Source organism: Streptomyces sp. NPDC050145 (assembly GCF_044460245.1).
In the GTDB taxonomy this organism is placed as follows: Bacteria; Actinomycetota; Actinomycetes; order Streptomycetales; family Streptomycetaceae; genus Streptomyces.
In genome coordinates, this window is the sequence record NZ_JBITJS010000001.1 from 347,693 (window position 1) to 571,448 (window position 223,756).

General features: G+C 71.3%; 212 protein-coding genes and 7 pseudogenes (1 of these 219 only partly in view). 108 read left to right on the forward strand and 111 right to left on the reverse strand.

The genetic code is table 11. The features are described 5' to 3' along the window. Positions 1-113: 113 nt before the first annotated feature. Entirely contained in the window at positions 114-1,403 is a 1,290-nt protein-coding gene (locus ACIBTU_RS01745; RefSeq protein WP_399124215.1) for a DUF5933 domain-containing protein, read from the reverse strand. A gap of 300 nt (positions 1,404-1,703) precedes the next feature. Beyond that, positions 1,704-2,177 carry a MarR family winged helix-turn-helix transcriptional regulator gene (locus ACIBTU_RS01750; RefSeq protein ID WP_399123883.1) on the reverse strand — a complete coding sequence of 158 codons (474 nt, stop codon included), beginning with the start codon at positions 2,175-2,177 and terminating at the stop codon, positions 1,704-1,706. 9 nt (positions 2,178-2,186) lie between these two features. On the opposite strand from ACIBTU_RS01750, the gene ACIBTU_RS01755 reads away from it, so the two are divergent. The 3 genes from ACIBTU_RS01755 (at position 2,187) to ACIBTU_RS01765 (ending at position 5,306) form a co-directional block, all read left to right on the forward strand. Beyond that, positions 2,187-3,125 (forward strand): alpha/beta fold hydrolase, encoded by a 939-nt coding sequence (locus ACIBTU_RS01755; RefSeq protein ID WP_399123884.1) that lies wholly within the window; start codon positions 2,187-2,189, stop codon positions 3,123-3,125. A gap of 135 nt (positions 3,126-3,260) precedes the next feature. Continuing rightward, a complete protein-coding gene (locus ACIBTU_RS01760) occupies positions 3,261-4,787 on the forward strand; it encodes a helix-turn-helix domain-containing protein (RefSeq protein WP_399123885.1) in 1,527 nt (508 codons plus the stop codon). A gap of 150 nt (positions 4,788-4,937) precedes the next feature. Further along, entirely contained in the window at positions 4,938-5,306 is a 369-nt protein-coding gene (locus ACIBTU_RS01765) for a peptidase inhibitor family I36 protein (RefSeq protein WP_399123886.1), read from the forward strand. Between the two features lie 86 nt (positions 5,307-5,392). On the opposite strand, the gene ACIBTU_RS01770 is transcribed toward ACIBTU_RS01765, so the two are convergent. Next, positions 5,393-6,958, reverse strand: a complete 1,566-nt coding sequence (locus ACIBTU_RS01770; protein WP_399123887.1) for an alpha/beta fold hydrolase — start codon at positions 6,956-6,958, stop codon at positions 5,393-5,395. 94 nt (positions 6,959-7,052) lie between these two features. Between ACIBTU_RS01770 and ACIBTU_RS01775 the strand changes: the two genes are divergently transcribed. Then, entirely contained in the window at positions 7,053-8,072 is a 1,020-nt protein-coding gene (locus ACIBTU_RS01775) for a MerR family transcriptional regulator (RefSeq protein ID WP_399123888.1), read from the forward strand. Positions 8,073-8,148: 76 nt separating this feature from the next. Continuing rightward, entirely contained in the window at positions 8,149-9,276 is a 1,128-nt protein-coding gene (locus ACIBTU_RS01780) for an ABC transporter substrate-binding protein (RefSeq protein WP_399123889.1), read from the forward strand. Here ACIBTU_RS01780 and ACIBTU_RS01785 read toward each other — a convergent pair. The 3 genes from ACIBTU_RS01785 to ACIBTU_RS01795 all read right to left on the reverse strand — a co-directional run bounded on the left by ACIBTU_RS01785 (position 9,264) and on the right by ACIBTU_RS01795 (position 13,017). Further along, positions 9,264-9,758, reverse strand: coding sequence for a GtrA family protein (locus ACIBTU_RS01785; RefSeq protein ID WP_399123890.1), 495 nt, complete (start codon positions 9,756-9,758; stop codon positions 9,264-9,266). The two genes, ACIBTU_RS01780 and ACIBTU_RS01785, sit on opposite strands and share 13 nt — an antisense overlap. Positions 9,759-9,970: 212 nt before the next feature. Then, positions 9,971-12,250 carry an MMPL family transporter gene (locus ACIBTU_RS01790; protein WP_399123891.1) on the reverse strand — a complete coding sequence of 760 codons (2,280 nt, stop codon included), beginning with the start codon at positions 12,248-12,250 and terminating at the stop codon, positions 9,971-9,973. A gap of 113 nt (positions 12,251-12,363) precedes the next feature. Next, positions 12,364-13,017, reverse strand: coding sequence for a TetR/AcrR family transcriptional regulator (locus ACIBTU_RS01795; protein WP_399123892.1), 654 nt, complete (start codon positions 13,015-13,017; stop codon positions 12,364-12,366). Between the two features lie 101 nt (positions 13,018-13,118). Here ACIBTU_RS01795 and ACIBTU_RS01800 point away from each other — a divergent pair, with 101 nt between their 5' ends. Further along, positions 13,119-13,568: a DUF4345 domain-containing protein gene (locus tag ACIBTU_RS01800; RefSeq protein WP_399123893.1), complete on the forward strand. Its 450-nt coding sequence runs from the start codon at positions 13,119-13,121 to the stop codon at positions 13,566-13,568. Between the two features lie 97 nt (positions 13,569-13,665). Then, positions 13,666-14,373 (forward strand): GNAT family N-acetyltransferase, encoded by a 708-nt coding sequence (locus tag ACIBTU_RS01805; RefSeq protein ID WP_399123894.1) that lies wholly within the window; start codon positions 13,666-13,668, stop codon positions 14,371-14,373. On the opposite strand, the gene ACIBTU_RS01810 is transcribed toward ACIBTU_RS01805, so the two are convergent. Then, positions 14,374-14,979: a TetR/AcrR family transcriptional regulator gene (locus ACIBTU_RS01810; RefSeq protein WP_399123895.1), complete on the reverse strand. Its 606-nt coding sequence runs from the start codon at positions 14,977-14,979 to the stop codon at positions 14,374-14,376. Positions 14,980-15,025: 46 nt separating this feature from the next. On the opposite strand from ACIBTU_RS01810, the gene ACIBTU_RS01815 reads away from it, so the two are divergent. Together ACIBTU_RS01815 and ACIBTU_RS01820 are read left to right on the forward strand one after the other, a co-directional pair. After that, positions 15,026-15,490: an SRPBCC family protein gene (locus tag ACIBTU_RS01815; RefSeq protein ID WP_399123896.1), complete on the forward strand. Its 465-nt coding sequence runs from the start codon at positions 15,026-15,028 to the stop codon at positions 15,488-15,490. Positions 15,491-15,591: 101 nt separating this feature from the next. Further along, complete coding sequence (locus ACIBTU_RS01820) at positions 15,592-16,236, forward strand: dihydrofolate reductase family protein (protein WP_399123897.1); 645 nt, start codon at positions 15,592-15,594, stop codon at positions 16,234-16,236. 41 nt (positions 16,237-16,277) lie between these two features. Here the strand turns inward: ACIBTU_RS01820 and ACIBTU_RS01825 are convergent, their stop codons facing one another. After that, complete coding sequence (locus ACIBTU_RS01825; RefSeq protein WP_399123898.1) at positions 16,278-16,628, reverse strand: ArsR/SmtB family transcription factor; 351 nt, start codon at positions 16,626-16,628, stop codon at positions 16,278-16,280. Between the two features lie 103 nt (positions 16,629-16,731). On the opposite strand from ACIBTU_RS01825, the gene ACIBTU_RS01830 reads away from it, so the two are divergent. Both ACIBTU_RS01830 and ACIBTU_RS01835 read left to right on the forward strand, forming a co-directional pair. Beyond that, positions 16,732-17,709 (forward strand): zinc-binding alcohol dehydrogenase family protein, encoded by a 978-nt coding sequence (locus ACIBTU_RS01830; protein ID WP_399123899.1) that lies wholly within the window; start codon positions 16,732-16,734, stop codon positions 17,707-17,709. A gap of 61 nt (positions 17,710-17,770) precedes the next feature. Then, positions 17,771-18,079, forward strand: coding sequence for a hypothetical protein (locus ACIBTU_RS01835; protein ID WP_399123900.1), 309 nt, complete (start codon positions 17,771-17,773; stop codon positions 18,077-18,079). Here ACIBTU_RS01835 and ACIBTU_RS01840 read toward each other — a convergent pair. After that, positions 18,067-19,572 carry an alpha/beta hydrolase gene (locus ACIBTU_RS01840; protein ID WP_399123901.1) on the reverse strand — a complete coding sequence of 502 codons (1,506 nt, stop codon included), beginning with the start codon at positions 19,570-19,572 and terminating at the stop codon, positions 18,067-18,069. The genes ACIBTU_RS01835 and ACIBTU_RS01840 overlap by 13 nt on opposite strands. A gap of 148 nt (positions 19,573-19,720) precedes the next feature. Between ACIBTU_RS01840 and ACIBTU_RS01845 the strand changes: the two genes are divergently transcribed. The 4 genes from ACIBTU_RS01845 (at position 19,721) to ACIBTU_RS01860 (ending at position 24,720) form a co-directional block, all read left to right on the forward strand. Beyond that, a complete protein-coding gene (locus ACIBTU_RS01845) occupies positions 19,721-20,149 on the forward strand; it encodes an OsmC family protein (RefSeq protein ID WP_399123902.1) in 429 nt (142 codons plus the stop codon). A 247-nt stretch (positions 20,150-20,396) separates the two neighbouring features. Continuing rightward, positions 20,397-21,965 carry a flavin-containing monooxygenase gene (locus ACIBTU_RS01850; protein ID WP_399123903.1) on the forward strand — a complete coding sequence of 523 codons (1,569 nt, stop codon included), beginning with the start codon at positions 20,397-20,399 and terminating at the stop codon, positions 21,963-21,965. Positions 21,966-22,039: 74 nt separating this feature from the next. Next, a complete protein-coding gene (locus ACIBTU_RS01855) occupies positions 22,040-23,008 on the forward strand; it encodes a diiron oxygenase (protein ID WP_399123904.1) in 969 nt (322 codons plus the stop codon). A gap of 95 nt (positions 23,009-23,103) precedes the next feature. Next, the gene (locus ACIBTU_RS01860) at positions 23,104-24,720 is read left to right on the forward strand and encodes an FAD-dependent oxidoreductase (protein WP_399123905.1); all 1,617 of its coding nucleotides are present in this window, start codon (positions 23,104-23,106) and stop codon (positions 24,718-24,720) included. A 49-nt stretch (positions 24,721-24,769) separates the two neighbouring features. Here the strand turns inward: ACIBTU_RS01860 and ACIBTU_RS01865 are convergent, their stop codons facing one another. From ACIBTU_RS01865 to ACIBTU_RS01875, 3 genes are read right to left on the reverse strand one after another with little or no spacing between them, the layout of a single operon-like run. Then, a complete protein-coding gene (locus ACIBTU_RS01865) occupies positions 24,770-25,459 on the reverse strand; it encodes a TetR/AcrR family transcriptional regulator (RefSeq protein ID WP_399123906.1) in 690 nt (229 codons plus the stop codon). 50 nt (positions 25,460-25,509) lie between these two features. Then, the gene (locus tag ACIBTU_RS01870) at positions 25,510-25,986 is read right to left on the reverse strand and encodes a (2Fe-2S)-binding protein (RefSeq protein ID WP_399123907.1); all 477 of its coding nucleotides are present in this window, start codon (positions 25,984-25,986) and stop codon (positions 25,510-25,512) included. A 9-nt stretch (positions 25,987-25,995) separates the two neighbouring features. Further along, complete coding sequence (locus ACIBTU_RS01875) at positions 25,996-28,329, reverse strand: molybdopterin cofactor-binding domain-containing protein (protein WP_399123908.1); 2,334 nt, start codon at positions 28,327-28,329, stop codon at positions 25,996-25,998. 327 nt (positions 28,330-28,656) lie between these two features. Here ACIBTU_RS01875 and ACIBTU_RS01880 point away from each other — a divergent pair, with 327 nt between their 5' ends. Beyond that, a complete protein-coding gene (locus ACIBTU_RS01880) occupies positions 28,657-29,763 on the forward strand; it encodes a trypsin-like serine peptidase (protein ID WP_399123909.1) in 1,107 nt (368 codons plus the stop codon). Between the two features lie 60 nt (positions 29,764-29,823). On the opposite strand, the gene ACIBTU_RS01885 is transcribed toward ACIBTU_RS01880, so the two are convergent. After that, on the reverse strand, positions 29,824-30,153 hold the full coding sequence (locus ACIBTU_RS01885) for a hypothetical protein (protein ID WP_399123910.1): 330 nt from the start codon (positions 30,151-30,153) through the stop codon (positions 29,824-29,826). Positions 30,154-30,248: 95 nt separating this feature from the next. Between ACIBTU_RS01885 and ACIBTU_RS01890 the strand changes: the two genes are divergently transcribed. Then, a complete protein-coding gene (locus ACIBTU_RS01890; protein ID WP_399123911.1) occupies positions 30,249-30,593 on the forward strand; it encodes an antibiotic biosynthesis monooxygenase in 345 nt (114 codons plus the stop codon). Here ACIBTU_RS01890 and ACIBTU_RS01895 read toward each other — a convergent pair. Continuing rightward, positions 30,582-31,268, reverse strand: a complete 687-nt coding sequence (locus tag ACIBTU_RS01895) for an alpha/beta fold hydrolase (RefSeq protein ID WP_399123912.1) — start codon at positions 31,266-31,268, stop codon at positions 30,582-30,584. The two genes, ACIBTU_RS01890 and ACIBTU_RS01895, sit on opposite strands and share 12 nt — an antisense overlap. A gap of 201 nt (positions 31,269-31,469) precedes the next feature. On the opposite strand from ACIBTU_RS01895, the gene ACIBTU_RS01900 reads away from it, so the two are divergent. Next, on the forward strand, positions 31,470-32,186 hold the full coding sequence (locus ACIBTU_RS01900) for an AMP-binding protein (RefSeq protein ID WP_399123913.1): 717 nt from the start codon (positions 31,470-31,472) through the stop codon (positions 32,184-32,186). A gap of 6 nt (positions 32,187-32,192) precedes the next feature. Here ACIBTU_RS01900 and ACIBTU_RS01905 read toward each other — a convergent pair whose 3' ends face one another. The 3 genes from ACIBTU_RS01905 to ACIBTU_RS01915 form a co-directional block, all read right to left on the reverse strand. After that, entirely contained in the window at positions 32,193-33,035 is an 843-nt protein-coding gene (locus ACIBTU_RS01905) for a lysozyme (RefSeq protein WP_399123914.1), read from the reverse strand. Between the two features lie 170 nt (positions 33,036-33,205). Next, positions 33,206-33,913 carry a B3/4 domain-containing protein gene (locus ACIBTU_RS01910; protein WP_399123915.1) on the reverse strand — a complete coding sequence of 236 codons (708 nt, stop codon included), beginning with the start codon at positions 33,911-33,913 and terminating at the stop codon, positions 33,206-33,208. Positions 33,914-34,011: 98 nt separating this feature from the next. Continuing rightward, positions 34,012-34,848: an EamA family transporter gene (locus ACIBTU_RS01915; RefSeq protein WP_399123916.1), complete on the reverse strand. Its 837-nt coding sequence runs from the start codon at positions 34,846-34,848 to the stop codon at positions 34,012-34,014. Between the two features lie 165 nt (positions 34,849-35,013). Here ACIBTU_RS01915 and ACIBTU_RS01920 point away from each other — a divergent pair, with 165 nt between their 5' ends. Further along, a complete protein-coding gene (locus ACIBTU_RS01920) occupies positions 35,014-35,592 on the forward strand; it encodes a helix-turn-helix domain-containing protein (protein ID WP_399123917.1) in 579 nt (192 codons plus the stop codon). A gap of 47 nt (positions 35,593-35,639) precedes the next feature. Here the strand turns inward: ACIBTU_RS01920 and ACIBTU_RS01925 are convergent, their stop codons facing one another. Beyond that, positions 35,640-36,569 (reverse strand): 4-hydroxy-tetrahydrodipicolinate synthase family protein, encoded by a 930-nt coding sequence (locus tag ACIBTU_RS01925; RefSeq protein WP_399123918.1) that lies wholly within the window; start codon positions 36,567-36,569, stop codon positions 35,640-35,642. A 71-nt stretch (positions 36,570-36,640) separates the two neighbouring features. On the opposite strand from ACIBTU_RS01925, the gene ACIBTU_RS01930 reads away from it, so the two are divergent. Both ACIBTU_RS01930 and ACIBTU_RS01935 read left to right on the forward strand, forming a co-directional pair. Further along, entirely contained in the window at positions 36,641-37,555 is a 915-nt protein-coding gene (locus ACIBTU_RS01930) for a LysR family transcriptional regulator (protein WP_399123919.1), read from the forward strand. 116 nt (positions 37,556-37,671) lie between these two features. Next, entirely contained in the window at positions 37,672-38,613 is a 942-nt protein-coding gene (locus tag ACIBTU_RS01935) for a hypothetical protein (RefSeq protein ID WP_399123920.1), read from the forward strand. On the opposite strand, the gene ACIBTU_RS01940 is transcribed toward ACIBTU_RS01935, so the two are convergent. Beyond that, on the reverse strand, positions 38,579-39,364 hold the full coding sequence (locus tag ACIBTU_RS01940; protein ID WP_399123921.1) for a GNAT family N-acetyltransferase: 786 nt from the start codon (positions 39,362-39,364) through the stop codon (positions 38,579-38,581). The two genes, ACIBTU_RS01935 and ACIBTU_RS01940, sit on opposite strands and share 35 nt — an antisense overlap. Before the next feature lie 29 nt (positions 39,365-39,393). Beyond that, entirely contained in the window at positions 39,394-42,708 is a 3,315-nt protein-coding gene (locus ACIBTU_RS01945) for a BTAD domain-containing putative transcriptional regulator (RefSeq protein WP_399123922.1), read from the reverse strand. Between the two features lie 226 nt (positions 42,709-42,934). On the opposite strand from ACIBTU_RS01945, the gene ACIBTU_RS01950 reads away from it, so the two are divergent. Further along, positions 42,935-44,566 carry an MFS transporter gene (locus ACIBTU_RS01950; protein WP_399123923.1) on the forward strand — a complete coding sequence of 544 codons (1,632 nt, stop codon included), beginning with the start codon at positions 42,935-42,937 and terminating at the stop codon, positions 44,564-44,566. 93 nt (positions 44,567-44,659) lie between these two features. On the opposite strand, the gene ACIBTU_RS01955 is transcribed toward ACIBTU_RS01950, so the two are convergent. Continuing rightward, positions 44,660-45,310, reverse strand: a complete 651-nt coding sequence (locus tag ACIBTU_RS01955) for a TetR/AcrR family transcriptional regulator (protein WP_399123924.1) — start codon at positions 45,308-45,310, stop codon at positions 44,660-44,662. A gap of 103 nt (positions 45,311-45,413) precedes the next feature. On the opposite strand from ACIBTU_RS01955, the gene ACIBTU_RS01960 reads away from it, so the two are divergent. The 4 genes from ACIBTU_RS01960 (at position 45,414) to ACIBTU_RS01975 (ending at position 49,945) form a co-directional block, all read left to right on the forward strand. Then, on the forward strand, positions 45,414-46,619 hold the full coding sequence (locus tag ACIBTU_RS01960; protein ID WP_399123925.1) for a cytochrome P450: 1,206 nt from the start codon (positions 45,414-45,416) through the stop codon (positions 46,617-46,619). A 145-nt stretch (positions 46,620-46,764) separates the two neighbouring features. Next, positions 46,765-47,997: a PP2C family protein-serine/threonine phosphatase gene (locus tag ACIBTU_RS01965; protein WP_399123926.1), complete on the forward strand. Its 1,233-nt coding sequence runs from the start codon at positions 46,765-46,767 to the stop codon at positions 47,995-47,997. 96 nt (positions 47,998-48,093) lie between these two features. Next, positions 48,094-48,351 (forward strand): hypothetical protein, encoded by a 258-nt coding sequence (locus ACIBTU_RS01970; RefSeq protein WP_399123927.1) that lies wholly within the window; start codon positions 48,094-48,096, stop codon positions 48,349-48,351. Next, complete coding sequence (locus ACIBTU_RS01975) at positions 48,344-49,945, forward strand: helix-turn-helix domain-containing protein (RefSeq protein WP_399123928.1); 1,602 nt, start codon at positions 48,344-48,346, stop codon at positions 49,943-49,945. The genes ACIBTU_RS01970 and ACIBTU_RS01975 overlap by 8 nt, the downstream gene beginning before the upstream one ends. Here ACIBTU_RS01975 and ACIBTU_RS01980 read toward each other — a convergent pair. Next, positions 49,942-50,331 carry a hypothetical protein gene (locus ACIBTU_RS01980; RefSeq protein ID WP_399123929.1) on the reverse strand — a complete coding sequence of 130 codons (390 nt, stop codon included), beginning with the start codon at positions 50,329-50,331 and terminating at the stop codon, positions 49,942-49,944. The genes ACIBTU_RS01975 and ACIBTU_RS01980 overlap by 4 nt on opposite strands. Positions 50,332-50,445: 114 nt before the next feature. On the opposite strand from ACIBTU_RS01980, the gene ACIBTU_RS01985 reads away from it, so the two are divergent. Then, positions 50,446-50,946 (forward strand): MarR family winged helix-turn-helix transcriptional regulator, encoded by a 501-nt coding sequence (locus ACIBTU_RS01985; RefSeq protein ID WP_399123930.1) that lies wholly within the window; start codon positions 50,446-50,448, stop codon positions 50,944-50,946. Positions 50,947-51,010: 64 nt separating this feature from the next. Next, positions 51,011-51,520, forward strand: a complete 510-nt coding sequence (locus ACIBTU_RS01990) for an SUKH-4 family immunity protein (RefSeq protein ID WP_399123931.1) — start codon at positions 51,011-51,013, stop codon at positions 51,518-51,520. Between the two features lie 210 nt (positions 51,521-51,730). Here the strand turns inward: ACIBTU_RS01990 and ACIBTU_RS01995 are convergent, their stop codons facing one another. The 10 genes from ACIBTU_RS01995 to ACIBTU_RS02040 all read right to left on the reverse strand — a co-directional run bounded on the left by ACIBTU_RS01995 (position 51,731) and on the right by ACIBTU_RS02040 (position 62,522). Then, the gene (locus ACIBTU_RS01995) at positions 51,731-52,849 is read right to left on the reverse strand and encodes an alpha/beta hydrolase family protein (RefSeq protein WP_399123932.1); all 1,119 of its coding nucleotides are present in this window, start codon (positions 52,847-52,849) and stop codon (positions 51,731-51,733) included. Between the two features lie 116 nt (positions 52,850-52,965). Next, a complete protein-coding gene (locus tag ACIBTU_RS02000; protein WP_399123933.1) occupies positions 52,966-53,217 on the reverse strand; it encodes a hypothetical protein in 252 nt (83 codons plus the stop codon). A 59-nt stretch (positions 53,218-53,276) separates the two neighbouring features. Beyond that, the gene (locus ACIBTU_RS02005; RefSeq protein WP_399123934.1) at positions 53,277-53,930 is read right to left on the reverse strand and encodes an SGNH/GDSL hydrolase family protein; all 654 of its coding nucleotides are present in this window, start codon (positions 53,928-53,930) and stop codon (positions 53,277-53,279) included. An 86-nt stretch (positions 53,931-54,016) separates the two neighbouring features. Then, a complete protein-coding gene (locus ACIBTU_RS02010; RefSeq protein ID WP_399123935.1) occupies positions 54,017-54,859 on the reverse strand; it encodes a sugar phosphate isomerase/epimerase family protein in 843 nt (280 codons plus the stop codon). 109 nt (positions 54,860-54,968) lie between these two features. Beyond that, positions 54,969-56,399, reverse strand: a complete 1,431-nt coding sequence (locus ACIBTU_RS02015) for a polysaccharide lyase 6 family protein (protein WP_399123936.1) — start codon at positions 56,397-56,399, stop codon at positions 54,969-54,971. A 90-nt stretch (positions 56,400-56,489) separates the two neighbouring features. Further along, entirely contained in the window at positions 56,490-57,917 is a 1,428-nt protein-coding gene (locus tag ACIBTU_RS02020) for a polysaccharide lyase 6 family protein (protein ID WP_399123937.1), read from the reverse strand. A gap of 49 nt (positions 57,918-57,966) precedes the next feature. Beyond that, on the reverse strand, positions 57,967-59,295 hold the full coding sequence (locus ACIBTU_RS02025) for an alpha-L-fucosidase (RefSeq protein WP_399123938.1): 1,329 nt from the start codon (positions 59,293-59,295) through the stop codon (positions 57,967-57,969). A 52-nt stretch (positions 59,296-59,347) separates the two neighbouring features. After that, entirely contained in the window at positions 59,348-60,214 is an 867-nt protein-coding gene (locus ACIBTU_RS02030) for a carbohydrate ABC transporter permease (protein WP_399123939.1), read from the reverse strand. Next, on the reverse strand, positions 60,211-61,197 hold the full coding sequence (locus ACIBTU_RS02035; RefSeq protein WP_399123940.1) for a carbohydrate ABC transporter permease: 987 nt from the start codon (positions 61,195-61,197) through the stop codon (positions 60,211-60,213). The genes ACIBTU_RS02030 and ACIBTU_RS02035 overlap by 4 nt, the downstream gene beginning before the upstream one ends. Next, positions 61,194-62,522 carry an extracellular solute-binding protein gene (locus tag ACIBTU_RS02040; RefSeq protein ID WP_399123941.1) on the reverse strand — a complete coding sequence of 443 codons (1,329 nt, stop codon included), beginning with the start codon at positions 62,520-62,522 and terminating at the stop codon, positions 61,194-61,196. The genes ACIBTU_RS02035 and ACIBTU_RS02040 overlap by 4 nt, the downstream gene beginning before the upstream one ends. Before the next feature lie 492 nt (positions 62,523-63,014). Between ACIBTU_RS02040 and ACIBTU_RS02045 the strand changes: the two genes are divergently transcribed. Continuing rightward, positions 63,015-64,025 carry a hydroxyacid dehydrogenase gene (locus ACIBTU_RS02045; RefSeq protein WP_399123942.1) on the forward strand — a complete coding sequence of 337 codons (1,011 nt, stop codon included), beginning with the start codon at positions 63,015-63,017 and terminating at the stop codon, positions 64,023-64,025. Between the two features lie 268 nt (positions 64,026-64,293). Here the strand turns inward: ACIBTU_RS02045 and ACIBTU_RS02050 are convergent, their stop codons facing one another. From ACIBTU_RS02050 to ACIBTU_RS02070, 5 genes and pseudogenes are all read right to left on the reverse strand, one after another. Next, positions 64,294-65,283, reverse strand: coding sequence for a hypothetical protein (locus tag ACIBTU_RS02050; RefSeq protein ID WP_399123943.1), 990 nt, complete (start codon positions 65,281-65,283; stop codon positions 64,294-64,296). Beyond that, complete coding sequence (locus ACIBTU_RS02055; protein ID WP_399123944.1) at positions 65,280-66,539, reverse strand: MFS transporter; 1,260 nt, start codon at positions 66,537-66,539, stop codon at positions 65,280-65,282. The genes ACIBTU_RS02050 and ACIBTU_RS02055 overlap by 4 nt, the downstream gene beginning before the upstream one ends. 70 nt (positions 66,540-66,609) lie before the next feature. Further along, positions 66,610-67,851: a discoidin domain-containing protein gene (locus ACIBTU_RS02060; RefSeq protein WP_399124216.1), complete on the reverse strand. Its 1,242-nt coding sequence runs from the start codon at positions 67,849-67,851 to the stop codon at positions 66,610-66,612. An 81-nt stretch (positions 67,852-67,932) separates the two neighbouring features. Beyond that, a pseudogene (locus ACIBTU_RS02065) lies at positions 67,933-68,682 on the reverse strand (chitosanase); the annotation flags it as partial. Positions 68,683-69,033: 351 nt separating this feature from the next. Next, on the reverse strand, positions 69,034-70,224 hold the full coding sequence (locus ACIBTU_RS02070; protein ID WP_399123945.1) for an MFS transporter: 1,191 nt from the start codon (positions 70,222-70,224) through the stop codon (positions 69,034-69,036). Positions 70,225-70,270: 46 nt separating this feature from the next. Here ACIBTU_RS02070 and ACIBTU_RS02075 point away from each other — a divergent pair, with 46 nt between their 5' ends. Further along, entirely contained in the window at positions 70,271-71,677 is a 1,407-nt protein-coding gene (locus ACIBTU_RS02075) for a PLP-dependent aminotransferase family protein (protein WP_399123946.1), read from the forward strand. Here ACIBTU_RS02075 and ACIBTU_RS02080 read toward each other — a convergent pair. Further along, on the reverse strand, positions 71,664-72,518 hold the full coding sequence (locus ACIBTU_RS02080) for a hypothetical protein (RefSeq protein ID WP_399123947.1): 855 nt from the start codon (positions 72,516-72,518) through the stop codon (positions 71,664-71,666). The genes ACIBTU_RS02075 and ACIBTU_RS02080 overlap by 14 nt on opposite strands. A gap of 50 nt (positions 72,519-72,568) precedes the next feature. Next, on the reverse strand, positions 72,569-73,510 hold the full coding sequence (locus ACIBTU_RS02085; protein ID WP_399123948.1) for a helix-turn-helix domain-containing protein: 942 nt from the start codon (positions 73,508-73,510) through the stop codon (positions 72,569-72,571). Positions 73,511-73,646: 136 nt separating this feature from the next. Here ACIBTU_RS02085 and ACIBTU_RS02090 point away from each other — a divergent pair, with 136 nt between their 5' ends. From ACIBTU_RS02090 to ACIBTU_RS02100, 3 genes are read left to right on the forward strand one after another with little or no spacing between them, the layout of a single operon-like run. Then, the gene (locus ACIBTU_RS02090) at positions 73,647-74,882 is read left to right on the forward strand and encodes an MFS transporter (RefSeq protein ID WP_399123949.1); all 1,236 of its coding nucleotides are present in this window, start codon (positions 73,647-73,649) and stop codon (positions 74,880-74,882) included. Positions 74,883-74,924: 42 nt separating this feature from the next. Next, the gene (locus tag ACIBTU_RS02095; RefSeq protein ID WP_399123950.1) at positions 74,925-75,947 is read left to right on the forward strand and encodes a zinc-dependent alcohol dehydrogenase family protein; all 1,023 of its coding nucleotides are present in this window, start codon (positions 74,925-74,927) and stop codon (positions 75,945-75,947) included. Positions 75,948-76,001: 54 nt separating this feature from the next. Beyond that, positions 76,002-76,769, forward strand: a complete 768-nt coding sequence (locus tag ACIBTU_RS02100) for a glucose 1-dehydrogenase (protein ID WP_399123951.1) — start codon at positions 76,002-76,004, stop codon at positions 76,767-76,769. Between the two features lie 88 nt (positions 76,770-76,857). Here ACIBTU_RS02100 and ACIBTU_RS02105 read toward each other — a convergent pair whose 3' ends face one another. The 3 genes from ACIBTU_RS02105 to ACIBTU_RS02115 all read right to left on the reverse strand — a co-directional run bounded on the left by ACIBTU_RS02105 (position 76,858) and on the right by ACIBTU_RS02115 (position 78,505). Further along, positions 76,858-77,181, reverse strand: coding sequence for a lysine transporter LysE (locus ACIBTU_RS02105; protein ID WP_399123952.1), 324 nt, complete (start codon positions 77,179-77,181; stop codon positions 76,858-76,860). An 11-nt stretch (positions 77,182-77,192) separates the two neighbouring features. After that, complete coding sequence (locus tag ACIBTU_RS02110) at positions 77,193-77,453, reverse strand: hypothetical protein (protein WP_399123953.1); 261 nt, start codon at positions 77,451-77,453, stop codon at positions 77,193-77,195. Between the two features lie 92 nt (positions 77,454-77,545). Beyond that, positions 77,546-78,505 carry an ArsR family transcriptional regulator gene (locus tag ACIBTU_RS02115; RefSeq protein ID WP_399123954.1) on the reverse strand — a complete coding sequence of 320 codons (960 nt, stop codon included), beginning with the start codon at positions 78,503-78,505 and terminating at the stop codon, positions 77,546-77,548. Between the two features lie 84 nt (positions 78,506-78,589). On the opposite strand from ACIBTU_RS02115, the gene ACIBTU_RS02120 reads away from it, so the two are divergent. Both ACIBTU_RS02120 and ACIBTU_RS02125 read left to right on the forward strand, forming a co-directional pair. Next, entirely contained in the window at positions 78,590-79,690 is a 1,101-nt protein-coding gene (locus ACIBTU_RS02120; protein WP_399123955.1) for an alpha/beta hydrolase family protein, read from the forward strand. Positions 79,691-79,911: 221 nt separating this feature from the next. Then, the gene (locus tag ACIBTU_RS02125) at positions 79,912-80,571 is read left to right on the forward strand and encodes an MSMEG_1061 family FMN-dependent PPOX-type flavoprotein (RefSeq protein WP_399123956.1); all 660 of its coding nucleotides are present in this window, start codon (positions 79,912-79,914) and stop codon (positions 80,569-80,571) included. A gap of 32 nt (positions 80,572-80,603) precedes the next feature. Here ACIBTU_RS02125 and ACIBTU_RS02130 read toward each other — a convergent pair whose 3' ends face one another. Further along, on the reverse strand, positions 80,604-82,205 hold the full coding sequence (locus ACIBTU_RS02130; protein WP_399123957.1) for a sulfite oxidase: 1,602 nt from the start codon (positions 82,203-82,205) through the stop codon (positions 80,604-80,606). 305 nt (positions 82,206-82,510) lie between these two features. Here ACIBTU_RS02130 and ACIBTU_RS02135 point away from each other — a divergent pair, with 305 nt between their 5' ends. Then, a complete protein-coding gene (locus tag ACIBTU_RS02135; protein WP_399123958.1) occupies positions 82,511-84,127 on the forward strand; it encodes an SDR family oxidoreductase in 1,617 nt (538 codons plus the stop codon). A 58-nt stretch (positions 84,128-84,185) separates the two neighbouring features. Further along, positions 84,186-85,568 carry a cryptochrome/photolyase family protein gene (locus ACIBTU_RS02140; protein ID WP_399123959.1) on the forward strand — a complete coding sequence of 461 codons (1,383 nt, stop codon included), beginning with the start codon at positions 84,186-84,188 and terminating at the stop codon, positions 85,566-85,568. 21 nt (positions 85,569-85,589) lie between these two features. Here ACIBTU_RS02140 and ACIBTU_RS02145 read toward each other — a convergent pair whose 3' ends face one another. Then, positions 85,590-86,228: an RNA polymerase sigma factor gene (locus tag ACIBTU_RS02145; RefSeq protein WP_399123960.1), complete on the reverse strand. Its 639-nt coding sequence runs from the start codon at positions 86,226-86,228 to the stop codon at positions 85,590-85,592. 156 nt (positions 86,229-86,384) lie between these two features. Here ACIBTU_RS02145 and ACIBTU_RS02150 point away from each other — a divergent pair, with 156 nt between their 5' ends. Next, positions 86,385-87,377, forward strand: coding sequence for a MerR family transcriptional regulator (locus ACIBTU_RS02150; RefSeq protein ID WP_399123961.1), 993 nt, complete (start codon positions 86,385-86,387; stop codon positions 87,375-87,377). A gap of 24 nt (positions 87,378-87,401) precedes the next feature. On the opposite strand, the gene ACIBTU_RS02155 is transcribed toward ACIBTU_RS02150, so the two are convergent. Further along, the gene (locus tag ACIBTU_RS02155) at positions 87,402-88,388 is read right to left on the reverse strand and encodes an alpha/beta fold hydrolase (RefSeq protein ID WP_399123962.1); all 987 of its coding nucleotides are present in this window, start codon (positions 88,386-88,388) and stop codon (positions 87,402-87,404) included. Between the two features lie 166 nt (positions 88,389-88,554). Here ACIBTU_RS02155 and ACIBTU_RS02160 point away from each other — a divergent pair, with 166 nt between their 5' ends. Beyond that, positions 88,555-88,974 carry a VOC family protein gene (locus tag ACIBTU_RS02160; protein WP_399123963.1) on the forward strand — a complete coding sequence of 140 codons (420 nt, stop codon included), beginning with the start codon at positions 88,555-88,557 and terminating at the stop codon, positions 88,972-88,974. Between the two features lie 26 nt (positions 88,975-89,000). On the opposite strand, the gene ACIBTU_RS02165 is transcribed toward ACIBTU_RS02160, so the two are convergent. Both ACIBTU_RS02165 and ACIBTU_RS02170 read right to left on the reverse strand, forming a co-directional pair. Further along, entirely contained in the window at positions 89,001-90,491 is a 1,491-nt protein-coding gene (locus ACIBTU_RS02165) for a sensor histidine kinase (RefSeq protein ID WP_399123964.1), read from the reverse strand. Next, entirely contained in the window at positions 90,488-91,219 is a 732-nt protein-coding gene (locus ACIBTU_RS02170; protein ID WP_399123965.1) for a response regulator transcription factor, read from the reverse strand. Before ACIBTU_RS02170 ends, ACIBTU_RS02165 begins: the two co-directional genes overlap by 4 nt. A gap of 192 nt (positions 91,220-91,411) precedes the next feature. On the opposite strand from ACIBTU_RS02170, the gene ACIBTU_RS02175 reads away from it, so the two are divergent. The 5 genes from ACIBTU_RS02175 (at position 91,412) to ACIBTU_RS02195 (ending at position 95,722) form a co-directional block, all read left to right on the forward strand. Continuing rightward, positions 91,412-92,782, forward strand: a complete 1,371-nt coding sequence (locus ACIBTU_RS02175) for a ferric reductase-like transmembrane domain-containing protein (RefSeq protein WP_399123966.1) — start codon at positions 91,412-91,414, stop codon at positions 92,780-92,782. A gap of 8 nt (positions 92,783-92,790) precedes the next feature. Further along, a complete protein-coding gene (locus ACIBTU_RS02180) occupies positions 92,791-93,234 on the forward strand; it encodes an FMN-binding protein (protein WP_399123967.1) in 444 nt (147 codons plus the stop codon). Then, positions 93,227-93,997 (forward strand): FAD:protein FMN transferase, encoded by a 771-nt coding sequence (locus ACIBTU_RS02185; RefSeq protein ID WP_399123968.1) that lies wholly within the window; start codon positions 93,227-93,229, stop codon positions 93,995-93,997. Before ACIBTU_RS02180 ends, ACIBTU_RS02185 begins: the two co-directional genes overlap by 8 nt. A gap of 76 nt (positions 93,998-94,073) precedes the next feature. Continuing rightward, positions 94,074-94,904: a hypothetical protein gene (locus ACIBTU_RS02190; protein WP_399123969.1), complete on the forward strand. Its 831-nt coding sequence runs from the start codon at positions 94,074-94,076 to the stop codon at positions 94,902-94,904. After that, complete coding sequence (locus ACIBTU_RS02195; protein ID WP_399123970.1) at positions 94,901-95,722, forward strand: hypothetical protein; 822 nt, start codon at positions 94,901-94,903, stop codon at positions 95,720-95,722. Before ACIBTU_RS02190 ends, ACIBTU_RS02195 begins: the two co-directional genes overlap by 4 nt. Here the strand turns inward: ACIBTU_RS02195 and ACIBTU_RS02200 are convergent. From ACIBTU_RS02200 to ACIBTU_RS02220, 5 genes are read right to left on the reverse strand one after another with little or no spacing between them, the layout of a single operon-like run. After that, positions 95,697-97,067 (reverse strand): sensor histidine kinase, encoded by a 1,371-nt coding sequence (locus tag ACIBTU_RS02200; protein WP_399123971.1) that lies wholly within the window; start codon positions 97,065-97,067, stop codon positions 95,697-95,699. The genes ACIBTU_RS02195 and ACIBTU_RS02200 overlap by 26 nt on opposite strands. Further along, positions 97,064-97,726, reverse strand: a complete 663-nt coding sequence (locus ACIBTU_RS02205; protein ID WP_399123972.1) for a response regulator transcription factor — start codon at positions 97,724-97,726, stop codon at positions 97,064-97,066. Before ACIBTU_RS02205 ends, ACIBTU_RS02200 begins: the two co-directional genes overlap by 4 nt. Then, positions 97,680-98,426, reverse strand: coding sequence for a phosphatase PAP2 family protein (locus tag ACIBTU_RS02210; RefSeq protein WP_399123973.1), 747 nt, complete (start codon positions 98,424-98,426; stop codon positions 97,680-97,682). The genes ACIBTU_RS02205 and ACIBTU_RS02210 overlap by 47 nt, the downstream gene beginning before the upstream one ends. After that, positions 98,423-99,031 (reverse strand): phosphatase PAP2 family protein, encoded by a 609-nt coding sequence (locus ACIBTU_RS02215; RefSeq protein WP_399123974.1) that lies wholly within the window; start codon positions 99,029-99,031, stop codon positions 98,423-98,425. The genes ACIBTU_RS02210 and ACIBTU_RS02215 overlap by 4 nt, the downstream gene beginning before the upstream one ends. After that, complete coding sequence (locus ACIBTU_RS02220) at positions 99,028-99,696, reverse strand: DedA family protein (protein WP_399123975.1); 669 nt, start codon at positions 99,694-99,696, stop codon at positions 99,028-99,030. Before ACIBTU_RS02220 ends, ACIBTU_RS02215 begins: the two co-directional genes overlap by 4 nt. A gap of 134 nt (positions 99,697-99,830) precedes the next feature. On the opposite strand from ACIBTU_RS02220, the gene ACIBTU_RS02225 reads away from it, so the two are divergent. After that, complete coding sequence (locus ACIBTU_RS02225) at positions 99,831-100,199, forward strand: BlaI/MecI/CopY family transcriptional regulator (RefSeq protein WP_399123976.1); 369 nt, start codon at positions 99,831-99,833, stop codon at positions 100,197-100,199. A gap of 93 nt (positions 100,200-100,292) precedes the next feature. On the opposite strand, the gene ACIBTU_RS02230 is transcribed toward ACIBTU_RS02225, so the two are convergent. The 3 genes from ACIBTU_RS02230 to ACIBTU_RS02240 are packed head-to-tail and all read right to left on the reverse strand — an operon-like array spanning position 100,293 to position 102,327. Next, complete coding sequence (locus ACIBTU_RS02230) at positions 100,293-101,207, reverse strand: haloalkane dehalogenase (RefSeq protein WP_399124217.1); 915 nt, start codon at positions 101,205-101,207, stop codon at positions 100,293-100,295. Continuing rightward, positions 101,204-101,593, reverse strand: a complete 390-nt coding sequence (locus tag ACIBTU_RS02235; protein ID WP_399123977.1) for a pyridoxamine 5'-phosphate oxidase family protein — start codon at positions 101,591-101,593, stop codon at positions 101,204-101,206. Before ACIBTU_RS02235 ends, ACIBTU_RS02230 begins: the two co-directional genes overlap by 4 nt. A 38-nt stretch (positions 101,594-101,631) precedes the next feature. Further along, positions 101,632-102,327, reverse strand: coding sequence for an NAD(P)-dependent oxidoreductase (locus ACIBTU_RS02240; RefSeq protein ID WP_399123978.1), 696 nt, complete (start codon positions 102,325-102,327; stop codon positions 101,632-101,634). A gap of 76 nt (positions 102,328-102,403) precedes the next feature. Between ACIBTU_RS02240 and ACIBTU_RS02245 the strand changes: the two genes are divergently transcribed. Continuing rightward, complete coding sequence (locus ACIBTU_RS02245; protein ID WP_399123979.1) at positions 102,404-103,024, forward strand: TetR family transcriptional regulator; 621 nt, start codon at positions 102,404-102,406, stop codon at positions 103,022-103,024. A gap of 18 nt (positions 103,025-103,042) precedes the next feature. Here the strand turns inward: ACIBTU_RS02245 and ACIBTU_RS02250 are convergent, their stop codons facing one another. Together ACIBTU_RS02250 and ACIBTU_RS02255 are read right to left on the reverse strand one after the other, a co-directional pair. Then, on the reverse strand, positions 103,043-103,381 hold the full coding sequence (locus tag ACIBTU_RS02250; RefSeq protein WP_399123980.1) for a thioredoxin family protein: 339 nt from the start codon (positions 103,379-103,381) through the stop codon (positions 103,043-103,045). Positions 103,382-103,419: 38 nt separating this feature from the next. Then, positions 103,420-104,571, reverse strand: a complete 1,152-nt coding sequence (locus ACIBTU_RS02255) for a PucR family transcriptional regulator (RefSeq protein ID WP_399123981.1) — start codon at positions 104,569-104,571, stop codon at positions 103,420-103,422. Between the two features lie 131 nt (positions 104,572-104,702). On the opposite strand from ACIBTU_RS02255, the gene ACIBTU_RS02260 reads away from it, so the two are divergent. The 3 genes from ACIBTU_RS02260 to ACIBTU_RS02270 all read left to right on the forward strand — a co-directional run bounded on the left by ACIBTU_RS02260 (position 104,703) and on the right by ACIBTU_RS02270 (position 110,291). Further along, positions 104,703-105,713 carry a ferredoxin reductase gene (locus ACIBTU_RS02260; protein ID WP_399124218.1) on the forward strand — a complete coding sequence of 337 codons (1,011 nt, stop codon included), beginning with the start codon at positions 104,703-104,705 and terminating at the stop codon, positions 105,711-105,713. A gap of 7 nt (positions 105,714-105,720) precedes the next feature. Then, positions 105,721-106,839, forward strand: a complete 1,119-nt coding sequence (locus ACIBTU_RS02265; protein ID WP_399123982.1) for a fatty acid desaturase family protein — start codon at positions 105,721-105,723, stop codon at positions 106,837-106,839. A gap of 95 nt (positions 106,840-106,934) precedes the next feature. Further along, a complete protein-coding gene (locus ACIBTU_RS02270) occupies positions 106,935-110,291 on the forward strand; it encodes a hypothetical protein (protein ID WP_399123983.1) in 3,357 nt (1,118 codons plus the stop codon). A gap of 7 nt (positions 110,292-110,298) precedes the next feature. Here ACIBTU_RS02270 and ACIBTU_RS02275 read toward each other — a convergent pair whose 3' ends face one another. After that, positions 110,299-110,679 carry a PPOX class F420-dependent oxidoreductase gene (locus tag ACIBTU_RS02275; RefSeq protein WP_399123984.1) on the reverse strand — a complete coding sequence of 127 codons (381 nt, stop codon included), beginning with the start codon at positions 110,677-110,679 and terminating at the stop codon, positions 110,299-110,301. A gap of 112 nt (positions 110,680-110,791) precedes the next feature. Here ACIBTU_RS02275 and ACIBTU_RS02280 point away from each other — a divergent pair, with 112 nt between their 5' ends. Then, the gene (locus ACIBTU_RS02280; protein ID WP_399123985.1) at positions 110,792-112,345 is read left to right on the forward strand and encodes an isocitrate lyase/phosphoenolpyruvate mutase family protein; all 1,554 of its coding nucleotides are present in this window, start codon (positions 110,792-110,794) and stop codon (positions 112,343-112,345) included. Between the two features lie 15 nt (positions 112,346-112,360). On the opposite strand, the gene ACIBTU_RS02285 is transcribed toward ACIBTU_RS02280, so the two are convergent. After that, positions 112,361-113,491 (reverse strand): ROK family protein, encoded by a 1,131-nt coding sequence (locus tag ACIBTU_RS02285; RefSeq protein ID WP_399123986.1) that lies wholly within the window; start codon positions 113,489-113,491, stop codon positions 112,361-112,363. Between the two features lie 123 nt (positions 113,492-113,614). Here ACIBTU_RS02285 and ACIBTU_RS02290 point away from each other — a divergent pair, with 123 nt between their 5' ends. From ACIBTU_RS02290 to ACIBTU_RS02310, 5 genes are all read left to right on the forward strand, one after another. Then, complete coding sequence (locus ACIBTU_RS02290; protein ID WP_399123987.1) at positions 113,615-114,904, forward strand: Gfo/Idh/MocA family protein; 1,290 nt, start codon at positions 113,615-113,617, stop codon at positions 114,902-114,904. Next, a complete protein-coding gene (locus tag ACIBTU_RS02295; protein WP_399123988.1) occupies positions 114,904-116,199 on the forward strand; it encodes an ABC transporter substrate-binding protein in 1,296 nt (431 codons plus the stop codon). The genes ACIBTU_RS02290 and ACIBTU_RS02295 overlap by 1 nt, the downstream gene beginning before the upstream one ends. 73 nt (positions 116,200-116,272) lie before the next feature. Beyond that, the gene (locus ACIBTU_RS02300) at positions 116,273-117,244 is read left to right on the forward strand and encodes a carbohydrate ABC transporter permease (RefSeq protein ID WP_399123989.1); all 972 of its coding nucleotides are present in this window, start codon (positions 116,273-116,275) and stop codon (positions 117,242-117,244) included. Then, complete coding sequence (locus ACIBTU_RS02305; RefSeq protein ID WP_399123990.1) at positions 117,241-118,134, forward strand: carbohydrate ABC transporter permease; 894 nt, start codon at positions 117,241-117,243, stop codon at positions 118,132-118,134. Before ACIBTU_RS02300 ends, ACIBTU_RS02305 begins: the two co-directional genes overlap by 4 nt. 90 nt (positions 118,135-118,224) lie before the next feature. After that, positions 118,225-120,177, forward strand: coding sequence for a discoidin domain-containing protein (locus ACIBTU_RS02310; protein ID WP_399123991.1), 1,953 nt, complete (start codon positions 118,225-118,227; stop codon positions 120,175-120,177). 48 nt (positions 120,178-120,225) lie between these two features. Here ACIBTU_RS02310 and ACIBTU_RS02315 read toward each other — a convergent pair whose 3' ends face one another. Continuing rightward, positions 120,226-120,564: a hypothetical protein gene (locus ACIBTU_RS02315; RefSeq protein WP_399123992.1), complete on the reverse strand. Its 339-nt coding sequence runs from the start codon at positions 120,562-120,564 to the stop codon at positions 120,226-120,228. Positions 120,565-120,610: 46 nt separating this feature from the next. After that, on the reverse strand, positions 120,611-121,306 hold the full coding sequence (locus ACIBTU_RS02320; RefSeq protein WP_399123993.1) for an alpha/beta hydrolase: 696 nt from the start codon (positions 121,304-121,306) through the stop codon (positions 120,611-120,613). A 212-nt stretch (positions 121,307-121,518) separates the two neighbouring features. On the opposite strand from ACIBTU_RS02320, the gene ACIBTU_RS02325 reads away from it, so the two are divergent. Further along, positions 121,519-122,487 carry an esterase/lipase family protein gene (locus ACIBTU_RS02325; RefSeq protein ID WP_399123994.1) on the forward strand — a complete coding sequence of 323 codons (969 nt, stop codon included), beginning with the start codon at positions 121,519-121,521 and terminating at the stop codon, positions 122,485-122,487. 30 nt (positions 122,488-122,517) lie between these two features. On the opposite strand, the gene ACIBTU_RS02330 is transcribed toward ACIBTU_RS02325, so the two are convergent. Continuing rightward, positions 122,518-123,441 carry a LysR substrate-binding domain-containing protein gene (locus ACIBTU_RS02330; protein ID WP_399123995.1) on the reverse strand — a complete coding sequence of 308 codons (924 nt, stop codon included), beginning with the start codon at positions 123,439-123,441 and terminating at the stop codon, positions 122,518-122,520. 110 nt (positions 123,442-123,551) lie between these two features. On the opposite strand from ACIBTU_RS02330, the gene ACIBTU_RS02335 reads away from it, so the two are divergent. The 4 genes from ACIBTU_RS02335 to ACIBTU_RS02350 are packed head-to-tail and all read left to right on the forward strand — an operon-like array spanning position 123,552 to position 127,065. Continuing rightward, the gene (locus ACIBTU_RS02335; protein WP_399123996.1) at positions 123,552-124,745 is read left to right on the forward strand and encodes a four-carbon acid sugar kinase family protein; all 1,194 of its coding nucleotides are present in this window, start codon (positions 123,552-123,554) and stop codon (positions 124,743-124,745) included. Further along, positions 124,742-125,731, forward strand: coding sequence for a 4-hydroxythreonine-4-phosphate dehydrogenase PdxA (pdxA, locus tag ACIBTU_RS02340; RefSeq protein ID WP_399123997.1), 990 nt, complete (start codon positions 124,742-124,744; stop codon positions 125,729-125,731). Before ACIBTU_RS02335 ends, pdxA begins: the two co-directional genes overlap by 4 nt. Positions 125,732-125,775: 44 nt before the next feature. After that, complete coding sequence (locus ACIBTU_RS02345) at positions 125,776-126,435, forward strand: hypothetical protein (RefSeq protein WP_399123998.1); 660 nt, start codon at positions 125,776-125,778, stop codon at positions 126,433-126,435. A 45-nt stretch (positions 126,436-126,480) separates the two neighbouring features. After that, positions 126,481-127,065, forward strand: a complete 585-nt coding sequence (locus ACIBTU_RS02350) for a 2'-5' RNA ligase family protein (protein ID WP_399123999.1) — start codon at positions 126,481-126,483, stop codon at positions 127,063-127,065. A 31-nt stretch (positions 127,066-127,096) separates the two neighbouring features. Here the strand turns inward: ACIBTU_RS02350 and ACIBTU_RS02355 are convergent, their stop codons facing one another. Both ACIBTU_RS02355 and ACIBTU_RS02360 read right to left on the reverse strand, forming a co-directional pair. Further along, positions 127,097-128,599 (reverse strand): hypothetical protein, encoded by a 1,503-nt coding sequence (locus ACIBTU_RS02355; RefSeq protein ID WP_399124000.1) that lies wholly within the window; start codon positions 128,597-128,599, stop codon positions 127,097-127,099. Positions 128,600-128,642: 43 nt separating this feature from the next. Then, complete coding sequence (locus tag ACIBTU_RS02360) at positions 128,643-129,608, reverse strand: ArsR/SmtB family transcription factor (RefSeq protein WP_399124001.1); 966 nt, start codon at positions 129,606-129,608, stop codon at positions 128,643-128,645. Positions 129,609-129,735: 127 nt separating this feature from the next. Between ACIBTU_RS02360 and ACIBTU_RS02365 the strand changes: the two genes are divergently transcribed. The 3 genes and pseudogenes from ACIBTU_RS02365 to ACIBTU_RS02375 all read left to right on the forward strand — a co-directional run. Further along, a complete protein-coding gene (locus ACIBTU_RS02365) occupies positions 129,736-130,500 on the forward strand; it encodes an MBL fold metallo-hydrolase (protein ID WP_399124002.1) in 765 nt (254 codons plus the stop codon). Positions 130,501-130,836: 336 nt separating this feature from the next. Continuing rightward, a complete protein-coding gene (locus tag ACIBTU_RS02370; protein ID WP_399124003.1) occupies positions 130,837-131,193 on the forward strand; it encodes a hypothetical protein in 357 nt (118 codons plus the stop codon). A gap of 94 nt (positions 131,194-131,287) precedes the next feature. Beyond that, positions 131,288-132,454: pseudogene (locus tag ACIBTU_RS02375) on the forward strand (MFS transporter); the annotation flags it as partial. On the opposite strand, the gene ACIBTU_RS02380 reads toward ACIBTU_RS02375, so the two are convergent. Next, positions 132,394-133,464: a helix-turn-helix transcriptional regulator gene (locus ACIBTU_RS02380; protein WP_399124004.1), complete on the reverse strand. Its 1,071-nt coding sequence runs from the start codon at positions 133,462-133,464 to the stop codon at positions 132,394-132,396. The pseudogene ACIBTU_RS02375 and the gene ACIBTU_RS02380 overlap by 61 nt on opposite strands. Positions 133,465-133,676: 212 nt before the next feature. Between ACIBTU_RS02380 and ACIBTU_RS02385 the strand changes: the two genes are divergently transcribed. Together ACIBTU_RS02385 and ACIBTU_RS02390 are read left to right on the forward strand one after the other, a co-directional pair. Beyond that, on the forward strand, positions 133,677-134,255 hold the full coding sequence (locus ACIBTU_RS02385; RefSeq protein WP_399124005.1) for a nuclear transport factor 2 family protein: 579 nt from the start codon (positions 133,677-133,679) through the stop codon (positions 134,253-134,255). 76 nt (positions 134,256-134,331) lie between these two features. Beyond that, entirely contained in the window at positions 134,332-134,937 is a 606-nt protein-coding gene (locus tag ACIBTU_RS02390) for a dihydrofolate reductase family protein (protein ID WP_399124006.1), read from the forward strand. A gap of 102 nt (positions 134,938-135,039) precedes the next feature. Here the strand turns inward: ACIBTU_RS02390 and ACIBTU_RS02395 are convergent, their stop codons facing one another. Beyond that, positions 135,040-137,052, reverse strand: coding sequence for a collagenase (locus ACIBTU_RS02395; protein WP_399124007.1), 2,013 nt, complete (start codon positions 137,050-137,052; stop codon positions 135,040-135,042). A gap of 302 nt (positions 137,053-137,354) precedes the next feature. On the opposite strand from ACIBTU_RS02395, the gene ACIBTU_RS02400 reads away from it, so the two are divergent. Together ACIBTU_RS02400 and ACIBTU_RS02405 are read left to right on the forward strand one after the other, a co-directional pair. Beyond that, entirely contained in the window at positions 137,355-138,035 is a 681-nt protein-coding gene (locus tag ACIBTU_RS02400) for a GntR family transcriptional regulator (RefSeq protein ID WP_399124008.1), read from the forward strand. A gap of 184 nt (positions 138,036-138,219) precedes the next feature. After that, complete coding sequence (locus tag ACIBTU_RS02405) at positions 138,220-139,029, forward strand: NmrA/HSCARG family protein (protein ID WP_399124009.1); 810 nt, start codon at positions 138,220-138,222, stop codon at positions 139,027-139,029. A gap of 58 nt (positions 139,030-139,087) precedes the next feature. Here ACIBTU_RS02405 and ACIBTU_RS02410 read toward each other — a convergent pair whose 3' ends face one another. Next, complete coding sequence (locus ACIBTU_RS02410) at positions 139,088-140,284, reverse strand: PucR family transcriptional regulator (RefSeq protein WP_399124010.1); 1,197 nt, start codon at positions 140,282-140,284, stop codon at positions 139,088-139,090. 167 nt (positions 140,285-140,451) lie between these two features. Between ACIBTU_RS02410 and ACIBTU_RS02415 the strand changes: the two genes are divergently transcribed. Continuing rightward, positions 140,452-141,939, forward strand: a complete 1,488-nt coding sequence (locus ACIBTU_RS02415) for a long-chain fatty acid--CoA ligase (protein ID WP_399124011.1) — start codon at positions 140,452-140,454, stop codon at positions 141,937-141,939. A gap of 73 nt (positions 141,940-142,012) precedes the next feature. Here ACIBTU_RS02415 and ACIBTU_RS02420 read toward each other — a convergent pair whose 3' ends face one another. Both ACIBTU_RS02420 and ACIBTU_RS02425 read right to left on the reverse strand, forming a co-directional pair. Continuing rightward, a complete protein-coding gene (locus ACIBTU_RS02420; RefSeq protein WP_399124012.1) occupies positions 142,013-142,426 on the reverse strand; it encodes an isochorismatase family protein in 414 nt (137 codons plus the stop codon). A 288-nt stretch (positions 142,427-142,714) separates the two neighbouring features. After that, on the reverse strand, positions 142,715-143,251 hold the full coding sequence (locus tag ACIBTU_RS02425; RefSeq protein WP_399124013.1) for a hypothetical protein: 537 nt from the start codon (positions 143,249-143,251) through the stop codon (positions 142,715-142,717). 105 nt (positions 143,252-143,356) lie between these two features. On the opposite strand from ACIBTU_RS02425, the gene ACIBTU_RS02430 reads away from it, so the two are divergent. Together ACIBTU_RS02430 and ACIBTU_RS02435 are read left to right on the forward strand one after the other, a co-directional pair. After that, complete coding sequence (locus tag ACIBTU_RS02430) at positions 143,357-144,151, forward strand: hypothetical protein (RefSeq protein WP_399124014.1); 795 nt, start codon at positions 143,357-143,359, stop codon at positions 144,149-144,151. After that, positions 144,144-144,515, forward strand: a complete 372-nt coding sequence (locus tag ACIBTU_RS02435; RefSeq protein WP_399124015.1) for a GntR family transcriptional regulator — start codon at positions 144,144-144,146, stop codon at positions 144,513-144,515. Before ACIBTU_RS02430 ends, ACIBTU_RS02435 begins: the two co-directional genes overlap by 8 nt. A gap of 101 nt (positions 144,516-144,616) precedes the next feature. Here the strand turns inward: ACIBTU_RS02435 and ACIBTU_RS02440 are convergent, their stop codons facing one another. Both ACIBTU_RS02440 and ACIBTU_RS02445 read right to left on the reverse strand, forming a co-directional pair. Next, positions 144,617-144,979 carry a hypothetical protein gene (locus ACIBTU_RS02440; RefSeq protein WP_399124016.1) on the reverse strand — a complete coding sequence of 121 codons (363 nt, stop codon included), beginning with the start codon at positions 144,977-144,979 and terminating at the stop codon, positions 144,617-144,619. Further along, positions 144,960-145,670, reverse strand: a pseudogene (locus ACIBTU_RS02445) (amidohydrolase family protein); the annotation flags it as partial. The gene ACIBTU_RS02440 and the pseudogene ACIBTU_RS02445, both read right to left, overlap by 20 nt. On the opposite strand from ACIBTU_RS02445, the gene ACIBTU_RS02450 reads away from it, so the two are divergent. The 3 genes from ACIBTU_RS02450 (at position 145,557) to ACIBTU_RS02460 (ending at position 149,410) form a co-directional block, all read left to right on the forward strand. Further along, positions 145,557-147,110 carry an alpha/beta hydrolase gene (locus tag ACIBTU_RS02450; RefSeq protein WP_399124017.1) on the forward strand — a complete coding sequence of 518 codons (1,554 nt, stop codon included), beginning with the start codon at positions 145,557-145,559 and terminating at the stop codon, positions 147,108-147,110. The pseudogene ACIBTU_RS02445 and the gene ACIBTU_RS02450 sit on opposite strands and share 114 nt — an antisense overlap. 362 nt (positions 147,111-147,472) lie before the next feature. Next, positions 147,473-148,123, forward strand: a complete 651-nt coding sequence (locus ACIBTU_RS02455; protein WP_399124018.1) for a LuxR C-terminal-related transcriptional regulator — start codon at positions 147,473-147,475, stop codon at positions 148,121-148,123. A gap of 300 nt (positions 148,124-148,423) precedes the next feature. Next, entirely contained in the window at positions 148,424-149,410 is a 987-nt protein-coding gene (locus ACIBTU_RS02460; protein WP_399124019.1) for an aldo/keto reductase, read from the forward strand. A 157-nt stretch (positions 149,411-149,567) separates the two neighbouring features. Here ACIBTU_RS02460 and ACIBTU_RS02465 read toward each other — a convergent pair whose 3' ends face one another. The 7 genes from ACIBTU_RS02465 to ACIBTU_RS02495 all read right to left on the reverse strand — a co-directional run bounded on the left by ACIBTU_RS02465 (position 149,568) and on the right by ACIBTU_RS02495 (position 156,182). Then, positions 149,568-151,031: a glycosyltransferase gene (locus ACIBTU_RS02465; protein WP_399124020.1), complete on the reverse strand. Its 1,464-nt coding sequence runs from the start codon at positions 151,029-151,031 to the stop codon at positions 149,568-149,570. Positions 151,032-151,164: 133 nt separating this feature from the next. Next, positions 151,165-151,686, reverse strand: a complete 522-nt coding sequence (locus tag ACIBTU_RS02470) for a hypothetical protein (RefSeq protein WP_399124021.1) — start codon at positions 151,684-151,686, stop codon at positions 151,165-151,167. A gap of 111 nt (positions 151,687-151,797) precedes the next feature. Next, entirely contained in the window at positions 151,798-152,514 is a 717-nt protein-coding gene (locus ACIBTU_RS02475; protein ID WP_399124022.1) for a flavodoxin family protein, read from the reverse strand. Positions 152,515-152,746: 232 nt separating this feature from the next. Further along, positions 152,747-153,655 carry a hypothetical protein gene (locus ACIBTU_RS02480; protein WP_399124023.1) on the reverse strand — a complete coding sequence of 303 codons (909 nt, stop codon included), beginning with the start codon at positions 153,653-153,655 and terminating at the stop codon, positions 152,747-152,749. Between the two features lie 109 nt (positions 153,656-153,764). Beyond that, positions 153,765-154,247: a tetratricopeptide repeat protein gene (locus ACIBTU_RS02485; RefSeq protein ID WP_399124024.1), complete on the reverse strand. Its 483-nt coding sequence runs from the start codon at positions 154,245-154,247 to the stop codon at positions 153,765-153,767. Positions 154,248-154,471: 224 nt separating this feature from the next. Then, positions 154,472-155,701 (reverse strand): serine hydrolase domain-containing protein, encoded by a 1,230-nt coding sequence (locus ACIBTU_RS02490; RefSeq protein WP_399124025.1) that lies wholly within the window; start codon positions 155,699-155,701, stop codon positions 154,472-154,474. Positions 155,702-155,870: 169 nt separating this feature from the next. Continuing rightward, the gene (locus ACIBTU_RS02495) at positions 155,871-156,182 is read right to left on the reverse strand and encodes an ArsR/SmtB family transcription factor (protein WP_399124026.1); all 312 of its coding nucleotides are present in this window, start codon (positions 156,180-156,182) and stop codon (positions 155,871-155,873) included. Between the two features lie 89 nt (positions 156,183-156,271). On the opposite strand from ACIBTU_RS02495, the gene ACIBTU_RS02500 reads away from it, so the two are divergent. The 3 genes from ACIBTU_RS02500 (at position 156,272) to ACIBTU_RS02510 (ending at position 160,372) form a co-directional block, all read left to right on the forward strand. Beyond that, entirely contained in the window at positions 156,272-156,643 is a 372-nt protein-coding gene (locus ACIBTU_RS02500; RefSeq protein WP_399124027.1) for a hypothetical protein, read from the forward strand. Positions 156,644-156,942: 299 nt separating this feature from the next. Beyond that, positions 156,943-159,063: a hypothetical protein gene (locus ACIBTU_RS02505; RefSeq protein WP_399124028.1), complete on the forward strand. Its 2,121-nt coding sequence runs from the start codon at positions 156,943-156,945 to the stop codon at positions 159,061-159,063. After that, positions 159,053-160,372: a hypothetical protein gene (locus tag ACIBTU_RS02510; protein ID WP_399124029.1), complete on the forward strand. Its 1,320-nt coding sequence runs from the start codon at positions 159,053-159,055 to the stop codon at positions 160,370-160,372. Before ACIBTU_RS02505 ends, ACIBTU_RS02510 begins: the two co-directional genes overlap by 11 nt. A 47-nt stretch (positions 160,373-160,419) precedes the next feature. On the opposite strand, the gene ACIBTU_RS02515 is transcribed toward ACIBTU_RS02510, so the two are convergent. Beyond that, a complete protein-coding gene (locus tag ACIBTU_RS02515) occupies positions 160,420-161,184 on the reverse strand; it encodes a GNAT family N-acetyltransferase (protein ID WP_399124219.1) in 765 nt (254 codons plus the stop codon). 165 nt (positions 161,185-161,349) lie between these two features. Between ACIBTU_RS02515 and ACIBTU_RS02520 the strand changes: the two genes are divergently transcribed. After that, positions 161,350-161,901 carry an SMI1/KNR4 family protein gene (locus ACIBTU_RS02520; protein WP_399124030.1) on the forward strand — a complete coding sequence of 184 codons (552 nt, stop codon included), beginning with the start codon at positions 161,350-161,352 and terminating at the stop codon, positions 161,899-161,901. A gap of 72 nt (positions 161,902-161,973) precedes the next feature. Here the strand turns inward: ACIBTU_RS02520 and ACIBTU_RS02525 are convergent, their stop codons facing one another. Further along, positions 161,974-162,423 carry a hypothetical protein gene (locus ACIBTU_RS02525; protein ID WP_399124031.1) on the reverse strand — a complete coding sequence of 150 codons (450 nt, stop codon included), beginning with the start codon at positions 162,421-162,423 and terminating at the stop codon, positions 161,974-161,976. Positions 162,424-162,733: 310 nt separating this feature from the next. Here ACIBTU_RS02525 and ACIBTU_RS02530 point away from each other — a divergent pair. Continuing rightward, a pseudogene (locus ACIBTU_RS02530) lies at positions 162,734-162,918 on the forward strand (alpha/beta hydrolase); the annotation flags it as partial. Positions 162,919-163,084: 166 nt separating this feature from the next. On the opposite strand, the gene ACIBTU_RS02535 reads toward ACIBTU_RS02530, so the two are convergent. After that, positions 163,085-163,501, reverse strand: coding sequence for a PRC-barrel domain containing protein (locus tag ACIBTU_RS02535; RefSeq protein WP_399124032.1), 417 nt, complete (start codon positions 163,499-163,501; stop codon positions 163,085-163,087). A 194-nt stretch (positions 163,502-163,695) separates the two neighbouring features. After that, a complete protein-coding gene (locus ACIBTU_RS02540; RefSeq protein WP_399124033.1) occupies positions 163,696-164,061 on the reverse strand; it encodes a hypothetical protein in 366 nt (121 codons plus the stop codon). Between the two features lie 191 nt (positions 164,062-164,252). Here ACIBTU_RS02540 and ACIBTU_RS02545 point away from each other — a divergent pair, with 191 nt between their 5' ends. Next, positions 164,253-165,266: a mechanosensitive ion channel family protein gene (locus ACIBTU_RS02545; protein WP_399124034.1), complete on the forward strand. Its 1,014-nt coding sequence runs from the start codon at positions 164,253-164,255 to the stop codon at positions 165,264-165,266. Positions 165,267-165,562: 296 nt separating this feature from the next. After that, the gene (locus ACIBTU_RS02550; RefSeq protein WP_399124035.1) at positions 165,563-166,342 is read left to right on the forward strand and encodes an NPP1 family protein; all 780 of its coding nucleotides are present in this window, start codon (positions 165,563-165,565) and stop codon (positions 166,340-166,342) included. A gap of 12 nt (positions 166,343-166,354) precedes the next feature. On the opposite strand, the gene ACIBTU_RS02555 is transcribed toward ACIBTU_RS02550, so the two are convergent. Next, positions 166,355-167,155, reverse strand: coding sequence for an SDR family NAD(P)-dependent oxidoreductase (locus ACIBTU_RS02555; protein ID WP_399124036.1), 801 nt, complete (start codon positions 167,153-167,155; stop codon positions 166,355-166,357). Positions 167,156-167,223: 68 nt separating this feature from the next. Between ACIBTU_RS02555 and ACIBTU_RS02560 the strand changes: the two genes are divergently transcribed. Next, a complete protein-coding gene (locus tag ACIBTU_RS02560) occupies positions 167,224-168,210 on the forward strand; it encodes a LysR family transcriptional regulator (RefSeq protein ID WP_399124037.1) in 987 nt (328 codons plus the stop codon). On the opposite strand, the gene ACIBTU_RS02565 is transcribed toward ACIBTU_RS02560, so the two are convergent. Both ACIBTU_RS02565 and ACIBTU_RS02570 read right to left on the reverse strand, forming a co-directional pair. After that, positions 168,162-169,865 carry a SpoIIE family protein phosphatase gene (locus ACIBTU_RS02565; RefSeq protein WP_399124038.1) on the reverse strand — a complete coding sequence of 568 codons (1,704 nt, stop codon included), beginning with the start codon at positions 169,863-169,865 and terminating at the stop codon, positions 168,162-168,164. The two genes, ACIBTU_RS02560 and ACIBTU_RS02565, sit on opposite strands and share 49 nt — an antisense overlap. A gap of 158 nt (positions 169,866-170,023) precedes the next feature. Next, positions 170,024-171,709 carry a M4 family metallopeptidase gene (locus ACIBTU_RS02570; protein WP_399124039.1) on the reverse strand — a complete coding sequence of 562 codons (1,686 nt, stop codon included), beginning with the start codon at positions 171,707-171,709 and terminating at the stop codon, positions 170,024-170,026. Positions 171,710-172,208: 499 nt separating this feature from the next. Here ACIBTU_RS02570 and ACIBTU_RS02575 point away from each other — a divergent pair, with 499 nt between their 5' ends. Together ACIBTU_RS02575 and ACIBTU_RS02580 are read left to right on the forward strand one after the other, a co-directional pair. Further along, positions 172,209-172,679: a hypothetical protein gene (locus ACIBTU_RS02575; protein ID WP_399124040.1), complete on the forward strand. Its 471-nt coding sequence runs from the start codon at positions 172,209-172,211 to the stop codon at positions 172,677-172,679. Between the two features lie 217 nt (positions 172,680-172,896). Further along, positions 172,897-173,751, forward strand: coding sequence for a S1 family peptidase (locus tag ACIBTU_RS02580; protein WP_399124041.1), 855 nt, complete (start codon positions 172,897-172,899; stop codon positions 173,749-173,751). A 48-nt stretch (positions 173,752-173,799) separates the two neighbouring features. Here the strand turns inward: ACIBTU_RS02580 and ACIBTU_RS02585 are convergent, their stop codons facing one another. From ACIBTU_RS02585 to ACIBTU_RS02615, 7 genes are all read right to left on the reverse strand, one after another. Continuing rightward, positions 173,800-175,986, reverse strand: coding sequence for a family 20 glycosylhydrolase (locus tag ACIBTU_RS02585; RefSeq protein WP_399124042.1), 2,187 nt, complete (start codon positions 175,984-175,986; stop codon positions 173,800-173,802). A gap of 47 nt (positions 175,987-176,033) precedes the next feature. Next, positions 176,034-179,213, reverse strand: a complete 3,180-nt coding sequence (locus ACIBTU_RS02590) for a GH92 family glycosyl hydrolase (protein ID WP_399124043.1) — start codon at positions 179,211-179,213, stop codon at positions 176,034-176,036. 68 nt (positions 179,214-179,281) lie between these two features. Continuing rightward, complete coding sequence (locus tag ACIBTU_RS02595; RefSeq protein ID WP_399124044.1) at positions 179,282-180,571, reverse strand: alpha-L-fucosidase; 1,290 nt, start codon at positions 180,569-180,571, stop codon at positions 179,282-179,284. A 46-nt stretch (positions 180,572-180,617) separates the two neighbouring features. Continuing rightward, positions 180,618-182,006 carry an alpha-L-fucosidase gene (locus tag ACIBTU_RS02600; RefSeq protein ID WP_399124045.1) on the reverse strand — a complete coding sequence of 463 codons (1,389 nt, stop codon included), beginning with the start codon at positions 182,004-182,006 and terminating at the stop codon, positions 180,618-180,620. Positions 182,007-182,052: 46 nt separating this feature from the next. After that, positions 182,053-182,895, reverse strand: a complete 843-nt coding sequence (locus ACIBTU_RS02605; RefSeq protein WP_399124046.1) for a carbohydrate ABC transporter permease — start codon at positions 182,893-182,895, stop codon at positions 182,053-182,055. Further along, positions 182,885-183,844: a carbohydrate ABC transporter permease gene (locus tag ACIBTU_RS02610; RefSeq protein ID WP_399124047.1), complete on the reverse strand. Its 960-nt coding sequence runs from the start codon at positions 183,842-183,844 to the stop codon at positions 182,885-182,887. The genes ACIBTU_RS02605 and ACIBTU_RS02610 overlap by 11 nt, the downstream gene beginning before the upstream one ends. 3 nt (positions 183,845-183,847) lie before the next feature. Next, a complete protein-coding gene (locus ACIBTU_RS02615) occupies positions 183,848-185,134 on the reverse strand; it encodes an ABC transporter substrate-binding protein (RefSeq protein WP_399124048.1) in 1,287 nt (428 codons plus the stop codon). A gap of 149 nt (positions 185,135-185,283) precedes the next feature. Here ACIBTU_RS02615 and ACIBTU_RS02620 point away from each other — a divergent pair, with 149 nt between their 5' ends. Next, on the forward strand, positions 185,284-186,441 hold the full coding sequence (locus ACIBTU_RS02620; protein ID WP_399124049.1) for an ROK family protein: 1,158 nt from the start codon (positions 185,284-185,286) through the stop codon (positions 186,439-186,441). Positions 186,442-186,553: 112 nt separating this feature from the next. Here ACIBTU_RS02620 and ACIBTU_RS02625 read toward each other — a convergent pair whose 3' ends face one another. Next, a complete protein-coding gene (locus ACIBTU_RS02625; RefSeq protein ID WP_399124050.1) occupies positions 186,554-187,795 on the reverse strand; it encodes a ricin-type beta-trefoil lectin domain protein in 1,242 nt (413 codons plus the stop codon). A gap of 274 nt (positions 187,796-188,069) precedes the next feature. Beyond that, positions 188,070-188,246 carry a hypothetical protein gene (locus tag ACIBTU_RS02630; RefSeq protein ID WP_399124051.1) on the reverse strand — a complete coding sequence of 59 codons (177 nt, stop codon included), beginning with the start codon at positions 188,244-188,246 and terminating at the stop codon, positions 188,070-188,072. A 385-nt stretch (positions 188,247-188,631) separates the two neighbouring features. On the opposite strand from ACIBTU_RS02630, the gene ACIBTU_RS02635 reads away from it, so the two are divergent. Beyond that, a complete protein-coding gene (locus ACIBTU_RS02635; protein WP_399124052.1) occupies positions 188,632-188,886 on the forward strand; it encodes a hypothetical protein in 255 nt (84 codons plus the stop codon). 33 nt (positions 188,887-188,919) lie between these two features. Here the strand turns inward: ACIBTU_RS02635 and ACIBTU_RS02640 are convergent, their stop codons facing one another. Beyond that, positions 188,920-189,816, reverse strand: coding sequence for a LysR family transcriptional regulator (locus ACIBTU_RS02640; protein ID WP_399124053.1), 897 nt, complete (start codon positions 189,814-189,816; stop codon positions 188,920-188,922). Positions 189,817-189,931: 115 nt separating this feature from the next. Here ACIBTU_RS02640 and ACIBTU_RS02645 point away from each other — a divergent pair, with 115 nt between their 5' ends. Continuing rightward, positions 189,932-190,432 (forward strand): cupin domain-containing protein, encoded by a 501-nt coding sequence (locus ACIBTU_RS02645; protein ID WP_399124054.1) that lies wholly within the window; start codon positions 189,932-189,934, stop codon positions 190,430-190,432. 90 nt (positions 190,433-190,522) lie between these two features. Here ACIBTU_RS02645 and ACIBTU_RS02650 read toward each other — a convergent pair whose 3' ends face one another. Further along, a complete protein-coding gene (locus ACIBTU_RS02650) occupies positions 190,523-191,446 on the reverse strand; it encodes an alpha/beta hydrolase (protein WP_399124055.1) in 924 nt (307 codons plus the stop codon). A 109-nt stretch (positions 191,447-191,555) separates the two neighbouring features. Between ACIBTU_RS02650 and ACIBTU_RS02655 the strand changes: the two genes are divergently transcribed. Continuing rightward, entirely contained in the window at positions 191,556-192,017 is a 462-nt protein-coding gene (locus ACIBTU_RS02655) for a MarR family winged helix-turn-helix transcriptional regulator (protein WP_399124056.1), read from the forward strand. Between the two features lie 112 nt (positions 192,018-192,129). Here ACIBTU_RS02655 and ACIBTU_RS02660 read toward each other — a convergent pair whose 3' ends face one another. Together ACIBTU_RS02660 and ACIBTU_RS02665 are read right to left on the reverse strand one after the other, a co-directional pair. Continuing rightward, positions 192,130-193,620 (reverse strand): alpha/beta hydrolase family esterase, encoded by a 1,491-nt coding sequence (locus ACIBTU_RS02660; protein WP_399124057.1) that lies wholly within the window; start codon positions 193,618-193,620, stop codon positions 192,130-192,132. A gap of 355 nt (positions 193,621-193,975) precedes the next feature. Beyond that, complete coding sequence (locus tag ACIBTU_RS02665; RefSeq protein WP_399124220.1) at positions 193,976-194,758, reverse strand: IclR family transcriptional regulator; 783 nt, start codon at positions 194,756-194,758, stop codon at positions 193,976-193,978. A 236-nt stretch (positions 194,759-194,994) separates the two neighbouring features. Here ACIBTU_RS02665 and ACIBTU_RS02670 point away from each other — a divergent pair, with 236 nt between their 5' ends. The 7 genes from ACIBTU_RS02670 (at position 194,995) to ACIBTU_RS02700 (ending at position 200,829) form a co-directional block, all read left to right on the forward strand. Continuing rightward, on the forward strand, positions 194,995-195,096 hold the full coding sequence (locus ACIBTU_RS02670) for a putative leader peptide (protein WP_399124058.1): 102 nt from the start codon (positions 194,995-194,997) through the stop codon (positions 195,094-195,096). Between the two features lie 149 nt (positions 195,097-195,245). After that, the gene (locus ACIBTU_RS02675) at positions 195,246-196,286 is read left to right on the forward strand and encodes an ABC transporter substrate-binding protein (RefSeq protein WP_399124059.1); all 1,041 of its coding nucleotides are present in this window, start codon (positions 195,246-195,248) and stop codon (positions 196,284-196,286) included. A 10-nt stretch (positions 196,287-196,296) separates the two neighbouring features. Next, a complete protein-coding gene (locus tag ACIBTU_RS02680) occupies positions 196,297-197,304 on the forward strand; it encodes an NrtA/SsuA/CpmA family ABC transporter substrate-binding protein (protein WP_399124060.1) in 1,008 nt (335 codons plus the stop codon). Further along, on the forward strand, positions 197,301-198,149 hold the full coding sequence (locus ACIBTU_RS02685; RefSeq protein WP_399124061.1) for an ABC transporter permease: 849 nt from the start codon (positions 197,301-197,303) through the stop codon (positions 198,147-198,149). Before ACIBTU_RS02680 ends, ACIBTU_RS02685 begins: the two co-directional genes overlap by 4 nt. Continuing rightward, positions 198,146-198,877, forward strand: a complete 732-nt coding sequence (locus ACIBTU_RS02690; RefSeq protein WP_399124062.1) for an ABC transporter ATP-binding protein — start codon at positions 198,146-198,148, stop codon at positions 198,875-198,877. The genes ACIBTU_RS02685 and ACIBTU_RS02690 overlap by 4 nt, the downstream gene beginning before the upstream one ends. Then, positions 198,878-199,744 (forward strand): ABC transporter substrate-binding protein, encoded by an 867-nt coding sequence (locus tag ACIBTU_RS02695; protein WP_399124063.1) that lies wholly within the window; start codon positions 198,878-198,880, stop codon positions 199,742-199,744. Then, a complete protein-coding gene (locus tag ACIBTU_RS02700; RefSeq protein ID WP_399124221.1) occupies positions 199,744-200,829 on the forward strand; it encodes an LLM class flavin-dependent oxidoreductase in 1,086 nt (361 codons plus the stop codon). The genes ACIBTU_RS02695 and ACIBTU_RS02700 overlap by 1 nt, the downstream gene beginning before the upstream one ends. A gap of 40 nt (positions 200,830-200,869) precedes the next feature. Here the strand turns inward: ACIBTU_RS02700 and ACIBTU_RS02705 are convergent, their stop codons facing one another. Further along, entirely contained in the window at positions 200,870-202,474 is a 1,605-nt protein-coding gene (locus ACIBTU_RS02705) for an ABC-F family ATP-binding cassette domain-containing protein (RefSeq protein WP_399124064.1), read from the reverse strand. A 120-nt stretch (positions 202,475-202,594) separates the two neighbouring features. Continuing rightward, positions 202,595-203,152, reverse strand: coding sequence for a CGNR zinc finger domain-containing protein (locus tag ACIBTU_RS02710; protein WP_399124065.1), 558 nt, complete (start codon positions 203,150-203,152; stop codon positions 202,595-202,597). Between the two features lie 102 nt (positions 203,153-203,254). Between ACIBTU_RS02710 and ACIBTU_RS02715 the strand changes: the two genes are divergently transcribed. The 4 genes from ACIBTU_RS02715 (at position 203,255) to ACIBTU_RS02730 (ending at position 206,513) form a co-directional block, all read left to right on the forward strand. Further along, positions 203,255-204,427 carry an epoxide hydrolase family protein gene (locus ACIBTU_RS02715; protein ID WP_399124066.1) on the forward strand — a complete coding sequence of 391 codons (1,173 nt, stop codon included), beginning with the start codon at positions 203,255-203,257 and terminating at the stop codon, positions 204,425-204,427. 83 nt (positions 204,428-204,510) lie between these two features. Next, complete coding sequence (locus tag ACIBTU_RS02720) at positions 204,511-205,158, forward strand: hypothetical protein (protein WP_399124067.1); 648 nt, start codon at positions 204,511-204,513, stop codon at positions 205,156-205,158. 135 nt (positions 205,159-205,293) lie between these two features. Next, positions 205,294-205,989, forward strand: coding sequence for a DUF998 domain-containing protein (locus ACIBTU_RS02725; protein ID WP_399124068.1), 696 nt, complete (start codon positions 205,294-205,296; stop codon positions 205,987-205,989). A 194-nt stretch (positions 205,990-206,183) separates the two neighbouring features. Beyond that, the gene (locus ACIBTU_RS02730) at positions 206,184-206,513 is read left to right on the forward strand and encodes a hypothetical protein (protein WP_399124069.1); all 330 of its coding nucleotides are present in this window, start codon (positions 206,184-206,186) and stop codon (positions 206,511-206,513) included. A gap of 96 nt (positions 206,514-206,609) precedes the next feature. Here the strand turns inward: ACIBTU_RS02730 and ACIBTU_RS02735 are convergent, their stop codons facing one another. Beyond that, positions 206,610-207,074, reverse strand: a complete 465-nt coding sequence (locus ACIBTU_RS02735; protein WP_399124070.1) for a hypothetical protein — start codon at positions 207,072-207,074, stop codon at positions 206,610-206,612. Between the two features lie 582 nt (positions 207,075-207,656). Here ACIBTU_RS02735 and ACIBTU_RS02740 point away from each other — a divergent pair. After that, positions 207,657-207,896, forward strand: a complete 240-nt coding sequence (locus tag ACIBTU_RS02740; RefSeq protein WP_399124071.1) for a hypothetical protein — start codon at positions 207,657-207,659, stop codon at positions 207,894-207,896. A 243-nt stretch (positions 207,897-208,139) separates the two neighbouring features. Here ACIBTU_RS02740 and ACIBTU_RS02745 read toward each other — a convergent pair whose 3' ends face one another. Beyond that, positions 208,140-209,138 (reverse strand): GlxA family transcriptional regulator, encoded by a 999-nt coding sequence (locus ACIBTU_RS02745; protein ID WP_399124072.1) that lies wholly within the window; start codon positions 209,136-209,138, stop codon positions 208,140-208,142. Between the two features lie 146 nt (positions 209,139-209,284). Between ACIBTU_RS02745 and ACIBTU_RS02750 the strand changes: the two genes are divergently transcribed. From ACIBTU_RS02750 to ACIBTU_RS02760, 3 genes are all read left to right on the forward strand, one after another. Then, positions 209,285-209,869, forward strand: coding sequence for an isochorismatase family protein (locus ACIBTU_RS02750; protein WP_399124073.1), 585 nt, complete (start codon positions 209,285-209,287; stop codon positions 209,867-209,869). Then, entirely contained in the window at positions 209,869-210,597 is a 729-nt protein-coding gene (locus ACIBTU_RS02755) for a cysteine hydrolase family protein (RefSeq protein ID WP_399124074.1), read from the forward strand. Before ACIBTU_RS02750 ends, ACIBTU_RS02755 begins: the two co-directional genes overlap by 1 nt. 206 nt (positions 210,598-210,803) lie before the next feature. After that, positions 210,804-211,934 (forward strand): hypothetical protein, encoded by a 1,131-nt coding sequence (locus ACIBTU_RS02760; RefSeq protein WP_399124075.1) that lies wholly within the window; start codon positions 210,804-210,806, stop codon positions 211,932-211,934. Positions 211,935-212,030: 96 nt separating this feature from the next. Here ACIBTU_RS02760 and ACIBTU_RS02765 read toward each other — a convergent pair whose 3' ends face one another. Continuing rightward, entirely contained in the window at positions 212,031-212,252 is a 222-nt protein-coding gene (locus tag ACIBTU_RS02765) for a hypothetical protein (protein WP_399124222.1), read from the reverse strand. A 170-nt stretch (positions 212,253-212,422) separates the two neighbouring features. Here ACIBTU_RS02765 and ACIBTU_RS02770 point away from each other — a divergent pair, with 170 nt between their 5' ends. Continuing rightward, positions 212,423-212,896, forward strand: coding sequence for an RICIN domain-containing protein (locus ACIBTU_RS02770; RefSeq protein ID WP_399124076.1), 474 nt, complete (start codon positions 212,423-212,425; stop codon positions 212,894-212,896). A gap of 46 nt (positions 212,897-212,942) precedes the next feature. Here the strand turns inward: ACIBTU_RS02770 and ACIBTU_RS02775 are convergent. Further along, positions 212,943-213,158: pseudogene (locus tag ACIBTU_RS02775) on the reverse strand (VOC family protein); the annotation flags it as partial. Here ACIBTU_RS02775 and ACIBTU_RS02780 point away from each other — a divergent pair. After that, a pseudogene (locus ACIBTU_RS02780) lies at positions 213,157-213,399 on the forward strand (dihydrofolate reductase family protein); the annotation flags it as partial. The pseudogenes ACIBTU_RS02775 and ACIBTU_RS02780 sit on opposite strands and share 2 nt — an antisense overlap. A gap of 236 nt (positions 213,400-213,635) precedes the next feature. Here ACIBTU_RS02780 and ACIBTU_RS02785 read toward each other — a convergent pair. Then, entirely contained in the window at positions 213,636-214,964 is a 1,329-nt protein-coding gene (locus tag ACIBTU_RS02785; protein ID WP_399124077.1) for an aspartate aminotransferase family protein, read from the reverse strand. Between the two features lie 91 nt (positions 214,965-215,055). Here ACIBTU_RS02785 and ACIBTU_RS02790 point away from each other — a divergent pair, with 91 nt between their 5' ends. Then, complete coding sequence (locus tag ACIBTU_RS02790) at positions 215,056-215,964, forward strand: LysR substrate-binding domain-containing protein (RefSeq protein ID WP_399124223.1); 909 nt, start codon at positions 215,056-215,058, stop codon at positions 215,962-215,964. 187 nt (positions 215,965-216,151) lie between these two features. Here ACIBTU_RS02790 and ACIBTU_RS02795 read toward each other — a convergent pair whose 3' ends face one another. Next, on the reverse strand, positions 216,152-216,991 hold the full coding sequence (locus ACIBTU_RS02795) for an NAD(P)H-binding protein (RefSeq protein ID WP_399124078.1): 840 nt from the start codon (positions 216,989-216,991) through the stop codon (positions 216,152-216,154). Positions 216,992-217,197: 206 nt separating this feature from the next. Continuing rightward, positions 217,198-217,665 carry a MarR family winged helix-turn-helix transcriptional regulator gene (locus ACIBTU_RS02800; RefSeq protein WP_399124079.1) on the reverse strand — a complete coding sequence of 156 codons (468 nt, stop codon included), beginning with the start codon at positions 217,663-217,665 and terminating at the stop codon, positions 217,198-217,200. 30 nt (positions 217,666-217,695) lie between these two features. Here ACIBTU_RS02800 and ACIBTU_RS02805 point away from each other — a divergent pair, with 30 nt between their 5' ends. After that, entirely contained in the window at positions 217,696-218,769 is a 1,074-nt protein-coding gene (locus ACIBTU_RS02805; RefSeq protein ID WP_399124080.1) for a GNAT family N-acetyltransferase, read from the forward strand. A gap of 89 nt (positions 218,770-218,858) precedes the next feature. Here ACIBTU_RS02805 and ACIBTU_RS02810 read toward each other — a convergent pair whose 3' ends face one another. Together ACIBTU_RS02810 and ACIBTU_RS02815 are read right to left on the reverse strand one after the other, a co-directional pair. Continuing rightward, positions 218,859-219,464, reverse strand: a complete 606-nt coding sequence (locus ACIBTU_RS02810) for a cadmium resistance transporter (protein WP_399124081.1) — start codon at positions 219,462-219,464, stop codon at positions 218,859-218,861. A 313-nt stretch (positions 219,465-219,777) separates the two neighbouring features. Continuing rightward, positions 219,778-220,761, reverse strand: a complete 984-nt coding sequence (locus tag ACIBTU_RS02815; RefSeq protein ID WP_399124082.1) for a helix-turn-helix domain-containing protein — start codon at positions 220,759-220,761, stop codon at positions 219,778-219,780. Between the two features lie 86 nt (positions 220,762-220,847). Here ACIBTU_RS02815 and ACIBTU_RS02820 point away from each other — a divergent pair, with 86 nt between their 5' ends. Beyond that, positions 220,848-221,759, forward strand: coding sequence for an NAD(P)-dependent oxidoreductase (locus ACIBTU_RS02820; RefSeq protein ID WP_399124083.1), 912 nt, complete (start codon positions 220,848-220,850; stop codon positions 221,757-221,759). Positions 221,760-222,181: 422 nt separating this feature from the next. Here the strand turns inward: ACIBTU_RS02820 and ACIBTU_RS02825 are convergent, their stop codons facing one another. Then, the gene (locus tag ACIBTU_RS02825; RefSeq protein WP_399124084.1) at positions 222,182-222,811 is read right to left on the reverse strand and encodes a DUF4232 domain-containing protein; all 630 of its coding nucleotides are present in this window, start codon (positions 222,809-222,811) and stop codon (positions 222,182-222,184) included. 287 nt (positions 222,812-223,098) lie between these two features. On the opposite strand from ACIBTU_RS02825, the pseudogene ACIBTU_RS02830 reads away from it, so the two are divergent. After that, positions 223,099-223,399 (forward strand): annotated as a pseudogene (locus ACIBTU_RS02830) (CoA-transferase); the annotation flags it as partial. A gap of 172 nt (positions 223,400-223,571) precedes the next feature. Here the strand turns inward: ACIBTU_RS02830 and ACIBTU_RS02835 are convergent. Next, positions 223,572-223,756, reverse strand: the 3' portion of a protein-coding gene (locus ACIBTU_RS02835) for an alpha-lytic protease prodomain-containing protein (protein WP_399124085.1). It continues 1,192 nt past the right edge of the window; 185 of the gene's 1,377 nt are visible here — the last part of the coding sequence; its start codon lies off the right edge, out of view; it ends in the stop codon at positions 223,572-223,574.

The following is a 223,756-nucleotide window of genomic DNA, read 5'->3' on the forward strand; positions in this document are numbered from 1 at the left end:
ACCCCGCCCGCCCCCCCCCCCCCCCCCCCCCCCCCCCCCCCGGCGCCGGCGGCCCCCCCCCCCCCCCCCCCCCCCCCCGGTGCTGCGGCCCCGGGGGCGGAGGGAGCCGCGAGCTAGGCGAGTTCCGGCTGGGCGTCCGCAGGGCGCGCCGCCGGCTTCGGGACCGGCACCGTTTCCGCCGCGTCCCAGAGCGCCGTCGTCCGCGCGTACAGGGCGATCACCGAACCGAGCAGCGCGAGCAGGAGCGGGCCGAAGGCCCACGGGTAGGCGGCCATCTCGGTCGGCAGCCAGCGGTACGCGACGAGCAGCGCCGTGAAGACCGCCGTGCCGTAGGAGACGAGGCGGGTCGCCGAGACGTCCCAGCCGTGCGCGAACGCCCGCATGGCCGCCTCGATCGTGAGGGCGAACACCACTCCGGCGACGAGGTCGACTCCGTAGTGGTAGCCGAAGCCGAGGGTCGCGGCGAGCGTGGCGACGAGCCAGAACGTGCCCGCCCAGCGCATGCCGCGCGACCCCTTGCGGGTGTGGACGAAGAGGCTGGTCGCCCATGCGGTGTGCAGGCTCGGCATGCAGTTGCGCGGCGTGATCTCGTCGAACGGGATCGGGTGCGGGACGCCGATGGCCGGCAGCGCGTCGGGCCACACGTTGGCCGCCGCCCACTGGCCGCCCTCGGCGCCGTACGCATAGATCGGACCCACGACCGGGAAGATCATGTAGATCGCGGGACCGAGCAGACCTATGGCGAGGAACGTGCGGACGAGGTGATGGGCCGGGAAGCGCCGCTCGGCCGCCACGTTGCGCAGCTGGTACAGGCCCACGAGGGCCGCGGCGAGCGGCAGTTGGCCGTAGACCAGGTGCAGGAAGTGGCCGCTGAACGGGTTCGTGGCCTCGACGACCTGGCCGACCAGCCAGGACGGGTTGGCGAGCGCGTGGTCGGCGGTGGCCACGTAGGGGTCGAGGACCTCCGGGCGGGTCTTGGACGTGATGAGCAGCCAGGTGTCACCCGTCTTGTGACCGAGCACCAGCAGCATGCCGAGCCCGACGCCCTTGAGGAGCAGGAGCCGCTCCGCGCCGGTCCGGCGCACGACGGCCAGGCCGGCGATGCCGAGGGTCACCCACAGGGCGCCGTTGCCGAACTGGAGACCGCCGCCCACCACGAGGCGCACCAGCAGGAACACCAGGTCGATGCCGACCGCACAGGCCAGCGCGACGGCCCGCTGCCGCCAGGTGAGCACCACCATCGTCAGGGCCAGACCGGCGTAGAGCAGGGGCCCCGAGCGCGGCACGAGGACGATCTCCTGCGCCTGGACGGTGAGCGGACCGAGCTGGCCGTACCGGCGCGCCACGATCTCCAGTGCGACGAAGAAGACGAGCGTCACCACGCCCGCCGCCGACCAGAGCAGGGTGCGTGTCCGTTGCCGGGGAGCGGGGAGTTCGCCGCGCCGCTGTGAAGGTATTCGTGGTGGTGTGGTGTTCACTTGCCTGACTCATCGGTGGGTTCGGGGCGCTCGGTCATCTGTCGGCTCGGTATGGCATGAATTTCCGGTGAAGGGCATGCGATCGGTGTGATCGTCATGAGTTCGAACATGCTAACGGCAGGGAGATCTGCCTGACAGGGGCATCACAGGGAATCGTCCGTGACCGCACCGGAGCCGCTGATTCCGGCCCGGGACGGGTGCCGGGTGGGTGGCGGGCGGGTGGTGTCAGTCGGCGTCCACGTGGTCGAGCGAGTGCAGCATCGCGCCGAGCACCCGCAGGCACGTGGCGACATCCGCCTCCGTCAGATCGCCGCCGACCTGCCGGAGCAGCGCGTGCTCGCGGTCCAGTACGGAGTCGATGCGTTCCTCGCCCGCCGCCGTGAGCCGGATCAGCGAGGAGCGCCGGTGCGCCGGGTTCGGGATGCTCTCGACGAGAGCGGCGTCCGCCGCCTCGTTCACCATGCGCTGCACGAACTGCCGGCTGATCTCCTGCGCCCGGCCCATCTGCGGCACGGTCATCGGCCCGTTGCGCCGCAGCAGCGTGAGCACGGCGCGCACGCCGACGCTCAGGCCGTCGCGCGTCAGGCCGTGTTCGACGCTGCGCTGGGCGCGCCGGTACAGCGGGCCCACCAGGTCGTAGACCTCGGTGAGGCGGCGGCCGAGTGTGTCGGGAGGGAGCGGGGCTCCGGAAGCGGTCACCTCGACATCATGACACCTGGGTTGCCAAGTGGCTCTCAAGATGACACCTTGGTTGTCATGAATGCCGCTTCAGACCGTGCTTCAGAACCTGCTTCGGAATCTGCCTCGGACCGCGCTTCAGACCGTGCCTCAGGACGTGACACGGGCCGTCTGCGTTTCTTCGGGTCGGCGGACGGAGACCTCGCCTACCTCGACGCGGGCGCCGGGGACCTGGTGGTCCTGCTCCACGCCGGCTTCGTCGACCACCGTCTCTTCGACGCGCAGATCCCCACCCTCGCCGCCCGTCACCGGGTGATCGCCCCGGACGTACGCGGCCACGGCTTCTCGGCCAACGCCACCGAGCCGTTCCGCTGGGCCGACGACCTCGCCGCGCTGCTGCGCCACCTCGACGCCGGCCCCGCCGTGCTCGTCGGACTCTCGATGGGCGGCGCGATCGCCACCGACACCGTCCTCGAACACCCGGACCTGGTGCGGGCCGTGGTCGCCTGCGGCGCCGCGACCAGTGAATTCCAGTACACCGACCCCTGGTACCGGGAGATCCTCGCCGAGTACGCCCGCACCATGGCGGCCGGTGACATCGAGGGCTGGCTCGCTGCGTTCCTGCGTGTCGTCCCCGGCGCGCACCGCAGGGTCGAGGACATGGACCCCGCCGTCCTGCGCCGCCTGCGCGAGATGGCGCTGCACACCCTGTCCAAGCACAGCCCCGGCGAACCGAACCTGCACACGCCGATGACCGACACCTGGTCCCGCGTCCCCAAGATCGACGTGCCCGTCCTGGCCGTCAACGGCTCCCTCGAACCGGACGACCTCCTCGCCGCCGCCGGCCGGCTCGCCGACACCGTCCCCGACGGACGGTCCGTCGTCATCGAGGGCGCCGGCCACTACACCAACCTCGAACAGCCGGAACGGTTCAACGAGATCCTGCTCGACTTCCTCGACGCCCTCTGACTGCTTCTGAATCCCTCTGAACCCCCTCTGAACCCCTCTGGATCCGCCGCCTTCACCCCCGTCGTCCCGATTCGCTGCCCGCCCTCCTGGGCACGGCCTCCTTCGAGGCGGTACGACCGAGGGGGAGGCGGGGCCATGGAGGACACCGGTGGCTGCGGGCCGGCCGCGGCCGGCGACAGGGACGGCGGACTCGACGCACTGCTGCGTGAGGTGCACCGCCAGGCCGCCCGCGGCGACACCGACCCCGATCCCGGGCGCATCCTCGACTGGCTGCACCGCCACACCGGTACGCACACCGCTCTGGTCGACGGCGCGACAGGCCGCGTGGAGAAGGCGACCCGCGCCTTCCCGCGCGAAGTGCTGCCGCCGCTTGCCGCGTTGCTGCGCCGGCTCGCGGCGGGAACCCTCGGCGCCGCCGCCACCCAGGCCGCCGGTCTCCACGTCCGCTGCGAGGCGCTCGGCCCGTTCGCACCCCACCCCGTCCTGGTGGCGGCCGCCCCTGGGGAACCGACCCCGCACGCGACCGCCGCGCTCGCCCACACCGCGGGAGTCCTCGCACTCCTGCGCCGGGCCGGGGACGGCGACCGCACCTGGCGCGGCTACCAGGCCAAGGCCCGCCAGGTGCGCTTCGCCGTGCTCCAGGCGCTGCTCTCCGGCGATGTCCTGCTGGCCCGCCGGATGACCACGGGCGCGGTGCCCCCGCTCCTGGAAGCGGGACGGCTCCGCCTCCATCTCCTGCACTGCCCGCCCGGCGACCGCGAACGCATCGTTCTCGCGCTCCAGGACCCGTCCGGCTACCACGGCTCCGACCTGATGGTCCAATGCCCGGTGTTCAAGGAGCACTTGATCTGCCTCATCGCCGACGCCGACGGCGAGGGACCTGGGCGGGAGGTTCCCGGCCGGGCGCGGGGACGTGCCGCCACCCTGCACCGTCTCGTGCACGACAACCCCCACTACGCCCTCGGCGTCAGCGCACCTCACCCCCTCACCGACACCGCGGCCGCCTACAGTCAGGCGGCCCACGCCCTCTCCGCGGCCCGTACCCTCCCCGACCGCGTCGCCCACCACCACGGCCGCAGCCCCCTCGAAGGCGTCCTGCCCCGCGAACCGGCCCTGGCCTGGGCCCGCGCCTTCCTCCAGCCCCTCGGGCAGGCCCCCAGGATCAGCGCCGACATCACCCTCCTCTCCCTCGGCATGCCGCGCGTCGCGGTCGCCCGGCTCCTCGAACTGAGCCGCAACACGGTCGCCGCCCACATCCGGCGCGTCGAACAGGCCCTCGCCGTCGACCTCGGCGACGTACGCGCCCGCGCCGCACTCCACCTCGCCCTCGCCCTGGACGCCACCCGCACCCCGTGCGCCGCCGACCCGCCGCCGGGCCCTCCGGCCGCCCTCGACGACATCCTCCGTACGGAACGCGCCGCTGCCTGGGCCCACAGCCGGCTCAGCCCCCTCGCCGACCGGCACCGCCGCACCCTCGAGGCCTGGATCGACGCCGACACCGACGCCCAGCGGGCCGCCCACACCCTCGGCATCAGCCGCAACACCGTACGCACCCATCTGCGCGCCGCCGAGGCCGAGTTGGGCCTCGACCTGCTCACGCTCGGCACCGGAGTCCACGACGTGGTCCACGCCCTGCGCATCACCGCGAGCCGCACCGGCTGAGCACCGTGCACGATCCGAGCCGCAAGTCGAGCACCGTGCACATGGGGTGCGAACGGTCCCGCGTCCTACGGTCGAACCAGTCCGAAAGCTCGACCGGCAACAGGAACGGGGAGCACCACCATGCACGGAATCAGGACCATGAGGACGACCATGAAGACCACATGGATCGGCCTCGGCGCGGCAGCCCTGCTCGTCTCGGGAGTGGGCACGGCCACCGCGCTGGACAGCGGCCCGCAGCAGGCGGACCGGGCGGCGTGGAAGAAGTGCCCGCTCGGCGCGGTGTGCCTCTACACGGAGCCCAACGGCCGGGGGAAGGTCTACAAGATCTGGGGGAAGACGAACCACAACTTCAAGGGCATCGAGTCGATCTGGAACCACGGCGACCGGTCCCAGGGTCCGGCGTACGCCAAGGTGAAGTACAACAGCAACAAGTGGCGTTGCTACGGGCCCGGCGGGTACAGCGCGAGGATCAGGCCCGCCATCGAGGTCGACGCCGTCCGCTGGCGCACCGGCTGCTGACACCTGACCATCGAGGGTCCGACCACCCGAGGGGGAGTGCGGAGCGGCCCGGCGACTTCGGTCGCCGGGCCGTGCGCGTGTGACCGTCAGGCGCCGCCCGGCGCCCCGAGCCGGTCGAGGACGTACGCCACCGCACGCCGCACCGCGTCCCGCGCGGCCTCCGTGTGGTCCAGGCCCTCGAAACCGTGCCGCGCGCCGGGAATCCCGATGACCTCGACCACCGCCTCCTCCGTGTCGTCGGCGGCCCGCAGGAAGCGGTCGACCGTGTCCGCGAACACCGGCTGCTCCAGCTCCGGGCGCAGGACGACGACGGGCAGTGAGCCCGCCTCGCCGACCACCTCGGCCGGACGGAACCGCCCGGCCGGCACGCCCCAGTTCGGCATCGGCGCCATGATCGGGTAGCAGGCGACCAGACAGCGCAGCCAGGACGGCGGCCCGTCGAGCCACTCGGCGGTCAGGGGCCCGCTGCCGGACAGGAACCACAGGGCGATCCGGTCGCCGTCGACGCGCGGGTCGTCGCGCAGTGCCTGCACGGCGTCGGCCAGGTCCGCGGCGGCCACCGGATAGTCGGTCACGTCGTGCAGCCGGTGATCGACCGTGGCGCCCACGACTCCGAGCGAGGCCGCGTGACGGGCGTACCCGGTGAGGGCCGGCCAGTCGCGAGGTGTCGGCTCGACCCCCTTCGGCACGGGCCCACCATGGATGAACAGGACGGCGGGCAGGGGAAGTCCGGTCGCGTTCTCGCCTCCCTCGGGCAGGTACAGATCGAGGCTGCCGTGGCGCTCGCGCGGCAGCGGCGGTACGTCGAGGAGGAAGGTGCCCGGCGCCTCGGCGGCCCGGGCCGCGGTCTCCGGGTCGGCCGGCGGCGCGTCGAGTCGCTCGCCCTCTCCCGCCGCCGCGGCGATCAGGGTTCGTGCGAGCAGGTCGGGGTGGGTGAGCATCGGCCAGTGGCCGGTGGGGAGTTCGAAGAAGGTGACGTCCGGGCGGACCAGCGCGGCGAGCATCGGATCGCCGAAGCGGATCCGCATCCGTACGGTCTCGATCGAGGCGCCGTTGTAGTGGCAGAGGATGCCGGTGGTGGGGATGCCGGCGGCCGCCCCCGACAGCTTCAGCGGCTCGGTCAGCGTGGCGACGGGGTGGGGCGCGGCCGCGGCGCCGAGACGTTCGAGCGCGGCGTCGGAGAGGTCCCGGGTGCTGCCCCAGTACTGCCACTGCCCGGGCGCGGGCACCGGCACCCCGTCGGCCGCTTCCGCGCTGTGCTCCGCACCCTGCGCGAACAAGGAGGCCCGCAGCGACTGGTCGGGCACGGCGGCCAGCGCCGGGGTCCCGTCGGCGGGGATCGGGGAGTCGATGTAGACGATCCGGGCGATGCGTTCGGCCCGGCGGTCGGCGGCCCCCTGCGCGGGAAAGACGCCGTAGTCGTGTCCTACGAGGACGACGTCCCGCTCCGTGGGGACCCCGGCGGCGTCGACAGCGTCGACGACCCGCTCGATGTGGGCGTCCAGAGTGACGCCGCCCGCCGTCGCGTCGGCACCGGGAAGGCCGACGACACGGACCTCGGCCCCGGGCAGGGCCTCGGTGAGCCGCCGGGCCGGCTCCGCCCATGTCTCGGCGTCCGTGAAGAAGCCCGGGACCACGATGAACACGCTCATGTCACACTCCCCGCTCGGTCTGCTGGTGGCCTGGAGAAGCGGCGTGCGTCCCCGGCCGCCGGTAGGTTAGAAACTCCCCCTGAGGGAGGTTCAAGTGCGGGTGGACGACGACGGACGGTGGAGCATCGGGGAGCTCGCCGAGCGTGCGGGTACGACGGTGAAGACGGTGCGCTTCTACTGCGAGAGCGGCCTGCTGCCGGAACGGGAACGCAGCGGCGGCGGCCACCGCCGTTTCGGCCCCGAGGCGCTGGACCAGCTGCGGCTGATCCGGTCCCTGCGCGGCCTGGGCCTCGCGCTCCCGCAGATCCGCCCGATCCTGGACGCGCACGATCCCGGGTCCGGCCCCGATCGCGACGACCCGTACGAGGAAGAGGGCGAGGGTGAGGGCGAGCGCGAGGAGGCGGCCGCCGACACCGCGTTCACCGACGCCGTGGCGCAACAACTCCACACACTGGGCGGGCAGTTGAAGGCACTGCGCTGGCAGGAGGCGGCGCTCCAGCTCGTCCAGCGGAGCGCGCCCGGTGAGCGTGCCGCGATGCTGCGCCTGGTCGGCTCGCTCGGCAGTCCGCCGACCACGGACGCCCTGGCCCGGTTCTGGCGCGGTTGGCTGCCGGTGCGGATGCCCGCGAAGGCGACCTCGGCGTTCCTCGACGCGGCGGTGCCGCAGGTGCCCGACGCGCCGCGGCCCGGCCAGGTCCTCGCCTTCGCCCGCCTGCACGCGATGGTCTCCCGGCCGTGCTCACCGGCCCGGCCCACCCAGCCCACGGCTCACCGGGAGGCGGGCCCGCGCGAGGTGGCGGGCCTGTACGCGGGGCTGGCCGAGGCGTACGAGTTGGCGGGCGTCCACCTGCGGGCGGGCCGGACCCCGCGACCGGGAGAGGCGCTCGACGGGTTCGTCGACACCTACGCGCGGGTGCGCCAGTGCCGCGACACCCCGGCCTTCCGCCGCGAACTGGCCCGGCAGCTCGCCGGAGACCCGCGCCTCGACGGCTACTGGGAGCTGGTGACCGAGGTGATCACCCCGGCCGGTGCGCGCCCGGAACCCACCCCCGGTGCGGCCCACGACTGGCTGCGGGCGGCCCTCGACGACGAGGTCGAGCACGGGGCGGCCTGAGCCGCCCGGGATTCCCGTGGGGGACCGGGAGTTAATGGCTTGCCTCCGCGCGCGGCTCCCGGATCAAATGACCGGCATGGTCACCCCGACACACTCCGGCGCGCAAGCCGCTGAGCCCGACGCGTCCCCGGTCCGGATCGGCGCGCTCGTCCCCCTGACCCGTCCCGGCTGGTCCGAAGCGGGCCGACACCTGCTCGCGGGCCTGGAGCTGGCCGTACGGGACGTCAACGCCTCCGGAGGCATCGGCGGCCGCCCCCTGGCCCTGGACGTCCGTGACACGGCGGCCGACCCGGAGAAGGCGGCGGCAGCGGTCACCGAACTCGCCGCCTCGGGCGTGGCCGCCGTGGTGGGGGAGTACCACAGCGTCGTCGCCCGCACCGCCGCAACGACCGCCTCCGGGCTCGGCGTTCCGTACCTCTGCTCGTCCGCGGTCCTCGACGCGCTTGTCACGGACGGACCGACGGACCACGTCGCGCGCATCGCCCCGCCGCAGTCCCGCGGTTGGCGCCTCTACGCCGACCACCTCCTGTCCGGCGGTCACACCCAGATCGCCGTCGCGGCCCAGCCGAGCGTGTACTGGGCGTCCGGCACCGAGATCCTCCGCGACCGCATGGCGCCCCACGGCGGCACGGTGACCACGCTCGACGCGGCCGGTCTCGCCCCCGAGGCCCTCTGCGACGCGCTGGCCGAGAGCGGCGCCACCGCGCTGCTCCTCCTGGTCGGCCACCCGGAACCGGCCGTGCCCCTGGTCAAGGCCGTCCGCGCCGACTCCCGCCTGACCGGCCTCCTGCTGGGCGCTCCGGCGGGGCAGCCGGAGTTCGCGGAATGGGGCCGGCTGCTCGGCGCCGACGGTGCGGGAATCCCGTTCCTGCGCTACCTGCCCGAGACCCTCACACCTCTCGGTGCGCGGGTCGAGCAGGAACTGCGTGCACACCTGCCCTCAGGACCCTCCTTCGTGGCGTTCGAGGGCTACGACACGATCGCGGCGCTCACCGACGTGTTCCGCTCCCACGGTGTCGACCGCGACCTGATCGCCAAGTCCTGGCCGCTCGTCGACACGGAAGGCACCCGGGGACGCATCCGCTTCACCCGGCCGCCGGGCAGTCACGTGTGGCAGTGGACCTGGCCGCCGATCCAGGTCGTCGACCGGGATCCGGCGGCCCCGGACCGCTTCCGGGTGCTGCGCGGCGATCAGGCCGCCTGACACAGCGCGGCGGGCGCGGCCGGTGCGGCGGATCCGACCGGAGTCGCCACGGTCCGCGCCCGGTTGCGGGCGAAGACCACCAGGCGCAGGACCGCGAACCGGGCGGTCCCCGCGAGCGCGGAGGCGGTGAGGTACACGCCCTGCTCGGTGAAGGTGCTCGCGTCCGGGGCGAGTTGATGCAGGACGACCATCGCCAGGCAGGTCAGCACGTACGCGGCGCCCGCCGATCCGGCGGCCTGTGCGTGCTGCCGCCAGGTGGCGTGCCCGCCCGCGCCGAAGGTGAACCGGGCGTGCAACTCGGTGGCGAGCAGCGTCGACACGACGGTGATCAGCGCGTTGGCCAGCACCCAGGGGATCCAGGAGGCCAGCGCGGCCACGGCGAAGCTGGAGGCGACGCCGATTCCGCCCCCGCAGAGGGTGAAGCGGGCGAAGGCGACGACGGCGCCGGGTGCCGACGGTGACCGGCTCTGCAGCGATTCCATGTCCCACCCCTTTGCTCGCACCCCTGTGTTCTCGACATGGGAAACGCTACGTTGCGTTCGAAGGGATGGCAACGCAATTATTGCGCACTGTCTGGATAACTCCAGCTAGGAGCAGGAAAGTTGTTGCAATGGGTCTGGATCTAACGCAACAGATCTGGCCTCGACCGTTGCAATGACTGCGCGTGAACGGCCGCCGTGCACCGGCCGTGCCGTCAGGTGGCGGCGGCGCCGGACTCCTTCGCGTCCTCGCCCTCCGTGTCGATGTGCGGCAGCACCCGGTCGAGCCAGCGGGGCGTCCACCACGCATGCGAGCCGAGGAGCGTCATCACGGCCGGTACGAGCAGCAGGCGTACGACGGTCGCATCGATCAACACGCTCACGGCCAGGCCGAGTCCGAGCATCTTGACCACGATGTTGTCGCTGACGATGAACGCGGCGAAGACACTCACCATGATCAGCGCGGCACAGGTGATCACCCGCGCGGTGATCTCCAGCGCATGGGCCACACTCGCCCGGGCGTCTCCGGACCGCATCCAGAACTCGTGGACCCGGGACAGCAGGAAGATCTCGTAGTCCATGCTCAGGCCGAAGATGATCGCGAACATCATCATCGGCACGTAGCTCTCGATCGGCACCTTCCCCGAGACACCGAGCGCGGGACCGCCCCAGCCCCACTGGAAGACGGCCACGACCACGCCGTACGAGGCGGCGATCGACAGCACGTTGAGCACGGCGGCCTTCAGCGCGACCAGCAGTCCGCGGAACACGATCAGAATGATCAGGAAGGCGAGCGCGACGACCACGGCGATGATGAACGGCAGCCGGTGCGCCACGATGTCCCGGAAGTCGACCTGCGCGGCCGTGGTCCCGGTGACGTACCCGTGCGCAGACGTGCCCGAGACCGCCTGCGGGAGCGTGTCGTCGACCAGCCGGTTGGTCAGATCGGTCGTGGCCATGCTCTGCGGCGAGGTCTTGGAGTAGACGGTGCCGACCAGCACGTCCCCGTCCTCGGTCGGGGTCAGCGGCGTCACCGCCGCCGCTCCCGCCACGTCGTTCAGCGACTTCTGCGCCTGCGAGGCGAGCGCCGACCGCTGCCCCGAGGACACACTCGTCTGATCGACGACGACGGTCAGCGGACCGTTGGAACCCGGCCCGAAGGCGTCCGCCATGATGTCGTACGCCCGCCGGTCCGTGAACGACGTCGGATCGGCGCCGTCCCCGATGTGGCCCAGCTGGATCGACAGCAGCGGGATCGCGAGCACCACCACCGTGACGACCCCGCCCGTCAGGAACCACCAGGGCCGCCGCTCCACCCGCTGCGCGTACCGGTGCCACGTACCGTGCGCGGCCTTCTCCGGATCGGCGTCGGACTCCGCGACGGGCCGGCCCAGCCGCAGCCGGTCGATGCGTCCGCCGATGAGCCCGAGCAGCGCGGGGACGAGGGTGAGCGCCCCGGCGACGGCCGACACCACCGTGACCGCGGCCGCCAGGCCCAGCTTGCTGATGAACGACACCCCGGAGACCGAGAGCCCGGCCAGCGCGATGATCACGGTGCAGCCGGAGACGAGCACCGCCCGCCCGCTCGTCGCCGTCGCGCGTCCCGCCGCCCGCACGGGATCCGCGCCGTTCATCAGGTTCTGCCGGTGGCGCGTGATGATGAACAGCGCGTAGTCGATGCCGACGCCCAGGCCGATCATCGTCGCCAGGGTCGGCGACACCGTCGCGAAGGTGAACGCGGCCGCCAGCAGGCCCAGACAGGCGAGGCCGCCGAGCACCGCGAGCAGCGCCGTGACCAGGGGAAGCGCGGCGGCGATGACGCTGCCGAACCCGATGATCAGGACCACGATCGCCACCGCGAAGCCGATCGCCTCGCTCACCCGGTCGTCCGCGGGCGGCCGGGCCAGCTCGCCGAGCGGACCGCCGTACTCGACGTCGACCCCGGCCGCGCGCAGCGGCTGCACGGCGCTGTCCACGCCGTCGAGGTAGTCGTCGCCGAGCGTGGAGGGCTGCACGTCGAAGCGGACGGTGATGTAAGCGGTCTTGCCGTCACCCGACAGCGGACCCACGTTCGCCGGCGAGGACGTCTGCCCTGCATTCGAAGACGGCTGCGTGCCACCGGCCGTCAGCGGATTCTGCGCCGACAGCACGTGCGGCAGCTTCTGCAGGTCGCCGACCGTCTGCCCCATCTGCCCGCTCACCGAGGACAGCGGATCCTTGCCGTCCTGCAGCACGATCTGGCTGCTGTACCCGCCGGCCGCCGGATCGTGTTCCTTCAGGACGTCGAGCCCTTTGGAGGACTGCACACCGGGGAGCGAGAAGTCGTCCGAGTACTCGCCGCCGAACGACCGGTTGAGCACCTGCAGCGCCGCCAGGACGATCAGCCAGGCGACCACGACGATCACGAAATGCCGGGCACACCACTCGCCCAGCCTCCGCAGGGACCCGCCCCGGCCCGCATCCCCCTGCGACGACGTGCTCGGGATCCGGGACATGCGCAGCTCCTGGGAGGATCGGCCCCCCCCATCGCTCCTTCATCCATTAAACGCCCGGCACGATCGCCTCGTCCTGGCGAGTGCGAGGCGCGGCGGAGCCTGCCGACGGAGCCCTACGGAGTGCGGCGCGCCGGGTCCGCGTCCTGCGTCAGCGAGCCGTGGCGCGGCCAGTCGGGCGCCGGATCCTCGGCCAGCAGCGGTCGCAGCGCGCCGACCGCCGCGCCGATGCAGACATCCCGCAACTGCGTGCGCGTGCACGTCTCGTGCGTGAGCCAGTCGACGCAGAGGACCCGCACGAAGACGAGCCAGCTCTTCAGCACGCCGGACACCGCCTCGCGGGCGTGCTCGTCCGTCAGCGGGAGCACGGCCAACAGGCGTGCGCGCAGGGCGTCGAGCTCGTTCGTCATGATCGTCTGGATCACGGGGTCGCCCGCGAGGACCCGGTTCGCGGCGAGCACCGCGTTCCGGTTGGCGATGAAGTAGTCGAGATGGACGTCCATCCCCTGCGTGAGCTGCTCCACCAGCGACTCGGCCGGATCGAAGCGGGTCCCGGCGAGCAACTGGTCCGCCGCCTCCTGGTACACCGCCGCGAACAGCGCGTGCTTGCTGGGGAAGTGCCGGTACAGCAGGGCCCGCGAGACTCCGGCCGCCTCCGCGACCTGCTCCATCAGCACGTCGGTGTACGGGTGCGCGGCGAAGAGCCGGGCGCCGACGGACAGCAGCTGGGCGTGGCGGTCGGCGGGGGACAGGCGCTGGCGGGGAGGCACGGTCAGCAGCTTAGTTGACATTCGTCTACCGGCGCGCGAGGCTGAGAGGGCCTAAGTAGACACATGTCAACTAAGCTCCGCCGCGGCGGCTTGGAGGGATCATGACCAGGGCCAGAACTCTGCGTGCGCTCACCTCACTGACGGGCTGGTCCTGTGTGGCGATCGGCCTGTTCCACGTGGCACTCGGCAACGCGGCGATCCCCGGGGCCGGTTCCGCCGGTGCGACCGTGGACAGCTGGGGCCGCTTCATGGGCGCGAGCTTCGCGGGCTACGGCCTGGCCTGGCTCTGGGCCGCGCGTCAGCACCCGATCCCCGCGACCCCGGTCCGCTGGCTCGCGTCGGCGTTCCTCCTGGGCGGGGCGGCCCGTCTCCTCTCCTTGGCGACCGAGGGCCGCCCGCACTGGTTCCAGCTCGCGCTGACCGCGATCGAACTGGTCCTGCCGCCGGTCCTGTTGTGGCTGGCAGGGGCGGAGGAGTCGGCCGCGCGGGAGCCGGAGAACGAAACGGTGCGGGCGGTCTCCGGTGGCTTCGGAGGGCGGGCCGCCGGCTGAGAACTCCCGCGCGGCGAACGGTGCCGCCTGGCAGGATCGGGCCATGTCCGGGGATGAACTGCCGCCACTGTCACCGTCCTTGCCGCTCCTGCGTCGGGTGCGGACTGTCTGGGAGGGGCTGGCCGGGACGCCTGTGACGTTCGCGCCGCAGGGTGGCGTGAACGTGGTGGTCTCCCCGAATTCCTCGTTGTGCCCGGCCGGTTGGGTGGGCATGGTGGCGCTGGGCGGCTCGGTGATCGTGACGGCCCCGAGCGAGAGCGCGGCCGCGACGGTCCGCCGCGCCCTGGCGAGGCTTCCGCTGGAGCGGGTCCTGGACGGTGTGTCCGTGCGGGAGGCGATGCCGGTGACGCGGGTGCTCGGCCCGGCCGCCCTGTCGTACGTGACGGAGGAGGGGTTCCGGCCCGCCACGGCTGCCGAGGCAGTACCGGCTGTGCTCGAACTGGAGCCGCACCACCCGGAGTTGATCCGCCTGGAGGAACGCGCCGGTGCCGACGACGCGCGGGAGGCGGCGCTGGACGAGATCACCTCGCCGGTCTTCGTGGTCCGGGAGGGCGGCGAGTCCGTGGCCGCCGCGGGCTACCGCGCGTGGCCGGGGCGGACGGCCCACCTCGGCGTGCTGACCGCACCGGCCGCCCGCGGCCGCGGTCTGGCACGCGCGACCGCGTCGGCGGCGGTGGCGCACGCCCTCGCCGCAGGACTGCTTCCGCAATGGCGGGCGCGGGCGCTCGCCTCCCGGCGGGTCGCGGCCGCGCTGGGCTTCGAGGAGCTGGGACGGCAGCTGAGTGTCGCGCTCGCGGGGCCGTGATCAGGCGGAGCGGCCGTAGTACATCGTCAGGAACTCCTCCATCGCCGCGTCGGCGCCCTCGCGGTCGCCCGTGGCGAGGAGGTCGAGGAGGAGGCCGCGGACCGTGGCGAGGCCCAGACGGGCGCGGCTGCGGGCCGTGGACGGGTCCGCGCCCGAGGCGATCTCGGCTGCCGTGAGGGGATCCAGCCAGTCCGTGACGAGTCCGTCCAGGATCGACGCGGCTTCGGGGCGGCCGCGCAGCGCGTACCCGTACAGCTCGAAGAAGAGGCGTTCCTGCCCGGCGAGTGAGGGATCCGTCAACTGTCGCCACAGGTGCCGGGCGGCGTCCGCGGGGGAGAGGGCCGGGTCCGCGTGCAGGCGGGACAGCAGCTCGCGCTGGCGCTGCTCCGCCGCCCGCACGATCTCGACCAGGAGCTGTTCCTTCGTGCCGAAGTAGTGGATCAGCATGCGGTGGCTGACCCCGATCGCGGCGCCCAGCCCGCGCAGGCTGACATCCGTGAGGCCGTGTTCCGTGACATGGGCGAGCGCGGCATCCACCAGCTCGGCGCGCCGGCCCCCTTCGGTGCCCCGGCGCCCTGATCCCCGTACGGCCTCTGTATGTGCCACCCCATGACTGTACCGTTTGGTACATCACACGTGTACCGTTTGGTACATGAGGGCTGTCACCGTGTCGATCGATGTTCCGCACGCGTCGGGCCAGGTCTACGACTTCCTCGACGTCATGGCGCACCACGAGCGCTTCACCGACCACTATCTGACGCACTGGCGCTGCGGCGGACCGGACCGGGGCACAGGTGCGCGCGCCACCGTCACCGCCGCCCTGGCCGGTGCGAAGGCCGAGGTCGCCATCGAGGTCGTCCAGGCCGATCCGCCCCGGCGCATCGTCGAGCGGAACGTCAGCGCGGGCGGCCGCCGCGTGGCCCACGGCACCTACACCGTCGACCCGCTGAGCGCAGGCCGCAGCCGCGTCACGTTCACGTACGCGTGGGTGCGCGCGCCGCTCGCCGACCGGCTGCTGGCACCTGCCGTACGGGCCACGATGCGGCGCGCCAACGGGACGGCGATGCGGCGGCTGGCCGTGGAGCTGGACCGCCACGTGTCCGCCACCGGGACCTGAGGCCGGTCCGGCGGCGTGTCGTCCCGCCGCGATGATTTCGCGGGCCCGTCCCGGTCTATCCCTGTACGGACACGAACCGGCCGAATCCACGGGAGTACGTCATGGGCCTGATCCACCTCGAACTGTTCGCGACCCTCGACCTCGTCGCGCAGGCGCCCGGCGGTCCCGACGAGGATCCGGCGGGGTTCCCGTTCGGCGGCTGGCAGGCGCCGCTGTTCGACGAGGCCGTCGGGGCGCAGGTCGACGCCGCGTACGCGGGCACGGACGCGCTGCTGCTCGGGCGGCGCACGTACGACATCTTCGCCGCGTACTGGCCCCACCAGAAGGGCGGCGAGGACGGCGACATCGCCGACCTGTTCAACCGGGTCCCGAAGTACGTCGCCTCGCGCGGCCGGCCCGACCTGTCCTGGGCCGGCTCCACCCACCTCGGCCCCGATCTGCCGCGGGCGGTGCGGGAGATCCGCGACCGGCACGAGAACATCAAGGTCGTCGGAAGCCTCGACCTCGTGCAGACCCTGCTGCACGAGAAGCTCTTCGACCGGATCGACCTCTGGCTGCACCCGATCGTGCTCGGCGTCGGGAAGAAGATCTTCGACGGCGGCGAGGTGCCCACCAACGTCACGCTGCTCGGGCCCCCGGAAGCGACCCCGAACGGTGCCGTGTACCTGCGCTACGCCCTCGCCGACGGCACGCCCGCCACGGGGGACATGTCCGCGCCCGACCGCGGGGCCGTGGGCGACGCCTGACGGCTCCCGTCGCGCGCCAGGCCTTGCGAGAGCGAGAGGCCCTACGCCTCGTCGCCGCGCAGTGTCAGAGCGAGCAGGCCGGGGAACCGGGTGTCGAACTCCGCGCGGCGCAGCCGGTTGAGCCGCTTGGGTCCCTGGTCGCGCTGCTCCACGAGCCCGGCGTCACGCAGCACGGAGAAGTGATGGCTCTTGGCCGCCCGGCCGACGGGCACGTCGAAGTCGCTGCAGCTCAGCACCCAGTCGGGGGACCCGGCCAGCTCGCGGACCAGCTGGATGCGCACGGGATCCGCGAGCGCGGACAGCGCGGCGACGAGCGGCACGTCGTCGGGGTGCGTGTGCACCGGCGCCGCGCGGTGGCTCGCCTGGCTCGATCCCTCGGTCCGCCGGGTCATCCCGCGATCCTCCTCCGAAAAGCAGTGTTCGATGACGATCGTACACTGCTACTGTTCCGAGTGTTCGCAAGTCATCGAACACTCACGGACGGTGGAACCACCCATGCGCGCAATCGAGTTCGACCAGTACGGCGGCCCCGAGGTACTCCGGACCGTGACGGCCGAGGCACCCGAACCGGGCCCCGGAGAGATCACCGTCGACGCCGCCTGGGCGGGGGTGAACTTCGCCGACGTCAAGGCCCGGGCCGAGGGCTACCGCGTACCCGCCCTGCCCTTCCGGCCCGGACTCGAGGTCTCCGGACGGGTCCGGGCGATCGGGGACGGCGTCGAAGGCCTGCACGTCGGACAGGAAGTGGCCGCTCTCGTGGACGGCGGCGGCTACGCCGAGGTCGTCCTCGCGCAGGCCGCACGCGTCTTCCCGCTGCCCGAAGGCCTCGACCTGCGCACCGCCGCCACGCTCCCGACGGTCCTGCCCACCGCGCACGCCCTGATCCACGAGGTCGGCCGGCTCCAGCCCGGCGAGACCGTCCTCGTGCACGGCGCGGCCGGCGGCATCGGCACGGCGGTCGGCCAGCTCGCCCGGGCGGCGGGCGCCGGTGCGGTGTACGGCGTCGCCTCCAGCGTCGACAAGGCCGACTATGCGCTCAAGTACGGCTACGACGAGGTGTTCCGCCCCGACACCTTCGAGGCGGACGTCCGCCGGGCGACCGGGGGCCGGGGCGTCGACCTGGTCCTCGACCCGGTGGGTGGCGACACTCTGCGCCGGGGTCTGGAATCCCTCGCCGCCTACGGCCGTCTCGTGTCCTACGGCAACGCCGGCGGCGCCGCCCCCTGGCAGACCGGCCAGGCCGAACTCGCCGCACAGGGCCGCTCCGTCAGCGCCTTCTCCGTACTGGCCCTGGCCCAGACGGACCCCGCAGCCCTGCGCGCTCTCACCGAACGCGCCCTGCGTGCCGCCCTCGACGGCACGGTCACCCTCCCCGTCACCGCCGAACACCCGCTGTCGGAGGCGTCCCGCGCCCACGCACTCATGGGCAGCCGCACCTCCACCGGCAAACTGCTCCTTCGAGTCGCCGACTGATCGCCGACTGATCGCCGACGGATCACTGACTGATCACCGACTGAGCTGGAGCTGAACACCGATGGACCTGACCTCCCGTGAGATCCGCTTGCCGCTCGGCGAGGTCGTCGCGATGCTGCGGGACCTGAACGAGTTCGTCGTCTCCCTGGACCGCCTCGGCTCCCGCCAGGCGGCGGGCACGGCCGACGACGCCACCGTCGGCGCGTTCGTTGCCGACTGGGACGTCGCCCGCCGCCTGGCCCACGCCCGCCGGACGATCGACCTCGCGCTCGACGCGCAGCTGACCGAGGAGGAGAACGCCGCGATCGACGAACTGTGCGAGCGCGGCCGCTTCTACGGCACCGACCAGCCGCACGATCAGGGGCAGTAGGTGTCGGTGGCGGGACGGGTGCCGGTGGCGAGGAAGCGGGAGACCGTGGCGTCGCCGCAGGCGTTGCCGTTGTCGAGGTACGCGTCGTGCCCGGTGGAGTCGACGGTCACCATGACGGCCCGCCGGCCGAGGGCCTTGCGCAGGTTCCTGGCCCCGCTCAGCGGGGTCGCGACGTCGCGCTCGTTCTGGACGAGCAGGATGGTGGACGGGCCCTCGTCGGTGACGGTCACCGGGGGCTCCTGCGCCTTGTACGGCCAGGCCGCGCACACCATCGCGTTGCGGGGCATGCCGGCGGTGAGGGGGAAGTCGGCCCGGCTCCTGGTCACGCCTTCCTGGTAGAGGGCGGTGGACGTGGGCCAGGCGATGTCGTTGCAGAGGGTGCCGGCGCCCACGGCGGCGACGTTCTGCAGGACCGCCTCCGGCGGACCGTCGGGCGCGGGCGGCAGTGTGCCCTGCTCGGCGGCGAGCATCAGGTCCGCCAGTACGGGGAAGTCGTCGGGGTCGTAGAGGCTGTCGAGCATGGTCTGCCGCAGGACGTTGCCGTTGAGCTCGGGCGGATTGGCGCCGGGCCAGGGGAGCGGCTCCTTGTCGAGCCGGGCGGCCAGGGCCAGGAAACGGGCGCGCACCTCTTCGGGCGTGTCGGCGACCCGGTGCGGATTGCCGGGCGTCGCGGCCCAGCGGGCGAACACGGGGAAGGTGTCCTCCACGCCGCGCTCGTGGTTGGCGAGCCAGCCGCGCGACACCCTGGTCGGGTCCGGGTCGTCGTTGCTGTCGAGCACGAAACGGTCGGTGCGCTGCGGGAAGAGCTGGGCGTAGACCGCGCCGACGTACGTTCCGTAGGACACGCCCCACGCGGAGATCCGGCGCTCGCCGAGCGCCGCGCGGAGGCGGTCGAGGTCGCGGGCCTCGTTGCGGGTGCTGATGTGCTTGATGAGCTCGCCGCCGTTGGTCGCGCAGGCATCGGCCATCCGCCGGGCGGTCTCCATGTTGCCGTCGACCGAACCGTCGGCGGCCGGCCATGGGCGCAGCTTGGACAGGGCCAGATCGCCGTGCTCCAGCCCGCAGTCGACGGAGGTGGACGGGGCGAGGCCCCGGGGCGCGAAACCGATCAGGTCGTAGGCGTCCCGGACGGACCGCGGCAGCTTCTGCCCCTTGCCGGACGGGTCGTTGAGGCTCGACCCGCCCGGACCGCCGGGGACGAGGAACAGAGCGCCGCGCCGGGCCCCCGGGTTCTCGCTGCGGATCCGTGAGACGGCGATGCCGATCTGCTCACCGCCGGGGTCGGCGTAGTTCATGGGGACGCGCAGGGTGGCGCACTCCTGACGCGGGTCCACGGTGGTGCCCGCGCACTTCTTCCAGTCCAGGCCCGCGGCCGCCGAGGCGGAAGGGGTGGCGGACGTGGATGCGGAGGCGGTCAGGGGCGGGAGGGTCGCCAGCGCGAGGGCGGTGGCGGTGGCGGCCAGGAGCGCGGAGTTCCTCTTCATCGGAGTCATGAGAGGAGCCTCGCGCACGCCTGCCTGCGCTCCCATCCGGCCAACTGCCGTACCTGTACGGGGGATTACCCCCGCCGGTCCCTTCAGCCCGCGCCAGGCGCAGTGCGCCTCACCCGGTACGCCCCGGGCGGCGGTTACCGTCGGGGTCATGACTGCTGACTCCCTGCGCTCCGTCACCGTCGAGCGCACCGCCCCGAACCGGTTCACCGCGACGAACGTCCGTGGCGGGACGGTGAGCTTCGAGACCGGTGACGGAGCTGCCTTCACGCCCGTCGAACTGTTCCTGGCCGCGATCGGCGGCTGCACCGCCGCCGACGTCGACGTCGCCACCACCCGGCACGCCGAGCCCGGCACGTTCTCCGTCACTGTGACCGGGAACAAGGTCGCCGACGAGGACGGCAACCGGTTGACCGACCTGGCCGTCACCTTCACCGTCGCGTTCCCGGAGGGGGAGGCCGCCGACCGGGCGCGGGCGATCCTGCCCCGCGCCGTCAAGACCTCCCACGACCGCCTGTGCACGGTCAGCCGCACCGTGGAGGCGGGCACGCCGGTCGCCATCGAGGTCATCGACGCCTGACCCCTCCGACCTGCGACTTCAAGGCCCCGGCGACCGCCGGGGCCTTTCGCGTACCTCCACGGAACCGCTCGTTCTCTGTGACCCACCTCACATTACCGGCGGTATCTGAAACAGGGTGTCGCAGGTAAATTGCGGGTACCGCACAGGTGGAACCTCGTGTCTGAGTAACCGTCAGCGCCCCGAGCGGCGTGACCCCCTCCGTCCCTGACTCCCAGGGGCTCACGAACGAGAGTGAGGACCCTCCGCGATGGAGCAGCAGCACGTCGACGTCCTGGTCATCGGCGCAGGAATATCCGGCATCAGCGCCGCGCGCCACGTCCTGCGGGACAACCCCCGCGCCTCGCTCGTCGTGCTCGAGCGCCGCGCCCGCGTCGGCGGCACCTGGGACCTCTTCCGGTACCCCGGCATCCGCTCCGACTCCGACATGCCCACCTTCGGCTTCGGCTTCCGCCCCTGGACCGACGCGCGCATCCTCGCGGGCGGCGCCCAGATCCGGCAGTACGTCGAGGACGCCGCGGCCGACGGCGGCATCCTGGACCGCGTCCGCTTCGGCCGCCGCGCGATCAGCGCCGACTTCTCGCACGACACCGGCCGCTGGACCGTCGAGGTCGAGGACGAGAGCACCGGCACGCACGAGTCGTACAGCGCCGGCTACCTCGTCGGCGCGACCGGCTACTACGACTACGACCAGCCCTACCGCCCCGAGTTCCCCGGCGAAGCCGACTTCCAGGGCGCCATGGTCCACCCCCAGCACTGGCCCGAGGACCTCGACCACACCGGCAAGCGCGTCGTCGTCATCGGCTCCGGCGCCACCGCCATCACCCTGCTCCCCGCCATGGCCGGCGAGGCCGAGCACGTCACCATGTTGCAGCGCTCGCCCACGTACATCCTCGCGCTGCCCGAGGTCGACCCGCTGACCTCCGTACTCCAGAAGTTGCGCGCCCCCGCCCGGCTCACCCACAAGATCGTCCGGGCTCGCAACATCGCGCTGCAGCGCGGGAGTTACGCCTTCTGCCGCAAGTACCCGCGCCTCGCCCGCAAGGTGCTCCTCGGCCTCGTCCGCGCCCAGGCAGGCAAGGGCGTCGACATGAAGCACTTCAGCCCCCGCTACAAGCCCTGGGACCAGCGCCTGTGCGTCGTCCCCGGCGGCGACCTGTTCAAGGTGCTCAAGAGCGGCAAGGCGTCCGTCGCCACCGACCACATCGACACCTTCACCCCCGACGGCATCCGCCTGAAGTCCGGCGAGGAGCTGAAGGCCGACATCGTCGTCACCGCCACCGGCCTGAGCGTCCGCCTCATGGGCGGCATGGAGCTCACCGTCGACGGCCGCCCCGTCGACATCACCGACCGGGTCCTCTACAAGGCCGTCCTGCTCGAGGGCGTGCCCAACATGTCCCTCGTCATCGGCTACACGAACGCCTCCTGGACCCTGAAGGCGGACCTCGCGGCCGACTACACCGCCCGCCTGCTCGCCCACATGCGGCGCCACGGCCACGACATCGCCACCCCCGTCGCGGGCGACGGCGACCGCTCCGACTTCTCCGTCATGGGCGAGGCCCTGACCTCCGGCTACATCGCCCGCGCCGACCAGGTCATGCCGCGCCAGGGCACCCGCGCCCCGTGGCGCCTGTGGAACAACTACTACCGCGACCGCGCCATGCTCCGCGACGCGCCCATCGACGACAGCCCTCTGCGCTTCGCCAAGGCGGGCCCCACGGTCGCGAACGACACGGTCACGAACGACACGGCCGCGAACGACACCGACGACATCGTGAGCACCGCCGGCACCGCACAGGAGCCCAGCCGCGCCGCCTGACGACCGGCCACCGCACGTCCGCAGCACCGCACCACCCGAGCCGCCACCCGCCGAGCCGACGATCGAGGACGAAGATGACCGCGAACCTGACCAGGAAGGTCTACGACGAGCGCCTGCGGACCCTGTCCGAGGGCTCCGTCAACGTCAACTTCAACGCGTTCAAAGACATCAAGTGGGACGACCCCGAGTTCGCCGTCGACCCCGAGGACCCCCGCTGGGTGCTGACCTCCGCGGACGCGCTGGGTGCCCACCCCTGGTACAAGGAACAGTCCCTCGAGACGCAGATCCGCATCGGCATCTGGCGCTGGGCGGTGATCGCCAAGGTGGGTATGCAGTTCGAGAACATCCTCATGCGCGGCGCGCTGGACTACCTCTACGAACTGAACAACCAGAACCTCGAGTTCAGGTATCTCACCCACGAGATCACCGAAGAGACCCACCACACCCAGATGTTCCAGGAGCTGGTCAACCGCACGGGCGTCGACACCGCGGGCGGCAAGCGCTGGTTCCGCAAGGTCAGCCGCTTCCTGCCGCTCGCCGGCTCCCTCTACCCCGAGGCCTTCTTCACCGGCATCCTCGCCGGCGAGGAGCCCATCGACCACCTCCAGAAGGCCGCCCTGCGCAGTGGCGAACCGGTCCACCCCCTCCCGCAGCGGATCATGCAGATCCACATCGCGGAGGAGGCCCGGCACATCTCCTTCGCCCACGAGTTCCTGCGCCTGCGCGTCCCCCGCTTCGGCAAGGCCCGCCGCGGCGCCCTGTCCGTCCTCTTCCCGCTCATCATGCGGATCCTGTGCGACGTCATCATGATCCCCGACCGCAAGGACGCCGCCCGGGTCGGCATCCCGGACTGGGTCGTCAAGGACGTCTTCTGGAAGTCCGAGGCCGGCGAGAGGATGCTGCACGACCTCTTCTCCGACGTGCGCATGCTCGCGGACGACCTCGGCCTCATGAACAAGGTGTCCCGCCCCGTGTGGAAGGCCCTGCGCATCGACGGCCGCCCCGCCCGCTTCCGCGGCGAGCCCGCCCCGCTCGCCGACTGAAGCCCCGCTCGCCGGCTAGCACCCCGCTCGCCGGCTGACGCCCCGCGAGACCCGCACCACCCTTCGCTGAACGCCCGAACGGAGACCAGCCCGCCGTGCCGTACGTCGTCACCCGATCCTGCTGCGCCGACGCCTCCTGCGTGCTGGCCTGCCCGGTCAACTGCATCCACCCCGCCCCCGGCGAGCCCGGCTTCGCGACCGCCGAGATGCTCTATGTCGACCCGCAGACCTGCGTCGACTGCGGTGCCTGCACCAGCGCCTGCCCCGTCGACGCCCTCAAGCCCCACACCGCGCTCGGTGAAGCCGAGCTCCCCTTCCTCCAGCTCAACGCCGACTACTACAAGACGAACCCGCACGACGACCGCACCCCCATGTACGTCGTCCCCAGGCAACGCACCCTGCCCGCAGGCGAGTTGAAGGTCGCCGTGGTCGGCGCCGGACCCGCCGGGCTCTTCGCGGCCGACGAACTCCTGCGCCACCCGGGCGTCAGCGTCACCGTCCACGACCGCCTGCCCACCCCCTACGGGCTCGCGCGGGCCGGCGTCGCCCCGGACCACCAGGACACCAAGCAGGTCACCCGGCTCTTCAGGACCATCGAGTCGCAGCCCGGCTTCAGCTACCGCCTGGGCGTCGAGATCGGCACCGACCTCACCCACACCGACCTGCTGCGCGAACACCACGCCGTCATCTACGCCGTCGGCGCCGCCACCGACAAGCGTCTCGGCATCGAGGGCGAGGACCTGCCCGGCAGTGTCTCCGCGACCGACTTCGTCGCCTGGTACAACGGCCACCCCGACCGCGCCCACGACGAACACCGCCTCGACACCGAGCGCGCCGTCGTCATCGGCAACGGCAACGTCGCCCTCGACGTCGCCCGCATCCTCACCGCCGACCCCGACACCCTCGCCCGCACCGACATATCGGACCGCGCGCTCGCCGCACTGCGCACGAGCAGGATCCGCGAGGTCGTCCTCCTCGGCCGCCGCGGGCCCGCCCAGGCCGCGTTCACCGTGCCCGAGCTCCTCGCCCTGTCCGCCCTGAAGGACGTCGACGTCACCGTCGAGGGCTGGCCCGAAGGCCTGGACGCGGACGCCGCCCCCACGGACGAGAAGACCCGGCTGCTCGCCCAGCTGGCCGCCCGCACCCCGTCCGAGGACCGGCGCCGCATCGTGCTCCGCTTCCTCACCGCCCCGGCCCGCCTCACCGGCGACGGCCGCGTAGAGGCTCTGGAGATCAACCCCACCACCCTCCACACCGACGAGGACGGCACCGTACGCGCCCTCGCCTCAGGCGACACCGAGACCCTGGACACCGGCCTGGTCCTGCGCTCCGTCGGCTACCGCGCCCGCCCCGTCCCCGACCTGCCCTTCGACGAGGCCACCGCGACCGTCCCGCACGAGGCCGGCCGCGTCGAACCCGGCGTCTACGTCGCCGGCTGGATCAAGCGCGGCCCCACCGGTTTCATCGGCACGAACAAGACCTGCGCCCACGAGACCGTCGAGTCCCTCCTCGACGACTTCGCCCACGGCCGCCTCACCCGCCCGGTGTCCGCCGTCGACGTGGCGCCCCACGCCCTCGGCCTCCAGGACTGGCACGCCATCGACCACGCGGAACGCACGGCGGGCCAGGCGCAGGGCCGCCCCCGCGTCAAGTTCACCGACACGGAGTCCCTGCACCGCGCCGCGAAGAACACCCAGGCCGTCACGGCCTGACGACGACCGGCACGCGAGCGCCCTCCCCGAGCCCGGGGAGGGCGCTCGCTCACGCGCCTTCCAGATCCGCGACCCGGTCGTCCGGCGACAGCGCGACACCGTAGCCGCGCAGTGTCGCGTCGAGGACCGCCCACACCGACCGGCACAGCATCGCGCGCAGCTCCTCCTCCGACAGCTCGCGGTCGGGGTCGCGCATCCACTGGTTCACCGCGCTGTCCACGAACCCGACGATCCCGATCGCGACCGACCGGATCGGCGCCTCCTTGACCCCCAGCGCCTTGAGCACGTCGCCGAAGCGGTCGCTCAGCATCATCGCGATCGCCGTCTTGGTGTCCGCCACCAGCGAGCCGTCACCCATCGCGTGCTCCGCGACACCCATGTAGGCGTAGAGCCGCGGATGCTGCGCCACCCAGTCCAGATGCGCGCCCACCACGCGGCGCACGGACTCCTCGACCGTCCCGTCGAACGTGAGCGTCGGCTCCATCCGCTTCACGAACGACTCGACCACGCGCCGCCGGATCAGCTCGTCCAGCGACGCACGGTCCTTGAAGTGCCGGTAGAGGACCGACCGGGGCAGGCCCACGCGCTCCGCGAGCCGCTGCACCCGGAACTGCGCGCCCTCCTCCTCGATGAGCGCGACCGCCGCGTCCACCAACTCGACCTGACGCTGCGCCTTGTGCTCGTCCCAGCGGGTGGAGCGTCCGTCGATCTGCGGCTCACCGCCGGTTCTTTGCGCCATCCCCCCAGGATATCGGCCGTCCGAACACATACGCGCCTCACCTGCGCGCCTCACATGCGTTCCGCGCCCGCCTTGATCGCTTCGCGGATGCGGTTGTAGGTGCCGCAGCGGCAGATGTTGCGGATCTCGTCGAGGTCGGTGTCGGTGATCTCGTGGCCGGCGGCTCTGGCCTGCTTGACCTTGGCGACGGCGGCCATGATCTGTCCGGGCTGGCAGTAGCCGCACTGCGCGACGTCGTACTCGAGCCAGGCCTCCTGCATGGGGTGCAGGTCGGCGTCGACGGTGTCGGCGAGGCCCTCGATGGTGGTGATCTCGTCGTCCGGCGCGATGTCCTTGACCTGGACCGAGCAGGGGTTGAAGGCCTTGCCGTTGACGTGGGAGGTGCAGGCCTTGCAGACGTTGATGCCGCAGCCGTACTTCGGGCCGGTGACGCCGAGTACGTCCCGCAGGACCCACAGCAGCCGGACGCTGTCGTCGACGTCGACGGTGACGGGCTTGCCGTTGAGGATGAAGGTGTGGGTGCTCACGGGGGCTCCTCAGAAAGTGTGGCTCAGGCCGTCGGTCGGCGATGCGGGGACGGGCGGGACGAACGGCTTGACCTCGAAGTCGACGGTGCCGTGGTTGACCGGGAAGCGGGTCGGGACGGTGCCGGTGGCCCGCGCGTAGGCGCACGCGACGGCCGCCACGGACGCGGCCACGCCCGCCTCGCCGGCGCCGCCGGGCTGCCCGGAGTCCGAGGGCATGACGAGGCACTGGAAGTCGGTGGGGACGTTCCACTGCCGGGTGTAGAAGTAGTTGTCCCAGCTGGCCTCGAGGAAGTGCCCGTCGCGCAGGTGCAGGCTGCTGGTCAGCGCGAGCGCGATCCCGTCCGAGACCCCGCCCATCATCTGCGCCTCAAGCCCCTTGGGGTTGATCACCAGCCCGGCGTCCACGGCGATGACGGCCTTGGTCACCCGCGGCCCGGTCACCCCGTTCGGGACCTTTCGGTTCACCGTCTCCGGCCGGCAGTCGATCTCGACGAGAACGGCGGTGGCGCCCTTGTACTCGCTGTGGATCGCGATGCCCTGCGCCGTCCCGGCAGGCATGGCCCTGCCCCAGTTGCCGACCTCGGCGACCTTCTTCAGCGCCGCCTTCACCCGCTCGTTCTTCAGGAAGGCGAGGCGGAATGCGAGGGGGTCCTTGCCGAGCTTCTTGGCGAGCTGGTCGACGACCAGTTCGTTGGCGCAGGCGACGTCGGGGGAGTAGATGTTGCGCATGCTGCCGGTGTTGAACCGGGCGTCCGCCTCGCTGAGCAGCTGCGTGACGACACCGAAGTTGTACGGCAGCTCCTGGGTCAGCGTGAAGATCGTCTCGGAGAAGGCCAGCCCGCCGAGCCCGGTCGGGAGCCGGTCCGCCGTCGCCGTGATCATCTCGCCCAGCCCGTGACTGAAGTCGGTCACGACACTGGTGTGCCGCTGCTCGAAAGTGAGGACCTGCCCGGCGAGGTACGTGGCCCGGATGCGGGATGTGGCCATGGGATGCACCCGGCCCTGCCTCGGCTCGTCCGCGCGGTGCCACATCAGCTTGACCGGCTTGCCCATCGCCTTGGAGATCTTCGCGGCCTCGATGGCGGCGTCACCGAACAGCTTGTGCCCGAAGGAGCCGCCGCCGGTGACGACGTTGACCTTCACCGCGCCCATCGGCAGGCCGACGGCCTTGGCGATGTCGCCCTGCGCCACGATCGGTGACTTCAGGCCCGCCCACACGGTTGCCTTGTCGGAGCGGACGTCGGCGATCGCGCAGTTCGGCTCCAACGCGGCGCTGCTGCGGAACATGAAGGTGAAGTCCGCCTCCACCGTCTTCGCCAGCAGCGGGATGTCCGGGACGGCCAGCGGGAGTTCGGCCTTGCGCAGCCGGGCGAGGATCGTCTCGTCGGACTCTCCCTCCACCGAACCGGCCGCCCACTCCACGTCGAGCGCGCGCACCGCGTCGATGCACTGCCCGAACGTCTTGGCACGCACCGCGATCCCGGTGTCGACCACGGCCACGTCCGTGACACCCGGCAGAGCGAGCACCGCCGCCTGGTTGCGGACCGACTTCGGGGATCCGTTCAGCGTCGGCGGACGGCAGACCATGGTGGGCAGGGCGTCCGGCACCTGTAGGTCCATCGCGTACTTCTTCTGCCCGGTGACCGCGAGCCGTGCGTCGTCACGCCCGTGCGGCTTACCGATAACCGAGAACTCCGAGGACGGCTTGAGCTCGGCGGCGACGACCTTGACGGTGCTGCTGGCGGCCTTGACCGCCAGGTCCCCGTACGAGACCGACGACCCGTCCGGCGCCGAGATCACCCCGGCCTTCGACTTGAGCAGGTCGACGACCGAGCCGAGCTCGATCGCCGCAGCCTCCAGGAGTGCCTTGCGGGCGATGGCCGCGGCCACGCGGACCGGCGTGAACATCGACACCGTGGTGTTCGACCCGCCGGTGAGCTGGTTCAGCAGCAGCTCCGGGCGCGCCGGGGCCAAGGTCACATGGACCTTGTCGACGGGCAGGTCGAGCTCCTCGGCGATGATCATCGCCGTCGAGGTGGTGATGCCCTGACCGACCTCCATCCGCGGCAGTTCGAACGACGCCGTCCCGTCCTCGTGCAGCACGATCTTGATGAGCGCGGACGTCGGCCGCGCGGCATCGGTCTGCATGTCCTCCAGGTCGTACAGCTCCGGAATCTGCGGCAGCGAGGGCACGGCGGCCTGTGCCGGTGCGCTCAGCGTCAGGTCGGCGCCCACCGCGAGCGTGGCTCCGGCCAGCACGTATCCCAGGAACGCGCGGCGCCCCAGCGGCGCGCGCTCACCGCGTGCACGGGTGTGACCACCCCTGGAAGGGACATCGGTCATCGAGTGTTTCCTCTCTGCTTCCGGTCGTGTCCGCACCGGCTCGGGCCGTCCGGGCCCGCCGAGGTGTGCGGGGGTCCATCATGCTTGATCAGTGCATGGCGAGCGGAACTTCGGATTTCTGTGCGTGAGCAGACCAGGCGTCAGATATGGGCAGCGCAACGATAGTTGGGCCGATGTCAGATCAAGTGGGGTGGTTCGGTGACGCGTTCACGACTTCGCCGCGTACCGGGACCATTCCACACGTGTGCTTCACCGGCCCTCCGTATCGGCGTGCTTCACTCTCGGCTCAAGATCAACATCTCCACCGGATCAGAGAATGGGCCGACCGTGAACATACGCACGACCCGACGGGCAGCAGCAGCCCTGCTGTCCCTCGCGCTCCTCCCCGCCGCTTTCGCCGGCGCCACCGTGGCGCAGGCGCAGACGCCGTCCCCCAAGCCGGAGGTGACGATCGGCGAGCAGACCACCGACCCGCAGAAGGTGCGCGACTTCTGGACCGCCGAGCGCGTCGGCCAGGCCCTGGCCAACGAGAAGAAGGACCAGGCAGCCGTCGACCGCAAGGCCGCGGCCGCGACCGGGGAGAGCCGGCGCAGACCCGTCGCGCAGACCCGCCCGGCGCAGTCCGCGCCGGCGGTCTCCGGCAGGACGATCGCGCCGCTCGCCGCCGGCTCGGTCGTGCCTGAGATGCCGCACGCCCAGCCGGTCCCGTTCCCGCAGTCCCAGCCGGCCGTCATGGTCGGGAAGATCCTCTTCACCGCGAAGGACGGCACCACGCACGGCTGCACCGGCTCGTCCATCGTCACCGCCAACAAGAACACGGTGTGGACCGCCGGTCACTGCATCCACCCCGGTGACGGCTCGGGCGCCGAGGGCTTCTACAACGACATCGTCTTCATCCCCGGCTTCAAGAAGAACGACCAGGCGCCCGAGGGCTACGACGCCCCGTGGGGCGAGTGGACCGCCAGGGCGAAGGTCGCGCCCACCGCGTGGACCGCGGACGGCGACATGTTCTGGGGCGACATGGCCGCCTTCACGGTCGTCCCGCCCGCCGGCTACACGAACCTGACCGACACCCTCGGCGCCTTCGGCTACAAGTTCGGCTCGGGCCCCGACTGGTCGGACATCATCGACGCCGGCTTCCCCGGTGACGGCTACCAGCGCACCGACATGGACGGCTTCACGCAGTTCTACTGCACCGGCAACGCGCAGGACGCCACCCCGTTCTTCCCCGTGGACGACCGGCTGAAGGTCGACTGCGACATGGGCCACGGCGCCTCGGGCGGCCCGATGTCCACCCCTGAGGGCCAGATCGTCGGCGCCAACTCGCACGGCGAGGAGGACAGCGCGGGCAACATCTCCTCGGCGCTCCTCTACAGCTCGGCGCACGAGGACAACGCGATCGACGTCATCAACCGGATCGGCACGCTCAGCTAGCGGCCCACCACGAGGGAGCGGGCACCGGGCGACTTCCGCCCGGTGCCCGCTCCCCCGACGTCAGCGGTCGGGTCCGGCGAACTCGGGGTCGAGCGCCGCGCCCGTCGGCGGTGGCCCCGCGTTGGCCCGCCGCTGGCTCACGTACTCGGTCCGGATCTCGTCGGTCGACATCTTCTCCCAGCCCTCGGGAAGCTTCAGCCCGGCCTCGGCGCGCTCCTGCTCCCACTGCGCGACCAACGCCTGCCGCGTACGCGGCATCTCCTCGGCCGGAGGCGTACGGCTGACCGTCACCCCCGACGTCGGCTCGACGAGCTCGGTCACCGTCACCGCGGCCCCCGCGCCCAGCACCAAGGCCGCCCCCGTCATGCCCCACCACGCCCTACGCCCCATCCCACACCCCTGCTTCGCACCCGTCCGGCAGTGATCAAGGAGCGTACCCGCACCGGAAGCTGGTCAGGGAGCACGCCTGAGGCCAGGATCGAGCCATGACACCGACCTCGGGTGACCCCCGGTTCCCGGACAGCGAAGACGTGGCGATCGTGAGGGTGAGCGAGGCCCGCGTGCGCCCCGAACGCTTCGACGCCTTCCACGAGTTCATCGTCACCGCGGTGCGCGACTTCCCCGGCCGGCACGCCGGATTGATCTCCCACGAGGTGCTGGTCGCGCCGCCCCACTCCCTGCTGTACGTCAGCCGCTGGCGCAGCGAGGAGGACCTCGTCGCCTACGCCGGAGAGGGGTGGCGCGAGCAGCCCGTGGTGCTGCCGGGGGAGGACGAGTACCTCCTCGCGCCGCTCCAGGTACGGCACTTCACCCGCACCTCACCGCTCTGACCGCGAACGGGTCAGCAACCCGGCCAGCTCGACGGGGTGACCGAGCGCGACGGCGTGGCCCGCGGCGATCTCCTCCGGGACGAGCCCGAGACGCTCCCGTACGACCCGGCGCAGAAAATCCGGCGGGAAGAAGTGGTCCTCGGTGCACAGCACGTACCGGGTCGGCACGTCCGGCCACGCCTCCAGCGGCCACGGCTGCGCCGACGCGGCGGCCGAGGGGTGCGCCCGTTCCCTGCTCATCGCTTCCTCGGCGAGGGCGCGCGGCACGTCGTGGTAGAACGCGGCGTACGGGTCGTCGCTGCCCGTCGGGCCGCCGTCCCGCGCGGCCTGACGCCGCACCGCCTCGGCGTAGCCGGTCCGGCTCCACCACGCGTCCGGCGACTCACCCGGCTCGGGGACCATCCCGGCGACCAGGACCAGCTCCTCGACCGGGCGGCGCACCGCCACGAGAGGTGCGGTGAACGCGCCGAACGACTGCCCGACGACCACGAGACCGCGCCGGTCGCCGACCGCTTCGACCACGGCGTCGGCGTAGTCGTCGAGGGTGAGGGTGTCGTCGTCGGCCGGAAGGTCCGGGGCCACGACGTCGTGCCCGCGCGCCCTGAGCTCGGCCTCGACCAGATGCCAGTACCAGCCGACGTCGCCGGCTCCGTGGATCAGCGCATAGGTGCTCACGACACATCTCCTCGCCATCGGTTCAGCAGGGCAGGTACGAAGCACGGAGGGGCGCGCGGAGGCACGTAGGTGCACGTACACGGACGCCGGGCATACGTATCCGTCCCCCGGGGCCTACCGATCTTGCGTATCCCCCCACGTCAGGGCGCGTTCAGCAGGGCGGAACCCGGACCGTACACCCCTCGACGAAAGTGATCCGACGTGAGCAATCTGGTCGTCGCCCTGGTGGAAGCAGCCGAACGGCACCCGCAGCGCGTCGCGGTGCGCGGTGACGAGAGCGCCCTCACCTACGCGGAACTGGACGAGTTCAGCGCCAGGGCGGCCGGCGGGATGCGGGCCCACGGGGTACGTCCCGGCGATCGGGTCGGGCTGCGGCTGCCCTACGCCCCTGTCTACGCCGTGCTCTACTTCGGCGCCCTGCGCGCCGGCGCGATCGTCGTGCCGATGTACCCGAGCGTGCTGACGGCCTCCGCGCCGACCCGCGCCGACACCTGCGGCGCGCGGCTCGTGTTCACCTCGCCCGACAAGGCGGCCGCGGCGCGGACGAGCGACACGACGCTCGTCCAGGTCGGCCCCGACTTCCTCGACCAAGTGGCCTTCTGGCCCCAGCACTTCAACGTCGTCGGCCGCGCCGACCACGACCCGGCGGTCCTGCTCGGCGCGGGCGGCGCGCCGGACGACGCCGTGGACATGGCGCTGAGCCACAGCACGCTCCGACACGCCTCCCGGACCACCCGGACGCTGATCGACGAGACCGCGGCCGACGAGGCCCACGGCTACGCGCGGGCCTCGTGCGGTCTGCACGCGGTGATGCTCAGCGGCGCCTGCCTGCCCGCCGCCCCGCGGCCGTCGACCGGCCGCTGCCGCACCGGGCGTGAGGGACCGACCCTCGTGGGAGCCGCGCCCGGCCGCCGGTGAGGCGGTTCAGCCGTTGGCCAGGGCCCTGACGCGGGCGGGCGCCCCGTTGAACTTGTCGTGGTCCCCGACGGTCGGGCCGGTCGCGGTGTACTGCCACATCGTGTGGAACTGCCAGCCGGCCGGCAACTGGCCGACGGACGAGGCGTAGCGGGCGATCCACAGCGGGTTGGTGGCACCGAATCCGCTGTAGTTGCCGGTGCACTGCTTCCACCAGCTGGTGGAGGTGTAGATGACCGCGTCACGGCCGGTCCGGCGCTCGTACTGCTTCAGGAAGTCCCGGATCCAGCTGACGAGTTGACCGGACGACTTGCCGTAGCAGGTCGAACCGTAGGGGTTGTACTCGATGTCGAGCACGCCCGGCAGCGTCCTGCCGTCCTTGGACCAGCCGCCGCCGTGGTTGACGAAGTAGTCGGCCTGTTTGGTGCCGCTCGCGGTGTCCGGGGTGGCGAAGTGGTAGGCGCCCCGGATCATGCCGCTCTTGTACGAGCCGTTGTACTGCGAGGCGAAGTACGGGTTCCGGTAGGACTTGCCCTCGGTGGCCTTGACGTAGGCCCACTGCACGCCGCTCGTGCGCAGAGTGGACCAGGCGACCTTGCCCTGGTGGCTGGAGACGTCCACGCCCTTGGTCTGCACGACGCGGGTCTCGACAGGGATCCCTTCGATCCCCTCGTTCGCGAGGACGCCCTCGCCCATGAACGCGGTGCCGCGGACGGGCGCCGGCTCACCGGTGTCGTCGGCCGACGCGGAAACCGCGGGGAGGGCCGTCAGAAGGAGCTGAGAGGCGACCAGTGTGCCGATGGCGAGTCGGCGGCGACGGTTCCTCGGTGCTGCTGCAGTTACGTTGCGCATGCGGCTCATCTGACCCCCTGTCACCGCGGGGCGCATCTCACAGTGGGCCAGACGGTGTTGGGCGCCGGATACCCTCATCGCCGACAGCAGCCATCGGACTTGCGTCCTCGCAGGTCAGCGCGCGGCCGTCGCAGAGTGGTGCTGTGCGGGGGAGTGATGGTGCCGAGACGTCAGACGGTGGACTCGGGCTGCTGCGGGCTGAGGTGGTGGACAGCGGTCCGCTCCGCGTGCGGGGCGAGCAGGGTGAGCAGTTCTTCCGCCGCGGTCTTCAGGAGTGCGGCGTCGTCCGTGGCCCGGAGGGTTTCGAGGACGAAGGCCACGCGGGTGGAGTCCTCGGTGACGCGGGTGCGGTGGGCGTCGCGGTGGTTCCAATGCCGGGTCAGGACCCCGTCGGCGTCCACGTAGACGACCTCGCCGGGCCTGGGGATCTCCACGGCGTCGGGCTCGCCGAGCGGGGTGAACTCCTCGCTGCCGTCGGCGTACCGGATCTCGATGTCGCCGGTGACGTGGTCGAGGTCGAACGCTCCGGCGGGCAGACCGTGGTGCACGGAGGCCGCGTTGTAGGAGTCGACGGCCGGATTGATGCGCGGCAGCGTGCCCTTCTTCACCATGCGGCGGCCCAGGGCGTCGACGCTGGGGCGGACGCGGCGCGGGTTGGTGCCGAAGGAGCGGTACGCGGCGTGCCACGCCTCGATGCGCGGGTCGCTCTCGTCGGCCGGGGTCCAGGTGCCGGCGGCGAGCCGCTGTTCGAGGTCGTCGAGAGCCGCGCTCGTGGCGGGCCAGGGCTCGTGACCGCGCAGGCCGGTGGCGGTGACCACGGCGATCAGGGCGCCGGGGAAGGCGTCGACCACGGCGGGGGCGATGCGGAAGGTGGTCATGGGCGGGGCTCCGTTCGACTCGGGGCGAGGGGAGGAGGGGTGCGTACAGGCCGCGGGGCACAGGTCACGGCTTCAGGTGCTTCAGGGCTTCAGGTGCTTCAGGTGAGGGCCAGGAGGCTCACGGCGACCGCCGCGGTGCCCAGACCGACGAGCTGCCCCTTGTGGATGCGCTCGGCGAGCACGCTGCGGGCGAGTAGGACGGTGCCGGCCGGGTACAGCGCGGTGATCACGGCGACGACGGCGAGGTCGCCGTCCCGTACGGCGAGCAGGAACAGCAGGTTCGCGAGCGAGTCCAGGACGCCCGCGGCGGCGGACACGGCGTAGGCGGGCTTCTCCGGGCCGAGCCTGCCCCGCAGGGTGGCGGCCGCGGCCAGGGTCACGGCCGAGGAGACGGCCCTGCCGACGATCAGGGGAGCCACACCGCTGTCGGACGGTGCCTGGTGGAGGCAGACGAGTTGCAGCGCGATGGCCGCTCCCGCGCCGAGCGCCATCAGCAGCGCCCCGCGCGAGGGACGCGACGAGCCCGCCCCGTGACCGGCGCTCACCAGCACCACCGCGACCAGGGCGAGCGGCAGACCGAGCAGACCGGCGAGGCCCAGACGGTCGCCCTGCGCCAGACCGACCGCGACGGGCAACGCGGCGGACACCAGCGCCGTCATCGGGGAGAGCACGTTCATCGGCCCGATCGCGAGCGTCTTGTAGAGCAGTGCGAACGCGGCGGCCGAGGCCACACCGGAGGCGGCTCCCCAGCCGAGCGCGGAGGGGGCGAACGAGGCGCCGAGCACGGGCCACATCAGCAGTTCGAAGGCGAGGCTGGCGGGAGCGGCGACCATCACGGTGCGCAGTACGTGCGCCTTGCGGGCGCCCAGTCCGCCGAGGAAGTCGGCGCACCCGTAGGCGAGCGAACTGCCCAGGGCCAGCAGGAGAGCTATCACGAGGTCGATCCCTTACGATTACGGTGGAACGACCGAACCGTACAACGGAACGACCGCCCGATGTCAACCGAACGACCGGGTGTCACATTCCATTGACCGGTCGGTGAGGGAAACCGGTGAGGGTGTTCGGTGAGAGAAATCCGTGAGGGAAAGGGGAGACGCCAGGTGGCCGAGACGGATGCAGCCCTGCGCACACTCGCGCACAACGTGAGGGCGGCCCGTACGCGCGCGGGTCTGTCCCTGGACGAGCTCGGCCGCCGGGCCAAGGTGAGCAAGGGCGCTCTGGTCGGCCTGGAGAAGGCCCAGGGCAATCCGAACTTCGCGACCCTGGTGAGGCTGGCCGACACGCTCGGGGTCTCGGTCTCCGCGCTGCTGGACGGCCCCGCCGAGGGTCGGGTCCGGGTGGTGTCGGCCGACACCGTCATGCCGCTGTGGGCCGGTGAACAGGGCAGCGAGGCCCGGCTGATGCTGACCACCTCCGGTGCCGCCCCGGTCGAGGTGTGGCGCTGGCGGCTGGAGCCGGGCGAGGAGTACCCGAGCCACCCCCACCAGGCCGGCGTCGTCGAGACCGTCAGCGTGACGGCGGGACGCATGATCCTGGAGGTCGACGGCGCCGAGCACCCGGTCGAGGCGGGTCAGACGGCGGCCTTCGACGGCGACGCCCGCCACACGTACAGGGGTGCGGGCGACAGCACCTGTCACCTGATCATGACCGTCCACCTGCCGCCGGGCTCGACCGGCTGACCTCCGGGCCGCCCGCCCGGCGCGTGCCGCGTCCGGCCCCTGACCGGTCAGGCGGCCGTCATGCCGGCGGATCGCTCGGCGGCCAGTTCGACCGCGCGCCGAACCGACTCCCCGGCCGCCGCCAGCAGCGGCAGGCGCACGGCAGGGCTCGGGATGCGGCCCTGCGCGTGCAGCACGCCCTTGATCACGGTCGGGTTCGGCTCGGCGAAGAGCGCGGCGGAGAGCCGGGCCAGGTCGGCGCCGAGCCGGCGGGCGGGTCCGGCCGAGCCCGCCCGCCACAGCGCGATCAGCTCGGCGTAGTCGGCGGTACGGACGTTGGCCGAGGCCAGGATGCCGCCGTGCGCCCCCGCCGCGAGCAGCGGCGAGATGACCGCGTCGTCGCCCCCGAGCACCGCGAAGCCGGCCGGCGGCGCACCGAGCAGCTCCATCGCCGCCGCGTCGATCGCGCCGGTCGCGTACTTGACCCCGACGACCTCCGGCAGTTCCCCGAGCGTGGTGAGCGCGCCCGTGCCCAGGGACTGACCCGTGCGGTACGGGATGTCGTAGACGACGAGCGGCAGACCCCCGTGCTCCGCGAGCGCCGTGAAGTGCGCCAGCGTTCCCGCGATCCCCGGGCGCGTGTACGGCGGCGCGGGGACCAGCGCCGCGGCGACATCGCCCCGCGCGGCGAGTTCACGCAGGGACGTCACGGCGGAGGTGGTGTCGTTCGTGCCGACGCCGACGATCAGGGGTGCTCCGTGCGCCCGGCAGGCGGCGGCGCAGACGCGGACGACGGTCTGCTTCTCCTCGGAGGTCAGCGTGGCCGCCTCGGCGGTGGTGCCCAGGGCGACGAGCCCGCGCGCGCCACCCGTCGACAGTGCCTCGTCGGCGAGACGGGCGAGGGCGTCCGGGGCGAGGCGCAGGTCGTCGGTGAAAGGGGTGACGAGGGGGACGAACAGGCCGGAGAGGTTCGCTTCGGGGAGCGTGCGCGTCTTCATGCGTCCAGCCTGACCGATGCGAACCCGGTAGATCCAGTTCATGTTTCTTCGCTCATGCGTAAGCTCAGCTTATGCTCGATGTGCGAAGACTCCATCTGCTGCGCGAACTGGACCGGCGCGGCACCATCGCGGCCGTGGCCGAGGCGCTGAACTTCACCGCTTCGGCCGTCTCCCAGCAGCTGAGCGTGCTGGAGCGCGAGGCGGGCGTGCCCCTGCTGGAGCGCAGCGGCCGGCGGGTGGTCCTCACGCCCGCGGGCCGCACCCTCGTCGGCCACGCGGACGCCGTCCTGGAACGCCTCGAACTCGCGGTCTCCGAACTGGCCGGGGCCCGCGAGGGCATCGGCGGATCGCTGCGCATCGGGACGTTCCCCTCGGGCGGCCCCGCGATCGTGCCCGCGACCCTGGCCGAACTGGCCCGGCGCCATCCCGCGCTGGAGCCGATGGTGCAGGAGATCGACTCGGCGCGGGTCTCCGACGGGCTTCGCGCCGGCGAGCTCGACGTGGCGCTCGTCCACGACTACGACTTCGTGCCCGCCTCGCCCGACACCACGGTCGACGAGGTCCCCCTGCTGGACGAGCCGATGTACCTGGCGACGGGCGGCGGCGGGCCGGCCTCCGACGCCGCCCGCGGCGGCGACACGCTGGCGGATCTCCTCGGCCCCTGGGCCGAAGCGCCGTGGATCACCGCGAGGGACGGCACGACCGGCCACGCGATGGCGGTACGCGCCTGCCAGGCCGCCGGCTTCCGCCCGCGCATCCGCCACCAGGTCAACGACTTCCGTACGGTCCTGGCGCTGGCGGCCATCGGCCAAGGTGCCGGATTCGTACCGGAGATGGCCACCGCGCAGGCCCCCGACGGCGTGCTCCTGACCCGGCTGCCCCTCTTCCGCCGCTCGAAGGTCGCCTTCCGCGCGGGCGGCGGCAGCCATCCGGCGATCGCGGCCTTCGTGACGGCCGCGCGGGCGGCAGTCGGCGGCAGTAGCTGAAAAGCGGCAGTAGCTGAAAAGAGGACCGCCACCGGGTGACCATGACAGGCAGGGCGATTCGCGCAGACGTGCGAGGCCGGGGGCGAAGGAGCGCGATGACGGGCAGGAGCGGCGGCATGGGCACAGGTATGGGCACAGGTACGGGCAGGGTCATGGACGCCGGCTCGGCTCGGGAGATCTGGCAGAAGCTGGAACCCCTGCACGCCGTCACCTACTTCGCACCCGAGTGCGTCGAGGCGCATCGAGAGGTCGGACTGCGGGGCTTCTGGATGGGCTACTTCGGGGCGCGGGCCGCGCCCCTCGGTGCCGTGGCGGCCGGCGTCGTCGAGGCGGCCTTCTTCAACTTCCATCCCGCGATGGTGCGTCGCGCCGTCCCCGACGCCTGGCGCTTCGCCGCCCCCGACGCCGTCCTCCGGGCCCGCTCCCTGTCCGCCACCGCGGCGCTGCGTCGCGTGGCGCCCTCGGCGGCGCAGGCGGCGGCGCGGATCAACGCCCTGCTGGAGCGGGTGGTCGCCGCGGCGGACGGCGCCGGCTGCCCGCTGTTCGCCGCCAACCGGGGCCTGAACGTGCCCGACGACCCGGTCGGGGCGCTGTGGCAGCACACCACGACGCTGCGCGAGCACCGCGGGGACGGACATGTCGCCGTCCTGACGGCGGAAGGTGTGGGCGGGTGCGAGGCGCACGTCCTGTTCGCGGCGTCCGAGGGAACGGACGTGGCGATCCTGCGCGACAACCGAGGCTGGTCGAAGGACGAGTGGCAGGCCGCCGCGGACCGCCTGTCCGCGCGCGGTCTCCTCGACGACGGTGGACACCCGACGGCCGAGGGCCGAGCCCTGCGCGACCACGTGGAGTCCCGCACCGACGCCCTCGCCGTCCGGCCCTACGAGGAACTCCGGCAGGGCGAGTTCGCACAACTCCAGGAGTTGCTGGCCCCGTTGGCCGCGCAGGCACTCGCCTCTGACACCGTTCCGTTCCCCAACCCCATGGGTCTTCCGGCGCGGACGGCAGCGACGCCGGACGGGCTCAGGGCGACCAGACGTACGGGGTCGTCGTCGTGACCGCGTGGAGGCCGAGCCGGGTGAGGATCGGCGCGCTGTCGGCCGACGCGTCGACATAGAGGTAGCGGACGCCGCGGGCGGCGGCGAGCCGGGCCCGATGGGCGACCATGGCCCGGTAGATGCCCTGCCCGCGCCACTCCTCGAGTGTCGACCCGCCCCAGAGCCCGCCGAAGTCGACGCCCTCCTTGAACACCAGCCAGGCGGCACACACGACTTCGCCCCCGGCCTCGGCGACCAGGACGACGATGTCCTCCGGCGCGCTCTCGATCCGGCCGGTCAGGTCGTCGGCCAGCCAGCCCCAGTCCTCGCCCCACACGGTGCTCTCCATCGCGGCGATGCGCCGGAGGTCCGAGGCGGCGGTGACCCGGCGCAGGGTCACGCCGTCGGGCAGGACGGGGTCGGCGGCCAGGTCCGCGGACTGCCCGATGAGCACGGTCTCACTGTCCTCCGGGACGAACCCGGCCGCGGTGAGCCGCTCGACGAGGTCGCCGGGGAGATCGTGACCGCGGGTCTTCCATTCGACCGCCTCGCCACGAGCCGCGTAGAAGTCACGCTGCCGGGCGATGAGCGCGTCGAGTTCGTCCCCGCGGACGCCGAGGTCGCGCGGGCCCGTGACGAAGCCGCGGTGCCAGCCGACGACGCGGGTCAGCGGGCCGTCGGTCTCGATGCGGGTGCTCCCGCCGGGCGGGGTGACGCCCCGGAGCTGGGAGTCGTACGCGGCGCGGAGTTCAGTGATCAAAGTGTCGTTCACTCGAACACCGTACGAACCGGGTCAAGTGATTAAACGCCGTCGTGGTCGGCGATCGACGGGTCCTTCAGAAGGGCGTCCGGGGCGAGGGCCGTGCCCTGCTCGTACGCCGTGTCGAAGCGGGCGTCACCGAGCGCTCCCCGGGCGGCGGCCTCGACGCGGTGGACGTCCTCGCGCTCGCCCTCGGGCAGCGGTGCGCCGACCGAACGGCGCAGTGTGTCGGCGGCGCCCAGGAGGCGGGCCGCGCGAGCGGGTTCGCCCGTGAGCGCGCGGGCACCGGCAAGGCCTTCGAAGCCGAGCGCGAGACTGCGCGGAGAGCCGGCCGCGCGGGCGGCGGCCAGCCCGTCGAGCTGGAGCCGCAGCGCGGCCGGGGCGTCGCCGCGCAGTTCGGCCACGAAGCCCAGCTCGGCGAGGATCAGCGCGGGCACCTCGGGTTCGTACCCCATCTGCCGGTGCACCTCGAGCACGTGCCGCAGGTGTGCCTCGGCCGCGTCCAGACGGCCCTCGCGGCGGGCGCCGATGCCGAGCCCGGTCTCCGCGTACTGCTCCCCGAAGCGGTCCGAGCGCGCGACCGCGAGCCGCCTGGCGCGTGCGTGGAACTCCCGGGCGCGCGGGAGGTCCCCGCCGAGCAGCGCGATCCGGCCGAGGCCGGACAGCTGGAAGCAGACCGCCGGCCACAGCTCCAGGTCCTCGGCCATGCGCAGGCCCTCGCGGTGCAACCGCTCCGCGCGTGCGTAGTCACCGGCGACCTGCGCGTCCATCTGCAGCGGCACCATCGCCTGCAACTGGCCCCACTGGTCGCCCAGTTCACGGAACAGCTCCAGACTGCGGCCCCCGTGCCGGCGCACCGCGTCGGAGTCCCCGCGCAACTGCGCGTGGAACGCCTGGCCGGCCAGCACGGCGGCCGTGCCCCACCGGTCACCGAGCCGGCGGAAGGCATCGAGCGCGGACGAGAGGAGTTCCTGGCTCGGGCACGGATCGCCGACTCCGTACTGCTGGGATGCCAGGAACCACTCCGCCGTCGCCCGGCCGTGCGGATCGTCCACCCCGTCGTAGGGTCGGAGTGCGGCGCGGTACTCGGCGGCCGGGTCGGAGGTGCCGCCGAGCAGCAGCCGGAACCCGCCGAGCAGAGCGGTGGCCCGCGCCGAGAGAGCGGGCTCGACGCTGACGCCGGGCGCGGACGCGGCGTCCAGGGCTGCGGTCAGGGCGCGCCGTGCTTCGCAGTAGCGGCCGCGCAACTGCCAGTACCGTGCAAGGGAGTTGACCAGCCGCAGCGCGCAGCCGGCGTCACCGGCCGCGACCGCGCCGTCGAGCGCGGAGCGCAGGTTCGCGTGCTCGGCGTCCAGGCGGCGCAGCCACGCCCGCTGGGCGGGCCCGCGCAGCCGCGGCTCGGCGTTCTCGGCCAGCGCCCGGTAGTACGCGCGGTGGGCGTGCCGCAGGTCCGCCGCCTCGCCCGACTCCGTGAGGCGCTCCGCCGCATAGGCGCCCACCGACTCGAGCAGCCGGTAGCGGGGTCCGTCCGCGGGGCCCTCGTTCATCTGCAACAGTGAGCCGTCCACGAGCCGGGCGAGCAGATCGAGCACCTCCGCGCGGTCCACACCCTGTCCCGCGCAGAGTTCCTCGGCGGCGGCGAGGGTGCAGCCCTCGGTGTGCACGGCCAGGCGGCGCAGCACGGCGCGCTCGCCCGCGCCCAGCAGACCCCAGCTCCAGTCGATGACCGCGCGCAGGGTGCGCTGGCGGGCCGGGGCGCCACGTGAGCCCACCGAGAGCAGCGAGAACCGGTCGTCGAGCCGGGCCGCCAACGCGTGGACGCCCAGGGCCCGTACGCGCGTCGCGGCCATCTCCAGCGCCAGCGGGATGCCGTCGAGACGCCGGCACACCGAGACCACCGAGTCCAGGGTGCTGTCGTCGAGCGCGAAGCGCGGCGCGGCGGCCTGGGCGCGCGCCACGAACAGCTCGACGGCGGCGAACGCGCGCACGTCAGCCGCGCTCAAGCCCTCGGCGGAGTCCGGGTGCGGCAGCGGCGGCACTTCCTCCAACACCTCGCCGGTGATGCCCAGCGGGGCCTGGCTGGTGGCCAGCACCCGCAACGACGGGGCCGCCCGCAGGAGTTGCTCGGCCAGCTCGGTCGCCGGTGCGGCGACGTGTTCGCAGTTGTCGAGGACGAGCAGGGCCGGTCGGCCGGCCAGGGTGCGGGCGATGCGGCCGGCCAGAGGTTGGGGTGCGCCGCCGGGCCGGGCGGTGTCGTCGCGCAGACCGAAGACGGCGCGCAGCACGTCGGCGACGCCGGTCGTCCCGTCAGCCGCCGCGTCAGTCGGCTCGGTGGTGTTCTCGTCGATCGCTTCCGTGGTGTGCAGGCCGGCGAGTTCTGCGAGGTGCACGCCGCCGGGGAAGTCCGGCGCCAGGTGTGTGGCGGTGGCCAGGGCGAGCCGGGTCTTGCCGACGCCGCCCGGGCCGGTGAGCGTGACCAGGCGGTGCGCTCCGAGCAGGGCGCGCAGTTCCGCGACGGCCTCGTCGCGGCCGATCAGCTCGGTGAGCTGCGCGGGCACGGCGGCCGGCTCGCGATGGGCGAGGGCCGGTGCGGGGGAGCGCGGGGCGTGGAGAGCCGGGTCCTGGGCCAGGACCGACTGCTGGAGTTCAGTGATCTCGGGGCCGGGGTCGATGCCCAGCTCCTCGGCCAGCCGGGCCCGCAGCTCCGCGAGACTGCGCAGCGCCTCTTGCTGCCGCCCCGCCCCGTAGAGCGCCCGCACCTGGACGGCGCGGGCCCGCTCACGCAGCGGGTGGCGGCTCACCAGGTCGTTCAACTCATCAGCGACCGGAGCGTGTTGGCCCAGCGCCAGGCGTGCCTCGGCCTGTTCCTCGACGGCGGTCAGGCGTTGCTCGTCGAGGCGGGCGGCAGCGGCCCGTACGAAGTCCTCGTCGGCGAAGTCCGCGAACGCCGGTCCCCGCCACAGCGCGAGGGCGTCCGCCAGCAGCCCGGCCCGGGACGCGGGGTCGGCGGCCGACCGTGCCCGGTCGAGGAGCCCCTGGAACCGTCCCGAGTCCAACGAGTCCTGGGCGGCCAGGAGCTCGTACCCGGCCGGACGGCGCATCACCAGGTCGCGGCCGCCCGGTTCGGCGGCCTCCAGGACCTTGCGCAGCTGCCACACCTTGTTCTGCAGGGCCGCCGCCGGGTTGTTCGGCGGCTTCGCGCCCCACAGGGCCTCGACGAGCCGCTCCGCGGAGACCCGCTGCCCGCGATGGGCCAGGAGATGCGCGAGCAGAGCGCGCACCTTCAGCTCGGGGACCCGGACCTCCGCCCCGCCGTCCGTCCACACGCCCAGCGGACCCAGTACCCCCCAATACATACCGAGCAGGCTATCCGACCCCTCCCGAGGGTGATCAAGAGCGGGCGGGGCCGGGCCCGGAGACAGACCGAGAGCGGACCGGGAGAGGACTGAGAGTGCTCCGGCGCAGTGTGGGGGTCCGACGGAGCCGGGCGCCACGGCACCACCGTCCCCGCACCGCAGTCGGCCGACCGCGCCGGAACCGCGGCCCCGTACCCGAACCAACGCACCGCACTTGGAGGACCCCATGCCGTCGCACACCGACGTCGAGGCCGACCAGGCACCAGGACCGAAGGCCGGTCCGAGACAGTGGCTGGGACTCGCCGTACTCGCCCTGCCCACCCTGCTGATCTCCCTCGACCAGAGCGTGCTCTTCCTGGCACTGCCGCATCTGGCCCGGGACCTCGCGCCGACCGGAACACAGACTCTGTGGATCATGGACATCTACGGCTTCCTGATCGCCGGATTCCTGATCACCATGGGCACCCTCGGTGACCGCATCGGCCGCCGCCGACTCCTCACGATCGGCGCGGCGGCGGTCGGTGCCACCTCCCTCGCGGCCGCCTGGTCGACCAGCGCCGAGACCCTCATCGTCACCCGGGCCCTGCTCGGCATCGCCGCCGCGACCCTCATGCCGTCGACGCTCGCCCTGATCGGCAACATGTTCCACGACCCGGCCCAGCGCGCCCGCGCCATCGCGGTCTGGGCCGGCTGCTTCATGGGCGGCACGGCGCTCGGCCCCGTCGTGGGCGGGATCTTCCTGGAGTACTTCTGGTGGGGATCGGTCTTCCTGCTCGGCGTGCCGGTCGCGGTGCTGCTGCTGATCGCCGCGCCGAAGCTGCTGCCCGAGTACAAAGCCCCGGACGCCGGCCGCATCGACCTGTTCAGCGTGCTGCTCTCCCTCGTGTCGATCCTCTCCGTGATCTACGGACTGAAGGAGCTGGCCCGGCACGGTCTCGCCCCCGTGGCGCTCGCGGCGGTGGCGCTGGGCCTTGCCGTCGGCGCCGTGTTCGTGCGGCGACAGGGCAGGCTGGAGCACCCGCTCCTCGATCTGAAGCTCTTCCGGGTCAAAGCGTTCACCGCCGCGCTGCTGATCCTCATGGTGTCGATGCTCGGCACCGGCGGCGGCTACCTCTTCATCACCGGCTTCCTGCAGATGGTCGAGGGCTACTCGCCGATGACAGCCGGCCTGTGGATGGTGCCGGCGGCCGTCGCCTCGGTCCTCGCGGCCCAGGTGGCACCGGTCCTCACCCGGCGCTTCCAACTCGGCACCGTCGTCGGCGTCGCGCTGATCGTCGGCACGGCCGGTCATGTGCTGCTGGTCCTCGTGGACGCGGTCGCCGGGATGCCGCTGCTCATGACCGGCTTCGTGATCGTCTTCATCGGGGTCGGGACGTTCGGTTCGCTCGGCACCGGACTGGTCGTGGGGTCCGTGCCGCCCGAGAAGAGCGGGTCGGCGGCGGCCCTGTCCTCCATCAGCGGCGATCTCGGCAACGCCCTCGGCGTCGCCGTGCTCGGCAGCCTCGGCACCGCCGTCTACCGCGGCACGCTCGACGCCCCCGCGGGAACGCCGGACCCGGCCGCAGAATCGGCAGGAGCATCCATGGAGAACGCCCTCGCGACTGCCCACGAACTCCCCGCGCGGACCGGCGACGCCCTGCTCACCGCGGCCGAGGAGGCCTACACCGCGGGCCTCAACGCCGTCGCCGCCGCGTGTGTCCTGATCACCGCGGCCGGCGCCGTCATCGCCCTCACCATGCTCCGCAGGCGCCGGGGTGCCGATGCGGCACCGGACGGGGCATCGGCCGAGAAGGCGGACGGCACGCCCCCGAGCCAGGAACCGGTGACCGACCGGACGAACCCCGTCGGCTCCCGCTGACGGCCCTGACCGCCCTGCCCACCTCGACGGTTCCGCCCGCCCCTGACCTCTTCGGAGATCGCACCTTCTGGCGGCGGCCTGAGGTGCCCGCCGCTACCCCTGATCCCTCGCCGGGGACTGGTGCGGCCGGTGCAGGTGGTGGAGCACGGTGGTGAGTTGCTCGCCGGTGAGGGCCGGGGAGGGGAGGGCCTGGCCGGGGCGGGTGCGGAGGCTGTCGAGGAGGAGGGCGAGCGGGCGCCGCCACGAACCGGGCACGGTGGCATGGAGGGCCGGCGCCGTGCGGCCGAGAGCGGCCAGTGCGAGGAGGAGGTCCTCGGTGACGATGTCGGCCCGGACGAGCCCCTGATCGCGGCACCGTTCGAGAAGACCGGTCAGCGTCTCCGCGTTGTGGACGTGGAGCTTCTCCAGGGTGGCGACGCCTTGGATGCCGGTGGTCATGAGGTCGCTGGCACCGCGGTCGGTGGCCAGGACCGTGAAGACGTGGTCGAGGTAGCCGGTCAGGCCGTGCCAGGGGTCCTCGGCGAGGCGGGCTTCCTCGCCGGCGTCGATGACGGCGGTGAGGGTGGCGTGGAAGACGGCCTCGATGAGGGCGGCCCGGTCGGGGAAGCGGCGGTAGAGGGTCGCGTTGCCGACCCCGGCGCGGCGGGCGATCACGTCGAGCGCTGCCTCGACGCCCTGCTCGGCGTAGACCTGGCGGGCCGCGGCCAGGACCAGTTCACGGTTGCGCTGCGCGTCCTTTCTCACAGACGGAACCGTACAGGATCTGTGGAGTGCTCCCCGGTTGCTGTTAGGGTCGGCCGGAACAAGAAACGGGGAGTGATCCCCACTTCATGGTTGGGAGTCCGTCATGCCCGTACCGCAGACCGAGGAACTCGCGGCCTGGACCGCAGATTTCGCCACCGACCCCTACCCGGCGTTCGAGGCCCTGCGGGCGAAGGGGCCGGTGCACTTCGTCCGCTTCCCCACGGGTGAGACCGCGTGGATGATCCTCGGGTACGCCGAGGCGCGGGCCGCGCTCGCGGACCCGCGGCTCGGCCACGACGTGCGCGTCTCGGCGGAGTTCGACAGCGACGGCCTCTACTCGGTGGGCCGGAACATGCTGCAGACCGACCCGCCGGACCACACCCGGCTGCGGTCGATGGTGGCGCGCGAGTTCACCGCCCGGCGGGTGCGGGCACTGCGCTCACGGGTGCAGGAGGCGGCGGACGGTCTCCTGGACGCGATGGAGCCGCTGGGACGCGCGGACCTGATCGACGCGTTCGCGTTCCCGCTGCCGCTGACGGTCATCTGCGAGCTGCTGGGTGTGCCCGGGGTCGATCACGCCCGGTTCCGGGCCTGGACGGCGAAGGTCCTCGCGGTGGGCGAGCCCGAGGCCTCGGGCCTCGCGTCCCAGGAGCTGGCCGGGTACCTGGCGGGCCTGATCGAGGAGAAGCGCGGCATCGGCCGGGACGCGGCGGCGGAAGGCGATCTGCTGCACGCGCTGGTGACCGCGCACGACGAGGACGGTGACCGTCTCAGCGACGAGGAACTGATCGGCATGGCCTTCCTGCTCCTGGTCGCCGGCCACGAGACGACGGTCAACCTCATCGCCAACGGCGTCCACCTGCTGCTGACCCGCCCGGACCAACTGGCCGCGCTGCGCGCGGACGACCGCCTGGTGGAGGGATGGGTGGAGGAGACGCTCCGCTTCGAACCCCCGTCGCCGGCCGGGACCTACCGCTACCCCTCCGAGCCGATGACGATCGGTGGCGTGCCGATCCCGAAGGGCGCGCGCGTGGTCGTCTCGCTGGCGTCGGCGAACCGCGATCCCGAGCAGTTCGCGGATCCGGAGCGCTTCGACATCCGCCGTGACCCGGCCCTGACCCGCTCCCACCTCGCCTTCGGCCACGGCATCCACCACTGCCTCGGCGCGCCGCTCGCCCGCCTGGAGGCGACCCTCGCGCTGCGCGCGCTGCTCGAGCGCCTTCCCGGCCTGGCCCTCGACGGCGATCCCGCGCCGGACTGGCGTCCGAGCCTGCTGCGGGGCCTGAGCCGTCTTCCCGTGCGCTGGTGAGGTGACCGCGTCCCGTGCGCGGCGGCCCGCGCCCGTCCTCGGCGGTCGGGCGCGTGGTGGGGTGCGGGCGCCGGGGCGGGGGTGCAAGGTGGGGGCACATACTCAGGGCCGCCGGTGACGGCCATGGACGTGGTGCAGGTGGATCGTGAACCGACCAGTGGTCGACTACGAGGCTGTCTTCCAGGCCCTTCCGGGCGCGGTCGCACTGCTCACGCCGGACCTCGTCTACGTAGAGGTCAACGACGCCTTCCTCGCGATCTCGGGACGCACCCGGGCCCAGATCGTCGGCCGCCACCTGTTCGAGGTGTTCCCCGACAATCCCCACGATCCGGGCGCCTCGGGCATGCGCAATCTGCAGGCCTCGCTGCGGCGCGTCACCGAGACGGGCGAGCGGGACAGCATGGCGCTGCAACGCTACGACGTCGAGGACGCGGACCGCCCGGGCGTCTGGCACGAGCGGTGGTGGAGCCCGGTCAACGTGCCGGTGACGGCCGCCGACGGCTCGGTGACGCTGTTGCTGCACCGGGTGGAGGAGGTCACCGAGCTGATCAGGGCGCGCGGCCGGGACGGCGCGGGGGAGCGGACGCCGGTCCTGGAAGCGGAGATCTACACCCGCTCCCGGGAACTGCAGGAGGTCAACGAGCGGCTGCGCGCGGCGCACGCCCGCGAACGGGAGGTCGCGCTGCACCTGCAACGAGCGATGCTGCCCACCTCCGGCGTCCCGGAAGGACTGCGGGTGGCGGTGCGCTACCGGCCCGCGGTGAGTGCGCTCAACGTCTGCGGCGACTGGTACGACATCATCGGCATGCCCGCCGGAGGCCGCGCGGCGGTGACGGTCGGGGACGTCGTCGGCCACGGGCTGATCGCCGCGGGCGTCATGGGGCAACTGCGCAGCGCGCTGTCGGCCGCGTGCCGGGTGGCCGGCGGTCCCGGCCAGGCACTCGAGGCCCTTGGTCTGTACGCCCGTTCCGTCGAGGGCGCGGAGTGCACCACCGCCGCCTGCGTGTTCATCGACTGGAACACCCGCACCCTCGCCTACAGCTGCGCCGGCCATCCGCCGCCCGCACTCGCCCGCCCGGACGGCACCGTCACCTTCCTCGCCGAAGCCACCGACCCGCCGCTCGGAGCCCGCCCCGAACACGCCGCCCGCGAGCAGGAACACCTCCCCTTCCCCGAGGGCTCGGTCCTGCTCCTGTACACCGACGGCCTCGTGGAGCGCCGGGGCGAGGACATCGACACCGGCCTGGACCGGCTCGCCCGCTCCCTGGCCCGCCACCGCGACCGGACCCCCGAAGCGCTCGCGGACGCGCTGCTCGCCGACCTGGTCCCGCCGTCCGGCCTGACGGACGACACGGCCCTGGTCGTCGTCGGCCTGTGACCCGCAATAGACGCGTACGTCCGTCCAGGTACGGTCCAGGTATAGATGACCGTCAAGGTTTCCTGGACAGTCCGCGCCTTCGATAATGTGGCGCCTGTGTCAGACGTGATGGGTGAGCGCGAGCTCGAAGAAGCGGTCCAGGCTCTGAGAAGCGCCGAGGACCGGGTGACCGACGTACTGCGGGCCTACCTGGAGCGGGATCCGCTCACGGGCCGGCCGGTGTACGGCCGGATCGGCCGGGCCGCGCAGATCACGGGCTGGGGGGAGCAGCGGGTCAAGGAGACCGCGACCCCGGGACTGGCCGAACGCCGCCGGGCCAAGCGGGCCGGCAAGGAAGCGGGCCGAGGTGAGTGACTTCGACGCGATCGACTCGCTGCTGGCCTCCGTCGCTCCGGAGGCCGAGCTGCCCGAGCGCCCCGTACGGCGCGAACTGCGGGAGCAGGCGGGCCTGTCGAAGGCGCAGGTGGCCCGGGCGCTCGGGGTGAGCCCCTCCACCGTCGCGGCCTGGGAGTCGGACCGCGACCCGGCCGGCGAGGTCCGTACGAAGTACGCGTACCTCCTCGACGGCCTGGCCGCGAAGCTGGCCCCGGCCCCGGCCCCCGAGCCGGAGCCGGAGCCGGAGCCGGTGCCCTCGGCTCAGCCCATGGACGACGAGGGCGACGTGGGCGATATGGGCGACGACGGGGACGACGACGTCGAGACGCTCACGGTCCCCGAGCCGTGCGTCCTGTGCGGAGCTCCCGCTGGACAACGGGTCGCCGGCTTCCCGCAGCACCTCGACCCGGCTGACTGTGGCACCGCCGCCCCCCAGGCTCCAGCAGAACCAGCCCCACGCCGTACGCGGCCCGAGACCCCCGTGGCCAGCACGCCCCGAGCGGCCGCCGCCCGGCCGGCGGATCGCAACGCGGGACGAGCGAAGCCGCCGACGAACCAGCCGACGAAGCCGCCGACGAAGCGGGCCTTCCAGCCGCAGTCCGGACCGCCGGACCTGATCGCCGAGACGGTCCGATCCGCACTCGCCGCGCACGAAGGCGACGTGGAGGAGGCGACGGCCGCCCTCGTGCGGAAGGCGATCCCGGACGCGATGGCCCTGCTGGACTCCACGCGCAAGGGCGGCCGTTACGACGTGATCGCGCATCCCTGGGTGCCCGACATCCTGCGCAAGCAGACCGCGCGCGGCGCCGACGCGATCTGGGAGGCCCGCCCGAAGTGGACCCGCCCCGAACTCCCGCCGGGCGAGCACCAGGTGACCGCCCTCGACATGAACGGCGCCTACCTCTCCGCCCTCAAGACCCATCTCCCGATCGGCCAGTTGGAGCACTCCACCGGGTTCGACCACGACCGCCGCCGCGCCGGCGTCCACCTGATCACCCCGCCCCACTGGGCGCACGAGGCGGTGCTGCCCAACCCGATCGGCCAGCGCGACGAACCCGGCCCGCTGTGGGTCACCGAACCCACCCTGCGCCTCCTGCTGCGCCTGTCCGGCCCGAAGTACGGCCTGTGCGAGGCTCCGGAGATCCACGAGTCCTACACCTCGGGGGCCACGGAGAACCTCCTCGAGAAGTTCCGCGCCGCGCTCGTCACCGCCCGCGAGAACGCGATCGCCGAGGACGACGACGTCACCCTGGAGTACGTGAAGGCCATGTACTCCAAGTTCGTCTCCACGATGGGGGAGTCGAACTACAACCGGGAGCTGTACCGCCCCGACTGGATGCACCTGATCCGCTCCCAGGCCTTCGCCAACCTGTGGATGAAGGCGCTGAAGGCGCACGAGCAGGGCCTGAGCGTGGTCCGCGCGATGGGTACCGACGAGCTCCACGTCATCGGCGACTGGCGACGCGTCTTCGCCGAGGGCCGCGGCGTCACCGAGGTGAAGCTCAAGGACGTCTACACCGCCGGAACCCCGCTGGCGGACGACGACCCGGCGGGACCGGGGGCGGCGGACTAGGCGGCCGGGTCTCCGACGCAGGCGGGCTTTGCGCGCCGGCGGGCCAGGAGGATCACGGCCAGCGGCACGATGACCAGGTCGAGGGCGACGTGCCACACGCTGAAGGGGTTCGTGTGGAGGAAGAAGAAGCGGTAGGTGCCGAGCAGACCGCCGATCGCGGGGAGCACGGCCGCGAGGTGGAGCGCGCCGGGCCACCGCCTGAGGACCGCGATGCCGATCACGAGGTAGACCGCACCGAACCCGGCGGCGCCCAGCACGTTCGCCTCGTGCTGGTAGACGGCGAGTTGCGCAAGGTGGGTCACGCCGGACAGGAGGAGCAGGACGGCCAGTGTCCTGGCGGCCTGCGGAAGGGCCGAGTGTGCCCGGGGCGGTGCGGGTGCGTTCATCGTGGTGTTCCTTCCGTGACGCCGGCGCTTCCGGCAGCGGATCTGCGCGGCCTGGGGTCAGGGCAAGAACAGTACGGTCACCTGACTATTTAGGGAAGGTATGGTGACCTGACTATGTCGAGGAGCCCGCACGACCCCGCAGACGCCGGTCAACTCGCCGACACCCGCCTGGAGCCGGACGCACGGCTCGGCGCCCTGGCCCGTCGGCTCGCCGTGATCGTCAGCGACCGGGTCCAGGGTGACCTCACCGCGGAGGGCCTCACCGATCTGCGCCCCGTGCACCTGCGGATCTTCGCGGCGCTCGGTCAGGGGGAAGGCGCCCGCGTCACCGGGATCGCCGAACGCCTCGGAAGCACCAAGCAGACCGTCGGCCCGCTGGTCGACGAACTGGTGGCGAAGGGATACCTCCACCGCCGACGCGACCCCGCGGACGCGCGCGCCAAGATCGTCGACTTCACCCCCGCCGGACGCGCCGCCGCCGAGGCCGCCCGGCGCAGCGCCGAGCGCGTCGACCGCCAGTGGGCCGACCGGATCGGCGACCGACGCCTGGCCGAATGCCGCGCCACGCTCTGGGAGCTGGTCAACGCGTCGGACGACCCCGCGAACAGGCCATAGGCCCGCCGTCCGGCGCCAACTACGCCGGCCCCGGCCGCACGGCGCACCCTGAGAGAATCCTCGCGTGAGCCTGCCCCTGCCGCCGTTGCCGCGGCCCGAGTTCGTCCTGATCCCCGTCGCGGCCCCACCGCGGGTGCTGGCACGGATCGCCGCCGTTCTGAGGGATCCCGGTATCCCGGGCGGCCTGATCGGATACGAGTACCGGCCGCTGAACGAGCCGGTGTACCTCGGGGGGATCGGCGAGCGGGAGCTGGTCGCCATCGGGACGAGCGGCCTGTCCGGACACGTCGCCGTCGACATCGCCACCGGTCACGTGGTGCAGATCGCCACGACCGAGTCGGCGACGACCCATTTCGTGAACAGGGACCTCGACGCTTTCAGTCGCTGCGTCGCCGCCGTGATCGCGTGCTTTCCGTTCTACGCGGAGGGCGACGAGGAGAGGTGCTACGAGGTCGCCGCGCGGCTGCGTGGTCTCGTCAGGGCGGTGGACGAGGCCGCTCTCGTGCCCGACGGGTTCTGGGAGACCTTCTGCGACGACGTGGAGATGGGTGACTACGCGGACTGGGACGTGTGATCCGGGAGCACCACGTGCGAAGGCCGCCCGATGCGGGCGGCCCAGGGGCAAAAAACAGTCCCCGGAGTCCTCATCCACTGCCATCTGCCTCAGTCGTCGCTGAGACTCCGGTACGAGGGGGCTTCGGGGGCCTGGCCAGAGCTTTGTTGAATCTCTTGCCAGTCGACGTCTCTCCTGGCGGTGCGATTCACCGGTTTTCTGGTGTGTTATTCAGTGTCCTCCCAATATGTCCTGTGTCAAGGGTTGCCGGGGAACTCTGGACGCGGCCGGCGGCAGGCAGGATCGGACCTCGGGGTGGTCCGCGGTCAGACGGTCGAAGGCTGTCGGCTCGGCGTCGCCGCGCAGGTGCTGGTCGAAGAAGGCGCGCAGGTAGGCGCGGGTGATCGTCATGGTGCGCAGCCCCGAGCCGGTCGCGCCGAGCGGCAGGCCGAGCTGGTCGGCCAGCAGGCCGAGGTCGGTGAAGGACGGGTGCTGGGCGCCCGCCACCACCAGCCAGCGTTTCCAGCCGGTCAGCAGGGGCCAGTCGCGGGCCCAGGTGTCGGCGGCGGGCCCGTCGCCGGGAGCGTACTGGCCGTCCCGGCCGAGGAACAGGAACGGGCGGTCCAGTCCGGTGTCCGGGATCAGCGGGTCGGTACTGCCGTCCACGTCGCAGCCCGCGCGGATGCGCTTGTCCGCCACCATCGCCGCGACGGTGGCCGCGCCGCCCGCGGAATGTCCGGCCATGCCGATCCGGTCGGGAGCCAGGGCGGCCGCCCCCGCCCACGGAGGGGCGCTGCCGAGCAACTGGTCCAGCACGAAAGAGGCGTCGCGGGCGCGGCCCGTCTTCACCTTGTGCCAGAACTCGGGGGTGCGGGCGACTCCGTGGCCCAGGGCGAAGGTGGCCACCCGGCCGTCCGGAAAGCTGGTGGCCGGGGTCTCGTAGGTGTGGTCGATCGCGACGGCGACGTAGCCGTGGCTGGCCAGGTCCTCGCCGATCGAGGTGAGCGTGGCGCGGGGCCGGGTGAAGCCGGGGGAGAGGACGATGAGCGGCAGTTCCCGCAGCCCGGGGGCGAGTGGGGCGTAGGGGAATGCGTGGGTGCGCACCGAACTCAGCGTGTCGGGCGTGAAGGGCACCTTCTGGCCGGCCAGGGCTGCCACCGCCTCGGCGTGCGTCAGGTAACGGGCGCGCGGACCGGACGCGTACGCGGCCGGGTACCAGATGGTGATCATCAGCTCGCGGGTCGGCACGTCCGCGATCCACGGGTCCGGCCGGGAGACGTCCTCGAGGTGCACCGACGTGGTGCCGACCGGATGCGGGCCGGTCGGCACCGGCAGGGTGGGGGTCGCCATAGGGTGCATGGTGGTCGGCCGCGCCCCGCCGCACCATCGGGGAGATCCCCGATTTATGGGTGCGGCCGGGTGAGGTCGCGGTCGATCAGCCTGCGGGCGACGACGACCGGACGGGGCTAGCCGATCGGGAGGCCACCGAGTGTCGATCCCTGGATGTTCTGGGTGACTCCCTGTCCGGCGGTCGCCTGGTCGAGCAGCCCGCCGCCCAGGCTGGGCAGGTCGGCGTTGTTGTTCTCGCCGACCGGTCCGAGGGGAGTGGGGAGCGAGGCCGGGGCGATCTGGGTGGTGGCCGCCTGGGCCGTTCCGGCGGTGGCCAGGGCGGCACCGGCGACGGCGCAGGTGGCAAGGACGCGCATGATGTTCGACATGACGTGCAAACGATCACCGGCCGCTCGAGTCACCCACCGGCCCTGAGCGTCACGTCGAGCTACTGCGCCGAAGGTGCCCATGCGGTGCCGGCCGTGGACAGCCACGCGTCGGCGATCAGCCGGTGCCCCAGAGGGGTCGGGTGGACGCCGTCATGGGCCAGCTCCGCCGCCCGGTGGCCCTGAGCGGCGCGCTGCAGCACGAGATCGGCGCGGACCACCTGTGCTTCGTGGTCCCTGGCGGCCTGCAGCACAGCGTCGATCCGAGGCTCCAGGTCCTCGAACCAGGCGTCCTGCCCCGGCTCCACCGCGAGGAGGAACGGGGTGATGACGACCAGCCGTGGCGCGAGCCGCTGCGCGGCGACCGTCAGCAGCCGGTCCAGGCAGGCGTGGAACTCGGCGACGGGACTGACCACGCCTTGGTCATAGCGTCGCCAGGTGTCGTTGATGCCGATCTTGACGGTGAGCACGGTGGGCTGTTCGTCGATGACGTCGGTCGTCCAGCGGGCTTCGAGGTCGTACACGCGATGGCCGTTGACCCCCCGGTTGACGATCCGGGGCCCGGGGCCGCTCGCCGCGCGCTCGCGCAGGGTCCGGGCGATCTCGCTGACGTAGCCGTTGCCGAGGGAGGCGGCGTCCGTGCGGTCGCGGCCCGCGTCGGTGATGGAGTCCCCGATGAACAGGAGGGTGTCGTCGTGCGTGAGGTGCGTGTGCATGTCTGCCGTTCTGGCGTCGGAGGGGAGCGGGTAGGGATGATGTGCGACGGAGCGGGCATCGTGAACCGTCCGCACGCAGTCGTCAACTACGGCTGCGCGGAAAGGGTTTGTCCCGCAGCCTGCCTCAGAACGGCCGCCTCGTGTGCCAGAACCTCGGGGTCGTCGCCGGGGACGAACTCCATGAGCGTGTCGATGCCCCGGCCGTCCAGAAGGCCGAGGGCGGCGGTCCACAGGCTCTGGCGCTCCGCCAGGGGAAGCCGCGTGTTGCCGGGCCACCAGGAGAACGCGTGGACGGCGGCGACCCGGTCGCCGAGTTCGGTGAGCCCCGCCAGCGCCTCCTCGTCGGGGACGTCGAGCGGCGGCTGCCAGTACGTGTGGACGTTGGCGGCGTTGACCTCGTCGAGCAGGCGGAGGGTCGAGGCGACCGTGTCGGTGAGGGTGTTGCCGTGGAACTCGGTCGCGAGCGTGAGGCCGTGGTCCGCGGCGATCCGGGCGGCCTCCCGCAGACGGAGCACCGTCGCGTGCCGCTCGTCCGGCTGGACGTACCGCGATCCGGTGCCGCCCGCCCAGACGCGGATCCGCTCCGCTCCGAGCAGCACCGCGGCGCGGGCGACGGCGGGGAATCCGGCCGGTTCGCCGGGGGAGGCGCGGAAGTAGGAACCGTAGGAGCAGCAGGTCAGTCCGTAGCGGTCGGAGATCTCCCGGACGGCGCGGACGGTGTCCGGATCCTCCGCGGGGGCGTGCACGTCCGCGCCCCACTCGACGACCTCGAGGCCCGCGTGGACGGCGTACCGCGCGACCTCGAGGGCGCGCAGCCGGCGGAAGGTGACCGAGCAGAGGCCCAAGCGGGTCCGTCCCGCGTCCGGTGGGGTCGGTGGGTCGGCCGGGACGGGGCCTGCCCTGCCGACTCGGCTGTTCGTCCCGGTCATGGCACTGCCTTCCTTCTGTCTTCCTGCCGCGGTGGCGCGGGTGGGGTGAAGCGGCCGCCCCCACAGACGGCCGCTTCAGGGGGATCGCGGGTGATCGGCCCGCGGTCGGTCAGGGGGCGTTCGGCCCCACGTCCGATGCCGTGAGCGGGTGACGCAGCGCGGGCACCGTGGCGTACTCGTCGGCGCCGATGTCCCGGACGCTGCCGCGCGGGTCGCCGTCGACGTCGTCGGTGACGGGCGTGCCGGCGAGGGTGGCGGCGCCGATCGCGGGGCTGGCGGAGGTCAAGCGCTTGACCCCGTCGGTGCCCTGGGTGAGGCGGGGGTCCGCCCGGGTGAAGCCGCCGGCGGGGATGTTGCCGTTCGAGGCCGCGCCCCACAGCAGGTTGCTCTGCCAGGTGAAGCCGGTGGTGGCGCCCATGGCGACGAGGCTGCCCGTGTCACCGACCAGCAGGTTGTCCGCGACGACGACGTTCTGCGGCTCGTAGGTCCGGGTCTCGCCCTCGAGGGTCTTCGTGTTGCCGATCAGGGAGTTGTGCGCGATCAGCGCGCGGTCGCAGGCGTCGTTGCCCCGACGCTCGGTCTCCGTCTCGCCCTCGTGATGGTCCCGTGTGGTGCCGCTGCCGATCACCAGGGCGCGGCCGGACAGCCCGCTGACGTAGTTGTTGACGACCTTGTGGTCGTTGCCGTAGAGGCGGATGCCTTCCTCGCCGTCGAGCACGTGGTTGCTCTCGACCGTGGAGCGGTTGCCGTGGCGCAGGACGATGCCGCCGCGGCTGGCGCGGACGGTGTTGTACCGGACGGTGTTGTCGGAGGACTTCACGGAGATGGCTTCGGGGTCGCCGTTGCAGCGCTCGAAGAGGTTGTACTCGACGACGGCGTGGGCGCTGGACAGGGCGCGGCCGCTGACGCCGAGCCGGATGGGCTCGCCGCCGTTGGTCCCGGTGAAGGTGTGGTCGGAGAAGTGGTTCCGGAACACGTGGACGTTCTGGGCCATCGCGTCCGTGGAGTCGGGGCCGTCGATGACGAGGAAGATGCCGGTGGTGGTCTTGTTGTGGAAGTGGTTCCGGTCGACCTTCGTGTCGTCCGCCCGTACGAAGAGCCAGTAGGCGGCCCCGGTGTCGGCGAACTGGAAGTCGTTGCGGGTCAGGCGGATCCCCGAGCAGTCCGCGGGCAGTTCGAGCGTGGTGCTCTGCCGGAAGGCGAAGCCGCTGAGGGTGATGAAGCTCGAGTTGCTCAGCACGAAGCCGCGCTCGCCCTTGAGCACGGCGCCGCCCCGGCTCTGGGACACGATCGTGATCGGTGCGCTGCTGGTGCCGTGCTTGCCGGAGATGGTGAGAGCGCCGCCGGACGGGACGGTGTAGGTGCCGTCGGCGACGACGATCCGGTCCCCGGGCTTGGCGCTGTTGATCGCGTTCTGCAGCGCGGTCAGCGACGAGACCGGGATGTCGGCCGCCGACGCGCTGGTGGTCAGCGCGGTGCCGACGGGGATGGTGGCGAGTGCGGCCACGGTGGCGGTTCTGAGGAACGTGCGTCGTTGCATGGTGCCTCCTTCATGAGTGGGGGACAGGAGCTCAACGGGCAGGAATCAATGGACAGGACGTCAGGGGACAGGACTTCAGGGGACGGGAGTTCAGGGGGCTTCGGGGCCGACATCGGCCGGGGTCAGGGGGCCGCGTTCCGGCGTGCGAGGCGAGTACTCGTCGGCGCCCACGTCGCGGAGGCGGCCGCGCGGCTGACCGTCGATGTCGTGGGTGACGGGCGGCCGTCTGAGGGTGCCGGCGTCGATCGCCGGGCTGTCGGCGGCCGGGCGGGCGATCCCGTACGCGTCCGTCACGAGGCGCGGATCGGTGCGGGCGCCGCCTGGCGCAGGCATGTTGCCGTCGGCGGCGGCGCCCCACAGGATGTTGCCCGACCAGGTGAAACGCACCGTGGTGGCCATCGCGACCAGCTGGCCGGTGTCGGAGACGAAGAGGTTGTCGGCGACGGTGACATCGCGCGGCTCGTGCGGGCGCTGGCTCTCTCCGGAGAGCGTGCCGGTGTTGTTCACCAGGGTGTTGTAGGCGATGAGCACGCGATCGGGGGCGTCGTTGCCCCGGCGCGCCTCCGGTGACTCGCCGGGCAGGTGGTCGCGCTCCGAACCGCTGCCGATCACCAGGGCGCGCCCGGACAGTCCGGCGAGGTGGTTGTTGACGATGACGTGGTCGTTTCCGTAGATCCGGATGCCCTCCGTGCCGTCGACGAGGTAATTGGCGTCGACCCGGTTGCCGTTGCCGTGGCGCAGGACGATGCCGCCGAGGCTGTCGCGGATCGTGTTGTGCCGGATGACGTTGTCGGAGGACTTCACGGAGATGGCTTCGGGGTCGCCGTCGCAGCGCTCGAAGAGGTTGTGCTCGACGACGGCATGGGCGCTGGACAGGGCTCGGGGGCTGAGGCCCAGGCGGATGGGCTCACCGCCGTTGGACCCGGTGAAGGTGTGGTCGGAGAAGTGGTTGTGGTGGATGTGGACGCGCTCGGCCATCTCGTCCGTGCCCGCGCCCTCCACACCGAGGTAGATGCCGAGCGTGCTCTTGCCGTGGAAGTGGTTGTGGTCCACCGTGCTGTCGTCCGCGCGGACCATCACCCAGTGCAGGCCCTCGATGTCGGCGAGCTGGAAGTCGTTGCGGGTGAGCCTGATGTGGGAGCAGTCCGGAGGGACGTCCAGGGTGGTGGTCTGCCGGAAGGCGAACCCGCTGAGGGTGATGTGGCTGGACGCCTCGAAGGTGAAGCTCTGTTCGCCCCGGAGGACGACACCGCCCCGGGTCTCGGCGGCGATGGTCACGGGCGCGCGCTCGGTGCCGCGCATGTTCCGTACGAGGAGAGGGCTGCCCGCCGGGACGGTGTAGGTGCCGTCGGCGACGACGATCCGGTCGCCGGGCCGGGCACGGTCGATCGCGGCCCGGAGTTCGTCCAGGGTGCGGACCGTCGTGCCGGCCGGGAGGGCGCTCGCGGTCGGCAGGGCGCCGGTGGCGGTGAGTGCCACCGCCGCCGCGGTGCTCATGAGGAAGGTGCGGCGCTGCATGGTGCCTCCGTGAGGGTGCGGTGGGCGGGCCTGCGGGGGACGCGTGGGGTCAGGCGTCGGTGGGGCTGTCCAGGAACAGTTCGATGACGGGGACGGGGGTGTCGGGGCGGCGTACCGGGAGCTGGAGGGTGAGCGTTCCGGCGGGCTGTCCGCCCATCTCGGTGTTGACCGCGGGCCGGTCCGGCTCGATGTGGACCGGGACGATCTCGGAGGCGTCGTCGAGGAGTTGGGCGTACCGCACCCGGCCGGCCAGGCCCGGCAGGTGCAGGTGGCGCAGCGGCCAGGCGAACAGGTGGACGTAGAGCCGGTCGCCGCGCTGCGTGTAGCGGCATTCGGCGGGAGCGGTGTACGCGGACGGGCCGCAGCCGCGGACCGACCGTTCGTGCAGCTCCATCCAGCGGCCGATCTCGCCCAGCACCTCGGTGTCGCGCGGATCGAGGTGGCCCCGGCCGGTCGGGCCCACGTTGAGCAGCAGGTTGCCGCCCTTGGACACCCCGTCGACGAGCATGCGGATCAGCAGATCCGCGCTCTTGCGGTCGAGGTTGTCGCGGTCGTAGCCCCAACTGCCGTTCACCGTCTGGCAGGCCTCCCAGACCACGGGCCGCCCGTTCTCGGTCATGGGCCCGGAGGGCTGGTACTGCTCGGGGGTGACGAAGTCGCCGGGCAGTCCGGTCCGGTCGTTGACGAGCACGTGCGGCTGGAGCTCACGGACCGTCTCCAGGAGCTTCGGGGAGTCCCAGTCGTCGGGCCCCTTGCCGCCCCACCAGGAGCGTCCGGCGTAGGAGAAGTCGAAGAACAGGTAGTCGACGCGGCCGAACGAGGTCAGCAGTTCGCGGACCTGGCCGTGGAGGTAGCGCTGGTAGTCACGGATGTCCCGGTCGGCGTGGGCGGCCTTGAACTCCTCGTCGTCACGCTGCGGATGGGTGCCGTCCACGGGGAAGGACGGGTGGTGCCAGTCGATCAGCGAGTAGTAGAGCCCGACCTTGAGGCCCTCGGCCCGGCACGCCTCGACGAAGGGGCCGACGAGGTCGCGGCCGTGCGGGGTGTTGGTGACCTTGTAATCGGTCAGGGCGCTGTCCCACAGGCAGAAGCCGTCGTGGTGCTTGGTCGTCAGGACGACGTAGCGCATGCCGGCGGCCTTGGCGGTGCGCGCCCACTCGACGGGGTCGTAGCGGTCGGGGTCGAAGTGGTCGAAGTAGACCTGGTACTGCTCGTCGGTCAGCCGCTCCCGGTTCTTGACCCACTCGTGGCGCGCGGCGAGGGAGTACAGGCCCCAGTGGACGAACATCCCGAAGCGGGCGGTGGTGAACCAGTCGGGATCCGGAGCCGCTCCGGGAGCCGGGCGATCGGACAGGTGGGCTGCGGCGACAGACGACACGGGGCATCGTTCCTTCTCGTGCACGGGCGGGGCGGGCGCGGAACCGAGGGGGTCAGCCCTTCAGCGCGCCGGAGGACAGGCCGCTCACGAAGGAGCGCTGGAAGAACAGGAAGACGATCACGGAGGGCAGCAGGGCCAGCAGCGAGGCCGCCATGACGACTCCGGGTGTGACGGCGGGATCGATCCGCAGGGTCCGCAGCGCGAGCGGGAGCGTGTACGAGGAGGAGTCGGTGGAGACCAGCAGCGGCAGCAGGTACTGGTCCCAGATCATGGTGAAGCCGAACACCCCGATGACGCCCAGCGCGGGCTTGCACATCGGCAGGATGATCTGGGCGAAGATCCGCAGGTCGCCGGCGCCGTCGATGCGCGCGGCCTCCTCCAGCTCGCGCGGCACGTCCTTCATGAACTCGGTCATCACCAGGATGGAGAAGCCCCAGGCGCCCAGGGGCACGATCATGCCGGCCAGCGTGCCGACGAGGTTGAAGTGGACGACCGGCAGGTCGGAGAGGATCAGGGACAGGGGCAGCGCGAGGATCTCCTCGGGCAGCATCAGGGTCGCCAGGATGGCGACGAGGACCAGCGCCATGCCGGGGAACTTCTTGCGGGCCAGCGCGTACCCGGCCAGGACGGAGACCGCGACCTGGAGCAGCAGCCCGAAGCCGACCACGAGGAACGAGTTCAGCAGGTAGGCCAGCACCCCCTGGTCGAAGGCGATCTTGAAGTTGTCGAGGGTGAGGCCCGAGGGGACGACGCTCAGCTGCGTCGGGTCCTTGACGTGGCCGAAGGCGCTGACGAGCAGGGCGAGCAACGGCCCGGCGAAGACGATCAGTACCAGGAGATAGACGACGGCCTTGAGGATCCGTCCGCCGGCGCTGCGGCTCTCGGTGAGGCCCAGCGCGGTCTCGGTGTGCGCACTCACTTGCTCTCCCTGCGCCGCAGCAGTTGGACGACGACGGTGAGGATCAGCGTCGCGACGAACAGCAGGACGGCGCCCGCCGCTCCGACGCCGAGCCGGTTCTGCTCGAGTCCGAGCTTGTAGATGAGAGTCATGACGACCTCGGTGGAGCCGTCGGGGCCACCGTTGGTGAGCAGGAACACCTCGGTGAACACCCGCAGTCCGCGGATCGCGGCGAGGATGAACAGGATCGAGAACACCGACCGCAGACCGGGCACCGTCACGTGCCACACCCGCTGCCACCGGGACGCGCCGTCGACCTTCGCGGCCTCGTACAGACCGCGGTCCACACTCGTCAGTCCGGCGAGGATGATCATCATGTCGTAGGGGGCGCCCCGCCAGATCCCGGTCAGCATGATCGAGGCCATCGAGGTGTCCGGGTCGTTGATGAACCCCGAAGGACCCCAACCCACCAGTCCGAGCAGGGAGTTCAGCATGCCGTCGCCGGTCGGGTGGTACATGATGCGCCACAGCTCGGCGACGACCGCGATCGGCACCACGACCGGGAGGAACGCCGCGGAGCGCACGAATCCGAGCCGGCGGCTCTGCCCCTCCATCAGCAGGGCGAGGACGAGGCCCAGCGCCATCGACCCGGCCGTCTGCCCGGCGGCCAGGACGACGGTGTGCCAGGCGGCCTCGCGGAATCCGGCGGACTCCAGCACCGTGGCGTAGTTCTCGGTGCCGACCCACCTGTTCCCCAGGTACGGCTGGACGTCCTGGAAGGACATGGTCAGCGCATTGGCCATGGGGATGAACTTGAAGTACAGGAAGAGGATCAGCGCCGGGGCCAGGAACAGCCAGGGTGTCCACCACCGGCCGGACCTGCGGTCGCGCCCCCGGCGGCCGACCGCGTCGCGCCCGCGGCCCGGCTTGCGCGCACCGCGCGCACCCGGCACACCGGGCCCGGCGGCCGAGGCGGCCGCCGGTTCGGCCTGGTCGAGACTCATGACGCGGAGATCCCCTGCTCCTCGAGGATGCCGCCGAGCTGCTTGTCGAGCTCACGGAGCTTGGTCTCGGTGCTGAGACCGCAGTCGGCCATGAGGGCGTTCAGGGTGTCGGCCGTCGCCTGGCGCACCGGGGTCCAGTTCGGGATCGACGGCGCGTACCGGCCGGAGTCCTGGTACGCCTGCGCGTACGTCTTCCAGCGGGGGTCGGGGCGTACCTGGGAGATGTCCACGGACTGGTTGACGGGAAGCTGCACGGTGTAGGCGGTGTCGCCCTCCATGCCCGTCTTCTGCCCCTCGGCCGAGACGGCGAAGGAGGCGAACGCGTCCTGCCCGGCCCGGTTGTCGGAGCCCGCCATCAGGTAGACGGAGCCGCCCTCGGCCAGGACGGTGGAGTCCTTCGGGCCCTTGGGCATCGGCACGACCTCGTACTTGTCCTTGCCGAGCGTCTCGTCGAAGCGGGGCAGCAGGTAGGGGCCGACGACGAACATGCCGGTCTTCCCGGACTCGAACGTCTCGTTCGTCGGCGGGGTGTCCATGGTCACGGCGCCGGGCTGGACGGCCTTGTCCTTGCAGCCCAGGTCGCGGAACCACTGGACCGCCTCGACGGAGGCCTTGCTGGTCATCGCCGGCTTGTACGTGCCCTTGCCCGTCTCGGTGATGAAGTCACCGCCCGCGGCCCACAGGAAGTTGGAGAAGTACCAGGAGGCGTAGCCGCGCTTGGTGGACAGCGGGGCGGCGAGGCCGGCCGTGTCCTTCTTCCCGTCGCCGTCGGGGTCCTGAGTGGTGAAGGCCTTGGCCATGGCGGCGAAGTCGTCCCAGGTCTCGGGGACATCGAGCTTCAGCTTCTGCCGCCAGTCCTTGCGGATGAGCAGGGCGGAGGCCTGCGCCGAGTACGGCAGCCCGTACTGCTTGCCGTCCACGCTCTTGCCGGAGTCCAGGCCCTGGGCGGTGATCTGCTTGCTGTCCTCGACCTTGTCGAGGTCGATCTCCCGCAGCAGCCCCTGACTGTGCATGGCCCCGAGCTGCGTCACGTCGTTCATGACGATGTCCGGCAACTTCTTCTGGGCCGCCCGCTGCTGCAGCTTGGTCTCGAAGTCGTCGAAGATGGCCGTGACCTTGACCTTGTACCCCGTGGCCTTCTGGAAGGCGGCGGCGAGCTTGACCGCGCCCTCCTCGCCCGGCCCGCCCGGCGTCGTCCTGGTCCAGAGCTCCAGGGTCGCCTTCTTGTTCTGCTTGGCGTCCACTCCCGCAGGCCCGGACGAACAGCTGGTGAGCACCAGCGCCGAGGCGAGAACACCGGCACCGACCCATCGCGATCTCTGCATGACAACTCCCGTTTCGCCGCATCACAGTTGGCCTGGAAAGCGCTTGCTGGGAACGTAGCGGGGCCGGAAACAGCGGTCAATACTCCGATGAATCTCAAAGTGCTTTACGTGGCCGGCGCGTCCCCCGTGAGCTCGTTCGGAGGGTGGATGCCCGGCTGTGCGGGCATGCGAAAGGCACCCTCCGCTCCGTGAAATGCCTGCTCTGGGCGTCATTTGAGACGTCAGAGGAGTTGATGACTTGAGTGCGGGAGGAGTGGTGATGTGGGGGCCGCCTCCATCAGATGGAGTGCGGCAGGATGTCCGGGATTCTCGCTAGGACCCTCCAGTCATCGGATGTATGGTGCTTGGCGGCCGTAAGGCATCCGCATCAAACAAGCCACACCACGGCGCATCGTCTGATCGCACGTTTTCGCACACACCCGAACCCGGGGGAGCGGCGGCTGTCCCGCCGCCCGCCCGCCTTCCGGATCTGCCCGAGGAGACCCGCCCGGCATGAACGCACCGGCCACCGCCCCCACCGCCCTGCTGGTCATGGAGAAGGAACGCCGGGCGGACGTCTATCCGCCCGAGGTGCTGGCCGGGATCGACCGGCTCGTCAACTGGCAGGCGCCGCCTTGCAGGAGAGAGGAACTCGCCGAGGCCCCCGAGCTCCTGAAGGACGTCGACCTCCTGTTCACCGGCTGGGGCGCGCCCGTCCTGGACGCCGCCCTGCTCGAGCAGGCGCCCAGACTGCGGGCCGTGTTCGTGGCGGCGGGATCCGTACGACACCTGACCACCCCCGAATTCTGGGCGCGCGGCATCCCGATCGTGTCCGCCGCCGCGGCCAACGCCGTCCCGGTGGCGGAGTTCACCCTCGCCCAGGTCCTGCTGGGCCTGAAGCAGGCCCACCGCATCGCCCGGGACGTCGCGAGCGACCGCCGCTTCCCGCGCCACCCGGAGGTCCCGGGCGCGTACCGGGCGCGGGTCGGCCTGTGGGGACTCGGCCACATCGGCCGTCTCGTCGCCGGGCACCTCGCCCGCTTCGACCTCGAGGTCGTCGCCAACGACCCCGCGGCCTCGCCGGAGACCGCCCGGCAGGCCGGCGTCCGACTGGTCGACCTCGACGAACTCTTCTCCACCTGCCAGGTCGTCAGCCTCCACGCACCCCTGCTGCCCGCGACGCAGGGCGCCATCGGGGCCGGGCTGCTGAACTCCTTGAGGCCGGGCGCGACCCTGATCAACACCGCCCGCGGCGCACTCGTCGACGAACCGGCCGCCGTACGGGTCCTGCGGGCCAGGCCCGATCTCACCGCCGTCCTCGACGTCACGCATCCCGAGCCCCCGGCCCCGGACTCGCCCCTGTTCACGCTGCCCAACGTCGTCCTGACCCCGCACATCGCGGGCGCCCTCGGCGCCGAACGCCACCGCCTCGGGGAGCTCGTGCTCGACGAACTCCGCCGCTTCACCCTCGGCGAACCGCTCCGGCACGCCATCGACCCGGCCCGCGCCGCGGCGCTCGCCTGAGGTCCCCCCAGGCACGTCGGCCGCCGGACGCCTGTGCGCGTTCGGCGGCCGACGCGCGGCATCACCGGGGCCGGGCGGACGCCGCTCGATCGGGCCTGTCCCCATGGCGCACCTCAGGTTTCCGGTCCGGCCCGAGTCGGTGGACTCCTTGCGACCCTCACCTTGCCGTGAGCCGTCGCCGTGCCGTCGCCTCTCCGCTATCGCCCGGTCGCCGTTTGACTTTCGACCCTCCTGACCTGCTGGTTCGCCCCTCACGTCGGCGTCCGGGTCAGCCTCGGCGGACCGTGTTCATGCTCGGAGAGGAGGCGTCCCGGGCGACCCGTGCCGGCTCGCCCGTGCCGTCGGCCGGGACGGACCAGACGTCCGAGGAGCCGCGCGCCCGCCCGGGCAGGGCGTAGGCCACGGTTCTGTCGTCCAGCCACGCGGCCTGGTCGTCGACGCTGCGGGTCTCCGCCAGCGGGGTGTCGCGCAGTGTCTTGAGATCGAGCACATGCAGCCGCCAGGGATCCGAGCTCCCTTTCCGCACCCGCTTCTTGTACGCGATGCGGGTGCCGTCGGGCGACAGCGACGGACACTCGACGTTCTCCCGCAGGGCACGCGCCGTCCAGGCCTTGAGGTCGCCCTCGACCAGGTACGTCCTGCCGCGCGTCGACACCGTGGCGTAGAAGCGGTTGTCGTCCCGGGCGAACGTGATACCCCAGTAGTTCACGTCGGACGCGGCGTAGCGCTTGCCGTCGAGAGTGAGCTGCAGGGTCTCCACGTTCTTGATCAGGTAGCCGGTCCGTGTGTCGAGGATCCCGCTGCGGGTGGAGAAGGAGCTGCCGGAGTACGAGTCGCCGCTGACGAACACCGTCCAGGAGACCATGCGCCCGGACGGCGAGACCCGGGCCCGGTTGGGCGTCCCGCCGAACGTGACGGTGCGCCGCGGACGCAGCGACCGGTCCAGGACGATCGCCTGGGTACGGGGCGGGATCCCCGGCTTGGTGGTGAGGCACACGGCGCCGGTGCCGCTCGCGTAGAACCGGCGGCAGGACAGAGCCGTCTCCCGCGGTCCCTTTTTGCCGAGCGCCGCGACCTTCCCGTCGGCCGTACGGACGTACAGGCCAGGGGAGTTGTCGAGCGTGACGTGCGAGGAACCGGCGGCGGGCCCGTCACGGTCGGCGGCCCGGACCGTGTAGACGACGGCGAGCGCGGCCAGGACGACAGCGGCCAGGGAGACGGCGCCCACCCGGGCGCGCAGGGAGAGTGTGGGGGTCATCCGGACTCCGTCGGGTGCGCGGGCAACAGGAAACGGGAGAGGAAGAGGGCGGCCGTCAGCCCGGCCGCGGCGAGCGCCAGCGCGGCCTGCATGCTCCAGAGCGTCCACGCGGCGCCGAACAGCACCGACGCCAGCAGCCGCCCGACCGCCTGCCCCGACTGCAGCAGCGCCAGTCCCGCCGCGCGCTGCTCCTCGGGCACGACCGGGCCGCCCAGGGCCATGAGGACTCCGTCGGTGGCCGCGTAGTAGGTGCCGAGCAGCACCAGCACGAAGACCGTCAGCGGCCATCCCGGTACGGGGGAGAAGAGGACCAGGTAGACGCCGAGCAGCCCCAAGTGGCCGCACAGATAGGGGATCCGGCGGCCGACCCGGTCCGCCGCCCGGCCGATCGGCACGGCGAGCAGCAGGTAGACGGCGGCGCTGCCCAGCGGCAGCAGCGGGAAGTAGACCGTGTCCAGGTCGAGGCGCTTCTGCAGGACGAGATAGAGGAAGCCGTCACCGACCGACACCAGACCGAGCACGGACGCGGTGACCAGCACGCGGCGGAACGCGGGCACGGCGGGCAGCCGGAGGGCCGCACGCAGGGTGGACGGCCGGGACGCGGCGAGCGCGGGCGACGGCCGCTCCGGTACGAACGCGTACAGGAGCACCACACCGAACAGGCCGAAGCAGAAGCTGACGAGGAACACGGCGTCGTACGCGTCCACCGCCAGCCACAGCAGCGCGAAGGCCGCCAGCGGGCCGAGCAGCGCACCGGTCGTGTCCATCGCGCGGTGCACGCCGAAGGCGCGGCCGAGGTCCCGTTCGGCACAGGAGAGCGAGATCATCGCGTCGCGCGGCGCCGTCCGTACGCCCTTGCCCACCCGGTCGGCGGCGAGCGTCGCCGACAGCGCCGCGGTGGAGCCGCCGGCGAACAGCAGCCCCAGCTTGCACAGCGCGGACAGGGCGTAGCCGGAGCCGGCGACGAGCCGGTGGCGCTGACGGCGGTCGGCGAGATGCCCGCCGGCCAGGCGGACGACGGCGGAGACGCCGTTGTACAGCCCGTCCAGAAAGCCGAACTGCAGTGGATTGAGCCCCAGTTGGAGGACGAAGTAGAGAGGAAGAACCGCGGTGACCATCTCCGAGGAGATGTCGGTCACCAGACTGACCGCGCCGAGCGCGAGGACCGTGGAGGCGACACGGACACGGCGCGCAGGGCGTTCGGGGGCGGCGGGAGCGGTCGAGGACGGTCCGCTCCGGCCGGCGGCGAGATACATGTGAACTCCCGGGAGGCGCCCCGGGCGCGCCCGCGTTCACGGACGCGCCCGGGGCACTGGTGGCGGCCGGTCAGTGACAGGAGTAGGTGGGACTGGTGTCGAGCACCGTCCCGTCCGTGCCGACGAACTGGGACCGGAAACCGGTGTCGGTGAAGTCGAGCTTCAGGACCCCGAACTTGTCCCAGATGCGCTTCGCGCTGTTGGGCTGGACCGTGTCGCCCGCGCCGTACAGATCCTTGCCGCCCGCGCCGCCGATGATCTCGACGATGCCGTTCGGGTCGGCCTTCGCGTCCCGGGTCTGCGGGGCGAACCGCTCGTAGTGGTGGTCGTGCCCGTTGAGCACCAGCTCGGCGCCGGAGGACTCGAGGAGCTCCCACACCGGCCGGCTCACCGGTACGTTCCCGTGGTCGCCGGAGCTGAACAGCGGCTCGTGCCAGTACGCGGCCACGCACTTCTTGCCGTTCGCGGCCAGATCGGCCTTGAGCCAGTCCATCTGCTCCCGCTCGTCGAAGCGGTTGGAGTTGAGCGCGACGAAGTGCCAGTTCCCGCGATCGTACGAGTACCACATCTTGCCCTGCGGGGTGGCGCGGGAGCCGAAGTACTCGCGGTAGGCCTTCTCGTCCCGGTTCTCGTAGTCGTCGTAGGACTCGTGGTTGCCCGGCACCGGGTACGTGTTCGCCTTGAAGCGGCCCCAGGACTTGTCGTAGTAGTTCTTGAAGTCCGCGAGGTGGGCGTCGTCGTACTGGTTGTCGCCCAGCGTGAGGTAGAAGGCCGGGTCGATGGCCTCGGCCCGGTCGGCGGTCTTGAAGTGCTGGCAGCCCGCCGCGTCCTCGTTACACCGGTCGGCGATGTCACCCGCGCCGACGACGGTGAACGCACCGCTGGGCGGGTCGGTCGGCGGATCGGTCGGGCCGGGGCCCGAGCCGGTCGTCCCGTAGACCTCCACCTCGAACAGCGAGTAGCCGTACGCGGTGCCGCGTGCCGTCCCGTACACCCGCAGGTAGCGGCCCTTGCCGGTCAGGCCGGTCCAGTCGTCGGTGCCCCCGTTGCCGTTCGCCTCGACGGCGAGCGGGTTCCAGGACGTGCCGTCCGCGGATATCTCGACCCGGTAGCCCTTGGCGTACGCGGCCTCCCACAGCAGCTTCACGCGGGAGACGGTGGAGTTCTCGCCGAGGTCGACACGGAGCCACTGCGGGTCCGCGCCTTCCTTGCTGGCCCATCTGGTGGCGGGGTCTCCGTCGACCGCGCGGCCGGCGGTGAGCGCCGAGTCCTCGTCGGAGGACGAGCTCGCGGGCCTGCCCTTGGAGATCAACTGGTCGGCCCCGCCGCCGGGTTCGGTGGGAGAGGCGGTGGGAGTGGCGGTCGGGGACGTGCCCGGCTCGGGATCCCGCGCGATCTCGAACGGCTCTCCGTAGACGTGCCAGGCCAGGGGCGTGCTCAGACGCAGATTCCCGTCGTCGAGGAACACCCGCTGGGCCGTGTCCACCCGGCTCGTGTCCTCGTGCGCGGCCTCCTTCTTCATCTCCGTCACGCGGGCGTCGAGGAACGCGTTCAGGTACGCCGTCTCGTCACCGCCCTCGGCCGGAGTGTCCGCCTCGGCGCGCGCCGCGTCCCGGATGGAGTCGAAGCCCTCCTGACCGTGCATCACGATCGCGTCGTAGTAGGCGAACTGGCCCAGCTCCTGCAGGTGGTCGCCCTTGGCCCGGGACACGGCCGGGTCGAAGTAGACGCGGTCGCGTTCGTGCTCCTGCGCCGCCTGGAACTGCGAGGTCTGCGCGGCCTCCTTCCACGCGTCGGTGAAGCCGGGGTCGAGGCCCTCGTGCGAGTCGGAGCCGTCGACCTCGCGCAGGGCCGGCAGGTACTCGGCGAGCGGATTCTCGGGCACCTGGTCGGTGTAGTACTCGACGAGGTCGAGCATGTCGTGGGTGCCGGAGCAGAACCCGACGATCCCGGCGGTGTACCCGCGGCCGTCGTCGATGTCCTCGATGTAGTCGAACTGGTCCTTCCAGTCCAGCGACGAATTCTCGGCGCTGGAGACCAGCCGCATGGCGATCTCCTTCTTCACCGGGTCGTCGAGCCCGGTGGGCGCCGCCGCCTGACTGGTGTTCAGCAGAATCACCGCGGGGACGGCGGCGAGCACCATGGCGAGGGCGATCCTGAAGCCGGTCTTGCGCCGGCGTCGGTGAACGGGGGTGCGATGCCGCGATCCGAACGGCATCGAACGCCGTCGCGGAGTGGGGAGTGGCATGTGCTTCTCCGGTTTCTCGTCTGGCCGGGTGCTGCTCGCGCGAACGGCGTGACGCCGGCCGGCACGCGGGCCCGGCAGGGGAGTTCGGGGCTGCATGAAGGTGCCGCTGACTGATAGGAACCTTTCCTTTCTATTGGCAGAATCACCCGCTCCGCAAGACGCGTGCACGAGCTGGTGCGACGGGAGGGGCGGATCGATGCGGATCAGTGCGGATAGAACGGGGCGTCCCGGGCGCAGTCGCCGTCGTTACCGGAGGGAGCCGTCCGCCCGGCGGTCGTGCCAGGCCGGAGCGAGCGCGGTGAGCATCAGCGCGGCGGTGAACGCGAAGGCCCAGGGGTATCCCGTCCACCCCGCCAGCACTCCGAAGCCGACGGCCCCGACGCCCATGCCGGCGTCGTAGGCGAAGTTCCACAGGGCGCTGACGGTGCCGTAACCGGACGCGGGGACCCGCGCGTACATCAGCGTCAGCGTGGCGTTCTGGGTGACTCCGAAACCGACGCCGAACACGGCCACCCCGACGACGACGGCGACCGGACTGTGCGTCAGCGCGATGAGGAGCGTTCCGGCCGCCGCGACGATCAGGCCGGGCAGCACCAGAGAGGCCGGTCCGTGCCGGTCGCCGCGCCGGCCCGCGCCCCAACGGGCCGCGGTCGATGCCGCGGACTGGACGAACAGGGCCGCCGCGACGAGGCCGGTGGAAGCCGACGGGACCGCGAGGGGCAGGAAGGTGACGATGATTCCGGCGGCGAGCGCGGTGGCCGCGAAGACGATCGCGGGCCGCAGGAGGGCAGTCGTCCGAAGGCCGGCCCGCACGCCGATCGACGGTCCCGAGTCCGGCTCGCGGTCCGGAAGTCCCGGCACCGTGACCAGGGCGGCCAACGCCGCCATCCCGCCGGCGACGCAGACCGGTCCGTACCCCACGTGTGCCACCAGCCACACCCCCAACGGCAGGGCCACCAGCGACGGAACCCCCGACACGATGCCGACCAGGGCCAGCCCCTCACCGCGGCGTTCCGGCGGGATCAGCGACGCCGTCAGGGCGCCGCCCGCGACGACCGTGCAGGCGAAGCCCAGACCGCGCACGACACACACGGCCGTGATCCACAGCGCGCTCCCGGACACGGTCAGCACGAGCGCGGGCGCACCGAGGAGGACCAGCCCCGCCGCCAGCGTCAGGCGGTAGCCGAAGCGGGCGACGAACCAGGGAGTGGCCAGCTCGCCTCCGACCGTGGCCAGCATCAGCGCGCCCGTGGCGAGTCCGGCCGCGCTGCCGCCACCCCCGCCGGACGCCTCCGCGTAGAGGGGGACGACCGACAACAGCAGGAAGAAGCCCGTCGAGGCGCCGACGATCGAGACGAAGCGCAGCAGCAGGGGCCGCGTCACCAGCGGTGGTCGCGAACCGGCGCTCTTGGACGGTGAGTTGACGTTTCTGGTCACACGACGAACCTAAGGACTGATCGGATCACCGGTAAGATCCGATTTCATGCCGCTGGAGTGGTCCGGTCTCTCTCCCGATCTGCTGCTGGTCGTCGACCGGGACAGCGGCGAGCCCTTGCGGTCCCAGCTGGAACGCCAGGTGCGCGACGCGATCCGGACCGGTCGGCTTCAGGTGGGTGAACGGCTGCCGTCCTCACGCGAACTCGCCCGGCTCCTCGGACTCTCACGCGGCCTGGTGCAGGAGTGCTACGCCCAACTCCAGGCCGAGGGATACCTCGTGACCCGCGTCGGCTCCGCCACCCGCGTGGCAGCCGGCGCGGTCGTCCCGTCGGCGCCCACGCCGTCGCCGCAGGCGCCGCCACGCCTGCTGGCCGACTTCAGATGGGGCGTCCCCGACCTGAGCGGCTTCCCGCTCGCCGACTGGCTGTCGGCGACGCGCGAGGCGGCACGCACCATGCCGACGGCGGCGCTCGACTACGGCGACCCGCGCGGCAGCGCGGTGCTACGCGAGGTCGTCGCCGGGTATCTGCGCCGGGTGCGCGCCGCGGCGGCCGATCCGGAACGGATCGTGATCTGCTCCGGGTACGCGCAGGGCCTCGGCCTCACCCTGCGCGCCCTGGCCGGGGCAGGGGTCCGCACCGTGGCGTACGAGGACCCCGGCTCACCGGCCACGGTCTCCGCCTCGGCCGCAGCGGCGGGCCTGTCGGCCGTCCCGGTGCCGGTCGACGAGCGCGGCATCGACGTGGCGGCACTCGCCGCGACCGAGGCCCGCGCCGTCGTCGTGACCCCCGCGCACCAGTGGCCCACCGGCGTCGTCCTGGCACCCGCGCGCCGCCTCGCCCTGATCGAGTGGGCCAGGAGCCGGGACGCCGTCGTCATCGAGGACGACTACGACGCCGAATTCAGGTACGACCGCGAGCCGGTGGGCGCGCTGCAGGGACTCGCCGCCGACCGCGTGATCGCCCTGGGCACCGTCAGCAAGTCCCTCGCGCCCGCGCTGCGCATCGGATGGATGCTCTGCCCGCCCGCGCTCACCGACGCGATCGTCGAGCACAAGCAGATCAACGACCGAGGGTCGCCCACACTCGACCAGTTGGCGCTCGCGAGGATGATCGAGTCCGGCCGCTTCGACCGGCACCTGCGCCGGATGCGGGCCACCTACGCGGCACGGCGCACCGCACTGGTCTCAGCCCTCGCCGAACACGCCCCCGAGGTCAGGGTTTCCGGCCTGGCGGCAGGCTTCCACGCGGTGGCACACCTGCCCGGACCGGTCGACGAGCAGGACCTCGTCGCCGCCGCCCGCTCCCGGTCGGTGGGCCTCTACGGAATGAGCCCCTGCCGTTCCTCGCACGCGACCGCGCCGGCGCAACTGGTCCTGGGCTTCGGCGACGTCGGCGAACGGGCCGTCGCGGCAGGGATCGCGGCGATCGGAGACCTCCTCAGGAACCGGTGATCCCCGGGCGCAGGGCGATCGTCCAGGTGTGGATCGTGAAACGTGCGGGGTCGCCGGCGAGGGGTTCGCCGATCGTGACGGTCACCCGGTCCCCAGTGCGTCGCAGGGACCGCATGGCGTGCGCGCCGGAGGGGGCGGCAACGTGGTCGAGTGCGACGAGCGTACGACCGTGCAGGCCGCGGTCGACGGACTGGAGGCGGGCGCCGTCCAGGACCAGGATCGTGCCGTCGCGCAGGACGAGCGGCTCGGGCGGCTGCGGGTCGGACAGGGGCGGTCCGGGCACGATCTCGCCGCCAGGCAGCAGGCGCACCACACGGCCCTTGGTGGGGAGGTTCCGGTCGGCCTCCACGACCCGCACGCCGGTGCCGACGACGTAATGGCCGTACGCGCGCCAGGTGTCGGTGCGGTCGCCGTCCCGGTCGTACTCCCAGGTGTCGAAGAAGTCGTAGCCCTCCAGCCCGAGCAGGAACCTGCCGCCGCCGCGCGCGGCCCCGCGAGCGCCCCGCAGTTCGGCGACGAGACGGCCGTCGGCGAGATCGAGCAGCAGGGCCGGACCGAGCATGCCCCAGGCGGTGTACTCCAAGGAGTCCGTGGTCACCAGGACCCGGTCGCCGGAGAGATGGACGGCGTTGGGCCGGCCCGCGCAGCGGTGGGTCCAGCGTGCGTGTCCGCTGTCGTCGACGCAGGTCACCGAGCCGACCGCGGTCTCGATCCGCAGGCCGTCACGCCGCGCCGACACCTCCCGCGCCGAGAACCGCCACGGCCCCACCGACTGCCGCCGCTCCACGATCTCGGCCCGCCACCCGCCCGTCTTCCCCGCGCCCACCCCAGGTTCCGCCACGGCCGAGAGCGTAACGGTGACGGGGTCGCGGGGGAGTGGTCCCGGCGCCTTCACCGCGGTCGGTCGCTGGTGCCGCCCGTCCTGTTCCGGCGGTCGGCCGCAGGCTGCGCCGGGTCGGCCTCGGGGGTGGCCGCCAGACTGGCGAGGAGCTTGAGGCGGTCTTCGTCCGGGGAGCCGGGTTCGGCGGTGTAGATGGTCAGGGAGTGGGCCTCGCGGGTGGACAGGGGGAGATCCAGCGGCTGGTAGGTGAGCTCCAGCGGGCCCGCGTCGGGGTGGTTGAAGGTCTTGACGCCGCCGTGGTGGATACGGACGTCATGGGCGGCCCAGCGGGTGCGGAACTCGGTACTCAGTGTGGACAGTTCTCCGATGAGTTCCCGCAGCGCCTTGTCGTTCGGGTAGCGGCCGGCCTCGGCGCGCAGCAGGGCGGCGGTGATGGTGACGGCCTGCTCCCAGTCGGCGGCGAAGTCCTGCGCGCCCGGGTCGAGGAAGAAGTAGCGCGCGCAGTTGGGGCGACCGCGATCGTCGACCGTGTCGCTGTCGAACATGGGCGACAGGACCGCCCGGGCGAGCGCGTTCGTGGCGACGATGTCGAGGCGGCCGTTGGTGACGAAGGCCGCGGACAGCGTCATGGAGTCGAGCAGCCACTGGACACGGGGCGGGACCTCGACGGCCTTGCGGCGCCGGGGCGCGCGCCCGGCCGGCTGGGCGGCGCGGGCGAGGTCGAAGAGGTAGGTGCGTTCCTCGTCGTCGAGGTGGAGCGCGCGGGCGACCGCGTCGAGGACGTCCTCCGACACCCCGTTGATGTGGCCCTTCTCCAGGCGCGTGTACCACTCGGTGCTGACACCGGCGAGAACGGCGACCTCCTCCCGCCGCAGCCCGGGCACACGGCGCCGGCCGCTCGTGGGCAGCCCCGCCTGCTCCGGTGTGATCCTGGCGCGCCGGGTGGCCAGGAAGTCCCGGATGTCGGAGCGGTTGTCGGGTCGCTTGTCCATGCCCTCCACGGTAGGCGCGTGGCGCGGAGAAGGGAGGTGGAGCTTGTACCCCCTATAAGCGCGACCTTCCTGACCTGCGTGAATACGGGTTCTCTGGGATGCACGACACCGCAGTGACACCCCTTGGAGCTTCACCATGCAAGGCACCACCCTCCCCGCCGCTTCCGGCACGCACGTCGAGGAACGGCCACCCGTGTCCCGCCGGCTCCCCGGCGTGGTCTACGTCCTGGCGCTGGGGACGTTCCTGATGGGCACGACCGAGTTCGTGGTGGCGGGTCTGCTGCCGGAGATCGCGGGCGACCTGCAGGTGAGCGTGGCCCGTGCCGGTCTGGCGATCACCGTGTTCGCGGTCGGGATGATCGTCGGTGCGCCGCTGATGTCGATGCTGACGCTGCGGCTGCCCGCCCGGTGGACGCTGGTCCTGGCCCTGGGCGTCTTCGCCGCGGGACACGTGATCGCCGCTGTCGGTGACGGCTTCGGGCTGCTGCTCGCCGCACGGTTCCTGACCGCGCTGGCGACCGGGGCGTTCTGGGCGGTGGCGAACGTCGTGGCCACCCGCGCGGCCGGCCCGGCCGCGAGTTCGCGCGCCGTGGGAGTCGTCGGGTCCGGCGCCATGCTCGCCAACGTCGTCGGCGTGCCGCTCGGCGCGTTCGCCGGACAGCTGATGGGCTGGCGCGGACCCTTCTGGATCCTCGCCGTCCTGGCGGTGGCCGCGATGACGCTGATCGCGCGTTCGGTCCCGAACGGGCCCCGCGGCGGGCAGCCGGTGTCGATCCGCTCGGAGCTGTCCGCACTGCGCTCGGGCCGGCTCTGGCTCGTCCTGGCGGCGTGCGCCACCATGAGCGCCGGCGTGCTGGGCACGTACACCTACATCGCTCCGCTGCTGACCGACCGGGCGGGGATCGCCGCGGGTCTCGTACCGCCCGTCCTCGTCGGATTCGGTGCGGGCGCCCTGGCCGGCTTCCTCGTCGGGGGCCGCGCCGGCGACGCCCGCCCGTACGCGACCACGATCAAGGCCGCGGCGTCGGCCGCGCTGGTCCTGCTGGCGCTCGGCCTGCTGTCGGCCTTCGCCGTCCCCACGGTGGTGCTGGTCGCCCTGCTCGGGCTGGTCGGCTTCCTCGGCACTCCGGTCCTCATCGCCCTCGGCGTCCGCTTCGCGGGCAAGGCCCCCACCCTGGGCTCCGCCCTGACCGTGTCGGCGTTCAACCTCGGCACGGCGGCCGGCTCCTGGATCGCAGGGCAGACCCTCGACTCGCCCTTCCGGGCCGCCGGGCCGGCCATCGTCGGCGCCGCCATGGCCGCGCTGGCCCTCATCCCCACGATCACCATCGCGCTCGTCCAGGGGCGTCGCAGCCGACCCGCCCTCGGCTAGGACCCCGGTCCCGCGTCCGCACACAGAACAAGGAGAACCACCATGCGTGGAGTAGTCATGCACACCGCCGGAGACGTCCGGGTCGAGGACCGCGACGATCCGGAGATCATCGACCCGACCGACGCGATCGTCCGGCTGACCGCGACCTGCGTCTGCGGCTCCGACCTGTGGCCCTACCGCGGGATCGAGCCCGCCGACCACACACTGATGGGCCACGAGTACGTCGGCGTCGTCGAAGAGGTCGGCTCCGAGGTCCACACCGTCAAAGCCGGTGACTTCGTCGTCGGGTCGTTCGTCATCTCCGACAACACCTGCGAGATCTGCCGCTCGGGCTACCAGTCCGGCTGCGTGCACCGCGAGTTCGTCGCGGGCACGATCGGCACCCAGGCCGAGAAGGCCCGCATCCCGTACGCGGACGGCACCCTCGTCGCCACCCCCGGGCAGCCGGACGAGGACCTGATCCCCTCACTGCTGGCCGCCTCCGACGTGCTCGGCACCGGCTGGTACGGCGCCGTCGCCGCGGAAGCCGGACCCGGCAAGACCGTCGCGGTCGTCGGCGACGGCGCCGTCGGCCTCATGGCCGTCCTGGCCGCCAGGCAGCTCGGCGCCGAGCGCGTCATCGCGATGTCCCGCCACCCCGAGCGGCAGAAGCTGGCCCGCTACTACGGCGCCACCGACATCGTCGAGGAGCGCGGCGACGCGGGCGTGGCGAAGATCAAGGAGCTCACCGGCGGGCTCGGTGCCCACTCTGTTGTCGAGGCCGTCGGCACCCGCGAATCCACCATGCAGGCCATCGGCGCCACCCGCCCCGGCGGCCACATGGGCTTCGTCGGCGTCAACTACGACGTCCACATCCCCGGCTTCGAACTGTTCCTGGCAGGCATCCACATGGAAGGCGGCCCCGCCCCCGTCCGCCGGTTCCTGCCCGAACTGATCCAGCTCATCTGGGACCGCAAGATCGACCCCGGCAAGGTCTTCGACCTCGAACTCCCGCTGGAGCGGGCCGCCGAGGCGTACCAGGCGATGGACGAGCGCCGCGCCATCAAGGCCCTCCTGCGCCCCTGAGCCTTCCCGCTCACCCCCGTCACCCGCCCCACAGCGCAAGAGGACTCTCCCCTCATGAACCCCACCTACGACCTCACCGGGCAGGTCGCCCTCGTCACCGGAGCCGCCTCCGGCATGGGCCTGGCCACCGCCCGCGCCTTCGCCCGGGCCGGCGCCGCCGTCGTCCTCGCCGACCTCGACCAGGAAGCCGCCGAGCGCGCGGCCGAGGAGCTGACCGACGCCGCTCACCAGGCCCTCGGCATCGGCTGCGACGTCGCCGACGAGGACCAGGCCGCCGCCATGGTCGCCCGCACCGTGGAATCCTTCGGCCGCCTGGACATGGCCTTCAACAACGCCGGCATCCAGGCGCCGCCCGCCGACGCCGCCGACGAGACGGCCGCGGACTTCGACCGCGTCAACGCCGTGAATCTGCGCGGCATCTGGACCTGCCAGAAGCACGAACTGCGGCAGATGCGCGCCCAGGGCTCCGGCGCGATCGTCAACTGCTCCTCGCTCGGCGGGCTGGTCGGCCTGCCCGAACGCGCCGCGTACCACGCCTCCAAGCACGGCGTGATCGGCCTGACCAAGAGTGCCGCCGTCGAATACGCCCCGAGGGGCATCCGCGTCAACGCCGTGTGCCCCGGCGTCATCGAGACCCCGATGGTCGCCGGCATGCTCGAAGGGCAGGCCGAGGCGATGGCCGAGATCATGAAGCAGCAGCCCATAGGCCGCCTGGGCACCGCCGACGAGATCGCCGACGCGGTCCTGTGGCTGTGCAGCCCGGGCGCCGCCTTCGTCATCGGCGTCGCCCTGCCCGTGGACGGCGGCTTCACCACTCACTGAGGCCACTGAGGACACTGAGGCCATTGACGCCACTGAAGCCCCGCCGGGGCAGGCCCGGATCAGGCCGCTGCCCACCTCCGACCGCCCTTCACAGACAGCCACATCCTGTGCCGTAGAACAGGAGGAACACTTCTACCGCGGCGGCCAGCGCGAAACCGGTCGCCGTCACGGCGGCGAGGCCCCGACGGCCGCGCCCCCTCGCGGGATCGCGGAAGACGCTCCAGGCGCCGTGCGCGAGGAACAGGCTGAGCAGCCCGGCGCCCGCCACCGTCAGGCGCGGGCTGAAGGACCAGCTCAGGTAGGCGATCAGACCCAGGCCGAGCAGCAGCGCGCAGGCGAGCAGGGTGAGGATCGCCTCGGCGACGGCTTCCCCGACCGTCTCCATCAGGAACTCGCCGATCCCCTTCGCCATCCGTCGCACTCTCACCGCGTTTCGGCGCGCTCGTTCTGGCACCGGTCGCCCTGATACACACCTTCGTTGGCGGTGCCGCGGTCGGTGAGCAGACGGGACTCGCACTCCGCCGGGTACCGGTCGTCGGGCTTCCTGTCCACTTCGTAGGGCGTGAGCAGCAGCACGGCGCACCACAGCCACTGGAGGGTCGCGAGGGCCAGCAGCCCGATGCCCCAGGCGCGTGTGCGCCCGGTCTTGTGCCGGAAGTCGAGGTCGACATCGCGTGAACGCATGGCGGATGAATCTAGCGGGTGACGGCGAAACCCGCGGGGGGCCGGGTGGATCCCGGCCGGACAACGTGGTGCCGGCCATCGGACTCGGACGGTCAGGCGCCCGCGACCAGCGTGCCGAGCGCCGTACGCCGATGGGTCACCGAACGGCCGGTCCGGGTCGTCGTCGTCATGCCCGCCGATCGGAGCGCCGCCGCGTGGGCCGAGGCCGTCGCGTTGCTGACCTCGAGGGCGCGGGCCAGGGAGGTCGTGGTGTGAGGCTCGGCGAGGAGGCGCAGGGCGTCGAGCCGGGTGCGGCCCAGAACGGCGGCGAGTGCGTCGGCGCTGCCGTCCGGGCGTCCCGCGGCGGGAGGGAGTCCGGCCCCGGCCGGATACGTCAGGACCACCGGAAGGCCGGGGGAGTCCTGGAGCAGTGGCCCCGCCGGGTGGTGGAAGCTGGGCAGCAGCACCAGCCCGCGCCCGTCGAGCCGTACGTCCCGGGCCGCCGTCGCGCCGGGCCACACCCACACCCCTCCGTCGAACCGACTCCCGCCAGGCGCCAGGCCGGCCAGTGCGCCCGCCACACCGTGCTCGGCGACGGTGAGGGCGTAGCGCGTGAACTCCTCACGGTGCAGCTCCTGCACGACGGACCAGACCGGGGCGAGCACCGCCTCGAACGCGGCCTGCTGCGCGCGGTACAGCGTGCGCCAGGCGACGTCGTCCCGCGTGTGCAGGGCGCGGATCCAGGCGGGGACGGGCAGGTCCTCGTACACCCGCTCCAGCTCGGAACGGACGAGGTCGGGGCCGGTGGCGCGGATCTGTTCGAAGCTGTCGGCCAGGCTCTCGCCGAGGACGTCGAGGAAGGAGGGCGGGCGTCCCGCCGGCACCAGTTCGGCGAGCGGCGCGGCGGCGGCCGGAAGGGAACGCAGGACGCGGCCGCGCCATGGTGCGAAGCACGGCCCGCCCTGCCGGTTCACGGCCGTCGCCAGGGCCGCGTGCAACTCCTGGAGCGGCGCCGGACGGGGAGCGAAACGGATCCGCGCGATGTCCTGTGCCGTGAAGTGGACGCGCAGCACCCCACAACCCCTCGTCCCGGTCCAGCCTTTCGGCCAGAGCCTGATCCTTCGCGCCGTGACAGCCCCGCCTCGAGGATGTCGCGCATGACGTCTCGACGCACACTTCCGACTCGACGCACACTTCTGAAAGGCACTCTATTCGGGAGCGCCGCCGCCCTGTTGCCCACGACCGCCTCCGCCTCCGCCACCTGTCCCGGACACCCCGGCCTCCGGCTCCCGGCGCCGACGGGCCCGCACCCCGTGGGCATGCGCACGGTCCACCTGACCGACCCCACCCGTACCGATCCGTGGGTGGGCGGCGTGCGAGAGCTCATGCTGACCGTCCTGTACCCGGCCCGATCGGTACGCGGCTTCCCCCGCGTGCCTCAACTCACCCCGAACGAGGCCACGGTGTTCGCCGAGTACGCGCCACTGGTGCATCCTGGACTGCCGCAGCAGGGAACGGTGGACTGGGGCGCGGTCCTCACGCACGCGTACAAGGGAGCGCCCGCCTTGCCGGGCAGGCGTCCGGTGCTCGTGTACTCACCGGGCGGCGGCGACTCCCGCACGCTCGGCACCAGCCTCGCCGAAGACCTCGCCAGCCACGGCCGGGTCGTCGTCCTCGTCGATCACCCCGGCGACGCCACCCAGGTGGAACTGCCCACCGGGATGCGCAGGACCGTCCTCGTCGGACCGCCGGACCCAGCCGTCCTCCGCACGATGATCGACACCCGGATCGCCGACCTCCGGCTGGTCCTCGACCGCCTCCCCGACCTGCCGCTCGCCCCGGTCATGGACCGTCACCGGATCGGCATGTACGGACATTCGGCCGGCGGCACAGCGGCCGTGTACGCGGCCTGCCACGACCACCGGGTCGACGCGGTGGCGAACCTCGAGGGCTACCTCGACCTGTACGGGACGCCGACCGGCTTCGGACGACCGCTCCTGCTGTTCCGCACCGACGGATTCGAAGGCGCCGACCGCATCGAATCCTCCTGGCAAGGCCTGCCCGCCCACCGCGCCCGGCTCACGGACGCCGACCACTGGGCCTTCACCGACTACGGCTCACTCGTCCCCCGGCTCCAGACCACGGGACTCGTGTCGGCGGCGACGCGCAACACGCTCGTAGGGACCGGGGCCCCGGCACCGACGCTCGCTCAACTCCGCCGCGAGGTGGGGACCTTCTTCACCCGTCGACTGTTGTAGTCGGCGACGAGGCAGGCCGCAGGGACACCTCGATCCCGAAGCGCCGGTGAGGGCCCGGTGGCCGGCCGGAGGGACGCTGTGAGGGCCGGAGCGGGAGCTGTCGGGCCGGAAGAGCATCCGGCCCGGCACCTGTGAGCTTCACCAGCATGTGACGATCAGGCGGTCAGGACGCGCAGGATCATCCGGCGCGACCCCTTCTACCGCCTTCCAGGTCCGGAGCCATGACAACACCCCTTGCCCTCACCGCATTCGACCAACTCCGCCTCGACGCCGTGCCCGACCAGGAGACGCTGCGCCGGGTCTACGCACTCCCCGGTGACGCGGCGGTGCGCAAGCAGATGACCGAGCTCACCGACCAGACCCGGCGGTTGATCGACCTCTCGTCGCTGGTCCTGGTCGCCAGCGCGGACAGCGAGGGCAACTGTGACGTCTCCCCGCGCGGCGGCCCCGCCGGGTTCGTCTCCGTCCTGGACGCGCGGACGGTGGCGATACCGGACGCGACCGGCAACAAGCGCCTGGACACCTTGCAGAACGTCATCGCCACCGGACGGGCCGGGCTGCTCTTCCTCATCCCGGGACGCACGACGACGCTCAGGGTGAACGGCCGGGCCTGCGTCTCCACCCGTCCGGAGCTTCTGTCGCAGCTGACCGCCGTGGGCAAGCTGCCGGCGAGCGCCCTGGTCGTGGGGATCGAGGAGGTCTATCCGCACTGCCCCAAGTCGCTCCTGCGCAGCGGGGCGTGGAAGCCGGAGCAATGGCTGCCGGCGGACGCTCAGCCCACCTCGGCCGAGGTGACCCTCGCGCAACTGCGGATGCCGGAGCTGACGATCGCCGACGTCGAGCAGGCCGAGGCGGATTCGCTGCGGTACCGGTACGAGTGACCGGCCGGACCGGGGCCGGAAACGGGCGGTGATCAGTCGACGGTGACGATCACCGTGTGCCATCCGGTGGCGCCGTCGGGAAGGGTCGGGGTGCGCCGGGCCGTCTGGGTCCGGCCCGTTCCGTCGGTGGCCCGTACCGAGAGGGTGTGCGAGCCCTTGGTCGCCTCCCACGGCCACGACCATTGGCGCCAGGTGTCACGGGTGTCCTGGGCCGCCAGCCGTGCCCGCTCCCACGGGCCGTCGTCGACGCGGACCTCGACCTTCTCGATGCCCCGGTGCTGGGCCCAGGCGACGCCGGCGATCATGACGGTGCCCGCCGCCGGCCGGGCGAACGGCTTGGGCGTGTCGATCCGGGACTCCGTCTTGATCGGCGCGCGCTGTGCCCAGTCACGCTCCACCCAGTAGGCGTCGTAGGCGTCGAAGGTGGTCAGTTCGATGTCCTTGATCCACTTGCAGGCCGACACGTACCCGTAGAGGCCGGGCACCACCATGCGGACCGGGAAACCGTGGGCGAAGGGCAGGGGTTCGCCGTTCATGCCGACGGCCAGCAGGGCGTCGCGGCCGTCCATGACGTCCTCGACGGGACTGCCGATCGTCATGCCGTCGACCGAGCGGGCGACCAGCTGGTCGGCCCTGCCTCCCCGGGAGGGCGGCCTGACTCCGCACTGCTTCAGGAGATCCGCCAGGCGGACACCGATCCATCGCGCGTTGCCGATGTAGGGGCCGCCGACCTCGTTGGAGACACAGGTGAGGGTGATGTCGCGTTCGATGAGCGGCATCTTCAGCAGATCGTCGAAGGAGAGGGTGAGTTCCCGCTCCACCCCTGTTCCGTGGATGCGCAGTCTCCACCTGGTGGCGTCCACCTTCGGGACGACCAGGGCGGTGTCCACGCGGTAGAAGTCGTTGTTGGGCGTCACGAACGGACTGATGCCCTCGACCCGCAGCGCCGCTGCCTTCGGGACCGGAGGGGCCGGGGACGCGGGGGCGGGGAGCACCACCCGGTTGCGGGCCGCGACCGCGCCCTGTCCCTGCGAGCCGTTCAGCGCGCGGCTCGTGATGCCGGCCGTCGCCGAGGCCGCGGCTGTCGCGGCCGCGGTCAGGAGGAAACCGCGGCGGTCCCAGCCGCCCTCGTCCCCGTCGGCCAGGTCTCTCGACGACGCACCGTGGGGAGTGCCCAGGCAGCCCACGAGCCAGTACAGGAGCCCGGCTCCGGCAAGCGAACCGACGACAGAGGGAAGGGCATCGGAAGCGCCGGTCGAGTCGGGCCGGCTGGTGGCGGCCAGGGCTCCGACGACGCCGAAGGCCAGCACTCCCAGGGAGCCGATCAGGCGCACACGGGTGGCGAGCGCGCCGAGGAGCAGCGCCAGCAGCGTCAGGACCGCCAGGATGCCCAGTTGCAGCACCAGCTTGTCGTTCGTGCCGAACTGCCGGATCGCCCAGTCCTTCACCGCGGTCGGAGTCCGGTCGATCGCCGCGCCGCCCACCGCGACGACGGGCCCCGACTCGGGCCGCACCGCCGCGGCGACCAGTTCGGCGAGCGCGATCGCCGCACCCCCGGCGAGCACACCGCTCAGCGCCCCGAGGGCAAGCCGCTTGACGCCCGTGGGGGGCCGCTTCGTCGTGTCCTGGTCCATGTGGGGGGAATCCGTCCTCGGGCGACGCTCGGATGGGGCCTCAGACGTCAATCTTCACGCGGGGCCCGCCGCTTTCGGGGCTTCCGCCGTGCCCTGTCATCAAACCGTCAGAAGATCGTCGGGGACGGGGCGAGGGCGCCTTGGACCGGTTGATGCATCCGGCGCATCCGGCGCATCCGAGGGCGCCGCTCGCTCCGAAGCAGTCATGTAGGAAGAAGCAGTCATGGAGATCGTGGGGTCGGCACCGGCCCGATGCCGCTCGGCGGGCCGATGAGCACCGCTCGCACAGCGCAGAGGAGACAGTCATGAGCGCGACCGCGAACGGCGTGCCCCGGCACCAGGAACCGCTGCACTGCCTCGTCACCGGAGCCTCCGGGTACATCGGCGGTCGGCTCGTCCCCGAGCTGCTCGACGCGGGCCACCGCGTCCGGTGCCTGGCCCGCACGCCTGCCAAGCTCCGCGACCATCCGTGGGCCCCGCAGGTGGAGTCCGTGCGCGGAGACGTCACCGACGCCCGGTCCGTCGGGGCCGCGCTGCGGGGCATCGACGTCGCGTACTACCTGGTCCACGCCCTCGGCACCGGGCCCGACTTCGAGGAGACCGACCGGCGAGCGGCCCGGATCTTCGCCGAGCAGGCGCACGCCGCCGGGGTGCGCCGGATCGTCTACCTCGGCGGGCTCACCCCGCACGGCGTCCCCGAGCGGTCCCTCTCGCCCCACTTGCGCTCCCGCGCGGAGGTCGGCCGGATCTTCCTCGACGCCCCCGTGCCCGCCGCCGTGCTGCGGGCGGCCGTGGTGATCGGGTCCGGCTCGGCCTCCTTCGAGATGCTGCGCCACCTGACCGAACGCCTGCCCGTGATGGTCACCCCGAGCTGGGTGCGCACCCGTACCCAGCCCATCGGCGTCCGCGACGTCCTCCGCTATCTCGTCGGCGCGGCCGCCCTGCCCGCCGACGTCGACCGGGCCTTCGACATCGGCGGGCCCGACGTGCTCACGTACCGGGACATGATGCTCCGCTACGCCGAGGTCGCCGGGCTCCCGCGGCGCCTCGTCCTGCCCGTCCCGGTCCTCACGCCCCGGCTGTCCAGCCACTGGGTCGGGCTCGTCACGCCCGTCCCGGCCTCGATCGCCCGGCCGCTCACCGAGTCGCTGCGGCACGAGGTGGTCTGCGACGAGCACGACATCGCGCGCCACGTCCCCGACCTGCCGGGGCGGCCGCTGCCCTTCGACGAGGCGCTCGCTCTCGCGCTCCGCCGGGTCGGGGAGGCCCAGGTCGCCACCCGCTGGTCCTCGGCCGCGGTGCCGGGCGCCCCCAGCGACCCGCTGCCGACCGACCCGGACTGGGCGGGCGGCAGCCTGTACGAGGACGTGCGCGAACTCCCCGTACCCGCAAGCCCGGAGGCGCTGTGGCGGGTGATCGAAGGGATCGGCGGCGACAACGGCTGGTACTCCTTTCCGCTCGCCTGGGCTCTGCGCGGCTGGCTCGACCGGTTCGCCGGCGGGGTCGGCCTGCGCCGCGGACGACGCGACGCCGAGCGGCTGAGGGCAGGCGATTCCCTGGACTTCTGGCGCGTCGAGGAGATCGAACCCGTACGGCTGCTGCGGCTCCGCGCCGAGATGCGGCTGCCCGGCCTGGCCTGGCTCGAGCTGCGCGTCGACACCGACGACCGGGGGCGCACCCGGTACCGGCAGCGCGCCCTGTTCCACCCGCGCGGGCTCCTCGGTCACGCGTACTGGTGGTCGGTCTCGCCGTTCCACGCCGTCGTGTTCGGGGGCATGGCCCGCAACATCGCCCACGCCGCGGCGACCCCTCCGGACGGCGCCACGACGTCGCCGTCGGCACAGGCCTCGTCACGGTCGCCCGTCCGGCGCATCCGACGGGCCGCCGCACGCAGAAAGAAGAGGCAGGGAGCCCGGCGCTGACCCGGCCGCGGGCCAGGCCCCGGCCCTCCCCGCACCATCACCGTCCCAGGAGGGCCCCATGACCGTCGCAGTCGTCCTGTTCACCGCGGACCTGCGTCTGCACGACCACCCCCCGCTGCACGCCGCCGTGCGCGCCGCGGACGAGGTCGTCCCGCTGTTCGTACGCGATCCCGGGGTGCACGCGGCAGGCTTCGACGCGCCCAACCGGCGGGCGTTCCTCGCCGACTGCCTCACCGACCTCGACGCGCGGCTCCGGCACCGAGGCGGCCGCCTGGTCGTCCGCAGCGGCCCGGCCGCCCGGGAGGTCCGCGCCGTCGCCGCCGAGTGCGGGGCCACCGAGGTGCACCTGGCAGCCGACGTCACCTCCTACGCCCACCGGCGCGAGCAGCGACTGCGCGAGGCGCTGGCCGCGGACGGGGTGACCCTGCACGTCCACGACTCGGTGTCCACGGCCGTCGCTCCTGGCGCGGTGACGCCCGCCGGGAGCGACGCCGACCACTACGCCGTGTTCACCCCGTACTTCCGCCGCTGGTCGCAGGCTCCGCTGCGCGAGCCGCTGCCGCCGCCGCGCACCGTGCGCGTCCCCGAGACGGCGCGCGGCGAGGCCCTGCCCTCAGCGAAGGACGTCGACGGGACCTCGCCCGGAATCCCCGAGGGCGGCGAGACGGCCGGCCGCGCCCGCTGCGCCCGGTGGTGGGGCTCCGGCGACCTGTCCCGGTACGAGGAACGGCACGACGACCTGGCGGGCGACGCCACCTCCCGGCTGTCGCCCTACCTCCACTTCGGCGCTCTCTCGCCCGTCGAGGCCGTCCATCGGGCCCGCGCGCACGGCGGCACCGGGGCGGAGGCGTTCATCCGGCAGGTGTGCTGGCGCGACTTCCACCGCCAGGTCCTCGCCTCCCGCCCCGAGACGGCCGCCGCGGACTACCGCACCAGGAACGACCGGTGGCGTGGTGAGGACGACGCGGCCGAGGACATCGCCGCGTGGCGCGACGGCCGCACCGGATATCCGGTCGTGGACGCGGGCATGCGCCAACTGCGCGAGGAGGGCTGGATGCACAACCGCGCCCGCCTCCTGACGGCCAGCTTCCTCACCAAGACGCTGTACGTGGACTGGCGCATCGGCGCCCGGCACTTCCTCGACCTGCTCGTCGACGGGGACGTGGCCAACAACCAGCTCAACTGGCAATGGGTGGCCGGCACCGGCACGGACACCCGCCCGCACCGCGTCCTCAACCCGGTCGTCCAGGGCAAGCGCTTCGACCCGCGCGGCACCTACGTCCGCCGCTGGGTGCCCGAACTCGCCGACGTGGAGGACCGCTCGGTGCACGAACCCTGGCGACTGCCCCGCGAGACGCGGGCCGATCTCGACTACCCGGAACCACTGATCGACCTCGCCGACGGTCTGGCCCGCTTCAAACAGGCCCGCGGCCGGGACTGAGGGGCCGGGATGTGCGCGGGGTCATCGATGACCGGCCTGGGCCGCCGCACTTCCGTGAGGGGCGTCGGGACGGTCCGCGGGCTCCTCCAGGCGCAGCCGCAGCGTGTGCATCCCCCGGCGGGCATGGCTCTTCACCGTGCCCAGCGGAAGCCCGGTCCGGGCGGCGATCTGTGACTGGGGAAGGTCCGCGTAGAAGGCCAGCCACAGGACCTCCCGCTGGGCGGGCGGCAGCCGGCTCAGCTCGTGCCGGACCACGACGCGGTCCACGGCCTGCTGCGCCGGCCGCCCCTCCGGCGGCGGTACCTCCTTGTCCTGCTCGGACTGCGCCGCGGCGGCGAGGCGGGCCTGACGGGCCCGGGCCGCGTGAGCGTCCGCGATCTTGTGCCGGGTGATGCCGACCAGCCAGGAGGCGGCGCCGCCCCGCTCCGGACGGAACCCGCGGCGGCCCTGCCAGGCGGCGAGAAAGACCTGCTGCGTGACGTCCTCGGCATCGTGGGAGTCGCCGAGCGCACGGCGCGCGACGTGGTGCACGAGCGCCGCCCACCGCTCGTACACCTGCCTGCAGCCGTCCTCGTCGCCCCGCAGAAACGCCTCGTCGATCAGCGGATCGGTGCTTCGTTCCGTGGTCGTCCGCGCCGTGGTCATCTGTGTCGTGGTCATCTTGAACACTCCCCGGACAGCCTCACCGGGCTGTCCCGACGTGCCGGTGGCGCGCGGCTCGTCGCGCCTGCCGCCAGAGTGATCGCGGCGAAACCGCTGCACAAGATGCGTCGTTTATGCATCGTTTTAGCCTGGACCGTGACCGAAGGAGGGCTCATGAGCGGCACGCGAGACGCCCCCGGGGCCGAGGCACGCGCCGCCCTGACCACCGGCGCGCTCGCCCGCAGACTCGGCGTCGCCCAGACGACGCTGCGCACCTGGGAGCGGCGCTACGGCATCGGCCCGAGCCACCGAGAGGAGGGCCGCCACCGCCGCTGGTCGCCCGAGGACGTGGTCAGGATGGAGCACATGTGCCGGCTGACCGCGCAAGGCGTCACGCCCGCGCAGGCGGCACAGTTGGCGATGGCGGAGGACGGCCGGGCGACGGACCACGCCGCCGCCGCGGCGCCGCGGCCACGCACTCCGGCCCGCCCCCGTGCCCCGGGCGGCTCCCGGGATCTGCCGCTGGGCCAGGTCTGGCCGGAGAGCCGGGGCCTGGCGCGCGCCGCCGTGCGACTCGACGCCTCGGCCGTGCAGGACCGACTGCGCGCCGCGATCGACACGTACGGGGTCGTGGTGGCCTGGGAGCAGATCATCGCCCCGACCCTGCACGCCGTGGGCCGCAAGTGGGCGACGGCCGACGCGTCGTACGTCGAGGTGGAGCACCTGCTCTCCTGGCACGTGTCGACCGAGCTCCGCTCGGCGGGCGCCCCGGCCCCGGACGGCCGCCCGCCGGTCCTGCTCGCCTGCATGCCGGACGAGCAGCACAGCCTGCCGATCGAGGCGCTGTGGGCGGCCCTCACCGAGCGGGGCCTGCCCACGAGGATCTTCGGGGCCGCGCTGCCGAGGGAGGCCCTGGAATCGGCGGCCCGGCGGATCGGTCCGGCCGCCGTCGTCGTCTGGTCGCAGTCCCGCAAGACCGCCGACGTGCACGCCATCCGCACGCTCCACGCCCTCGAACGGGGCGTACGCGGCGCGCGCAGCCACCCCTTGGTCCTCCTCGCGGGCCCCGGATGGGCCGGCACGCCCCCGGAGCCGGGAGCGAGCCGTCTCACCGGGCTCGCCTCCGCCTTGGCGCTCATTGAGTCGCTCTTCCGCACGAGCGCGTAGCAGGGACACCGCGCCGGTGCGGGTTCAGTCCTGGAGATTGGCCAGCCAGTCGGTCAGCAGGCGGTTGACCTCGTCGGGGCGTTCCTGCTGGATCCAGTGGCCGCAGCCGTCCAGGAGATGGGACGCGGACAGAGCCGGGAGCGTGGTGGGGAACGCGTCGATGGCGTCGGACATCCAGGTGGTGGAGGCGTCCAGCGCACCGCCGATGAACAGGGACGGCTGCTTGATCGGCGCTCCGCGGTGGGGTGTGAGGTCTTCCCAGTCCCGGTCCATGTTGCGGTAGCGGTTGAGCGCGCCGGTGATCCCCGTACGCTCGAACTCCCCGGCGTAGACGTCGAGATCCTCCTCGCTCAGCCATGCCGGGAGCGGGCCGTCGGGGAAACGGTCGCGCAGCCGGCGGCCCGGGGCGACGAAGTGCGGGTCGGGCTCGCCCGCGGCCGGCATCGTCTCGGCGGACAGGGCCGCGTAGAAGCCCGCGAGCCAGCCCCGGACATCGGGCTCGACCTCCGCCTCGGCGCGGCCGGGCTCCTGGAAGTAGGAGACGTAGAACTCCTGCTCGGGGCCGCCGACCAGGCCGAAGACGTCGGTGGGGCGGGGGCCGCCGGGCGGCGCGTACGGGACGCTCAGCAGGCCGACCGCGTGGAAGACCTCGGGGTGGAGGAGGGCGGAGGTCGCGGCGATGTTGGAGCCCCAGTCGTGGCCGACGACCACCGCGCGCTCCTCGCCCAGGGCGTGCACGACGGCGACGTTGTCCTCCACCAGGTCGAGCAGGCGGTAGGCGTCGGTCGCGGTGGGCTTGGAGGAACGGCCGTACCCGCGTACGTCGATCGCCACGGCCCGATACCCGGCCGCGGCGAGGGCCGGGAGCTGGTGGCGCCAGGAGTACCAGGACTCGGGGAAACCGTGCACCAGCAGGACCAGCGGCCCGGTGCCCTGCTCGGCCAGATGCAGACGACCGGCAGGGGCTTCGACGATGCGGTGGCGGAGTGCGGCGGTCGGCTCGGTTCGCATGGGTGACTTCTCTCCTCGGTTCGCGGGCGGCCGGAGGGCACCTCTCGATCATGCGGCGCCCGTGCCACCCGGCGCGATCGACGTTGCCGTTCCGGCAAGTTCGCAGGGCACAGGGGTAGGGGTAGGGTCACCGCCGCAATGGTCGAGCGAGAGGGGGCGCAGCCGCGTGAACCGGCCGACTCATGGCGCACTGCACCACGTCGAGATCTGGGTTCCCGATCTGGACCGCGCCCTCGCCTCGCTGGGCTGGTTGCTCCAGACGCTGGGCTACGCGGTCTCGCAGAGCTGGGCCACCGGCCGCAGTTGGCTCCTGGGACCGACCTACCTCGTCCTGGAGCGGTCCCCGGACCTCACCGACGACCGGTACGACCGCTGTCGGCCCGGTCTCAACCACCTGGCTTTCCATGTCGAGGACGCCGCCACCGTCGAGGAGTTGGCCGTCGACGCGGCCCGGAACGGCTGGAGCCTGATGTTCCCCGAGCTCCACCCCCACGCCGGGGGACCGCAGCATTATGCGGCCTATCTGCAGAACGCCGACGGCTTCCAGGTCGAGCTGGTCGCCATCGACACCGCGCAGAGCGGGTGATCACCCCACGTCGCGGACGGGTGCTGTCACGCGTCTCCGTGGGCCGGTGGCAGGCGGACGGTGAAGGTGGTCGCGCCCGGCTCGCTGCTCACGTCGGCGGAGCCGCCGTGGGCCTCCGCCACCGCCGCGACGATGGACAGACCGAGCCCCGTTCCGCCACCCTCCGAGCCCCGTGGCCCGCCGCCGTGCACGAACCGTTCGAAGAGGTGGTCCTGGAGGTCCCGGGGGATGCCGGGGCCGTCGTCCGTGACGGTCAGGACGGTCGTGCCGTCCGCGGCCCGGTCGAGGCCCACCGTGACGGACGTTCCGGCCGGTGTGTGGTGGCGGGCGTTGGCGAGAAGGTTCGCGAGCAACTGCTGGAGGCGGTGGGCGTCTCCGTCGACGCTCACGGGTTCCTCGGGGAGCCGCAGGGCCCAGCGATGCTCCGTTCCGACCGCGCGGGCGTCGGCCACGGCGTCGAGGACGAGCCGGGTGAGGTCCACCGGTTCCCGTTCGAGCGGGCGCCCCGCGTCGAGCCGTGCGAGAAGGAGCAGGTCGTCGACCATCGCGCCCATGCGGCCGGACTCCGCGGCGATCCGCTCCAGCGCGTGGGTCACCTCGGGCGGTACGGGTCCGGGGTGCAGCAGGGCGAGTTCGGCGTGCCCGCGGACCGACGCGACCGGGGTGCGCAGCTCGTGACTGGCGTCGGCGGAGAAACTGCGCAGCCGCTCCTCGCTGCGCTGGCGCTGGGTGAGCGCGTTCTCCACGTGGCCGAGCATGCGGTTGAAGGCGAGGGTGACCTGGTCGACCTCGGAGCTGCGCGGCCGCGTGTCGGGGACGCGGGCCGGGAGGGCGACCTCCCCGCTGGCGAGCGGCAGTTCGCTGACCCGCCTCGCGGTGCCGGCGATCCGGCTGAGCGGCCGCAGCGACCACCGCACCCACAGCGCCCCGGCGATCCCCGCGCCGACGAGCGCGATCCCGAACACCCCGCCGGCGACGAGTTCGAGCCGCCGCACCGCGTCCTCCACGCCCCGCAGCGGAAGCCCGGTCATGAGCGTGTCGCCGTCCCGGCCGGGCCAGGCCATGACCCGGTAGTCGCCGAGCACCGACAGGTCGACACGATGCCCACGGCCGTCCACGGGCACCGCGGCCAGCGCGCGCCGGTCGGCCGCGGAGAGGTCGGCGGTGAGCCCGGCGGGGTCGTCGCCGTCGCGCACCACCGCCGCGTCGACGACCCGCCCGTCCCGCTCGTAGACCCCGAGCGTGCCGGCGGCCTGGCGTCGTGTGTCGGCGTGCTCGTCGCCGTCGTGGTCGTTGCCGGTGCCGCCGGAGTCCGGTGCGCCGCCCGGATGTTCGATGCTCGCGGCGAACGCGCTGCCCGCCGCCGAGAGCTGCTGGTCCAGCCGCTCGGTGAGGAACCCGTTCAGCTCGACGACCGCCGCCCCGCCCACCGCGGCGCACCCGACGGCGAGCAGCACGAGGAGCCCCGCCGTGAGCCGGGCGCGCAGCGTGTGCAGCCGGGGCCGGGGCCACCTCACCGGCTCACCGGCTTCAGGACGTAGCCCGCGCCCCGCACCGTGTGGATCATCGGCTCGCGGCCCGCGTCGATCTTCTTGCGGAGGTAGGAGATGTACAGCTCGACCACGTGGGCCTGACCGCCGAAGTCGTACGACCAGACCATGTCGAGCAGTTGCGCCTTGCTGAGGACCTGGCGGGCGTTGCGCATCAGGCAGCGCAGCAGCTGGAACTCGGTGGGGGACAGCTCGACCGGCTCGCCGCCCCGGGTGACCTCGTGCGCGTCCTCGTCCAGCTCCAGATCTCCCACGACGACCAGTGAACCGGCCGCCCGTTCCCGCGTCATCCCGGCGCGGCGCAGCAGCCCGCGCAGCCGGGCGACGAGCTCGCCGAGGCTGAAAGGCTTCGTCACGTAGTCGTCGCCGCCCGCCGTGATCCCCGCGATCCGGTCCTCGACGGTGTCGCGCGCGGTCAGGAACAGCACGCACACGTGCGGCTGGGAGGCACGCAACTCGCGCAGCACGGCCAGCCCGTCGCGGTCCGGCAGCATGATGTCGAGCACGACGGCGTCGGGCCGGAAGTCGCGGGCCGCGCGAACGGCGTCGCGGGCCGTGCCCGCACCGCGCACCTCCCAGCCCTCGTAGCGCAGCGCGCCGGTGACGACCTCGGCGAGATCGGGCTCGTCGTCGACGACCAGGACGCGCACCGGGGTGCCGTCGGGGCGGGTCATGCCCGCGGGGCGTGAATTCATGGCGCCCTCAGCATCTCGCGCCCGCCTCTGAGTTTCCTCTGAGAACACGCAGAGCGTCGTAGACCCGATCGGCCCGGCGAAAGGCCAGGTCAGAGCCCGGACGAGTGCCTCGGGGCCGGCGTGCGCTGAGAGCTCGCTCAGAGGTTGGCGGACGACAGTGACACCAGTCCACCCGCCACCGAGGAGACCGTCATGGCCACCGCGACCCATCGTCCGCCGCCGGTGACGCACCGCGCGCCCGGCCCGCCGCGTCACCGGGCGACGGCCGCGCTGCTGCTCGCCGCCGCCTGGGCCGGCGGCTTCGCCGTCCTCGCCCTGTGGTGGCGGGACACGGACGCCGTCGTCGGCGCGGCCGGCCGGCTCACCGGCGTCGGCCGGATCACCGGCCTGCTGTGCGGCTACATGTGCGCCCTGCTCGTCGCCCTGATGGCACGCGTGCCCTGGCTGGAGACCGGAGTGGGCAGCGATCGCAGCGCCCGCTGGCACGCGTCGGCGGGCCGCTGGACGATCGGCCTGCTGCTCGCCCACATCGTCTTCATCACCCTCGGCTACGCCGCCCAGGCCCACACCGGCCCGCTGACCCAGCTCGGCACGATCGTCCTCGACCTGCCCGACCTGCTCAAGGCCACCGCGGGCGCCGCCATCCTGCTCGCCGTCGGCTACACGTCCGTACGGGCCGTGCGTCGCAGGCTGCGCTACGAGACCTGGTACCACCTGCATCTGCTCACCTACGCGGCCGTGTTCCTGGCCTTCTTCCACCAGCTGTCGACCGGCGCGGACTTCGTGGCGAGTGTGGGCGCGCGGGCGGCCTGGTACGCCCTGTACGTCGGTGCGGCCTGCCTCGTCGTCTGGTTCCGTCTCCTCACCCCCACGCGGCTCAACCTGCGCCACCGCATACGTGTCGACGCCGTCGTGCCGGAAGCACCCGGCGTGTACTCGGTCTGGCTGCGCGGTCGGCACCTCGAACACATCGGCGCGCGGCCGGGACAGTTCCTGCGCTGGCGCTTTCTCACCCCCGGCATGTGGCTCGCGAGCCACCCGTACTCCCTGTCCGCCGTTCCCCGCGGCGACCTGATGCGCATCACGGTCAAGGCGCTGGGCGACCACAGCGCCTCCGTCGCGAACCTGCGGCCCGGCACGCGTGTCTGGGCGGAGGGACCCTACGGCGCGCTCACCGCCGGGCGGCGCAGCCGCGACAAGGTGCTGATGATCGCGGGCGGAACCGGCATCACACCCCTGCGCACCCTGTTCGAGACCCTGCCCGCCCGGCCCGGCGACCTGACCCTGCTCTACCGCGCCCGCACCGCCGATGAACTGGCGCTGCGCGGCGAGCTCGAGACCATCGCCGCGCGGCGCCAGGCCCGCCTGGTCTACACGCTCAACACCCCCGACGGGCGCCGCACCCCGATCACGGCGGACGGGCTGCGCGCCCTGCTGCCCGACATCGCACGCCACGACGTCTATCTGTGCGGGCCGCCCGGGCTCGCCCAGGCCGCGTACGACGCCCTGCGGACCGCCGGAGTCCCGGCCTCCCGCATCCACCACGAGTCCTTCGAACTGTGAGCCCCGCCATGCGCGCCCACTCGCTCCGCCGCACCGTGCTGACCTGCGTCGCGACCGTCACCGTGACCGTCCTGGCGCTGTCCCTGAAACCGCACCACGTGACCTCGGCCGCCGCACCGGTCACACAGGCGCCTTCGTCGTCGAGCGCGAGCGGCGGCACGAGCCCGAGCGCAGGGACCCGTACCGTGACCGGGTCGACCGTCCCGACCCGCTACGGACCGGTCCAGGTCGAACTGACCCTGGACGGTTCGAGGATCACGTCCGCGCGGGCTCTCCAGCAGCCCGACGGCGACGGCCACAGCAGGGAGATCAACGCGACCGCGATACCCGTCCTCGTCCAGGAGACCGTCACGGCGCAGAGCGCCCAGGTCGACACGGTCTCCGGAGCGACGTACACGAGCGAGGGCTACATCACCTCGCTCCAGAGCGCGTTGGACCAGGCCCATGCCTGACCCGGGCGGTTCCGCCGGCCTGCGGCGCGTGGTGCGCGCGATGGGCACCGTGTTCTCGTGCACGGTGCGCGACACCCCGACTCCGGGGCTGCGCCGGGCCCTGGACGAGGCCGAGGCACTGCTGCACCACGTGGACGAGGTCTTCTCCCCGTACCGGCCCGACAGCGCTGTCTCGCTGGAGCGGGCGGGCACACCGGTGCCGAAGGCCTGTCGCGCGGAGGCCGACGAGGTCGCCTCCCTGTGCGAGGCCGCCCGGCACGACACCGGGGGCCGCTTCGACGCCCGGTACGCCGGCCCGTACGACCCCAGCGGACTGGTCAAGGGATGGGCGGTCGAGCGGGCGGCCCGGCTGCTGCACGAGGCGGGCGCCGCGCACGTGTGCCTCAACGGCGGCGGTGACATCCAGCTGTACGGCGGCCCCTGGCGGGTCGGCATCGCCCATCCGCTGCGGCCGGACAGCTACGCGGCGGTCGTCGAGTCCGCCGCCGGCCCGCTCGCCCTCGCCACGTCCGGAACCGCCGAGCGCGGCTGCCACATCCTCGACCCGCGCACCCAGGCCCCGCCCGCCCACGCCCTGGCCTCCCTGACCGTCGTGACCTCAGGCCTCACCCGGGCCGACGTGCTGGCGACCGCGGCGTACGCGGCCGGAGCGGCGGACGCGCGGGTCTGGCTGGGGCGGCGAACGGACGTGCTCGCGCTGGGGGTGGAGCGGGACGGCACGACGTGGACGGTGCGCGGCACGTCAGGTCCCCGGTTGGCGTAGTTCGGACGGGGCGGGCCGGGTATCGCGCCCCGGCGGTCAGGAAGCGTTCAGGTGGCCGGTGGCACGGTCGTCGACCATGACCTACGAAACGTCCGAGACAGCCGAGTTCCCTGGCGCCGGCGGGCCCGCCGCGCACGTCCGGCACCGGCTGCGGCTGAACAAGGTGCCTGAAGTCACCGTCTACTTCTGGATCATCAAAGTGCTGTGCACGACGGTCGGTGAGACCGCCGCCGACCTTCTGAACGAGAAGGCGGGACTCGGGCTCACCGGCGTCTCGCTGCTGATGAGCGGGCTGCTGGCGGTCGTGCTGGTGGCGCAGTTCCGCACCGGGGCGTACCGGGCCGGCGTGTACTGGCTCGCCGTCGCGCTGATCAGCGTCGTCGGCACACTGATCAGCGACAACCTCACCGACAACATGGGGGTGCCGCTGGAAGTCAGTACGGCCGTCTTCGCGGTCGGCCTGGCGGTCGTGTTCGTCGTCTGGTTCCGGCGGGAGCGGACGCTGTCCATCCACAGCATCGACACCACTGGCCGGGAGACCTTCTACTGGCTCGCCGTCCTGTTCACGTTCGCGCTGGGCACCGCCGCCGGTGACCTCGTCTCCGAGCGGATGGCCCTCGGATACCCGCTCGCCGCGGGCCTGTTCGCCCTCGCCATCGCCGCGGTCGCCGTCGCCCACTTCGCGCTGGGCCTCGACGCGGTGTGGAGCTTCTGGATCGCGTACATCCTCACCCGGCCGCTGGGCGCGTCGATCGGGGACTACCTCTCCCAGCCCACCGGGGACGGCGGCCTCGGCCTCGGCGTCGTGGTGACCAGCGTGCTGTTCCTCGCCGTCATCCTCGCCCTGGTCGTGTACCTGGCCGTGACGCGCAGGGACGTCGCCGAGCCGGACCGGAGTGGAACGTGAAGAAGCTGCCCGAGGTGACGCTCGCGTTCTGGATCATGAAGATCGCGGCGACCACCCTGGGGGAGACGGCGGGGGATCTCTTCTCCCAGACCCTGAAACTGGGGTACTTCCTCACGACGATCGCACTGTTCCTGGTCTTCGTCGTGACGCTGGTCGCGCAGTTGCGGTCCCGTCGCTACCACCCGTTCTTCTACTGGACCGTGATCCTTTCCACCAGCACGGCGGGCACCACCATGTCCGACTTCATGAACCGTGACGCAGGCGCCCAGTACCTGTCCGGCGGCGCGAGTTCCCTGGGATGGGGGCCGCAGGGCCTCGGGCTCGGCTACCCGGTCGGCGCGGCCGTTCTGATCTCGATCCTGCTGGCGATCTTCCTCGGCTGGAAGGTCAGCGGCATGACGTTCGAGATCCGCGACATCGTCACGTTCGAGGGCGAGGCGCTGTTCTGGGCGGCGATCCTCGTGTCGAACACGCTCGGCACCTCGATGGGCGACTTCCTGTCCGACAGCTCCGGCCTCGGATACGCGGGCGGCGCCCTGCTGGTCGCGGGCGCGCTCGCCGTGCTCGTGGTGCTGATGAAGGTGCCCGGTGTGCCGAACGTGCTGCTGTTCTGGATCGCGTTCGTCCTCACCCGGCCGCTCGGCGCCACGGCCGGGGACTTCCTCACCAAGCCCGTCGAGAAGGGCGGCCTGGACCTCGGCACGGGCGGCTCGTCCGCCGTGCTGCTCGCCGTCCTGGTCGGCCTGATGATCCACGCGCAGGTGACCGAGCGCCGGGCCACCGCCGAGCGGGTCACCCTGCCGGCAGGCCGACCGTGAATCCGGCCCCGGGCGTGTGCCCGGGGTCGTGCACCACATCGCCTCCGACCGTGCGGGCCAGGCGCCGGGCGAGCGGCAGCCCGAGGCCCGCCCCGTCGTGCCCGTCGTCAGGGTCGGCCCGCCGGCCGGGCTGGAAGAGCGCGGCGGTGAAGTCCCCTGGCACCCCGGGGCCGTCGTCCCGCACATCGATCCGTATCCCGGAGGCGACCGGTCCCGCCGACACGGTCACGGTGCTCCGCGCGTGGCGGACGGCGTTGTCGAGCAGCGGGCCGATGATCCGCTCCAGCAGCTCGGGCGCCGTACCCGCCTCCAGTACGGGAGTCGAGACCTCCAGCACGGTCGACACACGGTCCGGTGTGCCGAGGTCGCGCAGCAGGCGGGCGAGGACCGCGGCGACATCGGCGGTCCCCGGCGCCCTGGCCGTGTCGAGGGCCCTTTCGCGGGCGTCGTCGAGGACCGTGTCGCAGATGACGCGCATGGAGCGCGCGGCTTCGGCGACGACGTCCACGGTCGCCCGGGTCTCGGCGTCCGACCGGGGCCGCGCGCGCCACCAGTCCAGTTCGGCGACGATCCGACTGAGCGGTGTGCGCAGTTCGTGGGAGAGCTCGCCGGTCAGCTGCTGCTCGTGGCGGAGCACGGTACGGATCCGGTCGAGCAGCGCGTCCAGTGACGTGCCGAGCCGGGCGAGCTCGGCCGGGCGTTCCTCGGCGTCGAAGCGCCGGTCGGAGGCCACCGCGCTCCACTGGGTCGCCTGGTCCGTCATCGTCGCCACGGGGCGCAGCGCCCGGCCGACCGCCAGTCGCGTCAGCGCGTAGGTGCAGCCGAGCATCAGCACGTCCAGGGTCAGTGATCCCAGGAGCAGGGTGTCGGCCGAACTGCGGTACGGGGTCAGGTCCAGCGCCGTGACGACGGACGCGCCGGCCCGCCGGCCCGGGACCGGGAACGCGCAGATCCGGACGGTGCCGACCGTGGCGCAGGCCCGTGCGTCCTGTGCGGCGAGACGGCTCGCCGCCGGAGCGAGGGAACGGTCGGCCGTGGTGGGCGGTGGCCTCTCCAACAGGCGCGACCCGCTGTAGATCCACACACCGGAGTCGAGCAGGCCGTCGTTGGCCGTCTCCAGGACGCGCACTCGCGGGCCGCTGGTGTCGACGGTCGTGGCCACCGCCGCCGCCCGGTCACGCAGGGCGGAGTCCGCCTGATGCCGGAGGTGCTCGTCGGTCACGGCGTTGAACACCACCGTCAGGACGGTCATCAGCAGGGCCGCGACGGCCAGCGCGACGAGCGAGAGACGGCCGCGCAGCGTACGGGGGGTGAGCGCGGCCAGGGCGGCCACCGGACGGTTCACGACAGCCGGTGTCCGATCCCGCGCGCGGTCTGCACCGTCAGACGGCTGCCCGCCTCCCGCAGCTTGCGGCGCAGCCGACTCAGGTACTGGTCCAGGGTGTTGTCGCTGACGTACGCGCCTTCGGGCCAGCCGGCCCGGATCAGCTCACGGCGGCGTACGAGGTCACCGCGCGCCGCGACGAGCGGTGCCAGGAGCCGGAACTCGGTGGGGGACAACGGCACCGCGACACCGCCCGCGGTGACGTGATGGCCGACGGCGTTCAGGACCAGGTCGCCCGACGCGAGCGGGGGACAGGGGCCGGCGCGGTGGAGGGCGGCCCGCAGCCGGGCGGCGAGCTCGGCCAGATGGAAGGGCTTGGGCAGGTAGTCGTCCCCGCCCGCGGAGAAACCGGACAGCCGGTCGTGCAGCTGGTGCCGGGCGCTCAGGAAGACGACCGGGGCGAGGAACCCGTTGGCGCGCAACGCCTGGCACACGTCCCGTCCGTCCGCGTCCGGCAGCCCGACGTCGAGGACGAGCGCGGCGACATCGGGAGACGCCAGCCGCAGGCCGGTGGCCCCGTCGGCGGCGGGCACGGGATCGAACTCCTCCTCCCGCAGGCCGCGCAGCAGCACGTCACGCAGCGCGTGATCGTCCTCCACCACAAGGATCTTCGGACGCATGGGTCTCCCTCGGCTCCTCGGCGGGCGCCGTCGTCGGAGGCGGATTCGGATCGGCGAAGAAGGCGTCCGGCAGCAGGCGGGCGGCCAGGCACAGGCAGATGCCGAGCCAGCCGGCCGCGAACAGCCAGCCACCGAGGACATCGGTGAACCAGTGCACGCCGAGGAACACACGGGACAGCCCCACGGCCGTCCCCCAGCAGGCGACCGCGACGCGCAGCACCGTGCCGCCGCGCGGAGCCCGCACCCGGAGAGCGGCGATGAGGAGTCCCGCGGCGAGGGCCGAAGTCGTGGCGTGGCCGGACGGGAACGACCAGGCGCTCGCGTGGCCCGCCCAGAACGAGTGCGGCGGGCGCGGCCGGTGCACGAGCTCCATCGCGCCGTACCGCAGGGCCTGCCCGGCGCCCAGGACCGCGAGGCTCAGTCCGGCGGCACACAGCCGCCGGCGCCCGGTCCGTGCGGCCACGACACCGGCCAGGGCGGCGAGTATGTACGGGACCACTCCCGTGCCGGTGGCGGTCACACCCCGGGCCAACGCGGTGACGACTTCCTGCCGATGGCCTGCCGCGCGGAGCAGGAACCCGTCGTCCAGCCACAGCGCCGAGCGGCCCTGCCCGACCACCGCCATGGCCAGGACACCGAACGCCGCCCACGCACCGAGCGCGACACTGCCGAGGAGGTCGGCCACGTCCTTGCGGCTCATGAGCGGGCCAGCAGGGGGCGCAGCCGCCCGGTCCTCGACATCCGGCGGGCCAGCGCCGGCGACAGGCGCCGCACCAGCAGCATGGCGCCGAACGCGACCAGGGAGCCGACCACGACCCCGGCCAGGACATCGTGCGGATAGTGCGCGCCGACCCACACCCGGGACGCCGCCATGGCGAGCGCCACCACGGCGGCCACCGCGCCGAGACGACGCGAGACGAACAGGAGGGCCACCGCCGCAGCGGCGGCGATCGCCGCGTGGTTGCTGGGGAACGACCAGTCGCCGACGGCCGGGCACGCCTCCAAAGTCCGCACGTGCAGGCTCTGGCACGGCCGGTCCTCGCGGACCAGTGACTTGACCACCATGTCCACACCGAAGGCCAGGACCACGACGGCCGGTACCGCCAGAGCCGTCACGGCCAGCGTGGAACTCGTCCTTCGCGCCCGCCACCAGCCGAGCAGCATCAGCACCGCGCACACCCCGAGCCCGTAGGCCGACCAGGCCGTCACGGCACCGTCCAGCCAGCCCGGCGAGCGCTGCGCGAAGTCCGTCACGTCGAGGTAGGCGGACCCGTCGACCGAGGAACCGTCGTACGCGAGGATCACCGGCGGACCTCCTTCGCCGCCGCGGCCTTGCGGGCGCGGAGGAGCTCGGCGGCCAGCGGCAGCAGGGACACCACGACGATCAGCGCGACGATCGGGAGCAGATAGCGATCGACGTCCGGAATCGAGGAGCCCAGCGCGTAGCCGGCCAGGGTCAGGCCGACGCTCCACACCACACCGCCCACCGCCTGCCACAGAGTGAACACCCGCACCGGGACCTCCAGGGCACCCGCGAGCGGATTGAGCACCGTGCGCACCACCGGCACGAACCGCGCGAGCACGATCGCCTTCGCGTGCCCGTACCGCGCGAGCAGCTCCTCGGCTCTTCGGGCTCCGTCGTGCAGTCGCCGCGACCTGCTGCGGGCGAGCAGCGAGCCGCCCGCTCTCCGCCCGATCAGATAGCCGCACTGTGCCCCGGCGAGCGCGCCGAGGACCGCGGCGGCCAGGAGCGGGACCAAGGACAGGTGGACCCCGCTCCGCCCGCTGCCCGTGCAGAGCAGCCCCGCCGTGAACAGCAGGGAGTCGCCAGGCAGGAAGAAGCCGATGAGCAGGCCGGTCTCGGCGAACATCACCGCGCCGACCCCGGCCACGCCGAAGGCGGCCAGGAGGGACTGCGCGTCGAGCGGGTTCACCGCGAGCTGCGACGATAGGGCCACGAGTGTGGTCATCTGCGGGTCCTTGTCTCTGTCGGCAGCCGGGGAGCGCTGGACGCACCGCACATGGCAGGCACAGCACCTGACTGACTACAATCCTGTAGACGGTCTACATCACTGTAGACGATGCGGGGGTGAGGATCGTTCCCATGAGCACCGAGAAGGACGACCGTCGGCCGGCCGGTGAGCTCGAGGCCGCGGTGATGGCCGCGCTGTGGGCGGCGCAAACCGCGCTGACGCCGACCGAGGTCCAGGCCGAGCTGGCCTCCGGCCTGGCCCGGACCACGGTGACGACGATCCTGTCGCGGCTGTACGAGAAGGGGACGCTGGAGCGCCATCGCCGGGGCCGCGGCTTCGCCTACCGCCCGATACAGGACCCGCACGGCCTGACCGCCCTGCGGATGCACGGCGAACTCGACCGCGACAGCGACCGCGCGACCGTGCTCGCCCGCTTCGTCGACCAACTCGGCCCGGACGACGAGGAGATCCTGCGCCGGCTGCTGGAAGAAGGGGGATGACCTCACGCCGCCGCCGGGGTCGGTGTCATCCAGCGCAGGGCTTCACACGTGATGCGCCGCTCGCTCGGCCAGGGTTCCGGACCGCGTTCCCGTTCAGGCGAGGCGTGCCAGACCATGGCGGTCGGCCCACGCGCTGATCGCCTCGGCCAGTTCCTCGGGACGATCCTCGGGGGAGTGGTGGCCGGCCGGGCCGTGGCGCGAGACGTCCAGGCCCGCGATGTTCTCCTCGCACCAGGCCACGGCGCCTCGGTCGGTCATGGCGCCCCGCCCCGGCTCGAACGCGGCGAGCAGCTTGGGGACGTCAGGGCTGGCGGCTAGCCAGGCGTCGTAGCGCTCGACGCGGGCCACGACGTCGGCGGGCTCGCCGTCCAGCGGCATCATGCGGGCCCAGGCCAGCACCGGCCGACGGCTCCGCGGCGTCGGGAAGGGGCTGCGGTAGACCTCCAGGTCGGCCGGGTCGAGCGGCGTGTCCATCGTGTCCGGGAGCCCTTCGACGAAGAGGGACTTCTCCAGGATCATCTCCTCGCCCACCCTGGGGGTGCGCAGCAGAGTGAACAACTCCCGCCCTGCGGCCGGGAACTCGTCGCCGACCAGCGGCTTGACGATCGTCTCGGTGAAGGCGAGGCCGCGGACCCGGTCCGGGAGACGCGCGGCCCGGTCGAAGGCCAGCGCACCGCCCCAGTCGTGGCCGACCAGGACGGCCTCGGTCAGACCCAGGGCGTCGAACCAGGCGTCGAGGTAACGGGCGTGGTCGTCGAAGGAGTAGGCGATGTCCGGTTTCCCGGAGTCGCCCATGCCGATGAGGTCGGGGGCCAGAAGACGGCGGCCTGGTGCGGCTACCCCCGGCAGGACGTTCCGCCACAGGTGGGAGGAGGTGGGGTTGCCGTGGAGGAAGACGAACGGCAGCCCGTCGGGATCGCCGGACTCGCGGTGGTGGAGGGTGGAGTCGAGGACGGGGAGAGTGGGCATCGCGGTGTCACTTCGCTTTCCGTGCGGCGGATCGGTCAGATGTTGAGGCTCAGGACGCGGTCGACGGCGATCTCGACGACGACCAGGTCCGGCGGGGTGGGCGGGGCCGCGCCGTAGCGGGCGGCGTACCGGCGGACCGCCTCGGCCAGGCGCACGGGATCGTCGGAGACGGAGCCCCGGCCCTCGAGGGTCACCCAGCGGAAGCCGTCCGCCTGACAGAGCGCGACACGGGCCGCCGGGCCGCCCGCCTCCACGTTCCGGGCCTTGCGGGCTCCCGCCCGGGTGGTCACCCGGGCCGTGCCGGTGGCCGCGTCGAAGGTGAAGCGGACCGGCGTGACGTGCGGGGTGCCGTCGGGGCGGAGGGTGGTGAAGGTGGCGGTGTGCGGGCCGGCGAGGAACGCCTCGGCGGCGTCCGGGAGTTCCACGGCCGTCGTTCTCGTTGTTGTCGTCGCCTTCGCCCGGCTCACTTCTTCTTCACGCCTTCGTTCCAGATGAGCTTGGCGATGTTCGGCTTCACGGCCGTGGTGATCACGCCCATCGCGGTACGGACGTAGCGCCGCTCCTCCAGTTCGCGCAGCATGCTCGCCGCGAGGTCCGCACGGGCGGTGAAGACGCCGTCGGCGCTGGTCTCGGCGGTGTGGAAGTCCGTGACGACGGGGTGCTCGAAGAGACCCGAGGGCCGCACGAGGGTCCAGTCGAGCTCCGTCCGGCGGATCACGTCCTCCATGCGGCGCATGTCCTCGTGGAGGGTGCGGCCGAGGCGCCGGTTCACCAGCGGGTCGAGGACATGGTTGAAGAAGTGCGCGCCGGTGGGGCGCCAGTCCGGGTCGGCGATGCTGGAGCTGACGACGAGGAGCCGCTTGATGCCGTGGCGGGTCATGGCCTCGGTGATGGCGGTGGCGCTCGCCGAGTACGTGGTGATGGTCTCCTTGCCGAAGCGCGCGCCCAGCGCGGACAGGACCGCGTCCGTCCCGGCGAGCGCGGCGTCGACGGCGGCCGGATCGGTGGCGTCGGCGACGGCGACGGCCAGTCCGGGCCGATCGGAGGAGAGGGAGCCGGGGCGGCGGGTCACGGCGACGACCTCGTGGCCGGCGGCGAGAGCCTGGTCGGTGAGATGGCGGCCGGTCGGTCCGTTGGCGCCGAGGACTGCGATGCGCATGGTGTCGGGTCATCCCCTCGTGTGGTGGTCGGAACGCCCTTGACTGTGCCGATCACGCACCGCAGGCTCAACGCTGATGAATAACGCCGCGCCTGCTCCCGCCCGCACCCGAGGCCGCCCCCGCGGCAACCCGCCGACCCGCGAGTCGATCGTCCCGGCCGCCCGCACGCTGTTCCTGGAGCGCGGCTACAAAGGCACCACGGTGCGCGCCGTGGCCGCGGCGGCCGGCGTCGACCCGGCGCTGATCGCCTACCACTTCGGTTCGAAGAAGGGCCTGTTCGCGGACGTGATGCAGTTCCAGTGCGCCAACGCGCTGGCGGTGGACGACGTCCTCGGCGGCGACCCGGCCACCCTCGCCGACCGCCTGATCGACGCGGTCACGGGCCTGTGGGAGGACGCCGACTTCCGGCGGCTCACCGCCCAGGGCGACGAGGCCGCCGAGGTGATCCGCGAATACCTGGAACAGGAGCTGCTGGCCCGGCTTGTTGAATTTCTCGGCGGCCGTGACGCGACCGCCCGTGCGACGGCCGTGGTGACGATCCTCGGCGGCCTCATCTACACCCGCTACCTCAACCCTCTCCCCACCCCGGCCGCCCTCACCCCGGCCGAGACCCGCCGCATCCTCACCCCGGCCCTGCGCACGGCCCTGGCCCCCACCAGAGCGAGCGGCCGCGGCGCACAAGCCGCTCAGAGGTGACCGCTCAGAGGCGCCCGCTCAGAGGTGGCAGTCCAGGAACTCCCGCACCTCGGCCACGGTCATCGGCCCCGTGGCGTGCGCCACCACCTCGCCGTCCTTCAGCAGGACGCAGGACGGGGCTTCGGTGACCGCGTACCGCTCGGTCGCGGACGGGCACCGCGTGATGTCGGCGCGGACGACCGTCAGGCGGCCCGCGAAGTCGTCGGCGACGCCGCCGACGACGAGGTCCATCACCCGGCAGGGCTCGATCGCCTTGGGCCACGTCCCGGTGAAGTAGCCGAGGACCGGAACTGCGCTCATCCCGAGGATGAAATCGAACTCCGCGTCCTCACGAGGTCGGTGCACCCGCTTCGCCATGCGATCTCCTGACCTCACGTTCCGTCGTTCCTGCCCCATCATCCCGTGCGCGGTGCGCCCCGAAGACCGAGCGCCAGCGTCAGTTCCAGGACCCGGTGCGGCAAGGCGAGTTCCGGGAACAGATCCCGCAGCTGCGACATCCGGTACCGGACGGTCTGAGGATGGACGAACAACGCCGCCGCCACCTCGTCCCGCCTGCCCTGGTGCAGCAGCCACGCCTGCAACGTCTCCTCCAGACGCCGAGCGGTCGCGGCGGGCAGGGCCCGCAACGGTGCGAGCGCCCGGGCCCGCAGGTCCGCGAACGCGTCCACGTCGGCGCTCAGCACCAGCTCGGGCAGGTGCTCCTCGGTGTCGCGGATGTCGCAGGACAGGGAGCGCGCGCGGACGGCCCGTGCGTACGAGGCGGACACGCGAGCCCACGGCCGGGCCGGCCCGACCACGGCGGCACGGTCGCTCAGCTGCCGCAGGAGACGTGACCGGTCGGCATCGGGGACGAGCAGCACACCGGTGGCGTCCGGAAGATCGTCGAGGACGAGGGTGCTCGGATCGAGCGTGCGATAGGCAGGGCGGGCCTGGGCGGCGGGCAGCAGGACCGCCGTCAGCGAGACCGGAGGCTGCCACCCGGCCTGTTGCACAGAGGCCAGCAGCACGTCCGGGTTCGCCCCGGCGAGGAGGTCGCGGGCCAGGTGTTCGAGGTGGCGCTCGCGGTCCCGGCCCCGGGCGGCCAGCTCGTCGGCGTGGCCCGCGGCGCTCGCGGCGGAGAGCTCGTCGATGTAGGCGAAGGTCAGCTCGGCGAACTTGGCGACCTCGGCGGCGGGCAGACCCGCGGGTACGGCACCGGCGGCCAGGCATCGCCAGGCCACGCGGGCGCCGACGCGGTAGGCGCTGAGCAGGGCGTCCATCGACCGGCCGTCGCGCACCTCGCCGCGGCCCAGCTCGTAGGCGGCGTCACCGGCGTCACCGCCCGTGGCGTTCCCGCTCGCGAGATCCAGGTAGTGCCCCAGGGCGGTGCGGACGGCCCGGCGGATGGTGGCGCCCATGCGGCCCGAAAGGGCGTTGGCGTAGGACGGGACCTCGTCGATGATCGCCTGGACGATCTCGTCGGCGGTGGTCCTCAGCTCCGCCCGAAGCGCGGTGACCGTCGTCTCGTCCAGGGCCAGCTCGCTGGCCTTCCGGAATGCATGGCTCACGTTTTGTTCCCTGCGAACAATTCTGTCGACCAGATTTACGTCTTTCGGTCAGGACTTTACGCCTCGCGGCGCAGCAAGCTGGAGCCATGACGAGTGCAGCCCTCCGCAGCAGGGCGTGGAAACTGCTGGAGATGGTCACGACGCCGCTGCTGCCGTCGGACTACCTCGACCTGGTCAGCCCGCTGCGCGCGGGCGCCGACCTGAGAGGGCGCATCGAGGCCGTGCACCCCGAGACGGGTGACGCCGCGACCATCGTGATCAGGCCCGGACGGGGCTGGCGCGGCCACACGGCCGGTCAGTACGTGCGGATCGGGGTCGACGTCGACGGGGTGCGCCTGTGGCGCGCCTACTCCCTCACCTCGCCGACGCACCGCCAGGACGGCCGCGTCACGATCACCGTGAAGGCCATCCCGGACGGCAAGGTCAGCAACCACCTGGTCCGCAGGGCGACGCCGGGCACGCTGATCCAGCTCGACCAGCCGACCGGTGACTTCGTACTGCCGCGGGCCAAGCCCGCCAAGGTGCTCTACCTGACGGCCGGCAGCGGCATCACGCCCGTGATGGGCATGCTGCGCGACACCGAGTTCGACGACGTCGTCATGGTCCACTGCGCGCCACGGCCGCAGGACGTGATCTTCCGCGACGAACTGCACGACCTGGTCGCGGACAAGAAGCTGCGCCTCACCGAGGTGCACACCGACACGGACGGCATGCTCGACATCGCCCGTCTCGACGAACTCGTCCCCGACTGGGCCGAGCGCGAGACCTGGGCGTGCGGGCCCGCGGGCCTGCTCGACGCCGCCGAGATGCACTGGATCGAGCACGGGGTGCAGGAACGCCTGCACACCGAACGCTTCCGCCCCGGGATCGTCGTCGCGGGCGACGGCGGCGAGGTCACGTTCAGCGCCACCGGCAGGACCGTCGACGCGGACGGCGCCACACCGCTGCTGGACGTCGGCGAGGAGGCAGGCGTGCTCATGCCCTCCGGGTGCCGCATGGGCATCTGCTTCGGCTGCGTCGCGCCGCTGAAGTCGGGCGCCGTCCGGGACCTGCGCACCGGCGAGATCACCGAGGGCGAGCCGGGCGTCCTCATCCAGACCTGTGTGTCCGCCGCCGCGGGCCCTTGCGACATCGAACGGTAGGAACGCCTTGACCGCCATCGACCCCACCGCCCACCTGACCGCGGAGCAGATCGAGGAGCTCGGCCGCGAGCTGGACGCGATCCGCGACGAGGTGATCGCCGGTCGCGGCGAGAAGGACGCCGCCTACATCCGCAAGGTCATCTCGGCGCAGCGCAAGCTCGAGCTGGCCAGCCGCGGCGTGCTGCTGTTCTCGTTCTTCCCGCCGGCGTGGCTGATCGGCACCGCAGGTCTCTCCGTGGCGAAGATCATGGACAACATGGAGATCGGCCACAACATCCTCCACGGCCAGTGGGACTGGATGCGGGACCCGAAGATCCACTCCACCACCTGGGAGTGGGACCACGTCTCGCCGGCCGACCAGTGGAAGCACTCGCACAACGAGCTGCACCACACCTACACGAACGTGATCGGCAAGGACAACGACCTCGGCTACGGCATCATGCGCGTCGACGAGGACCAGAAGTGGCACCCGTTCCACCTCGGCCAGCCGCTGTGGAACTTCATCAACGCCTGCTTCTTCGAGTACGGCATCGCCGCGTACGACCTGGAGCTCGGCAGGAACCTCAGCAAGCGCCGCCGCAAGAACCCGGAGTTCCGCGCGCGGGCCAAGGCCGTGGGCCGCAAGATCCGCAAGCAGGTGCTCAAGGACTACGTGATCCACCCGCTGCTGTCCGGCCCGTCGTTCCTCCCCACCCTCGCCGCCACGTTCACCGCGAACCTGGTCCGCAACATCTGGTCGCACTCGGTGATCATGTGCGGGCACTTCCCCGAGGGCGTGCAGGTCTTCGAGCGCCGGTCGATCAAGGGCGAGACGCGCGGCCAGTGGTACCTGCGCCAGATGATGGGCTCGGCGAACATCAGCGGCAGCAAGGCCATGCACTTCATGACCGGCAACCTGTCGCACCAGATCGAGCACCACCTGTTCCCGGACCTGCCGAGCAACCGGTACGCCGAGGTCGCGGTGAAGGTGCGCGCGCTGTTCGAGAAGTACGAGCTGGAGTACGTCAGCGGGCCGCTGCCCGTGCAGGTGTTCTCCGCCTGGCGCAAGGTCTTCCGCCTCTCGCTGCCGAACAAGCAGCCCAAGATCAAGACCCCGGACCGCGAGAAGGAACTCGTCGCGGCCTGACCCCCGGTCACGGGCGAGCGCGGAGACCGGACCGGCCGAGGACCCGGACCGGATATTCGATGGGCCTGCCCGAGGTGGGCAGGCACACTCGTCGCATGTCCGACGCGCGCACGACAGCCGACCAACTCCTCGACACCCTCGACCCGCTTTCGTACCCGCACAGGGTCCGCGAGGCGGCACGCCGGGCGGCGGAACTGGCGGCGAGCCGTGAACTGGCCGGGGTGATCGCGGAGTTGGATCGCCGCGGCTCCTACGAGCGAGGCGTCGGCGCCCTGCTCGCCTGCGCCGGGCGTGACGCCGACTGGGTCGCGGCGCACCTGGCCGACCCCGACGCGTTCGTGCGCGGGCACGCGATGCGCGCCGCCCAGGGGCTGCCGGTGCCCGACGCCTCGTTCGAGACAGCGCTGCGCGATGCCCCCGCCGTGGTCCGCGCCGGGATCCTGCACCACCTCGCGGGCGGGCGGCGCCCCGCCCTCGCCGACCGCCTCGTCGACGAGGTGCGCGAGCAGTGGGGCGACACCGACGCCGCGAAGCTCCTGCCCGGCTGCTCGCGGGACGTCGTGGCGCGGCTGCTTCCTCAGGTGTTCCACGCCGTCCGCGGCTGGTCGGGACTCGCCAGGCGACACCCCGGTGCCCTTGTGGACGTCACGGAACGCGAGCTCGCCGCAGTGCCGGAGAGCGCCCGCACGCGGTGGTTCCAGGACCACGGACGGCTGCTCGCCGCGGTCGCCCCGGCCGACCCGCAGCGCGTGCTCGGCCTCTTCGACACGTACCCGCCCGACCATGTGCCGTCCCGGATCGTCTCTTGCCTGGACGTCCTCGCGAAGGCCGACCCCGCGCGGGTGCTGCGCTGGTACGCCGGTCCGTGGCGCAGGTCCCTGCCCGTCCCGTGGGAGCTGAGCCCTGCCACGCTGCGGGCCCTGGCCCGCTCGGGCGCACCGGAACTCGCCGACTGCGCACGCGCCCTCGCCGCGGACTCGGACGACCTCGCCGCCCTGCTGGACGCCCAGGCACCGGCCGACCGCTGGGCCACGTACGAGGCGGTCAGGGCCGGGCGCGGGACCAAGCACGACGGCGTGCACGACGGGCTGCTGACCGCCCTTCCCCGCCGGCACGTCGCCGACGTGGCCCGGCAAGCGGCCCGCGCGGCACGCGAGCAGGGAGAGGACTGGCTCACCGTCCTCACCGCGGAGTCCTTCCTGCCGCCCGCGGAGGCGCGGGAGGCGCTCGACGCCGCCACGCGCAGGCCGCGCGCCGAGGACCGCGGCGCGGCCTGGCCGCTGTACGTACGTCACGTCGCCCGCACCGGAGACCCGGCCGGCCTGGCCTCACTGGCCGGAGAACTCACCGCGCGATTGCGCAACGAACAGGACCCGGTGCGCGGAGCCGCCCTGCGCGCCCTCGCCGACGACGTGCACCCGCGCCTGTGGATCCCGAGCGCACTGCCGCACCTCGGCCGCCTCGTCACCGACGCCCTCCAGGCGCGCGACCGCTCGTACCCCACGAGCGCCGCCGTGTCCCGCCTCGCCCTCGGCATCCTGCGCGAACACGCGACCGCACCCGGCCGCGAGCACACCGAATGGGCCCTGGACACCCTCACCGCCCTGAACGGAAGCAGCGGCGGCCTCGACCTCGGCCGTCTCGACCGCACCTTGCGGCGCGGCCAGGAGCACGAGGTGTACGCGGCGCTCCGCCCGCGGATCGAGAGTGAGGCGGCGAAGAACGAGTACCGCCTCGTCCTCGCCCTGGCCCGCGCCACCGGACGCCGCGCCGCCGGGATGCCCGAACTTCAGGACTGGCTCCGCCACGCGATCGAGCACGGCAACGACACGACCGTCCGCACCGCGATCCAGCTCTGGCTGGAGCCGAGCGCCACCCGCGACACACGCGTGGCGCACATCCTCGACCTCGAACCGTCCGCCGTCGAACTCGACTGCGTGGCCACGGTCGTGGCCCACCGCCGCACCGACCTCCTCGACCGCTTCCTCACCGACCGGCCACCGCTCGGGCGGTTCCTCACGGCGAAGGGCGCCTGGGCGTTCCCGGCGGACCGGTCGGCGGTGCGCCGCTGGCTGCCGCGTCAGCAGCAGGCGTACCTGCGGCAGTTGCGGCGCATCGCCGACGACGCGGGGAGTCTTTCCTGGCGCCGTGGTCTCGCCGTCCACCGCGCCGCGCACGTACCCGACCGCGGGTACGCCTTCGTACGGACATGGGCCGCGTCCCCCGACGTCGTCATCGCCGAAGCCGCCCTCAGCGCCCTCGGCCGGAGCGGGGACGACCTGCCCCTGCTGCTCGACCACGCCGGCGGAGACCGTGCCCGAGTCGCCGTGTACGCGGCAGCCCAGGCCGCCCGACACGTGAGTCCCTCCCGACTCGCCGCACTCCTCGACCACTTGCTCACCGGCCCCGGCAAGAAGGTCACCAGCCGGAAGGAAGGCGCCCGCCTCGCCGCGGCCTGCCTGCCCGCCCCCGACGCGGCGCGCCTGCTCGCCCGCGTCTACGCGGCCGCCGGCACCCACCCCGACGTGCGCGCCGTCTGCGTCGCCTTCGCCGCGCGCCGCCTCCTCGGCCAGGAGCCCGCCTGGGAGATCCTCACCGACGCCGCACGCGAGGACCGCCCGGCCGTACTGCGCGACGCCGCCCTGCGCCCGGCCCCCTTCGACATCGCCCCGGCACACCGCGAGCGCTACGCGGCCCTCGTCGCCGCCGTCGCCGACACCGACCACGACGAACTCGCCGCCACGGCGCTCGCCGCACTCACCCGCTGGGCACCCTGGTCGCCGAAGGCACCCGCGCTGTTCGCCGGGGTCCTCCTCGACGTACAGCGCCGTACCCGCGGCCTGTGGCGCACGGCGGCCGGCGGCCTCGTCGACGAGGCCGGCCGCACCCCGGACCGGGCCGCCGCGCTGCTCGCCGCCGTGGCCGCCCTCATCGACCTCGGCAGCGAACCGGACGCGGGGGAGGAGCGAGACCGGCCCGCACACCGCCGCGTCGAGTACGTGGCGGAACTCCTCGCCGGACGGGCTCCCCGAACCGCCGCCCTGCGTCCCGCCGCCCGCTCCGTCGCTCTGCTCCTCGCCGGGCACGACACCTGCACCGAGGCGGCGACGCAGGTCCTCCTGGCGACCGTCGACCTCGCGGCCCCGGAGCCCGGCCTGCGGGAACTGGCGCGGCTGCACGCCGACCGCCCCGCACTCGCCGCCCGCACCGCCGAGGTCCTGCGCCACCGGCTCCGCCACGAGGACCCCTCGGAGCACGAACTCGACCGCGCGGCACGGTCGCTGGCCGCCTCCGGCACCCATGCGGAGGGACTGTTCGCCTGGGCGATCACCAAGGCGTCCGGCGACCGCAGCGCCTGGCCCGCCCCCTGGCGCGCCCACCTGGCTGCCCTGCGCAGACACCCGTGCCCGGACGTCCGCGACGCGGCGGTACGCGTCTGCACGGCCCCCTGACGGCTGCTCAGAACTTCACCGCGATCGCGACGTGGGGCCGCTTCCCGAGCCGGGCGACGGTGGCGGGCAAGTCGGTCAGCCACCACTGCCAGGTGTACTTGCGGGCGAGCCGCTTCCGTACGGCCTTGAGGCCGTCGGCGTCCAGGAGCCGGCCGGTGCCCTCCAGGCGTGTCGCGTCGGCCGCGATCCGGCCGCGTACGTCACACGCGGCGACGACCACGCGCGGGTCGCGGCGGAGTCGCTTCACCTTCCAGGAGTCGATCCGGGTCCACACGTACAACTCGTCACCCTCGACCGCGAACCAGACAGGTGTGGCGACCGGAGTCCCGTCCTTGCGGAAGGTGGTCAGGCTGACGTACCGGCCTCGGCTCAGTTCGGCGGGAATCATGCGCGGTGCTCCTTGATCCGGTCGGGTGGCGACCCTGGTGCGGCGATGAGGCCATGATGGCGCAAGGACAGTTCGGGGGAGACCGAACTGTTCCGGACCTAGCGTCAGGGCCATGACGCACACGATGCACGAGTTCGACCGCTCCGCGGACATCGAGGCGGCGCTCGCCGACCCGGCGCTCGTCCCTGAGCCGCCCGCCGCGGACGGTGGTCCGGCCGGGGCCGGCGTCGCGTGGCTGCGCGCCACCGTGGCCCGGTTCAGCTCCGGTGAGGCGCACCGGCGACGGCGGGCTCTGGTGGAGGCCGAACTGGCCCGGCTCGAGCCCGCCGAACTGCGGAGGGCGGTCGGGGCGGGGCCCGAAGGGGAGGTCCGGGTACGGGTGGTGCGGACCCTTGCCGAGGCGCTGGGGCTGCCGGACTCCGGGGCAGCCGCGGCGGACGTGATCGTGGTGGCCGGGGCCTGTTTCGGGGGCGCGGAAGCGACCGTGGCCGAGGACGGGGCGGTGGCCCGGCTGGTGGCGCAGTGCGTGCCGGTGCCGGCGGACGAGGTCGCTCTGGAGGCTGCCGCCCATCGCATCGGGATTCTGGTGCAGGCCTGCGCGGCGACGGCCGCGCTGGTGGAGGCCGCGGCCGGCAGCGACGTACCGCTCGCTCGGGTGCTCCGGGAGAATCCGCCGGTGGCGGTCATGCGCCGGGTCGCCGCTCGTGCCACCCGGGTCGCCGGTCGCGAGATCGCCGAGGGCGACGGGGTGCTGCTGGACCTCGCGACGGCCAACCGGGCTCACCCCGTGCCCCTCACCTTCGGCGCACCGCCGCGTGTCTGCCCCGGCCGGGCCCACGCCCTGGCCCTGGCCGACGGCCTGCTCCAGCGCCCGCGGACCGCCTTCGCCCGGCTGCACGACCAGGCCACCCCGCTGCTGCTGCCCAACGCCTGGGACTACGCGTCCGCGGCCCTTCTGGCGGCGCGGGGCTTCCGCGCCGTCGGCACCACGAGTCTCGGCGTGGCCGCGGCCGCGGGTCTCCCCGACGGTGCGGCGGCGACGGTCGAGGAGACCTTGGCGCTGGCCCGCCGACTCGGACGGGGCTCATTCCTGTTCACCGTCGACGTCGAAGGGGGATTCAGCGATGACCCTGAGGAAGTGGCCGAGCTGGCCGGAAGGCTGCACGACGCGGGCGCCGCGGGGATCAACCTCGAGGACGGGCGTGCGGACGGCTCCCTCGCCCCCGCGGAACTCCACACCGCGAAGGTCGCGGCCGTCAAGGCCGCCGTGCCCGAGCTGTTCGTGAACGCGCGCACCGACACCTACTGGCTCGGACGCCAGGAGGAAGAGACCCGGACGCGTCTCGCGGTGTACGAACAGGCGGGCGCGGACGGGGTGTTCGTGCCAGGGCTCTCGGATCCGGACGGGATCGCCGCCCTGACGGCGACCCTCGTCGTCCCGCTGAACATCCTGTACACGCCGACCGGTCCCACCGTCACCGAACTGGCCGCCCTGGGCGTCCGCAGGATCAGCCTCGGCTCCCTGCTGTACCGCAACGCCTTGGCGGCGGCGGTGACCACCGCGAGCGGCATCCGCGACGGCCTGCCGACGGACCCTCCGGCCCTCTCCTACGCGGAGGTACAGGCGTTGGGGGCGCCTACGGGGAGGCCACGAGGCGCCATGTGAGGCGAGGCCCTCGCGTCACGCGGGCTTCCGCCCAGGAGCGGACAGCGGCGCGTCGATGTCGTAGACACGCGCGTCGACATGGTCCAGGGCGTGCCGTACGGCTCCGAGCATGACGGCCTGATCGCCGAGGTCCGAGATCGCCAGGGCGGGCGGCTCCAGGCACAGCGGGTCCAGGTGGCGGCGCAAGGGCTCCATCAGCACGTCCGCCGATCGCGACACACCGCCGCCCAGCACCACCAGGTCGGGGTCGATGCTGAGCACGAGCGCCGCGATGCCCTCGGCCAGGCTCTGGGTGAAGCGGTCCACCGCCTCGAGCGCCGCCGGATCCCCGGCCCGGGCCGCCGTGAGGACCAGGGCGGCCACCTGCTCGCGCGGGGTTCCCTCGGCCAGATGGGGATACGCCATCAGCTGGGCGGGGGCCCGGTGCCAGCCGACGAGCGGAAGGGCCCCGATCTCGCCGGCCGCGCCGCGTCGCCCGCGGTGCAGTTCGCCCCGGATGAGGATGCCGCAGCCGGTGCGCAGGCCGGACAGGACGAAGACCACGTCGTCGACCTGTTGTGCCACGCCGGTCCAGCGTTCGGCCAGGGCCGCCAGATTGCAGTCGTTCTCCACCAGGACCGGTGCGTCGAAGTCCCGGCCGACCTCGGCGGCGAGATCGAGGCCGGTCCACTCGGGCAGGCTGTCGGAGAGCCGCACCATCCCCGACGAGCTCACCACGCCCGTCGTCCCCACACACACGGCCATCACGTCGGCCCGGGTGAGCTCGGCCGCCGCGAGCGCCTCGTCCGTGGCGTCGCGCAGGGCGGCGAGTCTCTCCGCGCGGCCGATCGAGGCGTCCACCGCGGCGGAGTGCCGGCCGGCGACGACTCCGTCCAGGTCGCAGACGACCGCCCGGATGCTGGAGGCGCCCACATCGAGCCCCAGGACGTGTCCGGCCTCCGCGCGGAAGCGGAACAGGCGCCTGGGACGGCCCATATGGCCTGCCTGCGGCGGCACTTCGCTCAGCCACCCCATGCCGGTCAGTTCCTCCACGAGTCCTTCGACCGTGGGCCGGGAGAGCTCCGCACGCGCCGCCAACTCCGTGAGCCCGATGGGCGGTCCGCCCCGCAACGCCCGCATGGTGGCGACCATGTTGATCCGCCGCATGCGCGATCCGTCGCTCCCACGAATCTTCAACTGCACACACCTCAACATGTATTGACAGAACTCGACGCTACTAATAAAAACATCCTTCATTAGTAAGTCGCAAGCAGCCAGCGGAGGTTGTCGATGCACGGTCCGGAAGTCGAGCTCGCGGTCATCGGCGCAGGCCTGAGGGGTACGGGATACGCCCGCCGGGCCCGCGTCACCGGCCGGGCGCGCATCACGGCCGTGGCCGAACCGGACCAGGAACGCCGCACACGCTTCGCCGAGGAACACGGCATCGACGAGCGCAACGTGTTCGAGGACTGGCGCGACCTCCTCGACCGGGAACGTCTCGCCGACGCGGTGATCATCTCGACGCAGGACAGCATGCACGTCGAGCCGGCCGTCCGCGCCGCCGAACTCGGCTACCACCTCCTGGTGGAGAAGCCGATGGCGCCGACCGAGAAGGAAGCCGCACAGATCACCGAGGCGGCCGAACGCCACGGCGTCCTCCTCGCCGTCTGCCACGTCATGCGCTACACCCGCTACACCGAGACGCTCAAGGAGATCCTCGACGCCGGGCGCATCGGCGACATCATGAACATCCAGCACCTCGAGCAGGTCGGCTGGTGGCACCAGGCCCACTCCTTCGTCCGCGGCAACTGGAGCAACGAGGCCGCCTCCGCGCCCATGCTCCTCGCGAAGGCCTGCCACGACCTGGACTGGATCGTGCACATCAAGGGAGCCCTGCCCCGACGGGTCTCCTCCTTCGGCAACCTCGTGCACTTCCGCCCGGAGAAGCGGCCCCAGAAAGCCGCCGACAACTGTCTCGACTGCCCGGTGGAATCCACCTGCCCCTACTCCGCCAAGCGGATCTACCTGGACTGTCTCGGCGACCCGGCCAAGGAGTGGTGGCCCCTGTCCGCCGTCACCGACGACCACACCGAGGACGGCGTCCTGGCCGCCCTGCGCGAGGGACCGTACGGCCGCTGCGTGTACGCCTCGGACAACGACGTCGTCGACAGCCAGGTGGTGGACATGGAGTTCGGCGACGGCACCACCGCCAGCTTCATGATGACGGCCTTCGCCGCGCTGGAACACCGTAAGACCCGCGTCTTCGGCACCCACGGCTCCATCGAGGGCGACGGCGTGAACCTGCGCATCCACGACTTCCTCACCGACACCCACTCCACCGTCGTCACCGACACGAGCCCCGGAGCCTCGGCGGCCGAAGGGCACGGCGGCGGCGACGAGGTCCTCCTGGATGCCTTCGTCGAAGCCGTACGCGACAAGGACCCGACCCCCATCCGCTCCACCGGCCGCGAAAGCCTCGACACCCACCGGGTGGTCTGGGCCGCCGAGACCGCCCGCCGTACCCGCACGGTCAGCACCCTCGTCCCGCAGGACAGACCCTTCACCGGAAAGACGATGTGATGAAGCAGCCCCTGACCCGCACCACCGCGCTCGCCCTGCTGTGCACCCTGGCCCTCGGCGCCGCCGCATGCGGCAAGAAGAACAGCGGCGACTCCGCCGAAGGAAAGGCGGACGCGTCCTTCTCCTACACCTCTACCTGGGGCAGGGACGAACCGCAGGCGAAGATCTTCCGCGCGGCGATCGCCGACTTCACCGCCTCCACCGGCATCAAGGTCGACGTGAAGTGGATGGGCCGCAACGGCACGGACACCCTCGCCACCGAGATGGCCGCAGGACGGGGCCCCGACCTGTTCGACACCGGCACCGACACCATGGGCAAGCTCCGCGCCCAGAACCTGCTGGCCCCCCTCGAAGACGTCCTGAACCAGAAGATCCCGGGGGAGGGCAAGACCGTCGGCGACGTCCTGCCGGCCGCCGCCGAGGAAGCGTCCAGCGACGAGAAGGGCCTCGGCCTGATACCCCACACCGTCATCTCCACGGGCGTGTGGTTCGACGCGAACAAGCACCCCGACCTCGCCGAGACCCCGCCGCGGACCTGGCCCGAGTTCACCGCCTACCTGGACAAGGCGAAGAAGGCGGGCCGCACCCCCCTCGGCCAGGACGGCACCGTCCCCTTCTACAACGCCTACTGGTTCTACTCCGCGCTCGTCCGCGCCAACGGAGCCGGCAGCCTGCACGCCCTCGGCACCGACGCCGCGGCCTGGGACAGGCCCGAGGTGCTCGCGGCGGCGAAGCAGGTGCAGCAGCTCGCCGAAGGCGGCTACTTCCAGAAGGACTTCATCGCCACCAAGTACCCCGCCGCACAGGACAAGTTCGCCACCGGCACCTACGACCTCAACATCAACGGAACCTGGCTGACCAGCGAGATCAAGCCGAAGCTGCCCGCCGACGCCAAGATCGAGTCCTTCCAGTACCCGGCCGGCGGAAAGAACTCCGTCGAAGCCGGAACGCTCGGCTGGGGCGTCAACGCCAAGGGCAAGCACCCCGACGCCGCGAAGAAGTTCCTCGCCTTCTTCCAGCAGAAGAAGTACGCCTCCCGCATCGGGACCGAGGCACTGAACATCCCCGCCCGGTCCGGGGTGCCCGCCCCCGAGAACCTCACCGGCATGCAGAAGACCATCACCGACGCCACCGCGGTCCACAAGCCGTACGACGGAGCCCCCGCTCTGAACGCCTGGTGGACCGACATCTTCATGCCGCTCGACGACAAACTGCTCAGCGGCAAGATCACCGCACGGGAGTTCGTGGCCCAGGGCAAGGAGAAGAGCGCCGCCTCCATCAAGGCCAACAGCTGACCCTGCCCGGCAGCGCGACGCCGCAGCCCCCCGTCCGACCCCCGGCCCCCCGACGCCCCCGAAGCAGGTGACCATGAGCGCGACAGCAACCCGGACCCCGCGCGACACCAGGCCGACCAGCACGCCGCCCGATCAAGCGACCAGCAGGCGACGCAAGGTCAGGCCCGCACGGGAGAGAGCGTTCTGGCGCTTTCTGACCCCGGCTCTCGCGCTCTACACCGCGCTGTTCGTGGTGCCCTCGCTCTACGGCGTCTGGGTCAGCCTGTACCGCTGGCCCGGCCCCGGCTCCGAGATGACCTGGCGCGGCCTGAAGAACTACACGGCGCTCCTCCACAACGAAGCGTTCCTGTCCTCGTTCTGGAACACCCTGGTCCTGGCCGTGGGCGGGGGCGGCGCCGTCTTCGCGGTCACGTTCCTCGCCATGACCGTGCTGCGCCAGCTCAAGGGCCGGGCGTTCATCCGGGCCGTGGTGTTCCTGCCCATGATCATCTCGGCCATCGCCGTTGGCGCCGCCATCGGGTTCCTGCTCAACCCCGACGGCGCCGTCAACGACATCCTCGCCGTCCTTGGGATCGACGGACTGCCCTGGCTCGGCCCCGACCTCGTCTTCCGCTGCATCATCGCCGGCCTCGTCTGGTCCTCCACCGGCTTCTACATCGCTCTGATGATGTCCGCCGTCGATGCCATCCCCCCACACCTCTACGAGGACGCGCACCTCAGTGGGGCCACCAAGTGGGAGCAGTTCCGGTACATCACCCTCCCGTTGACCTGGGACGTCTTCTCCGTGGCCGCCGTTCTCTGGGTCGTCAACAGCCTCAAGGTGTTCGAGATCGTCCTCGCCTTCACCACCGGAGGCACACCGGGCAACCCGCCGCTGGAGGCACGCACGGTCGCCGTGCAGCAGTACATCTCCATCGCCGGCGGCACCACGGTCCCAGACCTGGGACAGGGAGCGGCCATGGGCGTGGTCGTCGTCCTGATCACCGCGGTCCTGATCCTGCTGATCCGGCGCCTCACCCGCCGCGACCGAGTGGAGCTCTCGTGAACCCCGTCAGAAACAACCGTGCGCCCGCCCGGATCGTCGGCGACATCCTGCTCCCGAGGCTCACCGCGGTCGCCCTGTGGATCTGGGCCGCCTTCAACCTCCTCCTGGTCGCCTGGGTCGGCCTCCAGTCCCTCAAGTCCTCGCGCGACGTCTGGATCCACCCGTTCTCGCTGCCCACCGCACCGCAGTGGGCGAACTACTCCTCCGCGTGGCAGGCCGCCCAGTTCTCGAAGGCGGCGCTCAACAGCGTCCTGCTGACGGCCGTGGGCGCCTTCCTCATCGTCGCCGTCGCAGCCCCCGCCGCGTATGCGCTCGCCCGCTCGTCACGACGCGCGGCGGGCGCCCTGACCAGCTACTTCGCCATGGGCATGAGCATCCCGCTCCAGACCCTGATCATTCCCGTCGTCGTCGTCAAACTCTCCCTCAGCACCTTCATGGTGGACTGGGTCACCGGCTGGTGGGACGACCGCATCACCTTGCTGATCTTCGAGGTCGCGCTCTCCCTGCCCTTCGCCGTCTTCGTCCTCACCGGCTACTTCCGCTCCCTGCCCGGCGAGGTCGAGGAAGCCGCCGAACTCGACGGGGCCGGACCCCTGCGCACCTTCGTCCAGGTCATGGTCCCGCTGGCCCGGCCGGGCATCGTCACCGTCCTGGTCCTCAACGTGATCGGCCTGTGGAACTCCACCCTGCTGGTCATGATCATCGCCCCCGGCGAGGACGAACGCACGCTGCCCGTCGCCCTGCTCAACCTCTACGGCACCATGCAGTACTCCTCCGACTGGGGCGGCATGTTCGCCGGCATCGCGATCCTCGTCTACCCGATGGTCGTCCTCTACCTGTGGTGCGGCCGCCGCATCGTCGACGGCATGACCGCAGGCATCGGCAAGTAACAACCAGCACTGCGCACCACGACGCACCACGACGCACGACGAATCCAGGAACCACCCCATGTGACGCAGACCTTTCCCCCAGGAGGCTCCATGCACAGCAGGCGCGCCCTTCTCACCGCCGCGCTCGGCACGGCCCTGACCGTCGCCCTGCCGGCCGGCACCGCGAGAGCGGCCACGGGCACGACGTACTACGTGGACTCCACCGCCGGTGACGACTCCGCCAACGGCACCTCCACGACCACGCCGTGGCGCACCCTGGCCCGGGTGAACCAGCAGGTCTTCCAGCCGGGCGACACGGTCCGCTTCCTCGCCGGAGGCACCTGGACCGGCCAGTTCGCCCCCAAGGGCTCGGGTGCCGAGGGTGCCCCGGTCACGGCGACCTCGTACGGCACCGGCGCCAAGCCGCACATCGCCGGCAACAACACCGTCGCCTCGGCCGTCCTCCTCGAGAACCTCAAGCACTGGACGCTCGACGGACTGGAGATCACCAACGGCACCGGATCGACCACCTGGCGCGTCGGTCTCGAGGTCCGCGCCAAGGACATCGGCGCCGTCCCCGGCATCACCCTGCGCAACCTGTACATCCACAAGATCGACGGAGTGGCCCAGGTCGGCTCGGGCAACATCGGCTCCGCCGGCATCCTCGTCAACGTCCGCGGCAACAGCGTCCCGACGTACTACACCGGCATGCTGATCGAGAAGAACGAGATCGCCGACACCAAGGCGTACGGCATCACCACCTGGTCCACCTGGATGCAGCGCGAGGGCTGGACCTCCCTGTGGGGCGAACTCAACATCCCCGCGGGCGAGTACGGCCCCTTCACCCCCAGCACCGGCCTCGTCGTCCGCGGCAACTACGTCCACGACGTCGGCTCCGGCGGCATCAACCCCAACCAGGTCGCCGACACCCTCATCGAGTACAACACCGTGGCCCGCCCCACCTCCACCACCACGAACGTCGGCATCTGGTGGTCGGGCGCGGACCGCACCACGGTCCAGTTCAACGAGGTGTACGGAGCCCGGTTCGGCGGCCGGGGACTGGACTGCACCGCCTTCGACGCGGACGCCTCCACCCACGACAGCCTCGTCCAGTACAACTACAGCCACGACAACGGCGGCGGCTTCTTCATCTCCGTATCGCTCGGCACCGCGCCCGCCAGTGCGATCGTCCGCTACAACATCAGCCAGAACGACGGCAACGAGATATTCACCTTCTCGACCAACACCGACGGCGTCGACGTCTACAACAACACCATCTACGTCGCGTCCTCACCCAGCCGCCCGCTGTACAAGATCGCGCAGGTCTACCACAACCCGAAGAACGTCACCTTCCGCAACAACCTCTTCGTCAACCAGGCGAACCTGGCCTACGACACCGCCGGGATCACCTACCGCAACAACCTCTACCGCGGCGGCCCCGTCCCGCCGGACACCGCGGCGATCACCGGGGACCCCAAGCTCACCGCCCCCGGCACGGCCACCTCACGCACCGACCTCACCGGCTACCGCCCCCTCACCGGATCAGCCGCGATCGGCGCCGGCCTCGCCGTCACCGGCAACGGAGGCCGGGACATCCTGGGCGCCACCCTGCCCGCCGCCGTCGCGGTCGGCGCCGTCGAGGGTCTGCCGGGCAGCTACGGCGCACCCGTCGCCTCGACCACCATGGGCACCGGCCAGGGATCCATCGCCGCGGTGGTCGACGGCAAGGAGTCGACGAGCTGGGCGAGCCCCGTCACCGTGACGCTGCCCGGCAGCATCACGGTCGACCTCAAGACCACCCGAAGCGTCTCCTCGGTGACCCTGGCCACCCACTTCGGCCAGGGACAGGGATTCACCCGCGTGGACATCCAGACGTGGAACGGGTCGGCGTGGACGACCCGGCTGACCGACGCCGCCATCACCTGGGCGAGCAACACATCCACCGTGGAACGCCGCACCCTCACCCTGCCCACCCCCGTCGACACCTCCCAGCTCCGCCTCGTGGTCAAGGCGGCCAACCGCCAGTGGGGCAACATCGCCCTCAACGAGCTCACGGTCGCCTGACGAGGGACGCCCGCCCGGCCGGCCGCGCCTCGGCGCGACCGGCACCCCTCACGCAGGCAGCGTGTCGCCGGGGAAGCCGTGGCACGGGTGAACCTCGCAGCGCATCATCCCGGCGCGCACGCAGGGGTCCCCGGCCATGATCTCCGTGGCCTCCTCGGCCGGCACGGTCATGATCGCGACGCCGGCCAGGGTGTCCGAGCCGACCGGGCACAGGACCGCGATCACCCCGTCGGCGCGCAGCGACACCATGCGCCGCTGGTGTTCGCGCTCGACGGCGTCCGCGCCGTCCATGGTCCGCTCCGGCCCCCACCGAAGGAGCGCCAGGCTGTACGGCTTCGCGGTTTCGGCCAGAGCCCGGATCTGTTCGTCCGTCACGCTCGCGCTCACGGTGTCTCCTTCTGCTTCCGGGAACTTCTCGTACGGCGGCGAGGAGTCAGGCGCCGGTGCCGTCGACGGCCGCCTCGATCAAGTCGACCACGGCCGAGGGCTGTGAGGCGAGGGAAGCATGACTTGCGTCGAGTTCGATGATCGCGCGGGGGTTCATCCGCTCGGCCATGCGGCGTTCGTTGGCCGGGCTGATCATGCGGTCCTGGGCCGAGACCTGGTACCAGCTCGGCTTGTTGCGCCACGCGGGGGCGGTGACCGTGTCGCCGAACGTCGAGCCGAGGGGCGCCTTCTGCGTGACGGCCATGACCAGCGCCTCGTCCGCGCTCAGGTCCTGTGCGAAGCTCTCGTGGAACGCCTCCGGCTTGATCCACAGGTAGCCGTCGGAGTCGGGTGCGATGTTGTCGAACGCGGCCGGCGGGTCCTCCTGGCTGAGCCCGCCCGGGCTCTCGCCCGCGTCGGGTGCGAACGCGGCGATGTAGACGAGGGCCCGCACCTGGGGCAGGTCGCCGGCCTCCGTGACGACGGCGCCGCCGTAGGAGTGGCCGACCAGGACGACGGGTCCGTCGACCTGGTTGATCATCTTGCGGGTGCGTTCGGCGTCGTCCGCGAGGGACGTGAGCGGGATCTCGACGGCGCGGATCTTGTCGTAGCCCCGCTTGTTCAGTTCGACGATGACCTTGGCCCAGTGCGCGGCACCGCCCCAGAAGCCGTGCACGAGGACGATGGTGGGTTTGCCGCTCATGGCTCTCTCCTTGCGTTGTGCGGGATCAGCACTGGTCCGAGTCTTCTGCGTCGGGGGCGCGGCGGCCCGACGAAAAGTCCGATCGAGTGTCGCGCGATGCCCATGGCCGCATCGGACGGGGAGCTATCTCGCTCGTTCCGGAGACGCGGCGATCACCCCTATTGGATACTGCCACTATCCAATCAACGTAGATGCTTCTCCAAGGGGGACTCGTGAGGCGATCTGTCTCGCACATGTCCGGATACGCCGGCACCGTCTGTGCCGCCGCCGCGGCGACGGTCCTGGCCACCTCCACGTCCGCGGCGGCGGTGACCGGCCCCGAGCAGGACAACTTCCTTCCCGCCATGGTCCATTCGATCCTCCACCTCGACATCGACCCGCCGGGTGCCAACGACTGGAACTGCCGTCCCGGTGCCGCCCATCCGCGTCCGGTCGTCCTGGTCCACGGCACGTACGAGAACCGCTACAACAACTGGGCCCGGATGTCCCCCGAGTTGAAGGCCCGGGGCTACTGCGTCTACGCCCTCGACTTCGGTGACACCGACGACGCCGCGGTGGCTCTCGCGCCGACCGTCAAGGGCTACGGAGACATCAAGGAGTCCTCCAAGGAGCTGGCCGCCTTCGTGGACAAGGTGCTCGCTGCCAGCGGCTCCGGACAGGTCGACCTGGTCGGCCACTCCCAGGGCGGGACCCTGTCCCGCTGGTATCTCAAGGCCGACGGCGGCGCGAACCCGGCCGACCCCTCGAAGAACAAGGTCAAGAAGGTCATCCAGCTCGGCGCGACCAACCACGGCACCACCATGAGCGGCATCTCGACGCTCGCCGACAAGCTCGGGATCCTGGAACCCGGTCAGGTGTCCGTCGGCAAGGCGGGCGTCCAGCAGTACGAGAAGTCCGACTTCATCAAGGAGCTCAACGCCGACGGCGACACCGTCCCCGGGGTCGACTACACCGTGATCGCCACCAAGTACGACGAGATCACCACCCCGTGGCAGAGCACGTTCATGACGGCGGGCCCCGGGGCGACGGTTAGGAACATCACCTTGCAGGAGGGCTGCCCGATCGACCTCTCCGCCCATCTGAGCATGTCGTACAGCCCGCGCGCGGTCGGCCTGGTCGAACGGGCCCTGGACCCGTCGGCCCCCGCGGCTCCCTGTGTCCTGAGGGCACCGGCCTTCTGAATCCGGCCTCCGGCACCGACCGGACCGTACTCAGGCCGACGCGGGGGTGTCCCGGGCATCCCACGGCACGCGGAACTGGCCCGTCTTGGCGAGGAGCCATGCCGTCAGTCGCTGGACGCGCTCGTCCTGTTCGGGTGACCGGCGGCTGAGGAGGTGGTAGCTGGTGCCGTCGGGCACGAACCCGAAGGGGGCGACGAGTTGTCCTCGCTCCAGGTCGTCGTGGGCGACGGCATACGGGGCGATGGCGACCCCGACGCCGGCCGTGGCGGCCTGGAGCGTCAGATAGAAGTGCTCCAGGATCTGCTCGCCGGAGGCGGGCTCTGTCGGCGTCCCGGTGATACGTCGCCAGTCGTCCCACGCCTGTGGCCGTGTGCCGGTGTGCAGGAGGGGCACCTGTGACGTGCCGCCCGGGCCGGTCAGGAGAGCGGCGAGATCGGGCCGGCACACGGGTCCGATCCGCTCGGCGAACAAGCGGGTCCGGCTCGCCTCCTCGGGGAAGGGGAAGTCGTCTCGCCGGATCGCCAGGTCGATGTCGTCCCGCTCGAAGAAGACGGGGCCGCCGCCCGCGGACAGGTGGACGGCGACGTCCGGCACGTCCACGGCCAGATCGGGGAGCCGGGGAATGAGCCAGCGCATCAGCAGGGTGGGCTCGCACGAGAGGGTGAGCGGCCCCGCGGGCGCGCGATGCGCGAACTGCCGGGCCGCCGCATCGATCTGGTCGAGCGCGTCCCGGACGACGGCCGCCAGCTGACGGGCCTGAGGGGTCGGGCGCAGGGCGCGGGTCTTCCGCTCGAACAGCGAGGTTCCGAGGGCCCGTTCGAGATTCTGGATCTGTCGGCTCACCGCGCCGTGCGTGACGTGCAACTCCTGCGCCGCCGCCGTCATGCTCGCGTGCCGGACGGTCGCTTCGAAGGGGAGCAGCGTGTTCAACGGAGGAAGGGCCGACCATCGCATGCGTGAACCCTACTCACAGGTCCTGTGAGAACGAATCGTTTGTCCTGCCCTTTCAGCCTGAACGACTATTGATCCGTTCACAGAGAAGTTGCTGAGGGAGAGGGCGGGGCATGACATTCCGCGACGCCGCGCGGCAGGGCATCGCCATCCTGGCGGACGACCTCACCAGCGCCGGGGACGGCGCCGCGCCGTTCCGTCAGGCAGGGCACGACGCCCGGATCCTGCTCTCCGCCCCGGCGGACGTGCCGCGGCACGCCGTGGGCGTCAGCGCGGTCGATCTCGGGACCCGGGTGCTCGACGAGGAGGCCGCCGCAGCGCGCACGGAGCGGGCGGCCCACCTGTTCGCCGGCTCCGCGTTGCTCTTCAAGACGGTGGATTCCACCCTGCGCGGTCATGTCGCGGCCGAGGTCCGGGCCGCGTGGGCGGGATCGCGCAGGCGGGCCGTCGTCATCGCACCGGCCTTCCCCGCCGAGGGCAGAGTGACGGTGAAGGGGGTCCAGTACGTGCGGGGCGTACCGGTCCACGAGAGCGACTACGCCCGCGACCCCGTACATCCCGTACGGTGCTCCGACCTCGCCACGCTGTTCCCGGAGGCCGCTCCCGCGCAGCCCGAGCAGGCGGCCGAGCTGCCCGAACTGGTCAGTAGCGGTGGCCTGATCGTCTGCTCCGCCGCCGAGGACCGCGACCTCGATCGTCTGGTGGCAACGGTGCCGCGACCCGACGAAGTGCTGTGGGTCGGCTCCCCAGGCCTGGCGGCCGCCCTGGCCCGACGGTGTGCCCGCACCACGGGCGGCCCCGCGTCACTGCCGCCCACTTCCCGACGTCCACTGATCGTGGTCGGCAGCACCAACCCGGCGACCCGCCGGCAGCTGGCCGAGCTACGCACCCGGAGCGACGTCCAAGGCGTCACCGTCGATGTCGACCCGGCCCCCGCCCTGGAGACGCTTCGCGGCCTGACAGCCCCCGTCCTCACCCTGCAGACACCCGATGAACGCCACACACCGCAGACCGCACAGCTGCTCGCCCGCTCCCAGGCGGCGGTCGTCCGGGCACTGGCCGAGCACCACACCGTCGACGCCCTCATCGTCACCGGGGGAGAAACGGCCACCACCGTCCTCCAGCCCCTGGGCGCCACCGGCATCGACCTGACCGACGAACCCGAACCCGGCGTCGTCCGCGGCTCCCTGACCGGCCCACTCCCGCTGCCCGTGCTGATCAAGGCAGGCGGATTCGGCGACGACGCCCTGCTCCTGCGGCTGTCCCACCTCGTCCGACAACGCCTCGACCCAGGAGAGCACGCATGACCCCCATCGCCGTCACCATGGGCGACCCCTGCGGAATCGGCCCCGAGATCACCCTCAAAGCATGCGCCGATCCCCGCAACACCCTGCCCGTCGTCGTCATCGGCGACATGGACGTCCTCGCCCGCGCCGACCAGCTCGCCGACACCCGCCTCGCACTGCGCCCCATCTCCTCCGTCGGCCAGGCACAGTTCGAACCCGGCACGGTGGACGTCCTCGCCGAGGACGGCCTCCCGGCCGACCTGCCCTGGGGCACCCTCGACGCCCGCGCCGGAGCGGCCTCCTTCCAGTACGTCCGCCGCGGAATCGAGCTCGCGACGGCCCACGAGGTACGGGCCCTGGTCACCGCCCCGATCAACAAGGAAGCCCTGCGCCTGTCCGGCGTCCCCTACCCCGGACACACCGAGATCCTCGCCGACCTGTCCGGCACCACGGACTACGCGATGATGATGGCCACCGACGAACTGCGGATCGTCCTGGTCACCGTGCACCAGTCACTGCGCACCGCGATCGACGGCATCACCACGGGCCGCGTACTCGACACCATCCGCCTCACCCACCGCACACTGCTGCGCAGCGGCATCCCCACGCCGCGCATCGCCGTCGCCGGCCTCAACCCCCACGCGGGGGAGAACGGCCTCTTCGGCCGCGAGGACCTCGACATCATCGCGCCGGCCGTCCGGACCGCGCAGAGCGAAGGCATCCGGGCCAGCGGCCCCTGGCCCGCCGACACCGTCTTCATGCGAGCCCGCGCCGGAGACTTCGACGCCGTGGTCGCCCAGTACCACGACCAGGGCCTCATCCCCGTCAAGTACCTCGGGATCGAGCACGGCGTCAACATCACCATCGGCCTGCCCTTCGTCCGCACCAGCGTCGACCACGGCACCGCCTTCGACATCGCCGGTCACGGCACGGCCGACCACACCAGCCTGCTCGCCGCCCTGACCCACGCCGACCGCCTGTCCGCACCGGCGCCGGCCCAGCCCTGACCCACCGCCTCGCATCAGCCCGGAACAGAGGACCGAAGGACCCCATGGACTTCATCTTCATGCTCACCCGCGACGACCGCACCGTCTCCGACTGCCTCGAGGTCCTCGACACCATCCAGGACCTCGGCATCACCCACATCGGCTTCAAGGACATCGGCGCCGACCCCGGCACACTCGCCCAACTCCACACCCGCATCAAGGACATGGGCGCCACCACCTACCTCGAAGTCGTCAGCACCCACCGGGACCAGGCGCTCACCTCGGTACGGACGGCCACCGAACTCGGCGTCGACTGGCTCATGGGCGGCACCTGGATCGAGGAGACCCTCCACCTCCTGCACGGCACATCCATCGGCTACCTGCCCTTCGCCGGAGAACCCCTGGGCCACCCCACCCGCCTCGCCGGTAGCCCGGACCGCATCGCCGACGACTGCCGGCGCGCCGAAGCGGCCGGCTGCGCGGGCGTCGACCTCCTCGCGTACCGCGCCACCGACGCCGACCCTCTCGACCTGGTCCGCGCCGCCCGCGCCGCCACCAGCGGCCGCCTGGTCATCGCGGGCTCCATCACCGGCACCGACCAGATACAGGCACTGGCGGCGGCCGGCGCCGACGCCTTCACCATCGGCTCCGCCGCCTTCGACGGCTCCCTCCAGCCCCACGCCGGCACCCTGCGATCCCAACTTGCCCCGGTGGTGGGTCTGTAGAGGCCGCCGCAACCCGGAAACAGGGAGGTGACACCATGCGGTGCCATGGCAGATGACAGCACCAGTGATTTTCAGGCGGGCCGGACGGGGCTCATCGTCCGCATACCGGAGGCGGAGCCGGCCGTCCGCGCATGGCGCGAACGGTTCGACCCCTCAGCCCGGGCCGGCGTTCCAGCCCATGTCACCGTGCTCTTCCCGTTCCTCGACGAGAGCCGAATCGATGCGCTCGTCCACGCGGCCCTCGCGAACGTGCTGGGCAGCCACCCGGCCTTCGACCTGCGGTTCGAGAGATGCGGACGACTTCCCGGAGTGCTGTACCTCGCCCCCGAGCCCGACACGCCGTTGCGCCGGCTCACGGAGGCGATCGCCGAGCGTTGGCCCGAGGCGCCGCCGTACGGCGGCCGGTTCGCCGAGATCGTGCCGCACCTGACCATCGCTCAGGGACAGGAAGACGCCGCCCTCGAGGAGATCGAGGCCGACCTCGCCGGCAGGCTCCCGTTCACCGCTCGCGTCTCGTCGGTGGAACTCATCGTTCACGACGGCACGAAGTGGCAAGAACGGGCGTCGTTCGCACTCGGAGAATTCAGAGAGTTCGGGGAACTCGGGGAACTCGGGAAATTCGGGGAATGAAGCAGGCCATGGGACCGGCAGAGCACGCCGCTCAGCCGGTGGTGGCGTTGAGGCAGTGGTCGAGGAGTGCGTGCATCCGGGATACGGGGAGGGCCGGATTGGCCGCTGCGCCTTCGGCCGTGTCCGGGTCGGCGAGGAGGGCTTCCAGGGTTTCTGGTGTCAGGTTCGGGTTGGTGGCGGCTGCTTGGCGTACCGACGCGTCGGGGTCCTGAACCGGGGGGTGAGACAGGGCGGGGTCGGCTGCGGCCCGGGCCCGTACCTCCGGATCGGGATGGTCGACGAGGTGGGCCCAGCCGGTGCGGGGGGGTGCGGGCAGGGTCCGCAGGTGCGGACGGTGGGCCGGGCGGGTCGTGAAGACCTCCACGAGAAGGCGTGGTGGAGTCAGCGGGTGGTGGCAGGCCAGCCGGATTCTCACCTCCTCGTCCTCGTCCTGCGTGAGGGTTTCGACGTGTTCCGCCGGCAGGCCCGGCCAACTCGCGGCGACCCGGCGCAGTACGGGTTCCTCGGACACCGCACAGGCGGCGAACCAGTCGGGGGACGGCCCGACGGCCGGATCGGTGCTCGTCGCGGAGAACGGTTCGCCGATCGGGCAGGTGCAGTCCAGGCCGTGCCCGATGCCCCACTGGATCGCCTGGTACTCGGCCCAGGTGCGGAGGAAGGGGCGCAGGCGCGCACGGGCCCGTACCTCGTCGTCCGGGTCCTGTCTCAACTCCGCGACCAGGTCCGCTGTCAGGTCGGGCCGAGTGGCGACCAGCGCGCGGACCTGCGCCTCGGGGTGGCGGGCGAGCCGGGCGACGGCGGAGGCCGGGATGTGTGGATTGCGGGTCAGGGGGTGCACCGTGCCGTCCGCGAAGCACTGCTCGACGAGCGCGGGGGACAGGGCACACGTGGCGAACACCCAGGCATTGCGCGCGTCGAGCGACGGCAGCGTGGCCTCCACCCGTTCCGGGTCCAGCGCCCAGTTCCTGTCCCGCGCCGCTTCTCGGACCGTGGGGTCCGGATCGTCGAGCAGCCCCGCCCGCTGATCCGGGGTGAGCGACTGCCACCTCCAGGTGGCCAGTGCCCGCAGTTCGGGGTGCTCGCGGCCGGCCATGGAGCGGAAGAAGGACGGCGGGATCTGCCGTGACGCGTCGAGCTCCCCGATGATCTCGTTCGCGGTGACCTTGCCGTCCTCACCGCCGTCCTGCGCGGTCAGGAGGGTGACGAGGACGTCGTCCGGCAGTGGCCGGACCCGACGGGGGTACCCGCGCGGGCCGCCGGCGAGCCACCCGCGCACGATCCCCGACGGGTCCGTCGCCAAGGGGGCGAGGCGGGTCGCGTCGACGTACGGGTTGCGGGCCAGAGCGCGGCGGACGAAACCGTCCGGATGGCGCAGAGCCGCGTCGATGACGGCGTCAGGGAGGTCACGCCCCTCGCACAGCAGCGGGCCGGCCGCCCCGGCCGCCCGATCCAACAGGCGTAGCAGTACGTCGGAGGGCGCCGCCCGGTTGAAGGCGATGCCGCGCAGCCAGGGTTCACGCAGGGAGTCGGACACCGCGTCATCCTGCCACCCGGTCTCCTGAACCGCGCCGACCGGTTCAGGCCGTCAGTTGGTCACCGAGCGGGCTGCGCAGGTACAGCACCAAGTGCCCCTGCCGGGCCCGGGTGACCAGTCCCGCCCGGCGGAGAACACTCAGATGTTGGCTCACCGTGCCGGGGCTGAGCCCCAGCCGGTGGGCCAGGTCGGTGGTGCTCGCGGGCTCCGCGAGCTGGGTCAGGAGGAGAGCGCGGGTACCGCCGAGCAGGTCGGCCAGGGCCTTCGGCGGGGCGGCCGCGTGCGTGTGCCAGACCGTGCCGCGGCCTCGCGCGGGGTACGCGATCCTGGGCGCCAGCGCGGGGTTGAGGAGCGTGCTGGCATGGTCGCAGAACAGGGACGGGGTGAAGGTCACTCCGCGGCCGTCCACCGCGAGGTCACGGCGTTCGTCGCGCAGGGCGTCCACGGTGAGGGTGCCCGACCGCCAGCGCAGGCCCGGGTCGATGTCGGGCAGCAGCGCCGCGGCGCCGCCGTCGGCCAGCCGCCGGGCCCGGTGCAGGATGTCGGACCGCAGAACCGCCTGCATGCGCGGCCAGTGCGGCGCGACCACGAGCGCCCAGTAGGCGTGCAGGGCGTCGGCGATGCGCGTGAGCAGGGCCAGGGGGTCCCGGTACGCCTGGACGAGTACGGGGCCCGGTTCCGTACTACCGGCGGCCTGGGCCAGTTCGGTCGTCACACGCTCGGCCGGCGTCGCCCGCAGCACCCTGAACTCGTCGTCGACATCGGGGGACGGGCCGCCGGGATGAGGGGTCAGGAAGTCGGCGATGCGTCCGCGCGGCCCGAGCAAAGACTGGAGCAGGGGCCGGTCGAGCTGCCGCAGCAGCGGGGCGCTCTGGCGCAGGAAGGGCTGATGCTCGGCATGCCGGACCGGGTTCTGCCACGCCCGCAGGCTCAGCACCGTCTCCTGCAGCGGGGAACACGCGAACCGGACCGAGGCGAGATCGTCCAGGTCGAGCCGCAGCAGCAACATTCGGCCCAGACTAAATGTCTCGCACCACAGGCGGTCCGCCGGGTGGGATCACCTCCATGACTACTGCTTCTGCCGGGCGAGGCTCGGCGACGGCCGTGCCCCGACGCGTCGTGCGAGGGACGGGCCGATGACTCTGGCGCGCGCTCATGGCTGGTTCGCGCTGGAAGAGCGGGACGACGGTGTCGTGCGCATCACCGAGCCGCACGCCGACAAGCTGGTGCGGGCCAACCTGTGGTGGCTGCGCGGAACGGACCGTGACCTCGTCGTGGACGCGGGTCTGGGTGTCGCTTCTCTGCGCCGCCACATCCCGCACATGTTCGAGCGGGATCCCCTGGTCGTCCTCACCCACGCGCACCTGGACCATGTCGGCGGAGCACACGAGTTCACGGAACGCGCGGCCCACAAGGCCGCCGAGGAGACCCTTGCACAGGGCGTGCCCGCCAGCCTCAACGGTCCCGAGCTCTACCGCCAACTCGGTGTGGAGCCAGCGGGAGAGAACCTGCCGGACCTACTGATCGACGCGCTGCCCCACACCGGCTACGACCCTCGCGCCTATCGCGTGCAGCCGCTCACGGTGCACCGCAGCCTCCAGGACGGGGACGTCATCGACCTCGGAGGGCTTTCGCTGACCGTGCTGCATCTGCCCGGACACACTCCTGGCTGCATCGCCCTCTTCGAGGAACGCACCGGAGCTCTGTTCACCGGCGACGTCATCTACGACGGCCACCTCATCGACGACCTCCCCGAATCCGACCCGTCGGACTACCGGCGCAGTCTGGCGCGCCTGGCCGACCTGGATCTGTCGATCGCTCACCCGGGCCACGGCCGCAGCATCTCCGGGCACCGCCTGCGGGAACGCGCACACACCTACCTGAGCGCGCCGTTCGCATAGACCCATTGATTCGGCAGTGCCAAGACTCAGGCCCGAGGCGACGGCGTCAGACCGGCGTCTCGGTGGGATTCGAGAAGGACGGCGTGCCACACCTGCGCACCGGGCGGGCGGAACTGGCGGAAACACTGAGTTTCGTCGGCATGTGACGATCAGGCGATTCAGGTCTCGTCGGGTTCAACTCCGCCCCAGCGGTTCTCAACCGGCTGACGGCAATTGACCGGTGACGCATCAGGGAGCGTTTGCCCCGTCGATGGCTACCCTGACGATGTGGCCCTTGAGAAGGACAGTGGGAGCGGCTCGATCCGACGCCCCTGGTGGCGCCCGGTGGTGTCCACCATGGCGATGGAACTGGTCGCCCTGGTCATCTCCGGGTTGATCTCTCTGGCAGGTTGGCCGCTCGGGTATCCGTTCGGGTGGCCGCCCGACACCGATGCCGTCGTCATGGCGATGGGCCTGATCGCGACCGTGCCTGCGACCGAGTTGTACCGCGCATCGGGCCCGCCGCATCGGCTCGCCGTGGTCGCCGCTCTCCTTGTGCTGGCAACGGTGAGCGTGCTCGTGACAGCGGCAGTGAACCGGGCCTTTCCCGCGCTGGCTGACCCGGGCGTCGGATTCCTCGTCGGCCTCATGGCCGCGCTACCCGTCGGCGTGGCTGTGCTGGCCTGGCTCCTCGGCAGGACGAACGCCGCCTGATAGGCACTGACCTCACAGCCCCCCACGGCAGCCGGTCGGTCGTAGGAGAAGTTCACTGACAGGAGATGTCAGTGAACGTCCGGACACTGATGCGATGCCCCTCAGTCACCACTCCCGCCGGGCCGAACGGCTGCTCGTGCCCGCGGCCTTCGCCACCGCTCTCGGCAACAACGTCCAGCTCATCGCGGGCGCGCTGCTCATGATCAGGGAGCAGCGGACCATGATGGCCGTCGGCTGGCTCTTCATCGCCGTCGCCGGGCCGCAAGCACTGCTCTCGCCCCTTTTCGGACGGCTCGCCGACCGCTTCGACCGGCGGGCCCTGTGGATCGGCTGCGATCTCGCCAGTGCCGCCCTGGCCCTCGGGCTGCCGCTGTGGCTGGTCTGCGGCGGTTCCACGGGGCCCGGCATCTACGGCGCCAATCTGATGCTGGCCGTGGTCGGCGCCCTGTTCTTTCCGGCGAGTTCCGCACTGATCAAGGAACGGGTCGCGGCGGACCGGTTGCGGCGGTTCAACGCCCGCTACGAGATGGGGACCCAGGCGGGGATGCTGCTGTCGGCGACGATCGGCGGCCTGTCCGTGCAGGCGTTCGGCGCCGTGCCGCTGCTGGTGTTCAACGCCGGGACGTTCGTCGTCTCGGCGCTCTGCGTCGCCGCCGTGGGGCGCCGCCCGAACCGGGTGCCGACGGCCACCCCCGACGCGAGCCCGGCGCCGGCCCCGACGGCTCCCCGCGTGCCGCTGCGGATGCGTCACTTCATCCTGCTCTACGCCCAGGGGAGCGTGGTCGTCACGGTCTTCAACGCGCTGCTGCCCACCGCGGTCATCGGCGAACTCCACCTGGGGCCCGGGACGTTCGGCACCGTGGACGCCCTGGGGAGCCTCGGCTTCCTGGCGGCGACCGGCGCCTACCGCATCGTCGGCAGACACTGGCCCGACCTGCGCGTCGCCGTCGTGGGCTTCCTGCTCTGCGACGCCGGCCTGCTGCTGCAGAGCGAGTTCGGCATCGCGGGATACCTCCTCGGCGTGCCACTGGGCGCGTTCGTCTTCGGGCAGGCCCGGATCGCCTCGCGGACCATGCTGATGTCCTCGGCCGACGATGCCTCGGTGGGCAGAGTCTTCGGGCTGGCGAACGGCGGCGGCCTTGCGGCCACGGTCGGGGTCATGTTCCTGGTCGCGTCGGTCACCGACCACACTGACACCCGCTACGGCTTCGCGGTCCTCGCCGCCCTTTCCCTGCTGGCGACGCTGTCCGCCGCACTGCTGCTGAGGTCACCGGTCCCGGCCCGGTCGGACGCGTCCACCGGCCGGTACCGGTCGAGCACCGCCGCCGCGGTCGCCGCGATCGCGCGGCGCAACTCCTCGGGAGCCAGTACCTCGATGTCCGGCCCCAGCGACAGCAGCGCCGGCACCGCCAGTTCGACGGACTCCAGCGGTACCGTCGCGGTCACCCAGCCGTCAGCCCCCGGCGGCCCCGCCGACGCTTCGACGGCGCGGACCAGCGCCGCGTCCAGACGGTCCGGCAGCGCGGACAGCAGCGCCGGAGCGATGCGGACGGAAGCCTGAAGGCGCAGTCTGCGCGCGTCGTAGACGCGGAGGTAGTCCTGCCAGTGCGCGGCCAGATCGAACCCGTCGGGACGCTCGAAGCCCTCCTCGCCGACGTCCAGGCGCAGGATCGACGACACCCGATAGGTCCGCGCCGCGCCGTCCACCGCCGCGACGAGGTACCAGACGCCCGCCTTGAGGACCAGGCCGTAGGGGTCGAGCTCACGCTCGACCTCCTGCGGCTCGGCCCAGCGGCGGTAGCGCACCCGGATGCGCCGCTGGTTCCACACGGCCTGGGCGAGCGCCATGAGAGCGGGCGGGGAGTCCTGTTCCCGGTACCAGCCCAGCGCGTCGAGGTGGAACCGCTCACGGACCCGGCCGGCCCGGTCCCGGAGCGGGGCCGGCAGCGCCGCGGTCAGCTTCAGCTGCGCCGCCGCCAGCACCTCACCCAGTCCCAGATCGTCCGCCGCACCGGGCAGTCCGGCCAGGAACAGGGACTCGGCCTCGTCGGCGTGCAGTCCGGTGAGCCGGGTCCGGTAACCGCCGACCAGCTCGTAACCGCCATGGTGCCCGGCGTCCCCGTAGACCGGGATGCCCGCGCCGCTCAGTGACTCGATGTCCCGGTAGACCGTCCGGATCGAGACCCCCAGCTCCGCTGCGAGCTCACCGGCCGTCAGCCGGCCGCGATTCTGCAACAGCAGAAGGAGCGAAAGGAGTCGGGCCGCGCGCATGAACCCATCATGTCCCACCGGCCCACAGCCACACACAGTGCTCGTGGGGTGGGGACGGAGAAGGGCCTGGCGCCGACGGGGGATGCAGCGCCAAGCCCTCCGTCGCCACTCTAATACCTCCCCGCCGAGCAGACCCGGATGTACGCCGTCACACTGCCCCGTCGATCGCTCGACCTAGCATTTGCTTGGCTCGGGCTCGTAGAGTCACGGGCATGCGAACAGGGCAGTGCTCGTCCCCCACCCGGCAGGGGCCCGCCGTGCAGGAACCGTCCGCGCCTCTACGTGAACTCGCCGATCGGCAGCTGATCCACGAGGTCGTCCTGACCTACTGCCGCGGTGTCGACCGCCTCGACCTCGACCTGGTCCGCTCCGCCTACCATCCCGACGGCGTGGACCACCACACGGGCTTCAGCGGCCCGGTGGACGCCTACATCGCCTGGGTGGAACCTCTGCTGCGCGCGTTCGACGGCACCCAGCACATCATCGGCAACCACAGTGTCGAACTGCTCGGCGACCACGCCGTGGCGGAGACGTACGGCACGGCCGTGCACTGGGGTTCACCCGCCGACGACGCGCGGCTCAACTTCACGAGTGGCTTCCGCTATGTCGACCACCTGACGCGACGGGACGGGCGCTGGGCCATCGTCGAGCGCTTCGCGGTCCGGGAGTGGACGCGGAGCGACGCCGGCCTGCGGATCGCTCCCGAGGCGGATGGGCCTCGGCCCGGGCGCGACGGTTCGGACCCGCTTCAAGACCTCACCCGCCGCGTCCGCGAGGCGGCCCGTTCGTAGGAGATGGTCGGCGTGGCCGATGAGTTTGTGTCCCGCGGTCGGTCCACAGTGGTGACACCGCAGGAAAGGAACCGTCATGTCGGAGCTTCTGGTCGACTTCATCACCACTCTCGACGGCTACGCCTCGGGCGAGGGCTGGCCCGGATTCTGGGGTCTGGAGAGCCCGGAGTACCTCGGATGGCTCGGTGAGCAGCCCGAGGTCACCTACGTGATGGGAGCAAACACCTACCGTCTGATGTCGGGCTTCGCCGCAGGTGAGGTCCCCAGTGGGCAGGACGAATTCAGGCCCGAGGAAGAGGCGTCCGTCGACGAGCTCACCAAAGCGCGCAAGGTGGTGTTCTCCTCCTCGCTCGAAGAGCCGCTGAAGTGGGCCAATTGCACGCTCGTCCGCGACGACGCGATCGAGGCGGTCCGCGGCATGAAGGCGAGTGGCTCGGGGCTTCTCAGCACGATCGGCAGCCTCAGTCTGTGCCGGTCCCTGCTGCGGGCGGGACTCGTCGACCGGTTCCGGGTCGTGATGTTCCCGGTGATCACCGGGGCCACGGGGGAGGAGCGCATCTACGACGGCTATCCCGACGTCGCCCTCGAGATGAACGAGCACCGCACCTTCGACGGCGGTATCCAGCTGGTCGAGTACAAGCCCCGCGTGCTCGAGCACCCCCCGCTCGACGTCCCTGCGTGACCTCGCTGTCGCCGACCGGCCGGCGCGGGGCTGCGGTCTGGAGACCGCTCCGCGCCGGCCGGCGGCGTCTTACGTATTACCTGGCGGGACTTTCTGGACGTGTCAGGACGCTCGGGCGCAGCCACCCTGCGCGCAGGCGTCCAGCCAGCTGTTCCAGTCGGCGTCGTAGCGCGTCCCGATGGTCTGCGTCAGGTGCCGCTGAGCACCCGCCCAGTCACCGGCGCGATAGGCGCCGAGCACCGTGTCGAGGTCCGACGGGTGCTTCTCCAGCATGTAGCGCACCGCGAGGTACCCCCAGCGGTAGACCCGCGTGGTGTCCGCGTTCTCGTAGGTGGTGCCGAAGAGTTCGCTCAGCCGGTACGTCTTCTTGCCGGCCTCCGTGACGGCCTCCTCGTACCGCAGCCCGCGATAGGTGTACGAGACGTACTCCGCGAAGCCCTCTATCCACCACACGGTCGGCGTGGACGTGCCGTCCGCGAAGTCGCCGTGCATGTCGAAGCGCCCGTCCAGATAGTGCGTGTACTCGTGGTTGAGGTTCCAGATCTGGAAGTCCGGGCGGGTCCACTCCGCCTCGTAGGCGATGAAGCGCGGCAGATTCCCCTGCACGGAGGGGTCGCCCTCGAGGTACATGCCGCCGTTGTTGGTGTCGATGCCGAAGATCACCCCGCCGTACGTCTGGTAGTCGGCGCTGGAGTCGAAGACGACCACCTCGATGCGGGTGTTGTGATCGTCCTTCACCGGCCCCGGGTCCCGGGCGACCTCGTGGAAGAAGGCGTCCTGACCGTTCAGGCTCTCGCAGGCGGTAGAGAAGTCGCCGGCCGACATGTTCTGCGCGACCACGGAGATGCTGTCACTGCAGCTCTGCCGGTCGGTGAGGACCGCGTCACGCAGCCGCTGCGCGAGGTCGCACACGCCGTACTCGGCGCAGTTGGCCTGGTCGTAGGCGTCGGCCATCTCGGCGACCCCGACCCAGAGCCCGGCGGTCGGGCCGGTCATGTCGGAGAGGCCGAGCAGTTCCTTCATCAGCGGGCGCACCGTGTCCGCGAGCCCCGGATGCTGCACGAACCGGGCGAGCTCGCGGCCCGCGTTGGACACCAGGTACGAACGCTCACCTCCCAGCATCGCGACGTGCTCCGCGGCGAAGGTGCGCAGTGTGTCGAGCACCCCCGGATCGGCCTCGACCGCCGGGACGAAGTCGGGTACTTGATGGCCGCGCCAGAGCACCGTGTACACGTTGTTGACGGCGTTGAGCATCCACCATTTGTCGTCGTACGAGGAGTTGTAGCCGGTCAGCATTCGCTCGACCACGGGCAGATAGCGGGCGTTCTCCTCCGAGCTGTCGATCAGGGTGATCGCTTCGGCGAGGGTCTCCCCGTTGGCTTCGGTGACGTCCCGCGAGTGCTCGGAGGCGAAGAAGGCGTCGAGGCCGCCCTGGATCGCGGACTTCAACTGGGGCCCGTACTCGCCCACATCGGGCTCGTTGTACCAGTGCACGTAGTAGCCGGCCCGCAGATACAGGACCGTCTGCGGCATGCCGGTGCTGCCGTCGCCCGGGTATCCGGCCGAACCGTCGCGCAGCGCGTTCGCGACCGTCACCATCTGCTCCTGGCGGAACGCGCCGGCCGCGTCCGAACCGGTGAGCGAGAACAGGGTGTTGATGCAGTCGGGTGTGGCCCCCTGGATATGGGCGACGAGTTCGGCGCCGGTGCTGCCGGTGAAGTCGCCCGGTGAGCACGCGGCTGCCCGGCGTTTCGCGCCCAGGGCACGCATCGACGGCCGCGGGTGCGAGGGCTTCGCGGCGGACCGTTCGCCGTGCTCGCGGGTCAGGGTGTCCTTCGAGGCGGGCAGGGGCGCCCGCTCCTTCACCGGTAGCCGCTTGCTGCCGGGACGGTCCGGCGCGGCGGACGGATCGGCGGGGGAGGGGCCGGTGTTCGCGGTGCGGACCGCGCTCGCAGGGGTGAGTGCGACGGTGGACGCCGCCGCCTGCGCTTCGGCCCCGCTCCGGCCGTCCGGGGTTACGCCGACGCCGAGTGCCAGGGCGAGAGCGAGCACGCCGGTGCCTGTCGCTCGGGCGAGACAGCGGCGTGGGGTGCTTCTTCGATCGTGACCATGCATCCGGGATCTCCTGTGGGGGGTGTTGATCCAACGGCCGCACGAGCGCGCGATGTTGATGTTTGATGTGAACACGCCAGTGCGATGTGGCAGTACAATTTCACATCGCACTGAACTTGAGAAGGTGCGGAGTCGGCCAAGGTTCGACGGCGGTCGGCCGCAGGTGCCGGAGTCGGCCTCGGCCCGTCGCGAGGGGGGTGGTGCGGCGCCCACCGGTCGTAAGATCAGTACGATCGCCGTTCGCGCCGCACCCGGAGTACCGCACCCGCAGGCGCGGTACTCCGCCGGCCCATGAGGAGCAGTGTGTGTCCACGCCCGCAGACCACGCGCTGAAGCTGCCCGCCGTGCCGGCCCGGCGCAGCATCCGCGACCATGTCGCGCACGCCCTGCGCGCCGCGCTCGTCGCGGGTGAACTGCGCCCGGGGCAGGTGTACTCGGCTCCCCAACTCGCCGCCCAGTTCGGCGTGTCCGCGACGCCGGTGCGCGAGGCGATGCTGGACCTGACCCGCGAGGGGATGGTCGAGCCGGTCCCCAACAAGGGCTTCCGCGTCACCGAGCTGACCCAGCGTGATCTGGCCGAGTACGTCGCCGTACGCGAACTGATCGAGGTGCCCACCGTCGGCGTGGTGGCGCGGACCGGCGACCCCGAACGCCTCGAGCGACTGCGCCCGGTGGCCCACGAGATCGTGGCCGCGGCCCGGGCCGGAGACCTCGTGGCCTTCCTCGAGGCGGACCGCCGGTTCCACCTCGCGCTGCTCGAACTCGCGGGAAACCGCCGCCTGGTGGAGGTCGTCGGCGCCCTGCGCGGCCACTCCCGGCTCTACGGGCTCGCGGGCCTCGCCGAGGCCGGCCGGCTCATGGAATCGGCCGAGGAGCACGAGATCCTCCTCGACCTGGTCATCGCCCGCGACGCCCCGGCCGCCGAGTCCCGCATGCGCACCCATCTGCGCCGCCTCGACGCCCAGACCAAGGACCCTGCCCCTTGAGGGAGTTCACCACCCGACGCCCTTCGAAGAAGATCCCGAATCCTGAGGTGGGGCCGGGACGGTGGCGGGTTGATCTCAACTGCGGTTGAGGTTGCAGGATCGGGTCGGAGCACGCGCCGCAGACGGCTGCGGCCGACCGCGAGGTGGGGGAGTTGTTGTGGAGAGCGCACAGAGTGTCCTGGTCATGGGTGCGACGGGGAACCAGGGAGGTGCCACCGCACGCGCGTTGCTCGCTCGTGGCTTCGACGTCCGGGCTCTGGTCCGGGACCCGGACAAGCGTGAGGCCCGGGACCTGGCGGAGCGGGGCGCGAAACTCGTGCCGGGCGACATGAACGACGTGGCGTCGTTGCGTCGCGCCATGACCGGCGTGCACGGTGTGTTCAGCGTGCAGGCGCTCGCCTACGAGCCGGCGACCTTGGCAGAGGAGGTCCGGCAGGGCAAGGCGGTGGCCGATGCCGCGGAGGCGGCGGGGGTCGGGCACTTCGTGTACAGCTCCGTCGGCGGCGCCGAACGCGGCACCGGGATCGACCACTTCGAGACCAAGGCCGAGATCGAGCGGCACATCCAGGCCCTCGGTCTTCCCGCGACCGTACTGCGGCCGGTCTTCTTCATGAACAACCTGCTGCACTATGCCGACGCGGCAGGCGAGCGCGTCATGTCGCTCCCCGTCAGACCGGACAAGCCCATGCAGCTGATCGCCGCCGACGACATCGGGTTCTTCGCCGCGGCAGCCTTCGACGACCCGCAGAGCTACCTCGGACGCCAGATCGAACTGGCCGGCGACGAGCTCACCTTCCCCGAGGTGGCGGCCATCTACGAACGTGTCACCGGCGTGACGACACGTTTCGAGGCCCGGCCGATCGAAGAGCGCATGTTCGAGTGGTTCGCCGAGGAGGGGTACCAGGCGGACATCCCCGCGCTGCGGCGTGTGCATCCCGGGCTCATGTCGCTCGAGCGCTTCCTCACCCGACGCTTGCAGTCAGCCATCTCCTGACTCCGCCCACCACACCGGCCGCCGCCGCATGCAGCCTGTGCGCCGTCCGCTTCAGGCTTCAGCCGGTATCGCCCTTGGCCGGGGAACGACGTTCGGCCTTGGCCGCGGAGTTGCGCACGGCGAGGAGTGCCACGCTGACGTCGGCCACCGTCCGGGGGTCGGAGAGGGACCGGCCCGTCAGCTCCTCGACGCGGCGCAGGCGGTAGCGGACCGTATTGGGGTGGACGAAGAGGCTCTGCGCGGCGTCCCCGGCCGATCCGGCGGCGGCGAACCAGTGCTCCAGAGTCCGCAGGAGGCGGGAGCGCTCCACCGCGGGCAGCCCGAGCACCGGTCCCAGAACCGCCCGCATCAGGTGAGCGCCCTCCGTGGGTGCGGCGGCGACGACCATCGCCAGCGGATCGTCGTCGAATCGGGCCACTCCGGGGCTCGTGCCCTGAGCGGACAGAGCCAGGCGGGCGAAGCGCAGCGCCTGCGGCAACTCCGACAGCGACGCGAAGAGCGGACTGAAGCCCACGCGCGCACCGGACCGGCGCAGGACGCGCAGGCAGGTCTTCTCCGATGCCTCGGCCGGCAGAGCGATCAGAGCAAGGTGCTGGTCGGGCAGCGGCTCCCAGACGGACGGCAGGTTCGCTCGCAGCAGTGCCGCTTCCGTCTCGGCGAACGACGCGCCGGTTGCCGCGACAGCCTCTGTCACAGCCTCTACGACGGCCACCGCGTACGGTCCGTGCTCCGGCAGCCCCAGCTCGCGCGCTGCTTCCCAGAGCGTGCGGTCGGTGGTGACGCCCGCGAACAGCGACGTCACCAGGGCGGAGCGCCTCGCCTGCACACGAGAGGTCAGCTCGGTCGACGCCTCCCGGTACGCCGCCGCCACCGCCTCCGCGAGCAGACCGAACAGCGACCAGAAGCGCGCCGACTCCGACACCAGATGGTCGTCGGAGACTTCCGGGTGCCTGCGCGCCTCCGCGAGAAGCTCCGTCCACAGCAACTCGGTGCCGATCCGGTACGCGTGCAGGGTGTCCGCCAGCGGCACGCCCTGTTCGGCGCGGGCCCGCCCGGTCTGCCGGGCCGAACTCACGTCGAGGGTGCCCCCGTGCCACAGGTGGTTGAGGACGAGATCCGCGTTCGCGGCGCACGAGCGGGACAACGACTTCGGGGTGATCAGCGACGCCTCGTTGTACGAAGCCACGTCGGAGCGGATCCGCACCGCCATGCGCTCGCCCAGCTCCGGGAGCCGCGACCGGAGAGCTGCGGCCACACCTGAAAGCAACATCTCCGCAGCTTAATGTCACTGGATTGTTCTGGGAAACAAAGATGAGGGTCGGATGCTGTCCGCCGGCCCATAGGGGGTGGGCCGGGTCCGACTGCAAGATGTCGACGATGTAAACACCTTGCGTTTCATGTAACGCGTAACGGAGGCGGGTCATGGCCAATCTGGCAGCGTTCCTCGAGGAGACGGCGCAGCGGCATCCCGAGCGCTCCGCGCTGCTGCTGGGCGAGCAGCACATCACCTACCAGGAGCTGAACGAGCGCAGTGCCCGTGCCGCCGCCCTCCTCAAGGCCGAAGGTGTCCGACCGGGGGACCGGGTCGCCCTCATGCTGCCCAACGTTCCCGAGTTCGTCGTCCTCTACTACGGAGCCCTGCGCGCAGGCGCGGTCGTGGTCCCGATGAACCCCCTGCTGAAGACCCGCGAGGTGGAGTTCCACCTCGCGGACTCGGGCGCGGTGCGGCTCTTCGAATGGCACCAGGCACCGGGCGAAGGCGCGCAGGGCGCGGCCGCCGCCGGCGTGCGGCACACGACCGTGGAACCCGCTTCCTTCGCCGCGGCGCTGACCGCGCACGAGCCGGTGTGGGAGGTGACGGAGGCCGAGGGCGAGGACATGGCCGTCCTGCTGTACACCTCCGGCACGACCGGCCGCCCCAAGGGCGCCGTTCTCACGCACGCCGGACTGCGGCACAACACCGAGGTCAACGGCGTCCACGTCCAGCAGCTGACCCCCGAGGACGTGGTGGTCGGCTGCCTGCCGCTGTTCCACATCTTCGGGCAGGTCTGCACCATGAGCGCGGCAGTCCGCAGCGGCGCGTCCCTCGTCCTGATCCCCAGGTTCGACCCCCAGGCCGTCCTGGACGCCGTCGCCCGCGAGCGGGCGACGGTGTTCGAGGGGGTGCCGACCATGTACGCCGCGCTCCTGCAGAGCCCGTCCGGCGCGGACGTCTCGACCCTGCGCATGTGCATCTCCGGCGGAGCGTCCTTGCCGGTGGAGATCCTCCAGCGCTTCGAGCAGCGCTTCGGCTGTCAGGTGCTCGAAGGTTTCGGCATGTCCGAGACCAGCCCCGTGGTCACGTTCAACCACCCCGACCGCCCGCGCAAGGCCGGGTCCATCGGCACTCCCATCCGGGACGTGGAAGTACGGCTCCTGGACGCCGAGGGCAACGACGTGCCTGCGGGAGAGATCGGTGAGCTCGCTGTTCGAGGGCCCAACGTGATGAAGGGCTACTGGAACCGTCCGGAGGAGACCGAGGCCGCGATCCCCGACGGCTGGCTCCGCAGCGGAGACCTCGCCCGCGCGGACGAGGACGGATACCTGTACATCGTCGACCGCAAGAAGGACATGATCATTCGCGGCGGCTACAACGTCTATCCGCGGGAGATCGAGGAAGTGCTCCACGAGCACTCCGCCGTGGCCATGGCGGCGGTGCTCGGTGTGCCCCACGCCGAACTCGGCGAGGAAGTCACCGCGGTGGTGGTGCTGCGCCCCGACGCGCACGCCGTGCCGGACGAGTTGAGGGAGTACGTCAAGGAGCGCGTGGCTGCCTACAAGTACCCCCGTCAGGTGTGGATCGTGGACAAGCTCCCGTTGGGGCCGAGCGGCAAGATCCTCAAGCGGGAGATCGCCGTGCCGTCGGTCTGACCGCGCGTATCTGACGACTCGGAAGCCGTCATCCTGTGTGTGGTTCGTGCCCTGCCGATCGGGCGCTGCACGCTCACTGGAACAGGGTCCCCGTGGCGGCTCCGATGTCCCGCTTGCGGCGGAAGTAGTCATTGATGATCACGCGGAACCGGTCGGCATCCGCGCGTGCCCAGTTGCGCATGAGCTCACAGCCGAAGGCGATCGAGGTGATCGGCTGCGCTCCGGCCTGCACCATCCGTTCGATGGCGGTGCTGTGTGTCACGGGGGAGACGCCTCCGACGGCGTCGATGACGGGGTACACCTCGTAGCCCTCGCGGAGCATGTCCAGGGTGGGGAACGCCAGGCAGACCGCGGTCCACAGGCCGGCCATGACGATCTTCCTCCGGCCGGTGGCCTCGATGGCGGTGCGGAAGTCCTCGTCCTCCCACGCGTTGACTCCGGTGCGGTCGATCTCCGGTACGGAGGGCAGTTCGCGAGCGAGCTTCACCGCCCTCGCCACCGCTTCGCGGTACTCAGCGTCGCCTCGCCCTTCAACCTCCTCGGCGCCTCCCCGGCCGATCAGCCCGGCGTCAGCGACACCGCCGCCCTGTGCCTGATCCCCCTGCACCTCATCCCCGCCCCCGTCCTGCTCGTGGCGCTCCTCCGCCGCAAGACCAAGGCCTGACGGAGCGGACGGAGCGGACGGAGCGGGGCGCGCACTCTCGTCGAGCGGGGCTGTGGCCGGGGATGCCGCGCGGGGCGTCGGGGCCATCGGGCAGGACCACGCCGGTTCGGCTCAGGAGAGGTGGGTCGGCGGGAGCTGCCATCGGCCCGAGTGGCCGGGCGGCAGTTCCATGGCGCGACGGATCGCCGTGTAGTACTTCTCCCGAGCCACGCGCTGCTTCTCGATCTGCGCCGACCACGTGTCGGCGGTACAGCCGGGAGCGCGCACAAGGCCTTCGACCTCCATCACGGTGAGCGCCCACCCGTGCGCAGCCTCTACGACCTCCGCGGAGCCGAGCATCAGCAGCCCTTCTCCGGCTGCGGAGCGGGCGTCCGTGGCGTCGACCAGGAGGGGAGCCGCCTTTGTGGGCGGCAGGGGGTGCGGATATCCGTCGTGGCCGAGATGTGCTGCGACACGGCGATGAAGAGTGACCGTCTTCTTCAGCGTCAGCGCGTAGTCGGTGTAGGCGGCGAGCTGCCGCTCCTGCCACCGGGCTGCGTGCTCCCGACGGAACCTCGCCCGATCGCCCCGCATGACCACCACGTACGAGCCGAAGGCTCCGATCATCACCCCGAGCAGGGCGGGAAGTTGCTTGATGAAGTCTGACACCGCCGCATGGTAGTGCTCCGAAGATCTCTGTGATTGACACAAGATCCCGACCGGGGCATCTTGTACTCACCACTTGATACAAGATGATCTGGAGGGGATCTCCGCATGCTCGATACCGCCCCGCTCCAGGCCCGGCTCCTCGACCACGCCGACTACTACGCCCGCTGGTCCGGTCTGGCCATCGGCGTCGTGGCCGCACAGCAGTTGGTCACCGTGGAGAGCGGCGACATCACGATGCCCCTGGTGTTCGCCATCACCGCTTTCGGCCTGTGCGCGGTGGGCGGAGTCCTGCTCGGCGACGCCCTGACCCTGCGCCCCCAGGAAGCGGTACGCACCGCGAGCATCGCCCCGCGCCTGGTCAGGGACCAGGTGCCGCCCCGCATGGCACCCCTGCTTCTCCTGCAGGCGGCGTCCCTCGTCACCCTGCTGGTGATCGGTGCGGTCACGGCCTCCTCCGACCCTGACCGGGCCGGCGGAGCGGGGCATGTCCTCACCGTCGCCTGCGAAGGGATCCCCACATCCCTCGGCCCCTGGCCCGGCCTGTACTACAGCGGCCCGATGTTCGCCGCCCTCACGGTCGGAACCCCCGTCTGTGTCTGGGCCCTACGCCGAATCGCCCACGGCCCAGGCAGTGACCAGCAGCGCCGCGACCGCGCATGGGCGATCACCGGAGCCTGGGGGCTGCTGGTGTCGAGTCAGGTGCTGCTCGTCGTGCTGATGATCCTCATCGCGCTCACGGAACAAGGCTGCGCCGGCCGTCTGGGAGCCGCCACCGTCGTGGTGATCTGCCCCCTGGGCCTGCTGAGCCTGTTCACTTTCGGATGGTCCCTGGTCACCGTGATGGCACCCCGGGCGGTCGAGGACGAGGCAGTCGACGGCAACCCCTTCGACGATGAGTGACCCCGCCGTCCGTGTCGACACCACCAGCCAGGTGCCGCCGTACGAGCAGATCCGCGCCCAACTGGCCGCGCTGATCCGCACCGGGCGGCTGGCCGAGGGCGAGCGCCTGCCGACGGTGCGCCAGCTCGCCGTCGACCTCGGCCTGGCGCCGGGCACCGTGGCTCGCGCCTACCGCGAGCTGGAGGCCGCCGAACTGATCCGCACCCGCCGCGGCGCGGGCACCCGCGTCGCTGCGCTCCCGTCCGAACCGCACGCGCATGACGCTGACCAACTGGCCACGCTGGCCCGTGACTTCACCTCCGCCGCGCGTGCGCTCGGCGCCGGCACCGAGGACATCCTGACCGCTGTTCGCGACGCCCTGTGACGGGGCCTGCGGGCCTGCCCCTCTGCCGCCACCGCCACCGCGACCTCCTCTCGGTCACGGGGCACATCGCATCGCCCGGACACCGGGAACCGGGACCGGCGTCAGAAGAGCAGGGTGTTTCTTTCCTGACAAGCCGCCCTGCAGAAAACGAGCATGCGTGGCTCTGGTAGGCACGCCACGGAAAGACAGGTCGCGACCAGCGCGTACCGGCCGCCATCGGCCACCGCTTCGATCACGAACGCCCCGAACGTGCCGAAGACCGCGTCATAGGTGACGGTCGTGCAGAGCGCCGCGGTCGGTGGTGACGAGACCGGCGCCGTGGCCGCGGGCGAACGCGACCTGCGCATCGCGGGACACCAGGGCAGCCGGTGCTCCAGCCGGGGAAGCAGTAGCGGCAGGCCCTCGCCCAGGTGACCGAGGATGATCTGGAGATTCGGGTGCTCGTCGAAGAGTCCGCTGAGCATGAGGCGGACGACGTGCGTGGCGGTCTCGTGGGCGAAGCCCCACGCGGACCCGGACCAGCGCGCCGTAACCCTCGTACAGCCGTTGCCGGGTCGGCAGGGGCTCCCTCGGGTGCAGGTGGACGGGGACGTTCAGGCAGGCGACCCGCTCCCAGAAGGTCCGCACCGTGTCCTCGTCGAGGTACTGGCCCTCGTCACTGCTGCCGACGTTCGTGTAGCCGTTGATCATCGCGCCGACCACGCCCAAGTCGTTGACGCCGCCCTCCAGTTCGTCGGCTGCCGCTTGCGGGTCCTGGACGGGCACCGCGGCGAACGCCGACAGCCGGTCCGGAGCGCGGGACACGGACTTCTCCATGAGGTAGTCGTTCTGCTGGCGGGCTGCCTTGACGGCCTCGGCGGGGTCGAGGATGGACTGGATGCCGGGAAAGGTCAGCGACAGGATCGTGCGCTCGATGCCGTTCTTGTCCATGTCGCGCAGGCGGTCGTCGACTTCGTCGCCGGGGGAGACGGCTTGTACCCTGCACTCATTTGACGACCGGACGACCGGACGATCGCCGGTGCGGGGAGCGTGGGGATTTCGATGAGTGACGCACAGCCGACGCGAAGCGGCAGAACGGGCCTCTCGATCGGTGTGCGCATCATCGCGGTGGTCGTCCTCACCGCGATCGGGGCCGTCGGCGCCTGGCTCCAGCACGACGCTCGTGGCCGGAGCTCGGAGCCGCGTACGGAGTTCACCGCGAACAACCCGCCCGCCGGTCTGCCCGGCGCGCTCACCACCGGCCAGCATCTCCATTGGTCCCGCTGCACCTCGCCGCCCAGGGCGCGCACGGACTACGACTGCGCCACCATGAAGGCCCCCCTCGACTACCGGAAGCCGGACGGCAGGACGATCGACGTCGCCCTGATCCGCCGCAAGGCCACCGGCCCGAACGCCCGGCGCATCGGCTCGCTCGTCCTCAACTTCGGCGGCCCCGGTGTGTCCGGTGTGAGTGGACTACCCGAACGCCTCAACCAGTACGGGCCGCTCCTCGACCGCTACGACCTGGTCTCCTTCGACCCGCGCGGCGTCGGCGCGACCATCCCCGTGCGATGCGGGAAGACCGCCGAAGACACCGGCTACGACGGGGTCGACGCCTGCGCCGAGCGCTCCGGGGCGATCCTCCCGTACGTCGGCACCTCGCACACCGCGCGCGACCTCGACCTGATGCGCTACCTCCTCGGCGACCAGCGACTCCACTACTTCGGAGTCTCGTACGGAACGGCGCTCGGCGCGGTCTACGCCCACCTGTACCCGTCACACGTCGGACGGCTCGTCCTCGAAGCGTCCGTCGATCCGACCGAGGACCTCGACGAGGAGCAGGTGTCGCAGGTCAAGGCGGTCCAGGCGGCGTTCGACCGGTTCGCCGCGCACTGCGCGGCCCGTATCCGTCACTGCCCGACCGGCGACGGGCCCGAGGAGGCCGAGCGGCGCATGGCGCGCCTGGCCGACCGCCTGAAGAAGAAGCCCGCCCCGGCCGGCGCCGGAAAGAAGCTCGACGCCGACGGCCTCGCGTACGCCGTCAGCGACCACCTCGACCGCGGTACGGACGGCTGGGCGCCGCTCGCCAAGGCCCTCACCGCGCTGATCGACCACAACGACGGCCGTCCGCTGAGCAAGGGCGCGGACGACAGGGGCTCCGCCGACCGCGCGGAGACCCCGCGCGACAACAGCCGCGTAGCCCAGACCGCGATCACCTGCGCGGACTCCAGCCTGCGCCCCGACTTCGACCGCCTCGACCGGGACGAGGCCCGGGTCGAAGCCGCCTCACCTGTCTTCGGCGCGGCCTGGTCCACCGGCGTCTACCTTTGTTACGACTGGCCGTTCGACGGCGAGCGCTCGACGCTCCAGGTGAATGCTGAGGGTGCGGCACCCGTCCTCGTGGTCGGCGGCACCGGCGACCCGACCACTCCGTACCCCGGCGCCCGCCACATGGCCCGAGCACTGGGGGAGGGCGTCGGTGTGCTCCTGACGGCCGAGGAGGAGGGTCACGGCACCTACCCGCAGAACCGCTGCGTCATGGAGACCGTCGACCGATACCTCCGTACGGGCCGCACGCCGGCCCAGGGGACGGTGTGCCGGGGCAGCATGTCCTGAGGTCCGTACAGATCCCTCGGCATGCTGGAGCACTTTCAAGCTCGCCTCCTGGTGAACGGTCGGCGTGAACGGTCGGCGTGAACGGGCGGAGTCCGTCGAACTGGCTGGTTCGGACCGGGTTGGTTCCCCGTCAGGATCTTGCTCGGTCCTCGCGATCCAAGTCTCGGAGATCGGGGAGGATGATCCTGCAATGCGAGAACCAGCAAGGCGGGGAAATGTGCATGCGAGCGGACAAAGCGAGCGAAGGAAGCTCGGGCGGGACCGTCGAGATCTGCGCGGACGGACTTCAGTACTACTCGGACGCACTGCGGAACAGGCCGACACCCGATGACTGTCCGCGCGAATCGCATCTGATCCGCGCGGTGCAGGGGGCCGACACGATCAGCGCCACGCTCTCGGCGGCGGTGCACGCCTGCCAGGAGGAACTGCTGACGGCCCAGCCCGGCGGGGGGCGGCCCCAGGAACTGCTGGACAAGGCGCTCGCCAGCGATCTCGCGGCGATCGAGCGGGGCGTGGCGCAGCGGACGATCTACCAGCACACGATCCGCTCCCACCAGGCCACCCTCGCGTACGCCGAGCGGATCAGCGGGGCGGGCGGCGAGGTGCGGACGCTGGACGAGGTCTTCGACCGGCTGATCGTCTGCGACCGCAGGATCGCCTTCATCCCCGACCCCGGCTCGGAACGCTCCGACCTCGCACTCGTCGTGGAGCACCCGGGCGTGGTCCGCTACCTGGCCGGCATCTTCGAGCACGCCTGGCAGCGGGCGTCACCGCTGCACAGTTTCCCCAGTACCCGGCTGCCGCCGCTGCTCACGGACGAGGTCCGCCGGGCGATCCTGCGCCACATGGTCAACGGCCACACGGACGAGGCGATCGCGGCCCGGCTCGGCATGAGCCCCCGTAGCGTCGCCACCCACATGCGGTGGGCGGCGGAGCTGTTCGGCAGCCGCAGCCGGGCACAACTGGCTTACCTGATCGCCAAGAGCGGCTTCCTGGACGACGTGTCGCAGTGACCGGGCGGGACGCGGGTGGGGGACACCGCTTCTCCTCCCCGGCGGTGTCATGTACGTTGTGCCCGCAACATCCTTCCCGCGCGGCCGTCTTCGGGCCGTCGCACCGCGCCGACCGGTTGGTTCCCCGTCGCGCCACGCCGGCCCCGCCCCGGGTTGTGATCCCGGTGGTCCGGTCCGGCCCTGTCTTCTCCCTCGTGCGACTCGCGCCGTGCTCCTGTTCCGGTGCGGGCTCGTACGTCATGGCGCGTTCCCCTCGGACACACCCGTCGGGCATCAACCTGATCCGAAAGGACCCCTCCCATGAAGTACCGCGTCATCGGAAGCTCGCCCGCGACCCGCCGTGAGGTCAGTGTGCTGAGCCTCGGCGCCATGACGTTCGGCACGATCGTCGACGAGGCCACCTCCTTCGCGATCCTCGACCGGTTCGCCGAGGCCGGCGGCACCTTCATCGACACCTCCAACAACTACGCGTTCTGGGTGAACGGCACCCAGGGCGGCGAGAGCGAGGAGCTGGTCGGCCGCTGGCTGAAGAGCCGCGGCGTGGGCGACGAGTTCACCATCGCCACCAAGCTCGGCGCCCGCCCCAACCAGCCCACCACGGGCTTCAGTCGGGACGTCGAGGGCCTGTCCGCCAAGGTGATCCGCGAGTCCTCGGAGCGCAGCCGCGAACGCCTCGGCATCGAGAAGATCCACCTGCTGTACGCGCACATCATGGACGAGAACACCCCGCTGGAGGAGACCGTCCAGGGCTTCGCCGACGCGGTCGCCGACGGTGTGGCCGGCCTTCTCGGCGCGAGCAACCACTGGGCCTGGCGCATCGAGCGCGCCCGCACCCTCGCCGCGTCGGCGGGTGTGCCCGGCTACGAGGTGCTCCAGCACCACCACAGCTACCTGCGCCAGCGCACCGACATCCCCAGCCTGCGCTCGCCCGACGGCAACCAGGGTCTCGTCAGCGGCGACCTGCTCAGCTACCTGCGTGCCAACCCGGAGCTCACGCAGGTCGCGTACTCGCCGCTGATCGCGGGAGCGTACGTACGGGACGACAAGCCGCTCGGCCCGGGCTTCGAGCACGCGGGCACCCAGCCGCGCCTCAAGGCCGTCCGCGAAGTGGCGGCGCAGACCGGCGCCAGCGTCAACCAGGTGGTGCTCTCCTGGCTGATGGGCGGCGCCATCCCGGTTCTCCCTCTCATCGGTGCCTCGTCAGTGGCCCAACTGGACGAGAACCTGGGCGCTGTCGAGCTCGAACTGACCGCGGAGCAGCGGGCGAAGCTCGACTCGGTCAACTGACCGGCGAGCTGCTGGGCCACACGGCCGCCCATGGACGTGCCGTAGACGTCGGCCCGCTCGAAGTTCTGTCGGGTGTCGTCGCAGACGCCATCGGCTGGGTCTCTCCGGTCCAGCAGGGAGGGGTGGTGGCGGGGCGTACGCGTCCTGGTGGGCGTCCTCAGTCAGCAGTCGGACGGTGAGGAGTCTTCTCCCAGCTGAACGGGGAGAAGGCCACCTGATGGGCGGCCCGCCACGCGGCGACCGACCACAGCACCGTGACGAGCGGGCTGAACACGGCGTGCCAGGGCGCCGCCAGCCCCGCCCGCCGGGCGGCGACGAACGTAAGGGCGATCCACACCACGATCGAGGCGCCCTGGGCGGCCACGGCCGGTACCACCAGCCCGGCACCGGTCGAGGACCATACGGGACAGGTGAGGGCGAGCACGGTGAGGGCGCTCAGCAGGGGTTGGAGCAGCGCGGTCACCGGAGCCGCCGCGACGATGCCGAGCAGCACCAGCGCCCCGGACAGGCCGAACCGGCGCAGGGTCCGTCCGGGGTGGCGGGTGTGGACCATGGTCGTGATCAGGAACCCCTTGTACCAGCGGGTGCGCTGCCGCACGTACGGGCCGACCGTGTCGAGCGCCTCCTCCCAGGTGACCGATTCGATGGTCTCGGTGCGGTGGCCCATCGCGGCGCAGCGCATGCCGAGGTCGGCGTCCTCGGTGACGTTCCAGGCGTCCCAGCCGCCCAGCGCGCGCAGGGTGTCGGTGCGGAAGTGGTTGCTGGTGCCGCCGAGCGGGATCGGCAGCCGCAGGCGCTCCAGGCCGGGCAGGGCGAGCCCGAAGCGCAGGGCGTACTCCATGGCGAACTGTCTGGTCAGCCAGTTCGCACTGTCATTGCGGAACAGCAGCTGGGCCTGGACGCAGGCGGTGTGCTCGTCTCGCGCGGCGAACCGTGCCGCGACGCGCCGTAGTTGGGCAGGATCGGGCCGGTCCTCGGCATCGAAGATCACCAGCAGCTCGCCGCGGGCCAGCATGAGGCCGAGGTTCACCGAGCGGGGCTTGGTCTGCGGTGGACCGGGCGGCAGTGGGACGACGCGGACGAACGGCGGCGGATCCGCCGCGAGGACGGCCGCTCGGGTGTCGGGGTCGTGCCGCTCCACCAGGATCAGCACCTCCAGCCGGTCCGCCGGGTAGTCCAGTGCGGCCAGGTGCCGGACCAGACCGCCGATGACCTCGGCCTCCCGATAGGCGGGCACCAGCACGGTGTAGAACGGCAGTTCCGCGTCCGGGACCGGCGGGTCCGACGCGGCCGCCCCGGACCTGCGGTGCAGCAGACCGGCCCCCGCGACGACGCCCTGCAGCAGGCTGTAGACCGTCACCACCGCGGTCAACACCGCGAGGGCGAGCAGCGGCGCGAGCAGCACCACAACCGCGACCGCGATGACGACGACCCCCAAGGCCACGACCTGCCAACCCGCGAACCCGGACTTCGCCGCCAGGTCCGGGTGCTGACGGGTGAACCCGTCCGCCATGACATCGGCCACCACCGACGAGTGCTCCGTCAGGAACCGGTCCTGCGCCTCGGCCTCACGGCCCGCCAGCGCCTCGGCCACGTCCACACTCGCGCGGACCGTCTCCACCCTGTTCACCTGTTCCAGATCGCGCAAATGATCAAGGGGAGTGTAGCGACGTGGTACTTCGCGGGACGGGTCAGGTGCGACCTCCCGGGCCGGGCGCGGGGGCCGGCCTCGACCGACCACGGAACCCACCAGCTCAGCCGGTGAAACCGATGCTCTGTCGCCAGCTGAGCTCGTCGGTCCCCTCACTGCCGGGCGACCGGAAGACGACCCGGTATCCGGTCCACGAGAAGCGCGTCGTCTCCCACGCGTCGATGCCTTCGGTGGTGTCCGTGTCCCATTCATCGAGGTCACCGTCGCTGACCCCGGCGATCACCATCTCGGCCGGCTCACCCGCGTGGCAGCCGGCGCTGTAGCCGGCGACGAGTGCGACGGTGTCCCCGTACGCGCTGAGCTCGGCGCCGCAGTCGGAATCCCCGTGCGGGTAGAGGAGTTCGGGCCGCGACCAAGGCCCGCCCTTCCTGCTCTGGTGCCGCTCGTACAGCCCCTTGTCGGTGAACCGCGCCGACACACGGCGCCCGTCCTCCAGCTCGATCACCCCGTTCCAGCCGATCCGCTCCGCCGTGGAGGTCTGGCTGGGCCACTCGGCACACCCCATCCACACGCCCATCAGCACAAGGGACAGCGCACCCGTCGCCACGACGCGCGACCGACGCATGAAAAGCCTCGCCCTCTTCCGTCACATCCGTGTCGGGAGACACGTCGCTCGCCGTTCGTCCGGTTCCTGGCTCACGATCAAAGGCGGTCGTCCGGCGAGGAGCGAGACGGCTCAGCGGTGTTCGGGGTTCTCGAAGTCGAAGCGGCAACCGGCGTCCCACTCGGAGCGCTGGTTCCCGTGGGCCGGGACACCGCCGGCGTCCTTGAGCATGCGGGCCAGGTGGAGCTGGTTCCAGGTCATGAAGGTGGTGTTGCGATTGGTGAAGTCGTTCTCCGGCCCGCCGGAACCGGGGTCGAGGTAGGACGGCCCGGGGCCGGCCGGTCCGACCCAGCCCGCGTCGGCCTGCGGCGGAATCACGTACCCGAGGTGCTGGAGGCTGTAGAGGACGTTCATCGCACAGTGCTTGGCGCCGTCCTCGTTGCCGGTGATCAAGCAGCCACCCACCCGCCCGTAATACGCGTACTGGCCACGATCGTTGAGGATCGACGAGCAGGCGTAGAGGCGCTCGATCACCTTCTTCATGACTGAGGAGTTGTCGCCCAGCCATACAGGTCCGGCCAAGGTGAGGATGTCCGCAGCCATCACCTTCGAGTAGATGGAGGGCCATTCATCGGACTCCCACCCGTGCTCCGTCATGTCGGGCCACACGCCGGTCGCGATGTCGAGATCCACGGCACGCAGCACCTCGACCCCGACACCCTGGCGCTCCATGATGCCGGTGCTGACGTCGATCAGCCCCTGGGTGTGGCTGCGCTCCGGCGACCGCTTGAGCGTGCAGTTGATCACCAGTGCGCGAAGATCACGGTAGGACGTGGCAGTGTCGGTCATCGATGCGTCCCCTTGCGGCCGAGTGTGCGGTCCGGCGGCGCCATGTGCCCGGGCGCCGATGCGCAAAAGAGCTCCGGGTCGGTCAGGCCGGAAATTCCGCCCACTGTCTCGTCTCATGGGGCGAACCGGCCGAGCGCCGCACCCGAGGCGGCGAAGTCGGCCACCCGATCACCCAGGTGGCCCCGCCCTGATCACTGGGCCCCCGACGCCGGGAGCGGGACCTGAGGGTGGGTCAGGAGGAGCGCCAGACCCACGCCAGTGCGGCCCCTGGCGTCACACAGGACAGGAAGGCCGCCGTGTGCGCCGCGGTGCCGGTTGTCCAGCCGAGGGCGGTCGGCAGCAGGAGGAGCAGGCCGAGGGAGAGGACGCCGAGGGCGGGCAGGTGCACGGCCGGGGCGTACCGCCGTGCCGCGCGCGGCATTTCGTGCGAGAGCACGCTTGTCAGGAACGCCCCGGCGAACAGGACGGGGATGAGGGTGAGGATGAGGAGCCGGGTGCCGATCACCCCCGTGCCCCAGCGGCGGCCGTCCTCCAGTACTGGCGAGTCGGGGCGCGGGTCGCCGGGCGCGTAGTACACGTCGATGGTCATGCCCGCTTTCGGCGGGTGGTACCGGGTGTACATGCCCGGCACGGTCACCTCGCGCGGACCGCTGTCGTACGGGAGGCGCAGGACGAGGTCGGTCTCGAAGTACACGGGCTCGTCGGAAGCGTTGTCCCCCCGGACCGGCTTCCCCGCGAGCCGTGCGATCGGAACGGCGTGGCTCCCGAACCGGCCCGCCTCCAGGCGCGCGGTCTCCCGCCCGTACTCCGGCGACACCATGAACCCGAGGTCGAAGCAGGCCAGCGTGGCGAGCGGCACCAGCCAGGCGACCAGCCACATCAGCACGCGCCCGCCGGCCCGCGGCAGTTCGGTGTGGAGCGGGGCGCGGCGGGACGCCACGATCCAGGCGACGGCGAAAGCCATGCTCAGCGCGGCCAGGACGATCTCGGGGACCAGCGGCGGATACGGGCTGACGCCCCACAGCGCACAGCCGATCGCCCCCGTGGCACTGAGCAGCATGCCCCAGCCCGTGAGCGTGGTCCACACGCTGCGCCGGTACGTGGGTCTGGCCCGCTCCGACCTCTTCTCCAACTGCACCATGTCCGCCCCCTCCGCCGCCCCCTGCGGCCTTGCGGCGGGAAGCCTAGTACCCCTCGTCCCGGCGAACGCGGAGACGTCACTTTGTGGGGTGAGTGCGGTGCCGCCGTGGTCACTCGGTGCCCTGGTCGCCGCCTTGGGCTTCCTCCCGCCAGCGGACGGCGGCGCGCTGGGACACGACGGTGTAGATGTAGTCGGCTCCGTGTACCCGCTCCATGTCGAGCGCCAGCCGTTCGAACGCCTCGGCGGCCCCGGCCGCGTCCCCTGACCTGCCGCGCAAGGTGGCCAGGTTGTGCCGGGTGGTGAGGACCTGAGGATGGTCCTCGCCCAGCACCCGCACCCGCTCGGCGAGCAGCCGCTCGGAGACCTCCACGGCGCCCGCCAAGTCCCCGGTCTCGCTCAGCCAGTGGGCCCGGTGCCGGAGCGCCGCGGTATCGGGGTGCTCTTCGCGCAGCGCCCGATCCCGCTTGTCCAGTTCCTTCTCCGCCTGCGCGAAGGGGCCGTCCAGTGCTCTCTTCGCTCCCACGGCACCAAGCGCGGCTCCGACCGCCGCGACCGCACCCGCGATCACCCATTTCCGCGACACGTCAGGCACGCCTCCTTCTTCGCTACACGCCGTCCGGCCGACGCCCATCACCTGGTCCCGGCCGTGGTGGACCCGCCATGTCCATGGACGCCCGGACGGCCGGCGCCAGTTGCACCGAGCCCAAGAGCCCTCAGAACGTGACCGTCCATCGCCGGAACTCAGGGACGTTCTGGCGAGGAGGCAGGCCGAACCTGGCGTGCCTCTTCGCCCACACATGTCACGGGGGAGCGGCGTCAGCCGATGACGGCCTGAATCTCCCGCTGGATGATCTCCTGGAACGGCACGTCGTCATGGTTGCCGAGGATGACGCCGACCCAACCGGTGTCCGGGTAGATGTTCCAACTGGCGACGCTGCCGGGGTTGACGCCGGCGCGACCGTTCACCCACTGGCCGTTGATCAGGCTCACCGGCATCATGTACGCCCCGAACGACGCGTCGGCGGGGGTGGTCCGCCCGTCTCGCAGGCCGCCGCCTTGTGGGGCGTGGGGGAACTTGGCCCCGGTGAGCAGCTCGGCGTAGGGCGAGTCCAGCACCGTGCCGTCGCCCAGCGCTTGTGCGAAACGAACCAGGTCCGGCGCGGTGGCGAAACCGCCGTCGCCGGGAGCATCGATGAAGCCGCGAGCAGGGTTCTTCCCGAGCTGGAACGGGTCCGGGCTGCCTTTGTCCAGGTTGCGGACGGCGTCCACCCGGCTGCCGTCGGCCTGCCGCATGTACGAGTGCGCGATGTGCTGGTCGGCGAGCCACTGCGGCCTGGTGTAGAACGCCGTGCCGCTCATGCCGCAGCGCCCGAAGATGTGTTCCTGGGCGTAGTCCCAGTACGTCGTGCCGGTCACGGCCTCCACGATCAGCGCGGGGATGGCGACCTCGGCACCGGAGTGGTCGGTGGGAGTGCCGGGGGCGGCCACTGGCTTCGCCCGCCGGGCCCACCCCTCGTAGAACTCGTGCACCTCCTCGCGGCTCTGGAAGACGCGTTGCAGGTCCTCATCCGGAGTGCTCAGCCCGGAGGTGCCGGAGAGGAGATGGTGGATGGTCACCTTCTCGGCGATCTCTTGGGTGAAGCCCGTGAGATAGGTGCCCACCGTGTCCGAAAGGCTCAGCTTGCCGCGCTGCGCCAGCTGCAGGATGGCCACGGCGCCGAACGGCTTGCCCGCCGAGGAGAGATGGAACGCGATGCCCTCGTGGTTGTGGATCCCCCTCTCCCGGTCGGCCATGCCGTAGCTGCGCGACAGCACCGTCCTGCCCCGGTGGGACAGCAGCACCACGCCGGAGAACCTGTCCTCGGCGGCCAGCTTCGCCACGTAACGGTCGTAGGCTCCGCCGGGCCGAGTGGCCGGCGGAACGGCATGAGCTTCAGCGGCGGCCGGGGCCGCGTGGCCGGGGCGAGCAGCGGCCAGTTGTGTGGCGGCCGCCGCCACACCGGCGGCCGCCAGCCCACCCCACCCGAGTAACTGCCGCCGGTCCACGTCACGTACGGATTCCGAGTCCATGAGCACGCCCCTCCCTGATGGACGAACCGACCCTTGATGAGCGGGGGTTCGTGCCTGCAGTGAATCCGGAGGACTGTTGCGGTGACGTATGTGCATTTCGATACGTCCGCAATACACCCCGCCTGCCTGACCGCGAGCAAGGTGGCTACCGGGTCGGTCGATCGCCTTTGGCCAGCACGGCGGTGAGGAGCCCCGGGAAGCAGGCGTCGAGATCGGCGCGGCGGAGAGTCATCAGTCGTGCCTTTCCGGCCCGCCGCGTCTGCGTGATCCCGGCTTCGCGCAGGATCCGCCAGTGATTGGACAGTGTCGACCTGGGCACGTCCACGTCGTCCGGGCTGCACACGCTCTCGCCGTCCTCGGCCATCCGGCGGACCAGTGTCAGTCGAACCGGATCGCCAAGGGCATGGAGTACCGCAGCCAGGTCCAGGTGCAGGTCTGTGCGCTCGGGCTGTTCCACAGGCCCTCCTTGTCCGTGCTCGTGTGACAGCCCTAGTATGCAGATCACTTCGACGTTTCGGGAAAGTCGAAATGATCTAGGAGATGGCCGTGACGGTGCTCACCACCCTTGCCCGCGTCTACGTCGACGACCTGGACGTGGCCTTGCCGACCTTTGTCGAACTGACCGGGGAGGAGCCACGACTGCGGTGCACCTACCGCGGTCTGAACCTCGCGAGCGTCGGCGGATATCTGCTTCTGGCGGGCTCCGAGGAGTCGCTGGCCCCATACCGTGGCACCCACGCCACCGCGATCGTCGAGTCCATCGACCAGATCCTGAGCATCACCGAGCAACACGGCGGAGAGATCCTCGACGGCCCCAACGAAGTGCCCACCGGCCGAAACCTGACCGTGCGGCACCCCGGTGGCGCGACCATCGAGTATGTGCAACTGCACGAGGCCGCACGATCAGCCCTCGCATGAGCGGACTCAGCCGATCCGAACAGGTACGGTGCACGAGCTGCTTCAGTCGGTCGGGCGGAGGCGCGGGCGAGGCGAGAACGTCGGCCCAGGACGTGTCGCTCCAGGACAGAGTGACCACCCAACGTTCATCCGGTGTGACCGGGTGGCTCATGGTCAACAAGTACGTCAACGTCGCACTGCGGTCGGGGTGCTGATCGACCGACATCTCGATGACGTCGGGCGGGTCTCCCGTCCCGCGCCGTGCCGCCGGGAACAGACCCGCAGGTAGAGTGGCCGACCGAACGGCGGGGGAGGCGTGGATGCGGACACGGACGATGGCGGGCAGAGTGGTCCGTCCCCTTGCCGGACTCCTGCTCGCGTCGGCGGCCCTCGTCGGCGTGGGCACCGGCCCGGCCGTCGCGGCCGAGCCGCCCGCGGACGGCCCTGCGACGACCCAGGCCGAACGGCTGGCCGTCGAGCTGCGTCGGGACCCCGTGTACGTGGCGGCAGACCGCCCGAGGGAGATGCCGCGTTCGCTCGCCCCGCAGATCGCCCGCATCGCCCACCGCACCGGCGTCCCCACCTACGTACTCGCCCTCCCGGCCGGCGACGAGACGCTGCTCGCGCGCGTGCACGACCGGCTCGGCAAGGACGGCCTGTACGTGCTGATCGGCGACCACGGGTCGATCGACGCCGCCGCGTTCGGCGTCGCCGCCCCCGCCGAGGAGGGCGCCCGCGCCGCTCTCTACGGGACGCCGACCGGCGCCGGCCCGCTCGTCTCCTTCAAGACCTTCGCCGACACCGTGGCGCTGAGCCCCGGGCGCGCCCGCGACCGGGCTGACGCGCTGTACGCGCGGTACCGCGCGGACGGCCGGCCGGAGGCGTACATCCACTCCGTCGACCGGCAGAACCAGAACCTGCTGCTCGGTATGGCCGTGGTCCTCGTCCCCGGGCTCGTGCTCGCGCTGGGGATCCGGCTGTCCCGCCGCCGGGGCACGGGCACCGGCCGCCCGAAGACGACCGTCTCCCTGGCGAAGTCCTCCGGGAGGGCCAAGTCCTCCGGCAGCGCCGCCCGGAGCCGGTCCGGTGCGGCGTCGGGGACCCTGAGGCGCCGCGGCGTGCTGCCCGTCACCGCCGCGGCCACCCTCGGTGCGCTGGCCGCCGTCGTGCTCGCCGCCCCCGCCGTCTTCCCGCAGACCGTCGACGGCCCCGACGTGCGCATCACCAGAGCCGACCTCGACGCGCGGGTGCGCGAGGCCGGCGCGGCGCTCGCCGACGGCCCCCTCTACCAGGCCCCGTGGACCGCGGACGTACTGACCGGCGCCGACCGGACGGCGATCCTGCACCGGATGGCAGGCCTGAAGCAGACAGGCCCGGTGTATCTCCTCATCGGTGCCAGCGACACCGACGACGAGGCGGAGGGCGACGCGGACCTGCTGCTCGCCCGGGTCCACCGGAGCACGGGGCACGACGGCGTCTACGTCCTGTTCGACCCGGTCACCAGCCAGATCGACCTGGCGACCTTCGGCACGGGCCGGGACGCCGCGAGCCGCTTCAGGGCGCTGCCCGACTCCGTGCGCTACGGCGACTACCGCAGCGACGGCGACCTCCAGGCACGGCAGCGCCTTGACCAGACCCTCGACGCCGTGGCCGACGCCCGTCCGGACTCCGGCTACGACGACGGCGAGCCCGAGACCGCGCTGCCCCCGGTGCACGACACCCGCCTTCCGGCCCTGTTCTCCAGCGACTTCGCGCCCGGTCTGTTCCTCGGCGCGCTCGCCCTCGGCCTGTTGCTGCCGCTCCTGTGGCTGCTGCTCGCCGCCACCCGCGCGGTCCGGCGCCGGACCGCCGACCGCCCGGCCCTGGCTGGGACGGGTGACGTCGGTCCGGAGCCCTTGCACACGTCCGCGCTGCCCAGCGCCCGGCAGCTACGCAACTGGGCCCTCACCGACGTCCGCGAACTGACCCGCCGGCTAGCGGACGCCGCCCAGGACGCGCCCGGTCGGGTCCGCGCCTATGACTGCCTCGACGCCGCCGGACTCCTGACCGCGGGCGAACGCCCGGACGAGAACGCCGAGGCGGGCGATCTCGCCGCCGTCGTGATCCTCGCCGGAGCCGGGCTCGCCGCCCTCGACGGCCGGACCGGGCCGACGCTGTGCCGGCTCAACCCGCTGCACGGCGAGGCCACCGGGAGCCGCGTCCCCGCCTGGCTCGCCGACGCCGGCACCGGCCCCCGGTCCGCGCGGCTCTGCCGGGCCTGCCGGCAGGAACTGCGCGGCGACGACAAGTACGGCGCCGCCACCCGGCGACTGCTGCGCCTGCCCGTGCGCGGGCAGGACGCCCCCGAGGCGTGGGACGGGGCGGGCGCGGTACTGCCCGCCGCCCGGGACGGCATCGAAGCGCTCATCTCCAGGGCCAGGGAGTCCGCCAGTGTCCAGTGACCGACCCGCCGGGCCCCGCGCCCTGTTCGCCCCCCTGATCCTGGCCTGCGCGCTGCTGCTCGGCAGCGGCACGGCAGCGTCCGCCCAGCCCGCCGGGCCCCCGGCCCGGGCCGCCGACGCACCGTCGGCGCGCACGATCGCCGACGCCCTGGAGAAGAACCCGGTCTACGTGGACCGGGCCTACGCCGCGGCCGTCACCCCGGCCCAGCAGAAGGACCTGGCCGGCCGGATCGCCGCGACGGGCCTGCCGATCAAGGTCGTCCTCGTCCCGTTGAAGAAGGGCGACGTATTCGGCGGCAGCTCCGACTCCCTCGCCTCGGTGATCAGGGAACGGCTCGGGGACTCCGACCTGATCCTCATCACGAACGACGACTACGGCTCCTGGCTCAAGGGCACCGAGTGGCCCGCCGGCGTGCACCAGGCCCGGGACGCCGCCGCGGCGGTCGGCTTCATGGAGGACCTCAAGGACGCGGGCCTCGCCGCACGGATCGGCAAGGCCGTCCAGCTCATCGACGACGGCACCGGCACGCAGGCCTACGAGCGGGAGACGGCGCGCCTCGACCGGGAGGCCTCGGCGCGACCGGACCCGGACACCCGGGCCGGCGGCTCGTCCTCAGGCGCGACGACGCCCGTACTGGTGACCGGGGCGGCGGCTGTCGCGGTGGCGGGGGCGGCCGGGTTCGTCCTGGTCCGCCGCCGCAGGCCGCGCCGCACGGCGTTCAGCTTCCCCGACGCGGTGTTCGCCGCGGAGCGCAGTGCCGACGAGGCGGCCGTGCGGCGCCGGGCAGCCGCCGAACTGCTCGAACTCGGCGAGGCCGTGGAGCGGACCGAGGGGACCCGTACGCCCGGTCTGGCGCGGGCCCTGGATGCGTACGACGCGGCGGGCCGGGTCCTGGACGCAGCCGACGCCCTGCCGGACCTGGTGGGCGCACTCGCCCTCGTCGCGGAAGGCCGATCCGCCCTGGCCGGCGGCACCGCGCTGCCGCTCTGCTTCTTCGACCCGCTGCACGGCACCGCGGCCCGCCGCACGGTCTGGCGTCCCGTCGGCCGCCGCGAGCGCGTCGATGTCGCGGTCTGCCGGGACTGCGACCTGGCCCTGCGCGGGCGCCGCTCCCCGCACGTTCTCGCCGTCACCGACCGGGGCCGCACCGTCCCGTACTTCGAAGTCCCGGCCGCCCGCAGCCTCTGGGCGGCGACCGGCTACGGCTCCCTGCTCGCGGGCCCCGACGACACCCTGGCCTCCCGGGTGACGACGGGCGGATTCAGCCGTGCGCGCCGCGCTGCCGCCGCGGCCGACCAGGACGACTGACCGGCGATCAGCGGCGCGCCTGTGGCGGGGGAACTCGCATGGTCGGTTCAGGTGTTGATGGCATGTTCGACGAACTGGCCGCAGGCGCGGAACCCAAGGCGGCGGTACACAGGTTCGCCGTCGGCCGACGCCTGAAGGACCGCGATGCGGTGATCTCGCTCGCGGGCCGCGTGAAGGGCCGCGAGCGTGATGGCTCCGCCGTAGCCGCGCCGGCGGTGGGCGGCCAAGGTGGAGATGTTGTAGATGCCGGCGACTCCCGCGTGGTGGAACACCTCGGCGGAGCAGATCGGACGGTTCTCCACGTAGCTCACCAGATACCGGGCCGGGCAGGTCACGGCCAGCGCCTGGGGAGCGGCCCGGGCGAAGAAGTCACGGACGGTCTCAGAGGATGGATTCCAGTTCGCGGAGAGGACCTCGGCGTAGTCGGCGAGCTGCTCGGGCGCGGTCACCGTGCGGATGTCCAGCCCCGGGACGGAGGGAATCGGCAGGGTGTCGTCCAGCTCGGCCCACATCGCCGTCTCCCGTTCGGACACCGGCAGAGCGGCTGCGGTCAGACGGGCACTGAGGTCCGTCGGTGTCGAGGCAGGTCCCACCCACCAGGAGAAGCTGCGGCCGGTGCCGGCCAGCGTCCCGACGGTCTCGGCGATGCGGGCCGCGGCGTCGGTGACGGTGAAGCGGGCCGCGGCGACGATGTTGAACGTGTCGTCGTCCAGGCCGCTGTCCGCGACCAGGAGGTCGCCGGTCTCCGAGACGGTCGCACCGGACATGTTTCGGTGCAGATGGCAGGCGTGTTCCGCCAGATTTCGTTCCATCCTGTCCGTCAAGTCGGCTTCGTTGAGAGCGTAATCATTCATGGTGATCGATTCCAGCACGGCCGAGTGAGGACCGCATGCCATTTTGGGCGGTGCCGCGCCGACGACCAGCAGCTTTCCGGGGGTCTGTCGCGGTCTTTCGGAGCCGTAGGCGAGTATGTCGCCGTGGACAGCTTCGAGCAGTTGGTTGAGCGGGTCGTGGCCAAGGCGGCTGAGAGTGAGCGGCTGCAACTCCCGGTCTCTGCGGGGGATCTGGACGAGGCGGAGCGACGGCTCGGCTTCCGTCTTCATCCGCTTCTTGCCGCGCTGTACCTGACGGTGGGTAACGGAGGGTTCGGTCCGATGGACTCGTTGCTGCCCCTGGCGGGTGGTCCGAATCCGGACGGTGAGGAGCCTGCGCTCGACGACTATCTGGGACGGATCCCGGCTGCGGATGCCGTCACCTGGTGGTCGTGGCCCGAGGGTGTCCTGCCGGTCCTGGACTGGGGTTGTGCCATGTTCACGTGCGTCGACTGCCGGAGCGAGGGTGGAACAGTCCTCCACTTCGACCCGAACGTGATCCGTGGACAGGACCTGTCTCGGGCGTGGTTCGTGGAAGCGGGGAGCCTCGCGGAGTGGCTTGAGACCTGGCTGGCGGGCCGAGGCTGGTACGAGGACGACATTGCCGACGGAGGCTTCGCCTTGCCGCCGTGGCCCGAGGCTTCCGCGCGGTTGTAGCCATTCACGCAGTTCGCTGAGCAAGCGTGCGTCGACAGCCCCGCTGCCACAAGGTGAGCTGTCGAACGCGGTCTACCAGGATGAGCGGGGGTCGCGGCGTGCTTCCGGGGTCTGCTCGGGCAGAGCCGTGTTCTGGTCGGTGCGCAGCAGCATGCCCGGGTCGGGTTCGAAGTCCTCGTCGGGCGGTGCCGGCTGATGGAAGCGTTCGGTGCGCGGAATGGTGACTTCCACCAGCCGGCCCTCCTGGAACATCCAGAGCCCGAAGCAGTCGTCGTCCTGGTCGCGAAGCAGAACCTGCACCGTGTGCGGACGCGGCCACGGCAGCGACTCCAGGTGCCTGAGGAGGCCCTTGCGGGCACGCACCTTCTCGAGCTCCAGGGCCCAGCCGAATTCGTAGCCCCAGTGCCCCGCAATCGGGACGAAGCGGCCTTGCCAGGTGCGTTCCGGATCGTCCCGGGTCAGCGGTTCCATCACCTCGTCCGCCCAGCGGGCGAGCACGATGACCTCGGCATCTCTACTCATGCCGGAGTATCACCGCATCCACCTGATCCACCGCAACCAAATTCCTCAACAGGCAGACGCAGGCAAGGGCGAGCGGACTGGCGACGAGCTCTCAGGGCCGGCGAGCCCGCGGGCGGAGCCTTGCCCTCGTACCACCGCAGGCCAGGCAGCCGACGACTTGGCCGCGGCGTGGGAAGTTTCCTCCGGCTGTGGCTCATGCGCCCCGGGATCACGATCGTCCGGGCCGCGCTTCGTGTTCTACGTCTGCCGTCATCTGACCTACCTTGCCTCGGAGTCATGGTCGGAGTGGTGGAAAGCCCGGTCGAGGCGGCGCGGCGGTTCCTTCGTCGCGTCCGCCGCGTCGGCGACCTGGTACACCGACTTCCGCGCCGACATCCCGCCGTCGACGTGTCGGCCCTGATCCTGCACGGGATCGCTGACCGCATCCTGCCGGCGGCCGACTACGTCGAGATCGAGGGTGCTCCGCGCGGCCTGCTGTGGACCCACGCTGAGGAGGCCAGGGAGTGGTGGGTGCCGGTGATGGGCTCTGCCTCTGGCCTCGGTGGGTTCATCTGCATGCGCTGTGTCCTTCGGGGTTGTGCGGGACACCAGGCTTTCAGCGGATGACGCGGGGCACATCACGTGAATCCGCTAGATCAGATGACCAGAGGCCGGCGCGGTCCTACGCCCGGTGGGAGGTCTCGCCGAGGCTTCCGGGAGTGCCGGGAGGGGTGGGCGTGGTGATGCCGCTGCCCGCGCCGCTGCTGTAGTGGGTGCCGATTTCCTGGTGGTACTCGGTGTTGCCCAGGTGCTTGTTCTTGTCGAACTCAGGAGCGGCCTTGATCTGCTCCTTGCTGCGCCCGACGCTGATGGTCCTCGCGTCCGGGTCGATGTTCGTGATGGTGCCGGCGGGCAGCATGACCTCCTTGCCGAAGATCCACACGCCGGTGTCGACGACGATGTACTGGCCCCCGACCTCCTGGGAGTGCTTGTCGACCTTGCCGATGCTGCCGTCCGTCGCCTCGACCTTGTAGCCGGTCAGATCGGTGTCCGGGGTGTAGCCGGAGGCGGACGGGTAGTTCCAGATGTTCTCGCTCATGAGTCATCCTCCGCAGATCGTGGTGCGCGGACGATCGCTGCGTTCCGTGCGGTGCGCCGAAAAATGCGTTCGCGGCGCGAGTTCCCTGTTGCGCGCGGATAAACCTGCCGACCGACCCGTCTTCCAGGCGCGGGATCGGGTGCAGCGCGTCGGACCTGGCCGTACGACTCCTTCGGCTCGGCGGCGAGGCCGGCTCAGCTCGACGGGCTGGTCAGGACGCAGTTCGGACAGTCGTTGTCGGGGTCGCCGATGGCTGTCCAGAGCTTCAGGACCTTGCCCTGCCTCAGGGCGGCGTAGGCATCGGGCTCCCGCCCGTCCGTTTCGGGATGGTCGACGTCGAAGGTCACGCCGACGAAACTCTGCTTCCTGTTGGAGCCTCGCTCCCAGGGGCCTGTTCCCGACCAGGCCAATCCGTCGTGCCAACCGACGGCGACGCAGACCTTGTCGGCGATGAAGGTCCCGTCCCGCTTCAGCGTGAGGGTGCCGCCGTCGGCATCGGTCCACGTGGTCGCAAGTTCGGCCGGCTTCAGAACGGCCGGTTCGCCGTCGGGGGGCGGCATGACGGTGAACCTGCCGCAGGCCGTGAGGGCGAAGGCCGTGGCGAGCACCGTTCAAGTCCTGGTCGCGCTCGGCCGGGCATTTCAGCGGCCCTTTCACACACTCGCTGTCATGTTCCCGTTCGCTTCGGGTAGATGCCGCTGACCCCATGGCGGAAGCCGCTGAAGGCATTAGGAACGGAGCGAACAACCTGATGATGCACACGTCCCCTCATCCCGACCCGGCGACACAGCCGCAGTTGGCGGCAGACCTGTCGGGCTGGATAGGTGATCACACGACGGCCCTCGTCGGTGTTCCCCTGCGCATCGCGCTGATCGTGGCCGGTCTGATCGTGGTCCGCATCGTGGCGAAGAAGGCCATCGCCCGCGTCGTCCAGCACATCCTGGAACCGTCCGACAACGAGAACGACGCCGAGCAGACCGTGCCGCGGCAGTCGGGGCGCGGCCCTACGCTGCTGCAGCGTGACCGGACCTACGCCAAGCAGCGCCGGGAACAGCGTGCGCGCACCATCGGCTCCGTGCTGGGCAGCGCCGTGACGATCGTCCTGTTCATGATCGGCGCCGCCATGGTCCTCGACGAGGTCGGCATCGCCCTCGGCCCGCTGCTGGCCAGTGCCGGAGTGGTCGGCCTGGCGATCGGGTTCGGCGCGCAGAGCCTGGTCGCCGACTACCTCTCCGGCCTGCTCATCATGCTCGAGGACCAGTACGGCGTCGGCGACTCGGTGGACCTGGGCGAGGCCGTCGGGACCGTGGAGCACGTCGGCCTGCGCCTGACCCACGTACGTGATCTCAACGGCGGCCTGTGGCACATCCGTAACGGCGAGATCCTGCGTGTGCGCAACGACAGCCAGGAATGGGCGCGCGCCGTGCTGGACGTCGCCGTGGCCTACGAAGCCAATCTCGACACCGTCTACCGCGTCCTCGAGGAGACCGGCCTCGACCTGCGCAAGGACCCCAATTTCAAGGGCCTCTTGCTGGAGGACCCCTCGGTGTGGGGCGTGCAGTCGCTCGACGCCGACGGTGTCGTGGTCCGCATCGCGGTCAAGACCGTGCCGCTCGAGCAGTGGGCCATCACCCGCGAACTGCGGCGCCGTACCAAGGAGGCACTGGACGCGGCCGGCATCGACATCCCGTTCCCGCAGCGCACGGTGTGGCTGCGCAGTGATGACCAGGGGAGCGAGCTGGGGGCGGTGCCCACGCAGCGGTGATGGTGGGGGGTTCCTCAATTCGACGGGCGGCCGGGCCCGCACGCGGAGCAGCTCAGCTGAACCGAATCGACCGGTAGCCGGGACTCCCAGGACGGGGTTGCCTGCACGCGCGGGTGGGACGCGAGATCCCGCCCGCGCGAACCCCTTTCCGCGAACAGGTGCCACCTTCGAATGGCTCGTCAACTCCCGGCGGTCTTCCCCTTGTTGAGGAGCAGGTGCCATCATCTGGGGCCTTGACCCAGCTAAGCCCCGCTCGGGCGGGCCAGCCGTCACCCCATGGCAGAGGAGAGGCGTACATGAGCATGCTGCGACCCCGTGGACGACGGACATGCCGCGCGATGCTCGCCGGGGGTGGCGCTGTGGTCCTGGCCATCGCCATGGCGACGACAGCACAGGCTGATGTGTTGCAGCCCCTCCCGCAGAACGCTGACGGCGTGGAGCAGAGTTTCTCGCCCGCCTACGACTACGACGGTGATGGCTGTTATGCCACGGCCGCGATCGGCAGCGGCGGGACCATCAATCCAGGACTGGCGCTCGGAGGCGACGTCAATGGACACTGTCACGATTCTGCTCAACTCGCCGGCGCCAACACCTATTCGCGCGCGAAATGCAATAACGGCTGGTGCGCCGTCATGTACGCCAGTTATTTCGAGAAGGACCAGGCGACATGGGGCCCGGCGGCGATAGGACACCGTCACGACTGGGAACACGTCGTGGTGTGGGTCTCCCATGACGAGGTGCAGAATGTGGCGGTCTCGCAGCATTCCGGCTATCAATCGGCCGACCGATCACAGATTCGGTTCGACGGCACGCATCCCAAGGTCGTCTATCACAAGGACGGCCTGTCGACGCACTGCTTCCGGTTCGCCGGCTCGGGTGACGAGCCGGCCGAGAATGCCACCGGGGGTTGGTTCTTCCCCCGGCTCGTCGGATGGGAAGGGTATCCGGCCGGATACCGCGACAAGCTGATGACCGCCGACTTCGGTGCCGCCACGATCAAGATCGACGACGGGGACTTCCAGTATGCGCTGACGGCCACGAAGCCGGACGGCATCCCCTTCGATCCCAACGCCTGAACCACCGGCCCGTCAGCGCTTGCGCATGCGGAGCGAGTTCCAGCTCGCGTCGGCGGTCCAGCCTCCGTCCACCGGCATGGCGACGCCGTTGACGAAGCCACTGCGGGCCGGGTCGGACAGGAAGGCGACGGCCTGGGCGATGTCTTCGGGGGCGGCGAACCGTGCCATGGGCACCCGCTCGACGATGTCGTCGTCGCTGTAGCCGCCGGAAGCCTGGTCCGCGGCGTCCATCTCGGTCTTGACCCAGCCCGGGCACACGGCGTTGACGCGGATCCCGCGGCCGCCCCACTCCGCGGCCAGGGTCCGGGTCAGACCGATCAGGCCGTGCTTGCTCGCGTTGTACGCGGCCCGGTCCCCGACCCCTTGCAGCCCGGCGATCGAGGCGATGTTGACGATCGATCCACCGCCCGCGTCGAGCATCAGCTTCCCCAGCGCCCGCGACAGGAGGAAGGGGCCGGTGAGGTTGACCTCCAGCACGCGTCGCCACTGCTCGGCGGTGGTGTCCTCGGCCGGGGTGAGCAGCGAGACGCCCGCGTTGTTCACCAGCACATCGACCCGGCCGAAGCGCTCCCGCACGTGCTCCGCGAGTCCTGCCACGTAGCTCTCCGAGGCCACATCGCCCACCACCGCGTATGCCTCCGCGCCGGCGTCGCGTACCGCCGCCAGTGTCTCCACGGGCTCCTTCAGGTCGGCCAGGACCAGCGCGTATCCCTCGCCCGCCAACACTTCGGCGACCCTGCGGCCGATGCCCTGTGCCACACCGGTCACCACCGCGACCGGCACCCGTACGTCGTGCTCTGTGCTCATGTCCATGGACACAGCCTCACCCGCCACCAGGCATCATGGGAAGCGACGATCAAGAAAGTGAGCTTTCACGAACCATGAACAGCGTCGACCCCCGGCTGTTGCGGACCCTGCTCGCGGTGATGCGGCACGGGTCGATGAGCACCGCGGCAGCCGCACTGGGTTACGTCCCCTCGGCGGTGTCGCAGCACATCGCCCGGCTGGAGCAGCAGGTGGGGGCGGAGCTGCTCTCCCGCCGCCCGGGCGGCGGTGTGACCCCGACCGCCGCCGGGCGCGCGCTCGCCGACGCGGCCGCCCACGTCCTGGCGGCCACCGCGGACTTTCAGCGCCTGGCCGACGACATCGCCCGGTCCGGCGCGCCGGAGGTCAGCATCGGCGTCTACGCGACGGCGGCCGGACGCCTGCTCCCCACCGCGCTGGCCGAGCTGCGCGGGGCCCACCCGGATGTCGTGCTGCACGTCACGGAGACCGAGCCGGTGGACGGTCTGCGCGGACTGCGGACCGGAGAGATCGATCTGCTGCTGGCCTACCGCTATCTCCCCGAAGACCCGCCCAGCGCCGCCGACCTGCAGATCCGCGACCTCGGCAAGGAACCGCTCTGGCTGATGGCGGCACGCGGCACCGGCCGCGCCACGCTCGACGACTGCCGCGAAGCCGACTGGGCCGCCGGACACCGGGGGACCCCTGACCGCCGCCTGCTGCAGCGCTGGGCCCACCGCACCGGCCTCGACCCGGCCGTGCGGTACGAGACGGACGACTACCACACCGCCCTCGCACTGATCGCCCAGGGACTGGCGGTCGGGCTCGTACCGGCCTCCGTCGTCCGTGGCTGGCACGACCCGGCCCGGCCACTCACCCGCGTTGAGGGCATCCCCGAATCCGACCACCCCGAGCGCGAGGTCCTCGCCGTCACCCGCCCCCGGGCGTCCCACCCCGTCGTCGACGCCCTCGCCGAACTCCTGTCCGCCGCCGTCGCGGCCACGTCACCACCACGTGACGCCATCGAGGAGCCGGACTACGGCTCCGGCGGCAGGTCGAGTTCCGCCCAGACCGACTTGCCGTAGACCGTCCGGCAGGCTCCCCACCGGCGGCACAGCATGTTGATCAGTTGCAGTCCCCGGCCGCCCTCGTCGGTCGGCGCCGCGAACTGGATCTGCGGCAGGTCGGGGCCCCGGTCGGCGAGCTCCACGACCACGCGGCCGTGCCGCACGAGCCTGAGCGGTCCCGGCCCCTTCCCGTAACGCATGGCGTTGCCGACCATCTCGCTGACCACCAGCTCCGCGGAATCCTGCAACTCCGGCTGCCCCCAGTCGGCCAGCTGCCGGCGCACCACCTTCCGTGCGAAGCTGCCGGCCGACGTGTCGGAGGGCAGCTCCCACACCCGCACATCCTCTGCCGCATCGTGTGTATCGGCCACGAGCAGGACGGCATCATCGAATCGTTCAGGTGTGGCCAGCTCGTCCACACCGGGTGCCGGAGACCCGGCGGGCATCGAGGCCCCGTCCTGCCGCAGGCGCTCCAGATCCTGCGCCAGGTCACCACTTCGCGTCTTCGCGAGGCCGTCGGTGTACAGCATCAGGCGTGACCCCTCGGGCAACGTGATCCGGGCGCCCTGGTAAGGGATCGCGCCGGCCCCGATCGGCCCGCCCACCGAAAGGTCGACGAAGCGGGCGTCGCCGAACCGGTCGACCACGATGGGAAGCACGTGCCCCGCGGAGGCCAGGGCACAGCTGCCGTCAGCCGGGTCGTAGACAGCGACCAGACAGGTGGAGACCTGCTCCTCGTCGAGGTCACGCGCGGCCAGGTCCAGCCGGGCGAGCACCCGCTCCGGCACCGTGTCCAGGGAGAGCAGGACGCGGGCGATTCCGCGCAGGCGCCCCATCGTCGCGGCCGCCGACAGACCGCCGCCGAGGACATCGCCCACCACGAGGGCGGTCCGGCCGCCGGGAAGCCCCACGATGTCGAACCAGTCGCCGCCCGCCACACGGCGGTCGAGGGCCGGCAGGTAGCTGGGACGGACCTCCAGCTGAAGAGTGGGGGGCGACTCGCGCGGTAGCAGACTGTGCTGGAGCGTCACCACCGTGTCGCGCTCCCGCTGGTACAGGCGGGCGTTGTCGACGGCGACCGCCGCCTTCCCGAGCAGTTCGGTCGCGAGCGCGACGTCGGCCTGGTCGAAACCGGGTCGGTCACCGGAGCGCACGAAGTCAGCGAGCCCCAGCAACACACCACGAGCGACCACCGGCACGACCAGATAGCTGTGCACGCCGGCGGCGCGCAACTGGCCCGCGCCGCTCGCAGTGGAGGCGATCTTCATGAAGTCCTCGGGGGTCACCCGGGAAACAAGAACCGGCTCGCCGGAAGCCAGCGCGCTCTTCCCGTAGGTGGCGAACGAGCTGGCGCTGCCGACGGGGGTCGCCTCGATCATCCGCACCTGCGGAATCCAGGCGATGGCCATCGCCTGCATGGCCGGCATGCCCGGCCCTCGCCAGCGGTCGATCTCAGCGCCACGCAGTACGGACTCGAGCAGGTCGACGGCCGCGCCGTCGGCGAACGTCGGCACTACGAAGTCGACCAGCTCCTGCGTGGTACGCCGCAGGTCGAGCGTGGTCCCGATCTGCCGCCCGGCCGCATTCAGCCAGGCCAGATCAGCCGGAACACGTGCTGCGCGGGCCTCGTCGTACCGGGTGTCGTCGTAGGCCCCGGGCAGCGGTTCGACCATTGCGTTCACCTGCCTTTCCAGGCCGCCCTTCCTACCACCTTCCCACCACAGGACGGCATGCGGCCTGCCCGGTGGAGAAGCCGGCCAGCCTCTTCTGGCCCGCCCGGCCAGAAGAGGTTTCCCTGGGCGCCCGCCCCACCGTGCCTGGCTGATCTGCGTCAGTTGACGTCGACCCCGGACCAGGCCGCGAGCACCGCCTTGTACTCGGTGCCGCCGGAGCCGTACAGGTCGCGTGCGGCCATGAGCGTGCCGGTGCGGGCGCCCGCGTAGTCGGTGGTCGACGTGAAGTACGTGGTCAGCGCCTTGTACCAGATCTGGAGCGCCTTGGCGCGGCCGATGCCCGTGACCTTGGCGCCGTTCGCCGTGGGGGAGTCGTAGGAGACCCCGTTGACGGTCTTGGCGCCGCTGCCCTCGCTCAGCAGGTAGAAGAAGTGGTTGGCGACGCCCGACGAATGGTGCACGTCGAGGCCGCCGACGCTGGGGCTCCAGTAGTCGGCGGAGGCGCCGTCCTTGCTGGGCCTGTCCATGTAGCGCAGCGGGGTGCCGTCGCCCTTGAGGTCGATCTCCTCGCCGATGAGGTAGTCACCGGCGTCGCTGCCGTTCTTGGCGTGGAACTCCGCGCCGGTGCCCATGATGTCGGAGGTCGCCTCGTTCAGGCCCCCCGATTCACCGGTGTACTGCAGGCCCGCGGTGTTGCTGGTGACGCCGTGGGTCATCTCGTGGGCGGCCACGTCCAGTTCGGTCAGCGGGTGGGTGTTGCCCTTGCCGTCGCCGTAGGTCATGCAGAAGCAGCCGTCGTACCAGAACGCGTTCTGGTACTGGTCGCCGTAGTGGACCCGCGAGTAGGCGGCCTGGCCGTTGTTCCTGATGCCGAGGCGGCCGAACGTGTCCTTGTAGAAGTCCCAGGTCTTCTGGGCGCCGTAGGCGACGTCCACGGCCGCGGTCTGGCCGGTGGCGGAGCTGGAGGCCCTGCCGTCGCCCCAGGCGTTGTCCTTGTCCGTGAACAGGGATCCGGTCGAAGTGCCCGTCGTGTGCTTCGAGTTGTAGACCTTGTGGCCGCCGCGGGCGGCGTCCTTCAGCTGGTACCGCGAGCCCGACTTGGTGGTGTTCAGGCCGACCTTGCCCGAGTACTGGCTCCTGCCGGTGCCCGTGGCGGTCACGACGGCCTGGTACTCGAAGAGCTTCTTGCCGGTGGAGGCGTCGGTGATGACGTACAGCTGGTTGGGTGTGCCGTCGTCCTGGAGGCCGCCGACGACGGTCTCGTAGGCGAGGACGGGCCTGCCGGAGACGTTCCAGATGACCTTGCGCGGTGCGCCGTCGGCGGTGGTCCGCTCGGAGCCCTGGGTCTCGGCGGCGGACACCGCCTGCTGCTGTGCGGTGTCGGGAGCGACGTCCGGCGTCAGCGTGGCCACCTCTACGGTGCCCTTGCGTGCTCTGGTGACGCCCTTGGAGCCGCCCGAGGCGGAGGTGTGGACGACGAGGTCGCCGCCGAGCACCGGGAGGCCGGAGTAGGTGCGTTCGTAGCGGGTGTGGACGGTGCCGTTGACGTCCTGGACGACGCTCTTGACGATGAGCTTCTCGTTGGCGCCGAGGCCTATCCGGCGTGCGGTGTCCTCGGCGCCGGTCTGCGCCTGGCGTATGAGCTCGGCGCGTTCGGCCTCGGTCAGCTCGACCGGGGCGGCGCCGGGGAGGCCCGCGGTCGTCGGTGATCCGGCCGTGGTGGGGGCGCCCGGGTTGCCCGCGAAGGCGGTGATGGCCAGCCCGCCCGATATCAGGGAGCCTGTGGCGGCCGCGGATATGACGGTGAGCTTGGTGCGCGATCGGCGCGAGTGCAAGGGGCTCACTCGAGCTCCTTCTCATGGGGGGAGACGGCCGGCATGCGTGACCGGCCTGTGGCGCTTGGGACAGGGGTGACGTCCGCGCCGTGTGAGGTTGACGCTAGTTGCCGCACTATCGCCTCGGGAACAACACCCTCGTGAAGATCCTTTGGCTGATGGCCGCGTGGACCCCGAAGGTCGGATCCCTGGGCGCCCGTGCACCTTTGAAACATCGTCGGCCGCGGATCTTCAGCATGTATCGCCATCTGACCCGGGATCAGAGCGCATCCTCCCCGCGGCATAGCGGGCAGCAACACCCGATCCGTTGCGGCGGCACACCGAAGTCCCTTCTTCCGGTTGTCCCCGGGCGGTCACGGCAGCGGCAGCTGCATCCGAACGTTGTCACTGCGGGGCAACAGGCCCGCACGTCGCACGGTTCGCTCGGAATTCCGGGCTAGCGTTCCCGTCGCCATCACTGGAGACCCGGCGCCGGACCACGGCCTCGGGGGCATCGGAAGGGAACCTCATGAGGCTCAGGCAGCTCGGCCGGATCGGCACCGCCGGCGCACTCACCGTCGCGGCGGCGGGGGTATCGATCGTCTTCACTCCGTCCGTGGCGTCAGCGGAAAGCGGCTGGGAGTGCTACGGCAAACAGGTCAGGCGCTGCGCGACGGTGTGGTGGGACAGGGAGACCGATACGTACTGGGCACGGGCGAAGATCACCGACGTCGCCGGCGGAGGCAACTACACGGTGAAGGTCAACGACGTGAAGCTCCTGCGCTTCAACGGGACGGAGACGCTGACGGTGAAGTCCGCCCAGGACGACGACGGCTGGCACGGCACCGAGGACCTGGCGGGAACGTCCTCGGTCAACCCGTGCCGGTGGCCGAAGAACAGCTTCCAGGTGCAGGCGAGGTTCTCCTGGAAGGAGAAGGGCGGTACCGCGAGCACCAAGACCTGGCGGCCCGCGATGGGTTGGGGCCACATGTGCGACTGATCTGATCCGCTCCGTCGCCCGTCCACGCGATGGACCCGGCAGAGCGTGAGCCGGGATTCGACGACGGTGGTCAGGGGGGACCTCTCCGCATTGCGGAGGGAAGCGCACGGCACTCTTGTGCACCCCCTGACTCATCCTCATACTCACCGCAGAACTGCGCACTTGGCAGGAGCACGCCACCAGCTGGTGGCCGTGCCCACCGCGAGGAGGAGTTTCTGTGAGACTCAAGCGCATCACCGCGATCGCCGCCGCCGCCACCGGCCTGCTGGCCACCACCGCACTCACCCTTCCCCAGGCACAGGCCGCCCCGCCCAAGGCCTACGGCGACGCCCGACTGGCCAAGGTCGACCAGGCCGTCCTCAAGGCCGATGTGGGCGGCACCGCCTGGTACGTCGACCGGGCGAGCGGCCAGGTCGTCGTCACGGCCGACAGCACGGTGTCCGAGGCCGCGCTCACGAAGATCCGGAAGACGGCGGGTGCGGACGCGGGAGCGCTCCGCATCGAACGCAGCCCCGGGAAGTTCACCCAGCTGCTCGGCCCCGGTGACGCCATCTACGGCGGCGGGTACCGCTGCTCAGTCGCCTTCAACGTCGTCCAGGGCAGCACCTACTACTTCCTCACCGCCGGTCACTGCGGCAACGTGGCCAACACCTGGTACGCCAACTCCGCGCAGTCCACACTGATCGGACCCACCGTCGGCTCGAGCTTCCCGGGCAACGACTACGCGCTCGTACGCTACGACAACGCCTCGCTCACCCACCCGGGCGGCTACACCGCGGCCGACGCCTACGTGGGGGAGCCGGTCAAGCGCAGCGGCTCCACCACCGGCACCAAGAGCGGCACGGTCACAGGGCTCGATGCCACCGTGCACTACAGCGGAGGCGGCACGGTCCGCGGGATGATCCAGACCAACGTCTGTGCCGAACCCGGTGACTCCGGAGGCGCGCTGTACGACGGCAGCAAGGCGTTGGGTATCACTTCGGGCGGAAGCGGCAACTGCACGGTCGGCGGGACCACGTTCTTCCAGCCGGTGCCCGAGGCCCTCGCCAAGTACAAGGTGTCGATGTACTGAGACCACCAGCACCGGGGTTCCCCAGGACCTGGGGAGCCCCGGGACAGCTCACTGCTGCGGTGGGTTCAACTCGAGTGTTTCGACCGGCTGTCGGAAGCCGGGCGCGTGACCGAGCCTTCGCAGGTAGGGGTCGAAGGACGCGAAGTCACGCACCGGGTCGGGCGAGTTCCACACCGACTGGGCGTGCACCCGCAGCCGGGGCAGCAGCGTCTGGGTGAGGACGTACTCGGGGGCCCAGCCGTGCGGGTCGTCCCAGATCGGGAAGAACTGCCCGACGCTTCTGCTCTCGGCAGGCACGCTGTAGGGGGCGCCCCAGCCGCCGGAGTACACGTACGGGCTGCCGTACGTCGTCCACTGGTCGGTCGGCCACGGCTGGTTGATGGTGTTGTTCTTGTTGTCGGCCGTGAGCGGCGGCCACAGGTCGTGGTAGAGGTCGGAGGACGAGCCGATCAGGGTGAAGCCCGCGTCGAGATAGGCGTTCGCGGGTGGCGCGTCGTAGATCTCGGCCCAGTAGTCGATCGTGATGTCGCGGCTCAGCCGGACGGCGCCGCCGGCCGGGTCGCTGATCATGTCGTTCCACATCCAGGTGCCACGATCGTCCTTGGCGAGCTGCCCCGACAGGTAGTTGAACAGGGCCTTGTAGCCGTCCTCGCCGGTGGCCTCCGGGCCGGCGAGACCGCGGACCCAGGACAGCAGCCGTGGGTTGTCCGCGTCGAAGAACTCATCGCCTCCGAGGTGGACGTACGGCGCGTCGAACGTCTCCCCGATCTCGCGGACCCACCGCGCCAGACGCTCCCGCACATCGGCACGGGAGTAGTCGTACCCCGTGTTCCCCGGCAGCGCGTAGTGCGGATACACCTGAAGGTCGAGACTGCTGTGCCCGGGTACGTCGATCTCCGGGACGATGGTGACGTGGTACCGACGGGCGAACGCGACAAGGTCGGCGATCTCGGCCTTGGTCCACGACCCGCCCGCGGGCAGCCGGTCGACCAGCTCCGGCGCCACCGCGCTCTCCACCCGAAGGCCCTGGTCGTCCTTCACCCGCAGTTGCAGGTAGTTCATCTTGGTGTAGGCCAGATCCTTGATCTGGTTCTTCAGCCAGCCGAGCGAGTAGTAGCGCCGCCCGGAGTCGACCTGAAGCCCGCGGAAGGCCTGGTCCGTCCAGTCCGTCACCACGCCGCCGGGCAGCCGCCCGGCCGACCGCAGGGCCTGCAGGACGGTCTGAGCGCCGTAGTACGTACCCGTGCCGGACCCACCGGTGACCACGACGGCGTCCTCGTCGATGTCCAGGCGGTAGGCCTGGGACGACAGGGCCCGCGCCTTGGCCGGCGCGGCGGACAGGTCCACCCCTCCCGTGGTCAGCAGGATCCCGCGCGGCACGGGCGCGTGATCGTCCACCACGCGCACCGTGGCCGTCCGGACCAGCTTGGCCTCGACGAACGCCTCGGCGACCCGCTCGGCGTCACCGCGCAGCGCGGCGGCCTGCCCGCGGCGCACAGAGACCGTGAGGTCACCCTGCGGCCGCCACGACCCGCCCTCGCGACGCGTGAACGACTGCACCGCGGGGATGGTGACCGGGAACCCGTTCGCTCCCGGCGACCGGGTGTCACCTGCGGGTGCGGGTGCCGGGTCGGCCGCCGGGCCGACCTCGCGGATCGTGAAGTCGTCGCAGTAGCCCGGTCCCGAGCCGCTGCCCAGCTCGTTCAGGAAGCAGAACGCGTTCAGCTCGCTCGTGCGCGGCCCCGTGGTGACGGTGCGCTTCACCGTGGTCCAGGCCGAGTCGGTGACGTCGACGTAGTGCGCGGCGCCCCGGTAGTACGCCACGCTCTCGGCGTCGAAGACACCGACCCGCACCGACGCGCCGCCCTCGGCGCGGACCTTGGCCGTGAACTCGTAGACCGTGTTGGGTTCGACGTGCCGGATCGGCTTGTTGACCATGCCGCGGGAGACGCCCGTACCGCGCACCGGCAGGTTGCCGCCCCGCGGGTAGCGGCTGTCCCCGTCGTACCCGAGTCCGACCCGCGCCGCGTGGCCCGACCCCGAGGCGCCCGGAGCGACGAGGGAGGCGTGGTAGTACTGCCCGCCGTCGAAGGTGCCGGACTCGAATCCCGGGTCGGTCATCACCGGCCGGCCGCCGTCGGCGCTCGCCGGTGAACCGCCCAGCGCCGTCAGCAGGCCGGCGCACAGGGCCAGCGCCGCCGTGGTGGCCGACGCGCGCCGTGACAACGCGGTCACGCGGCCCTTTCTCGACCGGGGACCAGGCTGTCTTCCGGAGTTCTGTGTCATGACGGGTTCACCTCGACCTCGGCGAGCGACAGGGGGACGTTGGTCGCGAGTTGGATGCGGACGTACCGTCCCGAGGTCCGCACCGGGACCTCGGTCGGCGTGGCGGCGGTGTCCGTGCGGTGGACGGCGGTCACACCGGGCTGGGCGAGCACCTCGGCGAGCGAGTCGCCGGTGAACGGGGTGTCGGAGACGAGGACGTAGTAGTCGGTCAGGCGCTCCGAGCAGCAGTCGGTGCGGTTCCACACCGTGACGTCGGAGACGGCTTTCGAGGCCCCGAGGTCGACCTGCCACCAGGGCTCCGCCGAACCGTCCTCGGCGGTGTGGGTGACCGATCCGACGGTGTAGTTGCCGTCGGTGTCGCCGTCGACGGCCCGTGCCGCGACCCCGCCCCAGGCGGTGCTCTTCTGCGTGGCCGGCTTGCCGTACGACAGCGAGGTGACCTTCAGGGAGAGGTACGTGCTGCCCAGCGGCGCACCGGTCGACGCGTCGGTCATCGTGACCTTGACGGTGCGCGGGCCGGGCTTGGCGGAGTCGCCCGCGGCGATCGTCACCTCGGTGGAGGTCCGGCCGCCGGCGTCGACGGTCAGCCGGCCCGAGGACGGAGTCACGGTGATGCCGTCGGAGGCGTCTGAGGCCTCGGCGGTGAAGGCGACCTCGGCGCGGGAGCCGGTGAGATTGGCCGCCCCCACGCTCGCCTTGAGGCTCTCGCCCGGTGCGAGGAGCGCCGGACTGGCGCCGGGCAGCGAGGAGTACGGCCGCACCCCGGTGTCCACCGTGCCGTGCCGCGGCGGCCGATCGTCGCTTCCCCGGCCCCAGTCGGTGCTCGACGGGTCGGAGGTGAGAGCGAACCGGACGGTGCCCGCGTTCAGCAGATCACCGTGCCTGATCCACGACTTCGTCCAGTCCCGGTCGCCGACCCGCACCGACGACACGTACTGCAGCTTCGCCCGGTCCGCACCCGGCGCGACGATGTCGACGGGCCGGCCGCCGTCCGGCTGGATCCGCACCCGGTCGAACATCGGTGCGCTCAGCACGTACTCGGCGGAGCCCGGCATCACCTCGTAGACGCCGATCATCGACCAGACCGACCAGGACGAGAGAGTGCCGAGGTCGTCGTTGCCGGGCATGCCGTAGGCGTCGTCCGTGAACAGCGGCTGTGCGGCGCGCAGCACCGCGGAGGTCTTCCACGGCTGATCCGTCCACGCGTACATCCAGGGCGCGTGCAGATCGGGTTCGTTGTTCGGGTTGAACGCGAAGTTGTTGTGGTAGTCGTACGCCCCGACGACCCACGACTTCTTCGCCACTCCCGTGTGGTCGCGCAGCAGTTCCGGCATGTCGAAGAAGGTGTCGAGACGCTGCTGCGCCTTGGCCTTGCCACCCATCAGTGCGAACAGACCCGGAGCGTCCTGCTGCGCCAGCCACTGGTACTGCCACGCGGTGCCCTCGTGGAAGCCGGTGCTCTGCGTCGGATCGGAGCTCCCGGCCCAGGTGCCCTGGGGCGTGCGGGCGCGCGGGAAGCCGTCGAAGCCCTTCGAACTCACGCCGAGGTCCCACTCGTTGGCGAAGTTCCCGCACCGTGCCCGCAGCGTCTTCGCCTTCGCCGTCTCACCGAGACCGCCGGCCATGTCGGCCAGACCGCAGTCGGCCAGCGCGTACTCCAGCGTCGCCGACCCGGCCTGACGGGAGTCGCCCCAGGTGTAGCCGCCCTTGTCCTGGTAGCCGACCCAGCCGTTGCGCGTGTACGTCGGATTGCCGTCACGGCCGCGGAACACCGACTGGTCCGAGGGCACTTCGGTGACGTTCTTCCACAGCGCGTCGAACAGGGCGCGCGCGGTGGGCTTGTCGAGCAGTCCGCGGGCGTACAGGGAGGTGATGAACGGCGTCGGACCCTCCCCGCTCATCACGTTGGTCTCGCTCGAACCGAGAGCCCAGCGCGGCAGCCAGCCGCCGTCCTGGTAGACGTGCAGCAGCGACTTCGCGATGTCGGTCGCGCGGCGCGGTTCGAGCAGCGCGACGAGCTGGTTCTGCGTCCGGTACGTGTCCCACAGCGAGAACATCTGGTAGTAGGGCCGGTCGCTGCGGTGCACTTCCTTGTCGAAGCCCATGTAGCGCCCGTCGACGTCGGAACCGACCGACGGATGGAGCGTCGCGCGGTACAGCGCGGAGTAGAAGGTGCGCCGGTCGGCTTCGCTGCCGCCGGCGACCTGCAGCCGGTCGAGCTGGCGCGCCCAGGTCCGGTGCGCGGCGGCCCGCACCGAGTCGAAGGACTGATCCGCGCTCTCCGTACGGCGGTTGAGCCGGGCGCCGTCGACCGAGGTGTAGGAGATGCCGACGGCCGCACCCACCTGGCCACTGCCGCTGAATCCGACCATCGCGCCGCCGTCGGCCCGCGAACCGTCCGACGACGTACCGCTGATGGCGGCCGACCGCCGTCCGGAGGCGACGTCATCACCGTCGGCCCAGGTGCCGAAGGTGTCGAACGACCGGTCGAACTTGGCGCTGAAGAAGACCTTGTACCGCTCCTTGCCCGTCTCCCAGCAGAAGTTGCCGCCGGTGATCCAGCCCTCGACCGTGTCGTCGCCGACGACGTCCACGTGTCCGGCGTACGTGTAGCCGTTGCTGGAGCCGACGTTGACCACCACGGTCCGCCGGTCGGCGTCCGCCGGGAAGGTGTAGCGCTGCCACCCGGTCCGTGCGGTCGCCGTCAGCTCGGCGGTCACCCCGTTGTCCAGACCGACCTTGTAGTAGCCGGGCTCGGCCTTCTCGTCGGCGTGGCGGAAGCCGGCCGCCTGCTGATCGGGCCGCGTTCCGGGGAAGGCACCCGGCGCCGGCATCAGGCGGATGTTCCCGTTGGTCTGGCAGCCGACGCCGGACAGGTGCGTCTGGCTGAATCCGAGGATCTTCGAGTCCGCGTAGTCGTACGAGGCATAGGAGTTGAGCCGCGTGTCCGGGCTGTTCTGCACCATCCCGAAGGGAAGCGCCGCCCCCGGGAACGTCGTACCCGACCCGTTGTTCCCGATCGAGGTGTTCACATACGCCGTCGGATCCTCGGGGAACGACGGCCCGGCCTTTGGTGACGCGGTCGCGGACGTGGCCGGCGTACCGCTGATCAGGACGGCCGCGGAGGCCAGGACGGACAGGATTCGGACCAGACGGACTGGTCTCGGCAATCGCATGGACTCTCCCTGAGAGATTGAATGCTGACCGGGTGAGACATCGTTGTCAGGCTTGGGGTCGCCGGGGCCTACGGGGTGGCATCGGAGGCGGCCCCGTCGCGCGTGTGCGTCCGGTAGAGGTCGAGTTCGCCGTCGAGTTCGAGGGCCAGGACGGTGCACAGCGGGTCGATGTGGTCGTCGGTGAGGTGGATGTACTCCCAGCCCGGCACCTCGTCGAGGCCGCCGACGCGCTCGTGCCGTACCTCCGTGTCCGCGCCGAGCACCCGCACCGAGGTCACCGCGTTGCGTACACCGCGCAGGACGACGAATTCGTTGGGGCGGTCGAAGACGAAGAGATACAGCGTCCTGCGGTCGGCGGAGAGGGTCGACGGGCCGTAGAAGTGGCCGTGTGGCATACCCCGGTCCGTCCCGTACACGGCGGGGGAGTGCCGGCCGATCCACTCTCCCAGGGCCTCCAGACGGGCGACCTGCTCCGGGAGAAGAGTGCCGTCGGCCTGTGGACCCACGTCGAGGAGCAGGTTGCCGCCACCGCCGATGGTCTCCGCGAAGATGCGGACCAGTTGCCGCGGCGACTTGTGGTGGGTGTCCTGGGGTTGGTAGCCCCAGGAGTCGTTGATGGTCAGGCACAGCTCCCACGGGCCTGCGGGCGGCTCGATGGGCACACCCTGTTCGGGCGTCGCGTAGTCGCCGTGGCCGGTCAGTCTGCCGTTGACGACGGTGTGCGGTGAGCGGGTACGGATCTCCGTGGCCAGAGCGTCCATGCCCCACTGTTCGGGGGTTCGCTCCCACTCGCCGTCGAACCACAGAAGGTCGGGCTGGAAGCGTTCCAGGAGCTCGCGGACCTGGGTCCGGTGGAAGTCCAGGAAGTTCCTCCAGCGGGCCGGGTCCTCCTCGCCGGGTGCGGGCATCGAGTAGGGGTTGCCGCGTTCCGCCGGGTCCTGGTCGGGCTTGCGCACCGTGGCGTAGTCCGGGTGGGACCAGTCCAGGTGGGAGTAGTAGAGGCCGGCCTTCACCTCCCGTCGGCGCAGCGCCGCGAAGTACTCGGCGACCAGGTCACGTCCGGCGGGGGTGCGCTTGACCACCGACAGGTCGTTCGCACCGGTGTCCCACAGCGCGACTCCGTCGTGGTGCTTGGCGGTGAGCACGGCGTAGCGGGCGCCCGCGCGGACGAAGAGGTCCGCCCACGTGTCGGGGTCGAAGCGGTCGGCGGTGAACCGGTCGAGCTGCGTCATGTACCGGTCGTACGGAACCCGGCCGTCGAAGAACGACCAGGACTCGGCGACGCCGTCGACGCTGTAGACGCCCCAGTGGATGAAGATGCCGAGTTTGGCGTCGGTGAACCAGCGTTGCGAAGTCATCGTGACAGCTCCGTCGGTGGGTGAGGGAATCGCTCGGTACTCGTCGTCATTCGACGCCGCCTTCGATGGCGAGCACGGCCGCGGCCGCTCCCCGCAGCTCCTCCGGCACGATCACCGTGCCGTCCGGGTCCGTCGCCGCTCGTTGACGGCCGGCCGCGGTGAGCCAGCTGACGGGGCGGCCGGCGGCGAGCTCGGCGACATCAGGGGCCGGCGTCAGCCGTCCCTGGTCCGGCGCGAGGTCCGTGACGAACAGGGTTTTCTCGTGCGTGGTGTAGCGGACGGGATGACCGGCCGCGTCGGTGTGGCGGCGCCATGGCCGGGTGCCGTAGACGGCGTCGCCGTTGACCCGCAGCCACTGTCCGAGGCGGCGCAGGCGCGACACCTGGCTCTCGGGCAGCGAGCCGTCGGCTCGCGGGCCCACGTTGAGCAGCAGATTGCCGTTCTTGGCCACGGTGTCGACGAGCAGCCGGATCAGCTCGGCGGTGCTGAGGAGATGCCGGTCGTCCTCGGCCGCGTTGTGGCCGAAGGACTGCCCCAGTCCCCGGCATGCCTCCCACACCGGCTCGGACGGCTCCTGCTCGGTCAGGTACTCGCGTGTGCGCACGCCGTGGTACGGCACGCCCCAGCGGTCGTTGACCAGGCCGTCGGGCACCCGCTCGAGGTAGCGGGCGAACAGCGCGGCCAGGTCCCGGTGGTCGCTGCCCTTGCCGTCGTCCGGCCAGTCGATGTCGTTCCAGAGGTAGTCGGGCCGGAACCGCTCGACGAGTTCGTCGAGCTGTGCGTGCGCGTAGTCGGCGAAGGACCTGTCGTTGCGGCGCAGTTCGAACAGGTCCGTCAGCGAGCGGATCGGCGGCAGCGTGCTCACGTGCCAGTCGAGGGCGCCGGAGAAGTACAGGCCGAGGCGCAGATGGTGGCGGCGTGCGGCGCCGCTCAGCTCGGCCAGCAGGTCGCGGCGGGGCCCGCGGCGTGCCGTGGTGAACGGGGTGGTGTCCGAGTCCCAGAGGCAGAAGCCGTCGTGGTGCTTGGCCGTGGGCACGACGTAGCGCGCGCCGCATTCGGCGAACAGGGACATCCACGCGTCGGCGTCGAAGCGTTCGGCCGTCCAGAGGTCGGCCAGGTCCTCGTACGAGGTGCCCACGCCGTACGTCTCCTCGTGGAACCGTCGGGTGGGCGATCCGGCGATGCGCACGGTGTTGGCGTACCACTCGGCGTACGGATGGTGGGCGTACTCCAGCTCTACGGGGGTGTGGACGCCGGGGTCGCGCGGCGTGCCCCAGGCGGGTACCGAGTAGATGCCCCAGTGGACGAAGATGCCGAACTTGGCGTCGGTGTACCAGCCCGGCACGGAGGCGGACGGGTAGACGGGTGTCTGTGCACCGAGGTCGGGACCGGTGCGTCGGTCGAAGCGCAGCAGGGGATTCTCCTTGGTGGCCACGGTGAACCGCGTCCGGCCGGCCCGGCCGGGTCCGCGGCGTGAGGGGTCAGCGGCCTGCCAGGCCGGTGGCGGCGATGCCTTTCACCAGGTGCTTCTGCAGGGCGATGAGCAGCAGAAGGGTCGGGACGAGGGAGATGACGGAGGCGGCCATCACCAGATGCCACTGGTTGCCGTTCTGTCCGAAGAACAGCTCCAGGCCGAGCGGCACGGTGCCGAGCGCGCTGACGTCGTTGACGATGATGAGCGGCCACAGGAAGCTGTTCCAGTAGCCGATGAAGGTGAAGACCGCGAGCACGCTGAGCGCGGGGCGGGCGATCGGCAGCATGACGGAGCGGAAGGTGCGCAGGGGCGAGCAGCCGTCGAGGGTGGCGGCCTCCTGCAGCTCGTACGGGATTCCGCGGAAGAACTGCCGCAGCAGGAACGTGCCGAACGCGGTGAAGGCCCAGGGGAAGACGAGCGCCTGGTAGCTGTTCACCCAGCCGAACTCCTGCATGAGGATGAACATGGGGACCACCAGCACCTCCTGCGGCACCATCAGGGTCGCGAGGAAGACCAGGAAGAGGCCGTCCCTGCCGCGCCACCTCAGCCGGGCGAAGGCGTAGGCGCCCAGTGAGGAGGCGGCGAGGACGACGAGCGTGCCGACGGCGGCCACCAGCAGTCCGTTGAGGATGAACCGCTGGAACGGCAGGTAGTCGAAGACCTCGGCGAAGTTCCGCCAGCGCAGGTGGGAGCCGGTGAGCGAGGTCGGGTCGGCGAAGGTCTCGCCCGGCGGTTTGAGCGCGGCGGCCACGGCGTAGACGACCGGTGCGAGGAACAGCATCGTCACTGCCACGAGGAGCACATGGGAGACCACACTGCGCGGGGTCCAGCGGACTCTGTCAGTGCTCATAGTGCACCCACCGCTTCTGGCCGAGGAACTGCACGGCGGTGATCAGCAGGATGACGGCGAAGAGGAGCCACGCGCCCGCGGCGGCCACACCGAGGTCGCGCGAGACGAAGCCGTTCTCGTAGACGTTCTGCACCATCGTCACCGTCGAGTCTCCTGGTCCTCCCCTCGTGAGGATGTAGGTCTGAGTGAAGACCTGCATCGACGTGATCATGGTCATGGTGGTGACGAAGAAGACCGCGGGCGACATCAGCGGCAGCTGGACGCGCAGGAACTTCGTCAGACCCCGGGCCCCGTCGATCTCCGCCGCCTCGAGCACGGAGCGCGGCAGTTCGTCGATGGCGGCCGAGAACACGACGAGGTTGTAGCCGATGCCCTGCCAGACGCTCATGACGACGACGGAGATCATCGCCGTGCCGGAGTCGGCGAGGAAGTTCGGGGCGGTGATGCCGAACCAGCTGTCGAGGTACTGGGCGATGACGCCCTGGGGCTGGTAGAGCATCTTCCAGATCACGGCGTTGACCACCATCGGTGTGATCGCGGGAATGAAGAAGAGCACCCGGAACACGTGCTGCCAGCGGCTGTTGGAGATCCAGAACGCCAGGGCCAGGGAGAGCACGACGTTGAGCGGCAGGAACAGCGCGGTGAAGACGAAGGTGTTGCGGACGGAGACGAGGAAGCCGGGGTCCTCGAGGAGCAGGTAGCGGAAGTTGTCGAGTCCGAGGAAGGACCGCTCGCCGAAGATGGGCCAGTGGTACAGGCTCATCACGACGGCCATCGCCACCGGGAACAGGGTGAAGACGGTCAGTCCGAGGACCCCGGGGGACAGGAAGCCGTAGGCGTACCAGCGTTCCCGGCGACGGGGGCTGCCGTGGCGGCCCCGGTCCCGACGCGGCCGGGCGGCGAAGCCGGGCGCGGGCCGGGTGCTCTGCTCGATCGGTGGTGTCGCCACGGGTCAGCGTTCCGCCTTCTTCTGAATGGCCGTCAGCGCCGCGTCGGCGGACGTCGACCCTGTGTAGGCCTCGAGCAGGTACTGGCTGAACAGGGTGTTGACCTCGTCCCAGTTCTTGGTTCCGACGAACGGCTCTCCGCCGGCGAGGCCGTCGCGGACGGCGTTCATCCCGGCCTTCACCGTCTTCGTCTGCCCGCCGGTCTGCTGGGTGAGGAACTTCTCGTACGCGGGCTGCGCCGCGGTGCGAGCGGGGGAGACGCGGCCCTGCCCGGCGAGGTAGTTCTGCGCCTCGGGTCCGGTGAGCACGGAGAGCGCCTTGACCGCTTCCTTCTTGTAGGCGCAGCTCTTGGAGACGCCGAAGCCGGAGTTGGCGACGTAGGTCTTCGAACCGTCGGGACCGGCGGGGATCGGCGCCACGCCGACCTTGAACTTCGCCTGGCTGGAGGTGGATCCGAGATTCCAGGTGCCGTCGACGGCCATCATCGCGTTGCCGTTGACGAACTGGGTCTCGGCCCATCCGCCGTCGCTGGAGCTGGCCGGGACGCTCGCCGCCTTGTCCTTCGTGGCCAGACCCGAGTACCACGTCAAGGCCTTGACCATCGCCGGGTCGTCGAGTTGTGCCTTGCCGTCGGTGGTGACGGGGCGGGCGCCGTTGTAGGTCAGCGCCATGGTCAGCATGGGGAGGTCGGAGAAGGAGAGCCCGAAGCCCGTCTTCCCGTTCCTGGTCAGCGACTTCGCCGCCTTCTCGAAATCCGCGACGGTCCAGCCCGTCTTCGGCTCGGCGAGGCCCGCCTTCGCGAACGCGTCCTTGTTGTAGTACATGAGCATGCTGGCGAGGTCCATCGGCAGGGCGTACTGCTTGCCCTGCCACTGGAGGGCCTCGAGCGCGGCCGGTTCGAATCCGTCCGTGCCGGCGCCGTCCTTCAGCAGGGAGTCCAGCGGTTCCATGAGGTCCGTGAAGCCGGACAGGCGGAGGCTCTGCATGCTCACGATGCACGGCTGGTCGCCGCCCGCGGCCTGTGTCTGCAGCTTGGTGAAGTAGTCCTTGAACGGGGCGGTCTTCAGGTCCAGCTTGATGTCGGGGTGCTCCCGGGTGACGAGGGACGCGAGGTGCTTCAGCTGCTTCTCCTCGTCGGCTCCGGCGGCCCACATCTGCCAGCTCAGCGTGACCGATCCATCCGACTTCTTCGATCCTCCCGATCCTTCGCCGGACGAGCCTCCACACCCGGCGAGTGCGACGAGTGCTCCCGCCGCCGCGACGCCGGCCCACTGCACGGCACGCAAGCGCATGTCCTGACCTCCTCATTTGATGCCCGACAGGGGAAGGGGGAAGTGACTGAGCATTTTTTTCGGGTCCGAGTAAATTGGGACGGTAGAGGTGCAAAGATCGGACGTCAAGGGTGCCAACTCGACGCACTCACAGGGGAAATGGGGATGGTGTGCAGGCACAACCACCGGCACCCGGGGATCTGATCCGGACCGAGATCCTGGCGCTGCTCGGGGCGGCCGGGCCGCTCAGCCGGGCGGAGATCGCCCAACAGCTGCGGGTGGGTGCCGCGACCGTCACGGACCACACCCGGCGGCTCATCGGCGAAGGGTTCATCCGCGAACTGAAGCCCCACGCCTCCTCCGGCAAGGGCCGTCCTCGGGTCCCGCTCCAACTGGTCCCGACCGCCGCCCATGTCCTTGGCCTGCGCGTCGCCGTCGACCATCTCGCAGGCGTCGTGGTCGGGCTCGACGGGCAGGTCACCGACGAGTTCCGTCTCCCTCTGCGGGTGGCGGAGTCACCCGTCCCCCTGCTCACCCGGGTGCTGCGGGAGGAGATCGAGGCGCGACGGAACACGACGCCCATCCGCGGAGTCGGCGTCGCGGTCCCCGGCATGGTGGATCCGGCAACGGGCGTCGTACGGCTCTCCGCGATCATGGACTGGCACGATCTGCCGCTGGCCGCGGAGCTCGGACGATCCCTGCCCATGCCCGTTCTCGTCGACAACGACCTTCGTTCCAGCACGACGGCCGAGCTGCTGTTCGGCATGGGCCGCGATCACGACGACTTCCTCGTCGTCGGCATCGGTGACGGACTCGGTATGGGAGTCGTGCTGGAGCGACGCGTCCAGCGCGGCGCGGACGGACTCTCGGGCGAGTTCGGGCATCTGCCGGTCGATCGGACCGGGCCGCGATGCAACTGCGGCAACCGCGGCTGTCTGCAGGCCTTCGTCGGGCAGACGGCACTCTTGGAAGGTGCCCGCCGCGCCGGCGTCGGGCTCGGAGCGGGCGACGGGCTCTCCGCGCTGGCCGACGCCGCCGAACGGGGGGAGCCGGCGGTGCTCGCCGTCCTCGGCGAGGCCGGCGAGCTGCTCGGACGCAGCGTCGCCGGCGTCGTCAACATCCTCGCCGTCAAGGCGGTCAAGGTGATCGGCGAGGGCCTCGTGCTGTGGCCCCACCTCGGCCCGGCCTTCACCGCCGCGGCCGTCGCCGGGGCGATCGAGCCGCTGCGGGACCTGGAGATCACCGTGTCACCGTGGCGGGACACGGAGCACGCGCGAGGCGCGGCCTGCCTGCTGCTCGCCCGCAGCGGGGCGATCACCAGGGCCTAGCGTGTGCTTTCAAGTAGTGGCGCGGGACGATGGGTCTGCCCCATTCCTCATCGGTCGATCGCGACGCCGCGAACGGCGATGCCGATTCGACGTGGTCGGGGCCGCTGGTGGGTCACGACATGGTCCACTTCTGGTTGGCGTTGCCGCTGCACTCCCAGATTTGGAGTGGGGCACTGTTGGCCGTGTTGTTGTCGGTGACGTCCATGCACTTGTTCGCCGCGAGGTTGACGATGTCGTGGGAGGTGGCGTTGTACGTCCACTGTTGGTTGCCGCCGCCTGTGCAGTCCCAGAGCTGGAGCTTCGCGCCGCTCGCCGTGCTGGCGCCGGTCACGTCCAGACACTTTCCGAGGGCGCGCAGTTGGCTGCCGCTGAATGACCATTGCTGGGCGGCGGTGCCGTTGCAGTCGTAGAGCTGGACCGGGGTGCCGTTGGCCGTCGAGGCGCCCTGGACGTCCACACATTTGCCGGCCAGACCCTTGACGGCCTGGCCGGTGCTGCTGGTCGAGACATGGACGTAGTCCACGACGAGCTGTTGCGGGAAGGAGGTCGAGGCGTCGGGGTCGCCGGGCCAGTCGCCGCCGACCGCGAGGTTGAGGATGAGGAAGAACGGCTTGTTGAAGGCCCACTGATTGCTTCCGATGTCGGCCGGGGTGCGGGTCTGGTAGACGTGGCCGTCCACGGACCAGGACACCTGGTTGGGCGCCCAGTCGACCGCGAAGGTGTGGAACGCGTCGGCGAAGGCTCCCGATGCCAGGGAGTATCCGGCGCCGATTCCGCCCGCCCCCGAGTAGCCGGGGCCGTGCAGGGTGCCGTGGACGGTGCCTGGCTCCCGGCCGATGTTCTCCATGACGTCGATCTCGCCGGAGCCCGGCCAGCCGACGCTGCCGATGTCGGTGCCGAGCATCCAGAAGGCGGGCCACATGCCCTGACCTCGCGGGATCTTCATGCGGGTCTCGACGTGTCCGTACTGTGCGCTGAACTTGCCGGAGGTGTTCATGCGGGCCGAGGTGTACTGGCAGGCTCCGTACCAGCACTGGTAGCCCGAGGGGTTCTCCTTCCTGGCCGTGATGACCAGGTGGCCGTTGCCGTCGAGCGCGGCGTTGTTCGCGCCCGGTGTGTAGTACTGGCGTTCGTGATTGTTTCCGTTGTTGTCGCCGGTCTCCTGGCTCCATTTGGACGTGTCGACCCCGGAGCCTGCCGGGCCGTCGAAGTCGTCGGTGAAGTCGGCCGCGAGCGTCGCGGTGGCCGGGGCGGCGGGTGCGGCGCCGGCCACACTCGCTGGGACGAGGGTGGCGCCGGCGCAGATGACGGCCGCTGCCGCGCCGATCAGTCGGAGTCTCCATGGGGCGCGCACGGTGCATCACATCGCTTCCGTGAGAGCCGGCCTGGAAATGCCATGGGCATGCCAAACATGCGCCAGGGGAAACCGGGCCGGAACCTGTGGGGGGTTCGCTTTCTTCACTAGTTGAAGCTAGGAAGCGGCGAGGGGGGCGTCAAGGTTTTTGTCTGGACCAATCGCGGGGCGGGGCCAAGGCTTGGCCGAGGCGCGACAGCGTCAAGGTCTCGGCGACCGGAGCCGACGGACAGCCGCTGACGGCGGAGGAGCTGGGCTGGCAAGGCGCTTTCAACTACTGTCTGTCGACGCCGAAGCCGTCCGTGTGCGGCCAGGTCGGCACGGACACCGACGCGCCGACCTGGGACCCGGCTACCAGCACGGTCGCCGGCAACGGTACGGACACCAACGGTGCGTCCGGATGATTCCAGCCGACCGTCCCGGTCACCAGCATCACCCTGACCTTCGCCATGAAGAGCGGCTTCCCCGTCTATCAATTGTGGTCTCGTCGCTGTCCTCGCAGATCGCAGGTTCATTCACGTCCGACTGCGGCACACCCGCCGGGCTCGAGGTGCAACTGCTCGACGAGAACGGGCAGCCGGTCCTCGGTGCCGACGGCCGACCCGTGACCACGACCGCGGACGATCAGGGCGGATACTCCTTCATCGACGTGGCACCCGGCCGCTACCAGGTGAGGACGACGTCCGACGCCTACGACCCGTCCACCGTGTCCCGTACGGTCGACACCAGCGGCGGGGAAAGCGTCACCGGCGCTGACCTGAACCTGACCTGCCCGAGCACCCCGACGCCGAGCCCGTCGGACACGGACTCTCCGAGCCCCTCTCCGACGGACACCGATGCGCCAGGCGATCGACGAGGTGCTCGCGCACTTCGGCGAGTCCGACGGTGGGGCCCTGGCGCTCCGGCTGCTGCGGGTACCCGAGCACCTGGACCGGGACGAGAACCGGGCACTTGCGGTGAAGGCGATCTGGGCTCTCGGCGCCCTTCCCGGCACGGACGCCCGGGAAGCCCTCGAGGAATTGCGCGACGACGCGAACGAGATCGTTCGGGAGAACGCGGTGCAGCAGTTCGCACGCCGGGGCGAACTCTGACCGTGAAACTGGTGCCGGTTCGGCCTCCCGTACCTACCGGCGCCCCGCCGGTGCCGTGTTGTGCAGTGTCTCGAGGAAGGCCCGTACGCGGGCGTTCATGCTGTGCTTGGGCCAGATGGCGGCGAAGTGGCAGGGGAGGGGTTCCTGGACCGGGATCCAGGTGACGCCGGGTGTGGAGTAGTGGGGCTCGGCTTCGGTGCAGGCGAGGGAGACGCCTTGCCCCGCGGCGACGAGGAAGGGGATCTCCTGCCAGGAGATCGCCGCGTGGCCCTGCGGGATAGGGCGGCCGGAGGGCGTCCGGCGGGGGAAGTTGTGGTCGAGCCAGTGCTGGGGGACCGCGCCGCCGATGGTCAGCAGCGTTTCGTGGGCGAGGTCTTCGAGCGAGACCGCCTCGCGTCGGGCCAGGGGGTGGGAGCTGGAGACCAGGAGGGCCCGCGCGGAGGTGTAGAGCACGGGTCCGGCTTCCAGATCCGGTTCGTCCACGGGCAGTTCGGTGACCTGGAGGTGCACCTGCTCGCTGCGCAGCGGTCCGTAGGGATCGGAGAGCTGGATCTCCTGGATCGTCACGGCGCAGTCCGGATGGGCCGTGCGGAACGTCTCCATGGTTTTGAGCAGCAGGTTGGCTGCCATCGAACTGGAGTAGCCGATCCGCAGGGAGCCGGTGATGCCGCGCCCCGCGGCGACCGCGCGGGCGAGTGCCTCGTCGATGATCCGGCGTGCGGGCAGGAGGTCGTCGCGGAGCCGTTCGCCGACCGGGGTGAGGGTGACACGACGGCTGGTGCGCTCGAACAGCGGTACCCCGACGCGGCGCTCGAGCGTCTGGATGACTTGGCTGATCCGTCCGGCCGACAGACCCAGGCGGTGGGCCGTGCGCCCGAAGTGCAGTTCCTCGGCCAGCGTCAGGAATGCCTCCAGCTCCTGTCGCTCCATGCTCTGCGCTCCCCGATCGTTCAGCCGGACTGCACGGTACTTCAGCGGATCGGTGTTGTTCCAGGTCACTGCGGTGGCGAAGCTGGTCACGACTTCAGCACCCGAAGGGAATCTCATGTCCTACCCCGACCCGCGCTACTTCGGTGAACACGGCGAGGTCAGTGCCGGTTTCCGGCCCGCGAGCACGGCGCCGGACTTCGTCGCGAAGCCCGCCGACCCTGCTGTCTCGCAGGGCACGGCGTTCCACTACCTGTCCACCACGCTCTCGACCAACGGCGAGTACGGCCTGTACCGGGTGGACATGGGGCCGGAGGCCAGTGGGCCGAGCACGCACTTCCACAAGGCGATGTCGGAGTCGTTCTTCATCCTGTCCGGCACCATGCGGCTGTTCGACGGCCGCCGCTGGGTCGACGCGACCTCCGGCGACTACCTGTACGTGCCGGTCGGCGGCCTGCACGCCTTCCGCAACGAGTCCGGCGAACCGGCCTCCATGCTCATGCTCTTCGCACCCGGCGCGCCCCGAGAGGACTACTTCGAGGGCGTCACGGAGCTGGCAGGGCTGAGTGAGAAGGAGCGTGCGGAGTTCTTCGTCCGTCATGACAGCTTCTTCGTCTGAGACCGGACCTTGAAGGGCAAGCCCGGACGCTGAGTTGTGAGCATTCACCGTGGTCGGCTGCCGTGCTCGTCCTGGACAGGTGTGGATCCGTCAGCGTTCCTGTGTGCGGCCGGCCTCGGCCGGGGTGCGGAGGTGGGAGCTGAGGAAGTGGGCGGCGCGGTCCAGTGCGGCGTCCGCCTCGTCGAGGCGCCCGTGCTCGCTCTGGTACACGTGGGGGAGGTCGGAGCCGATCTCCAGTGTGGTCTCGACGTCGGCCGCGCCGGCGCGGGCGACGAGGCGCACCGAGTCGTCGAGGAGGACCTCGTTCGCCCCGACCTGTACGAGCAGTGGGGGCAGGCCGGAGAGGTCGGCGAAGACCGGGCTCGCCAGGGGGTGGCTCGGGTCGCCGGCGCCGATGTAGTGGTCCGCGTACGCGCGCACATCGGCCTCGGTGAAGATCGGGTCGGCGTCTTCCTTGGTGCGCATGCTGGCTCCGGAGAGGGTGAGGTCGACCCAGGGCGAGAAGACGATCGCGGCGGCGGGCAGCGGCAGTCCTGCCTCCCGGGCGGCGAGCAGGGTGGCGATGGTGAGGCCGCCGCCGGCCGAGTCGCCGGCCATGACGATGTCCCGCGGATCGGTGCCGGTGGCCAGGAGGTCGCGGTAGGCGGCGAGTCCGTCGTCGACCGCGGCGGGGAAGGGGTGTTCGGGAGCCAGCCGGTAGTCCACGGAGATGGCTCGCAGTCCGGTGCGGACGGCGAGTTCACCGACCAGGCCGGTGTGGGTGTCCGGGGAGCCGATGACGTATCCGCCACCGTGGAGATAGAGCAGCCGACCGCGTTCGGTCGCTCCGGCCGGCTCCAGCTCCAGGGCGGGCCGCCCGCCCAGGACGGTTCTGCGGAGGGCGACGCCGTCCGGCGCCGGTCGCGTCATCGCCGCGGCGAAGCCGGCGCGCAGCTCGGCGGGGGTCGGCTGCGTCTCGCTGCGCGGGACGGAGCGGAGCAGTGCGTCCAGGGCTTGGCGCTGCTGTCGGGACATGGCGGGCCTCCATCGGGTCGGGATGCGAGGATGGATTCCTCGGAATCCATCTGCTCGTGTCCAACTACCTTCCGGGGAAGATGATTCCTGGGAATCTATTGGAGGTTTTGTGAGCCACGTCACCCCCCTCTTTCTAGACCTCGTCCGCGTGGAGACCCGGCTCTACAACGCGGTCGGCGCCCGCCTGCGCGCCGAACACGGTCTGACACTCGGCCAGTTCGAGTTCCTGCAGATCATCGACCGGGTGGACGGGTGCCGCGTACTCGACATCGTGGCCGAGCTGGCGATCACGGTGGGAGCCGCCAGCAAGGCCGTCGACCGGCTCGTGGCCGCCGACTGGTGCGTACGCGTCGCGCACCCGCACGACCGCCGATCCTCGGTGCTGCGCCTCACGCCCGAGGGAGAGAAGGTGCTGGAAGCGTCCCGGCCCGTGGTGGAGAGCGCGCTCGTCTCACTGACGCGGACGGTCTCCGCCGCCGACCGCAAAACCCTCGCCGCCACCCTGGCCACTCTCCGCGCGAACCTCGAGGCGGACGGCCAAGGCCAACCAGGGAGCAGCGTGACTGCCTGAGCATCGCTGGGTCGTCACGACCATGACGTCACCAGGCGCCGATGAAGTGCTCGGTCTGTTCGCGTTGCGCTGCCCGACCTGGCCATCAGTCACCACAAGCACCGTTGCAGTACTAACAGCCGGCGTCCGCGACGACGTAGTAGCCGGGTGACGTCTGCTTCAGGGTGTGCGTGATGAACGTGTTGTACAGGCCCATGGCCTGGCCGGAGCCCGTGGCGTAGGTCTGGCCGCCGCTCTGGTAGGCGCGGCCGGCGGCGGTGTGCTGGTAGTTGTTCGCGGTGGTGCAGGTGGGTGTGTAGCCGGTGGTGGTCGCGGTCACCGAGGAGGAGACGGTCCCCACCGCTCCGGCAGCGTCCACGGCCGCCACCGTGTAGGTGTGCGTGGAGCCGGTGGTCAGGCCTGTGTCGGTGTAGGAGGCCGACGTCGTGGCGCCCACCTTCGTGCCACCGCGGTAGACGTTGTAGGAGGCTGCGTCGGCCACCGTGTCCCAGGTCAGGTTCACGGTCGTGTCGGTGGTCCCGTCGACGGTCAGGCCCGTGGGCGCGGGCAGGGTGCCCGGGGGCTGGCCGCTGCTGCCGCCGTCGAGCCCCCAGAAGCGGGCGGTGTGGTAGCTGGAGCAGATGGTGTCGAGGTAGTAGGTGCCGGTGGTGCCGCACTGTTCGGCGCCGCTGCCGGGGTCGACCGCGAGGCCGTGGGCCATGCCGGAGATCGAGTAGACCGAGACGGCGGGCTCACCGGAGGCGTCGTCGTACTCGCTCAGCGTGGTGCCGCCGGAGAGGCTCTCGGTGCGCGACGGAGTCTGGCCGATGCCCCATACGTTCGTCCACTGGTCGCGTAGTTCGGTCGCGTTGGCCGGTGCGACGGTGGTGTCCGAGGTGCCCTGCCAGATCGCCACCCGGGGCCAGTGGGTGGTGCCGGCGGGTGCGGCGGCGCGTACGAGGTCGCCCCATTGGGCGGGCGTCTTGTCGGGCGGGCTGTACATGCAGGTGTAGGCGGCGGACACGCTGGTCGCGCAGGAGGCGGGGAGCCCGGAGTCGATGGAGCCGCCCGCGAAGACGTCGGGGTAGGCGGCGAGCATGTTCGCGGTCATGCCGGCGCCGGCGGACAGGCCGGTGATGTAGACGCGGCGGGTGTCGCTTCCGTAGCGCGCGACGGCGGTGTCGACCATCTGCTTGATGGACAGGGCCTCGCCGTTGCCGCGTGTGCTGTCGGCCGAATCGAACCAGTTGAAGCAGGAGTTCGCGTTGTTCGCGCTGGTCGTCTGGGGGAGCACCAGGGCGAACTTGTACTGGTCGGCGAACTTCGGCCAGCCGGAGTGGGCGTAGTAGTCGCTCGCGCTCTGCGTGCAGCCGTGCAGGGCGACGACGAGAGGCGCGTCGTCCGGCAGGGTGTCGGGCGCGTAGGTGTACATGGACAGGTTTCCGGGGTTGGAGCCGAAGCCGGTGACCTGGGTCAGGCCCGCGGCCGAGGCCTGGGGTCCGACGGCCGTCAGGCCACCCGTCAGGGCGAGAGCGCCCGCGGCCGCGATGAGCCAGCGGCGGATGCCGCCGAAGGTGCGGCGGCTCTTTGGGGCGCGGCGGATCGAGGGATACAGCTGTCCCATGGCTGATGCCTTCCGTGGGGGAGGGAAGCAGATGACACCGCGGCGGCGGTTCGTGCCGCCGCTGTGGCGTTGCATCATGTGGTCCGGCCCGCTCGCGCCGACATGGGCCGGACAGCCAGGATTGACGGAGGTTCAGTGTGTCGGGCGTCCATGGCCTGGGCGGTGAACTGGCTAACAGTGAGGGGGAGTTCACGGTCGAAGGTCGAACGCAATCGCCCCCTTTCGCGCCTCGCAGGCTGCGCCCACGGTGTGTAGCCGTACTGCGGCCGCGAGACCTCGCGCGGGTCGTATCCGAATTCGGTCCACGCAGAGCACCAGGGACAGAAGCAGCGTTCCTTCACCGCCACGCCCACACTTATGGGTCCTGCCTGCGTTCCTCAGGTGGCAGCAGCAGGACTTCCAGGGCGCGGGCACACGCGCGTGCCCGGTCCAGGCAGCGGTCGGCGTGCTCGTCCGTGATCAGCTCCGGGGTGGCGCGCACGGCGAGCGCGAACCGTGCGTGTCCCGCCCGGTCGAGAACCGGTACCGCGAGTGTCCGTACGCCCTGGGCCGACTCGCCGTCGTTCCATGCGTGCCCGTCGTGACGGACGCGCCTCAACTCGGCCTCCAGCGCGGACGGTTCGACGATCGTGCGGTCGGTGAAGGAGCGCAGCGGCGGCAGTGATGCGAGTTCGGCCTCGCCGGGGCGCGCCCAGGCCAGCAGGACCTTGCCCAGCGCGGTGGAGTGCAGTGGCCTGCGCAGGCCGACCTTCGGCGTCACCGAGCCGCCGGCCACGATGACCGCGTGCGGGCCGCTGCGCAGCGCCAGGTCCACGGTCGCGCCGGTCCGCTCGGCCAGGTCGGCGAGTTCCGGCGCGGCGAGGTGCAGCCCGCGCTGGTGGTAGGAGAGTCGCCCGAGTTCGGTGACGGCGGGGCCGAGCCGGTAGCGCGACGTGCGGACGTCCTGTTCGAGGAAGCCCGCGCCCAGGAGCGTGCGGGCCAGTCGGTGCGCCGTGGACACGGGCAGCGTGAGACGCCGCGCCAGCTCGGACGCGCTCAGGTCGGGCCCGTTGTCATGGAAGCAGTGCAGGACGTCGAGAGCGCGCTGCACTGCCTGCGCCCCGCCGGGGGAGCGGGGCGCGGTGGGGGCGGACACGATGGGGCTCCCTCGGTCGCGTAGGCGTGGGACCGGCTTCGGGTTCCCACATTACGGCAGCCTCGGAGGGCTGTCCGGAGTGGCTGTGACCGTACCAAAAGGCCTGGTGACACACTCCGTTCACGCTCGTTCCCACATCATGGGAAGGTCCTTGCCGGGCCGTGCGGAACGTGCCACTGTGCACTCGTCACCACCACGCCACCAGCACGGATCACCTGATCGCAGAGGGGAGCAGCGCCATGTCCGGACGACTCCGGCCCGCCGCCGCGCTCACCCCGTCCCTGTTCACGCTGCGCCGGCACATCGACCTGGCGCGCGTCTCCAGCGCCACCTGTCGCTGACCTCCTCCGAAGTACGGGAAGTACGCGAGGTACCCCTCGGCCGCATGAGCCAGGTCTCCGTGTGGCCCGCCAGCCCCGGCGTGCCCGCGCTCCACCCGCCTCCCCTCCCGCCTCCCGCCTTTCCTCCTTCCACCCGCCTGGGAGCCTCCATGACGCATGCCCCGATCCGGACGAAGGCCGCCGCCGAAGCGGTTCCGGACACGCTCTGGTTCACCCGCTGTCCCGTCCCCACAGCGACCGGCATCGCCGCCGATCGGCGTTGGCTCGCCGCCGAGTTCGCCCCGGACGGCATCACCGTACGGTCGCTGCAGGACGCCGGGCGCGACGCCGACCCGCAGACGCACTACACCCACGTTCTGCCCGGACTCTTCCGCGAGGGCGGCAACGTCCCCGCCCTGTGGGCCCGCTCGCGCGGTGAGGAGACCCGGCTCGTCGGACTCACCTGGATCGAGGAGCGCCAGACCGTTCTGGTGGCCCCCGGCTCGGGCGTCAGGGGAGCCGCCGCCCTGCGAGGCCTGCGCCTCGCGCTGCCGCACCACCACCGCCTCGCCATCGACTTCTGGCGGGCCATGGCCCTGCGCGGCTTCGAGGGGGCCCTCGCCTCGGCCGGGCTCGGACTCGACGACGCCGTCCTCGTCGACGTTCCCGCCGACGGGCACACCGGGCAGTGGGCCGCGGAACTCGCCGCCCTCCGGCGCGGCGACGTCGACGCCGTCTACGTCAAGGGCGCGCTCTCCGTCGAGGCGGCCCGCCGCGTCGGCGCCGAAGTGGCCGTAGAACTGGACGAGTTGCCCGACCGCGCGCACCGCGTGAACAACGGAACCCCCCGACCCGTCACCGTCCACCGCAGCCTCCTCGACGACCACCCCGACCTCGTCGACCGCTTCCTCGCCGTACTCCTGCGCGCCGCCGACTGGGCGGCCGACCGGCCGGACGACGTGGCCCGCATCCTCGGTGCCGAGACCGGGGCGGGTGCCGAGGGCGTCGCCGGCGCCTACCGCCCCGGCACCCACCGCACCCTGCACCCCGACCTCTCCGAGGACCGCCTCGCCCTCCTCGGCCGACAGTCCGCCGCCCTGCACGCGCACGGCTTCCTGCCCGAGCCCGTCGACGTACGGGACTGGGCGGACCCCGAGCCGCTGCGCCGCGCCCGCCTCCTGCAACCCGCCCCCTCCCGCCCCGCTTCCTGAGGACCCCGTCATGCGCATCCCCAAGCCCCTGCCCGTGCTCGCCGCGCTCTCCGCCCTCGCCGCGCTCGCGGCCGTCACCGGCTGCGGCACGTCCGAGGCCGACTCCGGGCCCCGGACGGCGGCCGACATCACCGTCCGTATCCCCGACCCCGGCAACTCCGGCGTGCTCGCCCTCGGCAAGAAGGACGGCTCCCTGGACAGGGCCCTCGCCAAGGTGCACGCCAAGGTCGAATGGGCCGGCAGCGCGGGCCCGTTCGCCCCCGCGGCCCAGGCCATGAACGCAGGGCAGCTCGACATCGCCACCGGCTCGATCACCTCCGGCATCACCTCCCTCGCCCAGACCCCCGGCTTCGCCTTCTTCACCGCGACCGCCCCCGACCCCGTCGGCGAGGGCATCCTCGTCGAGAAGGACTCCGGGATCGACCGGATCGAGGACCTCGTCGGCAAGAAGGTCGCCGTCAACCAGGGCGGCACCGGCGAGTACCTGCTTCTCAAGGCCCTCGCCGACCACCACATCCCGGCGGACAAGGTCGAGCGCGTCTACCTCCGCCCCGACCAGACCGCCGCCGTCCTCAACACCGGCAAGGTCGACGCCTGGGCGGTCTGGTCGACCTACGCGGTCGCCGAACTGGGCAGCGGGAAAGCGAAGTTCATCGCCGACGGCAAGGAGATCGGCTCCGACAACTACAGCCTCAACGCCGTCCGGACGGCGTTCGCCGACCAGCACCCCGAGGTCGTCAAGGCCCTCTACACCTACCTCCACGACGGCAGCGTCAAGGAGAAGAAGAACCCGCGAGCCTACCTGAACGTCACCACCGACGCGGGCCCGCAGGCCGTCACCGGCGAGGCCGCACGCATCCAGACCCGGTTCACCGCCCAGGGCGGCACCGTCGAACCGATCACCCGCGCCGACCTCGAGCGCTTCGACGACGTCGCCCGCTTCTACGCCGACCAGAAGGTGACCCGGACGAAGGTCGACGTCGCGCCGCACGTCATCGACGTGGAGAAGCTGTCATGACACTCACCGACCGACGAGCCGGCGCGGCGCCACCCCGTCTCGTCACCCCGCGCCCGCCGGCCGGCCGCACCCGCTCCCGAGCCCGCTCCGCCACCGTCCGCGCCCTCGGCCCCGTCGCTCTCCTCGCCCTGTGGTGGGTGGCGTCGGCGACGGGCCTGCTCACCCCCGACGTCCTCGCCTCGCCACCCCAAGTCGTCGACGCCATAGTCGAGTTGTGGGGCAACGGCCAACTGTCCCAAGCCCTCGCCGCCTCGCTCACCCGCTCCGGCCTGGGCCTCGCACTCGGGCTCGTCACCGGTCTCACCCTGGGCATCACCACCGGCTTCACCCGGCTCGGCGACGAACTCCTCGACTCCTCCCTGCAGACCCTGCGCACCATCCCGTTCCTGTCCCTGGTGCCGCTGTTCATGGTCTGGTTCGGCATCAACGAGACGGCGAAGATCCTGCTCATCGCCGTAGCCACCACCTTCCCCATGTACGTCTCCACGTCCAGCGGCGTCCGCACCACCGACCCCAAACTCGTCGAAGCCATGCGCAGCTTCGGCATGAGCCGCCTCGGCATCGTCCGCGAGGTCGTCGTCCCCGGCGCTCTGCCCTCACTGCTCGCGGGCCTGCGCCTGTCCATGACCCTCAGCGTCATCGCGCTCATCGCCGCCGAGGAGATCAACGCCACCGCCGGTATCGGCTACCTCATGACCCAGGCCCAGAGCTACGCCCGCACCGACATCCTGGCCGTCTGCATCCTCGTCTACGGACTCCTCGGACTGCTCGCCGACGCCGTCGTACGCCTTCTCGAACGCGTCCTCATGCCCTGGCGCCGCGCCGTACCGGGAGGCACCCGATGAGCACGGCCGTACGCATCACGGGCCTGCGCCGCGTCTTCGGGGAGCGCGCCGTCCTCGACGGACTCGACCTCACCATCCGGCGCGGCGAGTTCGTCGCCCTCCTCGGCGCGAGCGGCAGCGGCAAGACGACCCTCTTGCGCATCCTCGGCGCCCTCGACCGGGCCGACGGGGGAGAGGTCCTCGTCCCCGAGGCACGCACCGTCGTCTTCCAGGAACCGCGCCTCGTCCCGTCCAAGAAGGTACTCGCCAATGTGACCGTCGCCCTGCCGCGCGGGCAGGCGGCACGCGGGCTCAAGGCCCTGGCCGAGGTCGGCCTCGAACAGCACGCCGAGGCGTGGCCCGGCACGCTCTCCGGCGGCGAGGCCCAGCGCGTCGCCCTCGCCCGTGCCCTCGTCCGCGAACCCGAACTCCTGCTCCTGGACGAGCCGTTCGCCGCCCTCGACGCCCTGACCCGGCTCAGGATGCAGGACCTGGTCGCCGAGCTGTGCCGCGCGCACCGACCCGCCGTGCTCCTCGTCACCCACGACGTCGACGAGGCCGTACGCCTCGCGGACCGCGTCTGCGTCCTGCGCGACGGGCGCCTCGTCACCGACGAACCCGTCACCGTCGACCACCCCCGCGACCCCGGCGACCCTGCCTTCGCCACCCTGCGCCGACGCCTCCTCACCGACCTCGGCGTCCACGACCGTACCCACGCCCGCACCCCCGCAGAATCCGGAGTGATCTGAATGACCATCACCATCGGCGTCCACAACAGCAACCCGACGCTCTACTACCTCTCCCGCCTGGACTACGCACAGCAGGAGCTCGCCGCCGTCGGCGAGACCGCCGTCTTCCACGCGTACGTGAACGGCGTCCGCACCGGCGAACTCCTCACCGAAGGCGTCATCGACTTCGGCGGCACCGGTTCGACCCCGCCCGTCACCGCCCAGGCCGCGGGCCACGACATCGTCTACACGGCCGTCTCCGCGCCCCGCCCCGACCACGGCGCCCTCCTCGTCCCCGAGGACAGCCCGGTCCGCACCGTCGCCGACCTCAAGGGCGGCACCGTCCACCTCGCCGTCGGCTCCTGGCAGACCCACCTCGTCGCCAAGGCCCTGGACGACGCCGGCCTCTCGTACGCCACCGACATCACCGCCGTGCGCGGCGACGAGCACAGCGAGAAGCTGCTGCGCTCCGGGGAGATCACCGCCTGGGTCGCCCAGGGCGCCCAGCTCGTCGCCGCCGTCCGCGCCGGGGACGTACGTGTCCTCGTACGCACCGGAGACGTCATCTCCGACCGGTCCGTCTTCTTCACCCGCCGCGACCTCGCCGAACAGCGCCCCGACGTGATCGACGCCCTGACCCGCGCCCTCCAGCGCGCCGACGACTGGGCGAAGGCGAACCCGCGCGAGGCCGCCGAGATCGCCGCCGCGCACCAGGGCGGAACGGCCGACGACTGGGAGACTGCGCTGCGCGCACTGCCCTGGCGGATCGAGGCGGTCGGCGACGACTTCCTCACCGAGCAGCAGCAGGGCGCGGACGTCTTCCACCGCACCGGATTCATCGAGCGCCCCGTCACCGTCGCGGACGCCGTGGCCCGGAAGGCGGCCTGATCACCGTGCCCGCCCCCGAAGTCCTCTGGTACATCATTCCGCGCGAGGGCGCCTACCCCTGGGAGCCGGCCGGCCGCCGACAGGTCGACCTCGGCTACCTGAGCCACCTCGCCGGCACCGTCGAACGGCTCGGCTTCACCGGCGCGCTCCTCGCCACCGACCTCTACGACGTGTGGCCCCTCGGCAGCGCGCTCGCGGCCTCGACGAGCACCGCGTTCAAGCCGCTCCTCGCCGTCCATCCCGGCCTGATCTCACCCACGCTCCTCGCCAAGATGGCCCTCACCTTCGACACGCTCTTCGGCGGCCGCCTGCGCTTCAACGTCGTCAACGGCTCGACCAAGTCCCTCCAGGAGTACGGCCTCCACGTCGGCCACGACGAGCGCTACGAACTGAGCGCCGAGTACTGGTCGATCGTGAAGCGCCTCACGGCCGGCGAAGTCTTCGACCACAAGGGACGCTTCTACGACCTGAAGGACGCGGGCGCCTCCCTGCGCGACCTGAAGCCGGTCCAGGACCCGCACGTCCCGCTCTGGTTCGGCGGCTCGTCCGCACCCGGCATCGAGATGGCCGCCGAACATGTGGACGTGTACCTGACCTGGGGCGAACCCCCGCACCTGCTCAAGGAGAAACTGGACCACGTCCGCGAGCGCGCCGCCGCCCACGGCCGCACCCTGCGCATCGGGCTGCGACTCCACCTCATCGTCCGCGACACCGAGGACGAGGCCTGGGCGGCGGCCGACCGGCTCCTCGACGTCACCTCCGAGGCCACCTACCGGCGCCAACTGGGTGACCGCGCCGGCGAGGACGGAGTGGGCTGGCAGCGCCAGTTCCGCCAGCACGGGGGCCGCGTCCCCGCCCACGCCCGGGAACTGGAGACCCACCCGAACCTCTGGCCCGGGATGAGCCTCTTCCGCCCCGGCCCCGGCACGGCGGTCGTCGGCTCGACGTCCCAGGTCGTCGCCCGCCTCGAGGAGTACCGGGAACTGGGCGTCGACACGTTCATCCTCTCCGGCAACCCCCTTCTGGAGGAGGCGTACCGAGTGGCGGAGACGGTCCTGCCGGCTCTCGGGGTGACGAGGCGGTAGGACGACGGCACGACGAAGCCCTCACAGACACACAGCGGTGTCAGGCGAGGGAGACCAGGTCCCGGTACTCCTCGTTCCACAGGTCCTCGTCCGCGTCCGGCAGCAGCAGGACGCGGTCCGGGCGCAGGGCGTCGATGGCGCCCTCGTCGTGGGTGACCATCACGATCGCGCCGGGGTAGGAGCCGACCGCGGCAAGCACCTCGGTGCGGGAGGCGGGGTCGAGGTTGTTGGTGGGCTCGTCCAGCAGCAGGACGTTCGCGCCGGAGTGCACCAGACCGGCCAGGGCCAGGCGGGTCTTCTCCCCGCCGGACAGGACACCGGCCGGCTTGTCGGCGTCGTCGCCGGAGAAGAGGAACGCGCCGAGCACGTGCCGTACTTCGCCGTCGGTGAGGTGCGGCGCGGCGGCACGCAGGTTCTCCCGTACGGTCCGCTCGGCACGGAGGGTGTCGTGTTCCTGGGCGAAGTAGCCCACGCGCAGCCCGTGCCCGCGCACCACCCGTCCCGCGTCCGGCTGTTCCTGGCCGGCCAGGAGACGCAGCAGGGTGGTCTTGCCCGCGCCGTTGAGGCCGAGGACGACCAGGCGGCTGCCCCGGTCCACGGCCAGGTCCACGCCGGTGAGGACCTGGTGGTCGCCATAGGACTTCGCCAGGCTGACGGCGCCGAGCGGCACCCGCCCGCACGCGGCGGGCTCGGGCAGCCGGATCTTCGCGACCTTCTCCGCGCGCCGGGCCGGCTCCAGACCGGCGAGCATGCGGTCGGCGCGGCGGGCCATGCTCCTGGCCATGACGGCGGTGGCCGAACGCGCCTTCATCTTGTCCGCCTGAGCATGCAGAGCCCCGGCCTTCCGTTCGGCATTGGCCCGCTCCCGGGCCCGGCGCCGCTCGTCCGCTTCGCTCTGGGTGAGATAGGTCTTCCAGCCGGTGTTGTGGATGTCGATGGTGGCGCGCTGCGGATCGAGATGGAAGACGCGGTTGACCACGTCGGACAGCAGAGCGGTGTCGTGGCTGATCACCACCAGACCGCCCCGATGGCCCTGGAGGAAGGTGCGCAGCCAGGCGATGGAGTCGGCGTCCAGGTGGTTGGTCGGCTCGTCCAGCAGCAGCGGTCCGGCATGTCCGGCGAACAGGATCCGTGCGAGCTCCACGCGGCGCTTCTGTCCACCGGACAGCGCGCCGACCGGCTCGCCCAGCACGCGCTCGGGCAGCCCGAGACCGGCCGCCACCCGGGCGGCCTCGGCCTCGGCCCCGTACCCGCCGCCGGACTGGAAGGCGGCCTCGGCGCGGGCATAGGCATTCATCGCCCGCTCCAGCGCGTCCGGCCCCGTGGCCTCCGCCATCGCGGCCTCGGCCGTGCGCAGGGTCTGCAGGGCACGGTCCAGGCCGCGGGCGGACAGGATCCGGTCGGTCACGCTGACGGCCGGGTCGGCCGCGCGGGAGTCCTGGGCCAGCAGACCGACCGGGCCGGTCCGGGTGATGGTCCCGGCGGCGGGCCTGGCCTGACCGGCGAGGGCGGTCATCAGGGTCGTCTTACCCGCGCCGTTACGGCCGACCAGGCCGATACGGTCGCCGGGGGAAACGGAGAAGGAGATGTCGGAGAGCAGCAGGCGGGCGCCCGCGCGCAGCTCGACACCGCGAACGGTAATCATGAGGTAACGCTCCGAGAAAGCAAAAAAGGACACACTTCTGACGTGGAAGCGGGTCCTTGGCTAGGAAACTCGGGGCGTAGACATGCGCCTACCGTAACCGACGTCCCGTGATCAGCGCATCTATCGGCTCAGTCGGGCATTGAAGCGCGCCTTCTTCTGCCGGTTTCCGCAGGTGTTCATGTCGCACCATCTGCGGGTGCGGCTTCGGCTGGTGTCGAAGAAGGCGGCTCGGCATGTCGGTGACGCGCACAAGGCCAGCCTTCCGTCTCGTTCACCGGCGATGACGCTGATCGCGTCGGCGGCGATCACGCTGAGGGCATCTTCCACGCGGGACACGGAGCCGAGCTGCCATTGCCGTTGGCCCTCGGGCGTCAGGGTGGCCGCCGCCTGCCCCTGGACGCTGCGGTTGTTGATGACTTTGACGGCGGCCGCAGGGAGCGGCTCCTGCATCGCGGCCGCCGTCGCGACGGCGTGAATCGACTCCCGCAGTTCCCGGGCCAGTTCGAGCTGGGTGATGGTGCAGGAGTCCACGGCCAGGCCGTACACCGCCAGCCAGTCGATGAGCCGCTGCGGTGTGGGGATGCGCTCCACGGCATCACCGTGACGCTCCGACAGGGTCCCTGTGAAGCTGGTCGCCAGCACCGTGCCGAGGCGGAAGTCAGGGTGTCCCGAACGCATGGAACCACCATAGCTGGTTGCGCGCCGACCTGAACGAATGTAGAACCGTCATAGACGGTTCACGACAGGCCGCAGCCGACGCGCGACGGCCAGGAGGTCCCCATGCCCCGTCCCACCAGCAACGTGCAGGCATTTGAAGCTCGCGCGACCGACGCCGACCTCGACGATCTGCGCGCGCGGCTGGCCGCGGCGCGGCTACCCGAGGCCGAGACCGTTCATCGCGCCCCACCCGGCCCCCGACGGTGGGAGCAGGGCGTTCCGCTCGCCGACCTCATCGACGTCGTGGACTACTGGCGCACCGGGTACGACTGGCGGGCGTTCGAGGAGCGCCTCCATCGGATCGGCCAGTTCCGCACGACCATCGACGGCCTGGGAATCCATTTCCTGCATCGCCGATCTGCGCGGGCGGACGCCACTCCGCTGCTTCTCACGCATGGCTGGCCGGACAGCATCGCCCGGTTCAGCCACGTGGTGGACGAACTGGCGGATCCGAAGGACGAGAACGCGCCGGCGTTTCACGTCGTGGTCCCGTCGCTGCCGGGCTTCGGCTACAGCGACAAGCCGGCCACCACCGGCTGGGGAACCGAAAAGATCGCGGCCGCCTGGGTGGAACTGATGGGCAGGCTCGGCTACCGCAGGTTCGCGGCCCATGGCGGCGACTGGGGAGGCAATATCACCACGGTCCTCGCCGGAAGGTTTCCGGGGCACCTCCTCGGCATTCACACCACTTTCGCGGAGGGCCCGCCCGGACTGACGACGGACGGGCTGACGGAGACCGAACGTCAATGGGCCGAGGAGACCCGCGACTTCTGGCGCCACCGGTCGGCGTACGCGAAGCAGCAGGCGACCCGACCGCAGACCATCGGCTACTCGCTCGTCGACTCACCGGTCGGTCTTCTCGCCTGGATCCTCGACAAGTTCGCCGAGTGGTCCGACACCAACGACAGCCCGTTCGAGACCATTTCCAGAGACCGCATCCTCGACAACGTCACCCTGTACTGGCTGACGCGAACCGGCGCGTCCGCCGCCCGCATCTACTACGAGAGCCACAACTCCCTGGATCCTGAACTGAGGGTGGACGTCCCGGCAGCCATCACCGCGTACCCGCGCGACGTCGAGAAGTGCCCACGCCCCTGGGCGCAAGAGCGCTACCGAAAGATCGTCAGGTGGGGCCTGCCCGACAACGGGGGACATTTTCCGTCGCTGGAGGTTCCCGAGTATTTCGTGAAGGACCTGCGAGAAGGCCTCGCCGCAGTACTCGGCGCCAATCGGTGAACTGAACCCGGCTCAACTGCCCACCGCTCAATGACCGTTGCATTGAAGGGCGATCCGTACGAGGGAAGGCAGGGCGTCCTGGGATGAGCAGCTTCAACACCCACCGGAGGCGGGTCCACGACGAGGGCCTGCAGACGCGCGTCCGGCACACGAATCTGCGGTCGTGCCTCGTCCACTTCGCGCCCTACGGCTTCCGGGCCACCTATCACCATCTCTGCCTCAGCGCGGGAATCCCCAAGCACCTGGAGAGGGATCCGAGCTCGCTCACACGTGCCGTCGAGGAGTTGCACCACGCCCGACAGCTCTGGCTCGCTGACGAACGCGCCTATGCCAACAGCCGCCGAGCCGACAAAGCGCGCGGCATGCGACAGGTGAAACGAGACGAGTCCTGGCGAGGCCGGCAGCGTGGGTGGGGGAACATCGCGTACTGCCCCGAGCCGACGATGCATCCCGACGAGCCGTTGCCCGCGGTGGTCGAGCGAGTGCTCCGTTCATCAATGCCGCTGGACGAAGCTCCTGCGCTGACGTGCCGTGTATGCGGAAACCGGGACAACACCAGCGCCTGGCACGACGGCGCCCACAGGATCCATCAGCTGTGCAGGGAATGCGGCGTCAGTCTCGCGGTACAGCGGGCCGACGCGCCCGACCCGCTCTGGGCGGCCGACCGCGCCCGGCAGTGGAAGCAGATCTGGACGCTGCGCAACGAATCGCCTCGCAGCTACCCGAGTTGAGCTTCGGCGTGGGTGGGTCCTCAGGCGCGGACTCCTGCCACCCGCCGCAGTAGGGTCTGCCCCACCCCGTTCCAGGGGGCTTCTCGGAGTGCCTGAGTCCGGCGCCGCGTGATCGGCTGTCCGCACGATATTCGCGTGGCGGAAGGCAGACAGGTGAGAGCCAGGATCGGGTACTCGGCATGGATCGTGGGCGTGGTGCAGTTCTTCGCCATCCACTGGATTGCCGAGTCGGCTTGGGCCAGACCATATAGCTGGGCGCGGAACAACATCAGCGACCTCGGAAACGCACACTGCGCTCTGCAGCCAGATCCTGAGCCGCGGTACATCTGTTCCCCCGAGCACGGTCTGATGAATGTTTCGTTCGTCGCCCTGGGCGTGTTGATCGTTGTCGGTGCCGCCCTGACCGGTGGGGTTCTTTGGCGCAGGGGACGGGCCGCCGCCGCGGCGCGTCTACTGCTCGCCGGCGCCGGAGTGGGATTCGTGTTGGCCGGGCTGGCACCGGCGGATGTCAACGAGAACCAGCATGTCTTGGGCGCCCTCTTCATCATGGCGGCGGGCAACATCGGTCTCGTCGTGGCGGGCTTCGGCCTTGCAGAACACCTCCCCACCACCCTGCGACGGGGCACCAGCCTGCTGGGAGTCACCGCGCTCACGGCCTTCGGGCTCTTCCTCTCCCACCACTACCTCGGTCTGGGCATGGGAGGTATGGAACGAGTCGCCGCTCTTCCTCTCCTGTCCTGGGCACTTGCTGTCGGCGTTCGTGGCCTCATTCGGCGCACGGGTCGTACGCAGGAGGCGGTGCCGACAGGGCGTCTCAGCCACGCTGGTTGAGAGCTCTGGCCAGGCCCCGGTTGGCTTCCTGCGCGGCATCGAGAACAGGTAGGAGGTCACGTTGTCGGTAGTGGGCCCCAGCTCCCCGGCGACACCATCCTTGTCCGGCTCCGCTGCCACTCCTGATGACACTCCTGGTGGGCTCAGGCACAATGAGCCGCCGTTCATTACGGTCACAGAGGAAGAGATGGACGATGGCACTGGTCAAGAAGGGGTCGCGGCTCATCACCGTGGACGGCACCACTTACCGGTGGCGACTCCGTGGACGACCGACCTATGACCAGGGCCTGGCGAGGTCACCCCTCACTTATGCGGTCGAACACGCCCAGAAACCCGGCACCACGCTGGTGATCACCACCAACCGGCCACACCCGAGCAACTGGTTCGGAACAGCCGGGCACCCGGTCCTGCCCGCCGATGTGGCAGACGGCATCCGCAGTGCTCTTGCCGATGGCTGGACACCCGAGACCCCCGGGTCACCCGTAAACCTCGACCAGTCAGCTGGTTTCGACCCGTACCACTGACCCACCCGCACTCAAGAACTAACCGACCAGCAACTGCAGAGTCCCGCTGACTACGCGAATCCGGCGACGGAGTGGTAGGGGAGTGAGTCTTCCTGGTCAGAGCCTCGACGGGTTGCTGGAAAGCCAGTCGGCATGCCGATCTCGCGTCCGATCCCGTTCCCCTGGCGTCGTGAGGAAGACGTCGGCGCCGCCGTCGTAGGGGTGGTAGATGCGCCGAATCTGAGTGTCGGTGACGAGGACTCCTGCCACCTTGTCGTCCGCGATGTCACGAAGCATCTCGTCGAGGCAGCCATACACCCACGGCCGGCGGACGGCGAATAGGTGGCAGTAGGTACGGAACTCCGGGTCAGGATCGTCCTTCACCAGCAGGCTCTGCCAGTATTCGGCGTCGGGCTGGAACGCCGGAACCTCGGCTTCGGTCGCCCAAGCTGGAGTGATCACGTAGACCTCCCCGCAGCCGAACAGCTCATCGAGGACAGTGTTGTACCGCTCCAGGACAATGGAGTACTCGCTCTCGTCCTCTGGGTATCGCTTGGACTCAGGCAGGCTGTGGAATCGCACCCAGAGCTCCCGATACGGGTCGCGCAGCTGGTATCCGACCGGAGGGCAGTCGGGCCAATGCTGCTGCCACAGCGCGGTCAAGACCGTTCGGACGCTTTCAGGCACTGGCCACCCACGTCCTTTCAAGTTGGGCTCCCGCCGACGGCCATGATGCATGGCACCTGCCCGCCCATGGGAGCGACCTCTGATGTCGCATCAAGCATGGTTCGCTTTCTAGCGACGTCCTATCAGGGTCGAGCCTCCGAGGTCTGCGCCGACAATTCGGGGGCCTTCCTCGGTGCGGAGGAACCCTGTGATGAGGGGGAGCTGGATCACGCCGACCTCGCCGCAGTGGAGCGGGCACTGACCGAACTCGGCTACGTGAGCGTTCCCGAAGAACTGTTGGAGAGCGACTGCGAAGGCCCCAGCGGGATGGAACGTCTCGCAACCAGACCTACCTGGTGGACGCGGTTCTTCGGCCTCTGGTGATTCACCCAGCTCTGTTCGAGCCGCACAGTCTGCACCGATCACGTTCGTCGACTCGGTCGCTGATCTTGTGACCGGGCTGGATCCCCGCGCGATCGGATGGGTACGTTGTCGTCCATGTCGTCCGAACCGCGCAGCCGTGAAGAGTTGGTTGCCTTCCTGCGTGACCTGCACGGAGAGTTCCGTGCCCGGGGACACGAGTGGGAGAACAGCACTCTGGACGACTTCCTGGAAGCGCTTGCCGCATGGGTGCACGACTCCCCGGGCGCGTACAAGAACGCAGGAGAGCAGATTCCGCTCGCCGGCGATTGGGTCTACATGGCCCGAGCCCTCCGCGCCGCCACCCTCTACGAGTAGGGCTGAGCGCGAGCACTGCTACCGCGGTCGACAGCACGAAACAGGCCCCGTGTCCGCGGGGGCGGTTCACGGCGGAGCGGATGGTTGGAAGCCACGGGGGTGGTGCCGAGGAGAGTAAGCCGCCGGTCAGGGCTCGAGGAGCCTGGGAAGTTCGCTTCACGGCTACGTTGCCCCCGACCGAGGTCGACGGCCCGGTCGTGGTGTTGCCGTTGTCGGGCCGGGCATGTGGCGCTTCCATTTCTGTCAGGGGACTTGCGGTACTCGGAAGCGGCGTCGGTACTCCGTCGGGGTCGTGTTGAGGCGTCGACGGAAGGCTCGTACGAGCGTGTCTGTCGTACCGAACCCGCAGAGCGTCGCGACGCGCTCCAGGGTGTTGTCGGACGACTCCAGTTCGTGGCGGGCCTTCTCCACCCGGACGGACTCGATGTACGCGTGTGGGGTCGTCCCGAGCTCCGTTTTGAACAGGCGTGTCAGATGCCGGTCGCTGACGTGCGCGTACGCGGCGAGATCGACCACCGTGAGCGGCTGGTCGATGTGCCGGAGGATGTGATGACGCAGATCCTCGATGCGCCGCGTCGTCGAGACCTGCTCGAGCGGCACACTGAACTGGCTCTGGCCGCTGGGCCGCTTCAGGTACATCACCAGCTGGCGCGCCACGCGCAGGGCCACCGCCTCGCCGAGGTCGTCGGCGATCAGCGCGAGCGACAGATCGAGGCAGGCGCTGATGCCGGCGCCCGTCCACACGTTGCCCTCGCGGATGAAGATGGGGTCGGCGTCGACCCGTACGGCCGGGTGGTCCGCGGCCAGTTGCTGCGCGGTGGACCAGTGCGTGGTGGCCCGCTTGCCGTCGAGCAGCCCGGCGGCCGCGAGCAGGTGCGCGCCCACGCACACCGAGGTGATCCGGTGCGTACGCTCGGCCAACACCCTTACCCATTCCACGAGTTCGGGGTCGACCAGCGGATGGGCGCGGCGCTCCTCGTCGAGCTCCACCGCGCCGGGCACCAGGAGCGTGTCGATGGTGCCCGCGGCGGCCTGCGCGAAAGTGATGTCCGGAAGGATGCGCACCCCCGCGCCGGTGGTGACCGGGTCCAGGGTCTCGGCGGCCAGCAGCACCCGGTAGCCCGCCGCCTCCTCGGTCTCGCGCAGCGCCAGCGAGAACACCTCGGGCGGCCCGGTCACGTCGAGCAGGTCGACGCCCTCGAAAAGCACGATCACGATGAGTCGCCTGACGGTGTCCGGCACGGACCCTCCCACTCTCGGCATGTTATGTCGGTATCTGCATGTTAGACGTCATTGCCGACGCCAGGGCTGGGTCATAGCGTTGCAGACGTGGCCCGGCGAACACTCTGGGTCGCGCCTCCCATCTGTGATCCGAAGGCGGTACACCCATGTCCCGAACCACGCTGCGCGAGCTCAACGGCTTCGACGAGACGCCCGCGAAGCTGGACGGCTCGACGCTGATCCTCATCGACTTCCAGAACACCTACACCCAGGGTGTGATGGAGCTCGACGGATGGGAGGCGTCCCTCGACGCCGCCGCGCAGCTCCTCGCGCGGGCCCGTGAGGCGGGCACCAAGGTCGTCCACGTCATCAACGACGGCGGCGAGGGCACCCCGTACGACATCCGGGCCGAGATCGGCCAGATCCACCCGAAGGTCGCGCCCGTCGACGGCGAGCCCGTCGTGGTCAAGCAGGTCCCTAACGCGTTCGTCGGTACGGACCTCGCCACGCACCTCACCGAGGGCCAGGACGTCGTCATCGCGGGCTGGATGACACACATGTGCGTCGCGTTCACGGCGCAGGGCGCTTTCCTGGGCGGCCACCGCCCCACCGTCGTCGCCGAGGCCTCCGCCACCCGTTCGCTCCCGGTCGCGGGCACCGACGTACCCGCCGAGCAGGTGCACCAGGGAGCTCTCGCCACCATCGCCGACCTGTACGGGGTCGTCGTCGTGTCCCAGAAGGAGATCGTCTGATGAAGCTGCTCCGTTCCGCCGCCGCGCTCGGCGCCGCCGCCGTCCTCGCGGCCACCGTCTCCGCCTGCGGAGGCAGCTCCGCGGCCGCCACCCGGACCGACAGCCGTGACCAGCGCAGCGAGAAGAGTCACGAGAAGAACTACGCCAAGGACACGACGACGCTGCGTCAGCTGATGAAGCTGGACGAGACTCCGGCGAAGCTGTCGAACGCCGCGCTGATCCTTGTGGACTACCAGAACGTCTACACCGACGGCACGATGGAGCTGACGGGCTGGCGTGAGGCCGTCAAGAACACCAAGGCCCTCCTGGAGCGCGCCCGCAAGGCCCACACGCCGGTCATCCACATCGTGGAGAAGGGCTACGACCTCAAGTCGAAGGCCGGGCAGATCATCCCCGACCTCAAGCCCGCCAAGGGCGAGGCCGTCGTCGAGAAGGCCGTCCCCAACGGTTTCCACGACACGAACCTCGACGAAGAGCTCAAGAAGACCGGCCGCAAGAACGTCATCATCTCCGGCTTCATGACGCACATGTGCACCCTCTTTACCACCGAGGGCGCCGTCTACCACGGCTACAACCCGACCGTCGTCGGCGACGCCTCCGCCACCCGCCCGCTGCCCGTCAACGGCAACCCCCGGGGCATCCCGGCGAAGCAGGTGCACGAGGCCGCGCTCGCCACCATTCAGGACCGCTTCGGCGTCGTGGTGCCCAAGCAGCGCGACATCAAGTAGCCACACGGCATCACCGGCACCACGCATCACGCACCACCGGCATCACCAAGGGAAGGCGCCCAGGGCCCGGGCGCCTGTTCCCGCACCTCCTGCCCCCTACCTCAATCCCCCCGCATTCCCCCCAAGCAAAGGTTTCCCCCCCCCATGAACGAGATCCCCCCCATGCACAGGAATCCCACACCGAGATCCACATGGAGAAGACGAAGATGGCTACGCGCAGAGGATTCATAGGCGGCGCTACCGGCATCAGCACCGCTGCCCTGCTCGGCTACTCGGCGACCCCGAGCGCCGCGGACACGGAAGCGCCGGTCCCGGCGGTCACCCAGGCACAGGCGCGGGAGTCGCTCTTCGCGGTCAACGCGGGCATGCGCGCCAACTACGCCACCCTCAAAGCAGAGTTGATCAAACACCTCGCCCCGGTCGTCGTGGTCCAGAACGATGCCAAGGGCGGCCGCTTCACCCTCGTGACCAAGGACGGCCAGGAGTCCAGCAACCCCGTCCCGCAGACGTTCGAGCTGGCGAAGTCCATCGCTCACGTCCCGCTCGGGATCTTCTCGGTGATCGCCTCCTACCTCGCGGACAAGATCCCGAACCTGCCCAACGCGGACCGCATCGACCCGCACGACCTGGTGATGGTGGCGTTCAACGACGACACGTCCACCGCGTGGATCGAGCCCCTCAAGGCGTACGCGGCCAGGCTCACCACCGCACGCAACAACCTCTCCGCGGCCGGCCTGCCCGCCGCGCTGACCACGTCCTGCCGCAACATCATCGACGGCGGCCTGAAGTTCATCAACGCGTCGATCGCCGCCAAGTACTTCGACATGAAGTCCTTCGAGGACTTCTCCGGCAGCGTCTACCCCGACATCCGCACCAACATGGAGCACGCCTCCCAGGCCCAGATCAGTGGCGTACGGGAGATCATGAAGACCTGGCGTGCCAAGGTCGGCGAGGAGGACTGGGCCGATCTGTACTGCGTGGTGATCTCCCAGTGGACGACCAGCGTCCTCAATCAGAACACCATCATCATCAAGGACTGCATGAACGCGGCGAAGGTCGCCACGCACCTCATCGACCTGCCCGGCCTCGAGCCGCCGGCCGACCCGATCTTCACCGCGCTCGACAATCTCGCCCGCATCGTGCAGGACAACATCGCCGCCGAGATGGTGTTCCCGAAGGACACCGTGGTCGCCGACGCGCTCAAGGGCCAGCAGGACCTGCTCTCCGACGAGATCCTCAAGCAGATCGGCAGCAACACGGTGACGACTCTGTCCGCCCCGTCGTACAACACGATCACCACCGCGTCCGCGTCCGGTGTGTGCCCCGTGCCGCACTAGTCACCGGGGACGCGCGGCGGCTCCCCGCACCGGTTCACGGGGAGCCGCCATGGCCGTGCAGCTCTGGCTGTCCGGCTCCGTTCGTGAGGACCAGAATCAGTCCTCATCCTCCGGCAGGTGGAAGTAGACGGTCCCCGACCGCCAGGGGCCGTGCTCGGTCATCTCCGACGCGATGACCACGTCCTGGATCTCGGCTGGGCCCAACGCCTCGATGGAATCGGCCAGCCGCCGCAAGAGTGCCGGAACACTGTCGCAGCCGGGGCCGGCGGGGTTGGCCTGCGAGAAGTGGCGCACGGTCCAATGCGTGGGCGTATCCATCACGGACCGATCGTAAGACCTGCCATCGGCTGGTCGACAAGTGATGGCCCGGACCGCATCGGCCGGCCAAAGTCGCTCGATCAGGGGGTTTTCCACATTTTTCAGGCCTGGACTGTGGTGTCCGGGGATCATTTCGAGGGACCTCTGAACACCACTTCAAGGAGCCCCCAGTGCGCCGCCCGACCCGGAAAGCCTTCGCCGCCCTCATCGCCGCAGCCGGTCTCGCCCTCACCCTCCTCACCCCCACACCCGCCTCGGCTGCCACCGTCACCAGTCGCTTCGCGAACTACCGCTACGGCGACTGCCTGCGCGAGACCGACGAAACCGGCCTCGAGGGCGACCGCTGTTCCACCGGACGCGGCAGCCTCAAGTGGCAGTGGAACGGTCGCCTCAACACCAGCACCACCCTCAAGAACAACTTCTGGAAACGTTGCCTCGACAGCAACGACCGGGGCGACGTCTACCCCCTGCGCTGCAACGGCGGCTCGTACCAGAAGTGGCGTACCGTCCAGCCCGCCGCTCGCAGCGCCATCATGATCCAGAGCGTCGGCACGGGCCGCTGTCTCTACCAGCAGGACGACGGCTACTACCGCACTGCCCGGTGCGACCGAGGTGCCCAGAACCAGCGCTTCACCATCGGCTGAACAGATCTCTCGACCGCTGTCCCCACCTCGCAGTCGCGGAGGACCATCAGGCGAGGCAGAACTCGTTGCCCTCGATGTCCTGCATCGTGATGCACGATTCGTTGATGCCATCGGCGCGCTGCGTCAGTACGTGCTTCCCGCCGATCGCCGTCAGCCGTGCGCATTCGGCCTCGAGTGTGGCCAGGCGCTCCTCACCCACGAGCCCGGCGCCGGCCCGCGCATCGAGATGCACCCGGTTCTTGACGACCTTGCCTTCGGGGATGAACACGCTGCCCAAGCACGTGGTGTCCACCAGCCTGGACACGGCCACGTGGAACGCCACCGTGATCCGCGGCGACCTGGCGGCCGAGATCGCCGAGATCAAGGACCAGTACGCCGGTGACATCCTGATATACGCCAGCGGCGACCTGACGAACTCCCTGATCGAACTCGGGCTTGTCGACGAGCTCAAGCTCTGGACCCACCCCGTCATCGGCGGCAAGGGCAAGCGCCTCTTCCCCGAGGGCGCCCCCGGAAGCAGCTGGACCCTCGCCGGCACCACGAGCTTCGCCACCGGCTCCGTCGTGCTGGACCTGCGCCCGCAGACCAGGCGTCGGCGATCGGTCCTCGCCGGGATGGACCGGGAAGATCCGGCCCATCCCGGCGCGCAGCCGAATCCGTCTGGTCAACGCCCGGATTGGCAGAACTCCACGCGATACCAGCGGACTTGGTCAGAGCCGGCCGGGCACCACCACCATGATCAGAGGACGGCGAAGGCGTCGCCGATCGCCTCATCGAGAATGGCCAGGCCGAGCGAGAGCTCGTCCTCGGTGGCTGTCAGCGGCGGTGCGATCCGGAACACTCCGCCCATGCCGGGAAGCTGGACGATGTTCATGTGCAGACCGAGTTCGAGGCAGCGCCGGGTGACCCGCGCGCCCAGCTCGTCCGAGCTCCGCTTCGTCTCGCGGTCGACGACGAGTTCGAGCCCGGCGAGCAGGCCCCGTCCGCGAATGTCGCCGACGACCTCGTGGCGCCCGGCGATGTCCTCCAGCCCCTGGCGCAAGAACAGGCCGAGCGACCGCGCCCGCTCGTCGAGCTTGTCGCCGGTCAGGACGTCGAGGACGGTGTTGCCGACCGCGGCCACGAGCGGGTCGGCGACGTGCGTGGTGAAGAACAGGAACCCGCGCTCGTACGCCTCCTGCTCGATCGCGGCGCTGGTGAGCACGGCTGCGAGGGGCAGTCCCGCACCGAGCGTCTTGGACAGCGTGAGGATGTCGGGAACGACTCCGTCGCGTTCGAACGCGTACCAGGTCCCGGTGCGGCACAGGCCGGTCTGGGCCTCGTCGAGGATCAACAGCATGCCGCGTTCCCGGCACTTGTTCTGCAGGGCCGCGAAGTATCCGGCCGGCGGCTCGATGATGCCGCCCGAGCTGAGAATCGGTTCGACGAGGCACGCGGCCAGACTGCCGGTCGACTGGGCGTCGATCAGATCGAAGGCGAAGTCCAGCTGGCGGCGCCAGTCGAGGGAGCCGTCGGCCGTGGTGAAGTCGGGCCGGTACGCGTTCGGCACGGGGATGGCGAAGTTGCCGGGCGCGGCAGGGCCGTAGCCCTTGCGGCCCGCGCTGTAGGTGGCGGACGCGGCGGCCTGGGTCATGCCGTGCCAGGATCGCGCGAAAGAGACGATCTCGTGCTTGCCGGTGACGAGCTTGGCCATCCGGATCGCGGCTTCGTTGGACTCGGCGCCGGTGGTCAGGAGCAGTGCCTTCTCGAGCGGCGCGGGCAACGTGTCGGCGAGGCGTCGGGCGAGATCGACGACCGGGCGGCTGAGCATGCCGCTGTAGAGGTGATCGAGGGTCGCGACCTGACGCTGGACGGTCGCGACGATCTCCGGGTGCGAGTGTCCGAGGATCGCGCTCATCTGGCCGGAGGTGAAGTCGAGTATCTTCCGGCCGTCCGCGGTGAACACGAAACTGCCGGCGGCGCGTTCGATGATCTCGTGGGTGAATTTGCCGCCGTAGCGCACGAGGTGCCTCTCGGCGTCGGCCCAGAAGGTTTCGGTGGACAGGGGGGCGGTGGTCGAAGCAGCCATGTCCGCGACAGTAGGGGCCGCGTGAGCGACAGGTCCATCTCACAATTCCAGCTGTTCTGTTCGGCAGAACCGCACAACAATAGGGTGCGTGATGAATCCCTGGAGGCTGCGGCTGCTGAGCCAGTTGGACACGCTGGGCACCGTCCGGGCGGTCGCGCAGGCCGCCAACCTGAGCCCGTCGAGTGTGTCTCAGCAGCTTGCCGTGCTCGAGGCCGAGACACGCACACAGCTCCTTGAACGCACGGGACGCCGGGTGCGGCTGACCTCGGCCGGGCTGATCCTCGCGCGGCGGGCGCGAGCCATCCTCGATCACATGGACAGCGTCGAGACGGAGCTGCGGGGGTTCGGCGATGAACCGGCCGGGCTGGTGCGGCTGGGGGCGTTCCAGAGCGCGATCCACTCCATCGCCGTGCCGACGGTGACCCGGCTGGTGCGCGAGCATCCGCACCTTGAGATCGAGCTGCTGGAGCTGGAGCCGCACGAGAGCGTACCCGCGCTGCGGATCGGCGACGTGGACATCGTCATCACGACCACGGACTTCGACGAGCTGCCGTTGGGGCCGGACCTCGACCTCGTACCGCTGGGCAAGGACCCGATCCTGCTCGTGGTCCCGCCCGAGCATCCCGCGGCCGGGCGCGGCGCCGCCGACCTCGCCGCCTACGCGGACGAGCCATGGGCGTTCGACATGCCACAGTCGTACATGGCCAATCTCGCCCAACGCCTGTGCCGTCAAGCGAGGTTCGAGCCGCGGGTGGTGTGCCGGTTCAGCAACTACATGATGACCCTGCAGCACGTCGAGGCAGGGCTGTCGATCGCGCTGCTCCCCGGCCTGGCCGTCGACCACAGCCGTTACCGCGTGGCCACCAGGGAACTCGCAACTCCGGTGACACGCAGAATCACGGCGGCGATCCGCCGCGGCTCACCACCCCGCGCGGCAGTCCGCGCCGTGCTGGACGCGCTGCGCCACAATCCGGACCCACCACTTCCGGGTCATGAGTGACAGAGCGAGTCACTCGCAATCCTGATGGCGCCTTTCAGCCCCCCCGCGATTGCTGCTCGTCGCGCAGCGCAAGGAACGTGCCCACATCCGCAGTGAGCACGGCATCCGCAGTGAGTACGGCATCCGCAGTGAGACGGCATCCGCTGGAGCGGACGCCGTCTCAAGACCGCAGGCTGACGCGTCGCGGTCAGTGGAAGTCCGCCACGTGATCTGCGGCCCACTGCGCGTAGGGGCGCGCCGGGTGGCCGGTCAACCGCTCGACGCTGTCGTTCAACGCCGCCGGCTTGCCGACCGTGGCCGCCATCAGATCGAGCAGGGCCCGCACGAAGTCGGCGTCCATGAACTGACTGAGCTGCTGCCGCACAGCCTGGTCCGCCACCTCCTCAAAACGCAGCTCCCGGCCCAGGGCCAGGCCGAGCGCCTCCACCTGCTCGATCTGGGTGAGTGACTGAGGGCCCGTCAGCTCGTAGACCTGTCCCGCGTGTTCGGGGGAACCGAGTGCCGCGGCGGCAGCCTCCGCGACATCACGTTCGTGCACCACCGAGGCGTCCGCCGCCGCGTACGGGCCGCTGACCACATTGCCGCCCCGCAACTGCATCGCCCAGGCAAGCGAGTTGACCGCCGGGAAGAACAGGCGCAGGAACGTCCACTCGACGCCCGTCGCCCGAATCTGCCGCTCCACCTCCGCGTGGTAGGCGGCGATCACGTCCGGCTGCCGATCTGCGCCGTCGACGACGGCTCCGGAGGACAGGAACACCACGTGCCGCACCCCCGCCTGACGCGCCCGCTCCAGCAGCGGCCGCGCGTCCAAGCCGTAGGGCAGCACCAGGAGTAGCTCAGTCACGCCGTGCAGGGCGGGTCCGAGCGTCGACGGATCGGTCAAGTCCCCCCGCACCACCTCGACACCGTCCGGCAGTCCGGCCCGCTCCGGATCGCGAGACAAGGCCCGCACCTGCCTCCCGGCGCCCGCCAGCGTCTCCACCGTCTGCCGCCCGAAGTGCGCGGTCGCGCCGATCACGAGGATCATGATGATTCCCTCCGACTCACGTGCTTGTCCGTACGTCCTGATGCACACGCTAGGCATCATGTAGGACAGATCTTGTCCTTCATGGCGGCGAGCGGTGCCTGACCAACTGGCGAGCGGTGCATGGCCGGCGGTGGCGCGCCGGCATCTTGATCGGGGCGCCTCGCGCCGGTCGTCGTCGTGGGTGTGCGGCCGACCGGCGTTCGACGTCAGCCTTCGCTGTCCTCGAGCTTCCGGGTGATGCGTTCGAGGGTGCTGAGGTCCTCGGGCGTGAGCCGGTCGATGAAGTGGCGTCGCACCGAGTCGACATGGGCGGGCGCGGCGCCCTTGAGCGTGTCCAGGCCGTGCTCGGTGAGCACCAGAAAACACCCTCTGCCGTCCGCCGGGTCGGGTGCGCGTCGCAGGAGGCCGCGCGCTTCCATCCTGGTGGCGTGCCGGGAGAGCCGGCTGCGGGACCACTGCATCTTGGCGGCCTGTTCCCGCAGGGTGCTGGTGTGGTCGGGCCGCTCCGACAGCGTGCTGAGCACCTCGTAGTCGGGCTCGGACAGCCCCAGTGCGGTCAGGTCGCGTGCCGTGGCGGCCTGCACGGCGACGACCATGCGCCGGTAGGCCCGCCACGCCCGCTCTTCGTCCGCGTCCAGCCAGCGCACATTCTCAGCGGAAGAACTCTTTGACATGGAACCAATCTACCGGCTACGTTCATTTCCATGTCAACGAAAAAGGTGCGTGTCCTCGTCCTGGTGTGCAGCACCCGACCCGGCGCCCTCGGCCCGGCGATCGGCACCTGGCTCATCGACACCCTCACGCCACGCGCAGGAGAACTCGGCGCCGAACTCGTACCCGTACCCCTCGGCGACCTCGACCTGCCCTTCCTCGACGAAGAGGAACACCCCTCCTCAGGCGTCTACGCCCACGAACACACCAGACGATGGAGCGCCCTTGTGGACGCCGCCGACGGCTTCATCGTGGTGACGCCCGAGTACAACTACGGAATGCCCGCGACCCTGAAGAACGCCCTCGACTACCTCGGACACGAGTGGGCATGGAAACCGATCGGCTTCATCAGCTACGGGAACACCTCCGCCGGCACACGCTCCGTCCAGCACGCCAAGCAGGTGGTGACCACCCTGCGCCTGGTGCCGTTGGGACGCACAGTCGCGATACGTATCAGTGACTCGGTCGAAGACGGTCAGATCCGCCCGAAGGCGGCGCTGACCGGGGCTGCCGTCGGTGTCCTGGACGAACTGGTCCGTGTCGCCCACGCCCTGCGTCCGATGCGCGAAGCGGGACGTCCCGGCCTGTCTCCCGGCCCGCTGCCTGGTTCCTATGTGAGGCGGCTGACCCCGGAGGACGCTCCCGAGGTCACGGTGCTGCAGCGGTGCTGCTGGGTGGACGAGGCCCTCGCCAACGACACCCTGGCCATCCCGGCACTGCACGAATCGCTGGAGCAGACAGCCGAGTGGCTGGCGACCTGGCACGCCATGGGACTGTGGCGGGACGGCCGACTGCTCGGCATGGTGCGGGCCCGACAGGTCGACACCGACTGGCACGTGGGCCGACTCGGCGTCGTACCCGACCTGAGGGGCCAAGGACTTGGCCGCTGGCTGCTGCGCACCGCCGAAGCCGCGGCCGAGCCGAGCTATCGCCGCATCGTGCTGCACACCGGCGCCCACAGCCGACAGAACATCGCCCTCTACCAGAGCGAGGGGTACCGGTCCGAGCCCGAGGCACGCACCGGAGACGACGGAACGGTCCGCCTGGCCAAGGATGCAACTCCGTAGAAACGTGACTTGGCGGTCCGCTCGCGCGAGCGGATTGAGGACCCGGCCGGCATCGGGGTGGCTGAACCGCACTGGCTTGCCCGGCGAGATCACAGGCCGAAGGCGCCGCCTTCGATGAGGATGAGCAGGCCGATCGTGATCAGGGCCAGGGGCAGCAGGATGTGGCCCCAGCGCGCGAGGGCCTTGGCGATGACGGGTCGGGTGGCGAAGAACTTGCCCGCGAAGCACCACACGGCCACGAGCACGAGGAACACAACGGCGTACACGGTCATGCCGCCGATGCCGGAGGTGGCGAAGACGGGCACGTAGACGCCGATGTTGTCGCCGCCGTTGGCGAAGGTGACCGCGGCGACCTCCAGCGGGCCGGGTCCGCCTTCCTTGGCCGGCTCCTCCCCTTCGGCTTCGTCGCCGCCGCGGTGGTCCTTCCAGGCCTGCCATGCGGACTTGAGGCCCAGGGCGAGAGGAAGCAGGCCGAGGTAGGGGATGGCCGACTCGGGAAGGCAGGTCGCTCCGAAAGCGGCGGCCACCGCCACGGCGAGGATCGCGGCGAAGCCCAGGTACTGGCCCAGCACGATGCGGCGGGTGGAACCGGGATGGTCGGCGCCCTGGGCGAAGAACAGCGCCAGGAGCAGGATGTCGTCGATGTTGGTGACGGCGAACAGCCCGGCGGCCTGCCCGATGATGCCCAGGTCCACGAGTGGCTGCTTCCTTCAGTGCGGGTGTCCCCGTGACGCTACCGGGAGCCGTCCCGCGGCGATCGCCGGGTTGAGGCCGGGTGCTGTCGCAGGGTTCTTGCCGAGGCGGCATCGCCATGTTCCTGGGGAATGGTGCCCGTCATGATGGTGTGCCCACGATGCGGAACGATCGTCGTCGACGGTCTCAACGACATCGCTGCAGAGGTGGTCGGCACTGCTCTGGCCGGCGTCGGGTTGCTCGCCACTGCCCGGCGGAGGCTCCTGGCTCGTCCTCTGCACGCCTGCTTTCGTGCGTACAAGCGCCGTCCCGGTATTACGAGGGTAGCCCCGGTGGCCTGAACGACTTGCGGTAGTCGGTGGGGGAGACCCCCACCGTCCGGGTGAAGTGGTGGCGCAGGTTCGCCGCCGTGCCCAGGCCGCTGCGGTCGCCGATCTGCTCCACCGGCAGGTCGGTCGACTCCAGCAGGCTCTGCGCCCGGCCGATGCGCTGCTGCAACAGCCACTGCAGCGGTGTCGTACCGGTCGCCTCCCGCAGCCGCCGGTAGAAGGTGCGCGGACTCAGCCCGGCCCGGCGCGCCAGGTCGTCGACGGTGAGCGGCTCGTGCAGTCGCTCGGCCGCCCACTGGAGTACGGGAGCCAGGCCCGCGTCATCGCCGCGGGGCATCGGCGCCTCGATGAACTGTGCCTGGCCCCCCGAGCGGTGGGTCTGCACGACGAGGCGCCGCGCCAGCTGGTTGGCGACCGAGGCCCCCAGGTCGCGGCGGACCAGGTGCAGGCACAGGTCGAGCGCGGCGGTGGCCCCGGCGCTGGTGAGGACCCCTCCCTCGTCGGTGTAGAGGACCGAGTCGTCGACGACCACCTCGGGGTGGCGGGCCGCCAGCTGGGCGGTGTGGCTCCAGTGCGCGGTGGCCCGGCGGCCGTCGAGAAGCCCGGCCGCGGCGAGCGCGAAGGCGCCGGTGCAGAGGGAGACCATCCGGGCCCCGGAGGCGGCGGCCGCGCGCAGGGCCGCCACCAGTTCGGCCGGGACCTCCTGGCCGTCCTCGACGACCGCGTCGGGCACGGACGGCACGATGACCGTGTCGGCACCCACGAGCGCGTCCAGGCCGTACTCCGTGCGCAGGGAGATCGCCCCGGCCGGAGCGCTCCCGCAGAGCCTCAGCTCGTACCAGGGGTCGGCCAGGTCCGGCTGGGGGATGCCGAACACCGCGCAGGCGATGGAGAGTTCGTACAGCTCCCAGAGAGAGACCCCGGAGCGAGGGTCGGGGACGACGGCCACGGCGACGACACCTGTACTCACTCCCCGATCCTAACCCGCCCCAGTGGCAGGTATTTTGCGCACCTCGTCAGTCCTGTCACTGTCAGCCCGCTTCCGCCCCTGCGAGCGTGGATCTTGTCCAAGGGGCCACCGCAGACAGGGAGTTACCACCCATGAATGCGCAGAACGTCACCGTCATCGGACTCGGACAGATGGGCTCGGCGCTCGCCGGCGCCCTCCTGGACGCCGGGCACACCACGACCGTCTGGAACCGCAGTCCCGACAAGGCCGGGCCCCTCGTCGCCCGGGGCGCGGTGCGCGCGGAGACGGTCGCCGAGGCCGTCGCCGCGAGCGACCTGGTCCTGGTCTGCCTCCTCGACTACCCGTCCGTACGCGAACTCCTCGTACCTGTAGGGGAGTCGCTGCACGGCAAGGCCCTGGTCAACCTCACCTCCGGCTCGCCCGAACAGGCGCGAGAGCACGCGAAGTGGGCGGCCGGGTGGGGGATCGCCTACCTCGACGGCGGCATCATGACCACACCGCCCGGCGTCGGCGACAGCGCCCACATGTTCCTCTACAGCGGCGCCCCCGAGGTCCTGGCCGCACACCACGACACCCTGGCCGCCCTCGGCGACCCGGTCGACCTCGGGACGGACCCGGGGCTCGCCTCGCTGTACGACTCCGGACTGCTCGGCCTCATGTGGTCCGTCTTCGGCGGCTGGCTGCACGCCACCGCGCTCACCGGCGCGGACGGGGTCACGGCGAAGGACTTCACGACGATCGCCTGCCGCTGGCTCAAGACGGTCTCCTGGTTCATGACCGGGTACGCCGAACAGATCGACGCGGGCGAGTACCCCGGCCACGACGCCACCATCGACGTGCAGGTCGCCGCGATCGACCACCTGCTGCACGCGGGGGCCGACCGGGGCATCGACCCCCGACTGCCCGAACTGCACCTGGAGTTGATGCGCCAGATGGTGGCCGCCGGGCACGGGAAGGACAGCTACGCGCGCGTGATCGACGCTTTTCGTGCGAGCTAGGTGTTCTGTTCTGGAACGTCGGCATCGGCACGCAGCCAGGCGTCGACGAAATCGACGCCGTAGCCGGTCGGGTCGGCGGGCGCCGCGGCCGCTGTGGTGCGCACGGGGAGGGGGGAGGTCTGGGGAACGACCGTGGACGATGGCGAGGGCAGGACGAGTGTGAGCGCGGCCGGGCCGGCCATCAGCCCGCGTGGTGACAGTCGGCGTCAGCAGCAACGGCGGGGCCGTCACACCTCTGGGGTATCCATCGCGAGGCAGGGGCATGCCCGCGCGCCCCGGCTCCGCGTGACACCTGTGGACCCCGTACGGCAACGGTGAGGGCCTGGTGCTGACGGGGGATGCAGCACCAGGCCCTGCTCGCCACCGTAACGCTTTCCGGCGAGTCCGGCTCGGGTGAGGGGTGCGTCCATCCCAGAGTGGGATCAGCCGGCCGGTGAGTCGCTGACCTTGCCCACCGGGCTGAGCTCCATCTTCCCGCCATCCTCGCCGTCGGTGACGGCGAGCGTGCCCGCCGGCCACCTCAGGGTGAAGGGCTCGGTCTCGTTCGGCGGCGTCACCACCATGTCGGTCAGCTTCACGCCGGAGCCGCCGCTGTTGTTGACCGGGAACGTGATGTTGAAGGCGGCGGTGTCGCCCTCCTTGAGGATCTGCGGCACGGCCTGCTCGCCGTTGCGGTCCACGGAGAAGGTGTCGCCCAGGGACGTCTTGATGTCGACACCCGGGAAGCCGCTGATGCGGCACTCGGCGCTGCCGACGTTCTTGAACGTGACGGTGACGACGCCGTTCGTGTCGTCCGTGGTGTTGTTGGCGGCGGTGGCGGCGTCGAGCACGCCCGAGCGGCACATGTCGACCTTGCCCTCGCTGGTGTCACCGTCGCTGGTGTCGGCGCCCTGGTCGCTCCCGCCGGTGCCGTCCGCCTCGCCCGCCGACGAGGCGGGGCTGGCCTGCGTGGTGCCCGACGCGTTGTCGTTGCCGTTGCAGGCGGTCAGGGTGATGCTCAGGACCGCGGCCGCAGCGACAAGGACGCTCGTGCGAGCGAGGGTGCGGGTCATGATGATGTTCTCCAGTTTCCGGTGCAGCCCCCCCCGCGTCGGCGGGCTACTTGTAATCACCACCTTGCCCGGCGCCGTCGCCGTTTCGTCGCCTTCCCGCTGCCGCGCGGTCGTTGTCTGGATTCCACGCATGATGCGGACGGTGTGGCGAGGGGGCGTTATCTGGTAGGGGCGCCGCTGCCTCCACCGTTGTCCAGGTGTCCCAGCTGCGGCCGGTCGGTGCATCGATCCCGAGCACGTAGTCACCCCCTCGATCTACGTCGACAGGCTGGTGCGGGCAGGAGCGGATGGCACGACAACGAGGCGCTACGCTCGCGGCCGTCGTGGCTCGCGACATCCCGCCCGGACCGTTCGTCAACCTGGGTATCGGACAGCCGACCAAGGTCTCCAACCACCGAGACCCGGCAGACGGCAATCACCCTGCACATCGAGAACGGCATGCTCGGCATGGGCCCCGAAGCCCATGGCGACGCCATCGACCCCGATCTCATCAACGCGGGCAAGGTCCCCGTGACCGAGTCGCCCTGGGCGTCGTACTTCCACCACGGCGACTCCTTCGCGATGATGCGCGGCGGGTACCTCGAGGTTGCGCGCTCCAGGACGCGGTACACCGTGGCCCGGCTGACGGAGAAGATCTCAGCGGACATCACGGTGTCTGACCGCTGGAGGCCAACCCCTGACGTCACGGACGCCCGCCCCGGGACTCGGGACGGGCGTCGTTCGGACAGGCACACGGCCGGAGCCGGTCAGCGGGCGGCGGTCACGCCCGCTGCCACAGGGCGGGCACGTTCGGCGGCTCCCAGCCGCCCTGCGCCTGGTGGTACTGCAGGCAGCGGTAGGTGGAGCCGCCGTACGTCACCGTGTCGCCCGGCTGGTAGACGGTGCCCGCCGCCCAGGTGCCGCCCGGCTCACCGGGCTCACCCGGGTCGCTGCCGGCCGTCTTCA

Bases quoted from the DNA above. Each gene is read 5' to 3' on its own strand.
- ACIBTU_RS01755 (WP_399123884.1), top strand. From the start codon at position 2,187: ATGACACCTGGGTTGCCAAGTGGCTCTCAAGATGACACCTTGGTTGTC.
- ACIBTU_RS01760 (WP_399123885.1), top strand. From the start codon at position 3,261: ATGGAGGACACCGGTGGCTGCGGGCCGGCCGCGGCCGGCGACAGGGAC.
- ACIBTU_RS01765 (WP_399123886.1), top strand. From the start codon at position 4,938: ATGAAGACCACATGGATCGGCCTCGGCGCGGCAGCCCTGCTCGTCTCG.
- ACIBTU_RS01770 (WP_399123887.1), bottom strand. From the start codon at position 6,958: ATGAGCGTGTTCATCGTGGTCCCGGGCTTCTTCACGGACGCCGAGACA.
- ACIBTU_RS01780 (WP_399123889.1), top strand. From the start codon at position 8,149: ATGGTCACCCCGACACACTCCGGCGCGCAAGCCGCTGAGCCCGACGCG.
- ACIBTU_RS01785 (WP_399123890.1), bottom strand. From the start codon at position 9,758: ATGGAATCGCTGCAGAGCCGGTCACCGTCGGCACCCGGCGCCGTCGTC.
- ACIBTU_RS01790 (WP_399123891.1), bottom strand. From the start codon at position 12,250: ATGTCCCGGATCCCGAGCACGTCGTCGCAGGGGGATGCGGGCCGGGGC.
- ACIBTU_RS01800 (WP_399123893.1), top strand. From the start codon at position 13,119: ATGACCAGGGCCAGAACTCTGCGTGCGCTCACCTCACTGACGGGCTGG.
- ACIBTU_RS01815 (WP_399123896.1), top strand. From the start codon at position 15,026: ATGAGGGCTGTCACCGTGTCGATCGATGTTCCGCACGCGTCGGGCCAG.
- ACIBTU_RS01820 (WP_399123897.1), top strand. From the start codon at position 15,592: ATGGGCCTGATCCACCTCGAACTGTTCGCGACCCTCGACCTCGTCGCG.
- ACIBTU_RS01825 (WP_399123898.1), bottom strand. From the start codon at position 16,628: ATGACCCGGCGGACCGAGGGATCGAGCCAGGCGAGCCACCGCGCGGCG.
- ACIBTU_RS01830 (WP_399123899.1), top strand. From the start codon at position 16,732: ATGCGCGCAATCGAGTTCGACCAGTACGGCGGCCCCGAGGTACTCCGG.
- ACIBTU_RS01835 (WP_399123900.1), top strand. From the start codon at position 17,771: ATGGACCTGACCTCCCGTGAGATCCGCTTGCCGCTCGGCGAGGTCGTC.
- ACIBTU_RS01840 (WP_399123901.1), bottom strand. From the start codon at position 19,572: ATGACTCCGATGAAGAGGAACTCCGCGCTCCTGGCCGCCACCGCCACC.
- ACIBTU_RS01845 (WP_399123902.1), top strand. From the start codon at position 19,721: ATGACTGCTGACTCCCTGCGCTCCGTCACCGTCGAGCGCACCGCCCCG.
- ACIBTU_RS01850 (WP_399123903.1), top strand. From the start codon at position 20,397: ATGGAGCAGCAGCACGTCGACGTCCTGGTCATCGGCGCAGGAATATCC.
- ACIBTU_RS01855 (WP_399123904.1), top strand. From the start codon at position 22,040: ATGACCGCGAACCTGACCAGGAAGGTCTACGACGAGCGCCTGCGGACC.
- ACIBTU_RS01865 (WP_399123906.1), bottom strand. From the start codon at position 25,459: ATGGCGCAAAGAACCGGCGGTGAGCCGCAGATCGACGGACGCTCCACC.
- ACIBTU_RS01875 (WP_399123908.1), bottom strand. From the start codon at position 28,329: ATGACCGATGTCCCTTCCAGGGGTGGTCACACCCGTGCACGCGGTGAG.
- ACIBTU_RS01885 (WP_399123910.1), bottom strand. From the start codon at position 30,153: ATGGGGCGTAGGGCGTGGTGGGGCATGACGGGGGCGGCCTTGGTGCTG.
- ACIBTU_RS01890 (WP_399123911.1), top strand. From the start codon at position 30,249: ATGACACCGACCTCGGGTGACCCCCGGTTCCCGGACAGCGAAGACGTG.
- ACIBTU_RS01905 (WP_399123914.1), bottom strand. From the start codon at position 33,035: ATGCGCAACGTAACTGCAGCAGCACCGAGGAACCGTCGCCGCCGACTC.
- ACIBTU_RS01910 (WP_399123915.1), bottom strand. From the start codon at position 33,913: ATGACCACCTTCCGCATCGCCCCCGCCGTGGTCGACGCCTTCCCCGGC.
- ACIBTU_RS01925 (WP_399123918.1), bottom strand. From the start codon at position 36,569: ATGAAGACGCGCACGCTCCCCGAAGCGAACCTCTCCGGCCTGTTCGTC.
- ACIBTU_RS01930 (WP_399123919.1), top strand. From the start codon at position 36,641: ATGCTCGATGTGCGAAGACTCCATCTGCTGCGCGAACTGGACCGGCGC.
- ACIBTU_RS01935 (WP_399123920.1), top strand. From the start codon at position 37,672: ATGGGCACAGGTATGGGCACAGGTACGGGCAGGGTCATGGACGCCGGC.
- ACIBTU_RS01945 (WP_399123922.1), bottom strand. From the start codon at position 42,708: ATGTATTGGGGGGTACTGGGTCCGCTGGGCGTGTGGACGGACGGCGGG.
- ACIBTU_RS01950 (WP_399123923.1), top strand. From the start codon at position 42,935: ATGCCGTCGCACACCGACGTCGAGGCCGACCAGGCACCAGGACCGAAG.
- ACIBTU_RS01960 (WP_399123925.1), top strand. From the start codon at position 45,414: ATGCCCGTACCGCAGACCGAGGAACTCGCGGCCTGGACCGCAGATTTC.
- ACIBTU_RS01980 (WP_399123929.1), bottom strand. From the start codon at position 50,331: ATGAACGCACCCGCACCGCCCCGGGCACACTCGGCCCTTCCGCAGGCC.
- ACIBTU_RS01985 (WP_399123930.1), top strand. From the start codon at position 50,446: ATGTCGAGGAGCCCGCACGACCCCGCAGACGCCGGTCAACTCGCCGAC.
- ACIBTU_RS01995 (WP_399123932.1), bottom strand. From the start codon at position 52,849: ATGGCGACCCCCACCCTGCCGGTGCCGACCGGCCCGCATCCGGTCGGC.
- ACIBTU_RS02000 (WP_399123933.1), bottom strand. From the start codon at position 53,217: ATGTCGAACATCATGCGCGTCCTTGCCACCTGCGCCGTCGCCGGTGCC.
- ACIBTU_RS02005 (WP_399123934.1), bottom strand. From the start codon at position 53,930: ATGCACACGCACCTCACGCACGACGACACCCTCCTGTTCATCGGGGAC.
- ACIBTU_RS02010 (WP_399123935.1), bottom strand. From the start codon at position 54,859: ATGACCGGGACGAACAGCCGAGTCGGCAGGGCAGGCCCCGTCCCGGCC.
- ACIBTU_RS02015 (WP_399123936.1), bottom strand. From the start codon at position 56,399: ATGCAACGACGCACGTTCCTCAGAACCGCCACCGTGGCCGCACTCGCC.
- ACIBTU_RS02020 (WP_399123937.1), bottom strand. From the start codon at position 57,917: ATGCAGCGCCGCACCTTCCTCATGAGCACCGCGGCGGCGGTGGCACTC.
- ACIBTU_RS02035 (WP_399123940.1), bottom strand. From the start codon at position 61,197: ATGAGTCTCGACCAGGCCGAACCGGCGGCCGCCTCGGCCGCCGGGCCC.
- ACIBTU_RS02040 (WP_399123941.1), bottom strand. From the start codon at position 62,522: ATGCAGAGATCGCGATGGGTCGGTGCCGGTGTTCTCGCCTCGGCGCTG.
- ACIBTU_RS02045 (WP_399123942.1), top strand. From the start codon at position 63,015: ATGAACGCACCGGCCACCGCCCCCACCGCCCTGCTGGTCATGGAGAAG.
- ACIBTU_RS02050 (WP_399123943.1), bottom strand. From the start codon at position 65,283: ATGACCCCCACACTCTCCCTGCGCGCCCGGGTGGGCGCCGTCTCCCTG.
- ACIBTU_RS02055 (WP_399123944.1), bottom strand. From the start codon at position 66,539: ATGTATCTCGCCGCCGGCCGGAGCGGACCGTCCTCGACCGCTCCCGCC.
- ACIBTU_RS02075 (WP_399123946.1), top strand. From the start codon at position 70,271: ATGCCGCTGGAGTGGTCCGGTCTCTCTCCCGATCTGCTGCTGGTCGTC.
- ACIBTU_RS02085 (WP_399123948.1), bottom strand. From the start codon at position 73,510: ATGGACAAGCGACCCGACAACCGCTCCGACATCCGGGACTTCCTGGCC.
- ACIBTU_RS02090 (WP_399123949.1), top strand. From the start codon at position 73,647: ATGCAAGGCACCACCCTCCCCGCCGCTTCCGGCACGCACGTCGAGGAA.
- ACIBTU_RS02095 (WP_399123950.1), top strand. From the start codon at position 74,925: ATGCGTGGAGTAGTCATGCACACCGCCGGAGACGTCCGGGTCGAGGAC.
- ACIBTU_RS02100 (WP_399123951.1), top strand. From the start codon at position 76,002: ATGAACCCCACCTACGACCTCACCGGGCAGGTCGCCCTCGTCACCGGA.
- ACIBTU_RS02105 (WP_399123952.1), bottom strand. From the start codon at position 77,181: ATGGCGAAGGGGATCGGCGAGTTCCTGATGGAGACGGTCGGGGAAGCC.
- ACIBTU_RS02110 (WP_399123953.1), bottom strand. From the start codon at position 77,453: ATGCGTTCACGCGATGTCGACCTCGACTTCCGGCACAAGACCGGGCGC.
- ACIBTU_RS02120 (WP_399123955.1), top strand. From the start codon at position 78,590: ATGACGTCTCGACGCACACTTCCGACTCGACGCACACTTCTGAAAGGC.
- ACIBTU_RS02125 (WP_399123956.1), top strand. From the start codon at position 79,912: ATGACAACACCCCTTGCCCTCACCGCATTCGACCAACTCCGCCTCGAC.
- ACIBTU_RS02130 (WP_399123957.1), bottom strand. From the start codon at position 82,205: ATGGACCAGGACACGACGAAGCGGCCCCCCACGGGCGTCAAGCGGCTT.
- ACIBTU_RS02135 (WP_399123958.1), top strand. From the start codon at position 82,511: ATGAGCGCGACCGCGAACGGCGTGCCCCGGCACCAGGAACCGCTGCAC.
- ACIBTU_RS02140 (WP_399123959.1), top strand. From the start codon at position 84,186: ATGACCGTCGCAGTCGTCCTGTTCACCGCGGACCTGCGTCTGCACGAC.
- ACIBTU_RS02145 (WP_399123960.1), bottom strand. From the start codon at position 86,228: ATGACCACGACACAGATGACCACGGCGCGGACGACCACGGAACGAAGC.
- ACIBTU_RS02150 (WP_399123961.1), top strand. From the start codon at position 86,385: ATGAGCGGCACGCGAGACGCCCCCGGGGCCGAGGCACGCGCCGCCCTG.
- ACIBTU_RS02155 (WP_399123962.1), bottom strand. From the start codon at position 88,388: ATGCGAACCGAGCCGACCGCCGCACTCCGCCACCGCATCGTCGAAGCC.
- ACIBTU_RS02170 (WP_399123965.1), bottom strand. From the start codon at position 91,219: ATGAATTCACGCCCCGCGGGCATGACCCGCCCCGACGGCACCCCGGTG.
- ACIBTU_RS02175 (WP_399123966.1), top strand. From the start codon at position 91,412: ATGGCCACCGCGACCCATCGTCCGCCGCCGGTGACGCACCGCGCGCCC.
- ACIBTU_RS02180 (WP_399123967.1), top strand. From the start codon at position 92,791: ATGCGCGCCCACTCGCTCCGCCGCACCGTGCTGACCTGCGTCGCGACC.
- ACIBTU_RS02185 (WP_399123968.1), top strand. From the start codon at position 93,227: ATGCCTGACCCGGGCGGTTCCGCCGGCCTGCGGCGCGTGGTGCGCGCG.
- ACIBTU_RS02190 (WP_399123969.1), top strand. From the start codon at position 94,074: ATGACCTACGAAACGTCCGAGACAGCCGAGTTCCCTGGCGCCGGCGGG.
- ACIBTU_RS02205 (WP_399123972.1), bottom strand. From the start codon at position 97,726: ATGCGTCCGAAGATCCTTGTGGTGGAGGACGATCACGCGCTGCGTGAC.
- ACIBTU_RS02210 (WP_399123973.1), bottom strand. From the start codon at position 98,426: ATGAGCCGCAAGGACGTGGCCGACCTCCTCGGCAGTGTCGCGCTCGGT.
- ACIBTU_RS02220 (WP_399123975.1), bottom strand. From the start codon at position 99,696: ATGACCACACTCGTGGCCCTATCGTCGCAGCTCGCGGTGAACCCGCTC.
- ACIBTU_RS02225 (WP_399123976.1), top strand. From the start codon at position 99,831: ATGAGCACCGAGAAGGACGACCGTCGGCCGGCCGGTGAGCTCGAGGCC.
- ACIBTU_RS02240 (WP_399123978.1), bottom strand. From the start codon at position 102,327: ATGCGCATCGCAGTCCTCGGCGCCAACGGACCGACCGGCCGCCATCTC.
- ACIBTU_RS02245 (WP_399123979.1), top strand. From the start codon at position 102,404: ATGAATAACGCCGCGCCTGCTCCCGCCCGCACCCGAGGCCGCCCCCGC.
- ACIBTU_RS02250 (WP_399123980.1), bottom strand. From the start codon at position 103,381: ATGGCGAAGCGGGTGCACCGACCTCGTGAGGACGCGGAGTTCGATTTC.
- ACIBTU_RS02260 (WP_399124218.1), top strand. From the start codon at position 104,703: ATGGTCACGACGCCGCTGCTGCCGTCGGACTACCTCGACCTGGTCAGC.
- ACIBTU_RS02270 (WP_399123983.1), top strand. From the start codon at position 106,935: ATGTCCGACGCGCGCACGACAGCCGACCAACTCCTCGACACCCTCGAC.
- ACIBTU_RS02275 (WP_399123984.1), bottom strand. From the start codon at position 110,679: ATGATTCCCGCCGAACTGAGCCGAGGCCGGTACGTCAGCCTGACCACC.
- ACIBTU_RS02280 (WP_399123985.1), top strand. From the start codon at position 110,792: ATGACGCACACGATGCACGAGTTCGACCGCTCCGCGGACATCGAGGCG.
- ACIBTU_RS02285 (WP_399123986.1), bottom strand. From the start codon at position 113,491: ATGCGGCGGATCAACATGGTCGCCACCATGCGGGCGTTGCGGGGCGGA.
- ACIBTU_RS02290 (WP_399123987.1), top strand. From the start codon at position 113,615: ATGCACGGTCCGGAAGTCGAGCTCGCGGTCATCGGCGCAGGCCTGAGG.
- ACIBTU_RS02295 (WP_399123988.1), top strand. From the start codon at position 114,904: ATGAAGCAGCCCCTGACCCGCACCACCGCGCTCGCCCTGCTGTGCACC.
- ACIBTU_RS02300 (WP_399123989.1), top strand. From the start codon at position 116,273: ATGAGCGCGACAGCAACCCGGACCCCGCGCGACACCAGGCCGACCAGC.
- ACIBTU_RS02310 (WP_399123991.1), top strand. From the start codon at position 118,225: ATGCACAGCAGGCGCGCCCTTCTCACCGCCGCGCTCGGCACGGCCCTG.
- ACIBTU_RS02320 (WP_399123993.1), bottom strand. From the start codon at position 121,306: ATGAGCGGCAAACCCACCATCGTCCTCGTGCACGGCTTCTGGGGCGGT.
- ACIBTU_RS02330 (WP_399123995.1), bottom strand. From the start codon at position 123,441: ATGCGATGGTCGGCCCTTCCTCCGTTGAACACGCTGCTCCCCTTCGAA.
- ACIBTU_RS02335 (WP_399123996.1), top strand. From the start codon at position 123,552: ATGACATTCCGCGACGCCGCGCGGCAGGGCATCGCCATCCTGGCGGAC.
- pdxA (WP_399123997.1), top strand. From the start codon at position 124,742: ATGACCCCCATCGCCGTCACCATGGGCGACCCCTGCGGAATCGGCCCC.
- ACIBTU_RS02345 (WP_399123998.1), top strand. From the start codon at position 125,776: ATGGACTTCATCTTCATGCTCACCCGCGACGACCGCACCGTCTCCGAC.
- ACIBTU_RS02350 (WP_399123999.1), top strand. From the start codon at position 126,481: ATGGCAGATGACAGCACCAGTGATTTTCAGGCGGGCCGGACGGGGCTC.
- ACIBTU_RS02360 (WP_399124001.1), bottom strand. From the start codon at position 129,608: ATGTTGCTGCTGCGGCTCGACCTGGACGATCTCGCCTCGGTCCGGTTC.
- ACIBTU_RS02365 (WP_399124002.1), top strand. From the start codon at position 129,736: ATGACTCTGGCGCGCGCTCATGGCTGGTTCGCGCTGGAAGAGCGGGAC.
- ACIBTU_RS02370 (WP_399124003.1), top strand. From the start codon at position 130,837: ATGGCGATGGAACTGGTCGCCCTGGTCATCTCCGGGTTGATCTCTCTG.
- ACIBTU_RS02380 (WP_399124004.1), bottom strand. From the start codon at position 133,464: ATGCGCGCGGCCCGACTCCTTTCGCTCCTTCTGCTGTTGCAGAATCGC.
- ACIBTU_RS02385 (WP_399124005.1), top strand. From the start codon at position 133,677: ATGCGAACAGGGCAGTGCTCGTCCCCCACCCGGCAGGGGCCCGCCGTG.
- ACIBTU_RS02390 (WP_399124006.1), top strand. From the start codon at position 134,332: ATGTCGGAGCTTCTGGTCGACTTCATCACCACTCTCGACGGCTACGCC.
- ACIBTU_RS02395 (WP_399124007.1), bottom strand. From the start codon at position 137,052: ATGCATGGTCACGATCGAAGAAGCACCCCACGCCGCTGTCTCGCCCGA.
- ACIBTU_RS02405 (WP_399124009.1), top strand. From the start codon at position 138,220: ATGGGTGCGACGGGGAACCAGGGAGGTGCCACCGCACGCGCGTTGCTC.
- ACIBTU_RS02415 (WP_399124011.1), top strand. From the start codon at position 140,452: ATGGCCAATCTGGCAGCGTTCCTCGAGGAGACGGCGCAGCGGCATCCC.
- ACIBTU_RS02430 (WP_399124014.1), top strand. From the start codon at position 143,357: ATGCTCGATACCGCCCCGCTCCAGGCCCGGCTCCTCGACCACGCCGAC.
- ACIBTU_RS02435 (WP_399124015.1), top strand. From the start codon at position 144,144: ATGAGTGACCCCGCCGTCCGTGTCGACACCACCAGCCAGGTGCCGCCG.
- ACIBTU_RS02440 (WP_399124016.1), bottom strand. From the start codon at position 144,979: ATGCTCAGCGGACTCTTCGACGAGCACCCGAATCTCCAGATCATCCTC.
- ACIBTU_RS02450 (WP_399124017.1), top strand. From the start codon at position 145,557: ATGAGTGACGCACAGCCGACGCGAAGCGGCAGAACGGGCCTCTCGATC.
- ACIBTU_RS02460 (WP_399124019.1), top strand. From the start codon at position 148,424: ATGAAGTACCGCGTCATCGGAAGCTCGCCCGCGACCCGCCGTGAGGTC.
- ACIBTU_RS02470 (WP_399124021.1), bottom strand. From the start codon at position 151,686: ATGCGTCGGTCGCGCGTCGTGGCGACGGGTGCGCTGTCCCTTGTGCTG.
- ACIBTU_RS02475 (WP_399124022.1), bottom strand. From the start codon at position 152,514: ATGACCGACACTGCCACGTCCTACCGTGATCTTCGCGCACTGGTGATC.
- ACIBTU_RS02480 (WP_399124023.1), bottom strand. From the start codon at position 153,655: ATGGTGCAGTTGGAGAAGAGGTCGGAGCGGGCCAGACCCACGTACCGG.
- ACIBTU_RS02505 (WP_399124028.1), top strand. From the start codon at position 156,943: ATGCGGACACGGACGATGGCGGGCAGAGTGGTCCGTCCCCTTGCCGGA.
- ACIBTU_RS02515 (WP_399124219.1), bottom strand. From the start codon at position 161,184: ATGGAACGAAATCTGGCGGAACACGCCTGCCATCTGCACCGAAACATG.
- ACIBTU_RS02525 (WP_399124031.1), bottom strand. From the start codon at position 162,423: ATGAGTAGAGATGCCGAGGTCATCGTGCTCGCCCGCTGGGCGGACGAG.
- ACIBTU_RS02535 (WP_399124032.1), bottom strand. From the start codon at position 163,501: ATGAGCGAGAACATCTGGAACTACCCGTCCGCCTCCGGCTACACCCCG.
- ACIBTU_RS02540 (WP_399124033.1), bottom strand. From the start codon at position 164,061: ATGCCGCCCCCCGACGGCGAACCGGCCGTTCTGAAGCCGGCCGAACTT.
- ACIBTU_RS02545 (WP_399124034.1), top strand. From the start codon at position 164,253: ATGATGCACACGTCCCCTCATCCCGACCCGGCGACACAGCCGCAGTTG.
- ACIBTU_RS02550 (WP_399124035.1), top strand. From the start codon at position 165,563: ATGAGCATGCTGCGACCCCGTGGACGACGGACATGCCGCGCGATGCTC.
- ACIBTU_RS02555 (WP_399124036.1), bottom strand. From the start codon at position 167,155: ATGGACATGAGCACAGAGCACGACGTACGGGTGCCGGTCGCGGTGGTG.
- ACIBTU_RS02560 (WP_399124037.1), top strand. From the start codon at position 167,224: ATGAACAGCGTCGACCCCCGGCTGTTGCGGACCCTGCTCGCGGTGATG.
- ACIBTU_RS02565 (WP_399124038.1), bottom strand. From the start codon at position 169,865: ATGGTCGAACCGCTGCCCGGGGCCTACGACGACACCCGGTACGACGAG.
- ACIBTU_RS02575 (WP_399124040.1), top strand. From the start codon at position 172,209: ATGAGGCTCAGGCAGCTCGGCCGGATCGGCACCGCCGGCGCACTCACC.
- ACIBTU_RS02590 (WP_399124043.1), bottom strand. From the start codon at position 179,213: ATGCGATTGCCGAGACCAGTCCGTCTGGTCCGAATCCTGTCCGTCCTG.
- ACIBTU_RS02595 (WP_399124044.1), bottom strand. From the start codon at position 180,571: ATGACTTCGCAACGCTGGTTCACCGACGCCAAACTCGGCATCTTCATC.
- ACIBTU_RS02605 (WP_399124046.1), bottom strand. From the start codon at position 182,895: ATGAGCACTGACAGAGTCCGCTGGACCCCGCGCAGTGTGGTCTCCCAT.
- ACIBTU_RS02615 (WP_399124048.1), bottom strand. From the start codon at position 185,134: ATGCGCTTGCGTGCCGTGCAGTGGGCCGGCGTCGCGGCGGCGGGAGCA.
- ACIBTU_RS02630 (WP_399124051.1), bottom strand. From the start codon at position 188,246: ATGGCGAAGGTCAGGGTGATGCTGGTGACCGGGACGGTCGGCTGGAAT.
- ACIBTU_RS02635 (WP_399124052.1), top strand. From the start codon at position 188,632: ATGCGCCAGGCGATCGACGAGGTGCTCGCGCACTTCGGCGAGTCCGAC.
- ACIBTU_RS02640 (WP_399124053.1), bottom strand. From the start codon at position 189,816: ATGGAGCGACAGGAGCTGGAGGCATTCCTGACGCTGGCCGAGGAACTG.
- ACIBTU_RS02645 (WP_399124054.1), top strand. From the start codon at position 189,932: ATGTCCTACCCCGACCCGCGCTACTTCGGTGAACACGGCGAGGTCAGT.
- ACIBTU_RS02650 (WP_399124055.1), bottom strand. From the start codon at position 191,446: ATGTCCCGACAGCAGCGCCAAGCCCTGGACGCACTGCTCCGCTCCGTC.
- ACIBTU_RS02660 (WP_399124057.1), bottom strand. From the start codon at position 193,620: ATGGGACAGCTGTATCCCTCGATCCGCCGCGCCCCAAAGAGCCGCCGC.
- ACIBTU_RS02670 (WP_399124058.1), top strand. From the start codon at position 194,995: ATGTCCGGACGACTCCGGCCCGCCGCCGCGCTCACCCCGTCCCTGTTC.
- ACIBTU_RS02675 (WP_399124059.1), top strand. From the start codon at position 195,246: ATGACGCATGCCCCGATCCGGACGAAGGCCGCCGCCGAAGCGGTTCCG.
- ACIBTU_RS02680 (WP_399124060.1), top strand. From the start codon at position 196,297: ATGCGCATCCCCAAGCCCCTGCCCGTGCTCGCCGCGCTCTCCGCCCTC.
- ACIBTU_RS02685 (WP_399124061.1), top strand. From the start codon at position 197,301: ATGACACTCACCGACCGACGAGCCGGCGCGGCGCCACCCCGTCTCGTC.
- ACIBTU_RS02690 (WP_399124062.1), top strand. From the start codon at position 198,146: ATGAGCACGGCCGTACGCATCACGGGCCTGCGCCGCGTCTTCGGGGAG.
- ACIBTU_RS02695 (WP_399124063.1), top strand. From the start codon at position 198,878: ATGACCATCACCATCGGCGTCCACAACAGCAACCCGACGCTCTACTAC.
- ACIBTU_RS02705 (WP_399124064.1), bottom strand. From the start codon at position 202,474: ATGATTACCGTTCGCGGTGTCGAGCTGCGCGCGGGCGCCCGCCTGCTG.
- ACIBTU_RS02710 (WP_399124065.1), bottom strand. From the start codon at position 203,152: ATGCGTTCGGGACACCCTGACTTCCGCCTCGGCACGGTGCTGGCGACC.
- ACIBTU_RS02715 (WP_399124066.1), top strand. From the start codon at position 203,255: ATGCCCCGTCCCACCAGCAACGTGCAGGCATTTGAAGCTCGCGCGACC.
- ACIBTU_RS02720 (WP_399124067.1), top strand. From the start codon at position 204,511: ATGAGCAGCTTCAACACCCACCGGAGGCGGGTCCACGACGAGGGCCTG.
- ACIBTU_RS02730 (WP_399124069.1), top strand. From the start codon at position 206,184: ATGGCACTGGTCAAGAAGGGGTCGCGGCTCATCACCGTGGACGGCACC.
- ACIBTU_RS02740 (WP_399124071.1), top strand. From the start codon at position 207,657: ATGTCGTCCGAACCGCGCAGCCGTGAAGAGTTGGTTGCCTTCCTGCGT.
- ACIBTU_RS02750 (WP_399124073.1), top strand. From the start codon at position 209,285: ATGTCCCGAACCACGCTGCGCGAGCTCAACGGCTTCGACGAGACGCCC.
- ACIBTU_RS02755 (WP_399124074.1), top strand. From the start codon at position 209,869: ATGAAGCTGCTCCGTTCCGCCGCCGCGCTCGGCGCCGCCGCCGTCCTC.
- ACIBTU_RS02760 (WP_399124075.1), top strand. From the start codon at position 210,804: ATGGCTACGCGCAGAGGATTCATAGGCGGCGCTACCGGCATCAGCACC.
- ACIBTU_RS02765 (WP_399124222.1), bottom strand. From the start codon at position 212,252: ATGGATACGCCCACGCATTGGACCGTGCGCCACTTCTCGCAGGCCAAC.
- ACIBTU_RS02785 (WP_399124077.1), bottom strand. From the start codon at position 214,964: ATGGCTGCTTCGACCACCGCCCCCCTGTCCACCGAAACCTTCTGGGCC.
- ACIBTU_RS02790 (WP_399124223.1), top strand. From the start codon at position 215,056: ATGAATCCCTGGAGGCTGCGGCTGCTGAGCCAGTTGGACACGCTGGGC.
- ACIBTU_RS02795 (WP_399124078.1), bottom strand. From the start codon at position 216,991: ATGATCCTCGTGATCGGCGCGACCGCGCACTTCGGGCGGCAGACGGTG.
- ACIBTU_RS02800 (WP_399124079.1), bottom strand. From the start codon at position 217,665: ATGTCAAAGAGTTCTTCCGCTGAGAATGTGCGCTGGCTGGACGCGGAC.
- ACIBTU_RS02805 (WP_399124080.1), top strand. From the start codon at position 217,696: ATGTCAACGAAAAAGGTGCGTGTCCTCGTCCTGGTGTGCAGCACCCGA.
- ACIBTU_RS02825 (WP_399124084.1), bottom strand. From the start codon at position 222,811: ATGACCCGCACCCTCGCTCGCACGAGCGTCCTTGTCGCTGCGGCCGCG.